General features: G+C 31.8%; 182 protein-coding genes, 6 tRNA genes, 1 other RNA gene and 1 pseudogene (1 of these 190 cut by a window edge). 96 read left to right on the forward strand and 94 right to left on the reverse strand.

Translation table 11 applies throughout. The features are described 5' to 3' along the window. Window positions 1-434 precede the first annotated feature (434 nt). Together IUY40_RS04295 and IUY40_RS19410 are read left to right on the forward strand one after the other, a co-directional pair. A complete protein-coding gene (locus tag IUY40_RS04295) occupies window positions 435-710 on the forward strand; it encodes a transposase (protein WP_195735642.1) in 276 nt (91 codons plus the stop codon). Between the two features lie 200 nt (window positions 711-910). Beyond that, a complete protein-coding gene (locus IUY40_RS19410; RefSeq protein WP_317190901.1) occupies window positions 911-1,060 on the forward strand; it encodes a transposase in 150 nt (49 codons plus the stop codon). A 233-nt stretch (window positions 1,061-1,293) separates the two neighbouring features. Here the strand turns inward: IUY40_RS19410 and IUY40_RS04305 are convergent. From IUY40_RS04305 to IUY40_RS04320, 4 genes are all read right to left on the reverse strand, one after another. Then, window positions 1,294-1,367: transfer RNA gene (locus IUY40_RS04305), tRNA-His, on the reverse strand. Between the two features lie 75 nt (window positions 1,368-1,442). Beyond that, window positions 1,443-2,159, reverse strand: a complete 717-nt coding sequence (bshB1, locus tag IUY40_RS04310) for a bacillithiol biosynthesis deacetylase BshB1 (protein WP_195735643.1) — start codon at window positions 2,157-2,159, stop codon at window positions 1,443-1,445. A 67-nt stretch (window positions 2,160-2,226) separates the two neighbouring features. Continuing rightward, a complete protein-coding gene (locus IUY40_RS04315) occupies window positions 2,227-3,294 on the reverse strand; it encodes a chorismate-binding protein (RefSeq protein ID WP_195735644.1) in 1,068 nt (355 codons plus the stop codon). A gap of 10 nt (window positions 3,295-3,304) precedes the next feature. Then, on the reverse strand, window positions 3,305-3,733 hold the full coding sequence (locus tag IUY40_RS04320) for a PaaI family thioesterase (protein WP_195735645.1): 429 nt from the start codon (window positions 3,731-3,733) through the stop codon (window positions 3,305-3,307). A 125-nt stretch (window positions 3,734-3,858) separates the two neighbouring features. Here IUY40_RS04320 and IUY40_RS04325 point away from each other — a divergent pair, with 125 nt between their 5' ends. The 9 genes from IUY40_RS04325 to IUY40_RS04365 all read left to right on the forward strand — a co-directional run bounded on the left by IUY40_RS04325 (window position 3,859) and on the right by IUY40_RS04365 (window position 22,455). Next, complete coding sequence (locus IUY40_RS04325) at window positions 3,859-5,361, forward strand: right-handed parallel beta-helix repeat-containing protein (protein ID WP_195735646.1); 1,503 nt, start codon at window positions 3,859-3,861, stop codon at window positions 5,359-5,361. Window positions 5,362-5,667: 306 nt separating this feature from the next. Then, window positions 5,668-7,518 carry an endonuclease gene (locus tag IUY40_RS04330; protein ID WP_195735647.1) on the forward strand — a complete coding sequence of 617 codons (1,851 nt, stop codon included), beginning with the start codon at window positions 5,668-5,670 and terminating at the stop codon, window positions 7,516-7,518. Between the two features lie 284 nt (window positions 7,519-7,802). After that, window positions 7,803-11,456: a phosphoribosylformylglycinamidine synthase gene (purL, locus tag IUY40_RS04335; protein WP_195735648.1), complete on the forward strand. Its 3,654-nt coding sequence runs from the start codon at window positions 7,803-7,805 to the stop codon at window positions 11,454-11,456. A 270-nt stretch (window positions 11,457-11,726) separates the two neighbouring features. Then, window positions 11,727-12,176: a hypothetical protein gene (locus IUY40_RS04340; RefSeq protein ID WP_195735649.1), complete on the forward strand. Its 450-nt coding sequence runs from the start codon at window positions 11,727-11,729 to the stop codon at window positions 12,174-12,176. A 431-nt stretch (window positions 12,177-12,607) separates the two neighbouring features. After that, complete coding sequence (locus IUY40_RS04345) at window positions 12,608-14,383, forward strand: AMP-dependent synthetase/ligase (protein WP_195735650.1); 1,776 nt, start codon at window positions 12,608-12,610, stop codon at window positions 14,381-14,383. A gap of 176 nt (window positions 14,384-14,559) precedes the next feature. Continuing rightward, window positions 14,560-15,609 (forward strand): proline iminopeptidase-family hydrolase, encoded by a 1,050-nt coding sequence (locus tag IUY40_RS04350; RefSeq protein WP_195735651.1) that lies wholly within the window; start codon window positions 14,560-14,562, stop codon window positions 15,607-15,609. 323 nt (window positions 15,610-15,932) lie between these two features. Continuing rightward, entirely contained in the window at window positions 15,933-17,447 is a 1,515-nt protein-coding gene (locus tag IUY40_RS04355) for a reverse transcriptase family protein (protein WP_195735652.1), read from the forward strand. Window positions 17,448-17,466: 19 nt separating this feature from the next. Next, on the forward strand, window positions 17,467-20,805 hold the full coding sequence (locus IUY40_RS04360; RefSeq protein ID WP_195735653.1) for a WGR domain-containing protein: 3,339 nt from the start codon (window positions 17,467-17,469) through the stop codon (window positions 20,803-20,805). A gap of 3 nt (window positions 20,806-20,808) precedes the next feature. Next, window positions 20,809-22,455, forward strand: coding sequence for an SWIM zinc finger family protein (locus tag IUY40_RS04365; protein WP_195735654.1), 1,647 nt, complete (start codon window positions 20,809-20,811; stop codon window positions 22,453-22,455). A gap of 53 nt (window positions 22,456-22,508) precedes the next feature. Here the strand turns inward: IUY40_RS04365 and IUY40_RS04370 are convergent, their stop codons facing one another. The 11 genes from IUY40_RS04370 to IUY40_RS04420 form a co-directional block, all read right to left on the reverse strand. Further along, window positions 22,509-24,266 carry a hypothetical protein gene (locus tag IUY40_RS04370; RefSeq protein ID WP_195735655.1) on the reverse strand — a complete coding sequence of 586 codons (1,758 nt, stop codon included), beginning with the start codon at window positions 24,264-24,266 and terminating at the stop codon, window positions 22,509-22,511. Continuing rightward, on the reverse strand, window positions 24,256-26,811 hold the full coding sequence (locus tag IUY40_RS04375) for a ribosomal protein L7/L12 (RefSeq protein ID WP_195735656.1): 2,556 nt from the start codon (window positions 26,809-26,811) through the stop codon (window positions 24,256-24,258). Before IUY40_RS04375 ends, IUY40_RS04370 begins: the two co-directional genes overlap by 11 nt. Before the next feature lie 8 nt (window positions 26,812-26,819). After that, a complete protein-coding gene (locus IUY40_RS04380) occupies window positions 26,820-27,518 on the reverse strand; it encodes a hypothetical protein (RefSeq protein ID WP_195735657.1) in 699 nt (232 codons plus the stop codon). Window position 27,519: 1 nt separating this feature from the next. After that, the gene (locus IUY40_RS04385) at window positions 27,520-28,650 is read right to left on the reverse strand and encodes an AAA family ATPase (RefSeq protein ID WP_195735658.1); all 1,131 of its coding nucleotides are present in this window, start codon (window positions 28,648-28,650) and stop codon (window positions 27,520-27,522) included. A 35-nt stretch (window positions 28,651-28,685) separates the two neighbouring features. Next, entirely contained in the window at window positions 28,686-29,312 is a 627-nt protein-coding gene (locus tag IUY40_RS04390; protein ID WP_195735659.1) for a hypothetical protein, read from the reverse strand. 135 nt (window positions 29,313-29,447) lie between these two features. Next, window positions 29,448-31,688, reverse strand: a complete 2,241-nt coding sequence (locus IUY40_RS04395) for a hypothetical protein (protein ID WP_195735660.1) — start codon at window positions 31,686-31,688, stop codon at window positions 29,448-29,450. A gap of 237 nt (window positions 31,689-31,925) precedes the next feature. After that, a tRNA-OTHER gene (locus tag IUY40_RS04400) sits at window positions 31,926-32,042 on the reverse strand. 371 nt (window positions 32,043-32,413) lie between these two features. Beyond that, window positions 32,414-32,959, reverse strand: coding sequence for a 3'-5' exonuclease (locus IUY40_RS04405; protein WP_195735661.1), 546 nt, complete (start codon window positions 32,957-32,959; stop codon window positions 32,414-32,416). 39 nt (window positions 32,960-32,998) lie between these two features. Continuing rightward, window positions 32,999-34,096: a slipin family protein gene (locus IUY40_RS04410; protein ID WP_195735662.1), complete on the reverse strand. Its 1,098-nt coding sequence runs from the start codon at window positions 34,094-34,096 to the stop codon at window positions 32,999-33,001. A gap of 1,042 nt (window positions 34,097-35,138) precedes the next feature. Continuing rightward, window positions 35,139-35,211 (reverse strand) — tRNA-Asp (locus tag IUY40_RS04415). Window positions 35,212-35,233: 22 nt separating this feature from the next. Then, window positions 35,234-35,304, reverse strand: a tRNA-OTHER gene (locus IUY40_RS04420). A 918-nt stretch (window positions 35,305-36,222) separates the two neighbouring features. Between IUY40_RS04420 and IUY40_RS04425 the strand changes: the two genes are divergently transcribed. From IUY40_RS04425 to IUY40_RS04435, 3 genes are all read left to right on the forward strand, one after another. After that, on the forward strand, window positions 36,223-39,315 hold the full coding sequence (locus IUY40_RS04425; RefSeq protein ID WP_195735663.1) for a DUF6493 family protein: 3,093 nt from the start codon (window positions 36,223-36,225) through the stop codon (window positions 39,313-39,315). Between the two features lie 5 nt (window positions 39,316-39,320). Then, window positions 39,321-40,580 (forward strand): SWIM zinc finger family protein, encoded by a 1,260-nt coding sequence (locus tag IUY40_RS04430; protein ID WP_229335374.1) that lies wholly within the window; start codon window positions 39,321-39,323, stop codon window positions 40,578-40,580. A gap of 839 nt (window positions 40,581-41,419) precedes the next feature. Then, window positions 41,420-42,661, forward strand: coding sequence for a DcaP family trimeric outer membrane transporter (locus tag IUY40_RS04435; protein WP_195735664.1), 1,242 nt, complete (start codon window positions 41,420-41,422; stop codon window positions 42,659-42,661). Between the two features lie 209 nt (window positions 42,662-42,870). Here the strand turns inward: IUY40_RS04435 and IUY40_RS04440 are convergent, their stop codons facing one another. The 4 genes from IUY40_RS04440 to IUY40_RS04455 all read right to left on the reverse strand — a co-directional run bounded on the left by IUY40_RS04440 (window position 42,871) and on the right by IUY40_RS04455 (window position 52,901). After that, window positions 42,871-43,551 carry a DUF1266 domain-containing protein gene (locus IUY40_RS04440; RefSeq protein WP_195735665.1) on the reverse strand — a complete coding sequence of 227 codons (681 nt, stop codon included), beginning with the start codon at window positions 43,549-43,551 and terminating at the stop codon, window positions 42,871-42,873. 296 nt (window positions 43,552-43,847) lie between these two features. Beyond that, a complete protein-coding gene (locus IUY40_RS04445; protein WP_195735666.1) occupies window positions 43,848-46,901 on the reverse strand; it encodes a hypothetical protein in 3,054 nt (1,017 codons plus the stop codon). A 415-nt stretch (window positions 46,902-47,316) separates the two neighbouring features. After that, window positions 47,317-52,392 (reverse strand): DUF4132 domain-containing protein, encoded by a 5,076-nt coding sequence (locus tag IUY40_RS04450; RefSeq protein ID WP_195735667.1) that lies wholly within the window; start codon window positions 52,390-52,392, stop codon window positions 47,317-47,319. Between the two features lie 74 nt (window positions 52,393-52,466). Beyond that, window positions 52,467-52,901, reverse strand: coding sequence for a hypothetical protein (locus IUY40_RS04455; protein ID WP_195735668.1), 435 nt, complete (start codon window positions 52,899-52,901; stop codon window positions 52,467-52,469). Between the two features lie 317 nt (window positions 52,902-53,218). Here IUY40_RS04455 and IUY40_RS04460 point away from each other — a divergent pair, with 317 nt between their 5' ends. Continuing rightward, on the forward strand, window positions 53,219-53,623 hold the full coding sequence (locus IUY40_RS04460) for a helix-turn-helix transcriptional regulator (RefSeq protein ID WP_195735669.1): 405 nt from the start codon (window positions 53,219-53,221) through the stop codon (window positions 53,621-53,623). Between the two features lie 58 nt (window positions 53,624-53,681). Here the strand turns inward: IUY40_RS04460 and IUY40_RS04465 are convergent, their stop codons facing one another. From IUY40_RS04465 to IUY40_RS04500, 8 genes and pseudogenes are all read right to left on the reverse strand, one after another. Continuing rightward, entirely contained in the window at window positions 53,682-54,740 is a 1,059-nt protein-coding gene (locus tag IUY40_RS04465) for a nucleotidyltransferase domain-containing protein (RefSeq protein WP_195735670.1), read from the reverse strand. A 1-nt stretch (window position 54,741) separates the two neighbouring features. Then, a complete protein-coding gene (locus tag IUY40_RS04470; RefSeq protein ID WP_195735671.1) occupies window positions 54,742-57,657 on the reverse strand; it encodes a TrlF family AAA-like ATPase in 2,916 nt (971 codons plus the stop codon). Between the two features lie 21 nt (window positions 57,658-57,678). Continuing rightward, a pseudogene (locus tag IUY40_RS04475) lies at window positions 57,679-58,428 on the reverse strand (nucleotidyltransferase domain-containing protein). A gap of 374 nt (window positions 58,429-58,802) precedes the next feature. Beyond that, the gene (locus tag IUY40_RS04480; RefSeq protein WP_195735672.1) at window positions 58,803-59,954 is read right to left on the reverse strand and encodes a hypothetical protein; all 1,152 of its coding nucleotides are present in this window, start codon (window positions 59,952-59,954) and stop codon (window positions 58,803-58,805) included. A gap of 460 nt (window positions 59,955-60,414) precedes the next feature. Beyond that, a complete protein-coding gene (locus IUY40_RS04485; RefSeq protein ID WP_195735673.1) occupies window positions 60,415-61,287 on the reverse strand; it encodes an AAA family ATPase in 873 nt (290 codons plus the stop codon). A gap of 1 nt (window position 61,288) precedes the next feature. Further along, complete coding sequence (locus IUY40_RS04490; RefSeq protein WP_195735674.1) at window positions 61,289-62,305, reverse strand: T4 RnlA family RNA ligase; 1,017 nt, start codon at window positions 62,303-62,305, stop codon at window positions 61,289-61,291. A gap of 41 nt (window positions 62,306-62,346) precedes the next feature. Beyond that, complete coding sequence (locus tag IUY40_RS04495; RefSeq protein ID WP_195735675.1) at window positions 62,347-63,087, reverse strand: hypothetical protein; 741 nt, start codon at window positions 63,085-63,087, stop codon at window positions 62,347-62,349. A gap of 198 nt (window positions 63,088-63,285) precedes the next feature. Beyond that, a complete protein-coding gene (locus tag IUY40_RS04500) occupies window positions 63,286-63,831 on the reverse strand; it encodes a hypothetical protein (protein ID WP_195735676.1) in 546 nt (181 codons plus the stop codon). A 95-nt stretch (window positions 63,832-63,926) separates the two neighbouring features. On the opposite strand from IUY40_RS04500, the gene IUY40_RS04505 reads away from it, so the two are divergent. Beyond that, window positions 63,927-64,544, forward strand: a complete 618-nt coding sequence (locus tag IUY40_RS04505; protein ID WP_195735677.1) for a hypothetical protein — start codon at window positions 63,927-63,929, stop codon at window positions 64,542-64,544. Between the two features lie 196 nt (window positions 64,545-64,740). Here IUY40_RS04505 and IUY40_RS04510 read toward each other — a convergent pair whose 3' ends face one another. Continuing rightward, window positions 64,741-65,745, reverse strand: a complete 1,005-nt coding sequence (locus IUY40_RS04510) for a PorP/SprF family type IX secretion system membrane protein (RefSeq protein ID WP_195735678.1) — start codon at window positions 65,743-65,745, stop codon at window positions 64,741-64,743. Window positions 65,746-65,760: 15 nt separating this feature from the next. After that, entirely contained in the window at window positions 65,761-70,152 is a 4,392-nt protein-coding gene (locus IUY40_RS04515; protein WP_195735679.1) for a PKD domain-containing protein, read from the reverse strand. A gap of 570 nt (window positions 70,153-70,722) precedes the next feature. On the opposite strand from IUY40_RS04515, the gene IUY40_RS04520 reads away from it, so the two are divergent. From IUY40_RS04520 to IUY40_RS04550, 7 genes are all read left to right on the forward strand, one after another. Beyond that, window positions 70,723-71,736 carry a WYL domain-containing protein gene (locus IUY40_RS04520; protein ID WP_195735680.1) on the forward strand — a complete coding sequence of 338 codons (1,014 nt, stop codon included), beginning with the start codon at window positions 70,723-70,725 and terminating at the stop codon, window positions 71,734-71,736. 340 nt (window positions 71,737-72,076) lie between these two features. Next, window positions 72,077-72,544: a MarR family transcriptional regulator gene (locus tag IUY40_RS04525; protein ID WP_195735681.1), complete on the forward strand. Its 468-nt coding sequence runs from the start codon at window positions 72,077-72,079 to the stop codon at window positions 72,542-72,544. After that, window positions 72,528-74,918, forward strand: coding sequence for a 3-hydroxyacyl-CoA dehydrogenase/enoyl-CoA hydratase family protein (locus IUY40_RS04530; protein WP_195735682.1), 2,391 nt, complete (start codon window positions 72,528-72,530; stop codon window positions 74,916-74,918). Before IUY40_RS04525 ends, IUY40_RS04530 begins: the two co-directional genes overlap by 17 nt. Window positions 74,919-74,972: 54 nt before the next feature. Beyond that, window positions 74,973-75,329, forward strand: a complete 357-nt coding sequence (locus IUY40_RS04535) for a four helix bundle protein (RefSeq protein ID WP_317190902.1) — start codon at window positions 74,973-74,975, stop codon at window positions 75,327-75,329. Between the two features lie 32 nt (window positions 75,330-75,361). Continuing rightward, window positions 75,362-76,543, forward strand: a complete 1,182-nt coding sequence (locus IUY40_RS04540) for an acetyl-CoA C-acyltransferase (RefSeq protein WP_195735683.1) — start codon at window positions 75,362-75,364, stop codon at window positions 76,541-76,543. A 153-nt stretch (window positions 76,544-76,696) separates the two neighbouring features. Then, the gene (locus IUY40_RS04545) at window positions 76,697-77,041 is read left to right on the forward strand and encodes a four helix bundle protein (RefSeq protein ID WP_317190899.1); all 345 of its coding nucleotides are present in this window, start codon (window positions 76,697-76,699) and stop codon (window positions 77,039-77,041) included. A gap of 41 nt (window positions 77,042-77,082) precedes the next feature. Then, window positions 77,083-78,873 carry an acyl-CoA dehydrogenase family protein gene (locus tag IUY40_RS04550; RefSeq protein WP_195735684.1) on the forward strand — a complete coding sequence of 597 codons (1,791 nt, stop codon included), beginning with the start codon at window positions 77,083-77,085 and terminating at the stop codon, window positions 78,871-78,873. A gap of 78 nt (window positions 78,874-78,951) precedes the next feature. Here IUY40_RS04550 and IUY40_RS04555 read toward each other — a convergent pair whose 3' ends face one another. Further along, on the reverse strand, window positions 78,952-80,961 hold the full coding sequence (locus IUY40_RS04555) for a BCCT family transporter (protein ID WP_195735685.1): 2,010 nt from the start codon (window positions 80,959-80,961) through the stop codon (window positions 78,952-78,954). Between the two features lie 278 nt (window positions 80,962-81,239). On the opposite strand from IUY40_RS04555, the gene IUY40_RS04560 reads away from it, so the two are divergent. Continuing rightward, a complete protein-coding gene (locus IUY40_RS04560) occupies window positions 81,240-82,334 on the forward strand; it encodes a glycoside hydrolase family 18 protein (RefSeq protein ID WP_195735686.1) in 1,095 nt (364 codons plus the stop codon). Between the two features lie 73 nt (window positions 82,335-82,407). Here IUY40_RS04560 and IUY40_RS04565 read toward each other — a convergent pair whose 3' ends face one another. The 3 genes from IUY40_RS04565 to IUY40_RS04575 form a co-directional block, all read right to left on the reverse strand. Further along, entirely contained in the window at window positions 82,408-82,890 is a 483-nt protein-coding gene (locus tag IUY40_RS04565; RefSeq protein WP_195735687.1) for a hypothetical protein, read from the reverse strand. Between the two features lie 84 nt (window positions 82,891-82,974). Further along, window positions 82,975-83,496 (reverse strand): DUF4251 domain-containing protein, encoded by a 522-nt coding sequence (locus tag IUY40_RS04570; RefSeq protein WP_195735688.1) that lies wholly within the window; start codon window positions 83,494-83,496, stop codon window positions 82,975-82,977. Window positions 83,497-83,533: 37 nt separating this feature from the next. Beyond that, window positions 83,534-83,974, reverse strand: coding sequence for an META domain-containing protein (locus IUY40_RS04575; RefSeq protein ID WP_195735689.1), 441 nt, complete (start codon window positions 83,972-83,974; stop codon window positions 83,534-83,536). A 214-nt stretch (window positions 83,975-84,188) separates the two neighbouring features. On the opposite strand from IUY40_RS04575, the gene IUY40_RS04580 reads away from it, so the two are divergent. Both IUY40_RS04580 and IUY40_RS04585 read left to right on the forward strand, forming a co-directional pair. Then, entirely contained in the window at window positions 84,189-84,716 is a 528-nt protein-coding gene (locus IUY40_RS04580) for a superoxide dismutase family protein (protein ID WP_195735690.1), read from the forward strand. A gap of 112 nt (window positions 84,717-84,828) precedes the next feature. Continuing rightward, on the forward strand, window positions 84,829-86,034 hold the full coding sequence (locus tag IUY40_RS04585; protein WP_195735691.1) for an LETM1-related biofilm-associated protein: 1,206 nt from the start codon (window positions 84,829-84,831) through the stop codon (window positions 86,032-86,034). A 32-nt stretch (window positions 86,035-86,066) separates the two neighbouring features. Here the strand turns inward: IUY40_RS04585 and can are convergent, their stop codons facing one another. From can to IUY40_RS04605, 4 genes are all read right to left on the reverse strand, one after another. Continuing rightward, window positions 86,067-86,702: a carbonate dehydratase gene (gene can, locus IUY40_RS04590; RefSeq protein ID WP_195735692.1), complete on the reverse strand. Its 636-nt coding sequence runs from the start codon at window positions 86,700-86,702 to the stop codon at window positions 86,067-86,069. A gap of 120 nt (window positions 86,703-86,822) precedes the next feature. After that, window positions 86,823-88,469: a SulP family inorganic anion transporter gene (locus tag IUY40_RS04595; protein ID WP_195735693.1), complete on the reverse strand. Its 1,647-nt coding sequence runs from the start codon at window positions 88,467-88,469 to the stop codon at window positions 86,823-86,825. An 82-nt stretch (window positions 88,470-88,551) separates the two neighbouring features. Beyond that, window positions 88,552-88,836, reverse strand: a complete 285-nt coding sequence (locus IUY40_RS04600; protein ID WP_195735694.1) for a hypothetical protein — start codon at window positions 88,834-88,836, stop codon at window positions 88,552-88,554. Between the two features lie 129 nt (window positions 88,837-88,965). Next, window positions 88,966-89,445, reverse strand: a complete 480-nt coding sequence (locus tag IUY40_RS04605) for a Dps family protein (protein WP_195735695.1) — start codon at window positions 89,443-89,445, stop codon at window positions 88,966-88,968. 110 nt (window positions 89,446-89,555) lie between these two features. Between IUY40_RS04605 and IUY40_RS04610 the strand changes: the two genes are divergently transcribed. Further along, window positions 89,556-90,497, forward strand: a complete 942-nt coding sequence (locus tag IUY40_RS04610) for a LysR substrate-binding domain-containing protein (protein ID WP_195735696.1) — start codon at window positions 89,556-89,558, stop codon at window positions 90,495-90,497. Window positions 90,498-90,532: 35 nt separating this feature from the next. Here the strand turns inward: IUY40_RS04610 and IUY40_RS04615 are convergent, their stop codons facing one another. Continuing rightward, on the reverse strand, window positions 90,533-90,730 hold the full coding sequence (locus IUY40_RS04615; RefSeq protein ID WP_129539278.1) for a hypothetical protein: 198 nt from the start codon (window positions 90,728-90,730) through the stop codon (window positions 90,533-90,535). 167 nt (window positions 90,731-90,897) lie between these two features. Further along, window positions 90,898-91,563, reverse strand: a complete 666-nt coding sequence (mnmD, locus tag IUY40_RS04620) for a tRNA (5-methylaminomethyl-2-thiouridine)(34)-methyltransferase MnmD (RefSeq protein ID WP_195735697.1) — start codon at window positions 91,561-91,563, stop codon at window positions 90,898-90,900. A gap of 304 nt (window positions 91,564-91,867) precedes the next feature. Here mnmD and IUY40_RS04625 point away from each other — a divergent pair, with 304 nt between their 5' ends. After that, window positions 91,868-92,935, forward strand: coding sequence for a branched-chain amino acid aminotransferase (locus tag IUY40_RS04625; RefSeq protein ID WP_195735698.1), 1,068 nt, complete (start codon window positions 91,868-91,870; stop codon window positions 92,933-92,935). Between the two features lie 105 nt (window positions 92,936-93,040). On the opposite strand, the gene IUY40_RS04630 is transcribed toward IUY40_RS04625, so the two are convergent. Then, a complete protein-coding gene (locus IUY40_RS04630) occupies window positions 93,041-93,424 on the reverse strand; it encodes a nucleoside triphosphate pyrophosphohydrolase family protein (RefSeq protein ID WP_195735699.1) in 384 nt (127 codons plus the stop codon). 82 nt (window positions 93,425-93,506) lie between these two features. Here IUY40_RS04630 and IUY40_RS19415 point away from each other — a divergent pair, with 82 nt between their 5' ends. Continuing rightward, window positions 93,507-93,695: a hypothetical protein gene (locus tag IUY40_RS19415; RefSeq protein ID WP_035624553.1), complete on the forward strand. Its 189-nt coding sequence runs from the start codon at window positions 93,507-93,509 to the stop codon at window positions 93,693-93,695. 60 nt (window positions 93,696-93,755) lie between these two features. On the opposite strand, the gene IUY40_RS04635 is transcribed toward IUY40_RS19415, so the two are convergent. After that, window positions 93,756-95,792 carry a dihydrofolate reductase gene (locus tag IUY40_RS04635; RefSeq protein WP_195735700.1) on the reverse strand — a complete coding sequence of 679 codons (2,037 nt, stop codon included), beginning with the start codon at window positions 95,790-95,792 and terminating at the stop codon, window positions 93,756-93,758. Window positions 95,793-96,066: 274 nt separating this feature from the next. Here IUY40_RS04635 and IUY40_RS04640 point away from each other — a divergent pair, with 274 nt between their 5' ends. The 4 genes from IUY40_RS04640 to IUY40_RS04655 all read left to right on the forward strand — a co-directional run bounded on the left by IUY40_RS04640 (window position 96,067) and on the right by IUY40_RS04655 (window position 98,722). Beyond that, window positions 96,067-97,182, forward strand: a complete 1,116-nt coding sequence (locus IUY40_RS04640; RefSeq protein ID WP_195735701.1) for a transcriptional regulator — start codon at window positions 96,067-96,069, stop codon at window positions 97,180-97,182. A 63-nt stretch (window positions 97,183-97,245) separates the two neighbouring features. Continuing rightward, on the forward strand, window positions 97,246-97,788 hold the full coding sequence (locus IUY40_RS04645) for a sigma-70 family RNA polymerase sigma factor (RefSeq protein WP_195735702.1): 543 nt from the start codon (window positions 97,246-97,248) through the stop codon (window positions 97,786-97,788). A gap of 33 nt (window positions 97,789-97,821) precedes the next feature. Beyond that, the gene (locus IUY40_RS04650; RefSeq protein WP_195735703.1) at window positions 97,822-98,235 is read left to right on the forward strand and encodes a hypothetical protein; all 414 of its coding nucleotides are present in this window, start codon (window positions 97,822-97,824) and stop codon (window positions 98,233-98,235) included. A 28-nt stretch (window positions 98,236-98,263) separates the two neighbouring features. Further along, complete coding sequence (locus tag IUY40_RS04655) at window positions 98,264-98,722, forward strand: sensor of ECF-type sigma factor (RefSeq protein ID WP_195735704.1); 459 nt, start codon at window positions 98,264-98,266, stop codon at window positions 98,720-98,722. A 64-nt stretch (window positions 98,723-98,786) separates the two neighbouring features. Here the strand turns inward: IUY40_RS04655 and IUY40_RS04660 are convergent, their stop codons facing one another. Beyond that, window positions 98,787-99,842 carry an oxidoreductase gene (locus IUY40_RS04660; protein WP_195735705.1) on the reverse strand — a complete coding sequence of 352 codons (1,056 nt, stop codon included), beginning with the start codon at window positions 99,840-99,842 and terminating at the stop codon, window positions 98,787-98,789. Window positions 99,843-99,960: 118 nt separating this feature from the next. Here IUY40_RS04660 and IUY40_RS04665 point away from each other — a divergent pair, with 118 nt between their 5' ends. From IUY40_RS04665 to IUY40_RS04675, 3 genes are all read left to right on the forward strand, one after another. Continuing rightward, on the forward strand, window positions 99,961-101,232 hold the full coding sequence (locus IUY40_RS04665) for a hypothetical protein (RefSeq protein ID WP_195735706.1): 1,272 nt from the start codon (window positions 99,961-99,963) through the stop codon (window positions 101,230-101,232). 136 nt (window positions 101,233-101,368) lie between these two features. Further along, window positions 101,369-103,327 (forward strand): KUP/HAK/KT family potassium transporter, encoded by a 1,959-nt coding sequence (locus IUY40_RS04670; protein ID WP_195735707.1) that lies wholly within the window; start codon window positions 101,369-101,371, stop codon window positions 103,325-103,327. Window positions 103,328-103,469: 142 nt separating this feature from the next. Continuing rightward, entirely contained in the window at window positions 103,470-104,702 is a 1,233-nt protein-coding gene (locus IUY40_RS04675) for a methyltransferase domain-containing protein (protein ID WP_195735708.1), read from the forward strand. 55 nt (window positions 104,703-104,757) lie between these two features. Here the strand turns inward: IUY40_RS04675 and IUY40_RS04680 are convergent, their stop codons facing one another. Further along, window positions 104,758-106,293, reverse strand: coding sequence for a YifB family Mg chelatase-like AAA ATPase (locus IUY40_RS04680; RefSeq protein ID WP_195735709.1), 1,536 nt, complete (start codon window positions 106,291-106,293; stop codon window positions 104,758-104,760). Window positions 106,294-106,726: 433 nt separating this feature from the next. Between IUY40_RS04680 and IUY40_RS04685 the strand changes: the two genes are divergently transcribed. From IUY40_RS04685 to IUY40_RS04725, 9 genes are all read left to right on the forward strand, one after another. After that, window positions 106,727-108,151, forward strand: coding sequence for a S41 family peptidase (locus IUY40_RS04685; protein ID WP_195735710.1), 1,425 nt, complete (start codon window positions 106,727-106,729; stop codon window positions 108,149-108,151). A 27-nt stretch (window positions 108,152-108,178) separates the two neighbouring features. Next, complete coding sequence (locus IUY40_RS04690; protein WP_195735711.1) at window positions 108,179-108,682, forward strand: nuclear transport factor 2 family protein; 504 nt, start codon at window positions 108,179-108,181, stop codon at window positions 108,680-108,682. A gap of 519 nt (window positions 108,683-109,201) precedes the next feature. Further along, window positions 109,202-109,636 (forward strand): GNAT family N-acetyltransferase, encoded by a 435-nt coding sequence (locus IUY40_RS04695; protein WP_195735712.1) that lies wholly within the window; start codon window positions 109,202-109,204, stop codon window positions 109,634-109,636. A 40-nt stretch (window positions 109,637-109,676) separates the two neighbouring features. Then, window positions 109,677-110,750, forward strand: coding sequence for an alanine/ornithine racemase family PLP-dependent enzyme (locus IUY40_RS04700; RefSeq protein WP_195735713.1), 1,074 nt, complete (start codon window positions 109,677-109,679; stop codon window positions 110,748-110,750). A 607-nt stretch (window positions 110,751-111,357) separates the two neighbouring features. Then, the gene (locus IUY40_RS04705) at window positions 111,358-112,626 is read left to right on the forward strand and encodes a hypothetical protein (RefSeq protein ID WP_195735714.1); all 1,269 of its coding nucleotides are present in this window, start codon (window positions 111,358-111,360) and stop codon (window positions 112,624-112,626) included. A 321-nt stretch (window positions 112,627-112,947) separates the two neighbouring features. After that, window positions 112,948-114,066 (forward strand): ankyrin repeat domain-containing protein, encoded by a 1,119-nt coding sequence (locus IUY40_RS04710; protein WP_195735715.1) that lies wholly within the window; start codon window positions 112,948-112,950, stop codon window positions 114,064-114,066. 400 nt (window positions 114,067-114,466) lie between these two features. Further along, window positions 114,467-117,454 carry an amidohydrolase family protein gene (locus IUY40_RS04715; protein WP_195735716.1) on the forward strand — a complete coding sequence of 996 codons (2,988 nt, stop codon included), beginning with the start codon at window positions 114,467-114,469 and terminating at the stop codon, window positions 117,452-117,454. Between the two features lie 35 nt (window positions 117,455-117,489). Beyond that, complete coding sequence (locus IUY40_RS04720) at window positions 117,490-118,797, forward strand: amidohydrolase family protein (protein WP_195735717.1); 1,308 nt, start codon at window positions 117,490-117,492, stop codon at window positions 118,795-118,797. A gap of 337 nt (window positions 118,798-119,134) precedes the next feature. Beyond that, complete coding sequence (locus tag IUY40_RS04725) at window positions 119,135-120,451, forward strand: ammonium transporter (protein WP_195735718.1); 1,317 nt, start codon at window positions 119,135-119,137, stop codon at window positions 120,449-120,451. A gap of 95 nt (window positions 120,452-120,546) precedes the next feature. On the opposite strand, the gene IUY40_RS04730 is transcribed toward IUY40_RS04725, so the two are convergent. The 3 genes from IUY40_RS04730 to IUY40_RS04740 all read right to left on the reverse strand — a co-directional run bounded on the left by IUY40_RS04730 (window position 120,547) and on the right by IUY40_RS04740 (window position 125,320). Then, window positions 120,547-122,652, reverse strand: a complete 2,106-nt coding sequence (locus IUY40_RS04730) for a cytochrome c biogenesis protein CcdA (protein WP_195735719.1) — start codon at window positions 122,650-122,652, stop codon at window positions 120,547-120,549. Continuing rightward, window positions 122,652-123,959 (reverse strand): tRNA lysidine(34) synthetase TilS, encoded by a 1,308-nt coding sequence (tilS, locus tag IUY40_RS04735; RefSeq protein WP_195735720.1) that lies wholly within the window; start codon window positions 123,957-123,959, stop codon window positions 122,652-122,654. Before tilS ends, IUY40_RS04730 begins: the two co-directional genes overlap by 1 nt. A gap of 74 nt (window positions 123,960-124,033) precedes the next feature. Beyond that, window positions 124,034-125,320, reverse strand: a complete 1,287-nt coding sequence (locus tag IUY40_RS04740; protein ID WP_195735721.1) for an anthranilate synthase component I family protein — start codon at window positions 125,318-125,320, stop codon at window positions 124,034-124,036. Between the two features lie 205 nt (window positions 125,321-125,525). Between IUY40_RS04740 and IUY40_RS04745 the strand changes: the two genes are divergently transcribed. Beyond that, window positions 125,526-126,425 carry a DUF4349 domain-containing protein gene (locus IUY40_RS04745; protein WP_195735722.1) on the forward strand — a complete coding sequence of 300 codons (900 nt, stop codon included), beginning with the start codon at window positions 125,526-125,528 and terminating at the stop codon, window positions 126,423-126,425. A gap of 194 nt (window positions 126,426-126,619) precedes the next feature. Further along, window positions 126,620-126,994, forward strand: coding sequence for a DoxX family membrane protein (locus IUY40_RS04750; RefSeq protein ID WP_195735723.1), 375 nt, complete (start codon window positions 126,620-126,622; stop codon window positions 126,992-126,994). A gap of 86 nt (window positions 126,995-127,080) precedes the next feature. Here IUY40_RS04750 and lpdA read toward each other — a convergent pair whose 3' ends face one another. Further along, a complete protein-coding gene (gene lpdA / locus IUY40_RS04755; RefSeq protein WP_195735724.1) occupies window positions 127,081-128,484 on the reverse strand; it encodes a dihydrolipoyl dehydrogenase in 1,404 nt (467 codons plus the stop codon). Between the two features lie 422 nt (window positions 128,485-128,906). Then, on the reverse strand, window positions 128,907-129,365 hold the full coding sequence (locus IUY40_RS04760; protein ID WP_195735725.1) for an Lrp/AsnC family transcriptional regulator: 459 nt from the start codon (window positions 129,363-129,365) through the stop codon (window positions 128,907-128,909). A gap of 291 nt (window positions 129,366-129,656) precedes the next feature. On the opposite strand from IUY40_RS04760, the gene IUY40_RS04765 reads away from it, so the two are divergent. Next, the gene (locus IUY40_RS04765) at window positions 129,657-130,859 is read left to right on the forward strand and encodes an aminotransferase class I/II-fold pyridoxal phosphate-dependent enzyme (RefSeq protein ID WP_195735726.1); all 1,203 of its coding nucleotides are present in this window, start codon (window positions 129,657-129,659) and stop codon (window positions 130,857-130,859) included. A gap of 275 nt (window positions 130,860-131,134) precedes the next feature. On the opposite strand, the gene IUY40_RS04770 is transcribed toward IUY40_RS04765, so the two are convergent. Both IUY40_RS04770 and IUY40_RS04775 read right to left on the reverse strand, forming a co-directional pair. After that, window positions 131,135-133,066, reverse strand: a complete 1,932-nt coding sequence (locus IUY40_RS04770) for an amino acid permease (RefSeq protein WP_195735727.1) — start codon at window positions 133,064-133,066, stop codon at window positions 131,135-131,137. 484 nt (window positions 133,067-133,550) lie between these two features. Continuing rightward, window positions 133,551-134,495, reverse strand: coding sequence for a hypothetical protein (locus IUY40_RS04775; protein ID WP_195735728.1), 945 nt, complete (start codon window positions 134,493-134,495; stop codon window positions 133,551-133,553). A gap of 829 nt (window positions 134,496-135,324) precedes the next feature. Here IUY40_RS04775 and IUY40_RS04780 point away from each other — a divergent pair. After that, on the forward strand, window positions 135,325-136,347 hold the full coding sequence (locus IUY40_RS04780; protein ID WP_195735729.1) for a hypothetical protein: 1,023 nt from the start codon (window positions 135,325-135,327) through the stop codon (window positions 136,345-136,347). A 145-nt stretch (window positions 136,348-136,492) separates the two neighbouring features. On the opposite strand, the gene IUY40_RS04785 is transcribed toward IUY40_RS04780, so the two are convergent. The 18 genes from IUY40_RS04785 to IUY40_RS04870 all read right to left on the reverse strand — a co-directional run bounded on the left by IUY40_RS04785 (window position 136,493) and on the right by IUY40_RS04870 (window position 152,152). Next, window positions 136,493-136,580 (reverse strand) — tRNA-Ser (locus IUY40_RS04785). Window positions 136,581-136,814: 234 nt separating this feature from the next. Then, window positions 136,815-136,899, reverse strand: a tRNA-Ser gene (locus IUY40_RS04790). Between the two features lie 151 nt (window positions 136,900-137,050). Then, window positions 137,051-137,449, reverse strand: coding sequence for an acyl-CoA thioesterase (locus IUY40_RS04795; protein ID WP_195735730.1), 399 nt, complete (start codon window positions 137,447-137,449; stop codon window positions 137,051-137,053). Window positions 137,450-137,454: 5 nt separating this feature from the next. Continuing rightward, the gene (ribB, locus tag IUY40_RS04800) at window positions 137,455-138,588 is read right to left on the reverse strand and encodes a 3,4-dihydroxy-2-butanone-4-phosphate synthase (RefSeq protein WP_195735731.1); all 1,134 of its coding nucleotides are present in this window, start codon (window positions 138,586-138,588) and stop codon (window positions 137,455-137,457) included. A 2-nt stretch (window positions 138,589-138,590) separates the two neighbouring features. Beyond that, window positions 138,591-140,042: an LptF/LptG family permease gene (locus tag IUY40_RS04805; RefSeq protein ID WP_195735732.1), complete on the reverse strand. Its 1,452-nt coding sequence runs from the start codon at window positions 140,040-140,042 to the stop codon at window positions 138,591-138,593. Window positions 140,043-140,049: 7 nt separating this feature from the next. Then, entirely contained in the window at window positions 140,050-140,739 is a 690-nt protein-coding gene (locus tag IUY40_RS04810; RefSeq protein WP_195735733.1) for an outer membrane lipoprotein carrier protein LolA, read from the reverse strand. Between the two features lie 3 nt (window positions 140,740-140,742). Continuing rightward, a complete protein-coding gene (locus tag IUY40_RS04815) occupies window positions 140,743-143,190 on the reverse strand; it encodes a DNA translocase FtsK (RefSeq protein ID WP_195735734.1) in 2,448 nt (815 codons plus the stop codon). 22 nt (window positions 143,191-143,212) lie between these two features. Continuing rightward, window positions 143,213-143,593: a diacylglycerol kinase family protein gene (locus IUY40_RS04820; RefSeq protein ID WP_195735735.1), complete on the reverse strand. Its 381-nt coding sequence runs from the start codon at window positions 143,591-143,593 to the stop codon at window positions 143,213-143,215. A 9-nt stretch (window positions 143,594-143,602) separates the two neighbouring features. Continuing rightward, window positions 143,603-144,100, reverse strand: a complete 498-nt coding sequence (tpx, locus tag IUY40_RS04825) for a thiol peroxidase (protein ID WP_195735736.1) — start codon at window positions 144,098-144,100, stop codon at window positions 143,603-143,605. Window positions 144,101-144,394: 294 nt separating this feature from the next. Then, window positions 144,395-144,652 (reverse strand): hypothetical protein, encoded by a 258-nt coding sequence (locus IUY40_RS04830; protein WP_035621165.1) that lies wholly within the window; start codon window positions 144,650-144,652, stop codon window positions 144,395-144,397. A gap of 104 nt (window positions 144,653-144,756) precedes the next feature. Beyond that, window positions 144,757-145,065 carry a thioredoxin family protein gene (locus IUY40_RS04835; protein ID WP_195735737.1) on the reverse strand — a complete coding sequence of 103 codons (309 nt, stop codon included), beginning with the start codon at window positions 145,063-145,065 and terminating at the stop codon, window positions 144,757-144,759. A gap of 173 nt (window positions 145,066-145,238) precedes the next feature. Further along, a complete protein-coding gene (locus IUY40_RS04840) occupies window positions 145,239-145,877 on the reverse strand; it encodes a peroxiredoxin (protein WP_195735738.1) in 639 nt (212 codons plus the stop codon). A gap of 135 nt (window positions 145,878-146,012) precedes the next feature. Continuing rightward, window positions 146,013-147,626: a glycoside hydrolase family 3 N-terminal domain-containing protein gene (locus tag IUY40_RS04845; RefSeq protein WP_195735739.1), complete on the reverse strand. Its 1,614-nt coding sequence runs from the start codon at window positions 147,624-147,626 to the stop codon at window positions 146,013-146,015. 3 nt (window positions 147,627-147,629) lie between these two features. Continuing rightward, a complete protein-coding gene (locus IUY40_RS04850) occupies window positions 147,630-148,079 on the reverse strand; it encodes a GNAT family N-acetyltransferase (RefSeq protein WP_195735740.1) in 450 nt (149 codons plus the stop codon). Window positions 148,080-148,106: 27 nt separating this feature from the next. Beyond that, window positions 148,107-148,448 (reverse strand): hypothetical protein, encoded by a 342-nt coding sequence (locus IUY40_RS04855; RefSeq protein ID WP_195735741.1) that lies wholly within the window; start codon window positions 148,446-148,448, stop codon window positions 148,107-148,109. A gap of 22 nt (window positions 148,449-148,470) precedes the next feature. Continuing rightward, complete coding sequence (locus IUY40_RS04860) at window positions 148,471-150,006, reverse strand: MFS transporter (protein ID WP_195735742.1); 1,536 nt, start codon at window positions 150,004-150,006, stop codon at window positions 148,471-148,473. Beyond that, window positions 149,990-151,564: a family 10 glycosylhydrolase gene (locus IUY40_RS04865; protein WP_195735743.1), complete on the reverse strand. Its 1,575-nt coding sequence runs from the start codon at window positions 151,562-151,564 to the stop codon at window positions 149,990-149,992. Before IUY40_RS04865 ends, IUY40_RS04860 begins: the two co-directional genes overlap by 17 nt. A gap of 183 nt (window positions 151,565-151,747) precedes the next feature. After that, window positions 151,748-152,152, reverse strand: coding sequence for a GNAT family N-acetyltransferase (locus IUY40_RS04870; protein WP_195735744.1), 405 nt, complete (start codon window positions 152,150-152,152; stop codon window positions 151,748-151,750). Window positions 152,153-152,463: 311 nt separating this feature from the next. On the opposite strand from IUY40_RS04870, the gene IUY40_RS04875 reads away from it, so the two are divergent. From IUY40_RS04875 to IUY40_RS04910, 8 genes are all read left to right on the forward strand, one after another. Further along, window positions 152,464-153,024: an outer membrane beta-barrel protein gene (locus tag IUY40_RS04875; protein WP_195735745.1), complete on the forward strand. Its 561-nt coding sequence runs from the start codon at window positions 152,464-152,466 to the stop codon at window positions 153,022-153,024. A 105-nt stretch (window positions 153,025-153,129) separates the two neighbouring features. Further along, a complete protein-coding gene (locus IUY40_RS04880) occupies window positions 153,130-153,462 on the forward strand; it encodes a YegP family protein (protein WP_195735746.1) in 333 nt (110 codons plus the stop codon). A 350-nt stretch (window positions 153,463-153,812) separates the two neighbouring features. Then, on the forward strand, window positions 153,813-154,004 hold the full coding sequence (locus IUY40_RS04885; protein WP_195735747.1) for a cold shock domain-containing protein: 192 nt from the start codon (window positions 153,813-153,815) through the stop codon (window positions 154,002-154,004). 471 nt (window positions 154,005-154,475) lie between these two features. Then, window positions 154,476-154,997, forward strand: a complete 522-nt coding sequence (locus tag IUY40_RS04890) for a sigma-70 family RNA polymerase sigma factor (RefSeq protein ID WP_195735748.1) — start codon at window positions 154,476-154,478, stop codon at window positions 154,995-154,997. Window positions 154,998-155,042: 45 nt separating this feature from the next. Next, on the forward strand, window positions 155,043-155,252 hold the full coding sequence (locus IUY40_RS04895; RefSeq protein ID WP_195735749.1) for a hypothetical protein: 210 nt from the start codon (window positions 155,043-155,045) through the stop codon (window positions 155,250-155,252). Between the two features lie 12 nt (window positions 155,253-155,264). Further along, window positions 155,265-156,110: a FecR family protein gene (locus IUY40_RS04900; protein ID WP_195735750.1), complete on the forward strand. Its 846-nt coding sequence runs from the start codon at window positions 155,265-155,267 to the stop codon at window positions 156,108-156,110. Between the two features lie 100 nt (window positions 156,111-156,210). Further along, window positions 156,211-158,820, forward strand: coding sequence for a TonB-dependent receptor (locus IUY40_RS04905; protein WP_195735751.1), 2,610 nt, complete (start codon window positions 156,211-156,213; stop codon window positions 158,818-158,820). A gap of 4 nt (window positions 158,821-158,824) precedes the next feature. Continuing rightward, window positions 158,825-159,664, forward strand: coding sequence for a DUF4249 domain-containing protein (locus IUY40_RS04910; protein ID WP_195735752.1), 840 nt, complete (start codon window positions 158,825-158,827; stop codon window positions 159,662-159,664). 150 nt (window positions 159,665-159,814) lie between these two features. On the opposite strand, the gene ssrA is transcribed toward IUY40_RS04910, so the two are convergent. Both ssrA and IUY40_RS04920 read right to left on the reverse strand, forming a co-directional pair. Continuing rightward, window positions 159,815-160,212, reverse strand: a transfer-messenger RNA (tmRNA) gene (gene ssrA / locus IUY40_RS04915). A 115-nt stretch (window positions 160,213-160,327) separates the two neighbouring features. Beyond that, entirely contained in the window at window positions 160,328-161,524 is a 1,197-nt protein-coding gene (locus IUY40_RS04920; protein ID WP_195735753.1) for a serine hydrolase domain-containing protein, read from the reverse strand. A gap of 246 nt (window positions 161,525-161,770) precedes the next feature. Between IUY40_RS04920 and IUY40_RS04925 the strand changes: the two genes are divergently transcribed. Further along, window positions 161,771-162,973: an NAD(P)-dependent oxidoreductase gene (locus tag IUY40_RS04925; RefSeq protein WP_195735754.1), complete on the forward strand. Its 1,203-nt coding sequence runs from the start codon at window positions 161,771-161,773 to the stop codon at window positions 162,971-162,973. Between the two features lie 160 nt (window positions 162,974-163,133). Here the strand turns inward: IUY40_RS04925 and fumC are convergent, their stop codons facing one another. Next, window positions 163,134-164,531, reverse strand: a complete 1,398-nt coding sequence (fumC, locus tag IUY40_RS04930; protein ID WP_195735755.1) for a class II fumarate hydratase — start codon at window positions 164,529-164,531, stop codon at window positions 163,134-163,136. 294 nt (window positions 164,532-164,825) lie between these two features. Between fumC and IUY40_RS04935 the strand changes: the two genes are divergently transcribed. Further along, on the forward strand, window positions 164,826-164,990 hold the full coding sequence (locus IUY40_RS04935) for a hypothetical protein (protein WP_035621077.1): 165 nt from the start codon (window positions 164,826-164,828) through the stop codon (window positions 164,988-164,990). Window positions 164,991-165,060: 70 nt separating this feature from the next. Here the strand turns inward: IUY40_RS04935 and IUY40_RS04940 are convergent, their stop codons facing one another. Together IUY40_RS04940 and IUY40_RS04945 are read right to left on the reverse strand one after the other, a co-directional pair. Next, on the reverse strand, window positions 165,061-167,508 hold the full coding sequence (locus IUY40_RS04940; protein ID WP_195735756.1) for an outer membrane beta-barrel family protein: 2,448 nt from the start codon (window positions 167,506-167,508) through the stop codon (window positions 165,061-165,063). An 86-nt stretch (window positions 167,509-167,594) separates the two neighbouring features. Further along, window positions 167,595-167,945 (reverse strand): arsenate reductase family protein, encoded by a 351-nt coding sequence (locus IUY40_RS04945; RefSeq protein WP_195735757.1) that lies wholly within the window; start codon window positions 167,943-167,945, stop codon window positions 167,595-167,597. Window positions 167,946-168,054: 109 nt separating this feature from the next. Here IUY40_RS04945 and IUY40_RS04950 point away from each other — a divergent pair, with 109 nt between their 5' ends. Then, entirely contained in the window at window positions 168,055-168,978 is a 924-nt protein-coding gene (locus IUY40_RS04950; protein WP_195735758.1) for a CPBP family intramembrane glutamic endopeptidase, read from the forward strand. A gap of 32 nt (window positions 168,979-169,010) precedes the next feature. Beyond that, a complete protein-coding gene (locus tag IUY40_RS04955) occupies window positions 169,011-170,060 on the forward strand; it encodes an AMP-binding protein (protein ID WP_195735759.1) in 1,050 nt (349 codons plus the stop codon). Between the two features lie 199 nt (window positions 170,061-170,259). Here IUY40_RS04955 and IUY40_RS04960 read toward each other — a convergent pair whose 3' ends face one another. The 12 genes from IUY40_RS04960 to IUY40_RS05015 form a co-directional block, all read right to left on the reverse strand. After that, window positions 170,260-172,515: a multicopper oxidase domain-containing protein gene (locus IUY40_RS04960; protein WP_195735760.1), complete on the reverse strand. Its 2,256-nt coding sequence runs from the start codon at window positions 172,513-172,515 to the stop codon at window positions 170,260-170,262. Between the two features lie 10 nt (window positions 172,516-172,525). Then, window positions 172,526-175,324, reverse strand: a complete 2,799-nt coding sequence (locus IUY40_RS04965; protein ID WP_195735761.1) for a heavy metal translocating P-type ATPase — start codon at window positions 175,322-175,324, stop codon at window positions 172,526-172,528. An 88-nt stretch (window positions 175,325-175,412) separates the two neighbouring features. Next, window positions 175,413-175,973: an AraC family transcriptional regulator gene (locus tag IUY40_RS04970; RefSeq protein ID WP_195735762.1), complete on the reverse strand. Its 561-nt coding sequence runs from the start codon at window positions 175,971-175,973 to the stop codon at window positions 175,413-175,415. Further along, entirely contained in the window at window positions 175,973-176,833 is an 861-nt protein-coding gene (locus tag IUY40_RS04975; protein ID WP_195735763.1) for a DUF3347 domain-containing protein, read from the reverse strand. Before IUY40_RS04975 ends, IUY40_RS04970 begins: the two co-directional genes overlap by 1 nt. 121 nt (window positions 176,834-176,954) lie before the next feature. After that, complete coding sequence (locus IUY40_RS04980) at window positions 176,955-177,323, reverse strand: hypothetical protein (protein WP_195735764.1); 369 nt, start codon at window positions 177,321-177,323, stop codon at window positions 176,955-176,957. Between the two features lie 253 nt (window positions 177,324-177,576). Further along, on the reverse strand, window positions 177,577-178,836 hold the full coding sequence (locus tag IUY40_RS04985) for a Y-family DNA polymerase (RefSeq protein ID WP_195735765.1): 1,260 nt from the start codon (window positions 178,834-178,836) through the stop codon (window positions 177,577-177,579). A gap of 169 nt (window positions 178,837-179,005) precedes the next feature. After that, window positions 179,006-179,458: a translesion error-prone DNA polymerase V autoproteolytic subunit gene (gene umuD / locus IUY40_RS04990; protein WP_195735766.1), complete on the reverse strand. Its 453-nt coding sequence runs from the start codon at window positions 179,456-179,458 to the stop codon at window positions 179,006-179,008. A gap of 75 nt (window positions 179,459-179,533) precedes the next feature. Continuing rightward, window positions 179,534-180,148, reverse strand: a complete 615-nt coding sequence (locus tag IUY40_RS04995; RefSeq protein WP_195735767.1) for an HPP family protein — start codon at window positions 180,146-180,148, stop codon at window positions 179,534-179,536. A 7-nt stretch (window positions 180,149-180,155) separates the two neighbouring features. Then, complete coding sequence (locus IUY40_RS05000) at window positions 180,156-181,433, reverse strand: chloride channel protein (protein WP_195735768.1); 1,278 nt, start codon at window positions 181,431-181,433, stop codon at window positions 180,156-180,158. Between the two features lie 110 nt (window positions 181,434-181,543). Next, window positions 181,544-181,933, reverse strand: a complete 390-nt coding sequence (locus IUY40_RS05005; RefSeq protein ID WP_195735769.1) for a VOC family protein — start codon at window positions 181,931-181,933, stop codon at window positions 181,544-181,546. After that, complete coding sequence (locus IUY40_RS05010) at window positions 181,933-182,508, reverse strand: sugar O-acetyltransferase (RefSeq protein ID WP_195735770.1); 576 nt, start codon at window positions 182,506-182,508, stop codon at window positions 181,933-181,935. The genes IUY40_RS05005 and IUY40_RS05010 overlap by 1 nt, the downstream gene beginning before the upstream one ends. A gap of 57 nt (window positions 182,509-182,565) precedes the next feature. After that, window positions 182,566-183,024, reverse strand: coding sequence for a DinB family protein (locus tag IUY40_RS05015; protein WP_195735771.1), 459 nt, complete (start codon window positions 183,022-183,024; stop codon window positions 182,566-182,568). Window positions 183,025-183,163: 139 nt separating this feature from the next. Here IUY40_RS05015 and IUY40_RS05020 point away from each other — a divergent pair, with 139 nt between their 5' ends. The 6 genes from IUY40_RS05020 to IUY40_RS05045 all read left to right on the forward strand — a co-directional run bounded on the left by IUY40_RS05020 (window position 183,164) and on the right by IUY40_RS05045 (window position 189,507). Beyond that, window positions 183,164-185,371, forward strand: a complete 2,208-nt coding sequence (locus tag IUY40_RS05020; RefSeq protein WP_195735772.1) for a TonB-dependent receptor — start codon at window positions 183,164-183,166, stop codon at window positions 185,369-185,371. Between the two features lie 272 nt (window positions 185,372-185,643). After that, window positions 185,644-186,264, forward strand: coding sequence for a hypothetical protein (locus IUY40_RS05025; protein ID WP_195735773.1), 621 nt, complete (start codon window positions 185,644-185,646; stop codon window positions 186,262-186,264). A gap of 30 nt (window positions 186,265-186,294) precedes the next feature. Continuing rightward, complete coding sequence (locus tag IUY40_RS05030; protein WP_195735774.1) at window positions 186,295-187,626, forward strand: 2TM domain-containing protein; 1,332 nt, start codon at window positions 186,295-186,297, stop codon at window positions 187,624-187,626. Window positions 187,627-187,628: 2 nt separating this feature from the next. Beyond that, on the forward strand, window positions 187,629-188,264 hold the full coding sequence (locus tag IUY40_RS19660; protein WP_317190900.1) for a 2TM domain-containing protein: 636 nt from the start codon (window positions 187,629-187,631) through the stop codon (window positions 188,262-188,264). An 18-nt stretch (window positions 188,265-188,282) separates the two neighbouring features. Next, window positions 188,283-188,642, forward strand: coding sequence for a 2TM domain-containing protein (locus IUY40_RS05040; protein WP_195735775.1), 360 nt, complete (start codon window positions 188,283-188,285; stop codon window positions 188,640-188,642). A 97-nt stretch (window positions 188,643-188,739) separates the two neighbouring features. Then, window positions 188,740-189,507 carry a LytTR family DNA-binding domain-containing protein gene (locus IUY40_RS05045; RefSeq protein ID WP_195735776.1) on the forward strand — a complete coding sequence of 256 codons (768 nt, stop codon included), beginning with the start codon at window positions 188,740-188,742 and terminating at the stop codon, window positions 189,505-189,507. 58 nt (window positions 189,508-189,565) lie between these two features. On the opposite strand, the gene IUY40_RS05050 is transcribed toward IUY40_RS05045, so the two are convergent. From IUY40_RS05050 to IUY40_RS05060, 3 genes are all read right to left on the reverse strand, one after another. After that, window positions 189,566-190,348 carry a CDP-alcohol phosphatidyltransferase family protein gene (locus tag IUY40_RS05050; RefSeq protein WP_195735777.1) on the reverse strand — a complete coding sequence of 261 codons (783 nt, stop codon included), beginning with the start codon at window positions 190,346-190,348 and terminating at the stop codon, window positions 189,566-189,568. Between the two features lie 62 nt (window positions 190,349-190,410). Continuing rightward, window positions 190,411-191,439 carry a COX15/CtaA family protein gene (locus IUY40_RS05055; protein WP_195735778.1) on the reverse strand — a complete coding sequence of 343 codons (1,029 nt, stop codon included), beginning with the start codon at window positions 191,437-191,439 and terminating at the stop codon, window positions 190,411-190,413. A gap of 142 nt (window positions 191,440-191,581) precedes the next feature. Further along, a complete protein-coding gene (locus IUY40_RS05060) occupies window positions 191,582-193,006 on the reverse strand; it encodes an HD domain-containing protein (protein ID WP_195735877.1) in 1,425 nt (474 codons plus the stop codon). 300 nt (window positions 193,007-193,306) lie between these two features. Between IUY40_RS05060 and yaaA the strand changes: the two genes are divergently transcribed. Continuing rightward, complete coding sequence (gene yaaA / locus IUY40_RS05065; protein ID WP_195735779.1) at window positions 193,307-194,065, forward strand: peroxide stress protein YaaA; 759 nt, start codon at window positions 193,307-193,309, stop codon at window positions 194,063-194,065. Window positions 194,066-194,138: 73 nt separating this feature from the next. On the opposite strand, the gene IUY40_RS05070 is transcribed toward yaaA, so the two are convergent. The 3 genes from IUY40_RS05070 to IUY40_RS05080 form a co-directional block, all read right to left on the reverse strand. Continuing rightward, window positions 194,139-196,022, reverse strand: a complete 1,884-nt coding sequence (locus tag IUY40_RS05070; RefSeq protein ID WP_195735780.1) for a M1 family metallopeptidase — start codon at window positions 196,020-196,022, stop codon at window positions 194,139-194,141. Window positions 196,023-196,241: 219 nt separating this feature from the next. Next, window positions 196,242-197,822: an NADP-dependent glyceraldehyde-3-phosphate dehydrogenase gene (locus tag IUY40_RS05075; protein WP_195735781.1), complete on the reverse strand. Its 1,581-nt coding sequence runs from the start codon at window positions 197,820-197,822 to the stop codon at window positions 196,242-196,244. Between the two features lie 71 nt (window positions 197,823-197,893). After that, window positions 197,894-198,205 carry a rhodanese-like domain-containing protein gene (locus IUY40_RS05080; RefSeq protein WP_195735782.1) on the reverse strand — a complete coding sequence of 104 codons (312 nt, stop codon included), beginning with the start codon at window positions 198,203-198,205 and terminating at the stop codon, window positions 197,894-197,896. A 398-nt stretch (window positions 198,206-198,603) separates the two neighbouring features. Between IUY40_RS05080 and IUY40_RS05085 the strand changes: the two genes are divergently transcribed. The 3 genes from IUY40_RS05085 to IUY40_RS05095 all read left to right on the forward strand — a co-directional run bounded on the left by IUY40_RS05085 (window position 198,604) and on the right by IUY40_RS05095 (window position 201,403). Further along, window positions 198,604-199,230, forward strand: a complete 627-nt coding sequence (locus tag IUY40_RS05085) for a Crp/Fnr family transcriptional regulator (RefSeq protein ID WP_195735783.1) — start codon at window positions 198,604-198,606, stop codon at window positions 199,228-199,230. Between the two features lie 147 nt (window positions 199,231-199,377). Then, entirely contained in the window at window positions 199,378-200,163 is a 786-nt protein-coding gene (locus IUY40_RS05090; protein ID WP_195735784.1) for a sulfite exporter TauE/SafE family protein, read from the forward strand. 202 nt (window positions 200,164-200,365) lie between these two features. After that, window positions 200,366-201,403: an SMI1/KNR4 family protein gene (locus tag IUY40_RS05095; RefSeq protein WP_195735785.1), complete on the forward strand. Its 1,038-nt coding sequence runs from the start codon at window positions 200,366-200,368 to the stop codon at window positions 201,401-201,403. 113 nt (window positions 201,404-201,516) lie between these two features. Here IUY40_RS05095 and cydB read toward each other — a convergent pair whose 3' ends face one another. Continuing rightward, window positions 201,517-202,593, reverse strand: a complete 1,077-nt coding sequence (gene cydB, locus IUY40_RS05100; protein WP_195735786.1) for a cytochrome d ubiquinol oxidase subunit II — start codon at window positions 202,591-202,593, stop codon at window positions 201,517-201,519. Window positions 202,594-202,595: 2 nt separating this feature from the next. Next, the gene (locus tag IUY40_RS05105) at window positions 202,596-203,927 is read right to left on the reverse strand and encodes a cytochrome ubiquinol oxidase subunit I (RefSeq protein WP_195735878.1); all 1,332 of its coding nucleotides are present in this window, start codon (window positions 203,925-203,927) and stop codon (window positions 202,596-202,598) included. 331 nt (window positions 203,928-204,258) lie between these two features. Between IUY40_RS05105 and IUY40_RS05110 the strand changes: the two genes are divergently transcribed. The 24 genes from IUY40_RS05110 to IUY40_RS05230 all read left to right on the forward strand — a co-directional run bounded on the left by IUY40_RS05110 (window position 204,259) and on the right by IUY40_RS05230 (window position 229,326). Next, complete coding sequence (locus IUY40_RS05110; RefSeq protein ID WP_195735787.1) at window positions 204,259-205,674, forward strand: MBL fold metallo-hydrolase; 1,416 nt, start codon at window positions 204,259-204,261, stop codon at window positions 205,672-205,674. Window positions 205,675-205,748: 74 nt separating this feature from the next. After that, window positions 205,749-206,288: a hypothetical protein gene (locus tag IUY40_RS05115; RefSeq protein WP_195735788.1), complete on the forward strand. Its 540-nt coding sequence runs from the start codon at window positions 205,749-205,751 to the stop codon at window positions 206,286-206,288. Between the two features lie 48 nt (window positions 206,289-206,336). Further along, window positions 206,337-206,906 carry a YeeE/YedE thiosulfate transporter family protein gene (locus IUY40_RS05120; RefSeq protein WP_195735789.1) on the forward strand — a complete coding sequence of 190 codons (570 nt, stop codon included), beginning with the start codon at window positions 206,337-206,339 and terminating at the stop codon, window positions 206,904-206,906. Between the two features lie 10 nt (window positions 206,907-206,916). Further along, window positions 206,917-207,333: a DUF6691 family protein gene (locus IUY40_RS05125; protein ID WP_195735790.1), complete on the forward strand. Its 417-nt coding sequence runs from the start codon at window positions 206,917-206,919 to the stop codon at window positions 207,331-207,333. A gap of 355 nt (window positions 207,334-207,688) precedes the next feature. Next, window positions 207,689-208,150: a MarR family transcriptional regulator gene (locus IUY40_RS05130; protein ID WP_195735791.1), complete on the forward strand. Its 462-nt coding sequence runs from the start codon at window positions 207,689-207,691 to the stop codon at window positions 208,148-208,150. 10 nt (window positions 208,151-208,160) lie between these two features. Further along, complete coding sequence (locus IUY40_RS05135; protein ID WP_195735792.1) at window positions 208,161-208,793, forward strand: NAD(P)H-dependent oxidoreductase; 633 nt, start codon at window positions 208,161-208,163, stop codon at window positions 208,791-208,793. Window positions 208,794-208,825: 32 nt separating this feature from the next. Continuing rightward, window positions 208,826-209,392, forward strand: a complete 567-nt coding sequence (locus tag IUY40_RS05140) for a YceI family protein (RefSeq protein ID WP_195735793.1) — start codon at window positions 208,826-208,828, stop codon at window positions 209,390-209,392. A 233-nt stretch (window positions 209,393-209,625) separates the two neighbouring features. After that, complete coding sequence (locus IUY40_RS05145; RefSeq protein WP_195735794.1) at window positions 209,626-210,900, forward strand: hypothetical protein; 1,275 nt, start codon at window positions 209,626-209,628, stop codon at window positions 210,898-210,900. Window positions 210,901-211,195: 295 nt separating this feature from the next. Next, window positions 211,196-212,599, forward strand: a complete 1,404-nt coding sequence (locus IUY40_RS05150; RefSeq protein WP_195735795.1) for an anthranilate synthase component I family protein — start codon at window positions 211,196-211,198, stop codon at window positions 212,597-212,599. 22 nt (window positions 212,600-212,621) lie between these two features. Further along, window positions 212,622-213,080, forward strand: a complete 459-nt coding sequence (locus IUY40_RS05155; RefSeq protein ID WP_195735796.1) for a hypothetical protein — start codon at window positions 212,622-212,624, stop codon at window positions 213,078-213,080. A gap of 92 nt (window positions 213,081-213,172) precedes the next feature. After that, complete coding sequence (locus IUY40_RS05160; protein WP_195735797.1) at window positions 213,173-213,739, forward strand: aminodeoxychorismate/anthranilate synthase component II; 567 nt, start codon at window positions 213,173-213,175, stop codon at window positions 213,737-213,739. A gap of 88 nt (window positions 213,740-213,827) precedes the next feature. Beyond that, window positions 213,828-214,235, forward strand: a complete 408-nt coding sequence (locus IUY40_RS05165; RefSeq protein WP_195735798.1) for a GNAT family N-acetyltransferase — start codon at window positions 213,828-213,830, stop codon at window positions 214,233-214,235. 56 nt (window positions 214,236-214,291) lie between these two features. Next, a complete protein-coding gene (gene trpD / locus IUY40_RS05170) occupies window positions 214,292-215,284 on the forward strand; it encodes an anthranilate phosphoribosyltransferase (protein WP_195735799.1) in 993 nt (330 codons plus the stop codon). Between the two features lie 84 nt (window positions 215,285-215,368). Next, window positions 215,369-216,148: an indole-3-glycerol phosphate synthase TrpC gene (trpC, locus tag IUY40_RS05175; RefSeq protein ID WP_195735800.1), complete on the forward strand. Its 780-nt coding sequence runs from the start codon at window positions 215,369-215,371 to the stop codon at window positions 216,146-216,148. A gap of 53 nt (window positions 216,149-216,201) precedes the next feature. Further along, the gene (locus IUY40_RS05180; RefSeq protein WP_195735801.1) at window positions 216,202-216,825 is read left to right on the forward strand and encodes a phosphoribosylanthranilate isomerase; all 624 of its coding nucleotides are present in this window, start codon (window positions 216,202-216,204) and stop codon (window positions 216,823-216,825) included. Window positions 216,826-216,845: 20 nt separating this feature from the next. Next, window positions 216,846-218,027 (forward strand): tryptophan synthase subunit beta, encoded by a 1,182-nt coding sequence (trpB, locus tag IUY40_RS05185; protein ID WP_195735802.1) that lies wholly within the window; start codon window positions 216,846-216,848, stop codon window positions 218,025-218,027. Between the two features lie 92 nt (window positions 218,028-218,119). After that, the gene (trpA, locus tag IUY40_RS05190; RefSeq protein ID WP_195735803.1) at window positions 218,120-218,881 is read left to right on the forward strand and encodes a tryptophan synthase subunit alpha; all 762 of its coding nucleotides are present in this window, start codon (window positions 218,120-218,122) and stop codon (window positions 218,879-218,881) included. Window positions 218,882-219,736: 855 nt separating this feature from the next. Next, window positions 219,737-220,366, forward strand: a complete 630-nt coding sequence (locus IUY40_RS05195) for a TetR/AcrR family transcriptional regulator (protein WP_195735804.1) — start codon at window positions 219,737-219,739, stop codon at window positions 220,364-220,366. Next, complete coding sequence (locus IUY40_RS05200; RefSeq protein WP_195735805.1) at window positions 220,356-221,681, forward strand: TolC family protein; 1,326 nt, start codon at window positions 220,356-220,358, stop codon at window positions 221,679-221,681. Before IUY40_RS05195 ends, IUY40_RS05200 begins: the two co-directional genes overlap by 11 nt. Window positions 221,682-221,693: 12 nt before the next feature. After that, a complete protein-coding gene (locus IUY40_RS05205) occupies window positions 221,694-222,773 on the forward strand; it encodes an HlyD family secretion protein (protein WP_195735806.1) in 1,080 nt (359 codons plus the stop codon). 79 nt (window positions 222,774-222,852) lie between these two features. Next, window positions 222,853-224,433, forward strand: a complete 1,581-nt coding sequence (locus IUY40_RS05210; protein WP_195735807.1) for an MDR family MFS transporter — start codon at window positions 222,853-222,855, stop codon at window positions 224,431-224,433. Between the two features lie 273 nt (window positions 224,434-224,706). Further along, complete coding sequence (locus IUY40_RS05215) at window positions 224,707-225,246, forward strand: hypothetical protein (protein ID WP_195735808.1); 540 nt, start codon at window positions 224,707-224,709, stop codon at window positions 225,244-225,246. A 508-nt stretch (window positions 225,247-225,754) separates the two neighbouring features. Further along, on the forward strand, window positions 225,755-226,813 hold the full coding sequence (locus IUY40_RS05225; RefSeq protein WP_195735809.1) for a nucleoid-associated protein: 1,059 nt from the start codon (window positions 225,755-225,757) through the stop codon (window positions 226,811-226,813). Between the two features lie 143 nt (window positions 226,814-226,956). Beyond that, window positions 226,957-229,326, forward strand: coding sequence for a GAF domain-containing protein (locus IUY40_RS05230; protein WP_195735810.1), 2,370 nt, complete (start codon window positions 226,957-226,959; stop codon window positions 229,324-229,326). On the opposite strand, the gene IUY40_RS05235 is transcribed toward IUY40_RS05230, so the two are convergent. Next, on the reverse strand, window positions 229,323-230,504 hold the full coding sequence (locus IUY40_RS05235) for a Pycsar system effector family protein (protein ID WP_195735811.1): 1,182 nt from the start codon (window positions 230,502-230,504) through the stop codon (window positions 229,323-229,325). The genes IUY40_RS05230 and IUY40_RS05235 overlap by 4 nt on opposite strands. A 25-nt stretch (window positions 230,505-230,529) precedes the next feature. Between IUY40_RS05235 and IUY40_RS05240 the strand changes: the two genes are divergently transcribed. Beyond that, a protein-coding gene (locus IUY40_RS05240; RefSeq protein ID WP_195735812.1) for a metallophosphoesterase crosses the window boundary here: on the forward strand, window positions 230,530-230,686 show its start. It continues 3,578 nt past the right edge of the window; only the first 157 of its 3,735 coding nucleotides appear in the window; it begins with the start codon at window positions 230,530-230,532; the stop codon falls past the right edge of the window.

Genomic DNA, 230,686 nt, shown 5'->3' on the forward strand with positions numbered 1-230,686 from the left:
CTTAATCTTTTATTAACAGGTTGATAACAACGCACTTACACAAGATTATTTCTTTACCCACTACATCCTTAATGGCTCTTTCCATAAATCCACACCGCTCAACCCTTATTTTCGATAAATTCCTAACCAAGGCACCAAAGCACTAAACCATTTTCATTACCAATTACCTAAAACCTCATTGTTTCACACCAAAACACTAAGTCCCGAAACCTCCCTTATCTATTACCATGAAGTCACCATTGCCACCAACCTCAAATCATTCTAACCCTGCACTGACAACTCATAAAATCAAAAGAACCAACACACTCCATTTACACATTAATACAAATACCATCTCCTATATATACTATCACAAAAAAAACACCACATAACCACTAATAACAAATCTCGAGAAAAATAGACTCAAAGTCAAAACAAAAGAACTCTAATCTTATTTGAGTTACACATCCAACAAATCTGCAAAAGGTAAAAAAAGAACTATAGTAGCAATGGTTGCAGGAACTAAAGCAGAAACAGTTATTGCAATTATTGAAAAAATCCCTCTGAAAGAACGAAATCTAGTAAAAGAAATCACTTTTGATATGGCCAGTAATATGGGATTGATTGCAAAGAAATGTTTTCCTAATACAACTCGTATCACAAACCGCTTTCATGTTCAAAAGCTAGCGTCAGAAGCACTACAAGAAATCAGAATCAAATACCGTTGGTAAGTCATAGATTTAGAAAACGAAACCATAGATAATACTTAAAAAAAAAAGTGAATTTTGAACCTAAAATACTTTCAAATGGAGATACCCTTAAGCAATTACTAGCCAGGAGCAGGTACTCCTAATACAAAAATCAAAGCTGACTCTTAATTAATCTAATCCAAGAGTTCCGAAGCATCTTCGAGAATACAAAAGATAAAATCATTGGTTTTGCAAAATTAGCCAAATGGCACGAAAAAGTAAATCAATCTGGATTTAAATCTTTTAGCACAATCTCACGTACAATTATCAATCATTATCAAACCATATTAAACTATTTTGATAATAGATTCTGCCGAATCATTCAATGCTAAAATAAAAACGTTTAGATCTAAATTTAGAGGAGTAAAAAATATAAAATTTTTCCTTTTTAGGTTAACTACTATTTATTCTTAAATTTTATCGCTCCACAAGTTTTCGTTTTAATCTCTCTTTTTGCTTAATCCCCAACTTTTGCGTTTGATCCCTTTTACGCATGATCCAATTTTTTACAAAAGTTTATTCCACAAAAAAAGCCTCGAATAAATTCGAGGCTTTTGCTTTTTTGGGTGGATGACCGGGTTCGAACCGGCGACCCTCGGTACCACAAACCGATGCTCTAACCAGCTGAGCTACAACCACCATTTGCTTAGCGGTGGCAAAGATACAACTAAAGTTTACTTCTGCAAATAAAAAAACGAAAAAATTTCATCTTTTTTACAACAAATCTCCTAAACTATTGACAACCAAATATCTTTCAACAGTAAAGCCTTCAGCAAAATCTACCCCAACTAACCTCCCTAAGTCTTGCGCACGATAATTTAAGCTTTCAAGAAAGTTTTTACTCGTTATCGGAGTAGCTGGTTCTTTAGAATTGGCATCATAAAACTGCGATCCATATGCTAAAATCGATTCTACTTTCTTTTCAGTAAAGCCCGTGATGTCTACAACAAAGTCTGGCTCTATATTTTTCCACTGAATATAATGATATACAACCTTAGGACGCCATGCAGTTTGTTGCTCGCCGTTAAGAGTAGTTTCTATCTTCATTAAACCAGACAAAAAACAAGCATCAGAAACCAACTTACTCCCTTTTCCATGATCAATATGGCGATCATCGATAGCATTACACAATACAATCTCAGGTTTGTACTTACGGATCATTTTTATGACTTCTAATTGATGTGTTTCGTCATTTACAAAAAAACCATCACGCATTGCTAAATTCTCACGTACAGAAACTCCTAATATATTTGCCGCAACTGCAGCTTCCTGATCTCTTAATTCGGCAGAACCACGTGTTCCTAATTCCCCACGAGTCAAATCGACAATACCTACTTTTTTCCCTAAAGAAATCTCTTTTAAAATTGTTCCGGCACAACCTAATTCTACATCATCTGGATGTGCGCCAAAAGCTAATATATCTAATTTCATATTTTTATTTAAAATTTAATTTGAGTTTTAGTTTTGAGTCCTAACTAATTCTACAGCCCTATTCTCTTTATTCTATATTCAAAACCCTCTTCATGGTCATTGATTTATTCACACTTTCCTCCCACTCTTTTTCGGGAATACTTTCTTTTGTAATTCCGCATCCCATATACAAAATCGCTTCAGAACAGCGTATTTGCATACTTCGTAAATTTACAAATAAATCAGAGCTTATCGAGTCTGATGCGAAACTGCTATTTAGTTCACCCAGAAAACCAGTATAAAAAGTTCTATTGTAATTTTCGTTTTCCAGAATAAATGCTCTGGATTTCTTTTTCGGATAACCACAAACTGCTGGTGTTGGATGCAATAAATCGATTACCTCATCTAAACTAGAATCGGTATTTAACGCCCCCGAAATATCAGTTTTTATATGCCAGATACTTCCTGCATTAGCACTATAGGGAGCTGTAACTTCTACTGATGAAGCAACGTCCTGCAATCTTTTTACGATAAAATCAGTAACATATTGCTGCTCGTCTTTTTCTTTTTGATGCCAAACAACTTCTGAAGCCAAAGTAGCCTTTTGAGTTCCTGCCAAAGCAGTAGTTTCAAAAATATTTCCATTTGCTTTAAGCAATTGCTCAGGCGTTGCTCCCATCCAGAAACCAACTTCGGGATGATAAAAACAATACACTAATGTTGTTGGGTATAAATTTGCCAGATTTTGAAAAGTTTCGACAAAATCAAAATCGTTTAAAGGAACAATTTCACTACGAGATAAAACTACTTTCTTGAACTCATCATTCACAATCGCTTTAACACCATTAGCAACTAATGTTTCAAATTGTTTTTTAGCTTCAGTATCAAAACCAGAATCAGCAATATCTAATAAGCTTACAGATTTATGCTCTAATTTACTAGTGCAAATTTCAGATTCATTTTCAGGAATAAGAACAAGTTGTTTTTTATCAAAAGAAGCAAATACAAACCCCTTTTCTTTATAATCCACAACCTTATACAACGCATTATTTTGTTGCAATAAAGCAATGATAGTATCCGATTTCGGCTTTTTATAAAGTACAAAAGGCAACTGTTGCTCTTTGTGTTTCTTAATTTTAGAAAAAAAATCATTCATAATTTCCAGATTACTTTTTTTGTTTATCCAAAACCATATTTGTTAATTTACACAACGAAACTAAATTACCTTCTTCATCTGTAATTTTAATTTCCCATAAATGTAAACTCCTCCCTTTATGGATAATTCGTGCTGTGCCGTAAACAAAACCTTCACGGATGCTCTTTAAATGATTAGCCGAAATTTCGATCCCACGTACTTCTTGTAATTCAGGATTTATATAAAAAAATGACGCCGCACTACCTACACTTTCAGCAAGTGCTACAGATGCACCTCCGTGTAATAAACCCATTGGCTGATGAACTGCTGGATTTACTGGCATTCTGGCAACTAAAAAATCTACTCCAGCATCTATATATTCAATTTTCAGGGTTTGCATCAAGGTGTTTTGCGAAAACTGATTGCAATGTTCTAATATTTGTTCTTTACTAAAATTCATTTGTTTGACTTTAAAATGTAAAATTAAATAAAAGATAAGTCACAAAACAGCAAATACAATTCTAAATTAAAAATCAAATGTTAATCGAATTACTTTTTTGCTATTTTTACATAAATTCTATTCAAATGCGTACTTTTTTTTTACTATTTACTATTGGAATCCTTTTAGCAACAAGTTCCTGTAGAAGTGATTTTGAAACCGTTGCCAGTACTGGAGATTTAGTTTTCTCAAAAGACACCATTTATCTAGATACAGTTTTTTCTAATATTGGTTCGAGTACCTATCAATTAAAAGTCTACAATCAAAGTAAAAAAGACATTACAATTCCAACAATCAAACTAGGTAAAGGATTAAGCTCAAAATACAGAATGACAGTTGACGGAATGCATGGTACTGAAGGAAAAATCTTTAGCGACATCACACTTTTGGCTAAAGACAGCATGTATGTTTTTATAGAAACAACTGCTGCAATTGCCGATGCAAACCCAACCGATTTTTTATACACCGACCAAATTCAATTTGATAGTGGTGCAAATCTTCAAAATGTAGAATTAGTAACACTAATTAAAGATGCGACTTTTTTATATCCAAAAAAATCCTCTGATGGAACTACAGAAACATTACCAATCAATGGTAAAGAAGTAGAAGGTTTTTACTTGGAGGATTCTGAATTACAATTTACAAGCCAAAAAGCATATGTGATATATGGCTATGCTGCTGTTCCTGAAGGAAAAACCGTAACGTTTGATGCTGGCTCAAGGGTTTATTTTCATTCAAATTCAGGACTTTTGGTTAGCAAAAACGCAAGTCTTAATGTAAATGGCGCACTATCTTCTACAGAAAAACTTGAAAAAGAAGTTGTTTTCGAAGGAGATCGCCTAGAACCTTTATATTCGGATATCCCTGGACAATGGGGAACTATATGGCTTGCCAATGGTAGCACAAATAACATTATAAATCATTTAACCATTAAAAATGCAACTACAGGATTGTTTATAGAAAATAGTGATCAAACGACTGTAAGCATTAAAAACACACAAATTTACAACTCAGTAAATCATGGTATTTTAGCCGAAAACGGAAAAATAAAAGGTGAAAACATTGTAATAAACCGTGCAGGATTATCGAGTTTAGCCTGTTTATATGGTGGAAATTATGAATTTACACATTGTACATTTAACAACAATTGGCAAAGTTCTCAGCAAAGTGCAGTTTCTCTAAGTAATACTCTCGCGGGTGCAACTCCAGAATCTAAAGATTTAGTAAAAGCAACTTTCAATAACTGCATCATTTACGGCTCAAATACTAACGAATTGTCATTAGACAAAAAAAACACTTCGGCTTTTGTATACCAATTTAACAATTCATTAATCAAGTATAGCAGTACAAGTACAAATCCAGATTATCAGTTTGATAAAGACCCCCTGCATTATAATGGGATTATACTAAATCAAGATCCAAAATTTTATAAAGTTTCTCAAAATAAATTTAATATTGATACCAGTTCTGGCGCTTTCGCAAAAGGAAACCAGACCTATAACATTTCGCTAGATATCATAGGGAATACTAGAACTTCTCCACCCGATTTAGGAGCTTATCAAAGTATGCCCTTTCCAAAATCAAAATAAAATCGAAACAGTTATTTATCTTTATTAAAAAGACTTGGCATCTCTGCGACTTAGTGAGAAATAAATTGAACTTGTAAAACCTACCTTTTTTATAATGCCCTCAAAGACGCTAAGGCGCAAAGCTATCTTCAAATTAAATCTTCATAATAATTGCGAGTAAGAAAATACCTCAATAAATTAAACATCTCTTAACACAAAACATTCCTAAAAGATGTAGATTTGTTCAAATATAAAACTAACCAATTTAAAATCAATTTTTTAAAATATTTTTATAATTTCTATTTTTTTAACTCAACCTAATTAATTATGAAGAAAATCTACTCTTCCATTTCATTACTGCTTTTTAGTTTTGCTGCTTTTGCTCAAATTCCTTCAGGGTATTACAACACTGCAACCGGAACAGGTTATACCCTAAAAACTCAATTATACAACATTATCAAAGGACATACCGATAATGGATATGCTGGCTTATACACTACATATCAAACATCTGATATAGATAATTTTTATGAAAATGACGGAAGTGTATTAGACATGTATTCTGAAAATCCATCAGGAACAGATCCTTATAACTATAGTATAGCAACTACACAAAGATGTGGTAATTATTCATCAGAAGGAGATTGTTACAACAGAGAACATATAATACCACAATCAATATTTAGTAAAAAAGCTCCAATGGTTTCTGATGCTCATTTCATTGTACCAACAGATGGAAAAGTAAACGGAATGCGATCTAATTATCCGCACGGCGTTGTAAACACACCTACATATATTTCTAAAAACGGGGGGGAACTTGGAGCTAATTCTACATCAGGATATTCAGGAACTGTTTTTGAACCAATTAATGAATTTAAAGGAGATATTGCCCGAATGTATTTTTATTTTGCAACACGTTATGAAAATACTGTTGCTGGTTATAGTTATCCGATGTTTGATGGCTCAGGCGACAAAGTATTCACAGCTGCATTCTTAACTATTCTCTTAACATGGAATGCACAAGACCCTGTAAGTCCAAGAGAAATTGCAAGAAACAATGCTATTTATGCACGTCAAAATAATCGAAATCCATATATCGATCATCCAGAATATGTAAACCAAATTTGGAGCCCATCTAGCGATACACAAGCACCAACTGCTCCAACAAGTTTAGCAAGTACCTCAAAAACTGCCAACACTATTTCATTAAGCTGGTCTGCATCTACAGACAATGTAGGAGTTACTGGTTATAATGTATATGCTAATGGCGTTTTAAAAACTACAGTAACTGGATTAAGCGGAACAATTACTGGCTTAACTGCATCTACAAATTACAATATTACTGTGACTGCAAAAGATGCTGCAGGAAACAATTCGGCCACAAGTAATACCCTTACAGTAACAACAGATGCTGGTGGCGTAACTGACCCAGGAACAGCAACCGATTTATTATTTTCTGAATATATAGAAGGTTCTGGAAATAACAAAGCACTAGAAATTCTGAATGCAACAGGTAGTCCAGTTAACTTGTCTGGATACACTATAAAAAGACAAACAAACGGAGCTGGAGCATGGAGTACGGGGCTTGCCTTGAGCGGAACTTTAAATAGCGGAACTAAATTTACTATTGTAAATAATTTGATTGCTTCTACCTGTTATCCTAAAGCCTCAGCTAATATTTCGACAACAGCTCCAGAACTTACTTTTAATGGAAATGATCCTATGGGATTATTTAAAAACGGAGTTCTTATTGACATCATCGGAACTTTTAATGGCGGAGCAGCTGACTTTGCTGCGAATGTAACTTTAAGAAGAAAATCATCTGTAACTTCTCCAAGTACAACATTTAATTTAAGCTCACAATGGGATTCATTTGCTGTAGACTCTTGCGAAAATTTAGGAAATCGTACACTAAAAGTAACTGACCCAGAATTAGTTTCTGATTCTGACGAGATTCTTTTATATCCAAATCCTTCAGATGGTAACTTTTTTATTAATTTCGATAATTCAAATACTCCTTATACAATTGAAATAATTTCGATATCTGGACAAAAAGTATTCGAAAAAACAAACACAACCCTTGAAAACATAGCTGTAAGTAATCTACCTAAAGGATTACATATCGTTAAAGTTATAAAAGAGAAAAAAACCTTTATTAAAAAAATACTAATCAACTAAGTACAAATCAGATATCTAAAAATTTAAAAGCGGCAATTTGTCGCTTTTTTTTGTTTAACAATAAATTAAATAGCCATATCTTTCTCGCAGATTTACAGTACACTAACCAATGCGATAAGATCTGCTCAACCTGCAAAATCTGCGAGAAACAAAATGTTTGCTAATTTTCGTCCTGTGACAAGAAAAAATCATTGTATTATTTTTAAAAGAGTTGGTTTTCAAATTTGCGCTTACTATTTATTTACACTAAATTTGCGACTAAATACAACAAACCACACAACACAATGATTCATTTCTTTGAAAACCAAAGCAAAACTGTTTTTGCAGTACAAACGCAAAACGAAATTTCGGCTCAAGATATTTCAAAATTAAACTGGCTTTTTGCCAACTCCAATAAAATAGAAAAATCCGTACTAACGGATTTTTTTGTTGGACCTCGTGCCACTATGATTACCCCTTGGAGTACCAATGCTGTGGAAATCACTCAGAATATGGGTATTCCTGGCATAATCAGAATTGAAGAATTTCATCCAGCAACTGCTGATTTTTCAGATTTTGACCCGATGCTTTCGCAAAAATATACTGAACTGAATCAAGAAATCTTCACTATCAACGTACAACCAGAAGTAATTTTGGATATCGCTGATATTGCTGCTTACAACAAAACTGAAGGTTTAGCTTTAAGCCAAGAAGAAGTAGATTATCTAGACAACCTAGCTATTAAACTAGGACGTAAACTAACTGACTCTGAAATTTTCGCTTTCTCTCAAGCAAATTCAGAACACTGTCGTCATAAAATTTTCAACGGAACTTTTGTAATTGATGGCGAGGAAAAAGAAACGTCTTTATTCAAATTAATCAAAAAAACATCTCAGGAAAACCCTAACGATATTGTTTCGGCTTACAAAGATAACGTGGCTTTTGTAAAAGGACCACGCGTACAGCAGTTTGCTCCAAAAACAGCAGACAAACCAGACTTTTATGAAATAAAAGAATTTGATTCGGTTATTTCATTAAAGGCCGAAACACACAATTTCCCAACAACTGTTGAACCTTTTAATGGTGCTGCAACTGGATCAGGAGGAGAGATTCGTGACCGTCTTGCAGGAGGACAAGGTTCATTGCCACTTGCAGGAACAGCCGTTTACATGACTTCATACTCTCGTTTAGCAAAAGACCGTGAATGGGAAAATGCTGTTGACGAAAGAAAATGGTTATACCAAACTCCAATGGATATCTTGATAAAAGCTTCAAATGGAGCTTCTGATTTTGGTAACAAATTTGGTCAGCCACTTATTACAGGTTCAGTTTTAACATTCGAACATGAAGAAAACGACCGCAAAATTGGTTACGATAAAGTAATCATGCAAGCTGGAGGAATCGGTTACGGAAAATTAGATCAAGCCATTAAAAAGAAACCACAAGAAGGAGATAAAATCGTTATTCTTGGTGGAGAAAATTATAGAATCGGAATGGGTGGAGCTGCGGTTTCATCTGCAGATACAGGAGCTTTTGGTTCAGGAATTGAATTAAATGCAATCCAACGTTCTAACCCAGAAATGCAAAAACGCGCTGCCAATGCCATTCGTGGTTTGGTAGAAAGCGATAACAACCCAATTGTATCTATCCATGATCACGGAGCTGGAGGACACCTAAACTGTCTTTCTGAACTAGTAGAAGAAACTGGTGGATTAATTGATTTAGACAAATTACCTGTTGGAGATCCAACTCTTTCTGCAAAAGAAATTATCGGAAACGAATCTCAAGAAAGAATGGGATTAGTAATTGGTCAAAAAGATATTGATACGTTACAAAGAATCGCCGACAGAGAGCGTTCGCCAATGTATCAAGTTGGAGATGTAACGGGAGATCACCGTTTTACTTTTGAGTCTAAATCGACTGGTGCCAAACCTATGGATTATGCACTTGAAGATTTCTTTGGAAGTTCTCCTAAAACCATAATGAACGATAAAACTATCGATAGAAAATATGCTGCTGTTTCGTATTCAGCAAATGACTTCGAAAGTTATTTACAAGATGTTTTGCGCCTGGAAGCTGTTGCATCTAAAGATTGGTTAACTAATAAAGTTGACCGTTGCGTAGGTGGAAAAGTTGCTAAACAACAAAATACAGGACCTTTACAATTACCATTGAATAATTGTGGTGTAATGGCTTTGGATTATTTAGGTAAAGAAGGAATTGCAACATCTATCGGACACGCTCCTATTGCTGCTTTGATTGATCCTGTTGCAGGAAGCAGAAATGCAATTGCCGAATCATTATCAAATATTGTTTGGGCTCCAATTAAAGACGGATTAAAAGGGATTTCATTATCAGCAAACTGGATGTGGGCTTGTAAAAACGAAGGCGAAGATGCTCGTTTATATGCTGCTGTAGAAGGCTGTTCAGAGTTTGCAATCGAATTAGGAATCAACATTCCAACAGGAAAAGATTCTCTTTCGATGAAACAAAAATACCCAAATGATGAAGTAATTGCACCGGGAACGGTTATTATTTCAGCAGGTGGAAATTGTACAGACATTAAAAAAGTAGTTGAACCTGTTTTACAGAAAAACGGAGATTCTATTTATTATATCAATTTATCTCAAGATGCGTACAAATTAGGCGGTTCTTCTTTTGCACAAATCAGAAATACTATCGGAAACGAAACTTCGACTATAAAAGACGCTTCGTTCTTTAAAAATGCATTTAATACCATTCAGGAATTAATTGGTGACAATCAAATTCTTGCTGGACACGACATCGGAAGTGGTGGTTTAATCACAACTTTATTAGAATTGTGTTTTGCAGATGTAAATCTTGGAGCTAAAATTGATTTCTCAGCTTTCGCTGAAAAAGACTTATTGAAAGTCCTTTTTGCAGAAAATATCGGAATTGTTTTTCAGGCAAAATCAGATTCAGCTGTTGAAGCTAAATTAAATGCTAATAATATTGAATTCTTCAAGATTGGTTCTGTAACTACTACCGAAACTTTAGAAGTTGGAAATTGGTCTTTAAACATTCCGAAATACAGAGATATCTGGTTTGAAACTTCTTATTTATTAGATCAAAAACAATCTAAAAACGGAAGAGCACAAGCCCGTTTTGAGAATTACAAAAATCAAGTTTTAAACTATACTTTCCCAGCACATTTTACAGGAAAAAAACCTGTAATTGATGCTTCTAAACCAAAACCTAAAGCTGCTATTATTCGTGAAAAAGGAAGTAATTCTGAGCGCGAAATGGCAAATGCAATGTACTTAGCTGGATTTGATGTAAAAGATGTTCACATGACTGATTTAATCTCTGGTCGTGAAACTCTAAAAGACATTCAGTTTATTGGTGCAGTTGGAGGATTCTCTAACTCAGATGTTTTAGGTTCTGCCAAAGGTTGGGCTGGAGCTTTCTTATATAATGAAAAAGCTAAAACTGCTTTGGATAATTTCTTTAAGAGAGAAGACACTTTATCTGTAGGAATCTGTAACGGTTGCCAATTGTTTATGGAATTAGAAGTTATAAATCCAGAACATGAAGTACACGGTAAATTATTGCATAACGAAAGCCAGAAACACGAAAGTATCTTTACCTCTGTAAAAGTACAAGAAAACAACTCGGTGATGTTATCATCCCTTGCAGGAAGTACTCTTGGAGTTTGGGTTTCTCATGGTGAAGGAAAATTCAATTTGCCATTGGCTGAGGAAAGTTACAATATCGTATCTAAATACGCTTACGAAGGATATCCTGCAAACCCAAATGGATCTGATTATAACACAGCAATGCTATGCGATAAAACAGGAAGACATTTGGTTATGATGCCTCATATTGAGCGTTCAACATTCCAATGGAACTGGGCGCACTATCCAAAAGACAGAAACGACGAAGTTTCTCCTTGGCATGAAGCCTTCGTAAATGCTAGAAAATGGATTGAGAAAATCTAATTTTTCATACCCATACTAAAAAACTCATTCGTAACTGAATGAGTTTTTTTTTATTAAGTAAGACTACTCTCATACACAAAATTTAACACCAAAAATACAACAAGTTAATTTTCAATACATCCCATTCTGGACATAAAAAAGATAAAATTAGTGCACTAGTTTTATCTTTTTTTTTGACCTGCTTTTAGTAGTTTTGCCCTCCTGTATAAAAAATATTCCTATTTATTATGCTTCAAAAACAAATAAAACAAAACCCTAAATATCATCTTAATGAAGATCAAGAACCTGCTTTTTGTAGCTTTTTTTATTTGCCTAACAAACGTTTATTCACAAATTAAAACTAAAAAAATTACTGCTAAAAATCAAGAACGTTTCATCACTACAACAATCTCTTATCCTGTAAGCGGAATCTATTTATATGATGAAAAAAAAGAGCCAATGATTCAGTTAAATACAAATGGAACTGGAATTTATCAATACGAAGATCTTACTAAGAAAAACATCACTTGGGGATTTGAATGTTCGGAGATTGGAATCCCTTTATTTAACGAAGGTTTTGATAGTGCCTCCTATTCTCTTTGGTACAAAACCAATGATAAAGAAGACAGCGAATGGATTTATGCTCAATTCTCGATTCATTTCAATAAAAAGAAAATGTATATTTCAGGAGAAAGAGTAAAAGAATATATTGAAGAAGTAAAAAATAAAATTTTGGATTAACCATACAAATACACTTTAGTTCATTTTAACCTATTAAAACGGGCTTTTTCTTATAAAGTTGCAAAATTGTAAAGAAAGCATGAATAAACTTTATGGCTTGACAACTTTACAAAAGATTTATTCAACAGTACATTAAAGATATTTTTCTTAACTTGGTAACCTATCCTTTAACAGATGTGATTCAGAAAAAATTATCTATAACCAATATAAAAACGGTCCTTTAAATCAGATAACAAAATTTAGTTTTTAAAACAAAAAATAACATTATCATATTCTTAATTAGCAACATAAGTACAATAAAACATACCGCACGAAGAAAACGATTTCGTAATTTAAAATAAATTGAATTAAACTTTTCATACTTTAATTTATTAAAAATAAAAATTAACGATAAATTTTATTAATTTGCGGTAAAATTCAATCTAAACGCCATGGTTACAATTACGAGACTTTTTGATTTTCCTTATTATCAAAAAGAAAAATACAATAAAAAAGATGCTTTAGTAACCAAACGTAATGGTGTTTGGGAGAAAACCTCAACTGAAGAATATATTGCAAAAGCCAATGCTGTTTCCCGCGCGTTATTACGAATGGGCGTTCAAAAAGATGATAAAATTGCCTTAATCACTTCCACAAACAGAACAGAATGGCATATTATGGATATTGGTATTTTACAAACTGGAGCGCAAACTGTTCCTGTTTACCCTACTATATCTGAAGAAGATTACGAGTATGTTTTAAACCATAGTGGCAGTAGTTACTGTTTTGTTTCAGACAAAGAAGTATTAGATAAAGTATTGGCCATTAAACAAAATGTACCTACTCTAAAAGATGTTTTTACTTTTGATGAAATCGCTGATGCCAAAAATTGGACTATTTTATTGACCGAAGGTGCAGATGAAAGCAATCAAAATGAAGTTGAAGCTAGAAAAGATAGTATCGTTACTGACGATTTAGCTACAATTATATATACATCAGGAACAACCGGACGTCCTAAAGGAGTTATGCTTTCGCATAAAAATATCGTTTCGAATGTTCTGGACAGTGCACCAAGAATTCCGTTTGACCCAGGAAATAGTGTAGCACTAAGCTTCCTTCCTATTTGTCATATTTTCGAAAGAATGATATTGTACATATATCAATATTATGGTATTTCGGTATATTTTGGAGAATCAATCGATAAATTAAGTGATAACTTAAAAGAAGTTAGACCAAATGTAATAACTGCTGTTCCTAGACTTCTTGAAAAAGTATATGATAAAATTTATGCAAAAGGTGCTGAATTAACTGGAATCAAAAAGAAATTATTTTTCTGGGCTATTAATTTAGGTTTAAGATATGAACCATACGGTGCAAATGGTTTCTGGTATGAATTTCAATTAAAAATAGCACGTAAATTAATTTTCAGTAAATGGAAAGAAGGTTTGGGTGGTAATATCGATTTAATGGTTTCTGGAAGTGCCGCTTTACAAACAAGATTAACTCGTGTTTTTGCAGCAGCAGGAATACCTGTTATGGAAGGTTACGGTTTATCTGAAACTTCTCCTGTAATATCTGTAAACGACACTAGAAACAGAGGTTTTAAAATTGGAACTGTTGGAAAACCAATTCGTAATGTAGAGGTGAAAATTGCCGAAGACGGAGAAATCCTTTGTAAAGGACCTAATGTAATGATAGGGTATTATAAAGATCAAGAAAAAACTGAAGAAGCGTTACAAAATGGATATTTCCATACAGGAGATATTGGAGAAATCGACAGCGAAGGTTTCCTTAAAATTACTGATCGTAAAAAAGAAATGTTCAAAACTTCTGGAGGTAAATATATTGCTCCTCAAATGATTGAGAACATGATGAAACAATCTCGTTTTATCGAACAAATAATGGTTATTGGTGAAGGCGAGAAAATGCCAGCTGCTTTTATCCAACCTAACTTTGAGTTTGTAAAAGAATGGGCTAAAATCCATAAAATAACATTAGGAAATTCTAATAACGATATCATTACAAACGTTCAAGTAATTAAACGTATTGATGAGGAAGTTGAAACTGTAAATGAAAAATTTGGTCATTGGGAAAAAATCAAACGTTTTGAGCTTACTCCAGATGTTTGGTCTATTGATGGTGGACAATTAACTCCAACTTTAAAACTGAAACGTAAAATAATCAAAGAAATTTACGCACCACTTTACAAGAAAATCTACGGCGAATAAATACAATTGCTCATTATAACATAATAGATTTAAAAGTTCATTCTTTAGTTAACACATAAGAAACTGCAAATCTGACATTAAATACAAATTCCACCTATTAGTTTATATTAATTCGTGGAATTTTTTGCAATAAAACGTTTTCATATTAGTAATAAATAATTATAAAAATAAAAATCATGAGAATAAAAATCATTATTTGTTTCTTAAGCTTTATACTATTCGCTAGTTGCAAAGAAGAAACTAAAACAGATACGATTAAAGCAAATTATTTAGATTTTTCAAAACGTGATGATCAACTTACCGGCGGCATAAAAATGATTCCGATTACTACTCCCAAAGGTAAATTTAAAGTATGGACAAAAACTGTTGGTAACAATCCTACCATAAAAGTTTTATTACTACATGGCGGCCCTGGACTTACTCATGAATTATACGAATGCTTTGATGGTTATTTCCCTAACGAAAGTATCGAATACATCTATTATGATCAATTGGGGTCTTACTATAGTGACCAGCCTACTGATAGTAGTTTATGGACGAATGAGCGCTTTGTTGAAGAAGTTGAGCAAGTACGTATTGCATTAGGACTGGACAATTCTAACTTTTATATTTTAGGTCAATCTTGGGGTGGAATCCTTGCTATGGAATATGCTCTGAAATATCAAAAAAATTTAAAAGGTCTTATCATATCCAATATGATGGCAAGTGTTCCAGAATATAATAAATATGCTAAAGATGTTCTAGCTCCGCAAATGGATCCAAAAATCTTAAAAGAGTTACAAGATATTGAAGCAAAGAATGATTTTGAAAACCCAAAATATAGTGAACTCCTTTTTAAAAATTATTATGCACAACATATCTTAAGAATGCCTCTTGAAAAATGGCCAGAATCTATAAACAGATGTTTCAAACACATTAACCCGAGCGTATATGTTTATATGCAAGGACCAAGCGAATTTGGAATAACGGGGAATGCTACTTTAAAAAACTGGGATATAAAATCAAGATTAAAAACGATTACAGTTCCTACCTTGTCTGTTGGTTCTAAATACGATACTATGGATCCTGAACATATGAAATGGATTGCTAACGAAGTACAAAACGGACGCTTTTTATTCTGTCCCAACGGGAGTCATCTTTCTCAATATGATGACCCAAAACATTACTTTCCGGGCGTAATCCAATTCCTAAAAGATGTAGATAACGGAACTTTTAAAAAAGGATGAATTTTTTAATTTTATTACTACTCAATTAAAATGTTTTTAGTATGTTTGTTTTAGTTTAAGAAATACCTTGCTTTTCTTGTATAAAGAAAATGATGATGTTTCGTCATCGATGTAAGATTATTTAACATTCAGCACTACTTCTATCTTATGGATGAGAAAGGGTACTATACGTACAGTTTCGGTTCCACCTCCTCGAGATTAACTGTACGTATAGTACCCTTTCTCGGGAGTTGATAGACATAGTCCTTAGAAAATACGAAGGTTTTAAACTTTAAGCCCTATTGCTTCAATAGGGCTTTTTAATGTAAAATAGCGATTGTAATATGTCTGAACAGCTTAGTAAACAACAAATTTATGATAGAATAAAAGCTACCTCAAAGGATAGCTACATATTAGAAGAAATGCAACGTTTAGGATTTTGGCAATCAGGATCTGAACCTACTCTATCTGAAATCCTTATTAATCAGGAAGCAAAGATTGAAAAGGAATTAAATGATCTTTTAGCCCAAGACAAAAAGTTTAGCAATAAAGAAGCAATGGTTCTTGAAATGCGTAAAGCACGTATGAAAGTTGCTAAAGAAAAAAGAGCTGAAACTAAATTAAACCAAGAGAAGAAAAGACTAAATAAAGCTGAAAATTGGAAATTATTGCAACAGCAACAAATTCTATATTTAGGTGAAACTGTATCCAGAGGTTTAAATGTTAAAGAAACCAATCCTACAATTTTAGCAAAATATAATCTGCCTGTTTATGAAGATGCATTAGCGTTAGCCAAAAGCTTGCAAATAGATTTAAAAGCACTACAGTATCTAGCTTATAACAGAAAAGTTTCTAAAATTAACCATTATCACACCTTTGAACTTGAAAAAAAATCAGGTGGTAAGCGTAAGATATCTGCTCCAAAACCAAAGCTAAAAGAAGTTCAAACCTGGATTTTAGAAAACATACTCCATAAAATACCTTATACAATGGAGGCGCATGGCTTTATAAAAGAACGTTCTATTGTAACCAATGCAGAACCACACATCAATAAAGACATTGTTGTTAATATCGATTTAAAAGATTTTTTCCCAACAGTAACTTATAAACGAGTAAAAGGATTATTTCATAAAATAGGCTACTCTGAAGAACTTGCTACAATTTTAGGCTTATTATGCACTTACTCCGAGATTAACGAAACCACACTAGATGGAGTTACCTATTATGTTCAATCTGGCGAACGCAAATTACCTCAAGGTTCACCTGCAAGTCCTGCAATAAGCAATATGATTGTTTACAAAATGGACAAAAAAATTAATGGATTAGCCAAAAAATTAAATTTCAACTATACCCGTTATGCAGATGATATGACTTTTTCGACTACTGAAGAAAACAGTCAGAATATTTCCCGATTATTATATTATACTAAAAAAATTATTGAATCAGAAGGTTTTATAATTCATCCCGACAAAGTACACGTAATGAGAAAAGGGATGCAACAAAAGGTTACTGGGGTTGTTGTAAATAAGAAATTAAATATCGATAGGATTCAATTACGAAAATTTCGTGCCTTACTACATAATATTGAAAAAAATGGATGGAAAGACCAACAATGGGGAAAAGCTATCCATCTTATTAATGCCATAGATGGTTACATTAATTATGTATATATGGTAAATCCTGAAAAAGGAACTGCATTTAAACAAAATTTGAAAACCATTATAAAGAAACATGGTCAACCCAATATAGCAAAAACAAGTATTCCTGAAAAAGCAACTCCAATAGCTATTCCTGTTCTTGATGAAGTGGAAGAAATAGTAACAGATCAAAAGCCAGAAAACTGGTGGAATATTTTTTAATTAATACCCTTTTTGAATTATGAAATTAATTAAACAGATTAAACTTTTCTATAAAGAAGGGAATTCAGATAAAGTATACGAAATAGACTTGTGTAGTATTGATGATGCTAATTATGTAGTCAATTTTAGATATGGAAGAAGAGGAAACGTTTTAAAAGATGGAACCAAAACACCTGAATACGTTTCGGCCGATAAAGCACAAATCATTTTTGACAAGCTTGAAAATGAGAAAAAAGTTAAAGGATACGCTTCTGAAATAGAAACATTAATAGATCTTCCTTCATTAGAAAGCGTAGAACCCAATTCTATAAACGGTATTATTCTTCAACGTTTAGAAGATGCTGTAATGGGAAAACAAACTTTTAAAACAGCATGGAAAACCAGTCGTGTAATTTGGAAAGCAGGCTTGCTAGATACTAAAGAAGCAATTCCTTATATCATTAAATTAGCATCAAAAGGAGATGATTTACAAACCTATTCTGCAATTTGGGCTTTAATAAAGCTTAAATCTGTTGCTGCAGAAGAAGTTTTTAAATCGTATGCTTTACAAAATAAACAAAAAGAATATATAAGAAATCTGGCTCATGAGGGATTATTAGGAATCTTAAAAGATGAGGAATTACAAAAACATATCTCAACAATTCTGGAGACGATACCTCAAGAAGCAAGATATCATATTGATAAAAAAGATTTTGATTCGCTAGTAATTTATCTAAAGGATGAACTAGAGAATAATTCTATCGATTATCTAATAGCTTTATACTTAGTTGCTAAGTTTAACAGCAAATTGCACGAAATTGTAGTTTTCTTACTAGAAGCAGTTCCATTCAGGCCTCCTTATTTTAAGCATATTAGGGCTATTTATAAACTGGCTCATATAAGAAACGATGCTGATGCTATTGGTGTTCTTGCATATCGATTTGAGAATGAAAACCCTATGTTTACAAGAACCGTTTCGTTAGAAAGTGAATATGATAATTCTCAATTTATTACTGCTATAAATGAAAGGGTAAACATTGGGAAAGAACTTCGAGGAAAAGACAGTAAAATTGCATTCTCTAATTTTACCAAATTCTATTTTCAGAAAAATAGTCTTCGCTTTTTAAAAGAAATGGATTCTGAAATGGATTCAAAAAAATACCTCAAATTTGCTGTATCAATTTTATTAAAATACTCAGAGGATGATTATAGCAAAGCCGAAAGATTGCCTATAAATACCTATGGTCAATACAATTACAATGATCAGAAATACTATTACACTGTAGTAGATTACCCAGAGTGTTCTAACTTAGCATTGTTATCTACAATCTTATTTGGGAATGACGAAAAACGAATTTTAACTTCAAAAATGAAATTCATTTTAAATCAGGAAGTTTTCTCAAGCAAAAACTATTATTACGATTCAAATCAAGTAACCAAAGTAAGTAGTAAAGTAACTACTGAAAATAAAAATACTGCTGCAGACCAGAGTTCGAGCTCAGTATTAGATGTTGCTAAAAAAGCATTTTCAACTTTTTTTGGAAAGAAAGAAGTAGAGAAAAAAACCGAAGAGCCAATAGTTCAGGAAGAACAAAAAACAATCGCGGATAATTCCAAGAAACGTTTAGAATTATTTCCAGAACATTGGGATGCATTTCCAGAAGCCTATATTCAGCTTATAATGGAAGGGCAAATGAATATCATTCATGAATTTGCTTATCATAATTTAAAAGCTAGAAACGATTATAATACTTTAATCAATCGTTTTGATGAAACAACTATTTTAAATTTATTAAATAGTGATTTTACTATACCCAACAATTTAGGATTTGAAACAATTATCCTGAAAAATGATGTCCTTACTACTCAGGTTGGTTTTATTGCAGATGTGTTAAACTCTAAAACTGAGTCTGCAAGAAATTGGTCAAAAAAACATATTTCATCAAACACAGCATTATTTCTTAATGATATTGAATGTGTTGTGAAACTAATTTTTAACGAGGTAACTGATTTAAAAACATGGATAACAAGTACTTTAGAAAACTTTACATTTACTGAAGATAAAGCCAAAGTAATTACCGGAAAAGTAATCGTTGAACTACTTACATTCGAAGAATCTATAGAAAACAATAATCTGGCAACACTAGCCATTGATAGGCTTAAAAGAATAGCAACTCCACAACTTGAACAATTAAGTTGGGATATTATAGCTCGTTTAATCTCTTCGGATTTAAAAACAAATAATTTACTTGCCAGCAGTATTTTAATTCTAAAATCTAAAAAAGTAGAATCAAAAGAAATTCCATTTTCATTAATTACTCTCTTTTTAGAAGATGAAAGTGCTGAAATTAGAAAAAATGGTATTCAGTTATTAAACAACTATCAGGAAGATTATTTATTGACAAATAGTGATTCTCTGTTAAACTTATTTCACAATGAATACCCAGATGTTATCGAATCTGTTCTAGAGCGTATTACACAATTAGGCAAATCACATTCTGATATCATCGACATTGTACTTCGCAATACGGTTTATGCGATGATTCGAAAAGAAAAATTTGAAGGCGCGCATTTGATCTTCAAAAAATTCATTCTTGAAGAAACAACTAATCATTGGAATACAGCACTTGAGCCTCGAGATGTTATAAAATTGATTCACGCTAATTATAGAGAAAGTCAATTAATGGGTTATGAAATATTGAAAAAATATACTCGCAAAGACGATTTTACAATTCGCCAGATTATCTCTTTAGGAAACCATGAAATTCTTGCCATTCGACAATGGTGCTGGAATTATTTTATGGACAAAAAAGAACGCATTCGAGCAGAAAGAAATAATGCTTTGGCAATATTAGACACGACTTGGGACGATACGAGAACATTTGCATTTCATTTTTTTAAAACCGAATTTGATGAAACAGATTGGGATCTAGAATGTCTGATCAGTATAGTAGATTCTGTATTACCTGCGGTTGAACAATTTGGAAAAGAAATCATTACCCGATATTTTAATCCTGATGATGGCGTAACTTATTTAACCAAATTAAGCCAGCATCCTAGTGTAAACATTCAGTTTTTTGTGACTAATTATCTTAACACATATGCTACAGATAATCTGCCTAAGTTGAGAGAGCTTGAGTTTTATTTCCGCTCTGTATTAACGCGAGTACATAAAGCCAGAATTGCCAAACAGCGCATTTTTGAATTCTTACATCAGGAAGGGAAAAAAAGCGAAGAAGCTGCAATTTTTGTAACAGAAATTATTGACGAAGTTTCTGCTAGCGTAGCAATACAAGATAAAGCAAATTGTATCTCTATACTGACCGATTTAAAAACGCTTTATCCACAATTGCACACCCATTTAATCCTTAAAAACTAAGTTATGTTATTTGATTATAAATATAGCGGAAGCACCATTGTAAATAACACCTCTAATAGCACTGGCATGAGTTTTTCGCCAGATACTTTGCGAGAACCTACTTTTTTTGTTGGAAAACTAAACAAAAAAATAGCTTTTAGAGAAGCTATTTCTGCGTTGCATGACGTAGTAATTTCTGATTTACGTTTTTTTCCAAAGGATAAAGAAGAATATAAATTATGGGCTGCAGAACAAGAAAAAATATGGCTTAGCGAATATATGGCCGATTTTCAGATTGAAAATGTTAGAGCACGTATTCAGGAATTGAAAGAAGAATTGAGTATTGTTCAAAAAGAGAAAAGAACAGTAATGGGACCTTTTAACAAAGCTAAAACTGCCTATTTTGATTATTTATATAAAAATGATAAAGATGCTTGGTATGTTTTAGACCCAGTAATTACAGTACATCCTGATGAAGTCTTTTTTGAATGTTTCAGTAAAGACGAATCATCTTATGGGAAATTAAGCTGCAATTATAATATATTCACAGAGATAAGCGACTTTAAATGTGGTACAACAAATATTGATTATTCAGAAGGATTATATAATGAATTCCAAAAGATAAGAAATTATAAAGAAACCGAATTTAAGATTGACCCTTCTGGTTTTGAAGCTAAAACAACAAATGAACAAGTCTATAAAGAGGTAAAAATAGATTTGCCAGATTCTTGGGTTAGAGGATTTTTGCAAGTAAGTTCTGCAATGACTTTACCTGCAACTGTACTCGATTTGCATCCTATGGACATATTTAGCTTATGCCAATATTTACGACGCTTTAAAGAAAAGAAAGGACCTAGAGCTTTACGATTTATACTAGAACCAGACAAACCTATTAAAGTAATATTTGAGCCTTTGCATGACGAAATTACATTTCATCGCTCTATTTATCAAGGAAACGAATCTAAAACAATCCGTATTTGGGGAAGACGTCGATTACTAATTTTAGAAAGACTAATTCCTATAGCACGTAATTTTAAAGTAGTTTTATTGGGTTCAGGTTTACCATCCTTTTTTATTGCCGACCTTGGCGATATGTCTTATACTTTAGGCTTATCTGGTTGGACTAAAAATGATTGGAGTACCGCAGGAAATTTTGATTTAATGGCACCAAGAAGCAATGTTGATTTATTTACACAGGAAAAAGTCTTCAATGCATTAAAAGAAAATTGGCTTGATACGTCTGATAATTTAGCAAAAAAACTAAATCTTGATTCTTCTGTAGTTTCGGCATCATTAGCCGCATATACTCAAGCTGGACGAGTAATTTATGACTTAAATTTAGGACTATATCGTGTAAGGGAATTAACTCAAGAACCTCTAAACATGAAGTCATTACGTTTTGCGAGTCCACAAGAAGAGATTGCTAATAATTACATAACCGAAAATAGAGTAAAAATAACTTCGACTACAAATGCTGATCAATTGCAAATTAAAGGAAAAGTAAGTGATAAAAACTTTACCTACAATACTCTTGCAGTATTAGACAAAGATAACCGCCTTGTTGAAGGTTATTGTGAATGTTCTTTTTACAAATCAAATCAATTACGAAAAGGACCTTGCGAACATATTCTAGCAATCCGAATGACTTTGCAAACAAAAAAAGCATTATAATATCAAAACCACGAATGTACTATTCGTGGTTTTTTGTTTTTAGAGACATAAAATTATCTAGTCTTTTTCTTTGCTTTAAGTTTATACTTCATTACATCTTTTAGCATCAATTTATTGTTTTTATTAAAATGTACTAATTCTGAAGCAACATCAGGGTTTTTATCAATCCTATTTGCAACAATTTCATAAGCTATATTTCTAGTTAAACCCTCAAGTTTCTGATCCTTACTAAATTCATGTTTTAATAAATGAAGAAATACCGCAGCATTTTCAGGAGACACATCTTTATTATAAACATTCGTTATGGCGAGTGATAATTCTTCTGTACTATTGATGTTTGTAAAATAATTATTTAGGCATTTTCCGGCATCTTTATTCGTCTTCCAGCCCTCTAAAAGGATTTCCTGAGCTTCTGTTACATCACCAATCTTATTTTTATAAACCAGAGAAGCTTTTACATATTGAAAATTCGCTTTGTAGTTTTCTATTACTTCATTAAAATATTTATCAGCTTCTTTTTTGTGCTTGAGCATCATGTACAAATCACCTACTTTTTCATCTTCATTGAGTTCTTTATAAAGTGCTATTGCTTCTTTGTAAGCATGTCCTTTCTCATAACATTCCGCTGCCTTTTTTGTATTTTTTAAATACTTTAAATAAATCGCTGCAGCTTCAGTATACAACTCCCCTTTTTCGAGAACTTCGGCTGCTTTATGATGATTTTTGAGTAATTTCAGATAGATGTGAGCTGCTTTTTGATATTCTCCTTTCTCAATAAATTCCTCAGCCAGTTTTTCATATTTACTTTGCAAAGTACTGAATCTTTCGGAATCAACCAGAAAAGATCCTCCGGAAGCTGAGCCGCTTCCACTCGATTCTCCTCGTGATAAAAATGATATAATTAAAATAACTAAAATTAAAACAACTACAAATACAAAAAAACTATGAGCTGTAAAATTTGAGTTTCCAGAGCTACAACTGCGAATACCAGACACAAAGAACAAAACAAAAATCAATCTAAAAATTAAAGTTAAACCGCCACTTTGTCCACCAAACAAATCACCAATTTTACTAAAAAAAGATCTAAATACATTTTTTGAGCCAAAAGAAAACTTCCCGTAATTATCTCCTCTTGAGGTTCCTAATGTATCCAGCGGAATTGCATATTGTAAAGCCAATTTTGGATTTTTATCCAGAAAAGCCATAAACTTATCCATTTCTTTTTGGTTTCCTTTCATTACTTTTTGCATATCAAAAGGCATTTTCCCAATTATTTCTTCTTCTGAAAGTGGATTTTCAATGGTCTCTAAAATCTTTTCCTGATCTATCTCAATACGCATCGAAGTTATGAATTGCGGAATCGAAACCGTTTTTGACGGTTCTGTTATTTCGATTTCTTTTTGCATTGGCAACCGAAGCAAATTTGTCCAGTTTACTTCTTCTTTTAATTCAACCAAACCAATTTCAGGATGCAAAAAATGATATTCTTCTGAAAACAAATTATGCCATTCACCTTCTGTTAACTCAGGTGTGATTAATGTATTTTCAGGAATAAATAACTTGCATGCTGCCAATTGATAAAAATTGTTTTTACCGATATCCGTAATTCTATTTTTTCCCTGATTAAAAACTACTAAACAGCCAAATAATTCATTTGCACGTATTTCCGGAATAGGAAAAACGGCAATAGAATCAAGCGATAATCCAATATTTTGAATTTCCTGAAGCCATACTTCCGCAGAGGCACTTTTTATAAAAACACCTCCTTTAGGAAATATATTTTTTGAATTTATCTTTAGTTTAAGCTCCATGATGTACGATATTCAAAATAAATGGTTTAAAATATTTTTCAATAAATATGTCGTCAGCCACGCTTTCTTTTGTATAGCCCGGAATAAAGTAATTATTTCCTGCGTATTCTCCTTCTGTTGCCATAATAGTTCGCATGTTAATTACAAACGGAATATAAAACTTATCAATTCGTGTATCACTGCTTTCAAAAACCAAAATCCCATCCTGATTGGTGATTTTACTACCATCTCCAGACTGAAAATATTGGATTTCTATATAACAAACTGCTCCATTATTTTCGATTTCTTTTTTTAATTTTTCTGCTGCATCTCTTGTTACGCTATTCAAAACAACACCAAATTGCCCATCGATAATTTCATTAGCTTCTTTTAATGTTTTATCAGTATTCGTTTTTATTATTTGTACAACAGCCAAAGGGGATGTTCCTTTGTTTTTTAAAATAAGATTAACTTTTTCTTCAAATTTTATAGATAATTTTTCTAACTGTCTATATGAAAATCTATGTTCCTTTCTGAGCTCTAAATTCTCAATTCCATACCCATTAATCATCAAGAAATTATCATAAATCACAACACTTTCTACTTTTTTAATTACACTGTATTTAACTCTACTGTTTTTATAATTATTAATGAAAGAAGAATTTTCTTCAAGATTATTACTAAAAGCTTTTCTTATGCTTTCGTTTCTTATTTGGGTACAATGAAAATCACCATCAATCTGCCAAAAATCCGGTAAAAGATGCATAACACCTCCAGCAAAATAAAAATTATTATTATATTCAAATACTTTGAGAGGTGCATCATTAATCTTTTGATTAAAATCTTTATAGCTTTTTAATTCTTTGGTGCTAAGATTTATAGTACTAGCATAGTGTACTAAATCATAATAATGGTACCAAAGTATTTTCTCTCCCTTGTTATTTATTTTCATCGCAAAATTGCCATTCCTAAACGGAAGGTTAGAAGCTATTTTCACAAATCCCTTACCAAATCTATCATTAGAGAACATAAATAAATTACCATTTATGTACATATAAAACTCATTGTTATGAGTAAATATATTTTGATAACATCGCTCAACAGGATAAAGCAACGGCATACTTTCATCTCTTATTTCTTTAACTCTTTGTTTTTTATTTGTATTGTCTTTTTGCCATAACTCCTCCAGCGGCATAATAATATGTTGCAACAGTTTCTTGCCTTTATTCTGATTTTTAAAAACATTAATATCCTGTAATCCTATTGCAAAAACGTATTTTATATCATTAAAATATGTACTCATTGCATTTTGCATCGGAGCTAATTTTAGGCTTTCTTCTGAAGAAAAAAGAAAAACTTCCTGATTCTTGCTATTGATTTTATTTGCTGCAAAAAATGAATCTAATCCTGTTGAACAATCTAATTTACTGCTAAGTTCATTTAACGATTTGATGACTTCGTTGACGTTTTCAACTGCAATTTCTTTGTAATCTTCGCCAACAACATAAACCTGACATTCGATATCGGTTTTAGGATGTCTGGCAATTGCAATAGCCGAAGCAAAAGCTAAAATTTTAGGATTTCCCCAGTTTTTTAATGTAGTATCTATTAACAAAATACGTCTGATTTTATCTGCTTCAGGCGGTACTTCTCGCTGAATATACAAGGCTTCGTTATTGGCAATTCTGGACATAAAAACATCATCATCATACGCAAATTCAGAAATTACGAGTTTATCAAAATCTCCTTTATTGGTTAAATCAGAAATTCCTCCAAGTGGTTGCTCACTCGGATGATTATGATGTAACGGAATATTTAATCCTGACCAAAGTCGTTTGATAAGGTTTCCTACATGAAATGTTTTATCTTCCTCAATAAGCTGATCTACAAAATCAGTTATAGTATCAGACAGATTTTTTTCTTCTAAAATTTCCTCATCCAACGTATCGTTTAAATCGTCATGAGGAACGATTTCCATTGCATTTAATATCGATTGAAGCGTTGGAAACTTAGTTTTCAGCAAAGCCAATGTTCTGAAATCTTTTCTAAAATTAGCCTCGTTGAATGGCGTTTTTTCAGCTGTTTTTAATAAATGTCCTCTGTAATCTTTATATTCATCAAGAAGATTTTTTGCTTTTTCTGATGAAACTCTATTATGACATTCATGAAAAATAGTCTGAAATAACTTCATTCTTTTTTCGCCAACTTTATATTCATTTGGTAAACTAGACAGTATTTTTAAAAAATCTATACTGGCACCCATTCTAAAGGATTGAGACTGCGGAAAAGCAGTTACTATATTCTTACTTTTTACCAAATCATGAATCATTTCGATTGCTTGTTCATTCTCTGTATTTGTAGCTACAATGGCTAACAATAAAGTTCCAAATGGCGGAATACTATCATCTGAAAGGTATTCTAAAATTTCAAAAACAAATTTCTCGTAACCAATAGTTTGTCCATTAGGGATTGTTATAGTCTCAAAGACACTATCTTCAGATAATATTTTATTCTCCCATTCCCAGAAATAGTCTTCGTATGATTGAAAGTAGTTTAGAAATTCCATTTTTTAATTTATGAAAAAGTTAAGCGAAATGAACTTATTGAAAGTTGTTTTATATGTGTTTTTGGAATAATTGAATAACTATTATCGGTATTCCAGAGTATTATATTTTCTTCTGACGGATTTAATTTTTCCTGAAGTGTTTTGGTCAAAGCAAACCATTCAAAATTATATCCTGTTGGAATTAAAAAGTTATTATCAACCCAATATGTACTGCCTTGTATTGGCAATAAAGGATTCCCAATAATTAAGGCGCTTTTATCTATAACTACCCATTGCAAAGGTTCTAATCTATATTTTGGAGCCGACTCTATATACAACTTCAACTCATCGTAATCTACTAGCAAAGCAAAAGCCTCTTTTATATCTTCAGAAGGTTTTAAAACTATTTTAAGCTTTTGGTCTATTCCAAAAAAGTTATGATTAAACTTAGGCAAAGAAACAGGCAATGCGCGCAAAATTGGAGTCCACAATAATCCTGAAGGCAATTTTCTTGAAGGCAAAAGCTTTCCTTTTTCAAACAACAAATTGTCCTTTAATTCATATATCGTTTTGTATGGAATTTGCTGAATTTCGGCTGCATCAATTTGCTCCAAAGAAAAATCTTTAATCCAGATTGTATCAGTTTCAAAAGCCACTTTTAGATTATCCCAATGCCTGATTGATCCCAAAAAATGGTTGTGTTCTTTTTTAATTTCTAAAAAATACATATTAAATAGTTTGAAGTATTTTTTGCCACAACGATTCTATATGATCCTGAATATATTTTTTCTTTTCTGCATCTTTAATCCAATCGCAACGGGTTTGAATATATCGTAATTTATCTTTTATTACATTTTGCTCTTCAAAAGAAAGATTTTCATCTTGCCATTTTTCAGTTAGGTAATTCACTTCTTTCATCACACTTTCGGCATCAGGAGTTTTGTTATACAAAGCTTGCGGATGAGCCGAATCAGAAGTATCTTTTTCGATAATCTGATTAATTATTCCTTCTAGAATTTCAATCTGTTCTTCATTATCCCAAATGTATTTTAAAACCCATAAATCAGATAAAACTGCCTCACTCCTACCACACATTAAAGCACTTGCAGCAATAAGATTCTGAAGTTTTACTGCACGTCTGTCTGATACTTTTATACCTGTATTTCTAAGGCTATGAATAATATCTACGTATTCATTTCGAATTGGAGTTAAATCCACCTTGCGACAAAGTTGTTGCAGTTCTCTAATTTCGTCAGCCGAAATTGTTGGTGCTTCTTTAGCTGCATCACTTTCTAATTTCCATCCTGCCAATAATACTTCGTGTAATAAATCTGGTTCAACGTAATCACATTTTATTCGAATTAAAAAACGGTCTAACAACGCATTTAGTGATTCATCCTCTGGCAAAACATTACTTGCTCCCACAAACATAAGTGCAGGAAGTTTTTTAGTTTCTTTACCACGACGAAATATCTTTTCGTTCAAAGCCATTAATAAACTGTTCAGAATTGCCGAGTTTGCATTAAAAATCTCATCGAGAAATACCATCGAAGCCTCTGGCATCATACCTTCTGTATTTGTTATTAATTCCCCTTCTTTAAGTTTACGAATATCAAAAGGTCCAAAAATTTCATTAGGTTCAGTAAAACGAGTCAAAAGATATTCGAAGTTTTTCCCGCCTTCAATTCCATTAGATAATGCTCTGATAATTGCACTTTTTGCCGTTCCCGGAGGACCTAATAAAAAGGCATTTTCTCTTGCCAATAGTCCGATTCCTAACAAATCTATAATTTCATTCTTTCCAACAAAAGTGTCTTTAATGTGCTTTAAAACAATATTTAATTTATCGGTAGTTTTCATTTACTTACTTCTATTTTTATTTTATTCGTATAATTTTATAATTGTGCCCAAAAGATTTTTCTATAATCCCCAAATCCTATTTCTAATTGTTTTTTTATAAAATCGGATTCGGTAAATTTTATTGCTTTTCTCTGTACAATTCGGTCTATATAAAGTTGTTGCAAACAATTATTTGTAGCAAGAATCTCAAAATCTATTTTTTCTATATCAACCTCAAATCCAACGGCCGAATAATGAAACTGAAATAAATATTTTTCAAGAATAGGAATAATCAAATCATCAGGATCTATTCTTTTCAGTTCCATAATAATCTGAGGTAAAAAACGCAAACAAATATCTGCTGAAAGTATTGCCGAAGCATCTATTTTTCCCTTATAATCAGGCAAAAGCATCACCAAATCATTACTATTGTGCTCTCTATATAATAATAGTTGTGCAGCTAGATATACCGTTTTGGATGCCCACAAAGCAGCAAGAGAATTAAACTCTGGAGCAATGCCTGGATAATCTAAAATTTCCCTCTCATATTCGGTTTCCAGAAATAAAACAGCATCTGTCTCTTCTTCTTTAGAAACGGTAATTACTTTATCATACAAGATAACCTGTTCAATTGTTCTGAGATGATAAATAGTATCTAAAAAAGGTGTTTTTGTGGTATCCATGCTATTGAGTTAGTTTCTTACTTTTAAAACTAATTATGAAGTAAAATCTTAAGTCCGTAAATATATAATTAAATCCTCTCACTTATAAAAACAAAAGTAAAAACCACGAATAGTACATTCGTGGTTTTCTGTTTTTTAATCTATTAATAATTGAGTAACTGCAGCCGAATTAATTGCCCAATTTGCATCGTAAACCTCATCGGCATCTGTTGTTTCTACAATTTCCAAACCTTGCGCTTCGGCTTTAAGAACTAACAAACTTCCTATATTTAATTTACTGTTCAGTTTAGACAATAATGCTTTTACACCTTTATAATCTAATCCTTGAACTACTTGACCTCCAAAAGTCATCTCTAACCAAATAATTTCTCTTTTAGCTACATCCAAAACTCCAAAAACTAAACCTTTAGTAACATTTTGTGTCACTCTTACCTGATGATCTACACAAGATGGATCATAAGCAACTCCTGTTCTTTCGGATATTTTCATTGGGTGTTTACTATTCATCCAACCTACGATTAAATTCGGAGTAATACTTCCGTTACTATACGCATTACAAGTAAAAGTTACAAACTTGGCATTGGCTTTAGCCAATTCATCAATGTTGATGTTGATATATTCAGCCGTACCAATTTTATTCGGAATACTTCTTATATCTCCACTATGCTTACATCCTGTGGTTTCTAATCTGCTAAAAGAACAAATATCGGTACTATCTTTATAAGCAATATGGCAACTTAAATCCATATCCAGATGTTGTGCTGGTAAATCTTTACCCCATTGCATAAACAATCGTACTTCGTTACCTTCTATTGGGAAACGTGTTCCCATTAAAGCAACTGGTAAATCCTGAATGTTTTCGCTTCTATCTCCTATCGCAACAGGGATATTAAACAATTGTGGATCTATATAAATTGTCTTATTATCATTTGCAACAGCAGCAAATCTCTTCTTCATTGCCAAGATACACATATCCTCGATTTGCTTTTTCATTGCATCCAATTGTTCATCGGTATACAATGACAACAATCGATTTGGTTCAATTCTTTTAGTAGTTCCACCTAATGGTTTCACACTTCTTTGAATTGTTTTATCAAAATAATTTTGAGCGTACATATTCAAAGTAAAAACCAAACGTGCTGGGACTTTATCAATAATTTCATTAAAATGTACAATCGTTTCATCGGCTCCAAACCAAAGCATATTCGAAAATAACGAACGAGCAAATAATCCTGGTCGTTGTTTTAGCAAAGCAAAAGTTTTATCTGCATCTAATTTCAATCGAAAGTGATTCAGGTTTCCTTGCCAAACTTCATAAGTCTGGTTATAGAAAGCATCTAATAAAACAGCTAATTTTTCAAAGCCTTTTCTTTTGCTATATTCTGGCAAACGCAATGCTCGTATAAAACGAACCCACATTCCTCTTTTTGGGTGCATGATTTCGCAAGCAGCATCAGCACTCATTTCAAGATTATTCAACCAATTGGCAACCATCAAACATTCTTTTCTGGAATATTTAAGTTTCAGGTTTTCTTTAGCAGCCAACTTTGATTGTGCGCTATTATCCAAAAAACTAACCAAATGCTGATTGTTTTTTTCAACTCTTTGAATGATTGTTTTTGGATCAATAATTTGCAATAAATTAGTTTTCTTATACCATAAATATCTCAAAATATCTGTTGGAGTTTTAAAGTATTGCGCTGCTTTTTCGGCTTGATCTTGTTCGATTAATTCATCGATAACAAGCATCAAGGTCTCTTTCATTGCAATGGCAACATCTGGCAATGGCAAATAAGTAATCAAACCTTTTAAACTTTCTATTTGAGTTGCATCCAAAGCAGTTTTGGATATTAACATAGATGAAAATAAATCATTCAACTCTTTTTCTGACCATAACTCAAGAACTTTCAATTTACTTCCTTGTCCGTAGTTTTCAATTTTTCCAAATTCAAATGGAGTTCCGCAAAAAGGGCAACCATTATATCTTTCTAAAGGAAAAGTATCATTAGGAATTATATGTCCGCACTGCAAAGTGATTCCGTTACTAGATTTAAAAAGATTAGCAAACAAAGTCGCAGTATGATCTGAAACAGATTCTCCAGTAGGAACATTCCATTCTTTAACCAATGGAGTCCAGTTTTTATTGGTTCCCAAAACGTCTTTTAAAACATCTAAAACTTCAATTTTATAATTCGGATTTACATCATTTAAAGCATGTAATAACGATTCCGAAAAAGTGAATCCGAGTTTTGAAACATTAGCTGCTAAAACCAATGTTGTTCCTGATATTTTTTTAACATCATTCGCAATTAATTCTGTTGGAATGAAAATTGCGCTCTGACGCAAACTTATTTTTAATAATTCTTTTGTTTTCATTTTTTAAATTTTAAAAATTTAGATAATTGTGTTTCTAGTTCTACCTAAAAGATTTTTGAAGTAAGAAACACTTGACCTTAAATTCGAGGATAATCGATTAACTATACAAAGTGACAGTTTGGTGGGTTTCCCCAGAAGTAAGTTAATCTTGACCCTCATTTTTTAATAATTAGATAATTGTGTTTCTGGTTCTACCTAAAAGATTTTTGAAGTAAGAAACACTTGACCTTAATTTTGTGGAGCAGATGGGATTCGAACCCACGACACGGGCGTTAACAATGCGAGAAGTAAGTTAAGATTGACCTTTTAAGGATAATTTCAAAACTACCTGCTCTACCGCTGAGCTACTGCCCCATATTTTATAAATGTATTAATCGATAATTATTAAAGTATATCTTGAATGGTTATTGAAGTAACTTTAACTTGACCTGATTAATTCATTTGTTTTATTTAAAAGAACGTATTTTTATTTCTTAAGCAAATATTCAAATTATAGTGCGCAATTATTCTGCGTAGTGGAATGTTTTTTATAAAATAGTTTTCATTTTGTATAAAAAAAGCCATTCAAGCATATAAAACACTGGTTCTAAGTCATTACATTCAACATTTAATCATTCTTACCTTTGCATTATAATCCAAAACTAATTAAAAGTCTACTATTTTTTTGTAAAACCACGAATAGTAAATTCGTGGTTTTCTTATTTAATGCATGACATAGCATTCTTTTAATTATGCAAACACCAATGCAAAATTTTAGCGATATTCTTTGCATCATCAATACCTCGGTGATGTGTTCCTTCTAACGGAATATTCAATAAATGCAAAGCACCATTCATTCCCGTTGGCTTTTGTAAACCGAATTTCTCTGCAAAATGAACTTTCACATTAATGTGCTCCTCTCCCATTGGATATGGAACACCAAACAACCTACATTGTTTTTTAAGCATATTAAGGTCGTACTGACCGTAACTTGCCCAAGTATATAAATCGGGTTGATACTCATCTGTCAATTTTTCAATCGCTTCTTCAAAACTTACTCCATTTTTATCCAGTAAATCCTGAGTGATGGTCGTTAATTCTGTACAAAACGGACTCACACTGGAGCGTTGGGGTTTTATCAAAATTCCTTGATTTTTAGTAATCATTCCTGTTTGGGAATCCAAGACTGCTAATCCGATTTCAATAATTTCGTTTTGTTGTCCTTTCGGGACATCGCCTTGCCAACACGTGGCTTCTAAATCTATGATAATAATTTTATCTGTAGTTTTCATTTTTTAATATTTTAAATTTCTCTTTCATTTAAAAGAGTCTTATTTCACGAAGATTTCCTTCAATTGACCAATGACGTTTCCGCTCCCAGAAATGGTAATTTCTCCAATCTTATCAGCGATTTTCTCCACATATTCCATTTCTTTCAATTTCCATAACATCTCGTTTTCTTCCATCAATTTGGCTGTATTTAACAAGCTTCTTGTTGCCGCAGTTTCCTCTCTTCGCATAATGCTATTGGCTTGTGCTTTTTTCTCAGCAACCAAAACCTGATTCATGATTTCTTTCATATCTCCTGGCAAGATTACATCTCGAATACCTGCATCAGAAATTACCAATCCTAATTCATTTATCTTAGTTGTTACTTCATCTAAAATGTTTTCTGCAATCGTATCTTTTTTAGCTAACAATTCATCCAAAGTTAAACCACCTACAAATGCTCTCAAAGCTAATTGCATGGCAACATATAATTGTTTTTCAAAGTCTTTATTATCTACCAAAGCTTTCATGATATCAATAACTTGGTATCTCACAAAGAAATTAATTCTCAATCCTGCTTTGTCTTTCGTTAATAACTCCTGACCAGAAATCTCAACATGTTGCTGTCTAGCATCAACTGTTTTTACTTCGATTGTAATCGCATTATTCCAAAAATAATGAGTTCCAGCTCTTAATTCGGTTGTAAAGGCTCCGTTAACAAATAACAATGCTTTATCATTACTGGCAACAATGAATTTTCTTATGTACAACCTCAATCTTGCGTTCTCCAATAAATTCATTGGAATATTTTCGGTGATATAAATTTTAGATAAATCTATTTTAGTAAATTCATTTTTCACAACCCCTTTCCAGAAAGCATATCTGCCTGCGGTTAAAACTTCTTTAAAGTTACCGTTTACAAATTGCAATGCAATTTCGTTATCGGCAACCTCAACTATTTCAAGCATAGAAGCCAATGCTTCGTTTTGCAATAATATGTTCAACTCATATGGTGCCTGAAATGGTACATTCATATCGTACATCATCACATTTTTATTTCCAAAAACCCAATTCAAACCATCTTCTAATACCTTAACTAATTTTCCGTTCTCGAATACCAAACCCACTTGGTATGCATTAATTTTAATTCTATTTATCATTTTTATTTTTGTTTAAGGTTTTTTTGGTTTCATGTTTTCCAACCAGTAAAAACTTAGTTATATTTTCTATTTTCTTAAATCTATTCTCTTGCTTCTATTCTCTTCCTTCTCTCATCTTCATATCTCTAAATAAAAAAACTTCATTGTCTCTCTCCTCCGAGAAAAACGGGCAAATAGTTTGTTGTTTGTTTACTCCAATTGTTTTGCGATTCTGTTTTGTAAAAGCGATTCTAAATTCTAAAAAAATCACTCAAACAATCAAATCGAAAAGAAAACGAGTATTTCAAAATACATTGCTGTTCGCACTGGTTTTATCGTGAGTGCGAAATTTTGAATCTTACAATCCTAGCTTCACAGACAAAGACAAATCAGTTTTCTTTGGCTATGCATCTTTTTAAGAGTGATGCGCTCTAAACACAGATTTTGAGTCTGTTGACTTACCAATCGTCCATCCGAATCTGAATCCGGCGCAGGATTCGAACCTGCAGCTTTCTATTGTTCTACCTGACTGAACTATCACATTGCTGTGAGTGGGAGTCGAACCCACGACCGATAGAGGAGATCGTTTTTTGGAAAACAATCAAAACCTCCAAATCAAGTTGCATAGAAAAACATAATACGCTTTCGCGAAAAGTTCTCTACAATGGTGCTATACAGAAACACGCAACAAGACCCGTTTGATATTTTTAAAACCATAAACCATCTTGCCTATAATTTCTTTATTTACTTTATTTAAAAGAACGTATTTTATTTCTTGAGCAAATATTCAAATCATACTGCGCAACTATTCTGCGTAGATAATTAGAAACTAAAAAACTTTTTTATTTAGCATCTAAAAAGAGACTTTTAAACTCTTGAAAAATGCAACCAAAGCACAAAACCACTTCGTTTTTTCTTTGCGTCTCTGCGAGAGATTAATAAATTATAATGTGCAAAATTATTTTCTCGCAAAGTCACCAAGTCGCTAAGTTTTAAAATCTTTGTTCCGATAGCTATCGGAACTCTGCGTCTTTGAACCTTCGAGAACCTTCAAAAAAAATAGCGGCTCATACGGGAGTCGAACCCGTTTCTCCCGAGAGACAGTCGGGAAGGTTAGCCAGTAACCCCAATGAGCCTGTTCCTTCTAGAGAACACTTGTGATTTTGGAAGGGCTCGAACCTTCATTCAAGGTTAATTAACCTCCCTTCTACCAATTGAAATACAAAATCATTTAATTTTTGGGCATAAAAAAAGCACCCGATTAAAGGTGCTTCATAAGATTTGATAAGATATACGTATCCTATTGCCTGTATCAATGCACCTGTATTGTAATAAATCCAAGATCGAAACTCGGGTTTAGTAATTGTTTGTAATGTATGTTATGAGTGAAATTCATTTTATGTGTTGTATTATATATTGAAATCATTGTCATTATTAGAAATTCGTTTTCCAGATTTTCTTTGGCAAAGATAAAGTCTAAAAAATCAATTATCCAAATCATTTTTAATTTTATTTTATTGACAATCAGCTAATTAACTCTTATTTGAAATCATAGAAATCCCTGTCCGCTTACATAAGCAGATCCTTAATTCTATCAAATGACTGTCTCTCATCAGATTACTTTTCAAGATTATATTTCGCTATTAGGTTTAATCATTAAACATTTTATCCTTTATTTTTTTAATTATTTTTATTTAAAAGTTATTTTCAGTTCAATTATCGTCTCACTGAACCACATTTTTGTCTCACTTCGACTTCGTTCAGTGTGACATAAACAAAAAAAGCGCCCCGATATCAGGACGCTTTTATATTTTTATGTTGAATTTGAAACTACAATTTACATTTCAATTCTATAAAATACATATCACATCCATAGCCTTTAGCAGGGTAAAATCCCTCTAAACGATCGCTATTTTGTCTTACTGACAGATTAATATGTAGATTCTTTATTTTCATTTCGAGGGCAAATGTAAGTCTTTTATTAATATAATTAAAGAATCCTATGTAATTAATCCTGAAACATTTATCATTCTATCAAAAATAGCGACCAATAATCTCACTTATTTTTTTAGTTTACATCAGAATAATTCCATATTTTTAAAATATCTAATTATAAGATTCTTTATCAATTCAGTTCATATAATAGCATGAAAAAACACCTAAAATACATAGATGGGAATTCCGATAAATTTTGGCAAATTGAAGTTACAGGATTAGAATACACTGTTACTTATGGAAAAAATGGAACCAGTGGTACATCCCAAACAAAAAGTTTTGAAACAAATGATGCCTGTTTAAAAACCGCCGAAAAATTAGTAGCCGAAAAAGAAAAAAAAGGATACTCAGAAACTGGTGATGTCACAATAGCTTCAAAACCAAAAACAGCCAAAAGCGCAAATGCTGATCTAATTTTACAAGAATACGATGCCATTATAAAATCTAAAAACATTGATTTAATATTGCCTTTCCTCCAAGAGAAATCAAAAGGAAATATTGAAGCCTTAAAAAAGCACATCAAGAAAAACAAGCGCTATTGGATGACGTACACTGAATTGTCTAAAGATCCAGATTACGTAAAAAAAGGCAAACATGATTACGGATGGGGAACCCGTGGAGATAAAATACAAAGTGATATCATTACATTAAGTGCTATTGCATTATTTGATAAAACAGACATTAATTCCTGGGATGAAGCTTTTAGTTTACTTAACGAAATCAATGAAAAAAGTCAAATTTTAGATGTTTTATTATGGGCAAAACCCAACTGGCTGGAAACTTTTATTTTAGACAAAATAAAAAAACAAGACTGGGTTCGTTTTAATTATCATACGCTGCGAAAACTTGAAGAACAGGATTTAATAGCATTTAATCCCGAATTATATGCTTTAACTCTAGCGGCAACTCATGAATGGCATGCAAAGATGAAAACTCGAAAATTCATTGCTAATTCATTAAATGACAAAATAACCTATCAAAGAGATATCCCTGAATTGTTTAATTATGAAACGATTCTTCACAATAGTTCTTTCAGAGATAATGATACTCAAGAATTTGATAAGTTCAGTACTTGGAGCATTATATATAAGTCGTTATTAGACGACAAAAAAATGGATCGTAATTTCTTTATCGAAAATGCCATCCTGATTCAAACCAAAGAATGGAACAATAACCTGAAATCTTTTTTCAGAAAAAGAATTGAAGAATTTAATGTAACCGCTGATGAACTCATTATTCATCAAGAAAACATTTTTTCTTATTTACATAATACCTATCCGCCAATAACAAGTTACGGAATCGAGTTGGTTAAAAAAATGTACGAACATCCGAAATTCAAAACCAAATCTTTTTTTGAATGGTTAGAACCTTTAATGATGCGAAGCGATTGCAAAGCTGCCATTAAAAGTGTATTACCAATTTTAGAAAAAATAAATAAATCGAATCCTAAGCTTAACAAAACTATTACGCCAATTATAGCCGATGTTTTTGTAATCGCTGATTTGGCTTTGCAAGAACGAGCGAGCAAGATTATTGTAAAAATTGCTACCGAAAAAGATACTGTTCTTAAAGAAAAATTATCTTCTTACGTAACATTAATGCAAGGTAATATTAAAACAGGCTTAAGTAAATTTCTAGACGATGATGCATTAATTATTGACGACGCAGATCAGGAAGAATATATATTTGATCCTAAAAAAGAAGCTTTACTTATCGAAGAAGTACAGCTTCCTACTGATTGGAATGACGTTGTGTTTCAGTTTGGAAACTTCATCGGTTCAGAAGAAATACTGGATGCTGAAATTCTTTTGAACGTATATATCATGCAGAGAGACTTGTTCCCATCTGATTATTCAGCACAATTACAACCTTATTTAAAACAACTGCAAAAGAGCTATTTTGAAAGTGTACACAAGGATTTTATAAAAACATTTTTGATCGAAAAAATTATAAACATCGAAAGTAAATTCGAGGGCAAACATAAACACTATTCTAAAATAAATACGCTGTTATTAATGCAATCGGTGCTGCATAAAGTACAGCAAAAAATAAATGAAAATTCGGCTTTGCCACTACTCTCTTTTCCTAGTCATAAACCGTATTGGGTTGCTCCAAAAGTTTTATTAGAACGTCTTATTGCCTACCAAAATACAAATGAAGAAATAGATTTACTGGATTTAAGTATTGCTATTTCGAGAATGCCTAGAGAAAATATCGAAAGTGCCATTCCGTTATTAGATAAAATAGAAGGAGAACTTAAAGAGTTGTTATCTTTTTGTTTGGGAGTAAATGAAAAAATAAATTTAGGTTCCGAATCGCTATTTTCAAAACTATTGGCAACAATGGGTAAAGCAAACAAAGAAACGGGAATACTATCTCTTTGGGCAGTAGCTGCAAGAACATTTTATCCAAATAATACTTTCACCGAATTTGAAAATACGTATTTAAAAGAAGTTCCTTTTGTGGTTTCTCCATTTGAACCTCAGATTAGATTTAAAGAAAAATGGAATGAATGGGTTGATTACAAAACCAAAGAAAAAGTAAGAACACCATCTTGGTACGAACTACGATTTGACATGCCCAATTATTCAAAAATTCCAAATTATTTATTGTATAGTTTAGATATATATCAGCGACCAAATAGTTGGGGTTATTTACTCAATTCGGCGGGAAACACCTATTATTGGCATAGTTTAACGCCACAAAATGATGATGCACTTGCTATAACGCTATTGCAAAATTGTGGTACTGGCGATGGAGCAAAACCTGATTTAAAAGGTTTTCTGGATATTATAAATCGTCCTGAGTTTACATTTTCAAACACTTCTTTGCTTTTATATGCTTGCTGCTTCTTTCAGGAAAAGAAAGATATCCGATTAATGGCTTCTGAAGTTTTGATTAATCTGGTCGAAAAACAAACGATTAATATGGAAGTATTTGCTCAGAAACTGGCTTTCTTAGCAACTGAAAAATATGGCGTATTCTTACGAATGGTTGATGGATTAATTGCCATAAAAGATGTTTCTCCATTGCATAACGATGCTTTACTGAAGTTGTTTAATTCCTTTTTTGAAAATCTTGATCTAAAAGACAAATTACCAACGAGCTTCAAAAAAATCGTCGAAAACTATCTTGATGTTTTAACCAAAACAAATCAAAAGCCATCGCCTAAAGCAACTGTTTTCTTTGAGCAATGGAAAGATAATGCTTCGCTTAAATCATTGATTAAGCAAATTTTAAAATAAAGAAAATGACTGATTTAGAATATAATTATAAAGGAATTTCAACTTATAGTAAAACCAAAGGAATCAATAATTTGGTTTTGGCTCATCAAACCGAAATTGAAGAAGTTAATAATATACCTTGCTTTTTTTGGGGTAGTTTAACCGATCCTTATGTTACTGCAAAATGCTGGAGCACGATTGCCAAAGTGGTTCGTTCTAGTTTTGGCCCAGTTCCTCCAAGCCTTCGTGATCCAATTGTATCAGCGGGAGCAGAAAGATTGCGTTTTGAAGGATTTTCGTCATGCAACGGAGTATATGTACGATTGGATATGAAACCCGAAGCTATTGATGGCGAATTTATTGCCAACGGAACAACCAATGTCGATTTTAATGACCCAATGCTGAATGCTTTAAATGCCATCCAAAAAAACGAAAAAGTAACTCTTGCCGTTGGTCAGCAAGAAGTACAGGTAATTACTACCAAAGCTAAAGTGACCGAAAAGAAAGTGACTTTACCCATGCGATGGATTAAAGGCTTAACAAGTGTACAGCTTTATCTTGCCGATATGGATGTTAAATATGAATTGAATAAAATTCAGACCATTCAGTTATTCCAAAGTTTGCCAAAGGGAAGCGTAAAAGGAGATTTTTTTATCACCAAAAGAGCTGGGAAATTTATGTTCTCAACACTGGCCACAAACGACAGCGTTCGAATTGGTGGCGTGCAACGTTTGCGATTATTAGAAGGAATTCTGGCAATTGTAGACAAAATTTATATCTACGAATCTTCGGATAAACAAACGTGTGCCATAGTTTCTGAATTTGGAAAAATGCAGTTATTAATGGCTTTTTCTCCCGATTCCTACCGCGGATTTTCGGGCGAAGGAAATGTTCTCGAAACCATGACCGAAAACTTACCAATAGAATGGGTTTACGGATTGAACAGTTTACTAAAATCGAATGAAACTTTTGATCCCACCATGCTTTCTATCGAAAATGATATCGATTTTGGCACTATGGATAATCTAACTTCTAATTTATCGTCAATGGGATTATTAGGTTATGATTTAAGCGAAAAAGCACATTTTTACCGACGTCTTCCTTTTAAAACTGAACGTATTTTGTCTTTAAACCCAAGGCTTAAAAATGCTAAAAAGTTAATCGATAATGAAGACATTGAAATCGTAGAACGCAGAGCCGATTATATCGAAGCCAAAGTAAAAGGTTCTGGCGTGATACACAAAGTAATTATCGAAGGAGCAAGCCAAAGATGTACTTGCAACTAGTTTACCGCCTATCAAGGCAAAAGAGGTATTTGCAAGCATATATTGGGAGTTAAAATGACAATTTCGTAATAGCTTTAAAATAACGCCATAAGAACAAGAGAAATATGAAACAAAAGCATTCAGATTTTGAACTGCCTCAAAAAATTAGACATTCCTTTTGAGGTAGTTTTATAAAAAGAAAGGGAGACACCTTAAAAAAATGACTTTTTTTTCCATAAAACCAAGTCATTTTTAAACACTTAAACCGTTTTCAGTACAGTTTCAAATTAATTATAAATCTAACTTTTAAAATCCAGTACATTTAATCCCTTTAAATTGTATTTGTTAGTAAATTATCAATTCAACAAAACCTCCCCACACAATACAAATCTCATTTAAATGTATCAAAAAAATCGATGATACTCTATTCTCTATATGATTTCATAAGTACTATTTATTTTGTAAAATAGAATAAAATACTATAAAATGGTTCATCAAAATATAAATCCTATAGTTTTTAATAATTACTTTTTTAAATTTATTTTTTATTTTCTATAAATAAGTAAGTATTTAAACACAATTGTTTAATTTATTACAAAAACTTAACAAGAATAATTTATATATTTGTACATACGGACGATTTTTATATAAAATAAAATATCAGGAAAATGTATAAAAAAATTACCAACAACTTTTATTGAGTAGTACTATCAATTTGATGACAGGAATATGTAGGATGGCTGATTAGCTCTTTGAAAAAGGAATTCCATCTGTAGCTAAATTAGGTCATATTTCATAATGCTCTTAACTATTAAAAAAAACAATTATTCTATTGCTTATACATCACTAAATCATACATCATGAAACAACACAAACTTTTATTATTGGTTTTCTTTTGTTCTTTTATATTATTAAGTAATTCACTAACTGCACAGTTAATGGAAGTAGCATCTAAAGATTCTTTGAACGGTAAGCCTAAAGTTAAATCTAGGCTTACAGGTAGGCTTAAGCTAAATGGTATTTATGATGTTAAGGGAAATCTTAGCCAAAATAGTGCGCTTCTTATTGGTAAAAATGAAGTTTCAGTTCCTGATACACCTGCTTTTAATATGGATATGAGACAATCACAGCTTCGTTTTGTAAGCACGATACAATTAAATAATAGCAAAGAATTAACATCATTTCTAGAGGCCGATTTTGACGGTCCCAATAATACCTCTCAGTTTAGGCTGCGCCATGCTTGGATTAAATATGACCATTGGCTCATAGGACAAAGTTGGTCCAATTTTGGAGATGCTTTATTATGGCCTGCATCATTAATAGATTGGGATGGACCTACTGGCATGGTGCTTTCACGTAGAATTCAAATTCATTATAATGCACGCTTTAAAGAAAATGGACATACTTCTTTCGAACTATCTGCTGAATATATGGAACCTCGCCGTTTATATGATTATACATTAAACCAAGATTATGGTGTTGATTATGCTCCTTCTAGAGCTCCCGATGCTGTGGCAGGTATAAAATATACTTTTGATAATGGAGGATTCGTAAAATTAGCAGGTCTTTATCGTAGTATTGCATATAATTCTAAAAATATTGCAACAGGAGAAACTCAGTTTGATTTTGCTTCTCGAAATGCTGGTGGTATAACAGCTATCACAAGTCTATTTTTTACAAAAAAATCAGGTTTAGTAAATAATCTACAAGCACAATGGAGTTTAGGTAAAGGTATCGGTGATTACTTTCTTGCTCTAGGTGGTTCTGGACTTGATGGTTTTGCAAGATCCGATTTTTCAGGAAAACTAAATCTTTTATCTGCACATGCCGGTTTAGTTTCCTATCAACGCTATTGGAACAGCAAATTTCATACGATGGTTGTACCTTCTTATAATCATTTTTATGATGGAGAAGGCTCTCAGTCCGGATGGGATCAAATGACCAATTATCAGTTTACATTTAATGCCTCCTATGATTTATTTAATTCTATTACAATTGGTCTAGAACCACAAATTCGATATGAAGAATTAAAGTATGCTAATGGAAGTTCTCAAAAGGCCAACGCTATGCGTATTAATTTTGCCATGTTATATAATTTCTAATAATAGCAACTTAATTTATTTTTTTAGAAGTGTAAAGTTATCGTCTTGCTTTAATCTTCTATAAATTAATCTAGTTTAAGTCGTTATACTTAATGACAGATTTAAATATAGTTTGCTTATGTATTACCCATTTAATCGGGAACTATATTCATCTAAATATTTTCAGCATTTAGATGAATATAGTAATCTCTATTTTTAACTATTATTTTTCAAGACAAACTTATATTCCAGTTTAAAGTTACCCAAGGACTTTTTGTATCAGATAGTAAAATATTCAATCCTTCCTTCCATTCCTCATAATCAGTTAGTCCGTTCCATATACAACGGCTAAAAACATAAGCTGTGCCTAATTCCTTCCATGAATTATAAAATGGTTTAATTTTTTTTGCTGCATATAAAATTATACCTGATGCTTCCTCTTCTGTAAGGTAACCGTAATCTAATCCAAAACGACATAAATTAATCATACGGGCATAGTCCCAAATCGTTGTATTAGGTATAGGCTGTTCTGCTTCTAATAAACCGTCTTCTACAAACTGTTTTCTAGCCTGCTTTATCTTTTCAAAAATACTAATCTCACCGTCTTCTAATATCACTTCCTCTTTTTTAGACGGACTTAATGTAAAATAAGTATCGATTACTTGCTCAAAATTATGACGATGTCCTGTTTCATCAAGCCATTCTAAGGTCTCTAAAAGTTCCTCTTTACTATTGATACCCCACCAATTAGATAACAAAGAACCACAATTTTCGACCTCTAAACCTGACTTAAATATATTGAGAGGCTGTTTATTTATATATGCTTGACTTGCTCCACAAGCTACCGCCCATTGTTCTAGAACAGTCAAATGAGTTGCTCGCATATCTACTCTTTCATCAAAGTTATCCATTTCCTGAGTTGAATTTGCAGATCGGATAATTTGCTGTTTATAGATTTCAATAGCCTGGTCATCTATTCCCTTTCCCCGAAACTGATTTAAATATTCATCAATTTGATTTTCTTTCATTATGTAATTATTAATGTTGTTATATATTATTCAGAGTTCTTCCATAATTATAGCTAAAATCTACAAACCCTAAAATATTCAGTCTTGGCAAAAAGCGCTATCATCATTTATTTTGATTAAAAACTTTGAAACACAAAACCAGAAAGCCAATTACCTAGCCCTCTTAATATTTATTTTAATTAGAATCGCTTTATTCCCAGAGCTAGCTCTGCCATACAAAAAGCATGTTTTGCAGCCTTTGTCGAAGTCAACGTATCAGTAAGTTTAGTCGAAAACCTCAATTTTACCTCATCTGTAATATCGTTCAGATATTCTAAATATGCTGTATAGGTGTTTTCTTCAAAATTATGTAGAATCCTAAGTTGGTGACAGATGGAATGCCCCCTTTTTCTATATCCTACTTCTCGATAATGCTTTCCATTCCATTCATATTTTTTATATGCATATTCATTTTCATCTTTCGTAATAGCATAAGTTTTGGAGGCAAGTAACCCATGATTAAAAATAGCATCAAAACGACTAGCTATATTTTCATTTGTCAAAATTTTGTATTGCAAATCTTTTGTTCTATCAATAACCGATCTGTTTTTACTTATCCAACTATCCAGATTATCAGGCCATAACATGCCCCACATCTCATTTCCTACTGCTTCTGGCACCAACACATCTTCGATAAAATGAGTATTGGGATAAAAGTTAAGTACATATTTAATATTTTCTTGTTCATCTAAAATGCAATCGAGCACATAGACACGGTGATTACTTACGATAGCCTGAGCTACTAATTCTCCAAAGTAACATGGCATATCTCTAGCAACAAGACAATCACCCGTAAAACTCTCTTTAACGTATAATGAACCACGGTTATCTGCATACAAAAATTCGCAAGAAATAGATCCCTCTATATAGTGCGTGTTTCCAACCAAATGAATATTCTTGCATTGCAAATCACCTTTTATAATCAATGCTGGGGAATAATTTAGATCATATGCCCTTATATGAAACGTAACCCTTACATTTTTTAAGAATATGATTCCTAAAATTTTAATGTCATTATCTTCACAAATAATCCTCTCAGGTAATTCTAGTTTTGCTACTACTACATCATCCTCAGCTAATAAAAAATACCCATCTTTATCATAATTAGGAAAACAAGTCGTATCAAATACATCATATAGGTATTTCTTCTCCTCAAGATCTTTAATGTCCTTTAATAAAACATTGGCCTCATGCACACTTAGTACCTTAAATTGATGTCCTTCTAATTCCAAACTATTAACAGGCACAAAATGTGGTGATTCGGAAATAATTTTTTGTCTGGATTTTTCCTGTTCTATTATTTCTTCCAGATATTTATTATTAATCTGCTCTATCTTTCTTTCCATTATTTCAAAATAGCGTGATGCATTGCTTAATTTGTCCACATTTGATTGAGACACTTCATAACATTCTGAATTGTATCCGTTTGCATCCTGATTATAGAGAACTGGTATCCTAATTCCATTCGGTAATTTTACTATATCAAAATGATAGAAGTCGTAAATTTCATCTTCCGCTGTTGACATACTATGAACAATTGTAATACGCTGACACTTTCCCTTTGTATTTTCTTTCTGCCTGAACTTCCATAAAAATTTTCTAAACCACAATACCTCATCATCATCATAATAATTACTGTATTTAGCTTTGACTACAGGCAAAGAAAGAATATGCTCTATTTTTTCTATCGTAACTGTCTTTTGGAATTCTTGATGATAATATTCCATTTGAGACCATTCTATCAGTAGATTTTCCCAAAAATTTACCATTAGCAAACGAAATTTTTTATGCTCTTCAAGAAGAGAATTATAGGAGTACCAATTGTCATCTACTCCTTCTATAATGGTTCTGCATAAAACACTTATTTGGTATTTTGGTCTTTCTCCTAAAACCGTTTCAAACAAATTTTGATTTACACGTTCATATTGTATCAATACCGCCCTGTCTTCTTGCTGAAAATAAACTTTTTCAGAGCATAACTCCCCATTTGTGATGGATACCCTTTTAAAATCACCTCCGATCCAATACTCAATTTTTTGATTTGGATCTGTAATATCAATAGATAAATTATCCATAAATAATGGAGATTCTCTTAAGCGCTGGAAATTAGTATTGTTAAATACAATATTTTCAAAAACAAAAGGAATTTCTATTACTGGTTTTTTAAAATCGATACTATCATGCAAAATAGATTCTCCTGCTTTAAGGCATTCAATCATTTGATTCTTATCTAACCAGTCATTCCAGCTAGATAAATCATTTTCAATATCAAGTTCTCCCACTAAACAATCTTCTCTAAAAAGACATGCTACTTTCCAACGCGGAAACCCACCGTCCTCCTCTTTTTCGTCTTTTTCCCATAGAAAACAATATAGTTTTAAACGATCCTCATTATGATATGGTTGAAAATCAAATCGATAATCAGTTGGAATAAATATCCTTATGGTAATTGTTCCTTTAACGATTAATACACCGTGATTAAAATCTCCTAAGAAACAATCTTTAACAGTTAAATCTCTATGAACATAAATTTCTTGACGACTAACAATACTATTTTCGGCTTCCAGCGAACCTAAAACAACTAAGCCTGTATTCATGCCTGTATCTTTACAATAAATATTTTTGGCTTTCATATTGCCCGAAATCAAAATCAGAAAAACATAGTTTCCTAATTCATCTTGTACTTCGCCGAGATTAAGATTTTCAACTTCGTAATCTCCAGAAATATAAAGACAAATTTCATCATTAAATTTACCTTGATGCAACTCATTACGCCATCTTGCCCAATGATCGATAGGGAGTAAATGCTGGATTTCAAAAAATTTATTGAATTGTTGTTGATTTTCGCTGCTAGCTATTTCTTCGATAATTAAATCAACGCTAATTATTCCGTCTTCAAGAAATTCTTTGTTATAAACACGTTTTCCTAAAATTGTTTTGATTTTTTGTACATTTTCTAAAGTCCCTGCCAACTCTAATTTCACTTGATTTTGCCTGTGATTTTCATATTCCATAAAATCAGAAACATATAAACAAAATTTATCTAACAAATCTTCAAGCGGAAATTGACTATCCTCTCCTTCTTCTAATTCATAAGCTATGACAATTCTATGATTGTCTTTACCTGAATCCTCCAAATCAATATATATACCTTCTTCAATTAGGTTATATCTAGCAAAATCACTGTATTTCACTAGATTTAGTACTCTTATATTTTTCATGTTCTATACTTACCTCAAAAAAGGTAATTAAATTATTAGTGAATTATTTATCTCCTTTATGCTTATCGCAAAGGATTCTAATACATACTTGATTGCTTTTATGAATTTCAGTTATTCTAAAATCGTATTACAATTTATAATATCAAACCAAAAATGCATTTAAATAGATAAACAATAGCAATGTTCCTGTTTGATTCTATTGAAATGCAGTATAAAACATCTGTTTAAAACTGTTTTATGTGTTGCAATCTAATACTAATGGAGGGGAGGGAAAATGAAATAAAGTAGTAGCTATAAAAAATAGCTACTACCTAAAATGTATGTTTTTTTTGGCTCTACTACAATTTATCCTTATAGTTCAGCACTTGGTGTATCTACAATATTTCTTCTAAAAATAAATTTCATCAATTTGACTTAAAATCGTAGGATCTTGTATCTCACTATCTTTTGCCAGCAACAATACTTTAGACATTACTTCAGCCGATTTAGGATCCTCGTCTGCAAATGGCAGGAACAAACGGCCTCTGTGTTGTGAATGTACAGGCAAAATTGATAAATACTTTCCTGGTACCTGATGTACAACTGCACTACCTAAGTGCACGCTATAGATAGCCATTTCTCCTTTTATCAGTGCATAATTTTCTTTTATTTCGACATTTTTGATTTTAAACAATCGCAATGTTTCTCTTAGTAAAACGGCTCTCATTTCTATTGACGAATGACTTGCTTCTGGATCAACTCCACCAACATGAGCCACACTTACAACCAAATCAATATCACGCATTATCTCTGAAAAAACACGTGGATTAACAGCTTCAAATGCAATGTTTTTATAATCTTTTAAAGAATGAAATTCAATCGTTTCCAGAGTTGGACTTTCTACATCTGCTGGAGAAAACCAATCTGCCATTGCATATATTTTAGCCTGATAGCCTTCCTTATGAAAAACTTTTTGCAATCCTTCTTCGTAATCTACTTTCCATCCTCGGTTTTTCAATAATGCCAAAGTTTGTTTTGGTTGAACCTGATGTCCTGCGTATCTTCTCGAAATTGATTTCTCTTTTAACTCATCGGCTGTTGGTACGTACAATTCTCTAAATACCTGTTTAAAAGGTTGCTTTAATTTAGTGTCAAAACAATAAACCTGATAATCAGTCCAGACCTTATTTTTATGCAAATCATAACAATGTGCAATTCTAAAAATTTGATTTTCATTCAAAGAAACGACTTCTCCTAAAGCTGTTACAAGATTTCCTTTTATATAAAAACCTATTTTATCATCATTCGATATAAAAACTAATTTTTCTAGATGTTTTGAAATTATCGGATGTTCGAAAAGATTTTCCATTTCTGCAAACAAAAATTCATCTCCACGAATCATCGCTTCTTCAAGCCCTTTCTTAGATCGTATCCATTGCTCACGCATTATTTTTCGGTACTCAACTAACTCCAGAATCGCTTTTTCTTTTTTAATTTTTGGAGGAATCGCTTTTAACTCTTTGTTTGTTTTTAAGTTTAAAACTACCAAATTGGCTTTCCCTTCTTTATTAATTACTAAACTTACAGTTGAATCATCAATTGTTACATTGGTTTCTTTTGATAGAATATTTTGTACTTGCTTCGTTTCCATATCCCAAGTTAAACGCACTGGATCTGGATAACCTGCATTTCTTGCTAAGTTCTCTAAGGCTACCCTGATGGCAAGCCCTTCACTGGCTTGTTTCATTGAACCAAATTCCCTGCTTTCTTTTTTAAATTGCTGCAAATATTCGTAACGCGCTAAGATATCTTTTTCGGGATTTACTTTACTCAAAGGCACTAATCCGTACATTCTTAAGTAATCCTGATCTCTTTTATCTTTTACTTTTGCTGTTACTTCTCTTATTTTAAGATCTCCAGTTATTGTACTTGCATATAATCTTGCACGTCTGTGGCCGTTTCCGTCTGTAATATATTTTGCAGCTTCATTCAACAGCTCCCATCTTGCTTTTCCTAATGCATTATATGCAGAGAGGAACCACATTTTATCTACGGCACCATCTTTAAAATCCTGTAGGTCTATAGCCGAGAATTTTGCAACTTCACTTTCTAATTCAGAATTCACATCACCGTAGGCAGCTGTTTTTGTATGTGCATGCAACCACCAGATTCCTTCATCCAGCCCTTTCCAATCTAAATAATTACTAATATATTTTTGCCATTGTGGTGCATATATTGCCGCTTGAACCAATCTTTCTTCGGATATTTTTTCGTTCTTAACTAATTCATTAAATACTTCTTGTGTATCAGATGGTGACGGAAAACATCTTTTTAGTAAGTAACTAAATAGCTTTTGTTTGTTTAATTCGGTATAACCCCACGAATAAATATAGCCTTTGTATATACTTGATTTTCCTAAAGCACTTAATATTTCTACGAAGCGATTAATCCCATATATTTTTTGAAAACTCTTTACCAAATGGGTAACTGATGTATTTGAATCGCCTCTTTTTAATTCTATATCTAAAAAGGTTTTCCTTATTTTATCAATCATCAAAATCAAAAATGGAAACTTTTTAATTAAATCTTCACTTTCAGAATATCTATGATACTTTTTATTTCCTGTAATATCTGATATTCTATCACTATCCAGAATTCCTTCGTACAATTCTCCTTCAGTAATTATTTTTTGCTCATAAGCTAAACAATACAAATGAATAGGTGGTTTGTTGTGTTCTATATTATTTTTAAATCCGCTAAACTGTCTCCATCTATACAAATTCCAAACCTTTATATTTTGTTCATCGGTAAGCCTGTTCAAATCAATAGCATTCAGATAAATATTTAAATACGACTGATTTTGCCAACCACTATTTATGTTTGCATCATTATAAAAAAACTCATTTTTACCAGGTTTATGCTTGTACTCTAAAATAGATTTTGGCAAATTAGAAAACAAATTACTACAAGCATCAATCAGAAAATCTTGCTTTTCTACAAATGAATATTTTATTTGTAACGCTTCCAAAATCTTCAAAATTGGATTATTCCAATTAGATCCGTTTTTAAGCGGATTCGGAAGAAAGTCCTGAAAGTAAAACACCTGTTTCTCAAGAAAATCTTTCCATTCCTCTTTATCACAACTATGAACAAGCGTCAGTAAAAACAAATCTCTTTCGACAAGATCAGAGCTAACAAACCAATCTGACCAAACATTATACAAGGGATAATTAGTCTCCTTTTCCTCCTGACTCGCATTGTCTTCTAACCTTTTTATAGAACTAAAAGTGTTTCCTAGTAGTACATTTTCTTTTGTGTTTCCATAATACTCAACTTCATATTCATAATTTTTATTTTCGTCAAATAATTGATAAAGCTTAGTAATTTCATCTTTTATATAAGAAATAGGTTTCGAAAAACCATATTGCGCTGCTTTTGTAGTTTTTAAATACAACGAATCTGGCTCTACTTTTGGCAATTCATAGCTCGAAATTTCATTTGGATCATAAAATCCATATCCGTTTGCTAAACTCAGGACTTCTTTCTTTTTTTCTGGTTGCAACTGCTCAACAAACTTTACTTCTTTTTCTGAAATTTTTGGTCGAGCCAAATATTCTTCGACCCACTCATTAACCTCTTTACTAAGCCTGTCATTTTTTTGCAGCTGAAGCATTAAATCTAAAACAGACATACGCTGCTCTAAATCGCCTTTTTCTAAAATTTTATTTACGAAATATTCAATTTTATCATCTTCTTGCTTAAGCAGAACGGTAATTAAACTTCTCTTTAAATTAGAATTTTTACGTTTAAACAATTCTATAAAGATTTCTAATTCTAATTCTTCCAGCTCAACTCTATTCAAAACATTAATTGCCGATGCAACAATAGACTCTCCTCTATCTTTTAGAATACGAAGCGCAAAACTTCTCTGAAAATCTGAAGGTACCTTATTTGGTTCTTTGTCATTGTTAGCTATTGCATAATAAGAATAGCTGTAAAAATCTTCTAAGATCACACGCGTAAGCTGCGTTCTTAAATCAATAGACAAACTCTCAAACTGATTTAATATAAGTTCTAATCGCTCCCAATTATCTCCTATTAAATATATTGCAGCTGCAAAAAGGGAATCTTTATCAAACTTTACCCTTGACCATGAAAACACTTTACCTTCAAAAACTTTCTCTTTTTCTGTAATTATTTCTGTTAAAGAATATATTTTTTCAAAAAAATTCGGGTAACTTATATTATCAATATAATGTTTTCCTTTTAGATTTGCATTTAATAAAGCATTCATTCGAGGCATAATAAAGGCTAACAATTGCAGATTCCCCTCATTTAAAGCTCTATAATACAACGGCATCTCGATATATGGATCTGTAGTCTCTCCTGCAAATTTCATTGCCAAGCATTTTTTTTCAATCGAACCGCTTTCTAGTAAATAATTTAAATACTGAACTGTTTTTTCTACATCAAAAACGCCCTGCACCCAAAGTGCCATATAAACTTCATTGTTATTTTTGCTTTTGATTCCGTCAAGAATCGATTCTGGGTTTGTAAAATAACCTGAAGCCAGCTCAATAATAGTTCTAACAGTAGTTTCCTTTTCTGATTCCCAACCCAAGCCCGTCCAAGTATCGATAGCTCTTACAACCGACGAAAAACGGGTTAGCTTATGTTCTACAATTACATTAATCATGTATTGCAAAGCTCCAATACTAGTTTCGTCTAAAGCTTCTAGAATTGTCTGACGTAAACCCTCTTGTCGCTGTGCCGCAAGCAATAGTTTTTCTACAAGCTCCCAACATTCTTTCTTCTCACTGTTTAAAAGTGCTTTAATAATATTGCGAGAGACTTTTCCTTGCGGATCTTTATTGTAGAGAATATCTTCAAACAATTGAAATAAAGCATCGTTGCCGCTATCAATCGCAACCGACCAAATCATAAACTGACTAGATGTATTGCTTATTGCGGTATCAAAACGAACTTGATCTTCGATACTCAAATCGTAATAAATACTATTTTGATAATTATATAAAAGTGCTCCTTTAATTAAAGAGCGTAAAAAATTAATCTGATTAACTAATAAATAATTTTTATTGTTTGGCGCTCTAAACGATCTTCTGCTATGCCCATTTTGATACATTTTTTGTGGCAATCTATTCCATGCTTCTTTTACATATACTGCGTTTTGGGCACCAAAAAAATAGATTAATAAATCATAATAATTTTTATCATCCCACAAATCATCTTTTACCCATTTCTCAAATTCGGTACATTCTTTTGATCCCAATGAAACATAAAAACCATAATAATTATCCTTAAGATTTACTAAATGCAAACCAAACTCAGCAACTTCTTTTCTAAGCCTATGTTTTGATAAAAATTTAATCACCAAATTACTGGCAATAAGTTCTTCTAATTCCTTTTTATATCTTTCAATTGGATTCTCAATTACTTTGCTTTTAAGAAGATCTTCTATAGACATAGCATTATTATTTAAAAATTATATATTGTATTCCTTGTGAAATGTGAAATGCTTTATTGAAATTGACATTGCTTTTACCAATAACTACCCGCCAAAAAGGTGAGTCTAATAAATGTGATTGTTTTATTATCTGATAAATTCACTTCATCTGATAAGGTTTCTAATTGGTCGTCTCCATAAAAAACGGCATACAAACCATCTTCAAAAGCTAAAATTGCATTTTCCTGAGCCATTATAACATCTACTTTATTATGGTTATAAAGGGCTCCAAAACCTATTTTGCCTGTATCCGTTAAAACAGGCAGGTAGTTTTCTTTTGGTAAATGAATTTTATCCTCATCTTCCCACTCAAATGAAGAAGAATTAAATAATTGTACCTGATAATCGACAACCAATTCTATAAGTTTTCGAGTTGTTACAAGGGGGGATTTGATAACTAATTCAATTCTTTTTTCGTGAAGAATAGGATGTTTTTTTCCTAATTGTTTTACAGAAATAGTAAGATCCATTTTTATGACTGTTTATTATACCTGCAAAATAGTAAACAAAAGGCTACAAACAAATTAATCCACACTTTTTGACTCCCTTTTTTCCTATTTTTATTAAGTTTTGAATCGCTATTGGCTTATTTAGGGGGGTAATAAAGGAACTGCTTTATACACTTATTTAAAATAAGTCATTCGATCATCTTTACTTTGGGTGAAAAACGCTTTAATTAAAGTAAGAAAAAGTATATATTTACAGTGGATAAAAAAATGTTTTAATAAATCAATCGCGTTTTTTACCGATCCCTATTTTTTTAAAAATTTTTAATACCTTTGAATTTATGAGTACAGTAACTAAACCAAAACATATTGGCAGAAATATTAGCCGAATCAGAGAGCTTCGTGGTATGAAACAAGAGATACTTGCAGAAGCTATTGGAACAAGTCAGAGAGCTATTTCTGTAATGGAATCAAGTGAAACTATTGATCCCAAAAGACTGGAAGAAATTGCAAAAGTTCTGGGAGTAACTGTAGAGGCTATTGAAAACTTTTCGGAAGAATCTGTTTTTAATTTCTTTAATACCTTTTATGACAATAGTGCCAATAACGGTCAGGGAAATGGGAACACTAATAATAATGCTTGTACTTTCAACCCTCTTGATAAGGTTGTGGAACTTTACGAACGTTTGGTTCAAGCTGAAAAAGAAAAGGTGGAATATTTAGAAAATTTCATGAAAGGGAAATAATATTCTTTTTCTTTATATAATTGAAAAGCGCAAATTTTTAAGGTTTGCGCTTTTTGTTTTATTTATACAGTTCTTCTCGAATCTCGATTAGTGTTTGAATGACTTTATCCTCATCTGGTTTTTCAGGTAAAGTAGATGTTTGATAATGATTTTCGATAGAAACAATTAAGTTATCCGCCATTTCTAGTAAAGCATCATATTCTTTATTCCCTGCTTTTATATCGAGTAATTCTTCCCGATTGGGAACTCTAATATTTAATTTTCCTGTTGCCAGAATTTGTTCAGCAGTTTGCAAAAGACGAATTGTATGCATCATGTTTTTGCTGTCGTAATTTTTCCCATGTTGCTGATTCGTGTTGTAACGGTCTTCGTTTCGTTTATCAATCCAACTCCAATATTCAGTGTACTCTTTACAATATTTAGAATAACCATCCTTATTGCAAGATAAATATCCAATTAGCTTTTCGTTTTTAGGAACTGACGAAAGCGAAACTTCATTAGAGTTTTCTTTCTGAATGATTCCTTTGTAGCCTAACGTTTTATTTTCGTCATAAAACAACGCAAACATTCCTTTTGAATTCGGCAAATTAACCAAACCGCATTGTTCTTGCTTGAAATTATTCTCTGATAAAAAACTATTTAATGAAATCGTTTCATATCCTTTTAAGACATAACAAAAATCCAAAAGACTTTTCTTTTCCTTTGGCATTGGGTTTACAATTTTCTTGTTTAAACCTCTCGCCTTTTTTATTTGTGTTATGGCATAACCCGCAAAAGAATCTTTGCATAGTTTAGACAAAAAATCTTCTATCTTCAAATTATCCATCAACGGATGTTGGTACAAAATACAATCCTCTGGCGAAGCCAAAATCTCCAATATATTTGGATTGTTCTTTAGCAACAATTCTACAAAACGACCAATTTCATAATAAACCTCATCATTGGTTTCGTTTGCAATCTGCGGAATATAATTGAGTCCAAAGAACTTTTCTATTGGCAAATAATAAACGCCTTTTATATCCGTATCGGATGTTGGTGTATTTAACCCAAAAGATTTACTTCCTGAGATGACTTCAAAAAGGATTAGATTTTGGGATTTTAGGGTTTGGATGGTCATATTAGAATCCGTATTTTTTTTCTCGTTTTTTAAATGCTTCTTTTCCTCCTTCGACTATATCTGCAATATGTTCTCTTATTCCTATTGACTTTAATATATCAGTTTCTCCAATTTTCGTTGCGAAAGTATTCTCAATTGGACCATTTATAAAATCAAATCTGAATTCATTTGTAGTATCAACCTCATTTTGCCCCTTCTGATTTGCTATTATAATGTTTTCAGCATCCGAATTAACAACTATGTTAGCATTATGAGTAACAATTATAATTTGTCTTTCTAATTTTTTATTCTTCAAATAACTTACTAAATCCGAAGTTATAGATCTATTATCAAGATTATCCTCTGGCTGATCAATTAAAATAGGCGCTTTTGATTTACTTAAACCTATTATTAACATTAAGATCACGAAACTAGCTTTTCCTGTAGACATTTCCCCTAATTTGTCGTCTTTATAAGTTATTTTCCAATAATCAAAGAAATAATCATCAAGCAATTCTCTTACGGCTTGAACTTTCCCAAACTTTCCTAAAATAAAATAATCTCCATTAATTATGTCAATAAATATTTTTTCAATTTCCTTAATAATTTCGTCAAAATCTGTTGGCGAAGTAGCCTTATTAGTTTCTTTTAAAATAGCGTAATTATTATATGAAGCTTTTCTACCATCACTAACCTCATACAGGTTTTTAGCAAATTTCGGAAAATTAAATTGAGCTATACCATCTATTTTTAAACCATCACCTTCCAACTCTAAAGCCCTATCCTTCAGCTCATTTATAATATTATTATATTCGTTAAAGTTTCCTTTAAATAATTTAAATATATCTTGATGACAATTTTCAACTAGCACTTTTTTATCTAATATAGCCTTATTTAATAAATCAATATCAGCCAATAATTTTTTGTCATCTATAATTGACTGAGTTAAGACATCAATCTGCTTTTTTAATTTTTCATTTTGCTGATACGGCTCCAATTCTTTCGTTAGAACTCCTTTTTCGTCATTAATGAAAATTAAATTCTTTTTTAAAAGATTTTCATTTTTAAAAAACCTCTTTCCTGTTTCATCAGTCTGCACTTCAACTTCTTCAACTATTTTAGAGATATCTATATATATATCATCTATAAATGACAATTTATTTATATAGTATTGTTTGCTATTTTCTGTTTTAATTTTTTCTACAAATTCTTTCTTCTTCTCTAATATTTCATTTGAAAGCTTTTTTAAATCAGATAAACCAGAATTAATATTAGCAAAATCATCATTAAAATTATTTCTCTGAATAGTGTTAAATTCTAGCTTAGTTTGAATTTCTTTATACTTTAAAATCTGCTGATCACTTAAACCTGATTCTTTGTTTAATTTTTCAACATTCTCAGTATTAGATTTAATATTTTTTTCAAGAACTTCTTTATTTGACTTAGTTTTCAACTCAGATTCACTCTTCGCTACCTCTTCTAAAAGTTCAAAATATCTATTTAATAAATCATCCCTTTCTTTATCATTTTGTTTTACATTTCTAATAAATTGATCATATTTATCTTTCGAATCTTGGTCTTCTTTAATTAAATCACGAACTAATTTGTTTAAGGATTTTCCTTTTCTATTTATGTCTGGTTCAGCTAATTTTACCAAATAATTTTGTGGAATATATTTAATATCTGGAATAATTGAATTCTCTTCCGAATTGCGAAACATTTCTTGCGCAATTCCTGCATTAGTTGTAATTTCAAAATTAAAATCAGAATCTATTGACTTTAAATTATATTTTTCCTCTAAACTTTCATTTTTTAAAATAGTATCATCAACCAATAATGTCTTTGCAATAGAATAAAGAAAAATTGATTTTCCCGATGACTTTCCTCCTATTATAACATTTAAATTTGGGTTTAAATAAATTTCATTATTGGTAAAAACTTTATTAGAAGAGATAAACTTAACTTTATTAATAATTACTTTATCTTCCTTAAAGTCTGGCTTATCAATTTGTATTTTAACTCTTTGTTCTGGTTCGTAACATATCTGTCTTAATCCTTCAAAAGTCAAATCAGATTTTATCCACGTAAATCTCTCAAATAAAGTATCTTCACTATGAGAATCACATCCGATAATGCATGGCTTTAATGAACCTGTATGATTAATCACTTCTTTTTCAGTAGTCTTTTTTCCTAAAAAATAATCTTTATCTGAAGGAGCACTTGAAAATATAATATCCGTTGTTTTATAAATAGACTTGATAGTTCCTAATAAACTTCCACCTTCTTGTTCAAACTCTTCATAATAATCTTTCAAACCAGAAACTCCATCATTAGACTTACTACTAACTGCAATCAATGAATTGTCTCTAATTAATTTATTCGACTCTAGTAACGATTTAATCTTCCCAAATTCAATATTGTAATTATTAATTCCATATTTATACAGTTGATCTTCATGTAATAATGGATCTATCTGTTTTGCGCAATCTTTAATACCTTGATAATTCATTAAACAACCATCAATATTAGATATTTTATTAAAGAATCCATTATTTAATTCACCAACAATAATTGGATTAAATATGAAATGTAAATTAATGAATTTTCCTTTTTTAGTTGTAGGAGAAATACGTAGTTCTACATTTGGAAAAATAAATATTTTTTGAATAAAGTTAATTTCATCATCAGAAAAAAGTTTTTCACCTAAATCATCTACTTTATTATTAATCTCTTTTATATATTTAACTGCATCTAAATATCTATCAATTGAAAAATAGTCAGTTATACCGATTGCTTCAATTTTATCCTGATATGCTTTTTTAAAAAATGTACAAAAAAAATCATCCATACTTCTAGAAGTAAATTGGTCATTTTTATTTGTCCCTTTAGTATGAACATGGAAGTTCCATTTTCTCCATTCTGAACCTCGATTACTCATAATTATGTCGTTTATGTTAGTTTATTTTATAATTTCTTCTTTAAAAAACAAATCCAACTCCTCACTCAACTTCTTCCCACTTCCCAAGGTACTTGCATTTTCCTGATTAAACTTCACAGTCTCCAACAAAAAATCAGTTATCAAAACTTCTTTAGGATGCAAATACTTTTCATCTTGGTTGGCTTTTATTTCTTGTAATTCTATTATTTTGTCTTGTATGTTTTGTGGTGCAATTGGCAATAAATCGGCAAAAGCGACTGGCGGAAAAGAATTGTTTTCTATAATCCATTTTCCTGCTAAAGCGGTTCGTAAAGCATAGAAATAACTTTTTAATTTTACTTCTTCCATTTCGCAAACGTCCATGAAATTTTTAGTCGTTCCTAAATAATGATGTAAGATGGCTATTGGTGAAAAACACTGTCTGGCTAACTCTTGCATTTCTTACAAAAAAGCATCGTTTTTATAATACACCACAGGCGAAAACAGCCATTCTATCAAAGGTGCGTTAGATTTAGATAATAACTTTACGGCTTTCCGCAAGTCCCAACCTGAACCATCCAAATCATCTTCGGTCATAAACTCGATTACATCTGGTTTTTCCCAAAGCGATAAATAATATTCTGGTTTGTGTTTGTATATAAAACGAATATCGTAATCACTATCAGGAGAAGCAAATCCCCAAGCGCGACTACCCGATTCGCAAGCAAAAAGTATTTCAACTTGATTGTCGTTTTCTATCTCTTTTAATTTTTTAAGTATTTTTTCTTTCATGATTGGTTTCAAATGTAATTAAAACAAATAGCCTTTAAAACAAGTACAAACACCTGATTTTTCATGGCATTAAGAAGTTACGTTTTTTGCTTTTGGTTTCGTTTGTAATCTCGCAAAGAAGCTAAGTCGCAAAGTTTTATTCTCAAATTGTCGAGCTACTCGTGGAGATTTCTCCTTACGTCGAAATGACAAGTTTGGGATTATTTTGTGTAAAACTAAAGGTTCTTACACTCTTGGTTTTATTTTATTCTATGCTGATTGTTTTAAATTTTATCCTCTGTCCCTTTGCTTCTTCGCGCCTCAGTTCCCTCTATTCCTCTGAACCTTTGTTCCTCTGCATCTTTGTCTCTTTGTCCCTATGTTCCTAACAAAAACTAATAATCTTCATTATCAGGCGGAGCGGTCTTATTGCGTGTAGTAATTTCCCAATTCTCTTTTTGATATGGATTATCTAATTTATCAATTTGAACGGAAATATCTAATTCCTCTTTGTCTTCACGGTTTGCTCGAATAAAAATCCTAAATCCATATCCTTTTATTTTTTCGATGTATTTATCGGTTATAGTATTGTTTTCATAATAGTTTATTGCAACATTAATTTCTTTTGAAAACTGCGTATTCTTAGCTAAGAATTCTAAAAATTGCATGGCAGTTTCTTCTCTAAATTCAGTATCGTTTATTTTATCGAGATCTACTTTATAAAACGCATTAAACTCTAACATTAAATTATCGCAACCTCCTACACTTGCATTAATTATGGTATCATTCTTTTTGTATATTTCTAAGATCGTTTCGGTATAATTATGTATTTCAATACTTCTGGTACGCGTTTCTACTCCAGGAATATCATTAAAAATGGTTTTAGATTTTAATTTTGCAACTTTGCAACTCGTTAAATACGATTCTTCATATAAATTACCATTCTTGTATATAAATGATAATGAAGCCGATTTTAAATTTTCTACAGAATTAGAATAGGTTCTGAAATTTTGTGTAACCTTAATTTTAAATTTATTTCCAATAAAATTTGCTTCGTCAATTATATTATAAGAAAAAGGAGCATATCCCAGAATACTATGCGATTCTTTCTCCTTAATTTCATCTTTCATAATATAAAAAATAAAATCTTGATTTGTGTTTGCATTTCCTCCCAACATTCCTTCAGATGATCTGTCAATTACATAATCAATGATTCCATCATTATTAAAATCTCCTTTTTCAAAAATTGAAAATGAAACTGTATAAGGGTCGCCATCATTTGCAAATGAAACATAATAAGGTGATTCGGATATTTGCATTTCCTTATATTTCTGGCTGCCAATCTCTTCCTTAATAAGTCTTTTTAAAAGGTTACTTTCTATTTCGGTCGGAATTACTTTTTCTGCTTCTGGTTCTGCAACAGAAACCGTGTCTTTACTACTCTTTTTATGTACTGCTTTTACTTCTTTTTTACATGAAAATGCTAAGACAATAAATACAAGCAAGATTATTTTATTACTTTGAAAGTATACTGATTTAAGACTCATTAATCGATTTATTTTTTATCTGTTAAAATTTTTAAGTTTAATTATTTTTTTAGCATTTACAATTTGCAATACAGTTTCAAATTAACAAATAAAAAACCACAAACTCACATCATAAATTTACTCTTTTTTAAGCTAATCCAAAGTAAAGGCAAAGTCGCTGAGTCGCTAAGTTTTTATTTTTGCCACTCCCGATAGCGATCGGGATAATAAGATTAAAAGGATTTTAAAAATCTGCTGAATCTGCAAAATCTGCGTGAAACAATTCTTTGCGCACTTCTCGTAATCAGAACTGCGAACTTTGCGGTTAAAAACCTCTGAACCTTTAAATAACCAACTATTTTCCCATACTAAACTACCGCGACTTATTAGCTGCGCAGGAAGGATTTGAACCTCCGTCTGTTGGATTATTTTTATTTCCGTCAGTGTCTACTCTTCATACTCTTTGAACCTTAAAAAGAATCTAAAAATCCCCATAATACACTTGGAAGCACGGTAATTTCAGATCTTTTCGCCATGTATCTACTACTTGGTTTCTATCATCGAGAACAAACTCTACAAAGTAGTTATCTTTGATAAAATCATTATAAATTTCTGTTTTTACGATAGAATCTTTTCGGTTATCCTGACTTTTTCGCATGATTAGATCATCGAATTCTATTGTATGTTTTTCTAGGAAACGCAAAGTCGGTTCTTTGTATTTATCTTCTCTACCTGAAACCAACAATATTTCATATCCCAATTTCTTGTAGTTTCTTAATACGTTTGCTACTGGCTCATTTAACAGGTCTTCATCGCATTTACTTGCATCAAAAGGGTTTCTCCCGTTCATCAATGCCAATGTTCCGTCTAGATCGCAGATAATTGCTTTTGGTAATTCTGAATCTTGGATTGCGTATTCTGGTGCATCTTTAAAAAATTGTTCATTCATTTTACGAATCACTTTTTCTCCAACTGGTTTTTCTCTTAATGCATCTCGCTCGATACAAACCGTCACATCTGTATTTACTTCGAGAACCTCAACAGTCACTTTTTCGTTACTTTTTTTATTGTATTCCTGAACCAATTGTGTAATTCTTCTTAAATTCGTTTCAGATAAATTCGTATCATCTACCACTATACTTTTTCCTTCTTCCAGACATTTTACAATTAAAAGGTCACGCACTTTTTTTACAAACTTTTCATTGCTTTGGCTTGTTGTTCCGTTATCAAACATTGCGCGTAAATCATCTCTATTGATTCTTTTATATGTTTCTGGATTTTCTGAAATCATCTTTTTTGCCAAAGTCGATTTTCCACTTCCTGGCAATCCTTTCATTAAAATTACTTTTCTCATTTTATTCTTCTTCTCTATTAAATGGTTTTTCGAATGTTGGTCGAATCATTCTCCAAATTATTTCTGAATAATCTTTGTTATTCAACATTGCAAATAATACTCCCTGATGTTTACATGTTTGGAAATACAAAGCTGTTTCCTTACGGGAATCCAAAACTTTAAAATCTACTTTGCATTGATTTTCGATTACCGCATATTGATTTTCTAAATCACTTTTTGTTTCTTTTACCCAATTGAAAAATTCATCAGGAACACGTTCCAAAACTTCATCTATTGGTTGGTTTGTTTTTAAATATTCCCAAATGTTTAAATTAGAAACTTGTGTTATAATTCGGTGCAAACGAAGGTATTCTTCAAACTTGATTTTTACTCTAAAATTATCCGAAAATTTAATAACAAAGCCTTCTTTATTGTCTTTATTCATTGCTGCTAATGAACGAATATCTTTAATTCCGTCGTATTTTTCTACAATAGGGAAACCAATAGCTTCTAGCGGAAATTCTTCTCCCGATTGGGAATCGATAATTGCCAATAAAACCAATTCTTCTGCAGCACCATAATCTAAAACAATTCGGTTTTGAGGATATATAATCTCAAATAAATAGGTTTTGTTTTTATCCAGATGCGACCATGATTTTTTGTATTTCCCATGTAACATTTCGTTTGCTTTATCTGACTGATCGCTTGAAAACGAACCTCTACTTGCTATAAAAGGCACCTCATCTATCCAATATAAAATCCCCAGCGAACCATCGGCTTTATCATAAACCTCAAAAGTTGTATTAGGTATCGTTTGATTTTCCATTTCGCCTAAATTAAAAAACTTAGGAAAGGGTCTTGCTATCACATTAAAATTTTCATCAAGAATTAATCCTCTACAGTTTAATGTAACCTCATTCCATATTCTTTCGAATTGGGCACTTTGCGTATAATTATAAATGTATAAATCATAATTAGGGTGTTTGTTTACTCTAATATAATTTTTGGATATCATCTCTTTTAATAGTACTGTATTCATTTCTTTTTTTGTTAAACAAAGATTCAAAAACTACTACGCAATTATTTTGCGCAGTTAAAATCATTTTCATCTTCATACTTGTATTCTGACAATTGTTTCATTCCAACAATTCGTTTTTTTAATAATTCTACATATACCAAAAGCCATTTTTGAAGGATTTCAGAATCGGCATTTTTATCTCTGGATAATTGTTTTCTTAAATCTGGAATATGATCTGCAATTTGATTTTTTGTGTAAACTTCTTTCCCTTCATGTAGTAAAATTGTCTGCCCTAATTGAAAAGCAATTGATTTTATCATGTTTTCATTTTTCTTCTCTTTACCAAAAGAAAGTATTCGATTTAGATTTATAGTCTCTAATGCTATAACTTTTTCATTTATATCTCCTCTCAAAGCATTTTTTACAAGTAATCTATATGCTGTCTTACTTACAAATGACAGAATCATTCTTGAACTTCTTAAAAATTTTAAATCTACATCTCTGCACAAAAGCCTTGCTATTTGATTTTCATATTTCTGCTCATGATAACTGTAGGTATAAAACAATGCATTATTTAATTCATCGGTTGTGCCTTTATAAACTTCAGCTAAATGACCATTTTTACACACTGCTAGGTTGGCATTAATCTCCTTTTCGGGGAAAAATGGTACTAGCAATTCCGTTAGCTTTTTTGATAATGAAAGTTTTTCTAATATAGTCTCTGGCATTTCTTTAATAAAGAAAACCAGATCGACATCAAGTGAATTTTCTGAACCAAATATTTGATAGATTGGTGTGTTCATTTTTTTAAAAATTTATCCTATTTAAGAATCCATTTTAACCTATTGATCCGTAACTGATTTACATTCTTTTTTGTGACCCTAATGAAATTCGAACTCATATTCTCTTTCGGACATTGTGGCTCTAAATACGTTTCCCTACTTTCCCATTTAAACTACAAGGTCTTTTTTTGATGATACTGATTTATGATTAGTGTGCAATTATCTTTTTATTCCAAATTCATTAATTAAATAATCTTTTAAATTCTTTCCATAAATTATTATATCTCCATCATAAATAGAAATAACTGGAGATAATCTTTTATCTTTAAATACAACTAATACTCTGTGACTATATATCGGAATAAAACCTTCAATTTCAGATTCATCAAATCCATTATCTTTAATTACAGATTTTACTTCATCCATAAATTCCTTAACTTCATCAACTAACCACTGTGTCTCTTTACTATCATTTGGATAATTATACAATCTGTTCGTTTTTATAATTTCTTCATTACCACTTGGATCAACAGAAATAGTTTCTCTATAAAAACCACTAAAATTTGATAACATTCCTCTATAAATGCTGGGAAATACAAAACCAAATAATTTTTCCAAATTATTGATTTCATCACTATTTAAGCCTTCATAAAATTTATTATTAACTTTATGCTCATAAAAATTCTTTTTTAAATTTCTATTCTTAGTCTTATCTTCTTCTTTATTTTTGGATTTTCCTTCTAATATTATTCTTAATGCATTCATAATTGGTTTCATTTTGACATTACAAAGATTCCAACAGAAGTACGCAATTATTTTGCGCAGTGCAAAAGGAATATTTTTTTAAGTAAATTAGCGCTATGAATCTAAAAGAAAAATATACTGAACTGCTCGTAATCATTGGCTTTCCGGAAAAAGAGATTCAACATAATTGGTTGGAACTTGAAACTGCTTATTCTAAGAAATCCAGACACTATCATAACCTTACTCATATAAGTGATATGATAGATTGTTATGAAACATATCTGGAGAAACTGCAATTTCCTAATGAAATCTTGTACGCCATCTTTTATCATGACTACATATACAATAGCCGTAAAAAGGATAATGAATTAAAAAGTGCTCAATATGCATTATCCATTTTACCAAAGAACACCGCATTTAATAAACAATTGGTTTTTGATGCTATTTGTGCAACACAGCAACATCAACACAATGCGATTGAAGATATTAATTGGCTAATTGATTTTGATTTAAAAATTCTCGCCCGAGATTGGACTGCTTATAAAACTTACTTTAAACTGATAAGAAAAGAATATAGTATTTATCCTGATTTTCTTTATAATCCGGGAAGAATTAAGGCATTGAATCACTTTCTTGAAAATGATTTTATTTTCAAGACTGAAGAATTCAGAAATTTACATGAAGAAAAAGCGAGAGAAAATATAAAACTGGAAATTGATTTTATAAGTAAGTAGTTTTTTATACTCTTTTTAGAAACCAAGTTTTATTCTATTTGCAATTTTGCGTGAAGGATTGCAGTGAAAATCCTTTTGCTTTTTTCTTTAAAAAGCAAAAGATTGTAACGAAAAGCCCGACCCGCCTTTTCGGCGGGACACGCCCCTATTCGAATAAAGCTATTCTTTAAAATAACTTCTTATTATTGCTTGGTGTTTATCTTCCTGTATAATTAGGACATCCAAAACATTTTACGCTTAGATTAAACTGATAGGTTAATAAAACTTCAAAAACGCCTCCTGTTCTTCCGATACTCGTAGTATTCAAATCATAGGAAAGCCCTAATTTTAAATTCTCATATTGCAATCCTGTAAAAAGATTTACTGAGGTTAGCAACTCCCTATTCATTCCGTTTTTTGATGGATTGGTAACAGCTGTTGCCCCAAAATATATTTTCTCAAATTGTATAGATGTTCCTAAATCAAATCGATTGTAATACCCTTGTTGCATATAATTTGAGGTAATAAGCATTTTGGTTTCATACGGGAAAAACAACACATCGATATAATCGGCTAAAAGAAATTCGTAACCTGAACTCAAGGAGAAGAATGTATCTAAAGGCACGTTTCCGTCTCCTGCAAAGGAAATATTGGGTCTGTTAAGGTGTTTCATCGATAAACCTATCCAAAGACTTTCGGTATTAAAAACCATTCCTGCTGATACATCAAAGAAATTGACTTTATCGTTTTTTAGCATCGGATCTACCGAACTTGAATTTATAACTCCTGTTCGAATATTAATCTGATCCTCAAGTAATAAATTTTGAAAAGCAAATGATTTTAATCCAAAACCTGCTTCGATAGCTGGCCTAAAATACCATGTATCATTCAGCTTTACTCGGTAGGCATAATTGGCATTAATTTGCGTGTAATTATATTTGGTTAGGTTTTCTCTTTGATTTAAAACACTTATTCCATAACCGCTATTCATGTTTTCGTTCCAAGTATTTACAAATGCATAATCGGTATCTATTTTTAAATCTAAATCTGGCCATTGCTCCCGATGCACTATCCCTGCATAGGTAGTTTCCATGAATCCAGAAAACCCCGGATTAAGTGTTTCTGGAACTAAGAAATATTGAGTAAAAATTGGGTCTTGTGCTCTTGTTTCTGAATAAAAGCAACATGCAATTAGTATTGTTATATATAGTTGTAATCTCATTGTAGTATGTTGCTATTATTTAAGTAATGTAAATGCTCCTCGTTCGGTTATGGTATGGTTGTAAAACGTTTTTGCAGTGATTTTGAAGAAGTAGTTTCCGTTTTCGGCTGCATGATTTTTTATTTGTCCGTTCCATCCACTGATATTTTTTCCAGTTTCAGAATATACAATTCCTCCCCAAGTATCATAAACATCAAGAGTAATGCTATCAAAACCTAAAAACACGGGCGCAAAGGTGTCGTTGTAACCATCATTATTTGGCGTAAAGGCATTTGGAATTACCAGACTATATCCTTTTTCGACTACTAATGTTGATGTATAACTATATTGACAACCAAAAGGATAGGTAACTGTTTGTTTTATTGTATAGGTTCCTACTCTTGTATAAATATGTTTTGGATTTTCTTCGTTGGAGAATTTACCATCACCAAAATCCCAAGAAATATTTGTAAAATCTCCTGTTGCTAGATTCGTAAATAAAATAGGGTCGTAAATTGAATACAAATCATAAACATCTTTGCCATAAGAGCTTGTCGAATAATTAGCTATTCCTAAAACAGGTGTATTCACATTGTATGGAAAATCGGCAGTACATCCAAAACTATCGGTTACACTAAATATGATTAAACCTTTATTTTCGGTATTCATAATTTCATTATTAGATCCTGAAACAACTCCATCGGACCAACTTAATGTATAGGGTGGTATTCCACCTTTTACGTGTCCTATGAATGTTTGATGTACATATTTAGTTTCACAATCAAAATCGGTTAGTACTTCGATAGTTGGCGTAAGCTGATCGAATCTGGTAATTTCCCATTCTTCTGATTTATTACAACCATTAGCATCTGTAACAGTAACGGCATAAATCCCTGGTGGAAGTTTTCTCAAATCTTCGGTTTTTGCACCATTTGACCATGAGTACGTAAATGGAGCCAGACCTCCTGTTACCACTAAATTAATCTCTCCTGTGTTTGCATCAGCACAATCTAAAGGATTTGAAACAACGGCGCTTAGTTCTAACAAAGAAGGCTCAGATATTTTAAAGGTTCTTATTATTTCACATGGTGTTCCATCTGTAATTGTTACTTTATAGCTTCCTGGCCCAATATTATTACGTTCAACCCCTGCTGTCGAATTATCATCCCAAACTAACTTAACTGGCGCTACACCTCCTACAAGGTTCAGTCGGATATACCCATCATTTGCACCAAAACAAGAAACGTTCTTTACATCTGGATTGATAGTAAATACTGGTACATTAACTATATCTATAGTAAATACTTTAGGACAGTCTAATGCATCGGTAATTGTGATTACATAAGTTCCCGCTGATAAATTATTTTGTACTAAACCAGTTCCTAAATTGCTCCATTCAATAATATATGGATCTCCTGTTGCAAAAGGAACTCCTCCTGTAATGCGATCAATAGTAATCGATGCATTAGCATCATCATAACATCCTATCTCGGTTTTAGTGTACTCTAAGTGTATTTCATCATTTTGAAGTAATACAACTTCCAATTCATCTGTACAGCCAGAATTATCAGTAACAGTTAAATTATAAGTACCTGCTGCAAGACCTTTTAAATTTTGAAGATTACTACTAAATCCGTCTGGTCCCGTCCAGCTGTATCGGTAATTAAAAACTCCGGGAGACAGCTCGGTATATTGACCGCCCATTGTACTAACATTAATTTCACCTGTATAATATCCATAACATGAAATATCAACTTGACTTTCCTTTTTTACTTTTAATAATGGCGGTTCGATGATCGTATAACTGTCTGTAAGTATATTACAATTATTAACTTCGGTAATGGTAAAGTCATACTTTCCTGGTCCAAGATTATTAATATTGCTGGTAGTCTCAGGATAAGGATTCCCATCTTTTGTCCACACATAAGTATAGGGCGGTGTCCCTCCTGTTGCCGATAAATTTATACTCCCATTATTTAACCCAAAACATGTGATATCATTTTTACCTCCTGAAAATCTAAATTCATCCGGTTCAGTAACAGAATAACTTTTTGTAAACGGGCAATCTCCATTATCAGTAACTTTTAAATAATACATTCCTGCTTTTAAATTAAAAATATCTTTATCGGTACTTGTAAATCCATCAGGGCCTGTCCAAGAAAAAAGATAAGGAGTTCCTGTTGCAAAAGGAATACCTCCTGTTACACTTATCGTAATGGAACCATCATTTGAACCAAAACAGGTAGTGTTTTTTGTAACTGGGGCTACTGTTATTAATGGATCTACTGTTACTGTTATTGTAAAATTAGGCCCAGGACAAGCTCCAGATATAGGCGATACAGTATACGTTACTGTTGCCGGATTGGCTGTGTTATTTATTAAAGTCTGGCTAATATTTAGTCTTGGAGAAGATTGTGCATTTGCACCACTTACTGCTCCTGCAGGAGAAACTTCGGGTGTTGACCAAACATAGGTTGTTCCTTCGGGTACATAATCTATCTCGTTATTAACAGGTGTAACCTCAAAACTAGTGTCACTACATATTCTTGCTGTCTTATCATTTATAACTGGAGAAAGAACTAAATTAACAGAAAAAGGAGCCTCTTTGCTAGTTGTTCCACAGCTATTTGTAACACTAAAAGTAGCTACATAATTACCACTAGTTGCATAATATATTGGTCCCGGATCAAGCGATGTAGATGAAGAAGGAATACCCCCTGGAAAGTCCCATAAATAAGTGATCTCTGAACTTAGAGAACAAGTTTGTTCTACCGTGCCAACTGGATGGATTGTAGCTGAATCACAGTAATCAGAAATAGGATTTATAGTAATAACAGGTTCCTTTTCTACTGATATTTCCTTTGTAATATAACTCTCTTCTCTGCAAGAATTTATTGTTGTTAACTTAACAGAATAGGTACCTGACAGCGTAAAATTAAAAACAGGATCTTTTGATGAAGAATTAGTACCATTTGCAAAATTCCATTGCCCTATACCTGTTCCTGGTACTGACTCTTTGCCACATAATCCTTCAACGTAATTAGTAACTTCCCATTTGTAACTCTCTGTACTACAAGCTAAACTTGTATCTGTAGTATTCGTAATGTGAACAATCCTTGAAGTACAAAAATTACCAAAGGTATTATTAAAGGTAAAACTGGGTTCTAATATGGGCTCTATACATATCTCTTTTCTCATTTCACTCCCTGTTCCACATGCTGTTGTTGCTTTTAAAATAACTGTATACCTACCTGGTGTTGTATAAACATGTGTTGGATTAATCTCTCTAGAAACTGGTGTTCCATCACCAAAATCCCAAGTATAAACATCAATCGTGCTACAATTATTAGTATAACCTTCAGTGCTTGTATTAATAAATTGAACAGGAGTTTCGACACATCCCACAGGTTGCATATCAAAGCTTATTTCGGGCTTAGCTAATATAGTAATAGGTCCGACTGTAAGAATCTTTTTATCACAAGATGTCTTTATTGTTACTTTAACCTCATTTCCAAAAGGACAATTGGCTTTTATAAACTCATGCGGTATAGGAAAATTTTCAGACGCTTTCGGATTAGCCGCATTATAATAAGGAGAGCGTTCTAAATCCTCCTGTTTATATGATTGTTCAGTTCCATCGCCATAATTAACAAGATATTCGGTATCTGAAGGGTTAAGCCCCCATCCCCCTATTTCAAAATTCATTGGACCTACAGGAAGACATAAATTGGTAGTATTACCTGGAGCAAATAGTGCCCCTACTGGGTTACTAGAATTTTTAACTACATAACGAACATCATTACTACAGCCATTATTTCCGATTCCAGTAATAACCATATCAAAAGAGCCTACATTTTGGTATTCATGTGCTTTTGGAAAAGTGACATTTGTTTCAGAACTGCCATCTCCCCAACTTACATTATAAGAAGTGATACACCCTATTGAATCTGAATTATTCACTACATTAATTGTATATTTAGAATTAGAATTATTATCTGCACATTTATTAAAAGAAGTACTTCCCTCATTTACGAACTTTAAATCTGGTTTTTGTTTTACCAAAATAGTTTTCGTTATACTGTTTTCACCGCTAGCATCAGTAACCGTAAGCTTGACGGAAAAAGACTCCGTACCGCAACCAACAGCTTTAAAAGAATGACTTGGGCTACTTTCTGTAGAAGTCTCCCCGTCTCCAAAATCCCATTTATAGCTAAAAGGTGCAGTACCACTTACAACAGGAGTAAATACAATAAGAGTTCCTGAACAAGTTTCATCATTAGTAAAATTGAAATCTACATTGGGTACTAAAACTAGGTTTTCATACCCTTTATTAGAAGTAAAATCGTTTTTATTGACAGCCCCAAATGCATGAACTGAAGTCGTAGTTATTAAAAGAAAATATAAGTGTAAAAAGTAAATTTTTCTCATGAAATGTCATTTGTTTTGTAGCTAAAAGTATATGTTTTTTTTTAAACCAAAAAAATATTATAAAAAAATCTTTTTTTGGTTTAAAAAAATTTAAACTAAAAAAGAACACAGAAACAATCATAACGTACTAAAAATAACACAAATACAATTTAATATTGAAATCAAAAACTTTCATTTATTTTAGTATCCCCAATCTAATTTTTTTTCTCATTCCTGATTAAAAACAGGATTATTGACGGTATAAAATACCAATAACAAGTACGCAGTTGTTTTGCGTAGAAAATATAAAAGCGTACTTTTATCCCTGAATTTTTTTTTGCAAAAAGGACAAAAACGGCAAGTATTTTACTTTAACTTTTGACCAAAAGAGATAGTAACATTCTGATGCGTGATTTTCTTTTTTGTTGAAACACACCAAATAATTATTAACTAAATTAATCTCGCAAAGACGTAGAATAATAACGTTTTATTTTATGCAGATTTTACAGATTAAAGCAGATTTTTTTCTTAATCCTTTTAATCTGTCGCTTTAAATATAAAACTTTGAGCCTTTGCGGCAAACCACATAATATGTCACAAAACAAAAATGCATTGATTCGATACAAAACAATCGATAAATGCCTGCAAAACCAATACAGAACCTGGACTCTCGACGATTTAATCGAAGCCTGTTCCGACGCATTATTTGAGTATGAAGGTCGCGAAAACCGCATAAGTAAACGTACCATCCAAATGGATATTCAACTCATGCGAAGCGAAAAACTCGGATACAATGCTCCTATCGTAGTTTATGATAAGAAGTTTTATAAGTACGATGAAGAAGATTTCTCGATTACCGATATACCACTTACAGAAACCGACATGAATGTTTTAACAGAAACAGTTTCTATGTTAAAGCAATTTAAAGATTTCTCCTTGTTTAGTGATGTTTCGGATATTTTGCAGCGGTTAGAAGATAAAATCTATTCAGAGAAATCGCATACTAATTCTGTAATTTATCTGGATAAAAACGAAAACTTAAAAGGATTAGGTTATCTGGACGAAATATATCAAGCAATCATAAAAAAAATAGTTCTTGTTATTACCTATAAATCTTTTAAATCCAGAGAAGAACAAAAGTTTAATTTTCATCCTTTTATTTTAAAAGAGTTTAATAATCGTTGGTTTTTGGTAGGAAAGAAAAAAGGCACTCAACCCATAACCAATTTGGCTCTTGATCGGATTACCAGCATCGATTTTGATTTTAACCTACCATATATAGAAGAAGTTTTTGATGCCGAAGATTTTTATAAAGATGTGGTTGGAGTTACCGTGAACCAAGGGATGAGCACTAGAAAAATTGAACTTTGGATTGATAAAGAAAATGCTCCTTATGTTTTAACAAAACCCTTTCATGCTTCGCAAAAGCTAGAAAAAGAAAATGAAGATGGAAGTATTATTATCTCACTAAAGCTTAAAACTAATTACGAAATAGAACGTTTGCTCTTGGGGTTTGGTGATGGATTAGAAGTTATAAGTCCCAATGGACTGCGATTACGAATAAAAGATAAACTTAGAAAAGCTTTACTTAAATATGGAGAATAATTTTTTCCGTTTTTAAAATAAAGAAATATCTTTCAAGATACATTAATCAAAAATCCTAATTTACTGACCCAATGTAACTTTTCGGATAATTCAATAGCTAAAATTTCAAAAAAAATATTATATTTCATTCGAAAAATAAAAACTTAATCGACTCTATTTCAGAACTAATATTTAACAAACTAAAAAATATTTTTCAAAATACTATGCGTGCATAATATTTTTTTGTTATATTTGAAATCGATATAGTTGCCAAAAAAAACGAATTCGATTTAAATTAATGCAAAAGATACTATCGCAATGTATTCACATTAAAATTAGATAATCAAATACAATCTACAAAATGAAAGAAAAAACTATAGATTATATTTTACGCGCAACCTGGCAAGCTGTATCAAGAATGTACAACGAAGAAGCTGCAAAATATGATGGGACAATGGCTACTGGTTTTGCCCTATTAAGTATTGATAAAGAAGAAGGTACTCCATCGACAGCATTAGGCCCTAGAATGGGAATGGAAGCCACTAGCTTAACCAGAACGCTCAAATCTATGGAAGATAAAGGCTTGATTGTTCGCAAGAAAAATCCAACCGATGGACGAGGTGTTTTGATTTATCTAACTGAATTTGGAAAAGAAAAAAGAGATTTATCTAAAAATACAGTCTTAAAATTTAATGAAACAGTTAGAAATCACATTTCTGAAGAAAAATTAAAACATTTTATTGAAGTTTCAGAAATCATAAATGAATTAATACAAGATAAAAATATATTTAATCAAACAGAAAAAACAGAAAATGAAACGCACAATTAAAAAAGTTGCCGTAATTGGATCCGGAATTATGGGTTCAGGAATAGCTTGTCATTTTGCTAACATTGGTGTGGAAGTTTTACTCCTAGACATCATTCCCCGTGAGTTAACAGAGACAGAAACTAAAAAAGGCTTAACGCTTGATAGCAAAGCCGTAAGAAACAGAGTAGTAAACGAACACCTTGCTAACTCATTAAAATCTAAACCATCTCCTATTTACAGTCAGAAATTTGCAAACAGAATTACGACTGGAAATACAACTGATGATATGGCAAAAATTGCCAATGTTGATTGGATTATTGAAGTTGTAGTAGAACGTCTTGATATTAAAAAACTGGTTTTTGAGCAAATTGAAAAATTCCGTAAACCAGGAACATTAGTAACATCAAACACATCTGGTATTCCGATTCACTTTATGAGCGAAGGAAGAAGCGAAGACTTCCAACAACATTTCTGCGGAACACACTTTTTTAACCCTGCGCGTTACTTAAAATTATTTGAAATTATTCCTGGTCCAAAAACTTCGACTCAAGTATTGGATTTCTTAAATGAATACGGATCTAAATTTTTAGGAAAAACTTCAGTTGTTGCTAAAGACACTCCTGCTTTTATCGGAAACAGAATCGGTATTTATGGCATCCAAAGTTTATTCCATTTAGTTAAAGAAATGGGATTAACTATCGAAGAAGTTGATAAATTGACCGGACCAGTTATTGGTCGTCCAAAATCGGCTACTTTCCGTACAGTTGATGTTGTAGGTTTAGATACTTTGGTACACGTTGCCAATGGTATTTACGAAAACTGCCCAACAGACGAACAACACGAATTGTTCAAACTTCCAGATTTCATCACAAAAATGATGGAGAATAATTGGTTAGGAAGCAAAACAGGACAAGGTTTCTACAAAAAAGTAGATAGAGATATCCTTACTCTTGATTTAGACACGCTAGAATATCGTGCAGCTAAAAAAGCCAATTTTGCTACACTTGAACTAACAAAAACTATCGATAAACCTATCAATCGTTTTAAAGTTTTGGTGAAAGGTAAAGATAAAGCTGGAGAATTTTACCGCAAAAGTTTCGCCGGAATGTTTGCTTATGTATCAAACAGAATTCCTGAAATATCAGACGAATTATATAAAATTGACGATGCCATGAAAGCTGGTTTCGGATGGGAAAATGGTCCTTTCGAAATTTGGGATGCAATTGGTGTCGAAAACGGAATCGAAATCATGAAAGCCGAAGGTTTAACGCCTGCTGCATGGGTAAACGACATGATAGCTTCTGGAAGCAAAAGCTTCTACTCTGTAAAAGAAGGGGCTACTTATTTTTATAACATTTCGACAAAATCACAAACTAAAGTTCCAGGACAAGATGCATTCATTATCCTAAACAACATTCGCGAAAGCAAAAAAGTTTGGAGCAATAGTGGTGCAATTATCCAAGATTTAGGAGATGGAATCTTAAACTTAGAATTCCAATCTAAAATGAATACTATTGGAGGTGATGTACTTCAAGCAATTAATAAAGCAATCGACTTATCTGAAAAAGAATATCAAGGTTTAGTTATTGGTAACCAAGCAGCGAATTTCTCTGTAGGTGCTAATATCGGAATGATATTTATGATGGCTGTTGAGCAAGAATATGACGAGTTGAATATGGCCATCAAAATGTTCCAAGACACAATGATGCGCGTACGTTACTCAGGAATCCCTGTTGTTGTAGCTCCTCACGGAATGACTTTTGGTGGTGGATGCGAAATGAGCTTACATGCCGATAAGGTGGTAGCTGCTGCTGAAACCTATATGGGATTAGTTGAGTTTGGTGTTGGTGTACTTCCTGGTGGTGGTGGATCTAAAGAAATGGCTTTAAGAGCTTCTGACCTATTCCGTAAAAACGATGTGGAATTAAACGTTCTTCAAGAATATTTCTTAACTATCGCTATGGCAAAAGTATCAACTTCTGGTTATGAAGCTTTTGACACTGGACTTTTACAACATGGTAGAGATGTTATTGTGGTAAACAAAGACCGTCAGATTGCCGAAGCTAAAAAACATGCCTTGTTAATGGCTGAAGCTGGTTATACACAACCAATAAGAAGAACAGATGTAAAAGTATTAGGAAAACAAGCTCTTGGAATGTTCTTAGTAGGTACAGATCAAATGGAAGCTGGAAAATACATCTCTGAGCACGATAAAAAAATTGCTAACAAACTAGCTTACGTTATGGCTGGTGGTGATTTATCTGAAGCTACTTTAGTATCTGAGCAATATTTATTAGATATCGAACGTGAAGCTTTCTTGAGTTTATGTACAGAGAGAAAGACATTGGAGAGAATCCAGTATATGTTAACTAAAGGAAAACCTTTGAGAAACTAGTATCAAGTAATAAGAATTAAGTATTAAGAAATGCACCAGTTTTAAAAATTAAAGATTTGGCAGAAAGCAATGGATATAGCGGTTCATGTTTATGAAATCTCAGCATTGTTGCCAAATGATGAAAAGTTCAATTTAATTCATCAAATAAAAAAATGTGCTGTTTCCATTCCTTCAAATATTGCTGAAGGCTCAGGTAGAAATTCAGATAAAGAATTTATGCATTTTTTAGGAATTGCAAATGGTTCAACTTTTGAATTAATAACCCAATTAATACTTGCAAAAAGGCTTAAGCTTGTTAGTGAAGATTTAATTCAACCAACTATTAATCAATTAGTAGAAGTTTCAAATATGAATTTTTCATTTCAAAGGTCATTAAAAGATAAAATCAACAAAACAATTGGAAAATCTTAATACTTGATTCTCCAATCTTAATACAATCATTTATGAAAACAGCATATATAGTAAAAGCATACCGTACTGCGGTAGGAAAAGCACCAAAAGGAGTTTTTAGATTTAAAAGACCTGATGAATTGGCTGCAGAAACCATTCAGTTTATGATGGCTGAACTACCTGATTTTGACAAAAAACGTATTGATGACGTTATGGTAGGAAATGCCATGCCAGAAGCCGAACAAGGTTTAAACGTTGGTCGTTTAATCTCTCTTATGGGATTAAAAGTAGAAGATGTTCCTGGTGTAACTGTAAATCGTTACTGTGCATCTGGACTTGAAACTATCGGAATGGCAACGGCTAAAATCCAATCGGGAATGGCAGATTGTATCATCGCTGGTGGTGCCGAAAGCATGAGCTTTATTCCAATGGGAGGCTACAAACCAACTCCGGATTATAAACTTGCTGCCGAAGGTCACGAAGATTATTACTGGGGAATGGGGTTAACTGCTGAGGCAGTTGCCAACCAATATAAAATTTCAAGAGAAGATCAAGATGAGTTTGCTTATAACTCTCACATCAAAGCATTAAAAGCGCAAGCTGAAGGTAAATTCGACAAACAAATTGTTCCAATTACTGTTGAACAAACTTTTATCAATGAAAGTGGTAAAAAAGAAACAAAATCATACGTTGTAAATAAAGACGAAGGTCCTCGTGCTGGAACTTCTAAAGAAGCTTTGGCTGGTTTAAGACCTGTTTTTGCTGCTGACGGAAGCGTAACTGCTGGTAACTCTTCTCAAATGAGTGATGGTGCTGCTTTTGTTTTAATCATGAGCGAGGATATGGTAAAAGAATTAAACCTTGAGCCTATCGCTAGATTAGTAAACTTTGCTTCATCAGGTGTTGAACCAAGAATCATGGGAATCGGACCTGTAAAAGCAATTCCGAAAGCCTTAAAACAAGCAGGTTTACAACTAAAAGATATTGATTTAGTAGAGCTAAACGAAGCTTTTGCTTCTCAATCATTAGCTGTAGTTCGCGAATTAGGTTTAAACCCTGATATCGTAAACGTTAATGGTGGTGCAATCGCTTTAGGTCACCCTCTAGGATGCACAGGAGCAAAACTATCTGTACAATTATTCGACGAAATGAAACGCAGAGGAAGTAAATACGGAATCGTTTCTATGTGTGTAGGAACGGGACAAGGAAGTGCTGGAATTTACGAGGTTCTTTAAAAAGAGAGAATAGTGGAAAGAAGCAAGAGGAAAGATGTTTTTTTGAGAAGGAAGAAGTAAGAGTGAAGACTCTTTAAGGTAATAAAAAACCTACTTTTAAACTCGTGATTTCTTATCTTGGCTCAAAAAACAAGAGACATAATTTTAAGAATTTTGAAAATTTGGATTTTAGCAATGAATATTACAAATGATATTTATAAACTAACATTAACTTTTCCAAAATTCGAGATCTATAGCTTGACAAGTCAGATGAATCGATGCTCCGTTTCAATGCCATCTAATATTGCAGAAGGCTCAAACAGAGGAAATAAACATTTTCAACATTATTTGAATATTAGTTTAGGATCTTCATTTGAATTACAAACACAATTATTGATAGCATGTCAAAACGACTATTTATCAAAAGAAAAAACTGAAGAAATAGAAAACAAAATAATTGAATTTCAAAAGATGACAACAGGTTTCATAAACAAGTTAGACAACAATCTTTCTTCTTGATTCTTGCATCTAAATTTAAAAAAATAAAAAAAAACAGAACCATGTCAGACAAAACAAGAGGAGGTCAATTCCTAGTAAAAGAAACAAAATGCGAAGATATCTTTACACCAGAAGATTTTTCGGAAGAGCAGTTAATGATGCGTGACTCTGTAAAAGAGTTTGTGGACAAAGAATTATGGGCACATAAAGATCGTTTTGAGAAAAAAGATTATGCTTATACTGAATCATCTATGCGTAAAGCTGGTGAACTAGGACTTCTAGGAGTTGCTGTTCCTGAAGAGTACGGCGGATTAGGAATGGGATTTGTATCTACTATGCTAGTTTGTGATTATATCTCAGGAGCCACAGGTTCGTTCTCTACTGCTTTTGGAGCACATACAGGTATTGGAACTATGCCAATTACGCTTTACGGATCTGAAGAGCAAAAGAAAAAATATGTTCCTAAATTAGCTACAGGTGAATGGTTTGGAGCTTATTGCTTAACTGAACCGGGAGCTGGATCTGATGCTAACTCTGGAAAAACTAAAGCAGTTTTATCTGAAGATGGAACACATTACAAAATTACTGGACAAAAAATGTGGATTTCGAATGCTGGTTTCTGTAGCGTTTTCATCGTTTTTGCTCGTATTGGTGATGATAAAAACATTACAGGTTTTATCGTAGAAAATGATCCTTCTAATGGAATTTCTATGAATGAAGAAGAGCATAAATTAGGAATCCGTGCTTCATCTACTCGTCAGGTTTTCTTTAATGATACCAAAGTACCTGTTGAAAATATGCTTTCTGAAAGAGGAAACGGTTTCAAGATTGCAATGAATGCATTAAATGTTGGTCGTATTAAACTAGCTGCAGCTTGTCTTGATGCTCAAAGAAGAGTAACCTCTGGAGCAGTAAAATATGCTAACGAAAGAATCCAATTTAATACAGCAATTTCTCAATTTGGAGCAATTCGTTATAAACTAGCCGAAATGGCAACTAGCGCTTATGCTGGTGAGAGTGCTTCTTACCGTGCTGCAAAAGATATTGAAGATAGAATTATTGCTCGTGAAGCAGAAGGAGCAACACATCAAGAAGCAGAATTAAAAGGGGTTGAAGAATACGCAATTGAGTGTTCTATCCTTAAAGTTGCTGTTTCTGAAGACATTCAAAATTGTGCTGACGAAGGAATTCAAATTTTTGGTGGAATGGGATTCTCTGAAGATACACCAATGGAAAGTGCTTGGAGAGATGCTCGTATCGCTCGTATTTACGAAGGTACAAACGAAATCAACAGAATGCTTTCTGTAGGTATGTTAATCAAAAAAGCAATGAAAGGGCATGTTGATCTATTAGGACCTGCAATGAAAGTATCTGAAGAATTAATGGGTATTCCATCTTTTGACACTCCTGATTTCTCTGAATTATTTGCTGAAGAAAAAGGAATCGTTGCAAACCTGAAAAAAGTTTTCTTAATGGTTGCTGGTAGTGCAGTCCAAAAATATGGTCCAGACTTAGATGCTCACCAACAATTATTAATGGCTGCATCAGATATCTTAATCGAAATCTATATGGCAGAAAGTACTATTCTTAGAACTGAAAAATTAGCCAAAAAAGAAGGCGAAGCTAAAGTACAAGAGCAAATTGCCATGGCAAAATTATACTTATACAAAGCAGTAGATATTGTTACTCAAAAAGGAAAAGAAGGTATTATCTCTTTTGCTGAAGGTGACGAACAACGTATGATGTTAATGGGATTACGTCGTTTTACAAAATATACTAATATGCCAAATGTAGTAGCTCTTAGAGAAACGATTACTTCAAAATTAGTTGCAGAAAACGAATACTGCTTCTAAAATAAAAATAGTTTTTAGTCAATTTAATTTGTTCAAAACCGCAGCTGTCCCGAAAACACTGCGGTTTTATTTTTTTGTTTAATTTGATTTCATAATTAAATCATTATCACGATCAGAACCCAAATTTAAAAAACGTTCGTACTCTCTTAAAACATCTGAGATAATACCATCTTTACTTAAATATTGAATATCATACCCCATTCTGTGATCTCCAAAATAAGTAAAAGGATGAAAAGAAATTTCAGAATCAATATCAGCAGTGTTTTTTTCATTAATTAAAGTCTCCGATATAGTGAGTGGCTGAGCCATTACACCGTATTTAAAACTCCTCAATTCGTCATGTTTAATCTCAAATTCAATTGCATGTTTTGGAGTTGAAAAAAGATTAATATTTGCCTCTACATTATTATTTGCTAATTCAATTTTAAGTTCATTGAATGCTATTTTTACTGTAGTATCAATAAATTTATGCACATCCTTCTTTTCAGAAAACGTAAGAATTTTTTCGAGATGTTCTTTCCAATTATTATTATTCCAGTTTAAACTACCATGTGAATATTTCTTTGCACTATATTCATTATCTGTAATTAGTGCTTTCCACAAATTGTAACACAATAAAATCATTATTATTCCAAAGGGCAAAGCGGTTATAAGAGTCATGGTCTGTAATGAAGCCAATCCACCTGTTCGTAACAAACTTAAAGACAAAAGCGATAGAAGGATTCCCCAAAAAATACTTTGCCATTTTGGGAAACTGGTCGCTCCTTTTGAAGCAATTCCATTCATTATATAAATTCCCGAATCTGCAGAAGTAATAAAAAAGACACAGATGATAAGTAGCGATAAGATATTTAAAAATGTTGTAAAAGGAAAATAATCAAAAAAAACAAATAATAAAGTGTCTGGATTGCTCACCAATTGACTTAAAGCTCCATTGGCAACGTGTTCATCAATCCAAACAGCACTACTTCCAAAAACAGTCATCCATAAAAAATTAAAAAAAGCAGGAATAAACAAAACGGCAAAAATAAACTCTCTAATAGTTCTTCCCTTTGATATTTTGGCAATAAATAATCCCACATATGGTGCCCATGAAATCCACCACGCCCAATATAAAATTGTCCACTTAGAAAACCATTCTTGGCTCCCTTTTTCATAAGCATACGTATTAAAAGTAAGAGAAATAAAGTGGCTAATATAGTATCCTAAACCTTCTGTAAAAGTGCTTAAAATATAAATAGTCGGACCGAAAACCAATATAAATAACATTAGTAAAACAGCCAATATAATGTTCAATTCACTAAGTTTCTTTACTCCTTTTCCTAAACCAGAAATTGCCGAAAAAACCGCGATTACCATAACTACTAATACAATCGCAATTTGATATTTAAAATCAGAATCAGGAATAAGTTTAAGAGTCACTAATCCTGCACAAAGTTGTACAACTCCAAAACCTAAAGTAGTTGTAATTCCAAAAAAAGTACTACACAATCCGAAAACATCAATAATATTACCTAATCTACCATGTATTTTATCCTTCAACATTGGATAAAAACCACTTCTAATTGCAAGCGGTAAATTATGTCTATATGCGAAATACGCTAAAGATAATCCAACAACGCCATATATAGACCAAGCATGAAAACCCCAATGAAAAAAGGTATACAATTGTGCCTCTTTAGCCCGAAGATTTACAGCTAGATTAGCATTCGCAGGAGTTGCATAATGAGACATCGTTTCACTTACTCCAAAATACATTAACCCAATTCCCATTCCTGCAGCAAAAAGCATAGCTACCCATGAGAAAAAAGAATAATCAGGTACAGAATCATCATTACCAAGTTTTATTTTTCCCAATTTACTAACTGCTAATCCAATTAAAAAAAGGACAAAAACAGTTACTATTAATACATATAGCCAACTCAAATTTTTAAAAACTATTTCTTTAGCAAAATTAAAAACACGTTCCGCATCATTTGAGAAAAAACCGCAAAACAATGAAATCGCTATAATTATGGATAAACTTGGTAATGCAACAGATTTTGTAAAGTTAGTTTTAAAGACACTTGAGCTTGTAGATTTGTTCATGATAAAATATTTTTTTACTGTAATTATCTAAAGTAAATCCAAATTTTAAATTTCAGATTGAGGAAGTTTTTATTAATATAACTTTGATAATTTTACACAGAAGAATTGTAAAACTAATAAAAAAGAAACGATTTCCCCCTTAAAACAGTATAAAGTTTAATTCTTAAAACAAAAACTATAACAAATAAGCCCAATACTATGTGTGTATTTAATTACTATTTCGATTGAAATGTTTTATATTTAGCATTCATAAAAAACCTATTAAAAAAAATCTTAAAATGAAAAAATTAAAACTGATTATTTTCTTTTTCTTCTGTTGTTTTGCCACAAACTCTTTTTCACAATCAACAAAAAAAATAGATGTTATTGCTTATTATACTGGCGATGATAAACTTATTGATCAATATGATGTAAGTAAGCTTACTCACATAATTTTTAGCTTCTGCCATTTAAAAGATGGAAAATTAAGTGTAGACACAACTAAGGACTCAATCGCAATTAAACACCTAGTTGGATTAAAGAAAAAGCACCCTAAGCTTAAAATCATGCTTTCGCTAGGCGGATGGGGCGGATGTGAACCATGTTCTGAAGTTTTCTCTACTGCTCAAGGAAGAATTGTTTTTGCTAAATCGGTAAAAGAAATTAATAATTATTTTAAAACTGATGGTTTAGATTTAGATTGGGAATATCCAGCAATTGAAGGACTCCCTGGGCATTTATACCAAGCAGCTGATAAACGAAACTTTACTGAACTTGTAAAGGCATTACGTGCTTCTTTAGGTAAAAAGCATGAACTTAGTTTTGCAGCGGGAGGGTTTCAAAAATTCTTAGACGAATCTATAGAATGGAAAATTATAATGCCATTAGTAGATCGTGTAAATATAATGAGCTATGATTTGGTAAATGGATATTCAAAAGTAACTGGTCACCATGCTCCTTTATATGGAGGAACTCCAGACGCACAATCCACAGACAGAGCGGTAACTTATCTATTAAAATTAGGGATTCCTGCAAACAAATTAGTAATTGGTGGAGCTTTTTATACTAGAATCTGGAAAAATGTTGCCAATATAAACAATGGTTTATATCAAACAGGAGAGCATATTGAAGGTGTTGCTTTTAAAAACTATGCAACTACGTTTACTGAGGCTAATGGATGGAAATATTTCTGGGATAATAAAGCAAAAGCAGGATATTGGTACAATGAAAAAGAACAAAAATTTGCTACGGGAGATGATCTTCCTTCAATAAAAGAGAAAACTGAATATACTATAGCTAAAAAATTAGGAGGCATCATGTTTTGGGAATTGCCTTTAGACACCTTCAAAGGCGGAATGGTTGATGCAATTTATGAAGTGAAAAATAAAAAATAAAAATGTCATAAAATAAAAATGCGTTAACAATTCCTTGAATTGTTAACGCATTTCCTTTAAGCGAAAATCACCTTTAGTTCACTTTAGATTTTTCAATTTCCCCAATAAAAGGGATAGAGTCTTGTATTTCACTACTAATTGCTGTTTGCAAATAAAATTCTAATTGCACAAATTTAGCAGCATTAATAGCTCCTATTGCCTTTTTGGCTTTATTATACGTTTTATTATATAATTTTTCATAGCTAAGATTATTTTTTAATAAGCCTTTAGCCAACTCGTCAGCTTTAGCATCTGTAAGAGTAGCATAATTTATAGCATAATCATCAATCAATTTCAATTTTGTAAGTCCCAATGATTTACGTTCTGCCTCATAACCTTCATATACTTTCAAAAAAGCTGAAGTTTGCTCATCTGACAAATTCATATATTGTTTTACAAGTTCTGCTTTTGATCTTCCATAAATACTCTGAATAACATCTAAATCTTCTTTCTCTAAAGATTGAGCAAAACAATTCGCTGAAGCCACCAATAATAATGTAATAAGAAACTTTTTCATAATTTTAGATTTAAATTTTATAGTAATAAATATTCCTTAAAATTTCTAAACATACAGCAACAACAAAGCTATTGCTTACAACTGCTATTTCTTATCTGAACCAACTTTTGGAGCACTTATCTCTCCATAATAAGTAATTGATGATCGATTATTACTATTTACTGAAAGTGTTGTACTCCCATTAAAAAAAACAGAAAACATCAAATTATAAACATCATCTTTCCCTTTTACTATAGCTTTAAAATCATAGCTCTTATTCTTTTTATCTACTTTTATATTTTCAGGTGTACCTTCAAATTTTATACCTCCCTCACTACCATAACCAATATTGTAACCACGTCCAAAAAATGGCAAATCACAGGTTACTTTTTCTTCATTAAATTTTAAAAAATAAGTATTATAATCTAAAATAATAACTCTTCCACCACGTGGAGAAATTTTCTGAGCTTCAAACACAAAGTTTTTAGAATCAACTAACGATTCGATTTGTTTTTGCAGTTGTAATTCCTTTTCTGCTTTAAGCTCTTTAGATGTCTTCTTTTGTGCAAAAATAGAGATACTAAAAAAAAATGATAACACTAATAAAATAGACAATTTAGTTTTCATAAAAATAAATTTTAACAAGATTAAAAATAAATACCTTCTATTTTTTTGTAAATCGCATCATGGCAATATCTCCTGAAATAAAATTTAATGTTTTCCCATTATCAGTAACATCATAAGAAGTTATCTTTAACATAGTATCCATAAAAACTTGTTCTCCTTGATTACCCATACACATCATTCTAGTGCTTGCTATTCCTTCTTTAAGATTAATTTTATAACCATCAACATTTAATTTACCTGTAAAAGAGTTACAGCTATTGTTTCCAGAAACTCTATTTTCTTTAGTATCAAAAGTTATTGTTGGCTTTTTATTAGGGTACAAACCATCAAAAGCAATTCTTGGCCCAGATATATAATTTAACTCCCAAGTACCATTAAGCTGTTCAGCAGAATTTGCAGTTGTAGTTTTATTTTGTATAGAATTACATGAAAATAAAATAACTCCTAATACAGCGAACATTGATATATTTTTTATCATAATTTAGAGATTTAAATTTTACAAATAACTATTAAAGACTATGTTTAGTATTATATACAAATAAATTCACACACGAATTTAAGCAATATTTCATCTACACTTGTAATTTTAAACTTATTTTTAACTTTACACAATAACGATTTTTACCCTTCTAATGATTTTGTTTCGATAATTTTAAGCTAACTTTACTTTTGATTAAAAAAAAATACCCATTATGAAAAAAATAATTCTATCTCTTATAGTAATTGCTGCGGTTTTTACTGGATGTAAAACAAAAAACAACTCAGAAGACTCTAAAAATTTAACCATCGCTCTTGAAGCTAAAAGCAATAGCTCTGTATCTGGCACAGCGACTTTTGTAGAGAAAAAAGGTGAAGTAACTTTTGTAGCAAAAATTAGCGGCTTAAAACCTGGAGTTCATGCAATACACATTCATGAAAAATCAGATTGTTCTGCTGCCGATGGAAGTTCTGCAGGAGGACACTGGAATCCAACATTTAAAAAGCATGGAAAATGGGGTGTTGGTGAATATCACAAAGGTGACATCGGAAACTTTACAGCAGATGAAAAAGGAAATGGAACAATTACACTAACAACAAATGAATGGTGTATAGGTTGTGGTGATGTAACAAAAGATATTTTAGGAAAAGGATTAATTGTACATCAAGATGCAGATGATTTTACTACTCAACCTACAGGAAATGCAGGCGGAAGAGTCGCTTGTTCAGCAATTATAAAATAATTACTTCAATCAAAAAAACCATTTTATTAACAAAATAAAATGGTTTTTTTTTCATTTTAATCAATCCCAAAATCATAAAAAAAGGATAGCTTTGTAGCTTCAAATTAAAGCAATGATTAACCCTTCGGCAACAGGTTGGATAGATAAATTTTTTAGTAAACAAAAGTTCCAAGAACATGTCGTTACTGAAACTAATAATACCTTTTATCAAAAAATTAGAGCGACAGGTTTTATTTATGGCCATATAATTGCAATAGAAACTCCAATACCAATTAAAACAAAAGGTTGGTTTAAAACTGAAATTTCAAAAGTAGCTTTATTAAATACTTTATTTGGTATTTATTCTTTTACCAAAAACGATACTAATTCAGAACATTTCATTACCGAAGCTTTGGCTTTCTATAATCAAATGAATCCTGAAGGTTTTAATCTCTTCAAAATGTTACTTCCTAAAAGTAGTGATTCTCTAACTTTAGAAAACATTATTGATGAACGTGTTCAGACAAACGACAGTATCATTAGTAAAAACTTTTCCCATTTAGTTACAAATGCGCTACTATTTATAGATGTTTTGGCTTTCCGTCAATATTTAATTCATGGATCAATTCCTGAAAAATACCTCCTAAAAATAGAGGAAACAGTTATGAGTATTGTAGCATTAGCCTTAAAAACAAAAACCAATAAATCACAATATGATGATTTATTGATTAAACTCTTTGAAGCCTCGATACGCTATAGCAAATTTTCTAAAATTACAGTTGCTACTTTAGAGACATTACAATTAAATTATTTCACAAATGAACTAGAAAGATATTATCTAATTGATATGGCAGGTATGGCTTTATGGAGCGATGGCATTGTAGAGAATGAAGAGGCTTATTTTTTACATACCCTATCAGGTATTTTAAACGTATCTGATGATTTCGTAACCGAAAGTATCAAAAGCACTAATGCTTTTATCATCGAACATAAAAAAGATATTCCATATTTTAATTACTCAAATCCTGTAAAGCATTTTTACGATCAAATGACAATGGGAGTTATTACGCTTATAAAACGCAATAAAAACCGACTAATTAAGGAAATTATACAAAGTAAAGAGTTAATGCTTCTTCTAGCCTATTCAACCCGCAGAGATCTGGATCCTAGCGAAAAGAAGAAAGTGAAAAAACAATTATTAGATATTTGCAAAACAATTCCATCATTGACGATATTCTTACTTCCTGGAGGAAGCTTACTATTACCCATACTAATTAAGTTCATTCCAACCTTATTGCCATCAGCATTTAATGAGAACTTAAATGATGACAACGAATAAAACAAAAAAATCGCCATAAGGCGATTTTTTATTTACAGTTTCAATTGATAAACTTCATCAAGCTCATCATTCGAACTAATATTCACATTTAGATCTGTTACAAATCCTGAATTTAAACCATAAACCCAACCATGCAACATCAAATCCTGACCATTTTTCCATGCACCTTGTACAATTGAGGTTTTTGCTAAATTATAAACCTGCTCTTTAGCACTTACTTCTACAAAAGCATTAAAACGTTCTGTTTCATCTTCAATAGAATTTAAATATTTATCATGTAAACGGTATTCATCTTTAATATGACGAATCCAGTTGTCAATGATTCCTACTGATTGATTACCCATAGCTGCTTTTACACCACCACAACCGTAATGTCCACAAACAATAACGTGTTTAACTTTTAAAACATTTACAGCATAATCCAAAACACTCAACATGTTCATATCTGAGTGAACAACCATATTTGCAATATTTCTATGTACAAAAACCTCACCTGGTTTTGCTCCAATAATTTCATTTGCAGGAACACGACTATCTGAACAACCAATCCATAATAAAGGTGGTGTTTGCCCTTTGGCTAAATCTGCAAAATAATTAGGATCACTAGCTAATGATTTCTCAACCCATTTTTTATTATTATCTAATATTTGCTTATAAAACTCTTTCATTTTTTATTTTTTTATAACTGTCAATTCTAGTGTTTAGAGGATTTTAAAAAAAACTCTTGTAAAGTTACCTATTTTTAATCCTCCGAAAACACATCATTACTACTTTATTTAACTATTATTTTAAAAATTTTCTTTTTGTGTTTTTTTAACCAATGCTCTTTTTGCAACATCATAATAATGTTCTATAGATACATGGTTTTGCAAATCGGGAGTATTTTCTAACTCATAAGCTTTTTTAAATCCTTTAAGTTTTACCTTAATATTCTGATCAATAGCTCTAGTTTCTTTAAACTCTTTTATTAAATCAAGAATATCATGAGCAATATACACGGTATCTTGTGCATTGATTATTACTTTTGAATTTTCTGGAATCGAATTTAATGTAAGTTTAATAGCTGCTTTATTCAAGAAAGAAACTTCTTGAGCAAGATCAATATGAATTACATCTCCATCTTCATACTCTTCTTTTTTGAAACTGTATGCTCTTTTTAAGTTACCTCTTAAAACAAAAATTACACTAATTACAATTCCTAAAGCAACCCCTTTAAGTAAATCTGTCGCTACAACAAATACTAAAGTTGCAACAAAAGGGATGAATTGGTATTTTCCTTTTTCCCAAAAATGAATGAAGGTTGCTGGTTTAGCCAATTTATAACCTACTAATATTAATATAGTAGCCAAAGTAGCCAATGGAATTTTATTTAAAATTACTGGAATAGCTAATACACTTATCAATAGTAAAACACCATGTATAATGGCAGACATTTTTGATTTTGCTCCAGCATTATTATTTGCTGAAGATCTCACAACAACTGATGTCATTGGTAAACCTCCTAAAAGTGAACTCACAATATTTCCGATTCCTTGTGCTTTAAGCTCAACATTGGTATTTGTATATCGTTTTTGTTCATCCATTCTATCTGCAGCTTCAATACATAATAACGTTTCGATAGAAGCTACAATTGCAATCGTCAAACCTACAACCCAAACCTGAGGATTAGTTATCCCTGCAAAATTAGGAGTTATAATGATTGCTTTAAACTCATCAAATGATGTTGGAATTGGTAATGAAACTAAATGCTCTTTACCAATAGCCAATGGGCTACCTGATGAAATGAATATTTCATTTATAATTATTCCAGCAACAACTGCAACAAGTGCACCTGGAATTAATTTAAGTTTTTGTAAAAAAGGGACTTTATCCCATGAAATTAATATCGCAAAAGAGATTAATGTAATGATTACCGCTCCCATATGAATATGGTTAAAGATCTCAAACAATGATGAAATTGAGTTACTTCCATCATTTTGAACAAATGCTTGGTCTCCTTCAAAATCTGCATCGTATCCAAATGCATGTGGCAATTGTTTCAGAATAATAATAATTCCGATACCCGCCAACATTCCTTCAATTACATTTGTAGGGAAATAATTAGATATACTACCCGCTTTTAAGAAACCTAATCCTAACTGGATTAGTCCTGCAATAAAAACAGCCGTTAAAAATATGTCAAAAGCTCCTAAATCAGTTATTGCTGTAAGGATTATTGCTGTTAAACCAGCTGCAGGACCAGACACACTAATATGTGATTGACTCAAATAACCTACAACTAATCCTCCAATGATTCCAGAAATAATTCCAGAAAATAACGGAGCTCCTGAGGCCATTGCGATACCTAAACACAACGGAAGAGCCACTAAAAACACTACTAAACCTGAAGCAAAATCAGATTTAAGGTTGGCAAAAAGATTTACTTTTCTTTTCATAATACAATAGTAAAAATGTTTGTAAAATATCTACTGTACTACTTAAATACAGTAAATGTTTAAAAATATATAACTGAATGTACTATGCTAAATTAGGTGGTGGTGCAAAAATGCTTGCAGAAATCTTATCATGTTTAGATAATTTTTCTGACAATATAAGATTTGATTTATCAAACGTAGGTAAAACAAACTCACCATGAAATACAGGATGATACACATAAACTTTGACTTCTTTATGCGAATGTTCTTCTTCTGAAAAATTATAAAATGCAGACACATCACATGTTTTCTCAATCATCGTCACAATCGGTGGCGTTGATAAGAAAGCAATAAATAGTAATAATAATATGTATGCGATTTTTTTCATTAGAGCAAAAATAGAGTTAAACTGATAAAATCAAAACACTAAGTTGAAAATTTTAAACAAATTTAACATTAACAAAAAAAACCAGAATAGCATTAAATAGCTGTTCTGGTTTTTTCGTTATTCTATAATTTACAAATCTTCTTCTAACCATGCTCTCATCATCCAAATTGTTTTTTCCTGCTCAGAAATAAAATCACTCATCATCGAGTTAGTTCCTTCATCATTGATCTCATCTGATTGCTTTAAAATTTCTCTTTCAATCTTCAGTAAATCAGTTAATGAGTTTACAATCAAATGAACTGCTTTTTCATCATTCGAAATATTTTTTCCGACTACTATTTTATTATTTTTAATATAATCCTCAAAAGTATGTAATGGCACACCTCCAATTGTAAGAACTCTCTCAGCGATTAAATCTATTTTTACTTGAGCATCTGTATATAATTCTTCAAATTTTACATGTAAATCAAAAAAACGTTTTCCGCGAATATTCCAGTGAATTCCTCGCAAGTTTTGATAATAAACTTGAAAATTTGATAGTAAGACATTTAATTCTTTAACAATTAATTCTGACTCTTTTACTGGCAATCCTAAAATATTAATTTTCATATGTATTAATTTTATATTTCTAATAATTGTAAATTTAAAACAAGTTTTACGAAAATACCATAAAAAAAAGTTATATTTTCTTATTTTTGCATCAGAAAATACTATTAAAAATGACTATAACTCAACTACAATATGTTTTAGCAGTTGCTGAACACAAGAACTTTACTCTCGCAGCCGAAAAATGCTTCGTTACTCAACCTACACTTAGTATGCAAATACAAAAAATAGAAGAAGAACTTAGCATTTTAATATTTGACAGAAGCAAAAAACCAATTCAACTTACTGAAATCGGACAAAAGATCGTAAATCAGGCAAAGAACATTGTTAATGAAGCCAACCGAATAAAAGACATAGTAGAACAACAAAAAGGTTTTATTGGTGGCGAATTCAAGTTAGGAATCATTCCAACTGTTATGCCTACCCTTTTACCAATGTTCTTGAATAATTTTATCAATAAATATCCAAAAGTTAAACTATTAATTGAGGAGCTCAACACTGATGAAATTATAACCAAATTAAAAAACGGACATCTTGATGCTGCAATTGCCGTAACACCATTAGAGGATGAAAAAATAAAAGAGATTGTTCTCTATTTTGAGCCTTTTGTTGCTTACATCCCAGAACAGCATTCTATTTTTCAAAAGGAAGAGATTGAAGTATCTGATTTAAATATTAATGAAATTTTACTGCTACAAGACGGACATTGTTTTAGAGATGGTATTTTAAACCTTTGTAAAAACGGTACAGACATAGAGCCAAATGCTTTCCAGATACAAAGCGGAAGTTTTGAAACACTTATAAAATTGGCCGACGAAGGTTTAGGTACGACATTATTACCTTATTTACATACATTAGATTTAAAAGAAACAGACAAACTAAAGCTTCGTCACTTTAAGGAACCTAAACCTGCCAGAGAGGTAAGTTTAATATACCCAAAAAGTGAATTAAAGATTCAAATCATCGACGCCTTAAGAAGTACGATTGCAGGTGTTGTAAAAGGAGCTATTGTTTTTCAAAATGTTCAGATAATAAGTCCTATACAAAAGAAATAAAAAAAGGAACCTAATTAGGTTCCTTTTTTGTTTATCTATACTTTAACGATCAGTAGACATTCTTTTAATTCGGGCTTTCCGATTGTAAACTTTAATAACCACTCTTCCAATTGTTCCATTTCGTATGGTAATAGTGTTTTGATAGCTTTCTCTAATTCTTTCAAGAAAAGTACCGGGTTGAAACTTACTCTTTCGAGTATTGATTTCGTGTAATCAAACATTATTTTAGACATAATAAATTAAGATTATGGGGTTATCTCTTTATCCTTTAACTCGAAGTAAAAATAAGCATTTTACAATCAAGTACTTCTGTTTTAACTTATTTTTTTGTTTTATTATTAACGAATACGTTTTCTTAAATACACATATATCAATTTAAAACAAATCTAAATAGCATGATTTACATGCCTTTACGAGCTCTAAACATCTCTCTTTTTCCAGGAGGCCCTGCAAGTTTTTCAACCGCAAATCCAACTTCAATCATGCTTCTCTTAACAACACCCCGAGCGGCATAAGTTACAAGAACTCCATTTGGCTTTAAAGCAGCATACATTCTTCTGAATATATCCGTGCTCCAAAGCTCAGGCTGCACCTTATATCCAAAAGCATCAAAATAAATTAAATCAAAAATTTCAACATCATCAATTTCTTGAAAAAATTGCTTCCTTTTAGTTAATACAAATAAATCATTAAGCGTGATTTTTTCATCCCAATTAGTTTCATGCATTTTTTTAAACACACCCCCATGATCTTCTGCTCCCAATTCAGCTACATAATTCATCATAAGTACCTCATTGGCTGTTATAGGATACGCCTCTACTCCAACATAATTTACATGCTGTTTTTTCTTATTTGCTTCTAAAAAAGTAATAAAAGCATTCAATCCAGTTCCAAAGCCAATTTCTAATACAGAAATAGGATTGTCAGTAAATAACGAAAGCCCATTTTTTATGAAGACATGCTTTGCTTCTTGGATCGCTCCATGTTTAGAATGATAACATTCATCCCATTCTTCCAAATGAATTGTAGTTGAACCATCTAGAGTTTGAATTATTTCTCTTTTCACAATTTATAAATCCGTTTATTGATGTTTTTGTCTTATTTAGAAGTCAAATTTAATCAAAACAAATGCGTAAAGCCTTAAAAAAATGTAGTTTTTTCATAAATTTGATATAAAATCAAGCTGTTTTTTAAACTTTTTTAAAAAATAAATAAATCACAGTCAAATGCCATAATTAATATTATTTTAGCAGTCAAATTATATATATATTACTTAATTTTGCAATTAATAAAATTTATTTCACATCCTTTCAATGTTTTAGATTATAATCTTAAGCAATGAATATCGTTCACAAAAACCACACTTTATCATGAGTACAACTCAATCAAACAAAATTGAAATCGTAAAAGCAACTTCATCAAAAATAAATGATGTAGACTTTGATAACTTAAGCTTTGGTGCTGTATTTACAGACCATTTATTCGAATGTGATTTTAAAAATGGAGAATGGCAAACACCGGTCATTAAGCCTTACGCTCCAATTTTAATGGACCCTTCTTCAAAAGTCTTTCATTATGGGCAAGCCATTTTTGAAGGAATGAAAGCTTATAAAGATGATAAAGATGCTATTTGGCTTTTTAGACCTAAAGAAAACCACAAACGTTTTAATGCTTCTGCAGTAAGAATGGCAATGCCAGAAATCCCTGAAGCTATTTTTATAGACGGATTAAATGAGTTATTAAAATTAGATGCAGAATGGGTTAAAAGAGGAAACGGAAGCAGTATGTATATCCGTCCGTTTATGATTGCAACTGGCGCTGGAGTTGTTGCAAATCCTTCTGATGAATATAAATTTATGATTTTGCTTTCACCTGCAAAATCATACTATGCAGGTGAAGTAAAAGTTATTATTGCTGAGCACTATAGTAGAGCTGCAAATGGTGGTATCGGAGCTGCAAAAGCTGCTGGGAATTATGGCGCACAGTTTTACCCAACAAATTTAGCTAATAAAGACGGATTCCAACAAGTAATCTGGACTGATGATGCAACACATACCAAACTTGAAGAAGCAGGTACAATGAATGTATTTTTCAGAATTAACGATACTTTATTAACTGCGCCAACAAGTGAAAGAATCCTAGACGGAATTACTCGTAAAAGTTTATTAGCAATTGCAGAAAAAGAAGGCTTAAAAACAGAAGTTCGTTCAGTATTAGCTTCTGAATTAGTTGAAGCTGCTAAAGACGGATCATTAAAAGAAATTTTTGGTGCTGGTACTGCTGCAGTAGTAAGCGTTATTAAAGGATTCTCATACAAAGATGAATATTACGAATTACCTAAAGCAGCTGATTCTTATGCTTCTCTTTTAAAAGAAAAGCTTACAGGCATACAAAACAAACTAGAAGAAGACACTTTTGGCTGGACTGTAAAAGTTTAGTTTTCAGTCTCAGTATTCAATATAAAAAAAGTGGTTTTCAATGAAAACCACTTTTTTTATATCTTATTTTTTTTTAGTTAAACACCCGTAAACTGAAACTGAAAACTATTTTAATATTTTAGAAAAATCAGGTTTAAAATAATTTGGCCCTTTCATCACTTTCCCATCTTCACGATATATCGGCTGTCCATCTTCACCTAATTTACTCATATTACTTTGCTGGATTTCATCAAAAACTGCTTCAATTTTTCCTTGCAAACCATGTTCGATAATTGTTCCGCATAAAATATACATCATATCGCCAAGTGCATCGGCAATCTCTACCAAATCATTATTTTTTACAGCCTCAAGATATTCTTCATTTTCTTCTTTCATCAAATTGTAACGAAGTATATTTTTTATCTCTCCCAAATCTGCAATTGGCGATTCGCTATGTCCAATTTTAAAAGCAGTATGAAATTCTTTCACTGCATCAATCTGTTTTTGCATAATTATATTTGATTAAATGATATACTAAATTAACAACTATTCTTAAACTATTGCCTAAATTTGCCACAAAAAATTTAAACTTATGTTTAGTCAGGGACAATTAATATTTGCATTGTGTTTTTTTATTGCTTTTGTTATCGCAATGATATTTGCCTACAGAAAAGATGTAGGCCTTCACAAAATATTCTACAAAGGAAATTATAAGGTTTTGCTCGTTTTTATAGCTTTTATCATTATTCTATTTCTAATAAAAATATTCTTCAAACGATAATCTATTTCATAAAAAATGCCCGCTAAATTAGCGGGCATTTTCATTATCTATATATACTTATTAATTTTCTAAAGGCAAGAAGCCAAAGTTTTTAGAATAGTTCAACATTTGTTCCGCAAATGTTTTTGGTTGTTTTACTTCGATAGAAATAATTTTTCCTTTTGCATCTACCTTAGGTTCCAAAACAGGATTTACAAATCCGCTGTATGGCGCTGATGTAAATTGCTTGTTACGTTCTAAAACCTCAGCATGCAATTTTTGATCTACTTTTACACCGTAATTTTCCACCAAAGCCTTTCCTGCATCATAATCTCCTTCTGATTTTATACGTTGCACTTCACGCAATAACTGCCCGAACAAATCATGCAATTTATCATAATCAGTAATATTAAAATAAGTTTTACCGTTACGGTTAATTTTTTCAATTACATTATCTTTTTTTCCTTTTTCATAAACCCAAGCACTCACCCATTGGCGGTTTCTCATGTGAGCTTCTTCGATGTTTGCACCTAAATCCAAACGAACCAATTGAGTCATTAATCCATTACGGATGTAACTGTCATACGATTCCATTCCAACCTTTTTCCAATCATCAACTAATCCAATTTCTTGTAATTTTGGATTGTATAAATAAAACAAACCTACCAAATCGGCTCTACCTTCTTCAAGAGTCGAAGCATAACTTTTTAAAGTTTCTTTTGGAGTTCCAACACCTTCATTTATTTGCCCTGAAGCATGTCCTACAACTTCATGTAAAGCTGTATGTAGCTTATCTCCAAGTTCTCCATATTTTTCCGCCAATATAATTTCTTCTTCGTCATTAGCAAATTCCTTTAATTTACCGCTTCCTCCCGATTGTGAATAAGCATCGATAATATTACCTAATGATATCGATTTAGAACCATGCTCAGCACGAATCCAATCAGCATTAGGAAGATTTACACCAATTGGCGTACCTGGCGAAGCATCACCTGATTCTCCTGCTACGATAACCGTTTTATATGAAACCCCTACAACATTTTTCTTTTTGTGTTCAGCCATTAATGGTGAATTATCTTCAAACCACTGCGCATTTTTTGATATTACCTGCATTTTAGCCGACATATCAAAGTCTTTAATTTGTACAATACCTTCATAAGAACCTCTATATCCTAGTGGGTCATTATATACTTCGATAAAACCACTTATGTAATCAATATTCCCCTCAGTAGCATGTAGCCAAGCAATATTGTAATCATCCCAGGTTTTCAAACTTCCTGTTCTATAATACTCGATTAGCAATCCTATTGCATCACCTTGTTTTTTATTTTCTGCTACTGTTTTAGCTTTTTCTAACCAAAAGATAATTTTATCAATTGCAGCTCCGTACATCCCGCCACTTTTCCAAACTTTCTCTTCTAATTGTCCTTTTGAATTTTTTACCAATTTAGAATTCAATCCATAAGAAACTGGTTTCTTTGGATCTAGGCTTGTTTGTTTTTTATAAAAATCTTCAGCTTCTTCTAATGTAATTCCTTTTTCATAAAAATTAATTGCAGAACCTGCCAATAATCCTTTTGACTCATCAAGATTTACTTTTTTACTATCTTCATTATTGAACAAAACTGAAGCAACATCAGGTGCCAATTTAGTTTTTGTAGCTTTTAATAAACCTTCGAAATATTCTTTTGAGAAATCAGGTTTAATCTTTTCATTAGAGTAATGATGATGAATACCATTAGAAAACCATACTCGTTTAAGATAAATTTCAAAATTTTTCCAGTCAGAACCCTTTTTATCACCTTTATAACTTACATAAATCTGCTCAAGTGCTTTTCTGATTTTTAAATTATTCTTATAGTTCTGATCCCACATTATATCACGACCAGCAGTTCCTGCCTGTGTAAGATAGTACACCAGTTCCTGTTCTTTGAGCGTTAAATTCTCCCAACCTGGTATTTGATAACGCAATACTTTAATGTCGGCAAATTGCTCTACTGTAAAATCAAAAGGTTTATCATTGTTTGTTTTCAGTGTAGATGTATTGGCAACTTGGGCGTTACAAATAACTGAAACACCAGCAATCATAAAAATTCCTGCAGCTTTAAGTAATTTCATTATTAATGATATTTAGTTTATAAAATTATTATTATCCATCAAAGATACATCTTCTTTAAAAAAAACATAAAAAACAACGTTAATATTGCCTTTGAATAGTTTTTAAATGACATTTTTTTTATATTGCTTAATCATTTTTTTCAAATATATTTTTTTATAAAACTATTCGGAAAGTGAAAAAATTAACAAAAAAGACCTAGTTTTGACCTTTTAATATTCTCTATCGAATATTAAAAAAATTTATAACTTTACACCTGAAAATAACCAAGATACTATGAGAATTTTAAAATATATATTCCTTTTATTACTATTAAGTTTAGTCTCATTAACCGTATTTGTAGCTACTCAAAAAGGCGATTTTACAGTTGAAAGAAGTAAAGTTATAAAAACCCAACGTGCTCCTTTATTTAATTTTGTAAACGACTACAGAAACTGGGCAGATTTTGGATCTTGGGTTGTTGAAGATCCAACAATGAAATTCGTTTATCCTCAAAACACTTCTGGATTAAACGCATCCTTTTCATGGAAAGGAGATGACGGTAGCGGAGACATGAAAACTATTGCTGTTACTGATGCACAAAACATTACACAAAAAATGAATTTTGACGGAAGTTTAGCAGATGTTTCATGGGTTTTTAAAGATACCCTTGGCGGTACAAAAGTTACATGGAAATCTAAAGGGACAATGAGTTTTCTTTTCAAAATATACTCAGCACTTAATGGTGGAGCCGATAAAGTTATTGGTACTATGTATGAAAAAAGCTTAGCGAACTTAGATAAAATATTAGTTTACGAGACTAATACATTTGATATTAAAGTAGATGGAATTGTAAAAAAACCAGAAACATTTTATATCAGCCAATCATTTACTAGCGAAATTGAAAAAATAACAAAAAACGTTAGAGTTGTTGCACCTAAATTAATTTCATTTTGTGAAGCTAATGGTATTGAAATTAATGGAAAAACCTTTGTAATCTATCATACCTATGATACAACAAACGGATTAGCAAAAATATCTATTTGTCTTCCTATTAAAAAAGAAATCTTCACAAGTGCTGGAAGTGATATTTTAACAGGTAAGCTAGAACCTTTTGAAGCAGTAAAAACAACTTTAAAAGGAGACTATTCACATACCAAACAGGCAATAGAAAAAGCTACAGCCTATATTAAGAATCAAAAATTATTCTCTGATCTTAATTGGTCTCATATTGAAATTTATTCGGTAAGTAAATCTGAAATTGCAAATCCTTCAAAATGGATTACTGAGATTTATTACCCCGTAAAACCAAAGGTAGTTCCTGCAGAAACACCTGTAGTTAATACCCCAAGAACAGAAACTGCTCCTATCCACACACCTCGCCCAGCTAAAGAAGAGGAATCAGAATTTTAAAACTCCGAAATGGAGATTAAACCTTTTCAAATAATTCTATTCTAACTTATACATATTATAAAGTTGACAGACGAAGAGGTATTTATACAAGAGTTATTGAATCCGAAGACGCAAAATATTGCGTTTCAAAAACTCGTATCTGATTACCAAAAACCATTATATAATCATATTCGAAATGTTGTTTTGGATCACGATGATGCACACGATGTTTTACAAAATACCTTTGTGAAGGTATTTCGATACCTAAATAAGTTTAAAGGAGACAGCAAACTGTTTTCATGGATATATCGTATTGCAACCAATGAAGCATTAACTTTTTTAAATCAGAAAGCTAAGTTAAGTGGGATAACTTCTGAGGAGCTACAGAATAAAACAATTGAAAACCTTCAAGCCGATACTTATTTTGATGGAAATGAAATTCAATTAAAATTACAAAAAGCCATAGTTACGCTACCAGAAAAACAACAATTGGTTTTTAAAATGAAATATTTTGAGGAATTAAAATATGAAGAGATTTCCGAAATATTAGGCACCTCTGTTGGAGCATTAAAAGCATCCTATCATCATGCCGTAAAAAAAATAGAAGCTTATGTTGTATCCAATTAAACCTTTTACAACTAATATAGTCTTACATATATTATGAAAGTATTTAAATTAGAAAACGAGCCTAAAATAGAAACTGGATTTAAAACTCCAGAGCATTACTTTGAAAATTTCTCAGTAAATCTATTAGAGAAGTTGCCACAAAATGAACCAAAAATAATTTCTTTATTTGCAAGAAATAAAAAAATATTCATTGCAGTTGCAGCTGTACTTGTCATTGCATTAACTGTACCGATAGTTAATAAATATGCAACAAAATCTAAAGAACTTGACGAAGCAACCTTAGAAACATATTTATCCTATCAATCTAATTTAAATCAATATGATTTAATTCATGAACTGGACACTGACGATATTCAAAATTTAGATAAAAATATTGCTTTAGGAGATGATACTATAGAAGATCTACTGGCATCGAATCCCAATATTGAACATCTAATTTTAGAATAAAAATACAATTATATTAAAAATGATGCAGATGAAAATTAAAAACATACTTCCGATATTTCTATTCTTAATTACTTTTTCTTTTTATGCTCAGAATGAGAAAATGGACGAAAAGAGAGAGAAAATAAAAGCATATAAAGTTTCTTTCCTAACAACTGAATTAGACTTAACGTCTGTTGAATCAGAGAAATTTTGGCCAATATACAATGCATATGATGATAAACAATTTGAATTAAGACATCAAAAAATGAAAGCGTATACAAGAAAGTTAACTGAAGAAAGTTTAAAAAATATGTCTGAAAAAGAAGCGGCTACACTTCTTTCCCAAATTGAAAATACAGATGAAGAGTTATATATTTTGCGTAAAAAATATACAACTAACTTGAAGAAAATACTTCCTGCGAAAAAAATCATAATTCTACGAAAATCTGAAGATGACTTTAATCGCAAACTACTACACCAATATAGAGATAAAGCAGGTAAAAACTAAATTGTACTTAAAAATAACAACAGCGGAGAACCCTTTATAATAATTACTTTATTATTTAGGGTTCTCATTTTTTAAAGCGAATTTGAACCATTTTATTATGCCCTGCTGCGATTGCAGTATTTGAGTTTATAAATCGTATTGTAAAAAAACTTGAATCTGTAGATAATTGCTTCCAAGAATTCCCTCCATCTGCTGAATAATGTAATCCTAAAGCTCCAACTACCACAAGCTCTTTTCCTCTGCTTTTGGGCACATACTGCACACAAGAAGCATAACCAAAACCCAAATTCTGAGCGATTAAATTCCAAGTTTTCCCTCCATCGGTTGTTATTGCTTTATTATCTGAATTTTGCTCAGGAAGTTCATAATCACCTCCGGCAATAAATCCGTTTTTTGAATCATAAAAATCAGCTGTAAAAATCCCAGTCATTGTTTTTCCTTGTGCAATCGGTGTTTCTGTAACTTTCCAGGTTTTTCCTTTATTGTTAGAATAAAAAACTCTTGCTCTTTTTCCTCCAGAAACCAACCAAGTTTCTTTTCCTTTTATAACGATATTAGTATTACTCGCTGCAAATGCCGCTTCTCCATTGGCCATTGTAGGCAACTGATCTGCTAATATTTTTACCCATGTATTACCTCCATCTCGAGTTATTACTATCGAAAAACTATCTTCAGTAGGGTCTCCTATGGCAATTCCTTCTGTATCATTCCAAAATTGCATACTATCATAAAACACTTTCGAATTAATCTCTTTATAAACTAATTTAGTTGTTCTATTTTTTTTTGAAACTTGATAAAGTAAAGCTGGATTTGCTACACTTAACAAAAAAATATTATTTGCAGTTTGTGCTATACTTCTAAACTCTAATTTTAAAGTATCTCTATAAATATGCTCAACATATTTTTCTTTATCCTTTAAATCATAATATCCAAATCGTGAATTATCAGCTCCAAACCACACTTTATTTTTATCTATTACCAGCGCTCTAATACTTATTTTATCTTTAAACAATGTATCAATCTCTATCGACTTAAACCCTACATTATTTACTTTATAATCTTTTGTCTGACAATGTACTACCAAACTAAAAAAACTTAAAAAGAGAGCCCATTTTTTCATGCTATTTTCGATTATTTTATGCTAAAATACAATTATTTACATAAAACCAAAATACTAAATATTTTTTATGGCACAGTAATTGGATAATTCAAAAACAACAATCATAATACGATACATCATGAAAACGAAACTACTTTTAATAGGCCTACTAAGTTTAGGGTTTGCTACGATGCAAGCTCAAGCTGGAGCTACTGTATATGCGAAAAATTCTGATATTAGTGATAATTTAGATTTAAGAGCTGTAGCTTCAATTTTTGGGGAATCTGCGAATCTTCAGGATTTTGAAAGAAGATTAAACGAACCCAAATATCAAATATCAAACCTTGATTTAAATGACGATAATCAAGTAGATTACCTACGTGTAATCGAAAGTGTAGAAAACAGAACTCACGTAATCATCATACAAGCTGTTCTTGACCGTGATGTTTACCAAGATGTAGCAACTATTGATTTAGAGAGAGATTCTTTTAACAAAGTACACATTCAGGTTGTTGGAAACGACTTTATTTATGGACAAAATTATATCTATGAACCTGTTTATACAGTTACTCCTGTAATTTATACTTCGTTTTGGGTAACCAATTACCGACCTTATTATTCAAGCTGGAGATGGAATTACTACCCAACTTACTATACTGCATGGAGACCTTACCCAATTTATAGATATAGAAGTAACATTAATATTTCTATTAACGTAAACAACCATTACAACTATGTAAATACTAGAAGAAGTAGTGCCGCAGTTGTAATATACAACTCCAATCGTTCTTATGGATATGAAAGACGTAATCCTAACAATGGATTCTCTCAACGTAACAGCAATGTTAATAACAGATATGAATTAGACCAAAGGCGTGTTGCTAGTAGAGAAACAAACAGAAGAAACAACACTTATTCGAGCACTAACAGGGTTACTGATAGAACGGCAACAACTAATAGAGATTACTCTCAAAACAGAACAAGTCCTTCTAGAGAAAATAATACTACTGTAAGACCAACTACTCGTGATTATTCTCAAAATAGATCAAGTTCAACAGGAACATCTGTAGACAGAACATATACTTCTAGAGATTATAATAGCCGTAATACTACTCAAAGAACAGAATCTACAAGAGATTATACTCCAAACAGAACAAGTTCTACTGTTGTAACACCTACTCAAAGAACTGAAACGACTAGAGATTATAGTCAAAACAGAGGAAATACTTCTAGAGATAATTCGTCTCAAAGAACTGAGAGCACTAGAGGAAATTCTGAAAACAGAACGAGCTCAGCTAGACAATCAAGCCCGCAAAGCTCTAATGACCAAAGATCTAATTCGGTTTCTAGAAGTAATTCAAGCTCAAGAGAAAATAGCTCTTCTGAAAGAAGCAGCAATCGAAGAAGCTAATTTTATCACACTTAGCTGATTAAAATAAAAACACGATTTAGCCATCGTGTTTTTTTTATCTTTATTGTTCATAATTTGATGTTAATTTGTTTTAAAACAGTAAATTTGACGCGACTTTTATAAAATTAAAAATTAAATGAGCGCATCACACAAGAACTTACATAGTAAGTTAACTTTCGGAGGTTTATTAATCACTTTAGGAATTATTTATGGTGATATAGGGACCTCACCTTTATATGTAATGAAAGCCATACTTGGCAAACATATAATCGATGCTGACATTGTTTTAGGTGGTATTTCATGTGTTTTTTGGACATTAACTCTTCAAACAACCATAAAATACGTCCTTATCACGTTAAGTGCTGATAATCATGGTGAGGGTGGGATTTTTGCCTTATACGCTCTGGTTAAAAAAACAAAGATTAAATGGTTAATTGTGCCCGCCATTATAGGAGGAAGTGCCTTACTTGCCGACGGTATTATTACACCACCAATTTCTGTTTCTTCGGCAATAGAAGGAATTAAAACCTATTACCCTGCGATCAATACTGTTCCTATTGTTATAGCAATCTTATTTGTACTATTTACGATTCAGCAATTTGGTACAAAATTAGTTGGTAAGTTTTTTGCCCCAATGATGCTAATCTGGTTTACTATGCTTGGTGTTTTAGGAGTAATACAAATTGTACATCATCCTGAAGTTTTTAAGGCGATAAATCCTTATTATGCTTATCGATTATTATCTATACATCCTGATGGTTTCTTTGTATTGGGCTTTGTGTTTTTATGTACTACTGGAGCCGAGGCTTTGTACTCTGATATGGGGCATTGCGGAAGAAAAAACATTCGCATTAGCTGGATATTTGTTAAATCGGCATTAGTCTTAAATTATTTCGGACAAGCTGCTTATCTAATTCATCACGAAGGAAAAACTCTTCAAGAATTAGGTGGCAACGGAAATCCTTTCTACTTAATAATGGCAAGTTGGTTTCAGCCTATTGGTATTGTCATTGCTACCCTTGCTGCTGTAATTGCTTCTCAAGCACTTATCAGTGGTTCATTTACATTGATAAATGAAGCAATGCGATTAAATTTTTGGCCTAAAGTAAAAATAAAATATCCTACTGAATTAAAAGGGCAATTATACATTCCTTCTATCAACTGGTTATTGTTCTTTGGTTGTGTTGGAATCGTATTGCATTTTAAAGAGTCAGGAAAAATGGAACATGCCTATGGTTTAGCTATTGTTTTATGCATGATCATGACTACTATTTTACTTAATTTCTACTTGATTATGAAACGAGTAAAATTATACTTCATGGTTCCTTTAATTACAATATACTTAGCAATCGAAATTAGTTTCTTAATTGCCAATGTGACTAAGTTTGCCGAAGGTGGTTATGTAACTTTAATTATAGCTGCAGTTCTTATTTCGATTATGACGATTTGGTTCCTTGCTAAGAAAATTAATAAAAACTACACTAAGGTTATCAAAATTGAAGATTATAAAAAGGTGTTGATGGAATTGAGCGAAGATTTATCTATTCCAAAATACGCAACGCATTTGGTTTATATGACGAATGCTAGCCGTGTAGATGAATTAGAGGAAAAAGTTATTTATTCTATTTTGCAAAAACGTCCAAAAAGAGCTGATATATATTGGTTCGTACATGTGAATATTTTAACTGAGCCTTATAAAACACAGTATAAAGTAACCGAAATTGCAAAAGATGACATCTATAGAGTTGATTTTAATTTAGGATTTAGAGAACCTACCAAAATTAACTTAATGTTTAGAGAAGTTATTCGTGATATGGTCAAAAAAGGTGAAGTGGATATTACTAGCCGATACGAGTCTTTGAATAAAAATAATATTATTGGAGATTTCAAATTTGTATTGTCTGAGAAATTCCTTTCTAACGATAATGATTTAAGATGGCATGAAAACATTATTATGAACTCTTATTTCTTTATTAAGAAATTAAGTTTATCTGAAGAACGCGCTTTTGGATTAGATAGCAGTTCTGTAAAAATAGAAAAATTCCCAATGGTGCTCCATGCTCCAGAAAATATAGGTTTAACAAGGGTTCATTAAGCCTTACTAAATAGTTACAAAACACTCTTTTAATTCTTAAAAGAGTGTTTTTTTTTTGGTTAAAAAATATCAAAAGAACATTCAAAATTAAAAATTTAACTTTCAAGCAATAAATACTACCTTTGCAGCTCAATTATTTAAAATGAGATTACACAGAAATTTAGTTTATACGACCATCGATTCTTTAAATGCAATATTCAATGAAAGTGAATATGCTGATAAAGTGGTTGCAAGAGCATTAAAAAAAGACAAACGTTGGGGAAGTTCTGACAGGAAATTTGTCGCTGAAACGATATACGAAATAGTTCGTTGGAAAAGATTATACAGTGAAGTTGCAGAAGTTAAAGAACCGTTTGACAGAGATAATCTTTGGAGAATGTTTTCAGTATGGGCTGTATTAAGAGGATATCCTATTCCTGATTGGCGCCAACTTGAAGGTGTTCCTGAAAGAAAAATAAAAGGCCGTTTTGATGAGCTTTCTAAAATTAGAGCTGTAAAAGAGTCTATTCCGGATTGGATGGATGAATTGGGTGTTAAAGAATTAGGCGAAAAACTTTGGGCAACAGAAATTGCTGCTCAAAACCAGCCTGCTAAAGTTATACTTAGAGTAAATACTCTAAAAACAACTAAAGAGCAATTAAGAGCTATCTTGATGGATTTAAACATCGAGACTGACTACTTAAAAGACCAGCCTGATGCTTTGGTTCTAAAAGAAAGAGCCAATGTATTCTTAACTGATGCTTTTAAACAAGGTTTCTTTGAGGTTCAGGATGCAAACTCTCAACTTGTTGCTGCTTTTCTTGATGTAAAACCTGGAATGCGTGTAGTTGATACTTGTGCTGGTGCTGGTGGAAAAACATTGCATATTGCTTCCTTAATGGAGAACAAAGGTCAATTAATTGCAATGGATTTATACGAGAGTAAATTGAAGCAACTAAAACTTAGAGCAAAACGTAATGGTGCTTTTAATATCGAATACCGCATTATCGACACAACTAAGGTTATTAAGAAATTACATGAAAAAGCTGATAGAGTTTTAATCGATGCTCCTTGCAGTGGTTTGGGTGTTTTAAAAAGAAACCCTGATGCTAAATGGAAATTAAAACCTGAGTTTATCGATAACATTCGTAAAGTTCAAGCTGAAGTTTTAGAAAATTATTCTAAGATTGTAAAACCAGGTGGTAAACTAGTTTATGCTACATGTTCTATATTACCTTCTGAGAATCAAGAGCAAGTGGAGAAATTCTTAAAAACAGAAATTGGTAAGCAGTTTACATTTGTAAAAGATCGTAAAATATTGGCTTCTGAGTCTGGTTTTGATGGTTTTTATATGGCTTTATTAGAGCGCAAAGATACTCCAGTTGTAGCTTCATAAAACGAAATTATATTTATATATTTAAAGAGCAACTCAATGAGTTGCTCTTTTTTATTTACCCCAACCAACCATCTCGATCTAAACTACGGTATTGAATTGCTTCTGCAATATGAGAAGAAATAATATCGGGAGCTGCTTCTAAATCGGCAATAGTTCTGGCTACTTTCAAAATTCTATCGTATGCTCTTGCCGAAAGATTGAGTCGCTCCATTGCTGTTTTCAACAATAATTTTGATTGTTCATCAAGCGCACAGAACTCTCTAATTTGCTTCGTATTCATTTGAGCGTTATAATTTATATTTTCGAAAGCTTCAAATCTTTTTGCTTGAATTTCACGTCCAGCCGTAACCCGTTCGCGAATATGTACACTACTCTCTGCTTTATTATCGTCAGCTAATTTTTCAAAAGGCACTGGAGTAACTTCTATATGGATATCTATTCTGTCTAATAAAGGGCCAGAAATCTTGCTTAAATACCGTTGCATTTCGTGTGGGGAAGATTTTTGTGGCGCATCGGGATCATTAAAAAATCCACTTGGACTTGGGTTCATACTCGCCACTAGCATAAAAGAGGATGGATAGGTTACGGTAAACTTTGCTCTCGAAATAGTTACTTCTCGATCTTCTAGAGGTTGTCGCATTACTTCGAGAACATCTCTTTTAAACTCTGGTAATTCATCTAAGAATAAAACACCATTATGCGCCATCGATATTTCTCCCGGTTGCGGATAACTTCCTCCTCCTACTAATGCTACATTCGAAATAGTATGATGCGGTGATCGAAAAGGCCTTTGGTTCATTAAGCCCACTTCTTTTAATTTTCCTGCTACACTATGAATTTTAGTAGTTTCTAATGCTTCTTTTAATGTCATTGGTGGCAAAATACTGGGTAATCTTTTGGCAAGCATCGTTTTTCCTGCTCCCGGAGGTCCAACCAAAATTATATTATGTCCGCCCGCAGCAGCAATTTCCATACAACGTTTAATACTCTCCTGCCCTCTTACATCCGAAAAATCGAATTCTGGAAAATCTAACGTTTTATAAAACTCAGCCCTTGTATCTATAACAGTAGTTTCTAAAGTTCCTTTCCCTTCTAGAAAATCAATGACTTCTTGTACGTTTTCAGCTCCATAAACATCCAACCCAGCTACAATTGCTGCTTCTTTTACATTTTGCTTAGGCAGAAAAAAGCCTTTATACCCTTCTTCTTTGGCTTTTATTGCAATTGGCAAGGCGCCTCGAATGGGCTGTAAGCTCCCGTCAAGCGAAAGTTCTCCCATAATGACGTACTTATCTAGTTCGGATGCTTTTATTTGATCTGAAGCCACTAAAATACCAATTGCTAAACTTAGGTCGTAAGCCGAACCTTCCTTACGCAAATCGGCTGGCGCCATATTTATGGTTATTTTTTTTCCAGGCATTTTATACCCGTTATTTTTTAATGCTGCTGCAATCCTAAAACAACTTTCTTTGATGGCACTATCAGGTAATCCTACCAAATGATACCCAATTCCTGGATCCATATTTACCTCAACAGTAATAGTTGTGGCCTCTACTCCAAAAACTGCACTTCCGTATACTTTAACTAACATAGCTACTTTTATTTATGATAAGTAAAAATATTCAAATATAAATGAAAAACGCAACTATTTGTACTATTAAATTTACAAATGAATATGTTTTAAAACTTATATGCCTTTAAGCCTTCAAATTAATTCTTATTCAAAAACAAATAGCTTCCCCATATCATTAAAGTTAGCACTGCGAATAATTAGATTATCCATTATTTTATATTCATGATTATTTTAGAAAACAATCTATGAATGTATTAAAAACATTTTAATACATACAATCTCAAAAAAAGTTCCATCTCTTATAACAAACTACTTAACTTAATAATATCGAACCCTATTCAATGAATCCATATTGAATTTCAAAACTTTGTAAAACTTCATTTATTAAAATATAAAAAAAATATCCTGTAACATAAACAACATTAATGTGTCTACTATAAAAAGACAAAAGATGAATTGGTTAAATAAAACACTTCTATTATTACTTCTTTCAATTACTATATGTTCAGCTCAAACTATTGAAAGAGATTCTAACTTTAGTCCAAAAGTCATTGAATCTCCCCTTTTAAAACAAGACTTTATAATTTTCAGAAACGAATTACAAAAATCATATCCGTCAATATATCGCTTTAACAGCAAAAAAAATGTCGATAATTTATTCGATACTTATTTTTCTTCGATAAATAAAAACACTACTCAAATTGAATTTTTAGCAGAGATAAAACTCATCTTAAGCCACTTACAAGACGGTCATTTTTATGCTGGCGCTTCCCCTGAGTTAAAACACTACTTTGATGAGAATGCAAAAGTTTTTCCAATACAAATTAAGTTCATAAAAGACAATGCTTTTGTTGTGTCTTCCAGAAAACGAAATTTATTACCCGAAACAAAAATTTTGAGTATCAATACTATTCCAATTAATGAAATCAAGGAAAAACTTTTCGAATATATCGTTTCTGATGGAAAAATCGAAACTAAAAAATATTGGATTCTAAATAATAATTTCTGGTTTTACTATCGACTAGTTTACGGCGACCAACCTGATTTTAAAATTGAATATGAATCGAATGACAAAAAGATTAAAATAATCAACCTCCAATCTGAACTATATAAAAATGCAGAATATGAAGTTCATAAACTAGATCCAAGTAGCCATTTACAAGTGAATTATTTAAAAGACAATATAGCTTTAATGAACATCCAAACTTTTAATCAAGAGTTATTTGATGAAACAAAAGAGAATTACACTGAGTTTTTAGAGCAAACCTTTAAAGAAATTAAAGCGAAGAAAATAAATAGCTTAATAATCGATGTAAGAGGAAACAGCGGCGGAAGAGATATGTATGGTTCTCTATTATATTCTTACCTTACAAATACTCCATTTGACTATTATACCTCATTAGAAAGCACCACACAAAAACTAACTAAAGAAAATCTAAACAGTTATAAACCAAAAGAAAATCCAACAGAAGATTATTTTAGAGGCAGGAATAATTTGGCTACCCAAAAACCAAGCAACAACAATTATGCAAGCAAAGTTTATATCTTGATTGACGGCATGAGTTTTTCGACAACAGCCGAGTTTTGTGCTATTGCAAAAAGCAACAATAGAGCTGTATTTATCGGGGAAGAAACCGGCGGAGGATATTTTGGGAATACTTCTGGCAATGCTGTAGAATTAGTTTTACCAAATACTCAAATTTATGTTTCGATACCTACAACCAAATATGTTTTATCAGTCAAAAAAGACAAATATAGTAACCGAGGTATTTTACCCGAATATAAAATAACCCCAACTATAAACGATTACATTCAGGATAAAGATGTTCAGCTAGAATTTGCATTAAAACTTGCAAACCAAAAAACAAAAAAATAATTCAATCGAATTCCAAAACAAAAAAAGATGTCGAATAAAATCCTTGTTCTTTTACTACTCTCCATTCTTTCCGTAAGTACAATTTTTGCCCAGAAAACCAAAAAGGACACACCCAAATTGAAAAGTAGATTGTATTATGAAATTAAAAAAGCCGATAGCACTTTATTTGCTGCCTTTAATAGGTGCGATACTATAGCTTACAAAAACTTTTTTATTGATGATCTCGAATTTTACCATGACCTTGGTGGCTTAACAACTTCTTTTAAAAACGAATTAGCTTCATTTAAGAAAATGTGCGCAAGAGGAAGCAACATTAGAAGAGAACTTGTAGAAAGCAGCTTGGAAGTGTATCCAATTAAAGATTATGGTGCTGTCGAAATTGCTATTCATAACTTTTATCACACAAATAAAGGGGAAAAAGAAAAACCAAGCGGAACTTATAAATTTATTCATGTTTGGCAACACAAAAATGGAGAATGGAGAATTGCAAGAATAATCAGTTATGGTCATGATTCGATGAAAAACGATTAGTTATAAATAAGCAGTTATAAGTGAATTACCATATTTATAAACTATCTCATTTAATGGATTGATTATCACATCTAAAAAAAACATCGGCTATTCTATCCTAAACAGTGACACATTACTCTTTAAGCCCCTATGAAATTACTTTTTTTTATTTGATTTCTTTATTTCTATTTTAATAACAAAACTATTGCCACTTAGGGATCTTACTCATAAAAACCCCTTATTGTTTCCTTTATAAAATCCTTTTTTTACACTCAAAAATCAATAAAACTAGCCTGCCTTATATTTGTTTAAACTGAAATAAATGGGACGTTTTAGTTATTTAACGGTTATTTTTACTTAAATTGCGAACATATCTATCCCGTTTTTAGTCAAAATTTTTATTTGCCATTTATCAAATTCTATTTTACCTATCTGGAATCTGACTAAAAATAACGTATCAATTTGCAATCTATATTGCATCTTTTAGCCTATCGAAAAAATTTCATAATCGGGCTCAAATAATCGAAAAAGAACAACATAATGGAATTCAAAATAATTACTTCTGAACAAGGAGAGGATAACACATTTACTAGTGAAATAATCGCAAAATTTCTTCATACTCACCTGGAACAATATGGAGATACCCGTGAAGACATCCTCAAATGTATTGCATATGCAATGAACCCAGCCAAAGGTGGCACAATTGTACTTGCCTTAGAAGAAAAAGAAATTGTAGGTGCATGTATCTTAAACAATACAGGAATGAAAGATTATATTCCTGAAAATATACTTGTATATATTGCTGTTGACAAGTCTCAAAGAGGGAAAGGTTACGGAAAAAAATTAATGCAAAAAGTAATTGCTACAGCTCAAGGAAATATTGCTTTGCACGTAGAACCAGACAATCCTGCTAAAATTTTATACGAGAAACTAGGTTTTACAAATAAATATCTCGAAATGCGTTTGAATAAGTAAAACTGAATTATTAATTCAAATAAAAAAGAAAAAGAACGCAATGGCATTCATAAAATTATACCGTAAAAAATTAGAGGAGAATTATACTTTTCTCAACAACATTTTCATTTCCAAAAACATTAAATGGGGTGTTGTTTCTAAACTTTTATGTGGAAATAAAATATACCTTAAAGAAATAATCGCTTTGGGAGTTACAGAAATCCATGATTCTCGTGTCAGTAACCTACGAAAAATTAAAGCAATAGATCCTACTATTCAAACTGTTTACATTAAACCTCCTGCAAAACGAAGCATTGCAAGCATTGTAAAATATGCTGATGTTAGTTTTAATACTGAAATTTATACCATACAGCTGCTTTCGCGTGAAGCCGAAAAACAAAATAAAATCCATAAAATCATTATTATGATTGAAATGGGAGATTTACGCGAAGGTGTAATGGGCGAAGATTTAGTTGAGTTTTATGGGCAAGTTTTCAGCCTCCCAAATATTGAAGTTCTCGGTATTGGTACCAACCTTAATTGTTTGAGCGGCGTGATGCCTACTCAAGACAAACTAATTCAATTAAGTTTATACAAGCAACTTATTGAAGCTAAATTTAATATCAGTATTCCGTGGGTTTCAGGCGGAACTTCGGTTGCATTGCCTTTGATTATTAAAAATGCAAGACCAATGGAAGTAAACCATTTTAGGATTGGTGAAGCATTGTTCTTTGGGAAGGACTTGTTTACTGGAGAAACTATCGAAGGGATGCACAACGATGTTTTCAAGCTTTATACTGAGATTATCGAAATAACCGAAAAACCAGATATCCCGACTGGCGAATTGGGCGAAAATGTCGCTGGAAATACTTTTTCAATGAACGATACCGAAGATTTTGGCGGTACTTCATTGCGGGCAATCCTTGATATTGGTTTACTCGATATGCAACCGCAATACTTAGAATCTGATGATGCCGAAATTAGCATTGTCGATGCTAGTTCGGATATGTTAGTAATTGATATTTCTAAATCTAAAAAGAAATATAAAATTGGAGATTTAGTCTCGTTCAATATTAAATATATGGGTGCCTTATATCTGCTAAACTCCGATTATATCGAAAAAACTATCGAGTAGTTTATAAAAAACGAGATGAATATCATCTCGTTTTTTATTTTAATAGAGTGATTAAAGCTACTTGGCAGTTCAGATTTCGATTTCCAGTTTAATCTCTGGCTATCCTGAAAAGCTTTATATCCTGAAAAGTATTAACTACTTGTTCGTTAAAGTTCTCAGGTCAATCGCCTTCTTTGCTTGTACCTATTTGACCAGAAAAAGTATAAATATCTGCATTGCCAGATATCTTCGTAACATGAGAATAATTAACCTACCGGTGCTGATAATGTACTTGAATTTGATCTTGTTACCGCTTTTATTTTATTATTTATGTTCATTTTTGTTTCTAATAATTATTAAATTTCGACAACTTTTATTTCTCAAATAATTCCGAGTCAAACAAATTTAAAAGACATAACTCTAAATCTGTTTTTCTATTTTTAAATATTTAACTTGTTGTATTACAGATTAAATCAATACTTCGCACAAAACGAATTAGAATTAGATTACATTTAAAAAATTACTATTCTAAGATAAACCTCTATATTAGCAATAGTAATTTACTTATAAATAACATAGTTTTAATTCTTTACTATAAGAATAAACTAATCTAAATTCTGTTGCCCTAATGAAGCTATTAAAAAGGATTATACAATTTTTAGTTATTATTTTAATTCTTAGTTTCCTTTATAATTATGGAGTAAAGCTAATTGATGAACAAGTTGGCAAAAAATATGTAACCTACTGGAAACATAATACAACATTATATGAATCTGTTCCTCAAGACGAAAATTTCACTTTTAAAAACTTCGAAAAGAATGCATTAAAAAATGATTTGATTCTCTACGGTGAGTTTCATGGAGTAAAAGAAACTATTAAAATAGATTTAGAATTTATTAAATATTTAAACCGTAAAGTTGGAATGAAAACCCATCTTGCTGAATTTGACTTTAGCCAAGCCTATTTTCTAAACGAATACCTAGAAAACGGAAATGACACTATTATTGGTTATGTTTTAAATAAATGGATTATAAATCACGGACATCATAATAAAGACTATAAAAGCAAATGGGTAGAAATTCGCGAAATAAATAAAAAGCAACCCAATAGTTTGAAAATTAAAATTTATGGAATTGATAAAATTCAAGATATAGAAACAACCCAAAATCACCTAAATATTCTTTTTAAAAAATTAAACATTTTAGTAGAAATACCAAAAGAAAAGGCTGACTTTATCAAATGGGGGAATACAAATTTGTCACAAATTGTCTCTAATATATCTCGAGATACAACAAACACAAGTCTTATAGAAGACATTTTACACATAAAAAAAAATCTTGTTGACTATCCTAATACATCAAGAGAAAACATTATGTTCTCCAATTTTAAAGACTTTTATAAGAGATATAAGTTTAAAAACAAGAAAATTTATGGCTATTTCGGCGAAGCGCATGTTCTTCAAAAAGAAATGAATCACATAAAAGATTTTGGAACTCTTATTAAAGAATCAAACATGCCTATTAAGAACAAAACATATACTGTTATATCACGCTATTTAAATAGCTATATGGCCGCTCCTTCAAAATTTCTTCCCTTTTTTATCAGAGATAGCACGGAACATACTAAAATGAACATTACTTCGGATAATTGTTTCCTACTATATCATTATGGGATAAATGATTTAAAAAAAGTTACTAAAGAGAACACTACTACCTTTTTTGAAATCAATAATGTAGACTCACCCTATAAAAATTCATTACGTCTTGTAAAAAGTTTAGGCCTTTTCAGCTTAATGTCAGGCATGCAAATTACAGATAAGAAAACCTCAACTACAGACTATGCTCAGGCAATAATATTGATAAGAAATTCTGATTGGGCTGAGCCAATGAAAGAATAAAATTAAGTAAAACTATTACAATTAAAATTTTAATAAATTACTATTTTAATTCTTATATTCGTTTGATCAAAACCATTACAATTACCTGTAAATCAATCAAAAACGCCCCTTATCAGAACTGGTTAATATAAATGAATTTATAGTTGGTGTAATTGAAGAAGTAAAAATATTTTTTTGAGAAACAAATCGAACACGTTTGTTTTGGGCGTTACTCATAGAATTAACCTTACTTATTAATACATAGTTGTTACTATAATTAAGTGTTTAATTACTATATTCGTCTTTCAAACGTAACCTTTATAGAAACCAATAAATTTAAAAATGTCATTTTTAAAAAAACTTTTCGGAAAAAAGAAAAAAGAAAAATCTTCTGATCAAATAGAATTATCCTGGATACCAGAAACAGAAAACCCTTGGGGACATAAAATTTTAGATTTGCGCCCTTTTTCCCAAACCATGATTTCTACTTCAGAAAATAAAGAAATGGCTACTAATGCAATTTCCTACAACGCAGAAAACGGTACTTCTTTTTTCGGACAGAAACCAGTAAATGAAAAAACAATCAAAGCAAACCTTTCATTTAAAACAGATAAAATTCTGTATCCCGGAGTTTTGTTCACTCCCAATACAATGGAGCATAAATGGGCTCTTTATTTTGATGGAGAGTTTTTGATTTTTGTCCGTAGTTGGCTAAGAGAAATTTTAGTTGTCGCAAAAACGACACAAAAAGAAAATGAACTTATCGTTGAAACAATTACTGGAGAATTTACAGAAGATGAAAGTCCGGAATTTACAAAAGCTATTCTTAACTTTATTTTAATCAGCCATTCGATTGGCGAAATAGTTCCTGCTCTCTTACCAATTGAATTTCAAAATGACACTACAATTGCATGTCATTGGGCATTTTCGACTTATGGAAATATGGCCCAATTGGGAGTATTTGATGAACAATTTCTTCCCACTTCAAATTTGCCATTGCGATCGCACTCCTTGCTTCATATAGCAGTTGCTCAGGGAGAAATAAAAGAAATTGAGACCGAATTTAAAAAAGGGGTAAACTTAAATGCTCTAGCTGGAGATGGATTAGCACCGTTGCATTGGTCAATGGTTGCAGATGGTATTGAATCAATGGCAAAATTACTAGAATTAGGAGCTGACCCAAATTCACGAACTAATGAAGGCGCAACACCTATAATGAATGCGGTACAATCTAATAAAATAGAGAAATTAAATTTACTTATAAAATCGGGGGGACTGATAAATCTACAAGATAATAGAGGATTTACAGCATTACATCGAGCCTGTGAAATGGGGAATATTGCTATTGTAAAAATTCTACTGGAAAACGGTGCAGACAAATCAATTTCAGCAGAAGGACATACTGCCCTTTCACTTGCAATTATGACGAAACAAAATGAAATAATTGAATTACTAAAGTAATGAAGTTATGTAATCTCAAATTGGATTAAGAAAACTCTAATCCAATTTGTTTTTTTTATTTACTCTACAATCTTACTCAAATCCAAACTATTCTGATGCAATCAAAACCGACTCTCGATTTGGTTGTTACGGATGTATTTGTGTCATTCTATAATCTCGTGCACATATCCTTTTCCGAGAACTAGCAAACTGTAATTAGTTTCCTTTTGGTCTTTCTATACAGAATTCCCCAAGTCAATAATACTTCCTTCTTATTTTATTCTTATTATCATACTATCCTATAAGCGCTACTTCTCAGAGGTTTAATTAAATTATTATCTAAATAATGAAAAACATTTAAAAAAATAAATTTTAGATAATATATATTTCATATTTTTAGCAACAAAATTGCAGATAAACTATGAAAAAAGCCTTACTCCTACTCTTTTTGAGCATTTTTTTAACAAAAACACACGCTCAGGATTATTTTCCCAATAATGAAAGTATACACAGTAAAAATAACAATTATATCGTTTTTACTAATGCAACTATTTATATAACTCCAACACAAAAAATAGAAAAAGGCACTTTACTTATTCAAGATGGAAAAGTAGTTGCTGCAGGAAACAATATCGCTATTCCCAAAAATAGTGTCACAATTAACCTAGAAGGAAAAACGATTTACCCTTCATTTATAGACATTTACACCTCATTTGGAGTAGAAAAACCAAAAGGGTATTCTGGGGGACGAAACCCTTTATACGATACTAAAAGAGCTGGATATTATTGGAATGAAAGTATTCGTTCTGAAGTAAACGCCTACGAAAGCTTTAAATACGACCAACCTAAAGCCGAAGAATTATTAAAAGCAGGTTTTGGAGTAGTTGGAACTCATATCCCTGACGGAGTTGCTCGTGGAACTGGTGTATTAGTGGCATTAAATAATAGTGAAAATAGCACCCGAATACTGTCCAATAAAGCAACAAACCATTTTGGTTTTACACGAAGTGTAGCCACTAACCAAGCATATCCAAGTTCTTTAATGGGAATGATGGCATTGCTCCGTCAAATGTATTTGGATTTAGATTGGTACAAAAAAGGAAATTCAACTACCGAAGACCTATCATTAGAAGCCTTAGCCAATAATGATAAATTGACACAAATATTTACTACCGAAGATAAACTAAACAGCTTAAGAGCTGCCAAAATAGCCAAAGAATTTGGATTAAATTATGTCTTAAAAGGATCAGGAAATGAGTTTGAAAGAATTGAAGAAATCAAAAAAACAAATTCACAATTTATTATTCCAATAAATTTCCCAGAAGCATATGATGTTTCCAATCCATATCAATCCAACCAATTAGAATTAGCCGACCTTCGTTTTTGGAATCAAGCTCCAACTAACTTAAAAGTTCTTTCAGACAATGGGATTGTTTTTTCTTTGACAACAGACAAATTAAAAAAAACAGAAGATTTTAGAACCAATTTGATAAAAGCTATTAAATATGGTTTTGACAAAACAAAAGCACTTGAAGCCTTAACAACTGTACCTGCTGCTATATTAGGAAAAAGCAATGAAATAGGAAGTTTAAAAAATGGTAGTTATGCAAACTTCGTAATTACTTCAGGAGAAATATTTGATGAGAAAACCGTTTTATATGAAAACTGGGTTCAAGGAACTAAATATGTTGTTACTGATGTTAATACTAAAGACATCCGTGGCAATTATGATTTAACAATCGATGCTACTACTTACAAATGGAAAATTGATGGCACAATTACTGCTCCAAAATCGGAAGTTACAACAGCTGACGCTAAAAAAGCAACGACTACATTTTCTGTTTCAAACAATTGGGTTTCATTACTAATTAAATCCAAAGATTCTACTAAAGCCGAATATACTCGCTTAACAGGACTTATAGAAAATATACAAAAACTTTCTGGAAAAGCAGTTTTACCTAATGGAAATGAAACTCAATGGACTGCAATAAAAACAGCTCCTTTTGTAATGGAAAAAGACTCTGCTAACACAGAAAAATTAAACCCTATAATGCCAGTTACTTTTCCAAACGTAGCTTTTGGTAACTCAAAAAAATTAATAGCACAAACTATATTATTTAAAAATGCCACTGTTTGGACTAATGAAAAAGAAGGAATTCTTGAAGAAACTGATGTCTTAATTAAAAATGGAAAAATAGCAGCTGTAGGGAAAAATTTATCCGATGCATCAGCAACAGTTATTGATGCAAAAGGAAAACACCTTACGAGTGGTATTATTGATGAGCACTCACACATTGCAATATCAAATGGGGTAAATGAAATGGGACACAACTCAACAGCAGAGGTAACTATTGAAGATGTCGTAAACTCAGAAGACATTAATATTTATAGAGATTTGGCTGGTGGAGTTACAATTTCTCAATTACTACATGGATCTGCCAACCCAATTGGTGGCCGTTCAGCAATTGTAAAATGGAAATGGGGACAACCTGCAGAAGAAATGCTATACAAAAACCAGCCTAAATTTATCAAATTTGCATTGGGTGAAAACGTAAAACAATCTAATTGGGGAATCACAAATCCTACACGTTTCCCTCAAACAAGAATGGGAGTTGAACAAGTTTTTACTGATTATTTTCAACGCGCAAAAGAGTATGATGCTACTTGGAAAAAATACAATTCGGGTTCTAAAAAAGGAAAAGCACCTAGAGTAGATTTAGAATTACAAACTATTGCCGAAATTATAAACAAAGAGCGCTTTATTACTTGTCACTCTTATATAGAATCGGAGATTTTAATGTTAATGAATGTTACTGAAAAATTCAATTTTAAAGTAAACACTTTTACCCATATTCTAGAAGGATATAAAGTAGCCGATAAAATGAAAGAACACGGAGTTGGAGCTTCCACTTTTTCTGATTGGTGGGCATATAAATTTGAAGTGAATGATGCTATCCCTTTTAATGGACCAATTATGCATAATGAAGGAATTGTAGTTGCCTATAACTCTGATGATGCCGAAATGTCCAGAAGATTAAATCAAGAAGCAGCCAAAGCAGTAAAATACGGTACTATATCTGAAGAAGAAGCTTGGAAATTTGTCACTCTGAATCCTGCAAAATTATTACATATTGATGATAAAGTAGGTAGTTTAAAAATAGGAAAAGATGCAGATGTTGTGTTATGGAATACTAATCCATTATCTATTTATGCTAAAGCCGAAAAAACAATTATTGAAGGTGTTGTATATTATGATGTTCTAAAAGAAACAGAACAAGAGCTTGCTATAACCAAAGAAAGAAGTGAGCTAATAGGTCAATTGCTACAAGAAAAAAATAAAGGAGCAGCTACTCAGCAACCAAAAAAGAAAGAGAAAAAAGAATATCACTGTGATACTTTAGAACAATAAAAACGAAAGATTCACAAATAGAAAAACAGAGAACTATGACAACTAAAAACATATATATATTACTATTGGCATTTTGCATGCCAATATATATAAAAGCACAGCAAACACCAGCTCCAAAACAAACAAAATCAGTTTTAATACTAAATGCTACTGCACATTTAGGCAATGGAACTGTGATAGAAAATAGTGCTATCGGGTTTAAAGATGGAAAAATAACATTGGTAGCTGATGCCAGAACAATCAGACTAGCTACTGGTGCATATGATACTACGATTGAAGCTAGTGGAAAACACATATACCCCGGTTTTATTGCTCCAAATTCTACCTTAGGACTTGTAGAAATAGATGCTGTAAAATCATCTAATGACGATGAGGAAATTGGAAGCTTTAATCCTAATGTAAGAAGTATTATTGCTTATAATTCTGAATCTAAGGTAATAGAAACTGTTCGTCCGAACGGAATTTTAATAGCACAAATTACCCCTCGTGGCGGAAGAATTTCTGGAACTTCATCTATAGTACAATTAGATGCATGGAGTTGGCAAGATGCTATACTAAAAGAAAATGACGGAATTCATCTTAATTTCCCTCCTAGCTTTAAAAAAAGTGGCTCTTGGTTTGAACCAGGCCCTATCGAAGCCAACAAAGATTACGTACCTCAAATTGAAGAAATCAATGCTTTTTTAATTAATTCTAAAGCCTATTTCGGAGAGGCTCCAAAAGAAAGAAACTTAATTTTTGAATCAACGAAAGGTCTCTTTGATGGAACTCAAACTTTATTCATTCATGCTAATGGAGAAAAACAAATCATTGATGCTATAAAATTAACTCAGGATAATGGAATCAAAAAAGTAGTTATTGTAGGTGGTTTTGAAGCCTATAAATCTGCTGATTTATTACAAAAAAATAATATTGGAGTCTTGCTAAAACGTGTTCATGATATGCCCCAAAGTGACGACCAAGACGTTAATTTACCTTATAAAATGGCAAAAATATTAACCGATAAAGGCATTTTAGTTGGTTTAGAAAACAGCGGTGACAACGAACGAATGAATACTCGAAACTTAGCATTCTTGGCTGGTACATGTGCAGCTTATGGTTTAGACAAAGAACAAGCATTACAATTAATAACATCTAATACAGCTAAACTATTAAATATAGATCAGCTTTGTGGAACATTAGAAACTGGAAAAGATGCTACTTTATTCATATCTGAAGGAGACGCACTCGATATGAGAACCAACAAACTTACCACTGCTTTTATACAAGGTAGAATGATTAGTTTGGAAACGCATCAAACTAAATTAAATAAAAAATACAAAGAGAAATACAATCAGAAATAAACGATAGTAATTTAAATTAGTAATAAAAAGGACTAAAATGAATAATTCATTTTAGTCCTTTTTATTTAAACACATTTTATAAAATACTCCGACTTTAATTAATTACTTATCACGTTGTAAAATAAAACTGATAATTTTTATTAAAAGGAAAACAACAAACTCTAAATAAATAAAACTCACCATTTACAAAACTTAATTTTAGAATATTTTTTAATAACTACTATTAAAAATTAGGGGGTAAAAATGAAAATTTAATAAAAATAAAACAGTTAACACTGTTTTTTACAGGGGTGTAAAATCATTTTATACTTTTATTGAAATTTAAAACTAACCAACTATGCGAAAAATTATTTTAACTGTGATTCTTATCACAATTTTGGTATTAACCTTTCTCTCTAATTTTATTTTGTCTGATAACCCTATTCCTGCCGAAGCAGTGAAGTTTGATACTGGCGATACTGCTTGGATGATTGTTGCTACAGCATTCGTTTTACTAATGACCCCTGGATTAGGTTTCTTTTACGGAGGCATGGTAGGCAAGAAAAACGTAATTAGTACCATGCTTCAAAGTTTTATGGCAATGGTAATTGTAACACTATTATGGGTTGTTGTTGCCTTTGGATTAGCCTTTGGACCATCAATAGGTGGAATTATAGGAAACCCAACTTCTAATTTATTTTTTCAAGGTGTAGGCACCAATACTGCATGGAGTCTTGCTCCTACTATTCCGTTTATGTTATTCGCTTTATTTCAGGCTAAATTTGCCATTATAACCCCAGCTTTAATAACAGGTGCATTTGCAGAACGCGTTCGTTTTTGGGCTTATTTATTATTCATGGTTTTATTCATTTTATTTATATACTCTCCTTTGGCACACATGACATGGCATCCAGAAGGCATTTTCTTTAAAATGGGTGTACTAGATTTTGCAGGAGGAACAGTTGTACACATGAGTGCAGGTTGGGCTGCATTATCAGGAGCCATATTTTTAGGAAAAAGAAAAGTTCAAAAAGTAAATCCTGCTCGTATCACTTATGTATTACTAGGAACAGCATTATTGTGGTTTGGTTGGTTTGGATTTAATGCCGGTTCAGCTTTAGGAGCTAATGGTTTAGCCGTTCAAGCCTTAGGAACAACTACCGTTGCAGCCGCTGCCGCAGCAATGGCTTGGGTATTTCTTGATAAAATTTTGGGACATAAATTATCTGCACTCGGAGCTTGTATTGGAGCAGTTGTAGGTCTAGTTGCTATTACTCCGGCAGCAGGCTTCGTAAGCATTCCTCACGCAATCTTTATAGGAGTATTTGCTGCTATTGTAAGCAACATCGTAGTGAGTAAATTTCCTAAAGGAAAAATCGATGATGCACTAGATGTTTTTGCTTGTCACGGTGTTGGCGGTATGGTAGGGATGTTATTAACTGGTGTTTTCGCATCCAAAGCTATCAACCCAGCAGTTGGAGATAATCAAGGGCTTATTTTCGGAAGTTCAACATTATTTACAAACCAATTAATAGCAATGATAATCGTATCTGTTTTTGCTTTTATAGGCTCTTATATTCTTTTCTTTATTGTAAACAAAATTACACCACTAAGAGTTACAGAAGAAAAAGAAGAACTAGGTTTGGATATTTCTCAACACGGAGAATTTTTGTAAAAAAAAGAGCCTTAAAAACTATTTTGAAGCACCTTTATATACCGAATAACAGAAAACAAAAAGACCAATCTCATTATTTAGATTGGTCTTTTTTATTATTTAAACTTTGAAATTCCTTCCTTTAACCATTTCAAATATTCATCAGCTCCAACGTAACTAATTGTAGGCTTTGAACTATTTAGATTCTTACCTTCTAAGTCAGTTATGATATACAAAGGCTGCGTATTGGTTTTATATTTAGAGATCATAAAATCTGTCCATTTATCACCTACGGTAATAATTTTATCTCCCGTAGCGGTTACATATTGCTTATCTACAGGCAATTTGCGTTTATCATCAACATATAAAGAAATAAGTACAACATCATTTTTTAAGATCGGTAAGATTCTTTCGTCTGACCAAACATTATTTTCCATTTTTCTACAATTTACACAAGCATAACCTGTAAAATCTAGCATAATCGGTTTATTGATTGATTTAGCAAAAGCTACTCCATCTTCAAAATCATGAAAAACCATAATTCCGTGCGGTCCTAATTCTGCTCCATCAGGCAATCCTTTATCTGAACCAAGACCTGAATTACTTGACCCTCCTACTCCAAACGGACTTTCGCTATATTGTGGTGGCGGTGGGAAAGCACTAATTAATTTTAATGGCGCTCCCCAAAGTCCTGGAATTAAATACACGGTAAACACAAGCGTAAGTAAACCTAAATACAAACGTCCGACAGAAATATGCTGTAAAGGACTATCGTGTGGCAATGTAATTTTACCGAATAAGTATAATGTTAAAGCTCCAAAAATGGCAATCCAAATTGCTATAAAAACTTCTCTTTCTAATAAATGTAATTGTAAAACCAAATCGGCATTAGATAAAAATTTGAATGCCAAAGCCAATTCTAGGAATCCTAAAACTACTTTTACTGTATTTAACCATCCACCAGATTTTGGTAATGAGTTTAACCAACCCGGGAACATTGCAAACAACATAAATGGCAAGGCTAAAGCCAATGAAAAACCAAACATTCCAACGATTGGTCCAATAATACCATTTGTAGCTGCTTCAAACAAAAGTGTCCCTACTATTGGTCCTGTACATGAAAATGATACAATAGCCAAAGCTAAAGCCATGAATAAAATCCCAATAACCCCACCTCTATCTGCTTGTTTATCAACTTTATTTGCCCATGAATTAGGCAACATAATTTCGAAAGCCCCTAAAAATGACGATGCAAAAATAATTAATATAACAAAAAATATTAAATTAAACCAAACATCTGTAGATAGTGCATTCAAAGCATCAGCACCAAAAATCCATGATACTAAGAAACCAAGTAAAACGTAAATTACTATAATTGAGATACCATAAATAATCGCATTTCTTATTCCTGCAGCCTTAGTTTTACTTTGTTTTGTAAAAAAGCTAACCGTCATAGGAATCATAGGAAACACACATGGAGTAAGCAATGCTGCAAAACCTGATAAAAATGCAATAAAGAATATAGACCATAAACTTCTTTGCGAAGTAGATTCTGGAATGTCTTCATCAGCAGTAGCTAAATTAGAATCTGTTTTTATTGCTTGAACTATTTCTGAGGTAGGTACTTTACTAGTAGTATCTGCTGCCAGAGCATCTACAGGATTTGCTACAGTCATATCTGGTTTTACAATAACAACTGCTGCAGCATCGGCATTCATTTTAAAATTAGCTGGAATAGCAATAGAAAATTTCTTGTTTAAATTGATACATACCTCTTTACAAATCTGAAAATCAAATTCGACTTCAATTGTTTTTACACTAGCATTTGTAATAGTAATCTCTTGCTCGATATGTGCTTTTCCTTCAAAGAAAGTTTCATTAACACCAAATATATCATTAAATGCCGTTCTGGTTTTCCCTTCTTTGGCTTTACCAACCAAATTATAATTCCCTTTTTGATTTTTAAAAGAAAGCTCTAACGGTAGCGGTCCACCATCTGGGGTAAATTGAGAATATATATGCCAATCTTTCTCAATAACTCCATCAAAAATTAATACAAAATTGTTTCCCGATTTCTTTTCGATTTTAGAAGTCCATTTTACTGGTTCTAATATTTGTGCATTTCCTTTTATAAAAGCAAAAAAGAAAAGCAACAAAAACACAATCGAATTATTCCAGATTTTTTTTGAGAGTAAAGCTTGACGGTAATAGTTTGATTTCATTATTGTAATTCTATTTTAAGTATCTTATTTGTAGTATTTTCTATTTTAAAACGCTCATCTTGTCTGATCCCTACAACCCATACAATTTGATTATTCGAACACAAAATCCAAGTGTTTTCTTTTTCAATCAAGGATAATTTTTCATCTTTAAAAAGTTTACTTACTTTTTTAGATTTCCCATTCATTCCAAACGGATGAAAAACATCACCTTCATTCCATTTACGTAAAACTAAAGGAAACTGAATTTTTTCGACGTCCACAAATATAGCTTTATTTGAATCTATTGTTATGTGACCTACGTTACAGAGTTTCAATTTTAAGGGAAAATTAACTTCTTTGTCATTAATTTCTATATAAAACTCTTCTTCCTTTATTTCGGGAATTGGACTTAAAATTAATATTTTTCTATCTTTTATCAATCGAAATCCTGGTGAAAAAACCTGTTTACCCGACTGGCTATCAACCAACTCATAAATATCATCCCAGGCCGAAAATTCATACTCCTTAAGCCATTGATATAAATATGATTTATAATTTGCTAAGCGTTTTAATTGCTCTAAATCGAAATGAATCTCATCATTAATTTCTTTTGCAACTTGTTGATATACCATAATCGAAGCATCTTCGACCATAATTTGTGCTTCTTGTAAAAATTCCTGAGTCTTCTGAAAAGCTGTCAAAAAATTAGGATTTAGCTCCTTTAAAATTGGAACTAAATCATGACGAATTTTATTTCTTAAATATTTATTCGAAGCATTACTACTATCTTCACGCCATTCAATAGCATTATCCTCAGCGTATTGCTTTATTTCTTCTCTCGAAAATGGCAATAGAGGACGAATAAGTTTGTCGTTTTGCTCTGGAATTCCAATCAAACCATCTAAGCCTGTTCCTCGACTTAAATTAATTATAAATGTTTCCAGATTATCATCAGCATGATGTGCTGTTAAAATATAATCATAACCTTCGGTTTCTAAAAGTTCATAAAACCAATTGTATCGCAATTCTCGCGCTGCAACCTGAGTCGAAAGTTTGTAATCTTTAGCAAAAGCTTCAGTATCAAACTGTGTAATAAAAAATTGAGATTTTAAATCAGCTGCGGCAGTACTAACAAATTCCTGATCTCCAAAACTTTCTAAACCTCGCAACTGAAAATTACAATGCGCAATTGCAAAATCATAATCTAGCTGAGCAAATAAATGAACCATAACCATACTATCCAAACCTCCGCTTGTAGCTAGTAATAATCTCTTTTTTTTTAGAAAAGGAAATATTTGTGCAATATGATTTTTAAATTTTTGGAGCATATTTTAATTTACATCTTTTATTATGATTTGGTTTCGCAAATCAACTTGTTAAAAGTACAAAAATAGATTAGTTATTATTGCAATACTTGCTGCATTGCTTTTGCTTTCAACAAACACTCTTCATATTCGTTTTCAGGAATTGATTGCGATGTAATAGCACTACCAACCGAGAAGGAAACATATTCTTTTTCCTGATTATATAAGATGCTTCGAATAACGACATTAAAATCAAAATCTCCTTCTGGCGTAAAATAACCTACTGCCCCACTATACAAACCTCGTTTGGTTTCTTCTAGCTTGTCGATGATATTCATTACCGAAATTTTTGGTGCTCCAGTCATGCTTCCCATTGGGAAAGTTGTTTTCAAAACATCGATTGGTGAATATTGAGAATCTAGTTTTGAAGTAATAGTCGAAATCATTTGATGCACTTGCAAAAAAGAATAGATTTTGCATAATTCTACCACTTCTACCGAACCTTTTTGAGCCGTATGCGATAAATCATTTCGAACCAAATCGGTTATCATGATATTTTCGGCACGTTCTTTTGGATCTGCTTCTAACTGATTTTTAGAATTTTCGTCTTCTATCATATCTTCAAACCGCTTTGAAGTTCCTTTTATAGGCTGTGAAATTATCTGATCTCCTATTTTCCGAATGTATCTTTCTGGCGAAGCTGATAATAAAAACTGTTTGTAATTTTTAAAAAAAACTGTTAATGGTGCTTGAGATATTTCATTAAGTTTTACAAATTTCTCCAATGGATTGATAGCTGCATTTTCTGCATAAAACTCCATACAAAAATTAGCTTCATAAATATCTCCTCGATGGATATGCTCCAAAACCGAATTTACTTTTGAAATATATTCTTGTCTAGAAATTCGCTGCTTTACCTCAACTTCATTCAGCGTAATATAAGGCTGAGACTCTACTTTAACAATCTCATCATAATCATCTTCAACCTCGTCATCACACATCAATAAATATTGAATTTCTAATTGATTGCCTTTTAACAAAAATATTTTTTTAGGCTGAAAGAAAAATAAATCAGGAAATTCTAATCCATCAAAATTAGATGATTGTAACTCTTCGATATCATTTTTTAAATCATAGGTCAGATAGCCAAAAAGCCAATCTCTAGTCATTTGTTGGTATTGTTTTAAATCCTCAAATGCACTATGGAAATCAGTTTTTATTGATGTAAAAGCATCGACAGCCAGCAAACAATCGAAACTTGAATATTCTTGTGGATACAAATTACTATCCATAAAAACAACTTCTCGGTGTTGCTGCGCCCAAACTAAAAGTTGCTGTTTAAAGGCTGTAGGATTTGAAATATACTTGTGAATTGAAACTCTCAAAAAATTATTTTTTTATCCGACAAAATTACGACAAAAAAAATCCTTCGATAAAGTAATCTCAAAAAATATTGGCATGCTTTTTATTATACCACTTTATAGCCATTTTATAAAATTGATACGATTATTGAGACAAAACTACTTATACCCTATTTAAAAAAAATATTACAGTAACCCATTTATTAATCAATAATAATATCAATTACCCATGAAAACAATTGCAAAACTTGGCATGACTACAGTAGTAATCATCACATTATTATTTTCCTGCAAAAAAGCAGACTATTCTATTGAAGACTCAGCTGCAAAATCATCAACTAATACAACTGATATTATTTCTTCATCGGCTGCAGTCGAGAAGAAAGATAGTAATCATAAATTTATTCGAACTGCAGATATAAAATTCAAGGTGAAAAATGTCGCAAAATCGACTTATGCGATTGAAAATGCTACTGTTAAATTTGGAGGTTTTGTTACATACACCAATTTACAAAGTACAATTCATGACGAAATACAAACTAAAATAAGTCAAGACAGTACTTTGCAAACCACAAAATACTCCGTAATAAATAACATAACGATTCGTGTTCCCAACACGCAACTTGATGCTGTTATAAAAACGATTGCCAAACAAATTGATTTTCTGGATTATCGCGTTATCACAGCTGACGATGTTTCTTTAAAACTAGTAGCCAACCAACTTGCTCAAAACAGAAGCGCAGCAAACAATAAAAGAATTGAAAATACTATTGACACAAAAGGCAAAAAAATAAATGATGTTATGGAAGCTGAGAATACGCTTGCTGCACAAAAAGAGCAAAACGATTCTAGCAAAATCGAAAAATTGTCTTTAAAAGATCAAATTAATTTTAGTACTATTACTTTACAATTATATCAAAACCAATCTTTAAAACAAGAAATAGTAGCTAGTAGCAAAGACAACAATACCTATAAACCAAATATTGGTATCGAAATTACAGATGCTTTAAAAAGTGGCTGGTACATGTTGCAATCAATAATTGTGTTTTTCTTACATCTTTGGCCGTTTATTTTAATTGGTACTGGTGGTTTTTTTATTTATAGAAAATATGTTAAAAAACACTCTTAAATATAACAAATCATACATTTATTTAAAGCATAAAATTTACTATATTTGATATAGTATTAAATAAATCCTAAAACACATCCAATTAGAACACATAATTCGTAATAATTTAATAATTAAACATATTATTAAATTTATTAAAATAAGATAGTTTTATATCCAAAATCATTTTTTAACCTATAAAAATCATCTATATCATGAAAATCGCCACTATCATTATCAGAACTTTAATTGGTCTTTTACTACTTTTTGCTTCGGTGAGTTACTTTTTACATTTAATGCCTGAACCTGAAGTAACTGGGAATTTTAAAGCTTTCAACGTTGGTTTAATTGCATCAACCTACATAATGCCATTAGCAAAATCAATAGAATTAATTTGTGGTATTGCTTTTCTAACTGGGCGTTATGTAACTCTTGCCAATATTTTAATTCTCCCTATTACCATAAATATATTATTTATTAATTATTTTATGACTCCAGAGAATTTACCTATTGCTGGTTTGTTATTTTTAGGAAATCTATTTTTAATTTACAGATATTGGAATAATTATAAAAGTGTATTCACCGCTTAATTTAGTTCACTATTTTCCATAAAAAAACCCGACTAAACAATTGTCGGGTTTTGTTTTACATCAAAATGCACTGTTGTGCATCATAACTATATGTGTAATGCTCTGTTATCAGTAGCAGCCAATGCAGCCTCTTTTATTGCTTCTGCAAATGTTGGATGTGCATGACTCATTCTTGAAATATCTTCAGCAGATGCTTTGAATTCCATTGCTGTCACTGCCTCTGCAATTAAATCAGCAGTACGAGCTCCAATCATATGTACTCCTAAAACCTCATCAGTTTTAGCATCGGCAATGATTTTCACAAATCCATCTAAATCTCCACTTGCTCTTGCACGTCCTAAAGCTTTAAACGGGAAACTTCCAACTTTATATTCAGTACCTGAAGCTTTTACTTGCTCTTCTGTTTGTCCAACAGCAGCAACTTCTGGCCAAGTGTAAACAACACCCGGAATTAAGTTATAATCAATATGCGGTTTTTGACCTGCTAATATTTCAGCAACCATTGTTCCTTCTTCTTCTGCTTTATGTGCTAACATTGCTCCACGAACAACATCTCCAATTGCATAAATATTAGGAACATTTGTTTGTAAATGATCGTTTACTTCAACTTGTCCTCTGTCAGAAATTTTCACTCCAGCTTTATCAGCATTCAATCCGTCTGTGTAAGGACGACGACCAACAGAAACTAATGAATAATCTCCTTCTAAAGTAATTGTTTCTCCTTTTGCATTTTCAGCCTGAACTACAACTGCATCACCATTTCTTTCTACTGATTTTACTTTATGAGAAACGTAGAATTTCATTCCTTGTTTTTTCAATACTTTAGTTAATTCTTTAGACAAAGAGCTATCCATTCCAGGAATAATTCTGTCCATAAATTCAACTACAGAAACTTGTGCCCCTAAACGTAAATATACTTGTCCTAATTCAATACCAATAACTCCTCCACCAATAATAACAAGATGTTTAGGAACTTCTTTTAATGCTAATGCTTCAGTAGAAGTAATGATTCTTTCTTTATCAATTTTAATAAAAGGCAAAGATGAAGGTTTAGAACCTGTTGCAATAATAGTATATTTAGCTTCAATAGTTTCTGATGTTCCATCTTCTTTTGCAACTGCAATATGTGTAGCATCTACGAAAGAACCTAAACCATTAAAAACGGTAATTTTATTTTTATCCATCAAGAAGTTAACTCCTCCTGCTGTTTGATCTACAATTGCTTTTTTACGAGCAATCATTTTCTCTAAATTAATTTTTACATCACCAGAAACTTCTATCCCGTGATCAGCAAAATGCTTAATCTCGGCATAATGATGTGAAGATGCCAATAATGCTTTTGATGGAATACATCCTACATTTAAACATGTTCCTCCAAGCGAATTGTACTTTTCGATTATAGCTGTCTTGAAACCTAATTGTGCGCAACGAATTGCCGAAACATATCCGCCGGGACCTGAACCTATAATGACTACGTCAAATGAACTCATAGTTTTTGATTTTTTATTTTTTAGCGATACAAAATTAAGGAATTAAGTTTTGTTTAAACTTTAAAAGTTAGAGTTTTTTCTCAGGATTTACTGAACTATGGAAAACTTATTGTAATAAATACATAAAAATGTTAAATTTTCTTTGAGATTTAGTAGAAAACGCAGATTTAGCAAATTAGGCAGATATTGTTTTTGATTTAAGATTGCTGATTTTTAAAACTGATTGAAAAATCAATCTCGTAGAATTATTTTAAAATCTCTCTCAAAGGTGCGAAGATCCAAGATATAAATTAAATACTCTGAATATTATTGTTTTTCTCCATTTTGTCACCCTTAGCATCTCGAAGCTTCTGGATAAAGTCAATGCAGGACTTCGACTCCGCTAAGGCACAAAGTTGAACCTTAAAAAGACCCTTTGCGTCTTAAAAAGAAATCACCGTTGAATTTTTTACTTCACTAATCATGAACATACTTTGAGTACTGCCGATGTGTTGCAGGTTTGTGAGTTTAGTTACTAGAAACTCTCGGTATGCTTCCATATCTTTTACGAGAACCTTTAGGATATAATCGTAATCTCCGCTTACATGATGACATTCGAGGACTTCTTTTAACTGGATAACTTCGCTTTCGAATTTGGTTAGAAATTCTTTGGTATGTTGAATAAGTTTTAGGTGGCAGAAAACGACAAATCCCTTTTCTATTTTAGATTTATCTACTAAGGCTACATATTTATGAATGACTCCTTCTCGCTCTAGTTTCTTGATGCGCTCATAAACTGCTGTTACCGAAAGATCTAACTTTAAAGACAACTCTTTAGTCGTTTTCTTACTATCGGTTTGAAGCAACAATAATAATTTTTTATCTATAGAATCTAATACCATAATTATAAATCGTTTTTAGACTGAAAAATAATCTATTTAAATCTTATCTCAAAACAAAATTAGATAATAAATCTACCAAAACACAAATTAATAGTATAAAAATCTAAACACACAAACTATGATTGATTATTATTCTAATATGTTATTAATTTGAATTATGATTGCTGAGCTACTCAGATTTTATAACCCAGTTAACCATCGGGATAGTTTCTTATTGTATAGCTTTGAATTAAATAAAAATAAATAGTAACTAGAGGATGAAATGCATTCGTTCCTCATAATAACATAACAATGGAAAATTTTAATCCAGCCGACAAGATTCAGGATTTGCAGTATTTTGGGGAATTTGGTGGTGTAAACCCATCAATTTCAGACTCTTCAACTTATACTTTTCTTTCAGCAAAAACAATGTTTGACACTTTTGAAGGAAATATGGAAGGCTGTTATTTGTATTCCCGCCATTCATCGCCAAGCAATTTATATTTAGACCAAGCTCTTGCTGCTATGGAAGGAACTGAAACTGCTAATGTTTCAGCTTCAGGAATGGGTGCAATTACACCTACACTTATGCAATTATGCAATACGGGAGATCATATTGTTTCGAGTAGAACTATATATGGCGGAACGTACGCTTTTCTTAAAAATTTCACTCCAAGATTTGGTATAAAAACAACTTTTGTAGATATCACAAAGTTAGATATTGTAGAAGCTGCAATTACTCCAGAAACGAAAGTTTTATATTGCGAAACAGTAAGCAACCCTTTATTAGAAGTTGCAGATATTAAAGGATTATCTCGTTTGGCAAAAAAATACAATCTAAAATTGGTTGTTGATAATACATTCTCTCCTTTATCTGTTTCGCCTGCAAAATTAGGCGCAGATATCGTGATTCATAGTTTAACAAAATACATAAACGGTAGTAGTGATACTGTTGGTGGTGTTACTTGTGCTTCAAAAGAATTCATAAATAGTTTAAAAAATGTAAATAGTGGTGCTAGTATGCTTTTAGGTCCTACTATGGACAGTTTACGCTCGGCTAGTGTTATGAAAAACTTACGTACACTACATATTCGTATCAAACAACACAGCCATAACGCTCATGTTCTAGCTGATAAATTTGAAAAAGATGGACTTAAAACCGTTTACCCTGGTTTAAAAAGTCATCCTAGCCATGAATTATACAAAACAATGATTAATCCTGAATATGGTTTTGGTGGCATGCTTACAATAGACGTTGGTTCTTTGGCTAAAGCCAATGAGTTAATGGAGTTGATGCAGGCACGAAATCTAGGATATTTGGCAGTGAGTTTAGGTTTTTACAAAACTTTATTTAGCGCTCCAGGAACCTCTACTTCTAGTGAAATTCCACTAGAAGAACAAGCCGAAATGGGTTTAACAGATGGTTTAATTCGATTTTCAATAGGATTGGATAATGACATCGAAAGAACCTATCAGATGATGAAAGCCTGCATGGTCGAGCTTGGGGTTTTATAAACACGAAACATTTCTTTATAAATAAATTTTCTTAATTTTTAATTAGTTTGTTTGAATCCGCTGGAGTTCGCTCTAAGCGGATTTTTTTTATTATAAATTATACTTTTATAGACTCCCTTAGATTGTTAGACTGGTTAGACTTTTTACTTTTTTACTGACATAGACTACTTAGATTTCGGAATTCTGTAGCTTTTAAAAACCAAAAAAAATCCGTTCTGAAAATAATCAGACCGGATTTTATATTTGAATAGTTGTCTTTTACTAAAAACTAGATATTACAACTTTACTAAATTAAGCTTACTATTTTTTCGACTAAAACCAAAATAAATACAAAGACCTATAAGTAACCAAACTGTAAAGTAAATCCAGTTCCAAACGCTTAATTCTGCCATCATATAAAGACAACAAATTAAACCTAATAATGGAATTAAAGATAAATTTTGTTTAAAAGCCCAAACTGTTAATCCAACCAAAACGATTAAGAAAATCCACATTGGTATTTTATGTTTGAATAAGCTTAAACCGCTTTCGTATTTAATAGAATCCGCTACTGGTAAACCTGCAATTACGTTGGCATACTTTGCTTCATCTTTTTGATATTGCTTTAATATTAATTCTAAATCTGGTTTTTCGGTTGTAGCATTAGCAGGATCAACAGTTACTAAATAATCATATACCATTTTTGTATGACTTTTATCCAAAGAGGTGATTATATCTGCCGATTCATTAATTTGAGTTTCATTCATAATAAAACTCATTGTTGCTTTTTTGTTGTATCCAAAAGAAAACACCAATCCTATAATCAACAAAACTGGCATTATAAATTTTGAATTTACATAAGGTGTTCTAAATTTCCCTCTTGGAATATTTGGTTTGTTTTGCAACACTAAAACTCCTGCGCAAACCAATACAAAGGCAAATAAAGTTCCTATACTACACAAATCGGTAACCATTGTAAGATTTAGAAATAGAGCTGGAACTGCAACCACAAAACCAGTAACAATAGTAGCGTATGATGGAGTTTTGTATTTAGGGTGCACTTTAGAAAAGCGCTTTGGCAATAATCCATCACGACTCATACTCATCCAGATACGAGGTTGTCCCATCTGAAAAACTAATAAAACACTCGCCATGGCCACTACAGCACTTACTGCTATAATCCCCGACATCCATTTTAAATCTAATTTCTCGAATACAAAAGCAAGTGGATCTCCAACATTAAGTTGATTGTAACTCACCATACCAGTAAGCACCAATGCAATTGCGATGTATAAAACGGTACATATTATAATTGCCCACATCATTCCTCGCGGTAAATCTCGTTGTGGATCTTTACATTCTTCGGCAGTGGTTGAGATTGCATCAAAACCAATATAAGCAAAGAATACAGCCGAAACTCCTTTTAAGACTCCTGTTACTCCATTTGGTGCAAAAGGATCCCAATTAGCAGTGTCTACATAAAAAGCACCAACTGCAATTACCAAAAGCACTACACATAACTTAACAACAACCATAACATTACTCGCATTACGAGATTCTTTCATTCCACGATAAATCAATGCTGTAATTAAAATAATAATCAATAATGCTGGTAAATCGGCAACAAAATGAAATGAACCTATTAAAGGTGATGTTGTCCAAGCTGTATATGCTGCCTGTAAGCCCGGTTCTAGATTCTCAAATGCTTTTCCTCCATGCATTAAAGCTGTTGCATCTGTAAATCCATTAGAGGCTGTTAAATAATCCATTTGAACCCATTGGGGCAAGTGGATGCCACCGCTGGCGAGCAATCCTGTGAAATAATCACTCCAAGATATAGCTACAGTTATATTACCGACAGAATATTCCATTATTAATGCCCAACCAATTACCCAAGCTATAATTTCGCCAAAAGCAACATACGAATACGTATAAGCACTTCCAGAAACTGGAACCATCGATGCAAATTCAGCATATGCAAAAGCTGCAAAACTACAAGCGATTGCTGTAAATAGAAACAAAAAAATAACAGCTGGTCCACCATCGGAACTAGCTTTACCAATTGTACTAAATATACCTGCACCAACAATTGCTGCAATACCAAAAGCTGTTAAATCACGAGCTGTTAAATACTTACCTAACGAATCCGTTCCATTGGCATTATTTTTCTCTACTTGACTTAAAATATCTTGTACTGTTTTTTTTCGGAATAGACTTGAAAATGACATAAGTGTACTTACTATTAATAATTAATTTATTTCTAACTTTTTGCTTTTATTTTGCAAATAATGCAAAAATCATCTTGAATTCAAATATATAAAACGATTTTGTTTTGAAACACTTTTGATAGACTTTTTATCAATCTCTAATATTAACTAAAAAAAATGACATTGCAAAAATCTAATTTCTAGTTTTATAAATAAAAATTCATTAATTCATCATATCCTTTTATATGCACATCTTTTTTTACCAACAGTAAGTAAAAATCGAATATCTATTCTTCAACATTCAATTTATCTATATTCTTTCAGGTTTAATAGTAACCTAAAAAAAATTTCTTAATAGATTCTTACTTAATGATGAGATGAAACAGCCATTAGGGCTTTGTTAGTTATAGATTATAAATAACAATTCATCAACTTATAATTAGAAGCAATTCTGTAGCGTTTTCAATTCTATAAAAAGAATTAGATAGTAATAAAAAACCCGTTATTATATCTTTTGTTTTTTAACAAACTCGTAACTCTCTTCAATTGCTTTCTCTATATTAATTTGTTGTGCTATAAATTTATTCCTTTCAGATGGCTTTATATTGAATTTAGTACCATTTAAGTCAAAGTCTTTTATCATATTATAAACTGGCAGATTCATATGTATTTCTTGGTTATCAATTAAACATTCCAGAAATCGTACCGTTTTGGTCTGGCTTTTATTTATATAGGCTTCGAAACCATTTGGTAAAAACTTAATATTTTCGATTGGTAGATTTAAATCAAAGGCTAAAAATCCATAAATATCTTTAATTGTTTCTTGTGTTTCAAAATCTAAAGGTTCTTTTTGTTCAAGGTTATAAAACAATTCTCCTTGCAATACGATATCCTCCAATATCTCTTTCTCTAAATTCTTATCAGATAATCCCAGCTCTTCTCTACAATAATCTGCAAAACGGAAGATAGTATGTTTATGACTTATATTTAAGGTTAATATTTGTGTTTCGGGAACATAATTATTGGTTATATTTTGATATAATGATTTAAACTCTTTTATCGTTTTATCATTGCCAATCATTATCATTTTTGCCAGTAAAAATTCTATTTGCGTAACCTCTGCACGGTTAATTTTTATTTTACCTACATTATCTAAGTTTGCATAAATTGTTTGCAAATTATCTAATATCTGATTAAACAGGACAATTTTTTGTTCAAAAACTTTTTCATTACGACTACGTTCTTGTTCTGTTTCTGACTGTTTATTTAACAAAACCATTGTTATAACAGCCGCGAAGATGGTCCCGAAAATAGCCGCTGCAAACTCCTGAGATGCTTTTTGTCCTAAATTTTCAAATAAAGGTTCAAAGGCAAGAAAGGAAGAAAATGCAATTATAAAAACAAATAATGCATTTCTAAAATTTTTGTTTTTTCTCAAAAAATCAATCATATCACTCTTCTTTTAAAATATCCCTCAATATAACTATAATACGTACAATAAAATAATATTTAAAATTATTGATAACTACTTTTTTAATTAACCTAGTATATTGAAAATCAATATAGAGAACTTATAAAAAAGAGGTGACTAATCAATATCTTACACCATTTAAGTATACTAAGCCATTGCTTTACAAACAGGATTAGGTTAATTTAAACAATCAGAAAAATTTGTCTATAAGTATCAAAACAATAATAGATTATAACTAAATCTTTCTATTTATTAGACGAAGTATTTAGATTTTCGGTATTAATTTAGCAAATAAAACATTACAAAAGATTTAGTAGCAAAAATCAACACCGCAATTGAAACATACCCTCCTATCTGAGTAAAAAAGTAAAATCTCTGTTACCTCTCTTTTTGATAGTACATTATTGGAAGACAAAATTTTGATAGCAGTTCTTTGACATAAGCCATTCCAATCTTAAAATCTGTATATTTGACTTTAAGAGAAGCAATTTAAAAAAAACAATACCAATCCATAATTGGGGATCTCTACTTAATCAGTTTAACTATATTAAAAAAAAGGATACCACTTTAATTAAAAAGTCATCCATTTATTTTTAAACTTACACACTTTTCAGCCTTAGAAAGTTTGTACTGATTGCTTTAAAAAGTGATATTTGGCGTTGGAATAATAATTCAGAAGGATTTTATTTTGAATAAATTAAAAAAATAAATCCGACAGAGGAATATACAAAATACGCATTACGTATGTTTTTGAGTTATACGATATGCTAAACCAAAAGCCCTCAAAATTGAACCTATCGAAAAATAAATGAAAAAACCAATCACTCTAATTTTTATTTTACTACTTTTTATTTCGGCTAAAGCTCAAGAAAATGAAACATATCCTCAACTTATTGACGAGAAAGAAGACTATTATACAAATTACTCGTATGAAGATTATAAAAGTCAATATCATCAAGAATATACATTTTACTATAAAAGAGCCACAACTAAAGACAGTAAAAGTCAAATTAATAACTTACAAGACAGACTTCTTCCTTGGGAAATAATAGATAAATATAATCCAAAATATTTTTTCAATCAAATTATCAATTCAATTAGAGTAGAAGATTTTGGAGATGACAAACTCAATATTTCAATGGTTTATGATTTAAGTACCGAACAATTAAAAGAATTTAAACAAACACGAGGAATTGTAAATAAGGAAAAATTATTAGACTTATTGCATGTAAATATAATATCTACAGACATCATTAATACAACCACAAATAAACAAATTGAATTGGACAAATCTTGGACTTCTTTCTGTTGCAATCTCCTACCAAATGATACTCCTACCAAAGAGAGATTCATCTATTATACCTACATAAAAAATAAAAACACAAACTTCAAAAATCTATCAGGAACCATAACTGTTCAACTTGAGCTTCCAACAGCATATATAGTAAAAGAAATTACTAAAAATGACATCGGTAAAACCATAGAAATTGCAGAAAATCAAAAAATAAAACTCATTGAATTTGTTGACAATAAAATTCATTTTGAGATACTAAATAAAGAGAAACTAAAATCTGAAATTAAATTTACAAACGTTTCATCTAATGTAAAAAGCATCTATATGCCAAAATATTTATACCATTTTTTTCGATTAAACCCTAAAATAAAGCACTTAGAATTTGAAAAAGAATACCAGAAATTACTTGACATAAAAGAAGAAAATTTGGAAGAAAACATAGTCTATGTATACACTCTTAAAGGCAGACCTGAAAAATTTTATTTACTTAATAAAAAAACAGTACTAAAGAAAGAAATAGTTTTAAAAATAAACTAAAAAAAAATCGAACGACAAGGGTCTTTTTTCAGATGGTGTTTCAGATAAGGTGTTTTTTATAGAATAGAAATGTAACTAAAAAGAAGAAAAAAAAGCTGCCTGAAAAATATTTTCCGGACAGCTTCTTAACTTTTAAAACTTCTACTGGCGGAGAAAGAGGGATTCGAACCCCCGGACCTGTTACAGTCAACAGTTTTCAAGACTGCCGCATTCGACCGCTCTGCCATTTCTCCAGTATATCGCATTCATTATCTGATTGCGAGTGCAAATATAAGATGCTTTTTTTGATTATAAAAACTTTTTTTTACCCATTTACAAAGAAAATAATATGCTGTAAAAAAACAAGAAACCATCTCAAAACAAAAATTTGAAGCAGTTTATAAATTTTATAGCATTTTAATAACTAGGTTTTTGTAAAGTAAGTAAAGTATTAAAATGTAAAAAGCACCTCATTGAGGTGCTTTTCGCGGAGAAAGAGGGATTCGAACCCCCGGACCTGTTACAGTCAACAGTTTTCAAGACTGCCGCATTCGACCGCTCTGCCATTTCTCCAGTATGTCGCTTTCGTTATCTGATTGCGTGTGCAAATATAGGACGCTTTTTCGATTATAAAAACTTTTTCAACGCTTTTTTTACATATTTTTTTACTCGATTTTCAAGTACCTAATTATCAGTATTTACAAGTAAAATCTATTACGATTTATTATTCTGGATTATCCAAAATTGACACTGGCTTTTTATTTTCATCCACTGCTACAAAAGAAAAAGTGCCTGAAACTACAGTTTCTCGAAGTTCAGAATACATTTGTTCCATAAAAATATCTACATGAATTTTACAGCTTGTTCTTCCAACACTAATAACTTTAGCTACTAATTCAATTAAAGTTCCTGCAGGAATCGCTTTTCTAAAATCAATTTGCCCTGTAGATATCGTTACTACTTTCTTTCGACTAAATCTGGTAGCACATATAAAAGAAACTTCATCCATAAGCTGTAGAGCAGTTCCTCCAAACAATGTATCGTAATGATTCGTTGTATTCGGAAAAACAGCCTTAAATATGTGCGTTTCAGATTTTGCAATTCTTTCTTCTAGTGTCCCCATATACTTTAGTAATTTACGTATTCTGTTATTTCAAGTCCATAACCTATCATTCCAACACGTTTTGTTTGTTCAGTATTCGAAACCAATCGAATTTTAGATATATCAATATCATGTAAAATCTGTGCTCCAATGCCATAATCTTTACTATCAATGATTACTTTTGGGGCTTTCATTACTCCTTGAGATTGTAATATTTTAAGCTCTGTGATTCGACTCAATAAGTTTACTACTTGCATATCTTGATTAATAAACAACACTGCCCCTTTTCCGTCCTCATTAATAACCTTGAACATATCATCTAATTGTTGCTCTGGATTATTAGTTAGAGTACCTAATAGATCATTATTTACCTGTGAAGAATTAATTCTCGTAAGGATTGACTCGCCTATACTCCAATTTCCTTTAGTCAATGCTATATGGATTTGATTATTGGTAGTTTGCTCATAAGCTCTTAAACGAAACGTACCGAAACGAGTCTCTATGTCAAAATCTTCTTTTTTAACAATCAAACTATCATGTTGCATTCTATAAGCAACTAAGTCTTCTATAGAAACCAACTTCAAATTAAATTTCTTTGCCACTTCTACAAGTTGAGGCAAACGAGACATTGTTCCGTCTTCATTTAAAATCTCACAAATTACACCTGCCGGTTTAAATCCTGCTAATCTTGCAAAATCAATAGCTGCTTCAGTATGCCCAGTTCTTCTTAACACCCCACCTTGTTTAGCTACTAAAGGAAAAATATGTCCTGGTCTTGCTAGTTCATGTGGTTTTGTATTAGAATCTGTTAATGCCAACACAGTTTGTGATCTATCGGCAGCAGAAATTCCTGTAGTTACTCCATTTCCTTTTAAATCTACCGAAACTGTAAATGCAGTTTCCATATGATCTGTATTGTTAGTAACCATTGGTTTTAAATCCAACTCTTTACAACGGCTTTCTGTTAATGGTGCACAAATTAATCCACGTCCGTGTGTTGCCATGAAATTAATCATTTCTGGAGTTACTTTTTCGGCTGCAGCAAGAAAATCACCTTCATTTTCACGATCTTCATCATCTACTACAATAATTACCTGTCCTTGACGAATAGCTTCGATTGCTTCTTCGATAGTGTTAAGTTGTATTTTATTTGTTGACATAGTTAGGTTTTGTTTTGAGAAGAAATAAATCTCTCAGAGAATTTTTTAAATAACTTATTTAATGGCGCCAAAACAGCATCCATGCTTATTAATCCAATATCGTTTGTAGCGCGATACGTTAATAAAACAGCTAATGGCGTAAGTATAAAAGTTGACATCCATGCTCCCATAAAAGGAGTCAATCCGTCTTCTTGTGAAATTCTTTTTCCGAAGGTATTGATAAAGTGGAAAGTAATAAATATCAAAACCGCAAAAACTATTGGCAAACCAAGTCCTCCTTTACGAATAATTGCTCCTAGTGGCGCACCAATAAAAAACATTAAAAAACAAGCAAAAGCAATTACAAATTTCTCATAAAGTGCCGTAAGGTGTCGGTTAATATTTCGTTGCTTTTCTTTTAATTCATTTTTAGTAGAATCAATAGAATACATTGTACTTGTAAGATTGCTACTTGCTACCTTAAGTATTTCGGCCTTTTTATCATTGGTATAAAGCGACAAAAGATCGTTTGGTAGCGGTTTTTTCTTTTTATCAAGCTTTATTGTAGGCAATCCTTTAGCAATACCCACTTTTTGATTGATATTTTCCGAAAAGGAGAGGATTTCGCTGTCTAGGTTTTTAGTTAATGAATCTAAGGTATAGCGTAATTCGCTAGCATTAAGCATTCCGTTTGTATTACCAATATCTTGACTATCATCTACCTTATTTAATTCAGATAAATCGATATTGATAATTTGTTTTTTAAACGCCCCTTTTATAAAAGGCATCTTACTTCTATCTTCGTATTTCTTAGGCGTTACATCTTGATAATAATAACCATCATTAAGCACCAGCTGAAGAATACTCGATTTATCATTACTTATTAATTCACCTGTTTTAGATTTAATAACCGTTTTATTTTCACCGCTATTATTTGCCTTTTCATGAATAGTTACTCCAGTAAGATTATTTCCGTTTGGACCTGATTTTTTATTAACTTTAATATTATAAAAACCTACATCGCTAAATTGCCCTTCGGCAATAGCCATAGCGGGCTTGGCTTGTGCGATGCTTTTTCTAAAATTAATAAATTTATACTCCGCATATGGAATAACATTATTTGCAAAAAAGAAAGCAAGTATACTTAAAAAGCATATGAATACAATTAAACTTCTCATGGCTCGCTGTAGAGAAATCCCTGATGCTTTCATTGCGGCAAACTCATAGTTTTCTGCTAGATTCCCAAATGTCATAATCGAAGCCAGTAAAACCGATAATGGTAATACCAATGGAATAATTCGGGGCATCGAAAACAACAGGAATTTAACAACTAAAATTAAATCCAAATCTTTACCCGCCAATTCGGCTATAAACAGCCAAACAGTTTGAAGTATGAATATAAAAAATAGAATTACAAATACAGTAGTAAATGTAAGAAGAAAAGTCTTTAATAAGTATTTGTCTAAAATTTTCAACCCGTAATTAGTCTAGTTTATTGATATAGTAATTTGGATATTTACTTTGCACAAAGGTAAACTGATTTTTTGATAATGGCTGATTGGTTTTAAAAGAATTAACGGTTAATGTAGTTTTTGTTCCGTTCTTACCCATTTCAATTAAATTATAAATATGCTTTGTTTGTACATCAATCCCTAAAAGAATTTCTTTACGTTGATCTTTAGCACTTGTTGGATTTAATTTAATGTACTGGATTTTTCTTCCTTTTACATTCTGAACAATATCCATTGTGTATTTATAACCAGAATTAAAAAAAGTCAACATTTTTGAAGGTGTAATTGCATTATCATCTTTCTCGTTGACTCTAGAAATAGAGATTTCTTCGTCTTCTGGAACAATTGTATATGTTTTTTGGCCGTCAAAAATCTTTGTAACTCCCATAAAATTCAACACAAATTGATTTCCTTTTATGGTAACATTTCCTTTACTGTCCTGATTAATGTTCTCTTTGGCATTATTCAAAGTGTATTTAAAATCAATTACAATATTATCGTAACTTTTTACCTTTGCAGTTACCTGATCTAATAATTCTTTTGCTTTTTTATCTTGGGCCTGAGTAGAAAAAGTAACAAGGAATAAAAAAACAATTTGAAAAACCTTTTTAGTCAGGTTGTTTACATTATTTTTTTTGAAGTTTAGAATCGTTGATTTCATGATTTAATTATTTTGTTCATTGTTAAAAAATTGATCAAGAGAACTTAAATCTAAAATATTTACACTTCTAGCTTTACTACCTTCAAAAGGGCCAACAATTCCTGCAGATTCTAATTGATCTATCAATCGACCTGCACGGTTATAACCTAGTTTTAATTTTCTTTGTAATAATGAAGCCGAACCTTGTTGCGCATTTACAATAATCTCTGCAGCTTCTCTAAATAAAGTATCTCTTTCGGAGATATCCATATCAAGATTAGTGCCACTTTCTTCCCCAACAACCTCTGGAAGTAAATAAGCTGTTGCATATGCTTTTTGCGAACCTATAAAATCAGTAATTTTTTCTACTTCTGGTGTATCAATAAATGCACATTGTACACGGACTACATCATTCCCATTTGAATACAATAAATCTCCACGTCCTATTAATTGGTCTGCTCCTTGCGTATCCAAAATAGTACGCGAATCTATTTTTGAGGTAACTCTAAAGGCAATTCTCGCAGGGAAATTTGCTTTTATCAAACCTGTAATTACGTTTACAGATGGTCTTTGAGTTGCAATTATTAAATGTATACCAATTGCACGCGCCAACTGAGCTAAACGAGCAATAGGGACTTCTACTTCTTTTCCAGCTGTCATAATTAAATCAGCAAACTCATCCACTACTAAAATAATATATGGCAAGAATCGGTGTCCAGCTTCTGGATTTAATTTTCTTCCTTTAAATTTATCATTGTATTCTTTAATATTTCGAACCATTGCATCTTTTAATAAAGAATAACGGTTGTCCATTTCAACACAAAGTGAATTCAGCGTATTTACAACTTTTGCATTATCAGTAATAATAGCATCATCAAGATCTGGAAGTTTAGCCAGGTAATGTCTTTCTATTTTATTAAATAATGTTAGCTCCACTTTTTTAGGATCTACCAAGACGAATTTTACTTCGGCTGGATGTTTCTTGTATAATAATGAAGTTAAAACAGCATTTAACCCTACCGATTTTCCTTGCCCTGTTGCCCCTGCCATCAACAAGTGAGGCATTTTTGCTAAATCAACAACAAATGTTTCATTTGAAATTGTTTTCCCCAAAGCAATTGGCAATTCCATTTCGGCTTCTTGAAATTTAGCCGACCCGATAACACTTTTCATCGAAACCATCGTTGGATTCTTATTAGGAACCTCAATACCAATTGTTCCTTTACCTGGAATTGGCGCAATAATACGAATTCCTAATGCTGACAATGACAAAGCGATATCATCTTCTAAACTTTTAATCTTAGAAATACGAATTCCTGCTTCTGGGACAATCTCATACAGTGTTACCGATGGACCTACTGTAGCTTTAATCTGCGCGATTTCGATTTTATAATTTCGAAGTGTATCTACAATTTTATTTTTATTCTCTTCTAATTCTTCCTGATTGATTGTAATTCCACCTGTAGAATATTCTTTTAATAAGTCAATCGTTGGAAACTTATAATTAGACAAATCTAAAGTAGGGTCGAACAATCCAAAATCGGCAACTAATCGTGATGCTAAATTTTCTTCGATTATATCTTCTTCTGGAGCTTGCTCTATCACAAAAGACTCTGAATGCGAAACTACTTCCTTTGAAGCGGGAGTAATATCCATTTTTATAGGCTTTAAAGCTGGATCCAAATTAATTTCGGATGAATGGGCAATAGTCGGCTTTAATGCTTCTTTGTTAATTTCAAATTGAGAATCTGGTTTTTTTAAATGAATATCATCTAACTCTTCATTTTCTTTAATTGCAAATTCCTCTAAATTATAAGCTCCTTTCTCTGTTTTTACAGATGGTACTGAATTTAAATCAGAGCGAAGTTCTCTTTTAGTATTATTGAAAAATGTCTGAATCTTATCCGGAGATATTTTGATTTTAAAAATCAAATAGATTATCAATCCAAAAAGCAAACTCAACAAAGTCCCTGTTTTCCCAATATAATCTTGTAAAAACAAGTTTAGCTCATACCCTATTGTACCTCCTAATTCTGGAGCCGATGTAGCAAAAAAACCAAATAATACCGATATAATAATTATTACAAATAGGTCCCAAAACCAAATATTCTTGAGCTTTTTCATTGAAAGTTCCAATACCAAAAACATTCCTGTTAAGAAAAGCAAACGAACGAATATAAATGAAGCTAAACCAAATCCTTGATAAATCAATAAATCTGCTAGAGAAGCTCCGAATTTTCCAAGCCAATTTTGCACAGGCTCACTTCGATCTCCAAGTGCTGATAACGCACTCTGATCTGCTTGTCCATAACTATAAAAGGAAATAAAAGCAACTAATAATGCAACTGAAAATAATACCAAAAGGGATCCCAAAACAATATTATGCTGTTTGGTCATTTTCCAAGACGTAATAGCCCCAGATTTTGATTTATTTTTATTGTCTACTGTTTCTTTTTTTGTTGTTTTTGCCATTCTTATTTTAGGTACTAATCGCTTATATATTTTTTATATATGGTATATATATGGTTAATCCGATTGCTATTGCGGTCATTGCAGCAAAAAATACTGCGCCCGCAGCAATATCTTTGATAAATCCGATTCTTTCATGATAATTGGGATGAATAAAATCGGCTACTTTTTCTACAGCCGTATTTAATCCTTCCACACTTAATACTAATCCTATTGCTAAAATTTGAAAAAGCCATTCGGTACTTGTAATACGGAAATAAAAACCTGCAATGGTCATTATAATTCCTAACGAAAATTGTACCATAACGCTATGCTCGGTACATATTAGTTTTAAAGCACCTTTGTAAGCATAAGTAACGCTTTTTAATCTTCCTTTTAAAAAAGTATTCTCTTTTTGAAACTCCATTCCTAGAATTTATAGTGCAGCAAGTGCAGCTTCGTAATTCGGTTCGTTTGCAATTTCTGCAACTTGCTCAGTATGGGTAACTTTACCGTTTTCATCAACAACAATAATTACTCTTGAGTGCAATCCTGCTAATGGTCCGTCAACAATTTCTAATCCATTTGCTTTACCAAAAGCTCCTGTTTGAAAATCTGATAAATTAACTACATTTTCTAATCCTTCAGCACCACAAAAACGTTTTTGAGCAAAAGGTAAATCTCTAGAAATACATAAAACTGTAGTATTCTCTAGATTACTTGCATTTTCGTTGAATTTTCTAACTGAAGTTGCGCAAGTTCCTGTATCGATACTTGGAAAAATATTTAAAACTAATTTTTTACCTGCAAAATTACTCAATGAAGCAACCGACAGGTCGTTCTGTACTAATTTAAAATCTACTAGTTGTGAACCAACTTTTGGTAATTCGCCTGAAGTATGAATTGGATTTCCTCCTAATGTTATTGAAGCCATGATGTTTGTTTTTTATGAGGTTCAAAAGTAATGATTAAAATTTGAATCTAAAAGAATTTGTTACGGGTTGTGGGAAGAATTAGTCGAGTTTCAAAAGAACTAATTATTAGGTGTTTTATTGCCTTAGAACACTTGTTTTTCTGACTTTCCGGCTTTTTTTATTTCGATTATAACCTTTCTTGTCTGATACTTTAATTCTGCTCAGCTTGAAAACACTGGACATAAAAAAAACGCACCCGTAGAGAATGCGTTTTTAGATAACCATAGTTTTTCTAACTATTTAAGCTAAATCAACTATTTGTCGATTGACCCCAAAACACGTTTCATAAACGTATTCAAAGCTTCTTTTTTATCAGTTCCTTGAACTACCATTTTATGTACTTCTAATGCACCGTACATATTAGAAATTAATTCACCAATTACATCTAATTCTTCATCTTTTAAAGACGGAATTTCGGTCATTGCTTCCAAAACCTCAATAGTTTCAATGATGTAATCCTGATCATTTTCTTCTATAAACTGCGTTAATTGTTTTATTACTGGTAATTTCATTTTTAGACTTCTTAGATATTTAAATATTTTAGACTTTTAGACTTTCTTGAATTTTAAAACAGCACTTATGCAATCTAAAATTATAAGCAATTCTAACAATCTATTTAAGCAATTTCGTTTACTAACTCGATTAACACTTCTTGTTTGTTGGTTTGAGTCTCATTAACCAGTTTACCATTTACAAAAGTGGCAAATGTTGGTAAATTAGTAACATTTGCTAATTTTCTTGATTCTGGTGAATTTTCTGCATCAACTAAAACAAAAGTTAATCCTTCTTTTTCTGCCGCTAATTTTTTGAATTTAGGCTTCATTATACGACAATTTCCACACCAAGAAGCCGAATATTGCACGACAACTTTCTCATTTTTAGCAACTAAATCTGCTAAAGTATCTTCATTTAATTCGATTAACATATCTTTTATTTTTTTAATGTTCTGAGGACTGAAATATTTAATATTCTAAGTTTTTAAGAACTTAATTTCCTTATTCTCAATCTCTCTTTTAAGGCAGTAGGCTTTTAAGTGACTAAGGTTTTAAGAACAAATCTTAGAACCTTAGTCTCTTTATATCTTAAAACTTTTTAAAATTAGTTTGCGCTTAAATACTCAGCTGTACTTGTTCTATCTGCGCTCATTGCTTCTTTTCCAGCTTCCCAGTTTGCAGGACAAACTTCTCCTTTTTCTTGGATATGCGTGTAAGCATCAACCATACGTAAATATTCGTTTACGTTACGACCTAATGGCATATCGTTTACACTTTCGTGGAAAATTTTTCCTGTTTCATCAATTAGGTAAGTAGCTCTAAAAGTTACATTTGAACCTTCGATAATAACTGAATCTGTTTCTTCGCTATACTCTGTAGAATCAATATCTAAAATTCCTAAAATGTTAGATAAGTTACGGTTTGTATCAGCCAAGATTGGGTAAGTTACCCCTTCGATTCCACCATTGTTTTTTGGAGTGTTTAACCAAGCAAAGTGTACTTCGTTTGTATCACATGAAGCTCCAATTACGATTGTATTTCTTTTTTCAAATTCTGGTAATGCAGCTTGAAAAGCGTGTAATTCTGTTGGGCATACAAAAGTAAAATCTTTTGGGTACCAAAACAAAAGTACTTTTTTGTTATTGTTTACTGCTTCTTCAAAAACATTGATTTTCAAATTGTCTCCCATTTCTGAGATGGCATCAATTGCAATACTTGGGAATTTTTTTCCTACTAAAGACATATCTTTTGTTTTTAAGTTAATTATTTATTTGATACAAAAATAGCACATAAACCCATTTAGAAACAATAGAATACGATTATAAATACTTATCTATTAATAAGTTTTACCTATAGAGAAGTAGTTGGTTTTTATAAATCACTGAAGATCAATACAAACAGGTAGCTTTCCAACACACGTTTTATTTTCAATAATTTGAATTGCTGCATTTTTTTGGAACTCTACAAAATCCTGATATACTTCAACAAGTCCTAAAGCTTGTTTTGCATTTGGAATAATTGGTAAAACATATGGATTACCAAAAACATAGAGTATACATTTTTTTGACTTTAATAACTTGCCTAATAGCACTAAAACCGACTCTTCGATGTCGAAATTATTAAGTGGCTTTGCTTTTGGCACAAACAAAGAAATTATTATTGTATCGAAGGGTTCTAAATCATTTTCGACTAAAGTGTTTATAGTAGCATCACCTGCTTTAATTGCAAACGCTGGACTTGGTAATTGTATATTTAGCGTTTTGAAGAAATCATTATCCTCAGTTTTATACAAACTTAATTTTGCAAGTGTATTGTTTTTATATGCCTCAAAAACTGTCTCAGAATTTGAGTTGTCAATTATTTTTGTGATACTGCTTTGTGCGATTTTATCATTTAATAACGCTGTTCTTTCAAAATCTAAAACTCCTAAACCTTTTTCTGTCTGATTAAGAATTCCTGCTTTTTCTTTGCATTTCCATATTCTGTTAAAGCTTTCTTCTATCCGTTCTGGTGATGCCTTTTCTAAAATTGCCTGAATGCCTTCTGGTACATTTTCGGCAAAACACAACACATCATTTCCTGCATTAAATGCTTCCCACTCTAATTGCCCTTTTACATCATATAATTTAGACACACTATGCATATTTAATGCATCTGAAATAACTAAACCATTATAACCTAATTGTTCACGCAACAACGTTTCGATTATTGGCTTTGATAGCGTTGCGGAGGTATCTTTCCCTGAATTTAAAGCTGGAACTGCTAAATGCCCAATCATAATCGAATCTACATTATTTTCGATTCCTTTTATAAACGGGTATAATTCGTTTTCTAATAATTCTTCTAGAGTTTCTTTTAAAACGGGTAATCCTAAATGCGAATCAATATTTGTGTTTCCGTGTCCTGGAAAATGTTTTAAACAACCCAAAACTCCAACATCTGACATTCCTCTTAAATATTCTAAAGCAAAATGTGCTACTTTTTCTTTGTTCTCCCCAAATGAACGGTAACCAATAACTGGATTATCTGGATTATTATTTACATCTGCTAATGGTGCAAGATTATAATGAATTCCAACCGATTTTAAATCTAAACCAATTTGCTTACCTACTTCATAAACCAAATGCGATTGACTCTCTGGCAAAGCTCCAAGTGTAATTGCATAAGGATACTGTGGTGTTTTTTCGACACGCATTGCCAAACCCCATTCTGCATCAATGCTTATTAAAAGTGGCGTGGTTGCGCATTTTTGAAATCGCTCAATACGTTCTTTTAACTGTTTATAACTATCATCATTGAAAACAATTTTTTTATTGCCTTCATAATTTGTTGCTGCACTGGCACGACTATGAAAAAAAGTAAGTCCACCAATGTTATAGTCACGAATTAAACGTTCTGTTTCCTGAATATTTTCTTCGGTATCATTTATAAATACTGCAGGAAAGAAAAACTGCCCTACTTTTTGTTGTACTGTTTGTGGTATTTTGTTCATTGGTTATAAAGTTTTTTTCATGCATACACTAGTATCCATAACATCATAAGGTGGATAATTTGGAATTATAGTATAGTCTTGTTTTTGATATAAAGCAATTGCTTCAGGCTGGTTTATACCTGTTTCTAGTATAGTATATTTATAATTTACTTCGACTGCCCATTTTTCTAACTCCTTTAAAACGGCAGATGCAATTCCTCTTTTGCGATAATCAGGATGCACAAACATACGCTTGATTTCGGCAGTATCATTTTCTTTTTCTCTAAAAGCTCCACAACCAATAGCTATTTCATCTTCATAAAATACGATCGCATGTTTTATTGTATCTATATGGTTAAACTGATTGTAAAAATCGTGATCATCTCCATCTCTAATTTTTAAATCCTGATTTAATAAAACAACCAAATTTATAAAGTCAACATCTTCTGAATTTGTTCTTTTTAATGTAATCATGATAACAAATACTTTAAAAAATTATTTTCACTTGAGCTTGCTCTTCTTTTGTTTGGCTAACTGGCTTTTAGTATGTAAAGCTTTTTCTAGTCGGTTTTTAAATCGAAATAACTTTGGCATACCTTCAATTCTATCTTCCTGTGTAATTACTTCGTAAATTAGAATTGCTTTTTCTAATATTCGAATTTCATTCTCGACATCATTTTGATTTTTATAAATAGTAGCCAATCTATCGTAAGAATGATTTCCTTTAAAACCTTCATTACTATTTTCTTCGTATAACGCAATTGCTTTCTCAATCTCTCCTGCTTTTTCAAGTTCAATTGCTTTCAGATTTCGCTCAACCTGTATGTTTTCATTGATTTCCATAGGCGTTATATTCTAATTAAATCTATTCTATCTTCTTACCAAAATCTTTTGGAAAAATTAAAAATCGGGAAAGAATTACTCCTGGTATTGTGGCCAAAAACACCCAAATAAAGAAATTTCCATATCCCAAGTATTCCTGAATATAACCACTTACCATTCCTGGCAGCATCATTCCCAAAGCCATAAATCCTGTTGCAATAGCATAATGTGACGTTTTTGATTCTCCCTCTGCAACATAAATTAAGTACATCATAAAGGCTGCAAATCCAAAACCATAACCAAACTGCTCTACGATTACTACAGCATATATATAATAAACTGATGAAGGGTGAAAATAGGATAGTAAAATAAATCCAATAATTGGTAAGTGCATTGTCAAAATCATCGGAAGCATCCATTTAGTAAGACCGTCTCTTGATATCGCAATTCCGCCTAATACACCTCCTAGCATCAAAGCAATCAATCCAAAAGTTCCATAAATCAAACCAATATCTTCCGTATCTAATCCCATCCCTCCTTTTAGAACAACTTTTTGAGTTCCTTTGTTTGAAACCAACTGATCTACAAATTTAATTCTAGCTTTGTTTAGATTCTTATATTCTTTTGGATCTTTATTTTCAACTTCTAGCAAAGGTTTTTTAGCATTTGCCATTTCTGCCGATATTGGCAATTTAGAATAAAGCAATTGCAGTTCTGAATCTGAAAGCTTCTCTCCGTTGGTAACTTTTGAATTATAAATTCCTAAAGCTTTTACCTGACTTTCATCTGAACCTGTTTCAACTAATTCATATTTAATCGGATCTACTAAAAACGGGGTTAGCATTTTCATTAATTGTGATTCTCCTAATCGAAATAACAAAATAAAAGCAAGGACTAAAACAATTTGTTTCTTTCTAAAGAAACTTGCAAAAACTGAAGTAAAGCTTTGGTCTGCGATCTCTTTGGTAGTGCCTGCAGTAGTATTTTCTGTTTTTGGTGTAGAAAAATAATTATAAGTTGTAATTAGAGCCATTAGCAAACCAACAAAAATCATAGTATATGACCATGCTTTGCGGTTATCACCATATTTATGCTCTAGATAACCAGCTAAAAGGACTATTAATCCATTTCCTGCAAGCATTGAAATTCTATAAAATGTACTTCTAATTCCCAAGAAAAAAGATTGTTGCTCTTTTGGTAAAACCAATAAATAAAATCCATCACTAGCGATATCATTAGAAGCCGAAGCAAATGCTGCAACCCAAAATATAGCTAACGTTAATATGAAAAAATTATTCAGCGGAATAGTCAGTCCAACTAGTAAAAAAGCAATTGAAATAACGAATTGCATCGCTAAAAACCATTTTCTTTTCGTACCATGCAAATCTATAAAAGGACTCCACAAAGGTTTGATAACCCACGGTAGATATAATAAACTAGTATAGAGACCAATATCTTCATTGGTAATTCCTAGATTTTTGTACATTAGTACTGAGACCGAGATAATTACGATATAAGGAAACCCTGATGCAAAGTTTAATAATGGAATCCAAAACCAAGGTTTATTTTCTGTTTTCATCAGTTATTTCAGCTACGTTTACTTTAAAACCTTTTTTTAAATCTATTATAGTCGGAGCACTTTCATTAGCATAATAATCAATAAAAGTGATCGCACATTCCTTATACTTCTTCATTTTTTTCTCTGAAAGAACAAAATAAATAGAATCGTCTATTTCATGAACTGTTAATTTATCAATAATCTGAGAAGGATCATTGACATCTACTTTCCCTTCCATTTCTGCTCCATAAACAACTATATAACGTAGCTTAGTATTCAACGGATATTTAACCTTAAACGAATAATTAATACTATCTTTTATAAACTCGCTAACTGTAGGCACATCAACCACAATCTTTTTAAGATTAGGAACCGCTAATGGAAGCGCTGGATATTTATATTGATTCTCCGACAAAAGACGCACCACATCTTGATTTTTATTAATTAGTAGTTTAGCACTAAAATAAGCACTTCCGGTTACGTTCTTAAAACTTCTGGCATAATCGACCTGATTTGGGATTTCGGTTGCAAGATTCCAGCTTTTATCGCTATCAGCTCTAATCTTATACGGACTGTGCCCAATATAAATTGCTGTATTATTAGAATTTTCAGACCACCATTTTACCAGTTTTGAATAATTAGCTCTCGGATTATTCATGCTCCAATACAATTGAGGTATAATGTAATCAATCCATTTTTGATCCATCCATAAAATAGGATCTGCATATAAATCATCATAATTAGACGTCGATTGTGTATCTGACCCTTTTGGATCTTTCGATTTATTACGCCAAACCCCAAAAGGACTAATTCCAAATTGTACCCATGGTTTACAGCTTTTTATTGCAATAGAAATCGTTTCAACAAAGTTACTCACATTCGCCCTGCGCCAATCGGCTAAACTAAGTCCGTTACCGTATTTTTTATAAGAGCCTGTGTCGTTAAATTGTTTTCCTGGTATAGTATAAGGATAAAAATAATCATCAAAATGAATGGCATCAATATCGTAATTCTCAACAACTTCTTCTACAATAGTAGTTAAGTGCTCCTGTACTTCGGGTAAAGCTGGATCATAATATAATTTACCTCCGTATTCAATCATCCATTCTGGATGTTTAATTACGTCATGGTTGGAGTATAAACTATCTTTTTTTAAGTCAAATGTAGCTCTATAAGGATTCATCCAAGCATGAAATTCAAATCCTCTGATATGTGCTTGTTCAATCATCCATGCCAAAACATCATAATATGGTTTTGGTTCTTGTCCTTCTTTTCCTGTCAAATAACGTGACCAAGGAGCTAATTTAGTAGGGTAAATAGCATCACCAACACTTCGTATCTGTACTATTACAGCATTAAAGTTTAATTTTTTATATGTTTCTAAAATTTCAATATAATCAGCTTTTTGCTTTTCAGCATTATCAACTTTGCTTTTTGGCCAATCAATATTAACAACAGTAGCAATCCAAACCCCTCTAAACTCGTTTTTAGGATATTGAGACTTTTCCTGAGAACTACCGTTCCACCCAAAAAAAATAAATAATAAAAAAAATAATATTATGTGCTGATTTTTATGCATTTCAATTTTAATTTATACAGAATCCAAAAATAGTTTTTTTAGTGAAGCATAAAAGATAATTTATTGATAAAATTTACAACTCACAGAAATTTAAACTTCAACACATACAAATAGCATTCCATTTAATATTAAATACCTATATATTAATTAGATACACTTATTTTATTCAAAATTAAATCTAATTTAAAAACGAAGTTCCATTATAGTAAATTCTTGTCCAGATTTAAAAAAAGTGATGCGCGTATCTCTCAATCCTAATTTTTCATAAAAAGACTTTTTGTTTACTCTGGCATTACACCAAATCCGCTTTACACCTCTATTCTTAGCTTGTTGCAGAATATAATCCATTAGTACTGTTGCGTTACCTTTCCCCTGCTCTTCAGTTAATGTTGCTAATTTTCTAAATTGCATCTCCTCATTACCTTCAAAACAAGAAACAATAGCGACAAGCTTGAACTCATTATATAATCCAAAATGAATACCTAAATAATCTTCTTTTAACTGTACAAATTCTAAAGGCATATCTGGCCACATCACCTTATGCCGAATTGCCCATGTTTCTGAAGCAGGAATTTCATTGATAATCATAATTACTTTTTGAAGGGCTAAAAATTCAAATTTAGCATTAATTATTTTATCCATCTTACACCAATATAATGTTTAACTTATAAACTCTTTTAGTGTGTTTTTTTTTTCAGAATTAACCTATATTAAAACTGGGTCTACAATTTTTTCCCCTATTTGACTCTCAAAAAAAAAATTACATTATAGTACATTTCAACTAATTACTATTGCTACTAGCAAAATCCTGAACAAAAACAAACAATATATGCCTTTCAATTTCGATATATAATAATTAATTTTAACAGCAAAATTTATCCCCCTAACAATCTACACGTATGAAAAAGTTTTTTCTAATCACGCTGTTATCCATCAGTGTAAATTCATTTTCCCAATTACTCGAACTTGGCCCTATTCTTTCTTCTAATGTAACTTCAATTTCAACAAATGACTACAATTCTGATAGTTCAGGAACATCAATTGGTTTTGGAGGGTTTGCAAGAGTAAATTTATTAATGCTTTATGGACAAGCTGAATTTGGATATGCTCAATCTAAATTTACAGTCTCTGAATCTGGAGTCGCCAATACTGATTATAAATTATCCGGAACCGAAGCTACATTAATCGTAGGTTACAAAATTATTCCTTTAGGCAAACTAGGAAATATTAGACTATTTGGTGGTTACAACTGGAAAAACTACTCCAATATTGACCGAAGCAATAACCTAAACTATATCGACATTATAAAAAACAACAATAGTATCCTTGGCGGAGTTGGTGTCGATTTATGGAAACTCACAGTAGATTTTAGATATTTAGCAGGAATTACAGATATTGATGCATCTAATTTAAAAGTAAAAACTACAGTTTCAAATATTAGCTTAGGATTTAAATTCTAAAATTAAATAATTTACTGTTTCCCGTTATCCTCAAATTATTTTCTTTTGTATTTTTATGAAATAAAACAACTATTAAAAACTTTTTTAACCTTAATCAATACTAGAATGGGAAAATTTGTCATCACAAAAAGAACTAACGGAGAGTTTCAATTTAATTTAAAAGCCAATAACGGACAGACAATCCTAGCAAGTGAAGGGTATTCTGCAAAAGCAGGCTGTTTAAACGGCATCGAATCCGTAAAAACGAATTCTCAAGACGATTTGAAGTTTACTAGAGAAACAGCCAAAAACGGAAAACCTTATTTTAACCTAAAAGCAACCAATGGTCAAATCATTGGAACTAGCGAAATGTACGAAAGTGTAGCTGCAAGAGATAACGGAATCGAATCGGTAAAAACCAATGCTCCTACCTCAATTACAGATGACCAAACTCTTTAATAAATAGTTTGAAACATATTTTAAAAAGCCAAAACCACTCTAATCGGGTGGTTTTATTTTTGGGAAACAATTTGCTTCGCTCTTGTTCAATTTCTCATTATTTTATATCTTTTATCTCTAAAAAAGATACCGCTATGATCTTAGTTTAAACTTTACCCCTTCATTAATAGCAATAAAACAAAACTCAAAATCAAATCTTAAATCGCCATCTGCCTATGTCAAAGCCCCTTTTTCTACAAACCCTTAATAAAACGTCAAAAGATATAAATTTATTTTTTAAAATAAAAACTAACAATTACTATGTTAAAATTATTTTTCGACTACATTTACTAATAAATTTAATATAAATTATGAAAACAGGAGTAGTAAAATTTTACAATGAAGCAAAAGGATTTGGATTCATTACAGAAGAAGGTACAGGACAAGACATTTTTGTTCATGCATCAGGCTTAAAAGAGCAAATTAGTGAAAATGATTCTGTTCAATTTGAAATAGTTGACGGAAAAAAAGGCAAAAATGCAGTTGAAGTTTCAGTAGTTTAATACTGTTTAACATTAAAATTTGCATTAATTACGATTGCCTATTGGTTTAATATGAAGATAAAGAATACTATTCGATACACTCTCAATAATAAAACCCTACAAATCACTCACGACGATTAGCAAAACAAAAATCCTGTAGACAAATGTTTACAGGATTTTTTTATTACTAATAAAAACTTCCTCATATATTACACCTACCCAAAACCAACTGTTTGCCTATAAATATTATATACTTTTTTAGTTTACCAACAAATAAATAATGTACAAACAACTACTACTCACAAAGCAAATCTTACAGATTGGTGTATACTATTTTATAACTATATTTTTCTCTTGAATAAATTTTTAAATAAAATTGCTGTTATTTGCACCCTAAAGTTTATTTAAATAGGTAAGCTAGCCTTAATGGCTAAATTTAGAACTCAATATTTTTTTGAAAATTGAGCTAAAATCAGTCATCATATTTACGTTATGGACAATAAAAAGTTTATATTAAGTTTAAAAAAAGGTAATGAAGCTTCTTTCAAGGAAGCTTATCTAAATTACTACGATAAACTAATAAACATTGCCAAGCGATTTAATTTTACTGTTCTTAGCCCACAGGATTTCGTTCAAGAGACTTTTTTACGATTATATAATAAAAGAGAATTACTCAATGAAGATGTTTTATTTGATAAACAATTGTTTACAATATGCAAAAACATCATTATAAATCATCTTAATAGAGAAAACAAACTAATTCAGCTTGATCCTCTAGAATTTCAAATGGAGCAAGAAGATACTGAAACAGATATTTTTGAAGAAAGAAGAGAAAAATTATACAACTTCATAAATCTACTTCCCGAACAACAACAAAAAATATTCACGTTACACAAACTGGAAAATCTTAGTTATAAAGAGATTGCAGAAATGACAGATCTTTCTGAAAAGACCATTGCCAATCATATTTATCTTGCCAGTAAATTTATTCGAAAAAAAATAGAAGAACATTAGGAACTTTTATGTTCTCGTTTGTTATACATATAAACGGAACATAAAATGCGTACTGAATCTTATAAAACTGATGTTATAACTAAAGAAGATGCAAGCTTTATTGTACTGCTTCTGCAGTTTATCATTTCTGATTGTATAATGAATTTTGATTTGAATAATAGTGATCATATTCTAAGAATCGAAACCAACAGAGATATTAAGGAAATGGTTTATGGTGTTTTTAATAAACAAGGATTTTATTGTCAAAAACTTTAACGCACAAAAGATATGGACGAAAAAAAATTAGAAGAGGAATTAAAAAAGTTATGGGATGAAACTCCCGTTTCACATTCCGACACTGAAAAAGAGGATTCTTGGGAAGAATTTCAATTAAAAGCATTCCCTCCTAAAAAGCAAAAAAATAACCCATGGCGTTATTATGCAGCAGCCGCGGTTTTAATTTTTGCTCTTGTTGGGACAGGACTATACTTTACTAATGACCCTATAAGTAATAATATTGAAATTGTCGAAAATACAATTGAAAATACTACTTCTATAATCAAAATTATAGCCTTACCAGATAGTACAAAAGTAGAATTGAGTCCAAATTCTAAAATCATGTATGCCGCTAATTTTGCTGCTAATAGAAAAGTAGAGGTAAATGGAGAAGCTTATTTTAAAGTTAAAAAAGATAAAAAGCATCCTTTTCAGGTATTTTGTAACGAAACTACAACTACAGTATTAGGCACCTCTTTTACAGTTAAAGGCTATCCTAAAAAAGAAGTGGCGGTGGAACTTTACGAAGGAAGTGTTGAGATGAGTGTAAAAAACCAGACTCAAAAATGGATACTGAAACCAGGAGAGAAATTCATTTACGGGAACGACGAAACCGCTTCGGTAACAGGATTTAATAGGTTTGTGGATTTTGATAACGAAAAACTAAGCAATGTAAGCAGCTATATCGAGACAAATTATGGGTACAAAGTGATTATCCCAAAAGAATATGCTAACCAACGAATTACTGTGCGAATAAATAAAAAGGAAGATTTAAAAACAATTATTCTATTAATATCCGAAATGTATAACCTAAACTATGAAGTAAATGAAAAATTAAAACAGATTACTTTTCAATAGAAAAGAAAAAGGATGCACTAGCCGCGAAACTAAACATCCTTCCCTTAGTCAAGATAGTATAAAACTATCCATTCAATAATATTCAAAAATACAAAAATTCATGAAGCATATAATTTCAGCATGCTTTTTTTTACTCAGTTGGAGTATGTTCTCTCAAAACATAACCGTAACTGTAGATCAAACTGTAACATTAAAAGATTTTTTTAAGCAAATTGAGAATCAAACCGATTACAAATTTGCTTTTACAGATCAGATTAATAAGAGTCAAAAGTATTTTACCCAAAAACAGACATTTAAAAATAGTGAGATAAAAAACCTTATTAGTGAGCTTAATAAGATTTCATCCGTTCAATTTTCAATTGTAGGTAATAATATTTTCGTAAAACAAAAAGTTATAAAAGGAGCCAAAAAGAATAAACTGACCGGACAAATTCTTGATGAAAACAGAGAACCAGTTATTGGAGCTAATGTATTTGTTGAAGAAATAGAAATAGGCGCTATAACCGATATAAATGGAAGGTATTCTTTAGACTTAGATAATGGGATTTATACTCTTTTGGTTAGTTACGTGGGGTTTAAGAATAAAAAAAAACAAATTACAGTTTCTCATGATTTAAAAGCTGATTTCAGCATGGAGTCAGATAGTCACGAATTAGAACAGGTAGTCATAACTACAAACAAGGCAGTTGATGTAAGAAATACTCAGATGAGTGTTAATAAGCTTTCAATGGCTGAGATTAAAAGATTACCGACTGCAATGGGTGAAGCAGATCCTTTAAAATCATTATTGACTTTGCCCGGTGTTACAAATTCCGGCGAAGCTTCATCTGGTTTTAATGTGCGTGGAGGTGCTGCTGATCAGAATTTGATTCTTTTAGATGGAGCTCCAGTATACGGAGATTCTCACATGTTTGGCTTCTTTTCTATTTTTAATGCCGACATCGTTAGCGGATTAGATTTATACAAAGGAGGGATTCCTTCTAAATTTGGAGGACGCGTTTCTTCAGTTCTTGATATAACTCAGCAAACAGGAGATCTTAATGAATATAAAGTAAACGGAGGTATTGGTCTTATATCAAGCCGCCTTTTGGTACAAGGACCTCTGAAAAAAGATGTTGGATCGTTTATTATTGCAGGACGTGCTTCTTATGCACATTTATTCTTGAAACTTACTGATATTAAGAGTTCTGTAATGTTTTATGATATTAATGCTAAACTTAATTATCGTTTAGGAGCCAATAATACAATTGCTTTTTCTGGTTACCTAGGAAATGATTTATTTGATATTAATAACTTTTTTGCCAGTACCTACGGTAATACTATGGGAACGTTTAGCTGGAAACATAAATTTTCGGATAATTTAAACACGAACCTTTCTGTTTTTTACAGTGATTATAAATTTAATCTTACTATACCATTTCAAAAATTTGAATGGGATAGTAAAATTACTAACTACGGGCTTAAATATAACTGGAATCACACGATATCAGACAATTTTAAACTGAACTATGGTATTGATGGTTTATATTATGATTTTAATCCGGGGACTATACAACCGTATGGTATTGGATCTTCGTATAATTATAATCAATTAGATAAAAAATATGCTTTAGAAACTTCTGCTTATCTAGATGTCGAAAATCAGATTACAGAAAAACTGAATCTTCGTTATGGGCTTCGTTATAGTACGTTTTATCGTTTGGGTGGCGAAAGCATTAGTACTTACGAAAATGGAGAAGCAGTAGTGTACAATCCGTTATATCATATTTATGAAGAAGGAACACCAACCGGAAGTACCTATTACGGAAAAGGAAAAACCATAAGTAAGTTTAACAACCTTGAACCACGATTGGCATTATCATACGCTTTTAACGATGAAACTTCAGTAAAGGCGAGCTACAACAGAATGGCGCAATATATTCATATGTTGTCTAATACCCGCGCTCCGTTGCCTATGACGATCTGGACACCTAGCGGACCTTTTACAAAACCACAAATGCTGGACCAATATGCAGTAGGATATTTCAAAAACTTTAAGGATCGTGAGTATTCTTTTGAAGGAGAATTATTTTATAAAAAAATCAAAAACCGTATCGATTACATTGATGGTGCAAATTTATTGGGTAACAATAATATCGAACAGGATATCCTGAACGGAGAAGCCAGATCGTATGGTATGGAGTTATTATTCAGAAAAAACACTGGTCGTTTTACAGGATGGGTTTCTTATACTTTGTCTAAGGCAGAACAAAAAACTCTTGGAAGAACACCCGAAGAGCCGGGTATAGCCAATGGCGATTGGTATTTATCAGGATACGACAAATTGCATAATTTGAATATTACTGCAAATTATGAATTCAACCGTAAATGGTCTTTTAATGCAAATTTCACCTTACAATCAGGTCAGCCAGTAACATACCCAAACGGGTATTATGAATTTGGAGAAAGATATGTACCTAATTATACGTTGAGAAATTCAAACAGACTCCCTGCATATCATCATTTAGATATTGGTGCAACATATACCCCTAAACCAGATAAAAAGAAAGGATGGCAAAGCTATTGGGTATTTAGTATTTATAATCTTTATAACAGACAAAATGCTGCATCGATGATGTTTTCACAAAATAATAATACGGGAGCTAATGAGTCCAGACAACTGTCTATTTACGGATTAGTACCAGGTGTTTCTTATAATTTTAAATTTTAATAGCATGCTAAGATTAAAAAAATACAATTTTAAAAGTAAAGGATTTACTTTATTTAGTCTTCTTTTTGTTTTACTTTTTCTGTCCTGTGACAAGGTTGTTGAGCTTGAATTAGAAACTGGAGAACCTAAAATAGTAATCGATGCTGAGATAATTTGGGAAAAAGGAACTAGCGGCAACAAACAGACGATAAAAATAAGCAGAATGGCTCCTTATTACAGTGCTACTACACCAAAGGTTTCAGGAGCACAAGTAAGGGTCGAAAATAGTGATGGAGTTGTTTTTACATTTAATGAATCTGAGCCAGGAATATATACCTGTACTAATTTTGTTCCCGTAATTAATATGGAATATAAATTATTTGCACAAGTCGATGGACAAAGTCTAACGGCGAATGAAAAGTTAGTTTCTGTGCCGCCAATCGCCAAAATAGATCAGGAATTTATGGCCGACATATCGGGGCCTGATCTTATTGTAGTATCATTTTATTATAAAGACCCAGCTGATCAGACTAATTATTACCTGACAGATTATAAAAGTAAATTATCTCCTTTTCCGGAATATACATCAACCAGTGATGAATTTGCTAATGGAAATGAACTAGTCGAAAAATTTTCAGATGCAGATTTAAAACCAGGAATAACTCTTAACATAACACATCGTGCTATTTCTAAGAACTTTTATAATTATATGAATCTAATTTTAGAGGTTACAAATTCAAACCCTTTTGCTGCAGTACCTGGTAATATTAGAGGAAATATAATCAATACAACTGATTCTAATAATTTTGCTTTAGGCTATTTCAGGCTTTGTGAAGCAAACCGTACGACATATACAGTAAAATAAGATTTTAATTGAAGTTGATTTGTAAGTCATCTGACATATAGAAATTTATGTCAGATTCATATTTTAATTAAAAATAGGGCAAAAAAATCAAGTTTCTGAATCCCTATGAAAAACAAAAAATCCTGTAAACATTAAGTTTACAGGATTTTTTTGTGGAGTCGCCGAGAATCGAACTCGGGTCCAAACAAGCAACTAAAGAGCTTTCTACACGTTTATTTCCTGATTAAATTTTCGATATTGTGCTCGGCCAGAAACAGCCACACAATACTTATCTTCTTAATTTCGAAATCCACCCGAAGCTCATGGAAATCTAGGTTTATTTTTACGGTTCCCCTGAATTGACCGCCACAAACCAAGGCTTTCAAGGAGAATCCAGCTTTCCTATCTGATAGGAACGTGGCTTAATCGTACTATAATTCGGATTATGCAGCTAAAGCGTAGTTATTTTCGCCGTGTAAAAGTGTTAAGATCTTATATTTACGAGCAAGGTCTCAATGCTCGACGTGCTTACTGTTCAATTCGACTTGCTGTCAAAACCAGTCGACCCCATTTCTTTTCAATAAAAATTGAGATTGCAAAATTACGCTTTTTGAGCGATCAATCGAAATTAATTTTCAAAAAATATTCCATTTAATTTTAACACCTTAATCTGCAACCTAAATATTAGTCGAGATCTTTAAAAACAAAAGGATAATCTCCAAAAATTGGTGCCAATTTACGAACCGCATATGTTTTGCGCGTAAACTTATTAGACAACGCAATAATAGTAACGTTTTCTTTTTGAAGCATTATATAAGAGGAGGTATTCCCATGCCACCATCCGTTATGAAAATAAAAATGTTGTCCCGAATACCAATTAATCATTCGAATACCAAGCCCGTAGTTCTTTTCACCCTTACGCTCATTACTATATCCTTCATAAACTTGTTTTAGCAATTCTGGTTTTAAAAAATCAGGAGCATTTCTGGCTCTATCAAATTTTAATAAATCACGAGGAGTTGAATAAACATTCTTATCCCCATAAACAGCATCTAGATAATCTATTCCAATTTCAACATTATTCCCTTTATAAGATGGAACGGCCGTCTTTCTATCTTTATCAATATCAAAAACATAAGTATGAGTCATTTCCAATGGCTTAAAAATCATTTGGGTCATCGCTTCTTTATAGCTTAGTCCTGTTATTTTCTCAATAATTAGAGCTAACATGGCATAATTGGTGTTGCAATAAGTAAAACGCGTATCCGTTTTACATTCTAAACCAATATCTTTTGTAGCCATGATATCCAAAATATCCTGATTGGTTAATTGGTTATGTCTGTCCCAAATAGTTTTATCCTTATCTGTAAAATAGGCATAATTACGCATACCACTTCTATGGTTTAACAACATCCTTACTGTTATATCTGGATAAGGAAATGTTTTTAAAATAGTATTTATTTTTTGATCTAAATCAATTTTGCCTGCATTTACTAATTTTAAAACCGCTGTTGCTGTAAATACTTTACTAACCGAAGCAATATGCAACGGCGTATTCATATCTATCTCCGTTTTTTGATTTTTATTGGCATAGCCTTCATATTTTTCATAAATGATCTCGCCGTTTCTTGCTACCAAAAAACCTCCGTTCATGGTATTGTTTGGCCAGTTTTTATTATAAAAATAATCAACTTTACTTTTTATTGCAGCTACATAATTTGCTGGAAGTTTTTTTTCATGAAGCAATGGCTTCATTTTAGGGAGTGTATCTTCTGCAGTTTCGCTAACAACTGCATTCGTATTTTTATCTTTTCCACAAGAGCTTAAAACTAAAATAAGGAAAAGGATTTGTGCTATATTTGCTTTTTTAATGAAATTCATGAGTTGGATTCTAGGAAAACAAATATATAGAATTGAATACTTTTGTTTATTTGCTTTTTCAAGATAAATATTCTGGTTTTAACACTGTTTTAAGCTTAATTTTTATCAGCCTATTGAACATCAGCTTATAATGAAATTAGCTCCGAAATTTTTAAAAAAAAACAACAAAACTTTAACTATATTTGTTATATTTTAAACAAATTAGATTGATAAAGTTATATTTACTCAACGTTTAAACAGCAATAAATGAAATTTGGAATTATAAAAGAAGGAAAAAACCCACCAGACAGAAGAGTTGTATTTTCGCCTAATGAACTGGCTCGTCTTAAACAATTTTATCATGAAGCTACTGTGACCGTAGAAAGTTCGGATATTCGAATTTTTACCGACACCCAGTACAAAAGCTTAGGAATAACTGTTACCGATGAGATTTCGGATTGTGATGTGTTTTTTGGGGTAAAAGAAGTTCCTATTGAAAATTTAATTTCAGATAAGGCTTATTTTTTCTTTTCACATACCATAAAGAAACAGCCCTATAATCGAAAATTACTACAAGCTATTTTAGCAAAAAATATTGAATTATACGATCACGAGACCATTGTTAACTCTCATAACCAAAGATTAATTGGGTTTGGTAAATATGCTGGTATCGTTGGTGTATACAACGGTATTCGTGCATTCGGAATTAAATTCGAATTATTCAAGTTACCTAAAGCTGAAACCTTGTCGGGTAAAGAGGCTTTAATTACTCATTTAAAACGCATTACTCTTCCTCCACTAAAGTTTGTAATTACTGGTACTGGTAAAGTTGGCATGGGTGCCAAAGAAATCCTTGATGCTATTAAAATAAAAGAGGTAACAATTGATAATTACCTAACAAAAAATTATAGTCAAGCTGTTTATGTTCAACTTGATGTTTTGGATTATAACAAACGTAAAGATGGTCAACTTTTAGATTATACGGATTTTTACGAACATCCTCAGGAGTACGTTTCTGATTTTGAAAAATTCACTCGAGTAACTGATGTTTATTTTGCTGGACACTTTCACGCAAATGCAGCACCAATGATTTTGACCAGAGAAATGCTTCAATCTAAAGATTGTAAAATAAAAGTCGTTGCTGATATTTCATGCGATGTAAATGGCCCTATTGCCTGCACCCTTCGTTCATCAACAATCGAAGAGCCTTTGTATGGCTATTTTCCGGGAGAGAACAAAGAAGTAGATGTTTTTCATCCTGCTGCAATTGTTGTAATGGCTGTAGATAATTTGCCTTGCGAAATCCCAAAAGACGCCAGCGAAGGTTTTGGTGAACTTTTTATGGAGCACGTAATCCCTGCCTTTTTTAACGGGGATAAAGATGGAATCCTACACAGAGCCAAAATAACAGAAAACGGTAAGTTAACGCCACGTTTTAGTTACTTACAAGATTATGTAGATGGGAAGTAATTAATGGTTAATTGTTAATGATTGAATATTAAAGTCCTTCGACTCCGCTCAGGATGACAATGGATGATATAAAAAATGAAACCCTGCAATGTAGTAACATTGCAGGGTTTTTCATTTATTACACATCATTAACAATTAACAATCCATAATTAATAATTAATTATTTAAGGCTTCCAACCATATCTTCTGGTTTTACCCAAGCATCAAAATCTTCTGGTGTTACATATCCTAAACGAACTGCTTCTTCTTTTAGTGTTGTTCCGTTTTTATGTGCTGTTTGAGCTATTTCTGCGGATTTATAATATCCAATTTTAGTATTTAAAGCTGTAACAAGCATCAATGAATTATCTACTAATTCTTTGATACGTTTGTAGTTTGGCTCAATACCTTGTGCACAATGCTCATCGAATGAAATACAAGCATCACCTAATAAACGAGCCGATTGCAAGAAGTTTGCTGCCATTAGAGGTTTAAAAACATTCAATTCGTAATGTCCTTGCATTCCTCCAACAGAAATCGCAACATCATTCCCCATAACTTGAGCACAAACCATTGTTAATGCTTCACATTGTGTTGGATTAACTTTTCCTGGCATAATAGATGAGCCTGGCTCATTTTCTGGAATAATGATTTCTCCAATTCCAGAACGTGGTCCTGAAGCTAACATACGAATATCATTTGCAATTTTATTTAATGAAACTGCCAATTGCTTTAATGCTCCATGAGATTCAACAATTGCATCGTGAGCTGCAAGCGCTTCAAATTTATTCTCAGCTGTTACAAATGGGTGTCCTGTGAATTTTGCAATATACTCCGCAACTTTTACATCATATCCTGCTGGTGTATTCAATCCTGTTCCTACTGCTGTTCCTCCTAAGGCTACTTCTGATAAGTGATCTAAGGTGTTTTTAACTGCTTTTAATCCGTAAGTTAATTGTGCCGCATACCCAGAAAGTTCTTGCCCCAAAGTAAGCGGGGTTGCGTCCATGAGGTGTGTACGTCCAATCTTTACAACATTTTTATATTCTACAGCTTTTGCGTGAAGTGTATCTCTTAATTTTTCAACTCCTGGAATTGTAATTTCTACAACTGCTTTGTAAGCTGCAATGTGCATTCCTGTTGGGAATGTATCGTTTGATGATTGTGATTTGTTTACATCATCATTTGCTTTTATAAATTGTTCCCCCTCTCCGATTTCAAATCCTTTAAGAACTTGTGCACGATTAGCAATTACTTCATTTACGTTCATATTACTTTGAGTACCTGAACCTGTCTGCCAGATTACCAATGGAAATTGATCTTCTAGTTTACCTGCTAATATTTCATCACATACTGCTGCTATTGCATCTCTTTTTTCAACTGGTAAAGCACCCAAATCATGATTTGCAAAAGCTGCTGCTTTTTTTAAGTAAGCAAATCCTTCTACGATTTCTTTCGGCATTGATGCTGACGCTCCTATTTTAAAATTATTACGAGAACGTTCTGTTTGTGCACCCCAATATTTTTCTGCTGGAACTTGCACCTCTCCCATCGTGTCTTTTTCTATTCTAAATTTCATTTTAGTGTATTTATGTGTGTTATTATAAAAAATCTGATATTTAATACTGCTATTCTCTAGCCCAGATGGAAGCGATATCCTTTTTTCAGGGCATTTTAGACCAAAAAAAATTAGCGGACAGCTGGTCCCGATAGCTATCGGAATAGCTCCAGAAACAAATTCTAGGCATATTCGTTTTAAATTGACCTCAAAAATACGGATAATTACTATTTTATAAAAATTGATTTGGTTTTTTATTGGTAAGAAAAAATATTAGGCATACATTTGTGCTTACATTCAAAAATTCCGGAAAACATGTTTGAATTTTCACAGTATTTAGGCTTTTTACTTTTCTTAACCATCCTAACTATAGGGTTTTGGTTAATGTTTTTTCTTGTAGGTTTCGTTCAATATTGGATTGGCGGAGCTTTATGGGAAATGTACAAAGAAAGAAAAGCAAAGAAAGAGCAATCAATTTAATATTAATTTGATTACTACATAAAAAAGGACCCGTTTTCACGAGTCCTTTTTTTTTATTTACTGTATTTCCTTATCCAGGAAATTCTCCTCCTCCATCGTTATTATCGCCCTTAGGTCCTTTTTCTCTTTCATTTTTAGGTTTATTGAATCTATAAGTAAAGGAAAGATTAAACTGTCGCTTGCGAAATTGCATTTCTCCATATGAGGTTTGATTCTCCAAATACGTATAAGACTTCATTACTCTAGAATTAAAGATATCACTTATATTAAATGCTACCGTTGCTTTGTCTTTAAGAATGTCTTTGCTAAAAGCTGTATTCATACCAAACACACCTAAGTTTTTACCTTGTGCTGTTTTTTGTTCTCCATTGTACATCCCTGTTAACTGCCAATCAATTTTATATGGTAAAGTTAATTTTGAATTGATTCTTGCATACCAAGAGTTTGCCTTGTTATCAAGATTTTGTGTAACAACAACATTATTTGCATCTGTATAACTGTATTCTCCTGTAGTTTGTACGTTATAAAGATTAAAGTTACTGTTTATTCTCCACCATTTATATGGCGTATAATTAAGCGTGAATTCGAAACCAAATTTTTGCTCTTTTCCTAAGTTAATAGGTTTACTTAAAATAACTGGTATTCCATTTTCAAATCTGCCTGTTGGAGATCGTACAAAAGCAAACACGTCTTTTGTATCTTCAAAATAAGCAGAAGTATTAAAAGTTACTTTATCCCAACGCTTGATGTATCCAATATCATATTTATCTGTTAATGATGGATCTAAATCTGGATTTCCTTGAAAAATATTAATATTACTTGAGAAATTTGATGCTGGGTTCATAAAACGTCCTCTTGGTCTTGATAAACGCTTGCTGTAACTAGCTGTAAAGTTACTTTGATCTGATATTTCATAACTAACAAAGGCACTTGGAAACAAGTTATTGTATTTTTTAGTATTGAATTCTTTTGTATCTAATAAATTAACTTGAATATCAGTATCTTCCCAACGCAAACCTAAAAGGTATGAAAATTTAGTATCCTTTATTTTAGCTCCAAATTGTGTATAAAGTGCATTTATATTTTCTTTATATTCTAAAGTGTTTGATAAACTATTTATTCTATCACCTACCCCATCTAAAACCAAATATTTATTATTTAAATCCCCAAAACTTCCTTTATATCCTGCTTCAAATCTACTTCCTTCACTTATCGGAAGTACATAGTCTGCTTGTAATTGTACTTGTTTCTGAACCTGATCGTTTAATGTATTATTTCCTCCCTGAGTTCCTGAAATTATACTATTATTATTATCCGTATTTCGTGAAATAGATGCATCTACAGTAAGTTTATGCCCTTTATCATCGAAATTTTTTATCAAATTTGATGTGTACTCTACGTTTTCACTAGCTGTAACACCATCATTCAAACGGTATGTTGTTTTTGTAAAATTACGATTAGCATCAAATTCATTATAATTGATTAAATCGGTGTCGTCTCCTGAATTTTTTTGGTAATTTATAGCATTTGTCCAAAAAGTAGTTGGGTTAATTACCCATTCTACTCCTGCTCTTCCGTTATAATTCTTTCTAATTCTTTCGGTATCTCTGCTTTCATCTAAAAAATTTTTAGTTGTCCCATCAGGATTAAAATAGTGTGAATTAGTCAAACCTCCTCCTTCATTAGTTCTGTAGTTATATCCAGCTGTAGTGAAATAGTTTAGTTTTTCGGTTTTATAATTTGCATTTGCACTTACTCCATACGTTTCTGGAATTCCTGTTGATGCGATAAAAGTTCCGTTAAATCCTTGGTTTTTTCCTTTTTTAAGAATAATATTTATTAATCCCGAACCTCCTTCGGCATCATAACGTGCTGATGGATTTGTTATTACCTCAACTTTATCAATTGCATCGGCTGGGATTTGTCGTAATGCTTCGGCAACATTTATAGCGTTTGATGGTCTTCCGTCAATTAAAATCCGAATGTTATCACTTCCTCTTAAGCTTACATTCCCTTCTGTATCAACAGAAACTGAAGGTACATTGTCAAGAACATCACTCACCGTTCCGCCCTTTACAATCATATCCTGACCTACGTTATATACTTTTTTATCCAATTTGATTTCGACTGTAGATTTTTCTGCACGAATTACAACTTCATTTAGCTGATTTACATCTTCTGACAAAGCAAATTGACCTAAATTGATGTTCTCTGTAATTTTCTTTTCTTTGATCTCGATTACCTTAAATGAAATAAATTCAATTTTAATATCATAAACACCTGGAGCGGCATCTACACTAAATTCTCCTTTATTATTAGTAATTCCTCCTGCTAATACTTTTGGATTTTTGGTGTTTATCAGAGTAATTGTAGCATACTCAAGTGGTTGGTTTGTTGTTTTTTCGACAACCTTCCCTGTTACTTTTACTTTTGATCTTTGTGATTCAGGCTGCTGGGCAAAGCTGAGCATACTTGTAAAAAGGAATACAAGCATGATGATTAATTGTTTTTTTTTCATTTTGGTAGTTTCTATTTGGCTTTTAGACTGTAAATGTAGCAGTAGGTTTAAAATGAAAAATCATAAAAATATGTTAACAACCTTCTTTATAATATTTCTAAAAAAGACCTTACCAATTCTAAATCTCTTCCTATAATAGCTTTTCCTCCCTTAACAACAATTGGTCTTTCAATTAAAATAGGATTATCCACCATTGCTTGTATAATTTCGCTATCACTCATTGTTTTACTTTTAAAATTATCCGTCCAGATTTTTTCTTTAGTTCTAACTAATTCAATTGGTTTTAAATTCAATTTTTGAAGCAGTTCTGTCAATGTAGTAAATGAAGGAGTATCGGTAAGATAAGGAATTATCTCAAAGTCTTGTTTTGTGTTTTCGATAAAAGCCACACAATTTCTTGATTTCCCGCAACGTGAGTTGTGATATATTTGTATCATTTTTATTTTTTTAAAGAAGTTAAGCTGTTTGAAATAAAAAAAGGTAAATTAGTCGTAGCAAAAATAAGATTTATGCAATAAATCGAAGTACTATTTTAAATTTAAATACATGTTTCTAGAACAAGGAGTTAAAAACGAAAACAGATTTTGGAAATATTTACTGGGTTCTGTCTTTATAATATCAGCATCATTTGTTGGGCAAATTCCGCTTACGCTTGCCATACTATATCAAACTATTGTTAATAAAACTCCATATCCAACTAGTGAAACTGGTATAATGAAGATTTTTGAATCAAACGTAACTTTATTTCTCATCTTGATTTCGTTTGTATTTGCTTTGGCAGGAATTTATTTTGTAATACGTTACATACATCATCAAACTATTTTATCGGTTACTACCTCGAGACCAAAAGTCGATTGGAACCGCATCTTATTTTCATTTGCACTTTGGGGCGCTTTTACAGCTGTAATAACTGTTTTATTTTATTACCTAAACCCCGAAGATTTTGTCATTAATTTTAAACCTATTCCGTTCGCCATTTTATTTATAATTGCTACTTTTTTAATTCCTATTCAAACCAGCACCGAAGAATATGTTTTTCGTGGTTATTTAATGCAGGGGTTTGCCAATTTGGCTAAAAACAAATGGTTTCCGTTACTAATGACTTCTATCGTATTTGGGGTAATGCATATTTTTAATCCCGAAGTTTCTAAGATGGGATATATCATTATGGTATATTATATAGGTACTGGGTTATTTTTAGGAATTATTACTTTAATGGATGAAGGCATAGAACTGGCACTTGGTTTTCATGCTGCCAATAATTTAGTTGGGGCACTATTGGTTACCTCCGATTGGTCTGTATTCCAAACACATGCTGTTTTTAAAGATATTTCTGACCCCTCAGCTAGCATTGATGTTATTTTACCAATACTCATCATTTACCCTGTCATGCTCCTTATATTTAGCAAAAAATACAACTGGACAAATTGGAAAGAAAAATTAACTGGTGAAATCGTTATTAAAAATTAAGTCTGAAACAATTAAACTATAATCAAACTCAAATGTCAAAAATAACATATAAAAACGTTCACAATTTCTTCAAATTAAATGGAGATCATTTTAATGGGGAAGACTTGTCTAAAATAGCTTATAGCTTCGTAAAAGAAGGAGAAGCTTACGAAAGAGCTATTGGGGAATTCCTTCTGGATTGGTTTGATAATAAATCCTATATCGAGATAACTACTTCAGGCACTACCGGAGCTCCAAAGATAATTCAGCTACAAAAGCAAGCCATGATTGAGTCGGCTCTTGCAACGGGTGATTTCTTTGATTTACATCCTGGAAATAAAGCATTACATTGTTTACCTACTCAATATATTGCTGGAAAAATGATGATTGTAAGGAGTCTAATTCTAGGATTAGATGTAGATTTTGTTGCGCCTAGCCTTCACCCTCTTACAAACAATACTACCAAATATGATTTTGTGGCTATGGTTCCTTTACAGGTTCAAAACTCATTGCCTGAGCTTAAAAATGTAAAAAAACTTATTGTGGGTGGTGCTACAATGGATGCCATGCTTATAAATAGTGTGTCCAAATTAAAAACAAAAGTATACGAAACCTATGGCATGACCGAAACTATTACACATATTGCTGCCAAGCAAGTAGGCGAAAAAGCTTTTACGGTTTTACCCCATGTTCAAATATCATATGATGATAGAAATTGTCTCGTTATAAATGCACCAACAATTTCTAGTGAAACAATTATCACCAATGATATCGTAGAATTAATAAGCGACCATCAGTTTGTTTTTCTAGGAAGAATTGATAACGTAATTAATAGTGGCGGAATAAAACTAATCCCTGAACAAATAGAAGAAAAACTTTCAGGAAAAATAGAGGCTAGATATTTTGTAATTGGCGTTCCTGATACTGCTCTCGGTGAAAAACTAGTTTTAGTTATCGAAGGCGAAAAATACCCTATTGATACCGCAATCTTTGATAGTTTGGATAAATACCAGAAACCAAAAGAAATTATTTTTGTACCTCAATTTAAAGAAACAGAAAACGGAAAAATCATCCGCAAGAAAAGTTATTTATATAATTTGTAATCCAAAAATTAATTAACAAAAAAAACAGATTTTAGTTTAACCATATAAGTTATACAAGAAAATATAAGTTTTAAAAACTTAAATGGACTTACATGACTTATATGGTTTTATTTTTAAATACAGCTTAGCTTTTAACCTTTTTCTATTTCAATAAAAATAGGCACCTACGAGGTTAAAAAATCCTGTTAGAATATAAAAATCAATAATTAAGCATTAATCCAAATCCCCAACCCATATCGCTATCATAATGTGTGGAAATGCCTGAATTCTTAGTCAGAATATATTTTAAGCCTCCCATATATTCTTTATCTGTATTTACCATAAAAGCCATTCGTATTCTTGGTGAAATCGGAATGTCTTCTCGGGATAATTGGATTCTTACTTTTCCATCTGTAAAAACTTCGGCTTGGGCGATAACTAACCAAGGTAATGTATAATCGGCACCAATACTTAATACAGAACGATTGTCTTTAGTACTCTTTTGTCCGAACATGTTTTTCTCGACCTCATTGTGTCCGAATTTTCTATAACGCCAGTCAAATCCTATAAATGGCATAAACCACTGATTTTTTCCAATATATCGACCTATATGAGTTTCAGTTTCATAACCATGCATATCATTATATCCCAATCTCCACTCGGTACCAAAACTCCAACGTGCATTTTGCATCATTGCTCTACCATCATTCCCATTAGTCGCAAAATCATTCTCTGCCATCAAATGATTCATATTACTTTCTTTTTGTAATTGTCTATACGCCCACTCTTTGTCTGGCAATAACGGATTTGGTACTGAGTTCTCATAACTAAAAACACGATTCATTCCCGCCATCATATGATATAAAATGTGGCAATGAAAAAACCAATCTCCATCGGCATTTGCACTGAACTCAATTGTATCTGTTTCCATTGGCATAATGTCCAATACATTTTTTAATGGAGAATGTTCGCCCTGACCATTTAATACTCTAAAATCATGACCGTGTAAATGCATTGGGTGTCGCATCATCGAATTATTGTATAATACGATTCGTAATGTCTCTCCTTTTTTAATTAAAATTTTATCCGATTCAGACAATACTTTATTATCCATACTCCACAAATAGCGATTCATGTTTCCTGTTAATTCAAAACGTAATTCTCTAACCGGAGCGTCTTGTGGTAATGTCGTTACCGTTGGCGATTTAAGCATGCTGTAATTTAAAGTTACAATGGTGGCAGAATCTGCTTCTTTTTGATGTTTGGAATGATCCATTTTTTCTCCATCAGCCATTTTCATAGGCTCTTCAGGAGTATGTTTCATTTCTTTATATCCGCTTCCTGTTATCTCGGGATACATTACAGCATTCATATCCATTTTTTGCAAACTCATCCCCATTCCCATTTCATTCATGGTTCCGTCCATGTTCATCATGCCATTCATCATTTTCATTCCTTCGAAATAATCGAGTTTTGGCAAAGGACTTGTCAACTGTTTTATACCTGTTCCTAAATAAATAGAAGTAGATTTAGTTCGATCTTCTGGCGTTGCCAAAAACTCAAATGCAGTATCATCTACAGGAATTGTTACCACAACATCATATGTTTCTGATACGCCAATAATCAGTCGGTCTACCTCAACAGGAACTACGTCATTTCCATCATTGGCTACGACTGTAATTTTTCCTCCAGCATATGTAAGCCAAAAATAAGACGAAGCACCTCCGTTAGAAATTCTCAACCTAACTTTATCGCCTGCTTTAAATGGTCCTGTAAATTCATTTTCTTTTTTGCCGTTAATCAAAAATGCATCATAATACACATCACTTACATCCATTGCCAGCATACGTTTCCATTCGTTGTTGACTTTCGTTTTAAAATGACCTGCCTTTATGGCTTCGCTATAACTTTGGGTTGTTCCTTTTTTAATAGCAAACCAATCCGAGGCATTATGCAACATTCTATGCACATTATCTGGGTTATAATCTGTCCATTCACTTAACATAACTGGAATTGTAGGCAAATCATCAATTCCTTTTCTAAACTCTGGATCGCCTATTTTTTTATTCATTATCAATGAGCCATACATCCCGATTTGCTCTTGCATTCCGCTATGGCTATGGTACCAATGTGTCCCGTTTTGGATAACTGGAAATTTATACACATAAGTTGCTCCAGGTGCTATTGGCATTTGAGTAAGAAATGGAACTCCATCTTCCTGATTAGGCAAAAATATACCGTGCCAATGTAAAGAGGTACCTTCTTTTAACTGATTATGCACATGAATTTCGGCAATATCTCCTTCTGTAAAAGTAAGCGTTGGCATCGGAATTTGTCCATTAACAGCAATTGCTCTTTTAGTTTTTCCTGTAAAATTGACCAACGTATCTTTTACATATAAATCATACCTGACTATTTTTTGCGCGGTCGTGCTTATCGCAAAGAGCAATACTATAAGTAGTGAATAAATTTTCATTTTTCAGCTTTTAAAGTTTCAAACTTCTCAATCGCAATGCATTCACAATAACTGATACTGAACTAAAACTCATTGCCAAAGCTGCAATCATAGGAGAAAGCAATATTCCGAAGAACGGATATAAAACTCCCGCAGCAATAGGCACACCTAATATATTGTATACAAATGCAAAGAATAAGTTTTGTTTGATATTGCTCATTACAGCATGGCTCAGGTTTTTTGCTTTTACGATGCCTTGTAAATCTCCTTTTACCAAAGTAATCTTGGCACTTTCTATCGCAACATCTGTTCCTGTTCCCATCGCAATTCCGATATCCGATTGTGCCAAAGCTGGTGCATCGTTTATTCCATCGCCCGCCATAGCAACAATTTTTCCTTCGGCTTGCAATTTCTCAATTACTTTTAATTTATCTTCTGGTAAACAACCTGCCTGAAAAGAGGTTAAATGCAATTCATCAGCAACAGCTTTGGCCGTATTTATATTGTCTCCCGTAAGCATAATTACCTCAACTCCTTGGTGCATTAATTCTTTTATAGCAGCTGCACTCGTCGCTTTTATAGCATCGGTTATCGTTACAAATCCCACTACATTGGCATCTAAAGCGATATATGAAACTGTTTTTCCTAATTTTTGTTCGGTGATAATTTTTTCTTCGATAGCTCCAGAAACAATTGCTCCTACTTGCTCCATTAATTTTTTATTCCCTAATGCAAGCTTTTTATCAATAATAGTTCCAACAACTCCTTTTCCTGCAATGCTCTCAAAATCATCGACTTTTGTCAAAGAAACATTTTTAGCTTTTGCAAATTTCACTACGGCTTCTGCCAAAGGATGCTCGCTATATTGATTTAAAGAAGCTATATAGTGCAATAGCTCCTCTTCTGAGTATTGTAGTGCAACAATTTTCTCGACCGAAGGTTTCCCTTCTGTAATTGTTCCGGTTTTATCAGTAATCAGAACATTTATTTTATTCATGTTCTCTAAAGCTTCTGCATTTTTTATCAGAATCCCAGATTGTGCGCCTTTTCCAACTCCTACCATTACCGACATTGGTGTTGCTAAACCCAATGCACAAGGACAAGCAATTATTAATACCGCAATTGCATTAATAAATCCGTAAACCATAGCTGGTTCTGGACCAAATTTTGCCCAGATAAAAAAGGTAAGTATCGAAATAATAACTACAATTGGTACAAAATATTTAGCAATACTATCCGCTAATTTCTGAATTGGAGCTCTGGAGCGACTTGCATTATTAACCATTTGTATAATTTGAGAAAGTAACGTTTCTGAGCCTACTTTCTCGGCAACCATAACAAATGATTTATTTCCGTTTATAGTTCCTGAGGATACTGTATCGCCTACTTTTTTATCTACTGGAATTGGTTCTCCAGTAATCATTGATTCATCTATTGTGCTTTCGCCATCCGTGATTTTTCCATCTACAGGAATTTTATCTCCGGGTTTTACTCGTAGTAAATCTCCTTTTTTAATATCATGAATAGCAATTACTTTATCGACTCCATCTAGTACCAAGGTTGCTTCTGTTGGAGCTAATTTCAATAATTCTTTTATCGCTCCACTAGTCTGGCTGTGCGCTCTTGCTTCTAGCAACTGCCCTAATAAAACCAGCGTAATAATTACTGTTGCTGCTTCAAAATAAAGGTGAATTGTTCCGTGATCCGATTTAAATTCTTCTGGAAATATATCCGGAAAAAACATTCCTACTATACTGAATAAAAATGCCATCCCAGTACCAATCGCAATAAGAGTAAACATATTTAAATTCCACGTTACGATTGATTTCCATCCGCGAACAAAAAACATCCAACCTGCATGAAAAATTACTGGAAGTGAGAAAAGCAATTGCACCCAATTCCATTTTCCAACATCCATTATCTTTAGTAACGGATTGTCGTGCATCATTTCTATCATCGCAATAAAAAAAATAGGTACTGTAAAGAGTATTGCTATTCTCATTTTTCGCAATAACTCTTTATATACTTTATTTTCTTCTGTATCTGTTGGTTCTACTGGTACTAGATCCATTCCACAAATTGGACATGAACCTGGCGAATTAGTTATTACTTCTGGATGCATCGGGCATGTATATTGCTGAACTTGAACAGCTGCTGGTTCCTGCACTAGATCCATCCCACATACTGGACAGTCTCCCGCCTTATCATACATTTTCTCCCCCTCACAATGCATTGGACAATAATATTTACCTCCAGCATGATTATGTGGCACGACTATTTTCTTTTTATCATGACCTGTAGTACTGCAACATGATTTAACTGACGATTTTTCATGCCCATGATTCATCGTCATTTCAATGTTGTACTTTCCTACAGCAGCTAAAACTTCTTGCAATTGCTCCGTCGGAATGTGTTTTTCCATTGCAATAGTCGCCAATGGAGGGTCTAAAATAACATTGGCTTCAATTCCCTCAATAGTATTTAATGTCTTTTCTACTTTAGTCCGACACCCATCACAAGTCATTCCAGTAACGGTATAAGTATGAGTCATTGTTGCTTTCTTAGGCTCCTTTACATCAGTACTGCAACATGATTTAGCTACAGGTTTTTCATGCCCATGATTCATCGTCATTTCAATGTTGTACTTTCCTACAGCTCTTAATGCTTCTTGCAATTGCTCCGTCGGAATATGTTTTTCCATTGTAATCGTTGCTAATGGGGGATTTAAAGTAACATTGGCCTCGATTCCTTCGATTGCATTTAATGCTTTTTCTACTTTAGTACGACATCCATCGCAAGTCATTCCTGTTATTGTATAAGTATGAATCATTGCTTTATTTTTTATGAAATTTAACTTAGTAAAGTTCTAAAATAATGCTTCTATAAGCTTGTACAATTTTGGTAATGATTTATAAGATTTACAAATCCTCTATTTGCTTGCGCTTTTTATCCTTTAACTGTTTATAATAACTTGGAGAAAATCCTGTTACTTTTTTAAATTGATTGCTCAAATGTCCCACACTGCTATATTGAAGCTGATAGGCAATTTCGCTTAAGCTTAGCTCATCATATATAAGTAGCTCTTTTACCTTCTCTATTTTCTGAGAGATGAAGTATTTTTCAATAGTTGTTCCTTCTACTTCCGAAAAAAGATTGCTTAACGAATTATAATCATGCTGTAGCTCATTGGACAAATAATGAGATAAATTGGTGGTGAGGTCGTTATTTTTATAATGAACCAAATCGATAATTAAAGTTTTCGTTTTCTCAATAATCTTACTTTTTTTATCATCAATAAGCTCAAAGCCTAAAGAATGCAAGACATCTACCAAATTTTCTTTTAATGGATCAATTGTTGCTTCTTGAATTTCTACCTCTCCTAACTCGACTGCAATAGGATGAAGTCCGAGTTTTTCCAACTCTGACTTCACGACCATTTTACAGCGGCTACAAACCATGTTTTTAATGTATAACTTCATTATTTTATAATTTCTACAGTGCTTCCACAGCTCAGCATTTTCGAACCATAATATGGGTTTTTTATTGCACTTTCTTTACTCAACCAGTTGGCTCCTTTTCCATTATTTGCCATAGGGCAGAATTGATAATATGTTGGTGTTTCATCTTTTGAAACTTTTAATAGTGCATATATACTTTTAGATAATGTCCCAAAATGGTCTCTTTGGCGTGTTGCATCTTTAGTATCAACAATATGTTCTGCATCTTCTTTTAAACTTTTTAAAACTTTCATCCAAACCATATGAACATCCGTTGGTAAACTTTCCATTTTCACTCCATTAATAGCAGTTACTAATGTTTTGGCTTTTGCCGAAGCAGTAGCTCCATCTGTTTTAACCAATGCATCTTTGATTCCGAAATATGCCTCAAAAACTGGGTTTAAAGCTTTCTCTTTTAAATCAACATCTGAAGAAGTCATATTGTGATTTGAATGCATATCATGATTCATTTTCTCAGCAGGAACCATTGCCGTTTTTTTGTTGTTTCGCTCATATTGGCAACATTCAGGCAGTTTTGCATAAACATCATTTGGCGCTAAAAACTCGTTACTGTCATATCCTGCTAATGCTACTCGTTTTAAAATTTCCTCTTTATTTGTTTTGGTTGCATCATAAGTAAGCGTTGCCATTTTAGTATTTTCATTCCAATCTACTTCAGCAATATTTTTTAAATTCCCTGCTTTTTCAATTACTTTTTTACACATTTCACAGTTGCCAAATACTTTTACTGTTTCGGTTTTTGCATTTTTTATTTTTGCATCACAGGCAGTGAATGATAGCAATGCAACGACTGCTACCAATAACGTTTTTATCGATTTCATTTTTTTATGTTTTATGCATCAAGAATTTACAAATCCTTGAATATTATTACTATTATTTTTTTTGAATACCTAAAGTTACCCTTTTTCTATTAGACACACTTATGGCTGTCACAGAAAATTTTTAGCTTATTTTTGGCGGAGACCAAATCATATAAAAGCCTGAAGATAAAGCGGCTTTATGAGAATGAAAGAATTGTTTTTTATTTGAGAAATTAAAACTTTTTAAAGCGATTTCTATAGGGTTTTCGGAAGTAAGTATCGAAATAACCGAAACACAACGGCAATTATAATGATTGCATTTATCACCACAACCCTCTTTCTCTTTTTTATTAGAATTCGAATCACAACAACTATCAGTTGTTTTTGTTTGCGTATTCTCGTTCGTATGTTCCTTTTTTTCAGATTTCATACTACATGCTTCTGCTTGCGTTGGCACTAAAAATAAGCCAAGCAAGAAAACAAAAAATAATATGTGCGTTTTTGAAATCATCAAAATTTTTGAAATTCAAAGATACAACATATTTTTTTCAATGATAAAATTATGTGGCTGCTTTGAAAATGGAACGCGGATGACGCAGATTTACTGAAGTAAAGACGCGGATTAAAACAGATTTTTAAAGCAATCCGTAAAGAAAAAAATCCGCTTTAATCCTTGTTTTCGCGATAGCGAATCCGCGTCATCCGCGTTCCATTTTTTAAACAATCAGAAGGAAAACCACAATTTAATTAGTGGCTAAAAATTATTACACTTCAATCGTAATAACATCTTTAAGTTTGGTAGAAAACTTTGGAGATAATCTATCCTGTTTCATTTTCCATTGCCTTCCTAATGACTGTACTCCAAATTTAACTTTGTTATCACCAAAACTTAAATTCATTTTATCGATAACACTCATCAATGGTTGATGCTTAGGATTGGAGGTATTAAACAAATTAAGTTGTGTTTCGTCATTTGGTGTTAAGCCCATAACGACAACTCCTGCTCTTTTGTATGAATATCCACTTTTATAAATCTCCTTTAATCCTCTTTGTGCCGCTTGATTTAACTCAATTGTTGAGTTCGTTGGAAAATCTGTATTTATAGTAATGCTACGAGAATATTGCGCTTGGTCGTTTGCTAAATAATTCGTCTGAATAAAAACAGTTACCATATTGCAATGACAATTCTGGCGTCTTAATTTCTCGGCACACGAAGCTGTAAAAGTGCTTACCCTTTCTGAAATTTCATCGTAAGTTGCATATTTAGTTTCGAATGAACGGGTAGTTGCAATCATTTTTTTACTTCGAGGTCCTTCTAAATCAAGTGTTGGTTTCCCTTCTAAATCATGTTTTAATCGAAGTCCAACCACTGCCATTTCTTTACGTACCCAGGCATCTGATAATTGTGTAAATTGATAAGCTGTCAAGATATTTTTTTGTTTCAGCCGTTTTGCGTGCTTTCTGCCTATTCCCCAAACATCCTCAATTTTTGTCCACTTTAATGCTTTAATTCTTTTTTCATCAGTATCAATCGTATAGACATTCTGAGTTCTTTCGGCAAATTTTCTAGCAATTTTATTGGCCACTTTTGCCAAAGCTTTTGTTGGAGCAAAACCTACACTTACAGGAATCCCTGTGCCTTTTGTAATCTTTTTTCGCATATCGAGTCCCACTTCATTCAAATCGAATAATTCAAAACCTGTAAACTTCAAGAAGGCTTCATCGATGCTATACAATTCGATATCTGGAGTATAGGTTCTAAGGATATTCATTACTCGATTACTCATATCTCCGTACAAAGCATAATTAGAAGAATACACATAAATATTTTTTTCTTTAAATAGTGCTTCAAATTTAAATGCTGGTGCTCCCATTGGAACTCCTGCCAATTTAGCTTCATCTGAGCGCGCAATAACACAACCGTCATTATTAGAAAGGATAACTACTGGTTTTCCTATCAAATGTGGTTCGAATACCCTTTGGCAAGAGGCATAAAAATTATTACAATCGACTAAAGCAAACATTTTATATTATATAAGATTAAAAACACACCTCTAAATCGCATACGGATTAAACAGATTTACTTCGTAAAAAAGCTGATGCAACGATTTTTTACTAATTATATCTTTGCCAAAAATAGCCACCCAAGAAAGAACCTATTAGATCTTTTTTCTATTCTAATACAACTAAGAGTTAAAAAGATTTTATAGAATGAACTACAATCCCCCAAATCAAAAGTTCGTTTTCGGCTGTCACTTTTATAGGTTCGTAATCTTCATTTTCGGCAATAAGCCAAACTGTATCTTTTTCTATTTTAATACGTTTCACTGTAAATTTACCGTCGACTTGACAAACTGCTATTTTGTTATTTTGGGGTTCTAAACTTTTATCTATAATTAACAAATCGCCATCATTTATCCCAGCATCTTTCATAGAATGCCCTTTTACTTTGGCAAAAAAAGTAGTGTCTTTATTTTTAATAAATTCTTTATTGAGATCTATCGTTAATTCGATAAAATCATCTGCAGGAGAAGGAAATCCAGCGCTAATCCCTACATCAAAAAAAGGGATTTCTAATTTTGATGAATAATCCGGAATATAAAATTCTAAGGCTATATCGTCGCTATTTAAACTTCGTAATTTCATAGTTCCACAAAATTACGGAAGTTATATTTTTGCCACTACTTTTTAACATTAAATAGTTATCAACTACCACATTCTTCAATTATTTGGTGCTGTTTTCTTGCTTAATCTTCTTCGGAATTTATGGTACGTATTATGGTATTTATTATGACTTGGGTATTTACGATAGGAAATAAGGTTATTAAATATCAAAGCCACTATGAGCAATACGCTAACTCCTGTTAATACTGGTGACACTACATACCAATATCCTAAATCCTTTATCTGGCTAGAACCTGTAACTGCGATAAGCGCAGTTGCTCCTCCTGGTGGATGTAATGTTTTAGTTACTTGCATACAAACAATAGAAAGTGATACCGCCAAAGGTGCAGTAATCCAGATAATATCTGGCGCTAGTTGTTGCACTGTAACACCTATAATTGCCGAAATAACATGACCGCCAACAAGGTTACGAGGTTGCGAAAATGGACTTCTAACTTCTCCATAAACCAAAACACTCGAAGCTCCAAATGACCCGATTAAATACACTAAATCTGAACCTAAAAAATGTTGTGTTTGCACAAAAGCAATTAATCCGATTCCAACAAAAGAACCTACAAAAGACCAGAATATTTCTTTAGAATTGATTAAAGTTTCTTTGTAAAGAATGTATCTCGTTTTACGATAGCTTCTCTTTATCTTGTTTTCTCCCATAAATTATTTATTTTGATATGCTTGGTAAAAATGTATAGACTGTATGCGGATAAATCATTTTTGCAGTATATTTAGAAATCAAGCAAACAACTAATATTGGGAAAAATAAAGTATAATCATTCGTTAATCCACAAACTAAAAAGATTGCTGTAAATGGTGCATGAATACTAGCGCTTAAAACTGCTGCCATACCAATTACCATAAAGTTTAACGGAATTACCTGTGCATTAAAAAAGGTATTTAAAACTGATGCCAAAAGTAATCCTAAAAATGCTCCTATAAAAAGACTTGGTGCAAAAACTCCTCCATCGCCACCAGAAGCTAATGTTATAGAGGTTACAATAGGTTTTAAAAGTAAAATACCAATAAATGTAAAAGTTAATGTAAGCGTTAACGGAATTGCCGAATTACTAAAAATTCCTTTTATAGCGTGATATCCTTCTCCATAAAGTTGTGGAAATACAAATAAGGAAACACTCAATACGATTGAACCTAAAATGATTTTATAATAATGTGTTTCTATCTTAGAGAACTGCCCTTTAAAAAACAATACACAACGTGTTAAATAAACCGAGTTGATTCCTGCCAAAACACCTAAAAGTATAAAATACGGAATCGCTTTTAAGTGCCAGGTTGTAATTGTTACTGCGAATAATGGCCCTTCGTTTAAAATCGTGATTAACCCAAAAGCAATAGAAACTGCAATTAAATTGGAGATTATAAATGCGCGGGTTACTTTTCTTGAAATTACTTCGATTGCAAATAAAATCCCTGCAATCGGACTACTGAATAATGCTGTAACTCCTGCCGCAACTCCTGCACAAATTAATTCGGTTTTATACTGGCGAAAAACATTTTCTTTTTGTTGTGCTACTGAGCCGATTGTTGCTGTTGCTACAACTGTCGAAACTTCAATCCCTGTTGACCCTCCAAAAATAACAGTCAACAAACCATTAATAAAGTGTGATGGAATTTTATAATTAGGCAAGTTTTTAGATTTTGATTGTGTACTTTCAAAAACTTCTTTGATTCCTTTATTCTCTTTTTTATTGAATAAATATTGACGTAAAAAATAAATTATTGATAACCCGAAAACCGGAAAAACAACATGAAAAATTGGATTTACCGTAGCTTGATGAAAAAATATCTCTTCATAATATTCTGTTATTTTCTTGAGAGAAATTCCTAAAAATGCGGAGAGAAAACCAATTAAAACAGAAACAATAACTAATTTTCGAAATTTAATAAATTGATGATTCTTTTTGATTTTGGCCGTTTTGTTCATCAGAAGTTTAAACTCACTTTTTATAAGTGGTCTGCAAATTTAAAGAAACAGAACCATAATCATTTTAAAACACACGAATATTACATTTTTTTAACAGTAACGTAAGAAAACTACCTTTCGTAAAACTCTATTGGTAAATCATCTGGGTCTGCAATAAAAGTAAATCGTTTGCTTGTAAATTCATCCACTCGTATTGTCTCACAATCGATATTTTTTGATATCAAAAATGCCACAACCTCATCTAGATTTGAAACTTCAAATGCCAAATGCCGCAAACCTGCTGCTTCTGGTCTGGAAGTTCGTGCTGGCGGATTTGGAAACGAAAATAATTCAATAATATAATTTCCGTTTAAAGCTAAATCAAGCTTATACGACTGACGCTCTTCACGATAAACTTCTCTAATTATAGTTAAACCCAGAATCTCTGTGTAAAATAATTTGGACTTGTCATAGTCACTACAAATGATGGCAATATGATGAACCTTATTTAATGAAAGCATTAATTTTTATTTTCTGGTTCTTGATTTAATTTTCGGATTACTTTAGCTGGATTTCCAACTGCTAGTGAATTGTCTGGAATATCTTTTGTAACAACCGACCCCGCTCCTATTACGCAGCCTTTACCAATTTTTACTCCTGGACATATTACTGAGTTTCCTCCAATCCAACAATCATCTCCTATAGAAACAGGTAATGTACTTTGATGCGTTTTTCTCAATTCTGCGTCAAGCGGATGTGTAGCTGTATAAATTTGAACATTTGGTGCAAAGAGTACATTCGACCCAATAGTAACTGGACCACAATCTAGAACAACACAGTTTACATTAAAATATACATTATCGCCACAGTAAATATTATATCCGTAATCACAATGAAATGGTGGCTCTATATAAAACCCCTTACCTACATTTGGAATTAATTCTTCTAAAATCAGCTTAGCTTTTTTAGTCATACAGTATTCTGTAACATTTAAACGATGCAATAAATTTTTAGCTTTTCTACGATCTTTTACTAAAAATGGATTACCCGCTATGTAGTTATCTCCTGCAATCATTTTTTCTTTTTCAGTTTTCATAAATGGTATTATATTTTTTCTTAGCGTTTTTTTTTTATATAAAATGTTTCTTAAATCTTAAAGTAACTTTTTAAGAATAACGATTTGACCTAAATGATACACATCGTGTTGGATAATTCCATGGATATGCTCGTAATAGGTATGTCCATTATTGACATATATTTTATCTAAATCGGCATCATCAAAATTCTCTAAAAATGAATTCCATAATTCTTGTGATTTTTCTAAACTTTGAAGTGATTGCTCCCATGCTGCTTCTGATGAATCTAAAACAGGCACAAAATAATTATGATCCGGAGTTATTATTACTTCTCCCTGAACACGTTTTAAAATGTTTCTTCTCCATTGTATAAGATGATTGATAATTTCCCAAATCGTATTTACATTAGGATTTATTTTTCTGTAAGCTTGCTCTGCATTTACATCTTTTAAAGTATTTACTAAAGTAACTTCTAGCCAAGGATTTCCATTATAAATTGACTGATATAGATTCGAAATTCTTTTATTTTCTGACATAATAAATCATTTTTGAAACACAAAAGCTAAGATACAAATAAGTTTTTTACAACTCATCCTCGAAATTCTACAATTGGGTCACTTACTATTTAAATGTTAAAATTAACAAAATATATTTGTCTCATCAAAATCAAAAAACATGAAAACCAAGTTTCTAGAATTAGAAAAAAACAGAATAGGATTAAAGACCAAATCAGTTTTTACAATCTTATTTTTATTAATAAGTTTCGCTATTTTTTCTCAAAACACACTTTCTGGAAAAGTAGTTGACACAAAAGGAAAACCAATTACTGGGGCAAACATATATATTGATGGCACTTACGATGGAGCTACAAGTGCCGAAAACGGAGAATTCTCGTTTACAACTGAAACTTCTGGGAATCAAATATTAATAGTAAGTTTTTTAATTTATGAAACTTCAACCATACCGATAGATCCTGCCAATTTTAAAAATCAAACTATAAAGCTAAAAGAAAGCGTAAATTCATTAGATGCAGTTATTATTACTGCCGGAACTATGGAATCTGGCGATAAAGCTAGGGTTTCTGTTTTAAAACCTTTGGATATTGTTACCACTGCTGGATCCGCTGGAAATATTATTGCTGCTTTACAAACCTTACCAGGAACTCAAAATGTAGGCGAAGACGGACGTTTATTTGTTCGTGGTGGAGAAGCTAGTGAAACGCAAACATTTGTTGATGGCATTAGAGTTTCTCAGCCTTATGGAGCATCAGTACAAAATTTACCAACCCGTGGTCGTTTTTCTCCTTTCTTATTTAGCGGGATTGCTTTTTCAACAGGAGGTTATTCGGCAGAATATGGTGAGGCTTTATCTAGTGTATTATTATTGAATACTCAGGATGAACCTGATCAAAACAAAACGGACATCGCCATGATGACTGTAGGATTAGGAATTGGAAATACTCAGAAATGGAAAAAAAGTTCTTTGAGTGTAAACGTAAGTTACATAAATCTAGCTCCTTATCAAGCTGCTGTAAAACAAGACGTCGATTGGAATCGACCGTATCAATCTTTATCTGGTGAGAGTGTATATCGCTATCATTTTAAAAATGGAATTTTTAAATTATATACTGCTTTTGATACTGCTAAGATTGACCTTAATCAGAAAAACATAAATTTTGAAAACCCAATTCGAATAAATTTAGTGAATAACAATTTTTACTTAAACACAGTTTATAATGGAACATTTGGCAGTAACTGGCAAATTACTTCGGGATTGAGTTATGGCTATAGCAACAATAAAAAAGATATTGATGTAGCAAATATAAATGATGATGAAAATGCAGCTCATCTTAAATTAAAATTAAAGAAGAGTCTTTCGAACAGAGTGAAACTATCATTTGGTGCCGATTATTTTATTACTAAATACAATGAAGATTTTCAGGATAATGTAATACCTACAATTACTAATGGCTACGACTCAAATATTGCTGCTATTTATACCGAAACTGAAATCTCGTTCTCTAGTAAACTAGCTGCAAAAGTTGGTCTTAGAGCATCTAATAACAGTTTACTTGATGAAACAGCATTAGCTCCAAGAATTTCGTTGGGATATAAAATTGCGAAAAACAGCCAGTTTTCACTTGCTTATGGTGACTTTACACAAACTCCCGTTGTAGATTACATCAAATACTCTAAATACCATCAGTTTGAAAGCGAAAAAGCAGCTCACTATATTTTAAACTTTCAGTACAATAAAACTGGGCGTACTTTTAGAGCCGAAGCATATTACAAGGATTACAGCAATCTGGTAAAATACAACACACAAACCATTCAATACAACTCTGTTTTTAGTAATGATGGTACTGGTTATGCTAAAGGATTGGATATCTTTTGGAGAGATAGCAAATTATATAAAAATCTAGAATATTGGATATCCTACTCTTACATTGACACTAAAAGAGATTATAAAAATTTTCCAACAAGTGTAACTCCAGATTTTGTTGCTGACCAAAACTTGTCTATTGTAACCAAATATTTTATTACAGATTGGAAATCTCAAATCGGGCTAACAAATAGTTTCAGCACAGGAAGACCTTACAACAATCCAAATGAAACAAAATTCATGAACGGAAAAACAAAATCATATAATAGTTTGAGTCTTAGCTGGGCTTATTTATTAACTACTCAAAAGATTTTATACTTCTCTGTTTCTAATGTTATAGGTACTCAAAATGTATTTGGTTATAATTATGCCAAATCTCCCGATGCAACTGGAGTTTATAACAGACAAGCCGTTACGCCTACTGCTGATCGTTTTTTCTTTATTGGCTTCTTTTGGACTATTAGCCAAAATAAAAATGAGAATCAGTTGAAGAATCTATAGAAGGAAAGCTTCGAATATTTTCCTAACATTGTGCTGAGAAGTCACAAATATTTCACCAATATTGTGAGGAAAAGAAACAAAGGCTTTATTCAGATTATCAAAAAACTTTGAATCTTAAAAAACCTTTGAACCTTCCTTAAACAACTCATCCCTAAAATTCAACAACTCAGTACTATTAAATTTTAAGAGAATAAAATCTACAATACTTTTGAAGTATAAACTAACAAGTGTTTCAATCATCAAAAAATAACTAATCTTTAAAACAAAAAATCATGACAAAATTAATTACAGTTATCACATTATTTATTTGCAGTCTTTTATCTGCTCAAACCCAATTTGAACAAGGAATGGGTAAAGCATTCTCTCTTTGGAAAGAAGGAAAAAATACTGAAGCATCTGATTTATTCGAAAGAATTGCTGCTGCCGAGAAAACAAACTGGCTGCCCAATTATTATGTTGCATTAGTAAATACAACATCCGCATTTAAAACTCAAGACAAAACACAAATAGACTTATTACTTACTAAAGCACAAAATGCATTGAATGTTGAAATGATAAAAGATCAAAACAATGCCGAGCTTTATGTATTACAAGCTTTGATTTATACTGCTTGGGTTGTAGCTGACCCTATGACTAACGGGATGAAATATTCAACGAAGACTATAGAAATGTACAATAAAGCCGAAGTATTGGCTCCTGAAAACCCTAGAGTTGTTTTTGGTAAAGCCGATTTTCAATTAGGTGGTGCAAAATGGACAGGAGTTGACACCAAACCTTTATGTGCACAAGTTGACAAAGCTATTGGTCTTTTTGCTACTTTTAAACCTGAAACTCCTTTTTCTCCAAAATGGGGTTTAGAAAGAGCACTTGAAGTTCAAAAAACATGTAAATAAGATTTATTAAAATATCTAAAAAAGAAAATAATGCATTTGAAACCGCATATAATTAAAGCTTTATTCATTGGAACAGTAATTTTCTTAGTATCCTTTTTAATCAAATTTATTTCGTTTGGAACTGAGGTTTTTACTCCATATTTATTTATTGCCTTTCTATATTGTATGTTGTATAGCACAACGCTATACATCGTTAACTCATCATTATTTGCTTTTTTAGATAAAGTTTTTAAAGCCAATCCTTATTCATTAAAGCGTATAATTATAGGTTTTATCAGTTCTTTTTTTTTCTCATTATTAGCCATATTTGTACTCCGAATTTTTTTAAAAGTTATTATCGACAAACATTCAATAGTCGAATTTTTAGCTAATGAAGACTCTGAGAATTATATAGAATCTTCTGTAATTACTTTTATTGTATTAGTAGTTTTTCATGCCTTACACTTTTATAAAGTATATAATGAGAACCGTGTTAAGGAACAAAAAATTATTGCAGGAACTGCTTCCGCAAAATTTGAAACTTTAAAAAACCAGATTGACCCACATTTTCTTTTTAATAGTTTAAATGTATTAAGTTCTTTAATAGAGGAAAATCCAGATAATGCTCAACGATTTACGACTTCATTATCAAAAATTTATCGTTACGTTTTAGAGCAAAAAGATAAGGAACTTGTATCGGTAGAAGATGAATTGGCATTTGCAAAAACGTATATGAATTTATTAAAAATGCGTTTCGAAAATAGTTTATTCTACGAATTACCAACCGAAGACATTCATCCAGATGCCAAAGTAGTTCCATTATCATTACAACTTTTACTAGAAAACACAGTAAAACATAATGTGGTAAGTGAACAAAAACCATTACATATTCGAATATTTATCGAAAAGGATTATTTAGTCATTCAAAATGATTTTCAGAAAAAAGAAGTTTTACAAGATCGCCAGGGGGTAGGATTGCAAAACATAGTAAATCGTTACGGCATTATTACCAACCGAAAAGTCTTGATTGAGCAAAATAAGGAAACATTTACTGTAAAAATACCTATTTTAACAAAACAAGTTAGTGTCATGGAAACAAATGATTACAATGAAAACAATGCTTATTATAGAGCAAAAAAAAGAGTTGAAGAACTTAAAGGTTTTTATGGGAATTTAATTTCTTATTGTTGTGTAATACCGTTTTTAGTTTTTATCAACTTAAAATTCTCACCTGGTTTCCAATGGTTTTGGTTCTCAGCGCTAGGATGGGGATTTGGATTAGCAATGCATGCTTTTAAAGTCTTTGGATATAGCTCAAATTGGGAGGAAAGAAAAATTCAAGAAATTCTAAGAAAAGAAGAGAGAAAACAAAACTGGAGATAACTATGGAAACCTATCGAAATAAACTTGATAAAAGTGAATTACGGGAACTGGCACATAAAAAAGTAAAAAAAATTAAAGGATTTTATGTCCATTTATTCTTTTACGCTCTCGGTCTTATAATTTACCTATTGAAAGTATATATCGGAATACGATTTGATTTTTTCCCTTTAAAATACTTCAATAGTTTTGTAATGACAATATGGACAATAGTTTTTCTATCATTGACAGTAGATTTATTTCTTACTTATAGAATATTTGGAAGAAATTGGGAAGAACAAAAACTGAATACTATTCTAGAAAAAAAACAGTCTATAAAAAACACAAAGACAGTAGATACATATCATAATAAATACGATGACTGTTATCTTGAAGCTAAAAAGACTGTCGAAAACATCAAAGGATTTTACGGCAACCTCATCTCTTATATTGTAGTAAACATCTTTTTACTCATCATTAACTTGGTTTATTCTCCTGAGCATTTATGGTTTTACTGGCCTTTAATGTGGTGGGGCTTGGGAGTCGTTATTCATGGATTAAAAGTATTTGATGCTTTCCCCGTATTTGCAAAAAACTGGCAGGAAAAAAAGATAAAAGAATTAATGGATAAGGAAAAATCCAGAAACGAAAAATGGCAATAATCTTTAAATTAAATCAAAATGGGACGACTTAGAAGACAGCTATTTGACAATTATAGCAATTATAATGAAAACACAACGAATAACGAACGTTACAACATAGCTTACAGAAGAGTAAAAAGAATAAAAGGTTTCTACACACACTTAACCGTATATATTCTGGTAAACATATTTATTCTGATTCCTGACACAAACCAAGGGATCTTTGGGAATGAAGAATTCTGGAGATGGGAAAACTTCTCAACGACTTTATTTTGGGGAATTGGCTTGGTAATACATGGATTGTCTGTATTTGGAAAAGACATCTTTTTTAGTCTGAGTTGGGAGGAAAGGAAAATAAAAGAATACATGAAAAAAGAAGCCGATCAAAAATGGGAATAATTTTTATTATTCTCAACTAAATAAAAACATAAAAAATATTTTCGAATTAAATCTTTACCACTACTTTTAACCAACCAAAACTCTCTACAAACCAAAAATGAGAACAATAATTATAGAAGACGAAAAACCAGCTGCTCGGTTATTACAACGCAAACTAGATAAAATAAGTGTTCCTGTGGTTGTAATGCTTCACTCTGTTGCAGAAGCAATTGAATGGTTTTCTCAAAATGAACATCCTGATTTAATATTTCTTGATATTCAATTGTCCGATGGATTGTCGTTTGAAATTTTTGAAAAAATAGATATTAAAAGTGCTGTGATTTTTACAACTGCTTATGATGAGTATGCTTTAAAAGCCTTTAAGCTTAACAGTATCGATTATCTCTTAAAACCAATAGACGAAGATGATCTAGATATAGCGGTTACTAAATTTAAATCTCGTTTGCCAAAAATAGAAAACGCTACACAAAATCTTGAAATCAATTTTGAACAAATTAAAAAAATGCTTTCAAATCCTTTTGAAAAAGTTTATAAAAAAAGATTCACTATTAAAGTTGGGCAACATTTAAAAGTTATTATAACCGATGAGGTAGAATGTTTTTTTAGTGAGAACAAAGGCACTTATTTACATACTACAGATAATCGAAATTACTTAATCGATTCTACTTTAGAAATTTTAGAACAAGAACTTGATCCAAAAGACTTCTATCGTGTCAGCCGTAAATTTATTGTTCCGCTTCCTGCTATCAAAGAAATTGTCTTGTATAGTAATTCACGTCTAAAAATAATTTTACCTACTTATAAAGACGATGAGGTAATTGTAAGCCGTGAGAAAGTTTCTGATTTCAAGAACTGGATTGGCTAGTTTTTAATAGATATTTTTATTCTGTGGAAAGAATTAAACAGATTATAAATCTTTGCGGTTAACTTCTTTCCACAGAATAAAAATATTTTCTAATTCCTATCATTACAAAAATCAGGACAGAATACCCTATAAAAAAAGGAGCTATATATTCAATGCCATCCATTGCCAGCATAAGTGCTATAATCAATAATTGAAAACCTAATCCGTATAAGGAAACAAAAGTCATAAACCAGTTTGGGAATCTTTTAACCTTATATGCATCATTATCAAGTGTGTGGATTATTTTATCAAAAAGTCCATATACAATCGTATAAACCTGATGTAAAAAAACAACTGCTTTTTGATTTTCTCCTGGTAAAGCTTTAGGGATTTTATCTTCAAAAATCTTACTGGTTGTATCTCCTCCAACTGATTTATTTCGCAGAATCACATAATAATAATTGTATAATGTGCCTTGCAACTGAATGCAAAAAAAGGCAAGTATTGTAATCGAAAAAGTTGTTTTAGAAACATGACATATACTTATCAAAAACAAGAAGTTCAAGATAATATCAAATATACTATCAAGGTACCTTCCTGTATAGGATGGCGTTTTTTTTATACGCGCCAATTCTCCATCGGCAGCATCGATAATAGACTTTAATATTATAAAAAAACCAGCTAAATAAAAGTGATTTTCCAAAATACAATAAATTGCAATTAATCCCGAAATCCCAAAAAGCAATGTTACATCTATAGGTGTAAATCGTGTGTTTTGTAACTTTTTCGCAAAAAACCTTCCAAAAGGCCTTCCATAATCTGATAAATCATAAAATTTATCTTGTGCTGCAAGTTTTGACATCTGTATTTTGTAAACAAAAGAGTTGCGACAATATAGTCAGTATAATTTATGAATAAGAATTATTATTTACTTAATCTATGTAATGTGTATGTCATTGCACTTAAAAGGAAAAACGCCATTATTTGGTGAATTAAACCTAATGCAATCGGAACATGATATAAAAGCGTAAAAACACCTAAAATAAATTGCAAAAACACAAAAACAACTAATATTTTAATCCCTGTAGATTGCGTCTTATTAAGAGCGAATTGTGTGCTTTTAAAGTATAAAAAAAGGATAATAGCAACAACTACATAAGCAAATGTTCTATGTACAAACTGAACTCCACTTTTACCTTCTATTAAATTTTTAATAAGCGTAGGTTGTTCAATGAAAACAGAGTCATGAATAAATTCTCCGTCGCTCATTAATGGCCAATGATTGTGAATTAATCCAGCATTTAATCCGGCAACAAATCCTCCATAAATTATTTGTATCAAAAGAAAAACCAAAGCTATCCTCGCAATGTTACGAAGAGTAACATTAATAGTAATTCTATTCCTTTCAGGATAAATTAAATCCAGCGCCACCCATAATGTGTAAGCAAAGGTTATAAATGCAAAAGTTAAATGTAGTGAAAGTCTAAAATGACTTACATCTGGATTATCGATTAAGCCGCTTCGTACCATAAACCATCCTAAAAAACCTTGGAAACCACCCATTGCCAGAAGAACAATACATTTTTTTATTATGGAATTATCTAATTTCTTCTTGATTAAAAAATAAACAAAAGGAATAAAGAAAACCAACCCAATGATACGTCCGATAAAACGATGAAACCATTCCCAGAAATAAATCATTTTATAATCTGAAAGCTGAAAATCATTATGAATATTAATTTTTTGATATTCTGGAAACTTTTTATATTGCTCAAAAGCCTCATTCCACTTTGCCTCACTCATAGGCGGAAAAGTATCTGTTACCAAGTGCCAATCAGTCATTGACAATCCTGAATTTGTTAATCGGGTAATCCCTCCTACAACAACCATTAAAAACAATAAAAAACATCCTGACAATAGCCAAATGATTACTGATTTATTTTCTCTTTTCATTTTATTTTCTTGAGCTACAAAGTTGCAAAGATGCAAAGTTGCAGAATCTCCTATTTTTGGGTTAATAAATAAACTTTTTATATTTAATTTAATTAAGGTACTGAAACACTGAGAAGCTAAGTGACTACGTTTCTCAGAACCTCTAATACTTTGCAACCTTAACCAATCCTAACTTTTTCCCTTTTTTTAGCATAAATTCGTATGCTGCTTCATATTCATTTGGGATTTCACCTTCGAGAATAGCTTCTTTTATGGCCTCTTTTAGGACTCCTATTTCTCTGGAAGGTTTTAAATTATAGATTTCCATAATCTCTTCTCCCGAAATTGGCGGCTGAAATTGGCGAACATGATCACGTTCCTCAACCTCAACAATTTTCCTTCGTACAATTTCAAAATTTTTATGGTATTTCTTGAATTTACCAGGGTTTTTAGTAGTTATATCTGCTTCACATAAAGTCATTAAATTCTCTACATCTTCACCAGCATCAAAAACTAAACGGCGAACAGCACTATCTGTCACAATATCTTGTGATAATACAATTGGTCGTGAACTCATGATCACCATCTTTTGCACAAACTTCATTTTGTTATTCAATGGCATATGCAAACGCTCAAATATCTTTTTGACCATTTTCCCACCTAAAAACTCATGTCCGTGAAATGTCCAGCCTTGTTTTTTGTTAAAACGTTTCGTTGGTGCTTTTCCAATATCATGCAATAAAGCCGACCAACGCAACCAAACATCATCGGTATTTGGACAAATATTATCGACAACCTCTAGTGAATGATAAAAGTTATTTTTATGTGTGTGCCCTTCTATTTCTTCTACTTGATTCAAAGCTGTTAATTCAGGTAAAATAATATCAAGAAGCCCTGTTTGAAACAACAATAAAAAGCCAATTGAAGGTTTATCTGTAGAAAGAATTTTATTTAATTCATCGACAATTCGCTCACCTGAAATGATATTGATTCGCTCCGCATTTTTAGTAATTGATTGCAATGAATTTTCTTCAATTTCAAATCCTAGTTGATTTGCAAATCGAATGGCACGCAGCATACGTAATGGATCATCAGAAAAAGTAATATCTGGATCCAGAGGAGTTTTGATGATTTTATTTTCTAAATCGGTTAATCCATCAAAAGGATCTGATAAATCTCCGAAAGTAGCTTTATTTAGTGATAATGCCAATGCATTTATAGTCAGATCACGGCGATTTTGATCGTCTTGAAGCGTCCCATTCTCTACAACAGGATTACGACTTTCAAAATGATAGGATTCTTTTCGTGCTCCAACAAATTCAATTTCAGTATCTTCAAACCGCAACATTGCTGTTCCGTATGTTTTAAAAACCTGTACTTTTGGTTGTTTTGGTAGTAATTCTGAAACTTTTAATGCCAATTCTATTCCACTTCCTACAGCAACTATGTCAATGTCTTTTTTGGAATCTCGATTTAAAAGTAAGTCTCTTACAAATCCTCCAATTACATAACTTTCTACATTAAGTTCTTGAGAAGCCTGCGAGATAATTTCGAAAATTTTATTTTGCAGAGCTCCTTTATAATTTATTTCTTTAGCCACGAATTCTCTAATTTTTATAAAATAATAGTAAAATAATATATAGCTAATTTTACCATGCGCAAATTTACAACATACTATACGCCTTTTATAATCTAAAGCACACTTTTTTTAATATTTAGCATTTTCAGCTATATAATTTCATTAAAAACCAGATTAAAATAAATTATTTTATCTCTTTATTATATTCATTAATACAATGGATCTATATTACTATCGAACAAATCAATCTATATCCGTTCTTTTTTTGATTTCTATTTGTACTTTTGGGACTGTACAAAAAAGTAGAAAATGAAAATTGTTATATCACCAGCGAAGTCTTTAAATTTCGAAAAAGAATTACCAACTTCTCAATACACTGAAGCTAGCTTACTAAAAGAAGCCAGACAAGTTCATAAAGTTTTAAAACAAAAAAAACCTTCCGAGTTATCTGAATTAATGCATATTTCAGATAAATTGGCTCAACTAAACTGGGAACGCAATCAGGAATGGAAAACTCCTTTTACTCCCGAAAATGCTCGACCAGCAATATTTACTTTTGACGGTGATGTATATACTGGCTTAGACGCTTATACAATTCCTGTAGAAAAATTAGATGTTTTACAAGACAAACTTCGCATATTATCTGGTTTGTATGGTATTTTAAAACCATTAGATTTAATTCAAGCTTACCGATTAGAAATGGGAACCAAATTACCTATTGGCGAAGCAAAAAACCTATATGAATATTGGAAAGAAACCGTTACAAAAAAGCTAAATAAAGAACTCAAAAAAGAGGAGTTATTTGTAAATCTTGCGAGTAATGAATATTTCTCTGCTGTAGATGTTAAGGCTTTAAAAGTTCCTGTAATTACTCCTGACTTTAAAGATTATAAAGACGGGAAACTCAAGATTATTAGTTTCTTTGCCAAGAAAGCCAGAGGAATGATGGTACGTTACATTATAGATACCAATGCTGAAACTATTGATGATCTAAAAGGTTTTAATTATGAAGGATATCATTTTGATGCCAATCTTTCTAAAGGAAATCATTTGGTTTTTACACGATAAAACTTATTATTAAACAAAAAACCGTCTCATTCTATAAAGAAAGAGACGGTTTTTTTATATAAATATAAAATTGTTATTTAGCAGTCCAAGTATTATTTTTTGGCGTAGCATCTACAAAAATTCCACCATCAACTGTTATTGATTTAATTTTCTTGGTAGCATTAAAAATAACGCTAGTATTCTTTTGATTTTTTTCCCATACCGCAGGTGTTTGATGCAATGTCTCTTTTGTGTTGTCTGTATAAACGATATTTACATCAAAAGGAATTGCAAATCCTCCTTGATTCTTAATTGTTACAATAGTTTTCTTAGCTTTAGTATCTACTTTATCTAAAACAATATCAATATAGTTATTCGTAAAAAACCAATTATTAAAGAACCAATTCAAGTTTTTTCCTGAAGCGCTATTAAATGAATTAAAATAATCCCAAGGAATTGGGTGCTTACCGTTCCAATTATCCATATAAGCATGTAATGATTTTTTAAAAAGATCGTCACCAAGTAAATCTTTTAAAGCCAAATAAGACAATGATGATTTACCATAGGAATTATTGCTATATCCAGCATCAGAAACTTGTGTTGACATTGCTATTATTGGCTGGTCTTGTTCTGCTGATGGATCATTAATATATCTATTTACTCTGAACTTTTTATAAAATTCATCTGCTGCTTCTTTACCACGTTGTGATATACCTATTAAATATTCAAATGTAGTAGCCCAACCTTCATCCATAAATGCATAACGTGTTTCGTTTGTTCCCATATAAAAAGGGAAATAAGTATGTGCCACTTCGTGATCTTGAACCAATTGTGCAAAAACAGGGTCTCCCATCTGAGAATCGTTACACATCATCGGGTATTCCATATCTGCAAACCCTTGAAAAGCTGTCATTTTAGAAAACGGATAAGGGATTCCTGGCCAATTATTCGAAAACCAATCTAATGCATATCTATTGTTCTTTACAGAAACAACAAAATCAGTTCCTTTTACATCATAAGCTGCCTGAACACTTGCACGACGATTTGTTTTATTATCTACAATAACACTACTTGCATCCCATAAATAATGATCACTTAAACCAAAACAAACATCTGAAATATTTTTGGCCTCAAATTTCCAAATATTCCAATCGTTCTGCTTAGTAACAATACCACTTTTCATTTCTTGCTCATTTGCTATATGCAAAATGGCATCAGTACTATATGATTGCTTTAATCGTGCTGAAAATTCTGGTTGCAAAACCTCATCTGGATTCAATAAATCTCCTGTTCCATAAACCACATAATTCTTAGGTGCCTTTACAGAATATACATAATCATTGAAATCATTATAAAACTCTTGGCGGTCTGTATGTGGCAACATATCCCATCCGTTATAATCATCCAAAACCGTAACACGAGGATAGCTATAAGCAACAAAAAATGTTGTATTATCTATTTGTCCTTCTCTTCCACTTTCTTTAGACAACGGATAATTCCAATCGATATTAATTGTAATTTTAGAATGCGGAAGCATTGGTTTATTCATTTCTACACTTCCTACAGTTCCCCAACTTCTTCCATCTTCTTTATACGTTTCGCCTTCGATTATTAAAGATGTAATTGTTAATCCTTCACTCAAAAAATAATCACTCACTGTTCCGCTTCTTGGTGATGACGGCTTATGAAGGTTATTTACAAATCGAATCGGCAAATGTTTTAATGTATCATTACTATTATTTTCATAAATAATAGTTTCAGTTCCGCTTACGATTTTAGTATCTGGATTTACTGTTAGATCTATTGTATATTTGCCATGATTCTGCCAATAGTTCTTACCTGGTTTTCCATCCATTGAGCGAGTTCCGTTTTTGTATGCCGCTTTAATATTTCTTGGCATATACAATTCTTGTGCAAAACCATATTGTGCTATGCATAGAAAGGCAAATAATAATAATTGAGATATTTTTCTTTTCATAATTGGTAATTGTTTTTAATAATTATAAATCACGTTCTTAATATTAGTTCTGAATCTTTTTGCATTGTTACAATTATACTTAAAATTTATTCTATTATCTCATATATCCATCAAAATAAAGATCTTGAATTACAGAAACAGAAATCGTTTCTAAATTAAGCAAAAAAACCGCCTTATTCCCAAAGGATCAAGACGGCTTTAAACATTAAAAAATAGCTACTACAAGATATAATCGGTATTTATAAAATTCGATTCTTTACTATTTAATAATTCTTGCAAAATGGCATTATTGTAATCATTATCTTTTGATGCTACAAAGGTTCTAATAGAGAACGAACGCAATGCATCGTGAATACTTAAGGTTCCTACAGCCGAATCTTTACGACCTGTAAACGGGAAAACATCCGGTCCTCTCTGGCAAGAACTATTCAGGTTTACTCTACACACTAAGTTTACCAAAGTATCTATAAGTGGTGCAATAGTCTTAATGTCTTTTCCAAACAAACTCACTTGTTGTCCGTAATTTGACTCAGCCATATCGTTCAAAGGTTCTTGAATATCTTTGAAAGTTAAAATCGGTACTACTGGTCCAAATTGTTCTTCGTGATATACTCGCATTTTTTTATTTATAGGGAATAAAACGGCAGGAAATATATAATTCTCTGTACGTAATCCTCCTTTTTCATTAATTACTTTTGCTCCTTTATGAGTTGCATCATGAATTAACTCCTGTATATAATGCGGTTTTTCTGGCTCTGGAAGTGGCGTTAGTGAAACCGATTTATCCCACGGATTCCCAAAAACCAAAGCATCTACTTTTGCTGAAAAGCGTTTATTAAATTCTTCGGCTATAGATTCGTGTACATATAAAATCTTCAAGGCTGTACAACGTTGTCCGTTAAATGACAATGTTCCTGTTATACATTCCTGAATTGCCAAATCTAAATCGGCATCTGCCAAAATTATCGCAGGATTTTTTGCTTCTAATCCTAATACTAAACGCAATCTGTTTTTATTCGGATGTTGATCTTGTAATGCAATAGCCGATTTACTATTTCCGATTAAAGCCAGAATATCTACTTTTCCTGATTTCATAATTGGCGATGCTACCTCTCTGCCTCTACCATATACAATATTGATTGCTCCTTTTGGAAAACTACTCCTAAAAGCTTCTAATAAGGGCGATATTAATAAAACACCATGCTTTGCTGGTTTAAAAATTACAGGATTCCCCATAATCAATGCTGGAATAAGCAATGAAAATGTTTCGTTCAGTGGGTAATTATACGGGCCAAGACATAATACAACTCCAAGAGGTCCTCTTCGTACCATGGCATTTATACCTTGTACTTTGGTAAAGCTTGCTCCACTAGTATTTAATTCTTTATAACTTTCGATAGTATCGTAAATATACTCTACTGTTCTATCAAATTCTTTCTCAGAGTCTCCTAATGATTTTCCGATTTCCCACATCAATAGTTTTACAACTTCAGTACGGGTAGTTTTCATTTGAGAAACAAAATTCTCCATACATTTTATACGATCCACTACTTTCATTGTAGGCCATAAACCTTGTCCTTTGTTATAAGCCGCAGTTGCTGACTCAACAACCTCTATAGCTTCTTCCTCTCCCATAAAAGGAATAGATCCTAATAGAGTTGGCGTATATTTTTCGGTAGAAGAAATTGTAGAAAATACAGGTGTGGTTTGTCCTGTCCATTTTTTTAATTCTCCATTTACGAGATAGGTATCCTGTATCAATGGAGAATTTATTTGGTATTCCTCTGGTATAAAACTCATTATTTGGTTGTTTTAGTTTTTTGGTTATTAGTTTTTATAAAACAAAAAAGAGGCATGCGCCTCTTTTTTGTTTATGGTGTTACGGTATCTCCTTCCCAGGCCAGTATTCCTCCTAATAAATTGTAGGCGCTATTAAACCCCATCTCATTCATTATTTGGCACGCTTTAGCGCTTCTGGCTCCAGAACGGCAATACACATAATAGTTTTTATTTTTATCTAATTCTTCTAGCTCATATATAAAAGCCTGTCCTTTATTGATATCAATATTAAGAGCATTTTCTATATAGCCATCATTATATTCGTCTTCAGTTCTTACATCAAGTATAACTGCATTTTCGTCAGCTTCAAACTGAGCTACCCAATCTTCTTGTGATAAATTCATGATATCGTATTTTCAGGTAAAATTACAACGTTTTTAGCAAACAATAAACCCCATATTTGCAAATTATGTTATAATTCATAGAAAACGTTTTAGCAAACATATAATAATCAATGAATTCTAGCTTCTACAAATTATTTTTAAAAATATAGTCTATAAAACCCATAGAAAACAGGATATTATTATTTACAAGAATTAGCCACTAAACATATATCCTATCTAAACTAATACCATAATAATCGGCTATATTTGTAATAAATTATAATTTTAAAACTCAATTTGATAAAAAAATATAATTTTAAAATTTAATTCTATCTAAGAAATTAAGTTTTAAAAAACTAAGATTTTCTTAATTCCTTAATGGTGAAATTATTATTTCTCTCAGTGTTAAAAAACAACTCATGCAAAACCCTTTAAAAAGTATTTTTCCAAATTTCTCTAATGAATTAATTTCAGCTATCGAAAGCAATGCTACTATACAGGATTCAGAAGCTGGAACAATATTAATGCGAACTGGGCAATACATAAAAAATACCGTTTTGATAACCAAAGGCAAAATCAAAATATATCGTGAAGGCGAAGATGGCGGTGAGTTTTTTATGTACTACTTACAGCCAGGACAAGCTTGTGCTATATCGATGATTTGCGCCACTAAGAGCGAAAAAAGCCAAATTATGGCTAAAGTAGTCGAAGATGTTTCAGTAGTCATGATTCCACTAAACTTAATGGATAAATGGATGATGGAACACCGCAGCTGGTACGAGTTTGTAATAGAAACATACAGAAACCGATTTGAAGAAGTGCTAGAAGTTGTAGATAGCATCGCTTTCCGATCTATGGATGAACGATTGGAATTTTATCTCAAGCGCCATAAAGATGCTTGCGGCTGTAACGAATTAAAAGCATCTCACCAGGAAATTGCTACTGAACTCAATACATCAAGAGAAGTGATTTCGAGGTTACTCAAAAAAATGGAACAACGTGGTTTGGTAAAATTGAACCGAAACCAAATTGAACTTTTAAAATAAATTTGTTTGCCCAATCTCTTGCAAAAACAAGTAACAAAAGCCAATTTAATCTGTGAAATCTGTGCTAAAATAATAAAACCTCTTATGTGATAAATGTTACAGTGCCTTACGATTTAAGAAACAACCTTTGTATCAAAACAAACAGCAATGGAATATTTAGGTTATTTTGCTTCAATTATCATAGGAATATCATTAGGTTTAATTGGCGGTGGAGGATCTATACTAACGATTCCTATTTTAGTTTATCTATTTAAGATAAATCCTGGGCAAGCAACAACCTATTCTTTATTTATTGTTGGCCTTACAGCTTTATTTGGGAGTTATAGCCATTATAAAATGGGAAATCTCAAACTAAAATCGGCACTTTATTTTGCTGTTCCATCCGTTATTTCCATATTAATTATACGAGAAGTAATCTTCCCACATATCGCAGCAACATTATTCTCTGTTGCTTCCTATACTGTTTCTAAGGATTTTTTAATCATGCTGATTTTTTCGATATTAATGATTACGGCAGCAATTTCGATGATCCGAAAAAACAAACCAGAACTAAAAACAACTACAACAAATTATACTCAACTAAGCATAATTGGATTTATAGTTGGAATTGTAACCGGTTTTCTTGGTGCTGGCGGAGGTTTTTTGATCATTCCTGCCTTGATATTCTTTGCTAATCTGCCGATGAAGCAAGCCGTAGGGACTTCACTGCTTATTATTTTCATAAATTCTTCTATTGGTTTTGGTGGAGATTTATATATCGGAACTCCTGTAGATTATAACTTCCTATTAAAAATATCAGGTATTGCACTTTTAGGGATGCTCATAGGAACACAACTTTCTAAGAAAATTGATGGCGCTAAATTGAAACCAATCTTTGGTTGGTTTGTACTTGTTATGGGATTTTATATTATTACAAAAGAAGTTTTCTTTTAAGAAGAAGTTCCAAGCGGATAGTTTTTTAGTTTTACTTGTTTAGTAATCTTTGTCAGAGTTTTAAACTTTGACAAAGATGAAAAACGCTCTATTTTGAGGTTATGTTTAGAATTGTATATTAAAAAAATCATTGAATAATAGTAAGGCCAAAGAAACTTTTTTCAGTACATTTAACTTGATACTGATATTACGAATCAACCTTATGGCTAAAACAATCGAACAATTTGAAGAAAGTTTATTTACAGAAAATGATGGAAGTAAATTTTCTAATATAAAAGACAAACTAATAAAAAGCTTCTCCCCGTCTGACAGAGAAAAAGTTATCGAAATTTTTATCCAATATTCTAAAAATGGCAAAATGCTACATTGGAGAGAATTCTTATTGACTGATATTATTAATCTAGTCAAAGAAGACGAAACAAATTATAGTGACTTCTTCGAATGGACAATTACAAAACCAGAACTTACTTATTGGGGAATCGATGGACTCACAAAAACAAAAGGAATAAAAGCATATAAAACGCTCATTGAATTAGCTCAAAACGAAAGCTTGCCAACAGACGTTCGAGCAAAAGCTATCAAAAGTATTGCCACACACAGCAAACAGCCTTTTGACCGTGATTTACCACAAGATCCTGGTTATTGGAAAATTGAAAACTTTAGGATTAACGAATTATTAGATTGGAAAAGCAAAGAATACAAACTAGGTTCAGGTTATAAAGAACCTCAAACTCATCCATCATTAAAGAATCCAAAAACAGAACTAGAAAAAGCAGTTTCTAAACTAGACAACAAATTAAAAATAGAAAGAAGCAAGCAACAAGATTTATCAAATCCTTCGGATTGGCTGGCTATAGCAGATAAAAACAAAATTGAAGCAATAGAACAAAAATGGAAACTACCCGAAAATTATCTGTTATTTCTTAAAAACTATTCTCCAATCAACGTGTTTATTGATAATGAAAAATTCTTTCAAGGATTGAATTTATATGGAGCAGATGATTTAATCAAATCTCAAAATGGCTATTCATTTAACTCAATGACATCTGAAATTCTTAGTGATTGGCCACCCAATTATATTGTAATTGCCGATGCTGGCGCTGACCCATATTGCATTGACATCTCAGCTATCACAAACAACGATGCCCCAATTTACACAAGTATGCACGGAAATGGAAAATGGGAATTCGAAAAATACGCAGACTCCTTCGTTGATTTTTTAAAAGATATTATAGAGTAACTTCTTCAATATTCTTTAATCTGTGACAATAAAATAAATAGCCATCGATTAAAACCGATGGCTATTTACAAAAACTGATAAATCGATTCGTTAATATTCTTGGATAAAAACCCTTAATGCTCACCATACCCAATATCGTCCATTTTGCCACTGAACACTTTATATTGAATTACGAAATATACAATTACCAAAGCCAAAGCGATAAAAAACCAACTCATCCCTACAGATAATCCATATTCATGAGCTGCTGCATTGTAAATCGTTAAGGAAGGATTTACATTATTTGTTGATGGTAATACATTCGGGAAAATTGAAACTGCCGTTGAAGCAAAACCTCCAACAAGAAATAAAGTCGAGAATACAAATCCAGATCCATCTTTTTTATAGGTGCGCACTTTAAATAAACCGATAATCCCAATAAAGGTAATCAAAGGAAATATCCATAGAATGGGCGTTTCAATAAAATTATGAAATGGTTTTGGCTCAATAAAATGCCAGATTTGCAAGGATATAAATACCAAAATCAACAATACGATGTTAAGTTTAAAAACTACATTTTTAAGCTTTTCATTTAATGAAGAATTGGTTTTAAAAATAATCCAGTTTGCTCCATGAATAGTAAGAGCTACTACACTCACAATCCCCAGAAACAACGTAAACCAATCGATAATCCCTAATTCATTGGCTTGCGGACTAAATGTAGGATTCCACAAAGGCAAAAAGAAGAAATGAGCTTCTTGAGTCGAAACTCCATTAACAACCATTCCTAAATTTACACCACGAACTATATTTCCTAAAGCAATTCCGAAGAATAAAGCTAGTAATAAGCTCGCAATTCCGAATGCTTTATCCCAAACCACTTCCCACATTGGATGATGAATTTGTCCGCGCATTTCGAGTCCTATTGCTCTAAAAATAAGCAACCATAAAATCATAATCAATGGTAAATAAAACCCACTGAATGAAGAAGCATATAATATTGGAAAAGCAAAAAACAAAACTCCTCCAGCTGCAATAATCCATACTTCATTAGCATCCCAAAAAGGACCAATTGCATTTGTTATTGCTTTTTTATCTTTTTCTGTTTTCGCAAAAAATAAATGAATAATTCCTGCACCAAAATCATAACCGTCTAATACAATGTACACGGCTAGAATTCCCATTAAAACTACGTACCAAAAAAATTCCATAATTATATTTTTTCTGTGTGAGGTCCTTTATTGATGATTTTCCCAACCAAAAGTAAAAACAACATGCCCAATAAAAGATATAATCCTATAAATCCTAACAATGTAAACAATGTATTCCCTGAAGAAACTGTTGGAGAGCCACCTTCGGCAGTACGCAATAAATTATAAACCAACCAAGGCTGACGTCCTAATTCGGCAGTGTACCATCCAGCGGTATTAGCGATATACGGAAACGGAAGCATAAAAAGCAGTGACCATAAAATCCATTTGGTTTCGAATAACTTTTTCCTGCAAAGCTGAAGAACTGCAAAAGCCATCAATCCAATAAATATCGTTCCCAATCCTACCATGATATGATAGGCATAATAGAGTCCCGAGATATTAGTTGGATGAATACTTTCATCAAACTGATCTAATCCTTTAATTTCTTCATGCCAGCTTCCGTATGTTAGGAAACTCAAGATATTTGGTACTGCTATTTTATTATCAAGTTTTTTATCTTTTACATCGGGCTGACCTATAAGAACAATTTCAGATCCTTTTTTCTCAGTATGAAAAATTCCTTCCATAGCAGCAAAAGTCACCGGCTGATATTTTACAACATTTTTAGCTAATAAATCACCTGTTGGAACAGCTACAATTACACAAGAAATCAATCCGAAAATGACCCCAGTCTTAACGAATAACTTCCCATAAGCAAGATTCTTTTTGCTCAAAATATAAAAAGCACCAATTCCTGCAACAACAAATGAGCTCGTTACCATAGATGCAGCCTGATTATGCAAATAAGAAGGCCATAACCAAGGATTAAGAAATAAGGCTTTAAAATTGGTTAATACAAACCTTCCGTTTTCAAGAATTTCATACCCCACTGGATTTTGCATCCAGGAATGTGTTGCTATTATTAAATAACCACTCGCCCACGAACCAATACAGATTAATAATCCAGTGACAAAATGCCATTTATGCCCGAGCAGTTTTTCGCCAAATAAAAACATTCCAAGAAATGATGATTCTAAGAAAAAAGAAAACATCCCTTCCATAGCAAGGGTTTGTCCGATAATCCCTCCTGTTAATTCTGAAAACTTAGCCCAATTGGTTCCAAACTGAAATTCCATCGGGATTCCCGTAACCACACCCATTGCAAAATTCAATGCAAAGATTCTCATCCAAAAATGAGTGGCGTGATTGTATTGTTCTTCTTTTGTTCGGAGGTATTTCCATTTAAAATATACAATGATTAGTGAAAGTCCCATTGTAAGTTGCGGAAAGAGGTAGTGAAAGGTTATGGTAAATGCAAATTGCATTCGGTCATAAAAAAGCATTTCTTCCATACTAGCGTATATTATTTTATTATGAGGTCTCGCAAATTTACCTATTAAAACTAACATAAACTACGTATAAAAACACTTTATCACCTTGCCTTTGTTAAAACTTTTAGCTACTTCAAAAATAGTTGAATCGTATTTTTTTTAAACGTCTAAGCTATATAAGTTTATTTAAGTTTTGCTTTACGATGATTAGTATGATGCTTATATTTACTTACATAACCTATATGGTTAATTTTTTTTCTAAATACCGAAAACAAATTTGTGTAACATTAGTCACTGGCTAAACAAAAAAACTAACTTACCTTTGCTAAACATTATTTAAGATTACACAACAATGAAAATTGAACAAATTTATACTGGATGTTTAGCACAAGGAGCTTACTACATTACCTGTAATGGAGAAGCTGCTATTATAGATCCGCTCAGAGAAATACAACCCTACTTAGACCGTTTAAATCGTGATCAGGTAAAACTAAAATACATTTTTGAAACTCATTTCCATGCCGATTTCGTTTCTGGACATGTTGATTTGAGCAAAGAAACTGACGCACCTATTATTTATGGTCCAAATGCTGAATGTGGATACGATTGTGTTTCTGCAACCGACGGACAGGAATTTAAACTAGGAAACATAACCATAAAAGCGTTGCACACTCCTGGCCATACAATGGAGAGTACTTCCTATTTATTAATAGATGAAAGCGGAAAAGATTATGCGCTTTTTTCTGGAGATACTTTATTCATAGGAGATGTTGGCCGTCCTGATTTAGCTCAAAAAGCCGCTGGAATGACACAAGAACAATTAGCAGCAATATTATTTAATTCGCTACGAACAAAAATAATGACTTTGCCAGATGATGTTATTGTATATCCGGCTCATGGTGCAGGAAGTGCTTGTGGTAAAAACATGAGTAAAGAAACAGTATCAACAATTGGAAATCAAAAAGCAACCAATTATGCTTTGCGTGCTAATATGACTGAAGCCGAATTTATTACTGAAGTAACCGATGGGTTATTGCCTCCTCCTGCTTATTTTAGCATGAATGTAGCAATGAACAAAAGTGGTTACGAAAGTTTCGAATCAGTTTTACACAATGGAATGAAAGCTATAAAAGTGGATGAATTTGAGGCTATAGCCGAAGAAACTGGCGCTTTAATTTTGGATACCAGAAACAACAGCGATTTTAGCAAAGGATTTATTCCGCAATCAGTGAATATCGGTATCAATGGCGATTTTGCTCCTTGGGTAGGTACTCTAATTGCCGATGTAAAACAACCTATTATATTAGTAACCGAAAATGGATTGGAAGAAGAAACTGTAACTCGATTAAGTCGTGTAGGTTTCGATTCGATTATCGGACATCTTGAAGGTGGATTTGATGCATGGAAAAATGCAGCTTACGAAATTGATACCGTAAACAGAATTACTCCTGACCAATTTGCAAACGAATTCAAACCTGAAGAAAATAAAGTAATCGACATTCGTAAAGAAACAGAATACAGTGCCGAACATATAGAAGATGCTTACAACAAACCATTGGCATATATTAATGACTGGGTAAAAGATATTGATCCAAAAGAACATTTTTATTTGCATTGTGCTGGTGGGTACAGAAGTATGATAGCCGCATCGATATTACAAGCACGCGGATTTAGAAACTTCACCGAAGTTGAAGGTGGTTTTAATGCTATTGCAAAAACTACAATTCCAAAATCTGATTTTGTATGCCAAAGTAAGATTTTAAAATAAAATAAGTAGCAGAGGTACAAAGTGACAAAGGTTTTAGCCTTTGTTGCTAAAAATCCTAAAAGTAAACTTTAGAGATGAATACGAATTATTATAAAAACTGGGAAACCTGTATTGAATTTATTGAAAAAGGAGAAATTGAAAATGCTGAAAATTTTTCTCTAACTGTTGCATCAGAATTAACTGTTCCACAAGATTTAATAAACAAAATCATGGCAGTCAATTTGAAAAGTTATGAGAAAAAAATTGAAGAAAAAATGGATGAGTGTATCCAACGTGCTACTTCTGAAAAAGCCGAAGCATTATGTTTATACTACAGCCTAGATAATGGTTGGGATAGTACAATGTACATTTGCAAAAATTATACTCATGAAAATAGTCAATGGATTTCTGGTTCAAGAGATTGGATTGACATTGGTAAAGCAAGAGGATTTTCAGGAATTTATAAAAAAGATGCTGAATCTGCCTTTTTCGCTGATAAAATTAGCTCAGGAATTTGTATATTATTAATGCTAAGAACAACAATTGCTTTTTATAATGTTGCAATGAAGTTCAAAAATTGTGGCTTAAAACTTTGCATCACTGCAACCGAAAGCGATTTTGTCAGGGTCTTATAAAATTTACATATTAAAAGAAAAAAATATTTATTAAAATAAAACTTAAAAATGAATCTACTAGAAATTATAAAAGAACCTTGGCCTTGGTATGTTTCAGGTCCGTTAATTGGTTTAACTGTTCCTATTTTATTAATTTTTGGCAACAAAGCATTCGGAATTAGTTCGTCTTTACGCCATATATGTGCCATGTGTATTCCTGCAAACATTTCATTCTTTAAATACGATTGGAAAAAAGAAAGTTGGAATTTATTTTTTGTATTCGGAATATTCTTAGGTGGAGTCATTGCGACTGCTTTCTTATCAAATCCGAATGCTATCGAAATAAACTCGAAACTTACTACTGAATTAGCTACTTATGGTATTACCGATAATTCAGGATTAATGCCTGCACAGCTTTTTTCATGGGAAAGTTTATTAACATTACGTGGATTTATAATGATTGTAATTGGTGGTTTTCTTGTAGGTTTCGGAACGCGTTATGCTGGCGGATGTACAAGCGGACATTCAATCATGGGAATTTCTAATTTACAATGGCCATCATTAGTAGCGACAATTTGCTTTATGATTGGCGGATTTGTTATGGCAAACCTGATTCTTCCTTACATACTTTCACTTTAAATTCTTAAAAATGAAAATTTCAAACTTAAAATATATGCTTGTCGGAATTGTATTCGGCATAGTATTCGTAAAAGCCGAAATCATTAGTTGGTACCGTATTCAGGAAATGTTCCGTTTACAATCTTTCTTTATGTATGGCGTAATCGGAAGCGCAGTTGCAGTAGGAATGCTATCTGTTTTTTTAATAAAAAAATTTAAAGTAAAAACTATTCAAGGAGAAGAAATCAAGATTGAGCCTAAAACGTTTAGTAAAGGTCAGATTTATGGCGGATTATTATTTGGTTTTGGTTGGGCTATTACTGGAGCTTGCCCTGGCCCTCTTTTTGCACAAATAGGAACTGGAGTTACAGTAATTTCTATAACCCTATTAAGTGCAATACTAGGAACTTGGGTTTATGGTTACTTTAAAGACAAATTACCTCATTAAACAATCGAGCAGCGAAAAACATTGAATGCATCAAATTAGAGGAGTAATAAAATTTCCTCTATTAGATATATCAAAAAAATAACCCCACAGATTTAAAAATCTGTGGGGTTATTTTTTATACATCAACTTAAAACTTTTATTAAAACTTAAAACTTTGACAAAGACATTTATAACTTAAAACAATTAAACACTTAGTAATCACCTAATTAAACTTAAATAATAAATTAATTTTAAACTTAATTCCCTATCACTAAAACTTGCTTTAAATAATATTAACAAAAATTTAACTCAACGCTTGTATATACAAATATAAAACATACCTACATTTGTATATACAAATTATACACTGACGACTATGACAATTGAAGATGTAATAAAAAGTACCGTTAAGATGGATAATCCAAAAAGAGTTATTCTGAATATAATGTACACACAAAATGTACTTCAGGATAAATTTAATGAGGTATTAAAACCTTATGATTTATCAGGAGAACAATATAATGTGTTACGTATATTAAGAGGGCAAAAAGGAAATCCGGCTAATATGTGTGTTATACAAGATCGCATGTTGGCAAAGACAAGTAATACAACTCGACTGGTTGATAAGTTATTGTTGAAAGATTTTGTTACCAGAAATGTATGTCCAAATAACAGAAGAAAAATAGAAGTATTAATTACGGAAAAAGGGTTAGGAGTTTTAACAGAATTAGACCCAAAAGTAATAGAACATGAAAATGTTTTTTCTGAAAATCTGACTAAAGATGAATTAGAATTATTAAATGAATTACTAGAAAAATTTAGAAATCAAAAAAATTAATACAAATAAAATGAATACTTTCCTAGAAAATCAAAATTGGAGATACGCAACCAAAAAGTTTGATGCGACCAAAAAAATATCTGCTGAAGATATAAACACATTAAAAGAAGCAATACGCTTAAGTTCGTCTTCATATGGTTTACAACCATACAAAGTTATTTTTGTTGAATCTCCAGAATTAAGAGCGAAATTACAAGGAGCAGCTTGGGGACAATCACAAATTGTTGATGCTTCTCATTTAATTGTTTTTGCAAATGATACCAATATTGGTGATGCTGCAATTGACAAATTCGTCAAAAGCATAAGCGAAACAAGAGGGATCCCTACTGAGTCATTATCTGGATATAGTGATTTTATGAAATCTAAAATTTCTACACTCCCAGCTGATGTAAAAAACACGTGGACATCTAAACAAACTTATTTGGCTTTAGGTAACTTATTGAATGCTGCTGCCGAATTAAAAATAGACGTTACTCCAATGGAAGGTTTTGATCCAGCTGCCTTTAATGAAATCCTTGGTTTAGATACTTTGCATTTAAATGCTTCGGTAATTGCAACTGTAGGTTACAGACACGAAGAAGATGCAACACAGCATCATAAAAAAGTAAGAAAATCTCACGAAGAATTATTTATCACACTATAATTATTAATCCAAATTTATTAAAATCAAACAAAATGAAAAATTTAAAAACAATTGCTTTAGCCCTAGTGGTAGCTTTATCTTCAGTTTCAATGAACGCTCAAACTAAAAAGATTGACGTTAAAACAAGTACCGTTAAATGGGTTGGAAAAAAAGTAACTGGAGAGCACTCTGGAACTGTAAACCTAAAAGATGGTGCATTAGTATTTAAAGGGAAAAAATTGGCCGGTGGAACTTTCACTGTAGATATGACTACTATCAATGCAACAGACCTTTCTGGTGAATACCAAGGGAAACTAAACGGTCACTTAAAAGCTGATGACTTTTTTGGAACTGAAAAATTCCCAACTGCAAAATTAGTTTTCAAAACTATCGGAGCAAAAGCAACTGATGTATATACTGTAACTGCAGATTTAACTATCAAAGGAATTACTAAACCAGTAACTTTTGATATTACTGTAAAAGGTAACACTGCTACAACTGCATTAAAAGTTGATAGAACTAAATATGATATCAAATATAACTCAGGAAATTTCTTTGCGAACTTAGGAGATAAAACTATCAATGATGATTTTGAATTAACTGTAGCTTTAAAATTCTAATACCCTACGCTTACTAATTCAAAAAATCCCATTCGTCACGGCGAATGGGATTTTTTTATACCTTAAATTTTACTTTAAAAAATAATACAGTCATGAACAAATAAAATAACGTTCTTAAAGGTATAATAACACTTTCATAATATCTTATCATTCATTGATTAACAAAGCACTTCTATTTTTGGAGTAATTAAAAAAACTTTTATCCAAAAATCAAATTTGTAAAAGACAGCATTATGAAAAAAAATTTACACCTAGTAATTATTTGTTTAATAAGTAGCATAATAATCAATGCACAACAAAAAGGTATTATTGGTGCCTCAAACTGGATGAATAAATGGACCAATTTTAAACCTGCTTCAATAGAATACAATGAAGCTACAAACATTCTGGCTGGAACTATTGATAAAGACACCAAATTATACAAACGAAATACTTATCAATTAGTAGGTCTGGTTTATGTAACGAATAATGCCGTTTTAACAATCGAACCAGGAACAGTAATTAGAGGAGATGATAAAACTTGTGGTACATTGGTAATAACAAATGGCTCTAAAATAATAGCAGAAGGACTAGAAACAGACCCTATTATTTTTACATCTAATAAGAATGTTGCCGAAAGAAAGCCTGGTGACTGGGGTGGGATAATCCTTCTTGGCAAAGCTCCTATCAATAAAATAGGTGGTGTGAGTTTTTTGGACTTTAATCTTGATCCTGGTGTAAATCATTACGGCGGACAAGATGCTGAGGATAATTCAGGCATTTTAAAATACATTCGCATTGAGTATTCTGGCAGAAAATTAAATGCATTAAAAGAAATTAATGGCTTATCACTAGCAGGAATTGGTAATAAAACCAAACTTGAATATATCCAGATAAGTTATTCAAATGATGACTCATTTGAAGCTTACGGGGGAGATGTTATTATGAATAATTTAGTCTCTTATCGAGCTACAGATGATGATTTTGATTTTACACAAGGAGTACAATGCGCCATAAACAATAGCATAGCCATTCGTCACCCTTATTCTTCGGATATTTCGGGCTCACGATGTTTTGAAATTGACTCTTACGACAAAATTGAAAATAGCGATACCAGCAAAAAATTAACAAAAATAACTGCTAGTAACATTACATTAATAAATCTTGAAGAAAGCAATCAAGGACTAGTTCGTGAAGCAGCACATATAGGAGAAAATAGTTATTTTACATTAAATAATAGCGTAATAACAGGCTTTACACCATTTATAATACTTCAGGGTAAAATTGGAGACGGAATAGTAAATCTTGAAAAAATAAATTTAAACGGATTAGTAATCAATAGCTGTCAAGGCACAATCATAAGTGAGAATTCAAGCTTTGATTTAGGAATTAAAAATTGGTATCAAAACCCCGCTTATAACTTAGATTACACCAACAAAAAAAATACTGAACTGTTTACAGCACCCAATATTAAAGGAAATCCAGATTTTAGAATAAATGTAAACAACACTTTAGTAAGTGGAAATTAAACTATTAAAAGGGGCCTTTGAATAAATTTAACAAAAAACTAAAAAAATTATATATTTTTTTTAAAACATTGTATACGAATACCAAATTACATTTATATATTTGTAGCAATAAAAAATTTATGAAAACAATTACAAATAATACTTGGTGGTGGAACAATTTACGTCAGACGTCGTGAACTAAGCTTCCTATGGTATTATTCAAACTATAAATATGAAAGGCTTGTCATCACGACAAGTCTTTTTTTTTGTACTAAACTTTTTTAAAACAATATACTAAAACTTAAAAAACAACATATTGAAACCTTTTATACTTAACACAAACTACAAACAAATCCTTGCTGACACAGTAACACCTGTGAGCATTTATTTTAAAATTAGAGATAAATTCCCTAATAGTTTATTACTAGAAAGTAGTGATTATCACGGAAACGACAATAGTTTCTCTTATATCTGCTGCAACCCAATTGCAAGCATTAAAATTGAGAACGAAATTATTTCTAAAACTTATCCTGATGGAACTTCAGAAAAAATAGTAGTTGATAGTTCTACTAATATTCCAGAAATTATTCAGGAATTTTCAGGACAATTTAAATCGGAGAAAAATGATTTTAAATTCATAAATAACGGATTGTTTGGTTATATTTCTTACGATGCTGTTCGTTATTTCGAAAAAGTAACTATTGCAAAAAAAGATAATAGCATTTCTATCCCCGATGTTTATTATGCAGTTTATCAAAATATAATAGCAATAAATCACTTCAAAAATGAAGCATATATTTTTTGCCATAGCGTAGATGGAAGAAACAACATTTCGGAAATTGAGCAATTATTACAATCAAGAAATATAGCTTCGTATCAATTCTCTAAAGAAGGTGAAGGATTCTCAAATCTTACCGATGAAGAATTTAAACATAATGTTGCTTTAGCAAAAAAACATTGCTTCCGTGGCGATGTATTCCAATTGGTTTTATCGCGCCGATTTACACAAGGATTTAAAGGTGATGAATTTAATGTGTATAGAGCATTAAGAAGCATCAACCCTTCTCCGTATTTATTCTTTTTTGATTACGGTGATTTCAAGATATTTGGTTCTTCACCCGAAGCTCAAATCATTGTAAAAGATCGTAAAGCCGAAATTCATCCTATTGCAGGAACTTTCAAAAGAACTGGAAACGATGAGCAAGATGCAATTCTAGCAAAACAATTATCAGAAGATAAAAAAGAAAATAGCGAACACGTTATGTTAGTCGATTTGGCTAGGAATGATTTAAGTCGTAATGGACATAATGTAAACGTAGAGAAATATCGTGAAGTTCAGTTTTTCTCACATGTTATTCACTTAGTTTCAAAAGTTACAGGACATCTACACGACAAAGCAACTACAATGCAAGTTGTAGCCGATACTTTTCCAGCAGGAACATTAAGTGGAGCACCGAAACACAGAGCTATGCAACTTATCGAAGAATACGAAAAAACCAATCGTAATTTTTATGGTGGCGCAATTGGTGTAATGGACTTTGAAGGCAATTTTAATCACGCTATTATGATTCGAACTTTTTTAAGTAAAAACCACCAACTACATTGTCAGGCTGGAGCTGGAATTGTAGCAAATTCTGATGAAGAAAGCGAAATGCAAGAAGTCTATAATAAATTGAGAGCATTAAATACTGCGCTAGAAATGGCAGAGAAAATTAAATAAAAGACTATAACAACTAAAAAATATGAAAAATACTATTGGATTATTATTGGTTATGGCATTTTTAACTTCTTGCAATGATAAAAACAATCAAGAAACTGCAAGTATTAGAAAAGACATCGAAGGAACCTGGCGACTTATATCAGCTGAGATAACCGAAAAGGATTCCACTTTTTCAACATTCGACCCAAAAACAAAAATGATTAAAATTATAAATGACTCCCACTTTGCATTCTTTAATCATGATTTAAATAATGGTAAAAAAGAGGATGCTCTTTTCTTCGGAGGTGGAGGAAAATATACTTTAAAAGATAGTACATATACAGAGAATTTAGAATATTTCAATAATAGAGACTGGGAGAACAGTAAATTTGATTTTACAGTAAAAATTAAAAACGATACCTTAATTCAAAAAGGAGTTGAGAAAATTGAAAAACTTAGAATAAATAGAATAATTATCGAAAAATACGTTCGAGAAAAATAAACAAAATTTAGTTTAAAGTTTTCTTTGTTTCAGGTTTCAAGTTGTTGGAACGTGAAACTTGAAGCCTGAAACTTGAAACAAAAAAAGACAAAATGAAAAAAATACTAGTAATAGATAACTACGATAGCTTCACTTATAATCTTGTACATTATCTAGAAGATTTAGATTGTGAAGTAACTGTATATAGAAATGATGAGTTTGATATTGATGAAATTGCAAGTTTCGACAAAATATTACTTTCTCCAGGACCAGGAATTCCAGACGAAGCGGGTTTGCTAAAAGCTGTTATTCAAAAATATGCACCAACTAAAAGTATTCTTGGAGTTTGTTTAGGACAACAAGCCATTGGAGAAGTTTTTGGAGGAACATTATCAAACCTTGATAAAGTATATCATGGTGTAGCTACTAATGTAAAAACAGTGGTCGATGATGAAATTTTATTTGAAGGATTAGAAAAAGAATTTGAAGTTGGTCGTTACCATTCATGGGTTGTAGATGCAACTTTACCCGATGTCCTTGAAGCTACATCTTACGACGAAAACGGTCAGGTAATGTCATTAAGACACCGAACCTATGATGTGCGCGGAGTTCAATTTCATCCTGAAAGTGTATTAACACCAAACGGGAAAAAAATGTTAGAGAACTGGATTAAGAGTTAATTTACAGTGTTTAGTCACAGTATTCAGTAACAGTTTACAAAATTAGAACCTAAGCACCATAGTTTCTCAGTAACTTATAACAAAAAAAATGGATATTAAAATTTTAGAAACCAAAGAAATTAATATTGAAGATATAATAAGATTGTATAAAGCCAATGAATGGAGTTCGGCTGAAAAACCTGACCTATTATATAAAGCGCTTTTAAATTCCGAGACTTTAATTACAGCTTGGGATGATACAAAACTGGTTGGACTTGGAAATGCAATTTCTGATGGTTATTTAACGGTATATTATCCACATTTATTAGTACTCCCAGAATACCAAGGTAAAGGGATAGGCAAAATGATTTGTGATAAAATGCAGAAAAAATATAGTCATTTCCATATGCAAATGTTAACCGCAGATGGAAAATCAATAGATTTTTATAAAAAAAATGGGTTTGAACGTGCTGGGAAAACCGAACCAATGTGGATTTATCAAGGAAATGAACATTAAAAAAGTGTTCAGTAAAAGTATTCAGTAGCAGTAAAAAACTTAGAACCTTAAAAAGAATGAAAAATATATTAAACAGATTAATCAATCACGAACTTCTTACCAAAGAGGAGGCAAAAACCGTATTGACTAATATATCAAATGGTGATTATAACCCAAGTCAGATATCGGCATTTCTTACCATATTTATGATGCGCAGTATTAGCATCGAAGAAATGGCTGGTTTTCGTGAAGCCTTATTAGATTTATGCATTCGCATCGATTTATCGGCTTACAATACCATCGATTTATGCGGAACTGGTGGTGACGGAAAAGACACTTTCAATATCTCAACCCTAGCCTCTTTTGTAGCTGCTGGAGCGGGAATAAAAGTAGCAAAACACGGTAACTACGGAGTTTCATCTATTTCAGGTTCTAGTAACGTAATGGAAAAAATGGGAATCAAATTTACCAATGATGCCGACTTCCTGGAAAAAAGTATCGATAAAGCTGGAATTTGTGTACTTCATGCCCCATTGTTTCACCCAGCCATGAAAAACGTAGGGCCAATAAGAAAAGAATTGGCTGTAAAAACATTCTTTAATATGTTGGGACCAATGGTAAATCCATCATTTCCTAAGAACCAATTAGTCGGTGTTTTTAATCTCGAACTAGCTAGAATGTATGCGTATTTATATCAAAATACCGATGTAAATTTCACAATCTTACATTCGCTTGACGGTTATGACGAGGTTTCCTTAACTGGTCCAACAAAGATTATTACAAGCACAATGGAAGGCATGTTGAATCCAAGTGATTTTGGCATTCGCCTTTTAGCCCAAAGCGAAATCGAAGGCGGAAAAACAATCGACGAATCAGCGGATATGTTTATCAATATTCTTTCTGGAAAAGGAACCGAAGCTCAGAACAATGTAGTTTGCGCCAATGCTGCAATAGCAATTGCGACGGTTACAAAGTGTACTCCACAAGAAGGTTTTGAACTGGCAAAAGAAAGCTTGTTTTCTGGTAAAGGATTAGTAGCTTTGAATAAATTGAAAGATTTAAGTAAGTAAAAATAGTTTCAAGTTTTCGTTTGTTTTAAGTTTCAAATTATTGGAACATGAAACTTGAAGCTTGAAACCTGAAATAAAAAAACAATGAATATTTTAGATAAAATAATAGTTGACAAAAAAAGAGAAGTCATTCTCAAGAAATCAATAATTCCAGTTTCACAACTAGAAGCCTCAGTTTTCTTCGATAGAAAAACTATTTCTTTAAGTCAAAAACTAAAAGCAAGTTCTACAGGAATCATTGCTGAACACAAACGTCGTTCTCCATCAAAATCGATTATAAACCAAAGCTTTACTGTTGAAGAAGTGGTAAAAGGATATGAAAACGCAGGTGCTTGCGGAATTTCTGTTTTAACCGATGGGAAATATTTTGGTGGTTCACTCGATGATTTACTTTTAGCGAGAGCATCAGTAAATATTCCGTTATTGCGAAAAGAATTTATTGTCGATGAATATCAAATATTAGAAGCCAAAGCATTTGGAGCCGATTTAATTTTGCTAATCGCCGCAGTATTGACAAGAGAAGAAATCAAATCATTATCTGAATTTGCAAAAAGTTTAGGATTAGAAGTTTTACTAGAAGTTCATAATCAGGAAGAATTAGAAAAATCGATTATGCCAACACTAGATATGATAGGAGTTAATAATCGAAACCTAAAAACATTCGAAGTAAGTTTAGATTTCAGTAAACAATTAGCAGCACAAATTCCTGATGATTTTGTAAAAGTTTCTGAAAGCGGAATCTCATCAATCGAAGCCATCAACGAATTAAAACCTTATGGCTACAAAGGTTTCTTAATCGGAGAGAATTTCATGAAAACAGATAATGCTGGACAAGCAGCAACAGAGTTTATTAAACAGCTATAAGCCGTGGACAAAGGGCAACCAGCTCAAAGCCCAAAGCTCAAAACATCAAAAAAATGAAATTAAAAATCTGCGGTATGAAATATCCCGATAATATAACCGAAGTAGGTTCGCTCCTACCCGATTATATGGGATTCATCTTCTGGGAGAAATCGGCTCGGTATTTTGATGGAGTCATTCCCGATTTGCCAAAGTCGATTAAGAAAGTTGGTGTTTTTGTAAATCAAAGTCAGGAAGAAATTCTAAGCAAGATTTCGAAATATAATTTGCAAGCCATTCAATTACATGGTCACGAATCGGTTGAATTTTTCCAAGAACTAAAAAATAAAGTCAAAGCCAAAATTGAACTTATCAAAGTATTCTCTGCTGATGAAAATTTTGATTTTGAAGTATTAAAACCATACGAATCAATTTGTGATTATTTCCTTTTTGATACCAAAGGAAAATTACCTGGTGGAAACGGAACCACTTTTGATTGGAAAATATTAAACCAATACAATTCTACAAAACCATTCTTCCTTAGTGGCGGAATCGGGCTTGAAGAAATAGAAATAATAAAAGAAATTTCGAAAACCAATTTACCTATTTATGCCATTGATGTAAACAGTAAATTTGAAATCGAACCAGGATTAAAAGATAAAAACATATTATATAGTTTCAAGCAAAACTTGCAACTTTAAACATTTAAACTTTAAACAAAATGAGTTTTCACGTCAACGAAAAAGGCTATTATGGAGAATTTGGAGGAGCCTACATTCCAGAAATGTTATATCCAAACGTAGAAGAACTACGCCAAAATTATTTAAAAATTACTGCCGACCCAAGCTTTCAAGCCGAGTTCGATGCATTATTAAAAGATTATGTAGGTCGCCCTACTCCATTGTATTTTGCCGAAAGACTTTCGAAAAAATACAATACCAAAATCTACTTAAAAAGAGAAGATTTATGTCATACTGGTGCACATAAAGTAAACAATACAATTGGACAAATTTTGCTTGCAAAACGTCTGGGTAAAAATCGAATTATTGCCGAAACTGGTGCAGGACAACACGGTGTTGCAACTGCTACCGTTTGTGCCTTAATGGGATTGCAATGTATTGTATATATGGGCGAAATCGATATTAAGCGCCAAGCACCAAATGTGGCTCGTATGAAAATGTTAGGCGCAGAAGTTCGTCCGGCTCTTTCAGGTTCTAAAACCTTAAAAGATGCTACAAACGAAGCCATTCGCGATTGGATTAATAATCCTGTCGATACCTATTATATCATCGGTTCTGTAGTTGGTCCACATCCTTATCCTGATATGGTAGCTCGTTTTCAGAGTGTAATTTCTGCCGAGATAAAAACACAATTATTAGAAAAAGAAGGACGCGAAAATCCAGATCACGTTATCGCTTGTGTAGGTGGAGGAAGTAATGCAGCTGGAGCTTTTTACCATTTCTTAGACGAAAAAGACGTAAATATTATTGCAGTAGAAGCTGCTGGTTTAGGAGTTGACTCTGGCGAAAGCGCTGCAACTTCTGCTTTAGGAAAAATCGGAATCATTCACGGAAGTAAAACATTATTAATGCAAACTCCCGACGGACAAATTACTGAGCCTTATTCTATTTCAGCAGGTTTAGATTATCCAGGAGTTGGACCAATGCACGCCCATTTATTTGCATCTGGCAGAGCTGAATTTATTTCAATTACAGATGACGAAGCGATGCAATTTGGCTTGCAATTATCCAAAACCGAAGGAATTATTCCTGCAATAGAAAGTGCTCATGCCTTTGCCGTTCTTGAACAAAAGAAATTTGGTCCCGATGAAATCGTAGTTATCAATTTATCAGGTCGTGGAGATAAAGATTTAAATACATATATCGATTATTTCAAATTATAGTTAGCCCTTATCTGAAAAAGGATACTCCTTTTATCCCTAACGTAAATACCTAACAAGTTTTAAGAACCTGTTGATATAAAAAAATTAAAAAAATGAACAGAATAAATCAAAAACTACAAGAAGATAAAAAGATACTTTCTATCTATTTTTCTGCTGGATATCCTAATCTTAATGACACCGTACAAATCATTCAGGATTTAGAAAAAAGCGGAGTTGACATGATCGAAATCGGATTGCCATTTAGTGATCCATTAGCTGATGGACCAACAATTCAGGCAAGTTCAACTCAGGCATTGCATAACGGAATGACAACTCAGATTTTATTTAACCAGCTGGAAGATATTCGCGAAAGCGTAAAAATTCCGTTGATTATAATGGGGTATTTTAATCCGATATTACAATACGGAGTGGATGAATTTTGCAAAAAATGTGCCGCAATAGGAATCGATGGATTAATTATTCCTGACCTTCCGGTAGATGTATATGCAGAACAATACAAAGCAACTTTCGAAAAATACGGAATTATAAATGTATTTTTAATCACTCCACAAACATCTGATGATCGTATAAAATTCATAGACAGCGTTTCTAACGGATTTATATACATGGTAAGTTCTGCGAGCGTTACTGGTTCTCAATCTGGTTTTGGCAATACAGAGGAAAGCTACTTTGAAAGAATTGCAAACATGAATCTTAAAAGCCCACAGATAATTGGATTTGGAATCTCAAATAAAGAAACCTTCAATCAGGCAACTAAATTTGCAAAAGGAGCAATCATCGGAAGTGCTTTTATCAAACATTTATCTAAAAAAGGAACTGGAAATATTGCCGAGTTTGTAGAGGCTATTAAATAATTCCACTTTTAAACCTAATTTAAAATGGATTAGCTACTCATTATACCTAATTTATTCACAAAATCCTGTGAAAAAATATTAAATGACAATTATGGTATCAATACACAAATAGAGGTTTTTTTGCGATAACTGCCATAGAATTACATTAGTAATTCAACCTACAAAAGAGATCAAGAATAGCATTCAACTTTTTTTAAATGAATTAAAAGAAGTTGATGCTTCTCAATATTATTATCCCAATTCAAATATCCACATTACTGTAATATCTATTATATCTTGTTATGATTGTTTTAATATAAACAACATTACTTTACAAGATTATCTTACTGTAATAAATAAGTCAGTAATTAATCTACTTAGTAATCATTGCCTCCCCTTCGAAAGTTGTAATTAAAGGATTTCATCGCGATATAAGTATAAATAATTTATAGATAATCTTCAGCATTTAAACAAATAACAGTTGAACAAAATATCGATAAATTTCACTACACTTTTAACCGCTTTACGGTTTATAAATCACATATATAACAAGCATTTATTTTAAAAAAACCACACAAATACTGTACTTTTAACTTCGTGAAATTTGAAATATAAAACATGAAATTAGTTTATAATGATTGGTACAACGAATCAAAATTGTAAAATATTTATTCGTATTTAATACCAAAAAATTCCTTAACACCAAAACCAACTATATCGTTATAAACAAAACAACTTCATGAAAACCAACATGTTATAACAAAACGAACATTCATTTACAAAGCTATATTTTAGTTAATATTTTGTTAAATAAAAACTAAACAGCTGTTTAATTTAAACACTTGTTTAATTTTGTACCCGATTAGAAACTCACTCATGTTACACATAGAATTAAACGAGAAAAAGATTCAAATTCTCAAGGTTGCAGAAAAGCTTTTTTCTGATAAAGGATTTGAAGGAACTTCGATACGAAATATTGCCAAAGAAGCAAAAATTAACATTGCCATGGTATCGTATTATTTTGGTTCGAAAGAACGATTACTCGAATCGTTAATTATATATCGAACATCGGATCTTAAATTGCAATTGGAAAATTTACTTCAAGAAAATTTAGAACCTATCGACAAAGTAAATAAGTTAATCGAACTTTATATCAATAAGATTAACTGCAACGGAGGAATTTTCAGAATTATGCATTTTGAATTGACATCTAAAAAAAGAGAAAAAACTTTAAATCACTTTACAGAATTAAAGAAAGGAAATCTTAAATCATTAGAAAGCATTATCAATGAAGGCCAAGAAAAAGGTGTTTTCCGAAAAGATGTCATTATTCCATTAATAACTCCTACTATTCTCGGAACTTTTTTTCATTTCCATATGAATAAAGTCTTCTTTGAGAAAATATTGAACTTAAATACTGAAGCTTTATATAACAATTACATAAAAACACATTTAACAAAACACATTCAACAAACTATAAAAGCCTTACTTGTTTATGAAAATTAATCCAATTATGCTCTTTGGAGTTTTCCTAATCGGAATATCCTCGTTAGAAGCTCAAGAAAAAACGAGTCTTACCCTAGATGATGCTGTACGAATAGCATGGGAGAAGAGTGACGAAGTCACGTTGGCAAACACAAAAGTCAACACTAAAAAGTATGAACTTAGATCTACTAAAAACAATCAATATCCAGATTTAAAAGCTTCCGGACAATATCAAAGATTGACTGGTGCAGATGTAAATTTAAAAACGAATCAAGAAAGTGGCTCAGGTTCAATGCCAAGTCCAGATCAATTAATGTTAGGACAGCTTAGCGCAAGCTTACCAATATTTGCAGGTTTCAAAATTCAGAATAGTATTAAATTATCTGAAAATTTATACCAAGCAGAACTTGCAACTTCATTAAAAACAAAAGAAGACATAGCATTAAGAGTAGTAAATTACTATGCTGACCTATACAAGGCTCAAAAAACAATTGAACTTTTAAATGAAGATCAAAAACAAGCGAAGCAACGTGTAACTGATTTTATAGAATTAGAAAAAAACGGAATCATCCCAAGAAATGATTTATTAAAATCTCAATTATTAGTTTCAAAAATACAGCTATCAATAGACGAAGCTAATAAAAATTTAAACATCCTGAATTATTATTTAATAACGCTACTAAAATTAGATTCTTCTACTAAATTAGTTGTTAGAGAGAATGATTTTATTAATTATAAAACAGCCAATATTCCAACAAATGAGCAACCCGCTTTAGAGAATCGTAAAGATTTAGAAGCATTGCGTTATCAGGAAAAAGCTAGTGAATCTAGTATAAAAATGGCAAAAAGTGCTTACTACCCTACTGTTTCTTTATTAGGTGGTTATGCTGCTGTTGATGTTAGAAATATACTTACGGTACAAAATGCAATGAATTTTGGAGTTGGAGTTTCATATGACCTTAGCGGAATATTAAAAAAGGGAGCCGATATAAAACATGCTCAAAGTAAAGCAGATGAAGTAAAAAGCTCAGAAGAAATTTTAACTAATTATATTAAAATCGAAGTACAACAAGCAATTGAGAACTATAATTTAGCATTAAAGCAAAGCTCAGTTTATGACTTAGCTTTAGAACAAGCATCAGAAAATTATAGAATCTTAAAAGATAAATTCGACAACGGTCTTGCTGATACAAATGATTTACTTGAGGCCGATGTAGAACATCTTAGCGCTAAAGTAAACACAGCTACATCTAAAGCCGATATAATTCAAAGATATTACGAGATGCTTTCAGCAACAGGACAATTATCACAATCATTCAATCTTACAAAAATATAATCGATAACCCACATGGAAAAGAAAAAAACAAATACTAAATTTACAATTATACTAGTTATTTTAGTTCTCGTTGGTGGAACTTACGGAATCTACAAATACATGCACTCTCTAGCACACGAACAAACTGATGATGCACAAATAGAGAAAAAAATGAACCCAATTATTCCAAGAGTGTCAGGATACGTGAGTAAGGTTTATGTAAAAGATAATGACTTTGTCAAAAAAGGTGATACTTTATTTACAATAGACAAAAGAGATTACCAATTAAAAATTGATGAAGCGAATGCTGCTTTATTAGGTGCCGAAGGTTCGTATGAAGCTGCAAAAGCAGATATTGGAAGTGCACTGGCAAACATCTCTGTATCGGATGCAAATGTAAGATCTGCAAGTGGAAATATCGAAAGTGCAAAAATTAGATTAGTACAAATAACAAATGACTATAACCGTTACAATAACTTGTACAAAAGCCATACAATTACAAAACAACAATACGAGAAAGCATTAACTGCTAAAGAAGAAGCTGAAAGTCAAGTACGTGTTTTACAACAACAAGAAAAAGCAAGTTCGTATCAAAAATCAGTTATTCAAGCAAAATCTAAAGCTACAGACAAACAAACAGAAGTAGCTGCGGCAAATATCAAAAAAGCAAAAACACTATTAGATGTTGCAAATTTAAACTTATCTTATACCGTAATTACTGCAGCAATTGATGGTCAGGTTTCTAAAGTTGATATTCAACCAGGACAATTGGTACAACCAGGACAATCTTTGTTTTATATAATCAACAACTCAGAAGCTTGGGTAGTTGCTAACTTTAAAGAAACTCAACTTAACAAAATGATTATTGGCCAAAAGGTAACTTTAAAAGTAGATGCTTATCCTAATTATGATTTTCAAGGAACTATCACTTCATTTTCACCAGCAACGGGATCACGCTTTTCATTACTTCCTCCTGATAATGCAACTGGAAACTTTGTAAAAACAATTCAAAGATTACCTGTAAAAATTAACTTGGACGCATCGAATGATATCGAAAAAATAAAATTATTAAGACCAGGAATGAACGTGGATGTAGATGTACATTTAAAATAAAAATTACACTTATCAGGAAATTACTTTCCTATAACAAAAATTATACATTCATTTTTGAAAAGCATTCTAATAGAACAAAATGGTACAAGCACAAGATGATTTAGTAGAATATGGCTACAGACGAGTTTTAATTACGATAACCGCAGTACTTTGTGCATTGCTGGAGATTGTAGATACAACTATCGTGAATGTAGCATTGACAGACATGAGAGGAAGCCTTGGTGCCACATTAACAGATGTTGCATGGGTAATTACTGCTTATGCTATTGCAAATGTTATAGTAATACCAATGACAAGTTGGTTGTCACAACAATTTGGAAGACGTAATTATTTTGTAACATCGATTATAATTTTTACCATATCTTCTTTTCTGTGTGGTAATGCCACAAATATTTGGGAACTTATTGCATTTAGATTTATTCAAGGACTTGGTGGAGGTGCCCTATTAGTTACTGCGCAAACCATTATAACCGAGAGTTATCCTATTGCGAAACGAGGAATGGCACAAGCAATTTACGGGATGGGAGTTATTGTAGGTCCAACTTTAGGTCCCCCTTTAGGAGGTTATTTAGTAGATAATTATTCTTGGCCATACATATTTTATATTAATATCCCACTTGGTATTATTGCAACAATTTTAGCTATTTCTTTCGTAAGAAGTCCAAAATATGGTGAAAAACTAAAAGCCAATCAAGTCGATTGGTGGGGGATTTTCTTCCTAGCATCATTTATTGGTTCCTTACAATTTGTTCTGGAACACGGACAGCAAGACGATTGGTTTAATGATTCATTGATTGTGACATTAAGTGTTGTAACGGTTCTTGGGCTAATATTATTTATATGGCGAGAACTCACCTATAAGCATCCAATTGTAAATTTAAGCGTTCTTAAAGATGGAAATTTACGTATCGGTACCATTATGTGTTTTATCCTTGGTTTCGGACTGTATGGGTCTACATTAATTATTCCGATTTATACGCAATCTATCTTAGGATGGACAGCCACTGATGCTGGATTATTACTTATTCCTGGATCGATAACAACCGCTTTTATGATGCCAATTATTGGTAAATTAATTCAGCGAGGAGTTCCACAAGGATATATGGTGGGAGTTGGATTCTTTATTTTCTTTTTATTTACATTTATGATGTATAATAATATGACTCCCGATACAGGAGTCGAACATTTATACTGGCCTTTAATTTTAAGAGGTATTGGTTTAGGATTGCTTTTTGTACCTATAACAACATTATCCCTTTCAACCTTACAAGGAAAAAATATTGGTGAAGGAGCAGCTTTTACAGGAATGATGCGACAATTAGGAGGTTCATTTGGTATTGCAATCATCACCACATTTATCACAAGATTCAGTCAGAAACATCGTGTTGATTTAGTAGCACACTTGGACACAACTAAATTCGAAGTACAACAAAGAGTTGAAATACTTCAAAGAGGATTCATGTCTAAAGGATTTAGCAGTAACGAATCATTAAACAAAGCCTATCAGGTTATTGATTATTCGGTAATGAAACAAAGTACAGTTTTGGCGTATATGGATATATTTTTATATCTAGGTATTATGTTTTTACTGTGTATTCCAATCATATTTTTAATTAAAAAAGGAAAAAACAAAATTAATCCTGCAGATGCGATGCACTAATGTAGTAATCATCAAATAAACAGGCTAAGTTTATATATTAAACCATTGTAGAAGTTTTTTTTACAATGGTTTTTTATTTTCACATGCACAATTATATGATAAACAACACTTTTATTATTGAAAACTAATCATATAATATGTAACTCTCACAATGAAAAAATTATGCAGTATTCAAAAACACAATAAAGATTTATTTCATTGTGAAATAATATTTATCGAGTATATTTGCATTTGCTTTTCAACAGGAATAAAAAACAAAAAAATAGTTAAGTTATGGTTTATAAATTTAGAGTAATTCTAGATGCAGAAGAAGATATTTTTAGAGATATAGCAATTCTTGAAGAAGATACTTTAGAAGATTTACACAATGCCATTTTCAATTCTTTTGGTTTTGACGGAATGGAAGTAGCTTCGTTTTATACCTGCGATGAAACTTGGAATCAAGAAGAAGAAATACCTCTTTTTGATACTGGAGATGTTCCTGGAGAACAAAAAACAATGAGTGATTACACTTTATCAGACCTATTAGATAAAGAGAACACTAAAATTATATATGTCTACGATTTTATTAATATGTGGACATTTTTGGTTGAATTAGCTGCAATAGAAGAACAAGCTACTGGAAATACTTATCCAGAAACGTTATTCTCCCATGGAGAAATGCCAGATGATTCAGGCGAGAAAAATTTCGAAGCAGATATGCATGACGACATCTATGGTGAATTTGAAGATGATCTAGACGAAGATGATTTAGACATGTTCGAAGGAGACGATAGTTTCGAAGATTATGGATTTGAAGAGAATTGGAATTAGTTCTTTTTTAAGTCTCTAAGGTACTGAGTTGCTAAGATTCTAAGTTTTTATTATTTAAAGATTTTTCTTGATTTTATTGAAACTTGATTTTAATAATTATGAGTAATTTCAGAAACTTCTAATCTGGCAAAAATCGATGTCCTTAATTACCAAGATTTATATTTTAACAAATAAATTTCCAAAAGAAGAAATCTTCAGATTAACTTCCCAAATAAGACGAAGTTCAATTTCAATTCCAAGCAATATTGCTGAAGGATTTGAAAGAGAAAGCAACAAAGATTTTTTACGTTTTCAAACATTTCAATAGGTTCTTTATTTGAAATGCAAACACAATTAGAAATTGCTAAAAACATAGCATATCTAAACGAACACTAATTTAATAATTTATATGAGGATAGTCGCGAAGTAGAGAGAATGTTAGTATCTTTTATTAATAAATTAAAAGAAAGAAACTAAATTTCAGCACCTTTAAAACTTAGAACCTTAACCACTTAGCAACTAAAGATATATGATAAACCTTTTCAACACCCACATCGACACGCTTGCGATTCACCGCGTAGGAAATAAGAGCAGAAACGAAGCTATTTTTTTATCAGATCAGCCATTTAATTTAAATGATGAAATCGTTCCTTTGATAAAAGAATACTTTTTTAAGCCTTTTAGAGAAAAAGAAGAAAACTATTATCAGTTTGCACACGAAGTCGATTTGGATTATAACGACATGTTTAAATATGCTACTGAAATTTTTAACAATCCAGGAAATTTACAGGAAGTTTCAAAAAAAATTACTACGCATTTATACGAGCAATCAAATCACCCACATATTAAAAATGGTGAAGTTTATGTGACGTATTTAACCAACTTAAGTATCGATAATAATGTTGTTGATGCAATTGGGATTTTCAAAAGCGAATTACAAGCAGACTTTTTACAATTTGAAGAGAAAGACAACAACCTTGAAATGATTTTGCAACAAGGTATCAACCTTAACAAACTAGACAAAGGATGTTTGATTTTTAATTATAAAAAAGAAGAGGGTTACAAAATCTTAACTGTAGATAGTAATCGTTACGATGCTCGTTACTGGTTAGAACATTTCCTATCAGTAGATGCATTTGAAGATGAAAACTTCATTACAAAAAAATACTTAAAATTCTGCCAGAGCTTCGCTAAAGACGTAGTATTACCAGCAGAAGATAAAAAAGAAGAAGTAATGTTCATGAATCGTTCTGTAAATTATTTTGCAAAGAACGATCAGTTTGAAGAAACTAACTTTCTAAATGAAGTATTAGATAATCCCGATCTAATTCCTGAATTTAAAAACTACAAAGTTGATAAAGGAGAGAAATATAGTATAGAAGATATTACAACTTTCCCTATTGCCAACTCTGCCGTTTCTGATGCAAGAAAATCAATCAAAAATGTTATAAACCTAGATACACATATACAAATCAAAATGGACTTTATTAATCCAGAAAGTGCTGAAAAATTTGTGGAAAAAGGGTGGGATGAAGAAAAACAAATGTATTACTATTTAGTTTATTTCAACAAAGAAGAGAAAAGCTAGTATTTATTCTTTTCAATTTCACTTTTACTTAAAATTAAGGCCTCAACTGTTGCAGTTGGGGCTTTTTTTACAAAATAAACCCCAGAAAATGAGACTTAAATTGCGTATATTAGTAATTTTGTATACTACTAAATAATAGTGCCATGAAATATCATTTATTCGACGAAAGTCCTTTTAAAACTCTAATATCATTTCATAAACTTATTGAAGCTTTAGAGAAAATTGCGCAATCAGATGTTGATTATCGATCTAATTATGCCAAGGCACTTTTGAAGAAAATAGAGCACATTCCTGAATTACAAACAGGAATTGAAGATTTTTCGGTGATTAAGAAACATGAAACTACAATCAACCATTTATTAGCCGATTTATTCCCTACAGCATTAACAAATAACGAAATAAAAGCTGTTACGATTCCATTTCAGAACTTTACATTCAATTATACCGAAAGATTTAAAAAAATACTTAAAGATGCGGGTACAAATTTTGATGTAACCATTCGTGATTTCGATGAACAACAATTCTACATTGCAAATTGTTGTTTAATTCTTGGAGCTTACTACAAACAAAATATAGATTTCAACAAACCTTTTTTTTATGATATTCCAGATTCTAATGGAATCATAAATCACTACCGTATTTTATACAATGCTGATTTCATGGAAATCATTCCTTCTGAAAATGCTCCAAAGCTGACACAAGAAGATATTGACTTATTGATTGACAACTACGATGATATTGCTTTATGGAAAGAAAAATTTCCTATTGAAAGCTGGACTCTAAAAGGATTTGGTATTATTATTTTATTTGATGCCACTACAGAAAATGCTATTTCAAATTTAAAGACTAATTTATTAAAATCAGATACAAAAAAAGCAACAGAGAGTAAAAATACCGAAATCATATTTAGATCTATTTTTAAGATTCCAAATCTCAAAGTGGGTTTTTTAATTTACAATCCTGAACAGGAAAAATTCATAAAACCTCCACAGTTAGAAAAGGATGGCGAATTATCCAGCTTCTTACTCCCTTTTAATCATGAAATGGATTGTAAAAATGCTTTATTTGGTTGTTCTTTTGAAAACTTACTAGAACATAAAGAACCTCTTATAATTTCGAATGTTGAAAAATTTATAAAACAAAATGAGAATATAAAACTTGGAGAACTATTACGCAGTCAAAACATTAATAGTTGCGTTTTTGCTCCGGTTATAAAAGATAATAAATTATTAGGCGTTATTGAATTAGTTTCTGCTACCCCTAGAGCACTTAACACAATAAATGCAAGAAAATTAGACCTCATTCTGCCTTATTTAATCGACACTATAGAAAGGTATAATAATGACATGCAACATCAGATAGAAGCAGTAATTCAAAGAGAATATACTACAATTCATCCGAGTGTTTATTGGAAATTTAGAGAGGAATCGCAAAAATACTTTCAGAATAGCAATCATACAAAAGATTACATTTTTAAAGAAATTGTCTTTAAAGAAGTATTTCCGTTATATGGACAAATTGACATTAAAGGCTCATCAGAGCATCGAAATGAAACTGTAAAAGCTGATTTAAAAAATCAGTTAGAAATGTTATTGCAAATTTTCGCAAGTCAAAAAGAAAATACAAATTTAATTCTTTTAGAGCAACGTAAATTCGAATTACAATCGCTTCTTGAAGAACTTGATTCGCCTTTAAAAGCCGATTCTGAACAGCATATACAACGCTATATTGAAGACGAAATTCATCCTATTTTAAAAAACACTAAAAGTAACTCTGAAGCAGAAAAACTAGAACAAAAATACTTTAAAGGTTTAGACGAAAAAACAGGTTTGTTTTATCATGAAAGAAAGAAATTTGATAATGCAATGTCTATTATCAATAAAAAACTAGCTACTATCCTAGATAAAAAACAAATTGAAGCCCAACAAATATACCCTCATTATTACGAACGATTTAAAACCGATGGTGTTGAACATAATTTATACATAGGAGCTTCTATTGCTCCTACAAAACCATTTGATATAATGTATCTCCATAATTTAAGATTATGGCAATTACAAACATTATGTGAAATGGAATCAGCACACCATCAGCTTAAAGCTTCATTACCGTATGAGCTTGATGTTACATCCTTGATTTTAGTATTTAGCTCCCCTATTTCTATCCGTTTTCGAATGGATGAGAAACGTTTTGATGTAGATGGAACCTATAATGCCCGATACGAAGTTGTAAAAAAACGTATCGACAAAGCTCATATCAAAAACACACGAGAACGTATCACCGAAAAAGAAAAAATTACAATTGTATATTCTCATGCCAATGAAGAAACAGAATATATAAAATATATCAAATATTTACAATTCAAGAAAATACTAGAACCTCAAATAGAACAATTTGAAATCGAAGATTTACAAGGTGTATCGGGACTAAAAGCTATTCGGGTGAAAGTAGCAAACAACACACTAACATCTAAAAAAATCACATATCAGGACTTACTAGATGAGCTAACCTAAAGTGCTTTAAAAGCTGCTACAAATGCTATAACAGTAATAATAATACCAATCATAAAAAGATTATAAGCAATTCTTAACAGACGGTATTTTTTTTCGAGTACAATACCTAGATAGTATAAATCTTTAATCATTGTGCTGTATAAATAATCTTTGTCTTTCATCATTTCGTTCATTGCCCATTCATACTCATGTAATGGCATTTTGTAAAAGTTTCCAAAGAACAATAAATTGATTTTTTTAGCCTCAATGTCTTCTCGAGTAAAAACTCCTGTAGTAACTTTGGGCCTTGTTGAAAGTATCGCAAAAATTATAGTAATAACACTAGATATCAACATTATAAAAGTAGGAATAACTAAATGGGCATTCTTAGGGCTGTCCAGTTTGGGGATAATTGTTGAAAGTGCTATCGAAATAATTATCGCATTTACAGACAATAAAATATTGGCTTTGCTATCAGCAATACCACTTAATCGAGTATGATTTCCCAATGTCACTCTAAAAAGGGTATCAATACCTCGGTCTGGTTTTTCTATCTTATTTTTCTTTTTCTTAATTACTTTACCAAATTCATTGGTACTATTTGATTCCTGCTTCTCCATTTTTTTATGAATCTGTTTTAAATTTTTTTCTTTCAAAGGTTGCCATTTTTCTTTGGCATAATCGGTATAAAATCGATGTATGTTTTCTAAAAAGTTTAGATTTACTATTTCCCACTCTTCATTCGAAAATATTTTATTCTCTGTATTCTTCCATTCCATTCTTAAAAGTTCACAACTAGTAGCATATTCTCTAGTTGTAAGATGAATATAATCAGCATCTTTGATTATCTTTTCTAAATGAGTCAGAGGCTCATGAAATTTTGCTGTAGCAGCAATTAGGCTAGAAATATTTTCTATAAATTCAGGAGACTTATTCTTATCACTCAAAAATTCGGTAACAATATGTATACTCTCGATCTCATGATTTTCAAACCCTTTAATATACCCTGTATCATGAAACCACGCAGCAATCAAAAGCTTTTCTTCGTCACCACTCTCAATTTTCTCATTAGCACATAACTCTTTAACTGCCCTTACAACACTTGTGGTGTGGTAAAAATTATGATACGAATATAGAATAGAAAGTTTATCTTTGAGTAAATTATAAACAAAATCTTCGGACTGCTCTAATAGGTTCATAAACATATTTTTATACGACTAAATTATGAAATTGTTTTCGGATAATTATTCTACATATAAGATTAATGCATATTTAATTGCATTTTTCGGCTTCATTTTAATTCAATCCTGCGCAACACACCATGTTCAATATGGGAAAGACGTCCAAAATCCATTTTCACAAAACGCATTAGATACTACAA

Source organism: Flavobacterium sp. ALJ2, from assembly GCF_015594725.1.
GTDB lineage: Bacteria > Bacteroidota > Bacteroidia > Flavobacteriales > Flavobacteriaceae > Flavobacterium.

Excerpts from the sequence above, each read along its gene's own strand:
- IUY40_RS04715 (WP_195735716.1), top strand. The coding sequence starts at position 114,467 with ATGAAAAAAGCCTTACTCCTACTCTTTTTGAGCATTTTTTTAACAAAA.
- IUY40_RS04710 (WP_195735715.1), top strand. The coding sequence starts at position 112,948 with ATGTCATTTTTAAAAAAACTTTTCGGAAAAAAGAAAAAAGAAAAATCT.
- IUY40_RS04390 (WP_195735659.1), bottom strand. The coding sequence starts at position 29,312 with ATGGATACCACAAAAACACCTTTTTTAGATACTATTTATCATCTCAGA.
- lpdA (WP_195735724.1), bottom strand. The coding sequence starts at position 128,484 with ATGAGTTCATTTGACGTAGTCATTATAGGTTCAGGTCCCGGCGGATAT.
- IUY40_RS04635 (WP_195735700.1), bottom strand. The coding sequence starts at position 95,792 with ATGAAATTACTTAAAGCTGCAGGAATTTTTATGATTGCTGGTGTTTCA.
- IUY40_RS04530 (WP_195735682.1), top strand. The coding sequence starts at position 72,528 with ATGAAACGCACAATTAAAAAAGTTGCCGTAATTGGATCCGGAATTATG.
- IUY40_RS04885 (WP_195735747.1), top strand. The coding sequence starts at position 153,813 with ATGAAAACAGGAGTAGTAAAATTTTACAATGAAGCAAAAGGATTTGGA.
- IUY40_RS04330 (WP_195735647.1), top strand. The coding sequence starts at position 5,668 with ATGAAGAAAATCTACTCTTCCATTTCATTACTGCTTTTTAGTTTTGCT.
- IUY40_RS04975 (WP_195735763.1), bottom strand. The coding sequence starts at position 176,833 with ATGAAATCGATAAAAACGTTATTGGTAGCAGTCGTTGCATTGCTATCA.
- can (WP_195735692.1), bottom strand. The coding sequence starts at position 86,702 with ATGAAAGAGTTTTATAAGCAAATATTAGATAATAATAAAAAATGGGTT.
- cydB (WP_195735786.1), bottom strand. The coding sequence starts at position 202,593 with ATGGAATTTTTTTGGTACGTAGTTTTAATGGGAATTCTAGCCGTGTAC.
- IUY40_RS04460 (WP_195735669.1), top strand. The coding sequence starts at position 53,219 with ATGAGTACAGTAACTAAACCAAAACATATTGGCAGAAATATTAGCCGA.
- IUY40_RS05000 (WP_195735768.1), bottom strand. The coding sequence starts at position 181,433 with ATGAACAAAACGGCCAAAATCAAAAAGAATCATCAATTTATTAAATTT.
- IUY40_RS04940 (WP_195735756.1), bottom strand. The coding sequence starts at position 167,508 with ATGAAAAAAAAACAATTAATCATCATGCTTGTATTCCTTTTTACAAGT.
- IUY40_RS05200 (WP_195735805.1), top strand. The coding sequence starts at position 220,356 with ATGAAAATTAATCCAATTATGCTCTTTGGAGTTTTCCTAATCGGAATA.
- IUY40_RS04695 (WP_195735712.1), top strand. The coding sequence starts at position 109,202 with ATGGAATTCAAAATAATTACTTCTGAACAAGGAGAGGATAACACATTT.
- IUY40_RS04625 (WP_195735698.1), top strand. The coding sequence starts at position 91,868 with ATGAGTACAACTCAATCAAACAAAATTGAAATCGTAAAAGCAACTTCA.
- IUY40_RS04865 (WP_195735743.1), bottom strand. The coding sequence starts at position 151,564 with ATGCATAAAAATCAGCACATAATATTATTTTTTTTATTATTTATTTTT.
- IUY40_RS04780 (WP_195735729.1), top strand. The coding sequence starts at position 135,325 with ATGAAAAAACCAATCACTCTAATTTTTATTTTACTACTTTTTATTTCG.
- IUY40_RS04650 (WP_195735703.1), top strand. The coding sequence starts at position 97,822 with ATGAAAGTATTTAAATTAGAAAACGAGCCTAAAATAGAAACTGGATTT.
- IUY40_RS04315 (WP_195735644.1), bottom strand. The coding sequence starts at position 3,294 with ATGAATGATTTTTTTTCTAAAATTAAGAAACACAAAGAGCAACAGTTG.
- IUY40_RS05005 (WP_195735769.1), bottom strand. The coding sequence starts at position 181,933 with ATGCTTTCATTAAATAAGGTTCATCATATTGCCATCATTTGTAGTGAC.
- IUY40_RS05025 (WP_195735773.1), top strand. The coding sequence starts at position 185,644 with ATGACAAAATTAATTACAGTTATCACATTATTTATTTGCAGTCTTTTA.
- IUY40_RS05080 (WP_195735782.1), bottom strand. The coding sequence starts at position 198,205 with ATGAATTTATCACAAGAAGATTGGGTAGCTCAGTTTGAAGCTGACGAA.
- IUY40_RS04320 (WP_195735645.1), bottom strand. The coding sequence starts at position 3,733 with ATGAATTTTAGTAAAGAACAAATATTAGAACATTGCAATCAGTTTTCG.
- IUY40_RS04835 (WP_195735737.1), bottom strand. The coding sequence starts at position 145,065 with ATGTTAATCGAATTAAATGAAGATACTTTAGCAGATTTAGTTGCTAAA.
- IUY40_RS04945 (WP_195735757.1), bottom strand. The coding sequence starts at position 167,945 with ATGATACAAATATATCACAACTCACGTTGCGGGAAATCAAGAAATTGT.
- IUY40_RS19660 (WP_317190900.1), top strand. The coding sequence starts at position 187,629 with ATGGAAACCTATCGAAATAAACTTGATAAAAGTGAATTACGGGAACTG.
- IUY40_RS04505 (WP_195735677.1), top strand. The coding sequence starts at position 63,927 with ATGAATCTAAAAGAAAAATATACTGAACTGCTCGTAATCATTGGCTTT.
- IUY40_RS04425 (WP_195735663.1), top strand. The coding sequence starts at position 36,223 with ATGAAAAAACACCTAAAATACATAGATGGGAATTCCGATAAATTTTGG.
- yaaA (WP_195735779.1), top strand. The coding sequence starts at position 193,307 with ATGAAAATTGTTATATCACCAGCGAAGTCTTTAAATTTCGAAAAAGAA.
- IUY40_RS04730 (WP_195735719.1), bottom strand. The coding sequence starts at position 122,652 with ATGAAATCAAACTATTACCGTCAAGCTTTACTCTCAAAAAAAATCTGG.
- IUY40_RS04600 (WP_195735694.1), bottom strand. The coding sequence starts at position 88,836 with ATGAAAAAAATCGCATACATATTATTATTACTATTTATTGCTTTCTTA.
- IUY40_RS04875 (WP_195735745.1), top strand. The coding sequence starts at position 152,464 with ATGAAAAAGTTTTTTCTAATCACGCTGTTATCCATCAGTGTAAATTCA.
- IUY40_RS05140 (WP_195735793.1), top strand. The coding sequence starts at position 208,826 with ATGAAAAATTTAAAAACAATTGCTTTAGCCCTAGTGGTAGCTTTATCT.
- IUY40_RS04605 (WP_195735695.1), bottom strand. The coding sequence starts at position 89,445 with ATGAAAATTAATATTTTAGGATTGCCAGTAAAAGAGTCAGAATTAATT.
- IUY40_RS04900 (WP_195735750.1), top strand. The coding sequence starts at position 155,265 with ATGGACGAAAAAAAATTAGAAGAGGAATTAAAAAAGTTATGGGATGAA.
- IUY40_RS04565 (WP_195735687.1), bottom strand. The coding sequence starts at position 82,890 with ATGAAAAAGTTTCTTATTACATTATTATTGGTGGCTTCAGCGAATTGT.
- IUY40_RS04935 (WP_035621077.1), top strand. The coding sequence starts at position 164,826 with ATGTTTGAATTTTCACAGTATTTAGGCTTTTTACTTTTCTTAACCATC.
- IUY40_RS04995 (WP_195735767.1), bottom strand. The coding sequence starts at position 180,148 with ATGGGAGAAAACAAGATAAAGAGAAGCTATCGTAAAACGAGATACATT.
- IUY40_RS05070 (WP_195735780.1), bottom strand. The coding sequence starts at position 196,022 with ATGAAAAGAAAAATATCTCAATTATTATTATTTGCCTTTCTATGCATA.
- IUY40_RS05125 (WP_195735790.1), top strand. The coding sequence starts at position 206,917 with ATGAAAATTTCAAACTTAAAATATATGCTTGTCGGAATTGTATTCGGC.
- IUY40_RS05230 (WP_195735810.1), top strand. The coding sequence starts at position 226,957 with ATGAAATATCATTTATTCGACGAAAGTCCTTTTAAAACTCTAATATCA.
- IUY40_RS05050 (WP_195735777.1), bottom strand. The coding sequence starts at position 190,348 with ATGTCAAAACTTGCAGCACAAGATAAATTTTATGATTTATCAGATTAT.
- IUY40_RS04890 (WP_195735748.1), top strand. The coding sequence starts at position 154,476 with ATGGACAATAAAAAGTTTATATTAAGTTTAAAAAAAGGTAATGAAGCT.
- IUY40_RS05045 (WP_195735776.1), top strand. The coding sequence starts at position 188,740 with ATGAGAACAATAATTATAGAAGACGAAAAACCAGCTGCTCGGTTATTA.
- IUY40_RS04580 (WP_195735690.1), top strand. The coding sequence starts at position 84,189 with ATGAAAAAAATAATTCTATCTCTTATAGTAATTGCTGCGGTTTTTACT.
- IUY40_RS04395 (WP_195735660.1), bottom strand. The coding sequence starts at position 31,688 with ATGAAAACAAAAGAATTATTAAAAATAAGTTTGCGTCAGAGCGCAATT.
- IUY40_RS05130 (WP_195735791.1), top strand. The coding sequence starts at position 207,689 with ATGACAATTGAAGATGTAATAAAAAGTACCGTTAAGATGGATAATCCA.
- IUY40_RS04365 (WP_195735654.1), top strand. The coding sequence starts at position 20,809 with ATGTTATTTGATTATAAATATAGCGGAAGCACCATTGTAAATAACACC.
- IUY40_RS05120 (WP_195735789.1), top strand. The coding sequence starts at position 206,337 with ATGAATCTACTAGAAATTATAAAAGAACCTTGGCCTTGGTATGTTTCA.
- fumC (WP_195735755.1), bottom strand. The coding sequence starts at position 164,531 with ATGAAATTTAGAATAGAAAAAGACACGATGGGAGAGGTGCAAGTTCCA.
- IUY40_RS04870 (WP_195735744.1), bottom strand. The coding sequence starts at position 152,152 with ATGATTATCAATGAAATTCCTGCTTCAGAAACATGGGCAATTCGGCAT.
- IUY40_RS04970 (WP_195735762.1), bottom strand. The coding sequence starts at position 175,973 with ATGAAGTTATACATTAAAAACATGGTTTGTAGCCGCTGTAAAATGGTC.
- IUY40_RS04440 (WP_195735665.1), bottom strand. The coding sequence starts at position 43,551 with ATGGATAACTTTGATGAAAGAGTAGATATGCGAGCAACTCATTTGACT.
- IUY40_RS04670 (WP_195735707.1), top strand. The coding sequence starts at position 101,369 with ATGAGCGCATCACACAAGAACTTACATAGTAAGTTAACTTTCGGAGGT.
- IUY40_RS04570 (WP_195735688.1), bottom strand. The coding sequence starts at position 83,496 with ATGAAAACTAAATTGTCTATTTTATTAGTGTTATCATTTTTTTTTAGT.
- IUY40_RS04595 (WP_195735693.1), bottom strand. The coding sequence starts at position 88,469 with ATGAAAAGAAAAGTAAATCTTTTTGCCAACCTTAAATCTGATTTTGCT.
- IUY40_RS04370 (WP_195735655.1), bottom strand. The coding sequence starts at position 24,266 with ATGGAGCTTAAACTAAAGATAAATTCAAAAAATATATTTCCTAAAGGA.
- IUY40_RS05165 (WP_195735798.1), top strand. The coding sequence starts at position 213,828 with ATGGATATTAAAATTTTAGAAACCAAAGAAATTAATATTGAAGATATA.
- IUY40_RS04850 (WP_195735740.1), bottom strand. The coding sequence starts at position 148,079 with ATGATTACATTAAAAAGAACAAATTCAGAAGATGTTGACTTTATAAAT.
- IUY40_RS04815 (WP_195735734.1), bottom strand. The coding sequence starts at position 143,190 with ATGGCAAAAACAACAAAAAAAGAAACAGTAGACAATAAAAATAAATCA.
- IUY40_RS05180 (WP_195735801.1), top strand. The coding sequence starts at position 216,202 with ATGAAATTAAAAATCTGCGGTATGAAATATCCCGATAATATAACCGAA.
- IUY40_RS04430 (WP_229335374.1), top strand. The coding sequence starts at position 39,321 with ATGACTGATTTAGAATATAATTATAAAGGAATTTCAACTTATAGTAAA.
- IUY40_RS04950 (WP_195735758.1), top strand. The coding sequence starts at position 168,055 with ATGTTTCTAGAACAAGGAGTTAAAAACGAAAACAGATTTTGGAAATAT.
- IUY40_RS05135 (WP_195735792.1), top strand. The coding sequence starts at position 208,161 with ATGAATACTTTCCTAGAAAATCAAAATTGGAGATACGCAACCAAAAAG.
- IUY40_RS04615 (WP_129539278.1), bottom strand. The coding sequence starts at position 90,730 with ATGTCTAAAATAATGTTTGATTACACGAAATCAATACTCGAAAGAGTA.
- IUY40_RS05055 (WP_195735778.1), bottom strand. The coding sequence starts at position 191,439 with ATGAAAAGAGAAAATAAATCAGTAATCATTTGGCTATTGTCAGGATGT.
- IUY40_RS05040 (WP_195735775.1), top strand. The coding sequence starts at position 188,283 with ATGGGACGACTTAGAAGACAGCTATTTGACAATTATAGCAATTATAAT.
- IUY40_RS04685 (WP_195735710.1), top strand. The coding sequence starts at position 106,727 with ATGAATTGGTTAAATAAAACACTTCTATTATTACTTCTTTCAATTACT.
- IUY40_RS04765 (WP_195735726.1), top strand. The coding sequence starts at position 129,657 with ATGGAAAATTTTAATCCAGCCGACAAGATTCAGGATTTGCAGTATTTT.
- IUY40_RS04510 (WP_195735678.1), bottom strand. The coding sequence starts at position 65,745 with ATGAGATTACAACTATATATAACAATACTAATTGCATGTTGCTTTTAT.
- IUY40_RS04855 (WP_195735741.1), bottom strand. The coding sequence starts at position 148,448 with ATGGAAATCAATGAAAACATACAGGTTGAGCGAAATCTGAAAGCAATT.
- IUY40_RS04385 (WP_195735658.1), bottom strand. The coding sequence starts at position 28,650 with ATGAAAACTACCGATAAATTAAATATTGTTTTAAAGCACATTAAAGAC.
- IUY40_RS04810 (WP_195735733.1), bottom strand. The coding sequence starts at position 140,739 with ATGAAATCAACGATTCTAAACTTCAAAAAAAATAATGTAAACAACCTG.
- IUY40_RS04910 (WP_195735752.1), top strand. The coding sequence starts at position 158,825 with ATGCTAAGATTAAAAAAATACAATTTTAAAAGTAAAGGATTTACTTTA.
- IUY40_RS04560 (WP_195735686.1), top strand. The coding sequence starts at position 81,240 with ATGAAAAAATTAAAACTGATTATTTTCTTTTTCTTCTGTTGTTTTGCC.
- IUY40_RS04660 (WP_195735705.1), bottom strand. The coding sequence starts at position 99,842 with ATGAAAAAATGGGCTCTCTTTTTAAGTTTTTTTAGTTTGGTAGTACAT.
- IUY40_RS04980 (WP_195735764.1), bottom strand. The coding sequence starts at position 177,323 with ATGATTTCAAAAACGCACATATTATTTTTTGTTTTCTTGCTTGGCTTA.
- IUY40_RS04630 (WP_195735699.1), bottom strand. The coding sequence starts at position 93,424 with ATGCAAAAACAGATTGATGCAGTGAAAGAATTTCATACTGCTTTTAAA.
- IUY40_RS04680 (WP_195735709.1), bottom strand. The coding sequence starts at position 106,293 with ATGTTAGTTAAAGTATACGGAAGTGCAGTTTTTGGAGTAGAGGCCACA.
- IUY40_RS04960 (WP_195735760.1), bottom strand. The coding sequence starts at position 172,515 with ATGAAAATTTATTCACTACTTATAGTATTGCTCTTTGCGATAAGCACG.
- IUY40_RS04795 (WP_195735730.1), bottom strand. The coding sequence starts at position 137,449 with ATGGGGACACTAGAAGAAAGAATTGCAAAATCTGAAACGCACATATTT.
- IUY40_RS04895 (WP_195735749.1), top strand. The coding sequence starts at position 155,043 with ATGCGTACTGAATCTTATAAAACTGATGTTATAACTAAAGAAGATGCA.
- IUY40_RS05115 (WP_195735788.1), top strand. The coding sequence starts at position 205,749 with ATGAATACGAATTATTATAAAAACTGGGAAACCTGTATTGAATTTATT.
- tpx (WP_195735736.1), bottom strand. The coding sequence starts at position 144,100 with ATGGCTTCAATAACATTAGGAGGAAATCCAATTCATACTTCAGGCGAA.
- IUY40_RS04860 (WP_195735742.1), bottom strand. The coding sequence starts at position 150,006 with ATGAAAACAGAAAATAAACCTTGGTTTTGGATTCCATTATTAAACTTT.
- IUY40_RS05215 (WP_195735808.1), top strand. The coding sequence starts at position 224,707 with ATGGTTTATAAATTTAGAGTAATTCTAGATGCAGAAGAAGATATTTTT.
- IUY40_RS05225 (WP_195735809.1), top strand. The coding sequence starts at position 225,755 with ATGATAAACCTTTTCAACACCCACATCGACACGCTTGCGATTCACCGC.
- IUY40_RS04345 (WP_195735650.1), top strand. The coding sequence starts at position 12,608 with ATGGTTACAATTACGAGACTTTTTGATTTTCCTTATTATCAAAAAGAA.
- IUY40_RS04775 (WP_195735728.1), bottom strand. The coding sequence starts at position 134,495 with ATGATTGATTTTTTGAGAAAAAACAAAAATTTTAGAAATGCATTATTT.
- IUY40_RS05235 (WP_195735811.1), bottom strand. The coding sequence starts at position 230,504 with ATGAACCTATTAGAGCAGTCCGAAGATTTTGTTTATAATTTACTCAAA.
- purL (WP_195735648.1), top strand. The coding sequence starts at position 7,803 with ATGATTCATTTCTTTGAAAACCAAAGCAAAACTGTTTTTGCAGTACAA.
- IUY40_RS04720 (WP_195735717.1), top strand. The coding sequence starts at position 117,490 with ATGACAACTAAAAACATATATATATTACTATTGGCATTTTGCATGCCA.
- IUY40_RS04435 (WP_195735664.1), top strand. The coding sequence starts at position 41,420 with ATGAAACAACACAAACTTTTATTATTGGTTTTCTTTTGTTCTTTTATA.
- IUY40_RS05145 (WP_195735794.1), top strand. The coding sequence starts at position 209,626 with ATGAAAAAAAATTTACACCTAGTAATTATTTGTTTAATAAGTAGCATA.
- IUY40_RS04965 (WP_195735761.1), bottom strand. The coding sequence starts at position 175,324 with ATGATTCATACTTATACAATAACAGGAATGACTTGCGATGGATGTCGT.
- IUY40_RS05090 (WP_195735784.1), top strand. The coding sequence starts at position 199,378 with ATGGAATATTTAGGTTATTTTGCTTCAATTATCATAGGAATATCATTA.
- IUY40_RS05210 (WP_195735807.1), top strand. The coding sequence starts at position 222,853 with ATGGTACAAGCACAAGATGATTTAGTAGAATATGGCTACAGACGAGTT.
- IUY40_RS05205 (WP_195735806.1), top strand. The coding sequence starts at position 221,694 with ATGGAAAAGAAAAAAACAAATACTAAATTTACAATTATACTAGTTATT.
- IUY40_RS04585 (WP_195735691.1), top strand. The coding sequence starts at position 84,829 with ATGATTAACCCTTCGGCAACAGGTTGGATAGATAAATTTTTTAGTAAA.
- IUY40_RS04750 (WP_195735723.1), top strand. The coding sequence starts at position 126,620 with ATGAAAATCGCCACTATCATTATCAGAACTTTAATTGGTCTTTTACTA.
- IUY40_RS04845 (WP_195735739.1), bottom strand. The coding sequence starts at position 147,626 with ATGAACAAAATACCACAAACAGTACAACAAAAAGTAGGGCAGTTTTTC.
- IUY40_RS04405 (WP_195735661.1), bottom strand. The coding sequence starts at position 32,959 with ATGAAAACTACAGATAAAATTATTATCATAGATTTAGAAGCCACGTGT.
- IUY40_RS05030 (WP_195735774.1), top strand. The coding sequence starts at position 186,295 with ATGCATTTGAAACCGCATATAATTAAAGCTTTATTCATTGGAACAGTA.
- IUY40_RS04675 (WP_195735708.1), top strand. The coding sequence starts at position 103,470 with ATGAGATTACACAGAAATTTAGTTTATACGACCATCGATTCTTTAAAT.
- IUY40_RS04655 (WP_195735704.1), top strand. The coding sequence starts at position 98,264 with ATGAAAATTAAAAACATACTTCCGATATTTCTATTCTTAATTACTTTT.
- IUY40_RS04350 (WP_195735651.1), top strand. The coding sequence starts at position 14,560 with ATGAGAATAAAAATCATTATTTGTTTCTTAAGCTTTATACTATTCGCT.
- IUY40_RS05160 (WP_195735797.1), top strand. The coding sequence starts at position 213,173 with ATGAAAAAAATACTAGTAATAGATAACTACGATAGCTTCACTTATAAT.
- IUY40_RS04550 (WP_195735684.1), top strand. The coding sequence starts at position 77,083 with ATGTCAGACAAAACAAGAGGAGGTCAATTCCTAGTAAAAGAAACAAAA.
- IUY40_RS04725 (WP_195735718.1), top strand. The coding sequence starts at position 119,135 with ATGCGAAAAATTATTTTAACTGTGATTCTTATCACAATTTTGGTATTA.
- IUY40_RS04450 (WP_195735667.1), bottom strand. The coding sequence starts at position 52,392 with ATGTCTATAGAAGATCTTCTTAAAAGCAAAGTAATTGAGAATCCAATT.
- bshB1 (WP_195735643.1), bottom strand. The coding sequence starts at position 2,159 with ATGAAATTAGATATATTAGCTTTTGGCGCACATCCAGATGATGTAGAA.
- IUY40_RS05095 (WP_195735785.1), top strand. The coding sequence starts at position 200,366 with ATGGCTAAAACAATCGAACAATTTGAAGAAAGTTTATTTACAGAAAAT.
- IUY40_RS04490 (WP_195735674.1), bottom strand. The coding sequence starts at position 62,305 with ATGAATACAGTACTATTAAAAGAGATGATATCCAAAAATTATATTAGA.
- trpB (WP_195735802.1), top strand. The coding sequence starts at position 216,846 with ATGAGTTTTCACGTCAACGAAAAAGGCTATTATGGAGAATTTGGAGGA.
- IUY40_RS04325 (WP_195735646.1), top strand. The coding sequence starts at position 3,859 with ATGCGTACTTTTTTTTTACTATTTACTATTGGAATCCTTTTAGCAACA.
- IUY40_RS04700 (WP_195735713.1), top strand. The coding sequence starts at position 109,677 with ATGGCATTCATAAAATTATACCGTAAAAAATTAGAGGAGAATTATACT.
- IUY40_RS04760 (WP_195735725.1), bottom strand. The coding sequence starts at position 129,365 with ATGGTATTAGATTCTATAGATAAAAAATTATTATTGTTGCTTCAAACC.
- IUY40_RS04355 (WP_195735652.1), top strand. The coding sequence starts at position 15,933 with ATGTCTGAACAGCTTAGTAAACAACAAATTTATGATAGAATAAAAGCT.
- IUY40_RS05010 (WP_195735770.1), bottom strand. The coding sequence starts at position 182,508 with ATGAAAACTGAAAAAGAAAAAATGATTGCAGGAGATAACTACATAGCG.
- IUY40_RS04495 (WP_195735675.1), bottom strand. The coding sequence starts at position 63,087 with ATGAACACACCAATCTATCAAATATTTGGTTCAGAAAATTCACTTGAT.
- IUY40_RS04640 (WP_195735701.1), top strand. The coding sequence starts at position 96,067 with ATGAGAATTTTAAAATATATATTCCTTTTATTACTATTAAGTTTAGTC.
- trpC (WP_195735800.1), top strand. The coding sequence starts at position 215,369 with ATGAATATTTTAGATAAAATAATAGTTGACAAAAAAAGAGAAGTCATT.
- IUY40_RS04985 (WP_195735765.1), bottom strand. The coding sequence starts at position 178,836 with ATGTTTGCTTTAGTCGATTGTAATAATTTTTATGCCTCTTGCCAAAGG.
- IUY40_RS04705 (WP_195735714.1), top strand. The coding sequence starts at position 111,358 with ATGAAGCTATTAAAAAGGATTATACAATTTTTAGTTATTATTTTAATT.
- IUY40_RS04465 (WP_195735670.1), bottom strand. The coding sequence starts at position 54,740 with ATGACCATCCAAACCCTAAAATCCCAAAATCTAATCCTTTTTGAAGTC.
- IUY40_RS04880 (WP_195735746.1), top strand. The coding sequence starts at position 153,130 with ATGGGAAAATTTGTCATCACAAAAAGAACTAACGGAGAGTTTCAATTT.
- IUY40_RS04455 (WP_195735668.1), bottom strand. The coding sequence starts at position 52,901 with ATGGATCTTACTATTTCTGTAAAACAATTAGGAAAAAAACATCCTATT.
- IUY40_RS04480 (WP_195735672.1), bottom strand. The coding sequence starts at position 59,954 with ATGAGTCTTAAATCAGTATACTTTCAAAGTAATAAAATAATCTTGCTT.
- IUY40_RS05085 (WP_195735783.1), top strand. The coding sequence starts at position 198,604 with ATGCAAAACCCTTTAAAAAGTATTTTTCCAAATTTCTCTAATGAATTA.
- IUY40_RS04665 (WP_195735706.1), top strand. The coding sequence starts at position 99,961 with ATGAAAACGAAACTACTTTTAATAGGCCTACTAAGTTTAGGGTTTGCT.
- IUY40_RS04360 (WP_195735653.1), top strand. The coding sequence starts at position 17,467 with ATGAAATTAATTAAACAGATTAAACTTTTCTATAAAGAAGGGAATTCA.
- IUY40_RS04500 (WP_195735676.1), bottom strand. The coding sequence starts at position 63,831 with ATGAATGCATTAAGAATAATATTAGAAGGAAAATCCAAAAATAAAGAA.
- IUY40_RS04375 (WP_195735656.1), bottom strand. The coding sequence starts at position 26,811 with ATGGAATTTCTAAACTACTTTCAATCATACGAAGACTATTTCTGGGAA.
- IUY40_RS04690 (WP_195735711.1), top strand. The coding sequence starts at position 108,179 with ATGTCGAATAAAATCCTTGTTCTTTTACTACTCTCCATTCTTTCCGTA.
- tilS (WP_195735720.1), bottom strand. The coding sequence starts at position 123,959 with ATGCTCCAAAAATTTAAAAATCATATTGCACAAATATTTCCTTTTCTA.
- IUY40_RS04840 (WP_195735738.1), bottom strand. The coding sequence starts at position 145,877 with ATGTCTTTAGTAGGAAAAAAATTCCCAAGTATTGCAATTGATGCCATC.
- IUY40_RS04830 (WP_035621165.1), bottom strand. The coding sequence starts at position 144,652 with ATGAAATTACCAGTAATAAAACAATTAACGCAGTTTATAGAAGAAAAT.
- IUY40_RS05020 (WP_195735772.1), top strand. The coding sequence starts at position 183,164 with ATGAAAACCAAGTTTCTAGAATTAGAAAAAAACAGAATAGGATTAAAG.
- IUY40_RS05105 (WP_195735878.1), bottom strand. The coding sequence starts at position 203,927 with ATGGAAGAAATGCTTTTTTATGACCGAATGCAATTTGCATTTACCATA.
- IUY40_RS04525 (WP_195735681.1), top strand. The coding sequence starts at position 72,077 with ATGAAAGAAAAAACTATAGATTATATTTTACGCGCAACCTGGCAAGCT.
- IUY40_RS05075 (WP_195735781.1), bottom strand. The coding sequence starts at position 197,822 with ATGAGTTTTATACCAGAGGAATACCAAATAAATTCTCCATTGATACAG.
- IUY40_RS04745 (WP_195735722.1), top strand. The coding sequence starts at position 125,526 with ATGAAAACAATTGCAAAACTTGGCATGACTACAGTAGTAATCATCACA.
- IUY40_RS04520 (WP_195735680.1), top strand. The coding sequence starts at position 70,723 with ATGTCACAAAACAAAAATGCATTGATTCGATACAAAACAATCGATAAA.
- IUY40_RS04485 (WP_195735673.1), bottom strand. The coding sequence starts at position 61,287 with ATGAGAAAAGTAATTTTAATGAAAGGATTGCCAGGAAGTGGAAAATCG.
- IUY40_RS05195 (WP_195735804.1), top strand. The coding sequence starts at position 219,737 with ATGTTACACATAGAATTAAACGAGAAAAAGATTCAAATTCTCAAGGTT.
- IUY40_RS05155 (WP_195735796.1), top strand. The coding sequence starts at position 212,622 with ATGAAAAATACTATTGGATTATTATTGGTTATGGCATTTTTAACTTCT.
- IUY40_RS04575 (WP_195735689.1), bottom strand. The coding sequence starts at position 83,974 with ATGATAAAAAATATATCAATGTTCGCTGTATTAGGAGTTATTTTATTT.
- IUY40_RS04920 (WP_195735753.1), bottom strand. The coding sequence starts at position 161,524 with ATGAATTTCATTAAAAAAGCAAATATAGCACAAATCCTTTTCCTTATT.
- IUY40_RS04925 (WP_195735754.1), top strand. The coding sequence starts at position 161,771 with ATGAAATTTGGAATTATAAAAGAAGGAAAAAACCCACCAGACAGAAGA.
- trpA (WP_195735803.1), top strand. The coding sequence starts at position 218,120 with ATGAACAGAATAAATCAAAAACTACAAGAAGATAAAAAGATACTTTCT.
- IUY40_RS04770 (WP_195735727.1), bottom strand. The coding sequence starts at position 133,066 with ATGTCATTTTCAAGTCTATTCCGAAAAAAAACAGTACAAGATATTTTA.
- IUY40_RS05110 (WP_195735787.1), top strand. The coding sequence starts at position 204,259 with ATGAAAATTGAACAAATTTATACTGGATGTTTAGCACAAGGAGCTTAC.
- IUY40_RS04610 (WP_195735696.1), top strand. The coding sequence starts at position 89,556 with ATGACTATAACTCAACTACAATATGTTTTAGCAGTTGCTGAACACAAG.
- IUY40_RS04905 (WP_195735751.1), top strand. The coding sequence starts at position 156,211 with ATGAAGCATATAATTTCAGCATGCTTTTTTTTACTCAGTTGGAGTATG.
- IUY40_RS19415 (WP_035624553.1), top strand. The coding sequence starts at position 93,507 with ATGTTTAGTCAGGGACAATTAATATTTGCATTGTGTTTTTTTATTGCT.
- ribB (WP_195735731.1), bottom strand. The coding sequence starts at position 138,588 with ATGTCAACAAATAAAATACAACTTAACACTATCGAAGAAGCAATCGAA.
- IUY40_RS04955 (WP_195735759.1), top strand. The coding sequence starts at position 169,011 with ATGTCAAAAATAACATATAAAAACGTTCACAATTTCTTCAAATTAAAT.
- IUY40_RS04555 (WP_195735685.1), bottom strand. The coding sequence starts at position 80,961 with ATGAACAAATCTACAAGCTCAAGTGTCTTTAAAACTAACTTTACAAAA.
- IUY40_RS04380 (WP_195735657.1), bottom strand. The coding sequence starts at position 27,518 with ATGTATTTTTTAGAAATTAAAAAAGAACACAACCATTTTTTGGGATCA.
- IUY40_RS04340 (WP_195735649.1), top strand. The coding sequence starts at position 11,727 with ATGAAGATCAAGAACCTGCTTTTTGTAGCTTTTTTTATTTGCCTAACA.
- IUY40_RS04515 (WP_195735679.1), bottom strand. The coding sequence starts at position 70,152 with ATGAGAAAAATTTACTTTTTACACTTATATTTTCTTTTAATAACTACG.
- umuD (WP_195735766.1), bottom strand. The coding sequence starts at position 179,458 with ATGAAATTACGAAGTTTAAATAGCGACGATATAGCCTTAGAATTTTAT.
- IUY40_RS04470 (WP_195735671.1), bottom strand. The coding sequence starts at position 57,657 with ATGAGTAATCGAGGTTCAGAATGGAGAAAATGGAACTTCCATGTTCAT.
- IUY40_RS04540 (WP_195735683.1), top strand. The coding sequence starts at position 75,362 with ATGAAAACAGCATATATAGTAAAAGCATACCGTACTGCGGTAGGAAAA.
- IUY40_RS04410 (WP_195735662.1), bottom strand. The coding sequence starts at position 34,096 with ATGATAAATAGAATTAAAATTAATGCATACCAAGTGGGTTTGGTATTC.
- trpD (WP_195735799.1), top strand. The coding sequence starts at position 214,292 with ATGAAAAATATATTAAACAGATTAATCAATCACGAACTTCTTACCAAA.
- IUY40_RS04820 (WP_195735735.1), bottom strand. The coding sequence starts at position 143,593 with ATGGAGTTTCAAAAAGAGAATACTTTTTTAAAAGGAAGATTAAAAAGC.
- IUY40_RS05015 (WP_195735771.1), bottom strand. The coding sequence starts at position 183,024 with ATGTCAGAAAATAAAAGAATTTCGAATCTATATCAGTCAATTTATAAT.